Source organism: Vibrio breoganii (assembly GCF_001677275.1).
Taxonomy (GTDB): domain Bacteria; phylum Pseudomonadota; class Gammaproteobacteria; order Enterobacterales; family Vibrionaceae; genus Vibrio; species Vibrio breoganii.
In genome coordinates this window covers 748,499-979,184 of record NZ_CP016178.1, presented here as the reverse complement: position 1 = coordinate 979,184, position 230,686 = coordinate 748,499, and the positions used below count along the sequence as shown (strand labels likewise).

Below are 230,686 nucleotides of genomic sequence, written 5' to 3'. Positions count from 1 at the left end.
AAAACAAGATTAATGGATTGGCATTTCCTGCTGTTAATAATGCAATTGTGATTTTTGGCCTAGGTTATGGGGTGCAATCGCTGAGTCAAGTAAGGTGGCTTAACGAGTGTCAAATTTATTACTGGGGAGATATTGATACTCATGGGTATGCTATTTTGTCACAACTCAGAGGCTACTTTCCGAAAACGCAATCCCTGTTGATGGATGAAGACACTTTAATGAGTTGTAAAAGTGCGTGGGGCAAAGAGGGGAAAGTACACCCATCCGATAGACTCGCGAACCTCACTGAAGCTGAACATCACATCTATACCAGACTCAAGCAAGATCATTGGCGAAATAATCTTCGCTTGGAGCAGGAGTTGATCCCGATGTCTTATTTGTATGACGCTCTCAAGCTCCATTCCTTTCATCTTTAATTTTCCTATAGACCAGCTAATATCCTTACGTAGGGATAACCCTTCGATTATCCCCTGAAGGGTATAAAATGGATATCATCCTCACTAAGGGATATACTCTTATATATCCTTACTAAGGGATAAACCAAACTCTTACAGGTGTACTTTAATTCTATAGAGAGCTGGAAAATGATTTACAGTCCAAGACAGTTAGCCGACATGATGCTCCTGATACGTCAGAAGAATGGGTGGACACAATCAGAACTGGCGAAAAAAGTCGGTATCAAGCAAGCGACGATTTCGAACTTCGAAAACAATCCAAACAAGACGACGCTTTCCACCCTCTTTAAGCTTGTCCAAGCTATGGATCTAACATTGAGTATCCAAGAAAAAGTACAGATGACTTCGTTAGATCAAAATGATGATGAGGTCTGGTAATGCAGACGCTCATTGCATACATGAATGGTGAACTTGTTGGCATTTTAGAGAAGCATAAGAATGGCGCGCATACTTTTCAATATGATAAGAGTTGGATAACCAATACGCATACCCGTCCTCTGTCATTGTCTCTGAAACTTCAAATACCGCCGATTACCTCAGATGCGGTTGTGAACTACTCAGCGACAGCATAGCTGATCACTGAGCTTCTAAGGCAGTTAAGCAACTGCCTTTTCTATTTCCTCAGATCCCAAAGACAACTTTGCTAGTGCAAAGACTTTCGTTTTAACATCTAATTTCTGCTGAGTGCTGGTTGAACTAGTCAACCTGACGACAGTTCCATTCGCCATTAAATCCGATTCACCTAATCGCTGTACTGCTATCGCAGAGGAATAGTCTCGGTCACTAAATGTACCGCAACTAACACAGGTAAAATCTCTATCTTTCAACGCCAATTTATGATGTTGACCGCAGTGTGAGCACACACCCGTTGTGCGCTCAAACCGACCAATTTCATGATGCACACCACCTCTAAGCTCAACTTTGTATTTCGTTAAGTCAGATATAAGCCCCATGATGTTGTCAGCGACCATCCTGCCGTTGAATTTTTGCATTCCCGCCACATTGAGATCTTCAAATACTGCAATATCGCTTTCGTTGGCTATCCGATGAGCGGTTTTATGTGCAAAGTCCATTCGTTTTCTAGCGATTGAACCATGAAGACTATTTAGGCGGGATTTTGCTTTGTTCCAGCGAGCAGAGCCTTTCTTTTTTCTAGAAAGCTGTCGCTGTAAACGAGTTAGTTTCTGCTTTGCTTGTTTTAAGTATTTCGGGTTATCAACCGTTAAACCATTAGATCCGACAATGGTTTGTTTAGAGTTGATGTCGTATCCCGCAATGCTTTTTAGTAACCTCTTCGCTTCGTCACACACCACTTCTTGAGTGAGGCTTACTTCCCACTTCCCGTGTCGGTATTGGACTGTCGCTGTTTTAATTGAACTAACTAAATTGCGGTGTAAAACAATAGGAACAGCGCCTACTTTTGGTAAAGTAATTGCGCCATTTTCAATTCTAATGCAGTTGTTATTGTTTACTGAACGGTAGCTGTCATTGTGTTGCTTCTTAACTCGATAGCTAACCTTAAACTTTGGAAAGTATTGGTGAGACTTCTTTGATGTGCCATTTCTTAGCGCTGTATCTAGGTCTCTAGCGACTTGTTGTGCCGCCCCTGAGTCAAAAGCTTTAACCCATGAAAACTCAGGCAGTTTCTTGATCGCCTTAATTTTTGAAGCCATTTCATTGTAGAAAGAAAATGTCTTATCGGCTTCGTATTGACGCTGATTCTCAGATAACAGGAAGTTCCATAGACCACGAGCATACGAGCCAAACTCGATGAGTTTTAACTCTTGCTGTGGGTTAGGCTTTAACCTGAAATTGTATCTTAGCGTCTTTTTCATATACTGTACATTAACACAGTATTTAGAGGTGTCAATCATGGATTACCAGCGTAACTCTCACTGTAAGTTTCTGATAGCCATCCACCTCATCTTAGTGGTTAAGTACAGGAAGAAACTACTCAAAGGAGAACTAGGTTCAATAGTGAAAAACTCTCTAATATCACTCTCGCAAAATTCTGAATTCGAAATAGAGCAAATGGAAGTAGACCAAGACCATTTACATGTCTTAATGACTATCTCACCGCGATACTCAGTAAGTCAGCATGTTAGAAGAATTAAGCAACACACAACTAGAGTTATGTGGCAACTGCATCCTAATTTAAAGCGGCAATTCTGGAAGGAGAAAACATTCTGGTCGGATGGTTACTTCGCTTGCTCGGTTGGGAACGCCAGTGCTGAAACTGTTAGGAAATACATTCAAGATCAGGGCTAGGCGATTCATCCCAGCGACAGCAGAGCTGATCACTGGGTTTTCTCGCCCAAAGAGTTATAAACTATTTTGACAATCTCCTGCCGGATAGCTCTCACGTCAGAGATAGAATTGTTGCAAGGTATAAGGCTTCATCCAAGCAGCCATTTGATCTGCTTAAAGAGATCGGAAAAGACAGTGTTGGGGCGATTGCTTTGCTTCCTCCAGAGCAGCCTTATGTTAAAGGACCCCTTAGTTACGACATACTGGATCAACGAAAACTAGAAACGGTTCTTTCTGCATACAAATCTGATATTCCGCTCGGGATGCTTGAAGAGGAAGAAGATTTTAGAATCTCAGTAGCAGGTGTTCAAGAAAAAACGGCTCTACTTTTCGTTGAAGGGCAGTGGTGCATACCGAAAGGAAATACCCCTACCACTCACATTATCAAACTGCCAATAGGTGAAATACAACGGTAATCCTCCCATTAATAACGGCACTTGTTCGTAGAATTTATGCGGCTATTTTCAGTGGTGGATGCCCTCCATTCGCTTTGTGTGGGCGTTCATGGTTGTAGAACCAAAGCCAACGAGTTGCTTTATCTTGTACTTCCGCTATCGAATCAAATAGATACTTGCTTACCCAACTAAATCGGACGGTTCGGTTGAAACGCTCAACATAAGCATTTTGCTGAGGATTACCTGGCTGTATATAGTCAATACGAATACCTCGATTTTTAGCCCATTCAATAAAATGACCGCTGATAAACTCCGGCCCATTATCACAGCGAATGGCGATAGGCTGTTCTCGTTGCTCGATTATCTGCTCTAGAGCCCTAACAACTCTTTCTGCTGGTAAAGAGAAATCAGCTTCGATAGCTAATCCTTCACGCTTAAAGTCATCAATGACATTAAACAGGCGGTAATTACGTCCATCGGAAAGTTGATCGTGCATAAAATCAATAGACCAAACTTGATTCGGCTTGATCGGGTCTTTTAGTGGCTCTGGTACATTACGATTTAGTCGTCTTCGCGGACGGATACGCAGATTTAGAGCCAGTTCGCAGTATATGCGATAGACCCGCTTGTGATTCCAAGTATGCCCCTTAACATTGCGAAGATAGTTAAAGCACAATCCAAAACCCCAGTCAGACTCGTCTTCGGCCAACTCAGTAAGCAACTGAGCTATCTGTTCATTCTCAGGTTGCCCTTTTGATTGATACCGATAGCAAGTCTCACTGACACTAAACCAACGGCAAGCCTGTCGTATGCTAATTGTGTTGTTCGCCACCGAGTGCTGAGCCATCTTGCGACGCTCACAGGGCTTCACCACTTTTTTGCCATGGCTTCAGATATGACTTCGGCTTTTAAGCGCTCTTCCGCGTACATCTTTTTAAGGCGACGATTTTCATCTTCAAGCTCTTTCATTCGAGCCATAAGGGAAGCGTCCATACCTCCGTATTTTGAGCGCCACTTATAGAAGGTTGCGCTGCTCATACCATGCTCTCGGCAAAGCTCTGGGATCGGGGTTCCCGCTTCTGCATGTTTTAAGATCGAGAGGATCTGACTGTCCGTGTATCGTGATTTTTTCATGTTGAATCTCCTGTATTAACTATACGAGAAAATTCTACTTTTTCATGCTGTTACTTTTTGGGGGGATTACCATGTTATGTTTTGTTCTCGTTTGGTTGGCAGGTTACGACCAAGCTCGGTAAGAGTGAGCGTCTTACTCGCTAGTAATGCGTGGCAAGCCAACGTTAAACTGTTGAGTCGTTTTAAGGGCGTTGTTGATCAAATCAGGAAAAGGACGTAGCTATCCTACGGAACTTGCCAGCTAGCTTCTAATGGGCATACCTAGCCCTAGGACTTTATTCATCGCCTTGACATTTGCCAACGCCTCACCAACTTGAGCGTTATAACATCTCAAGCTCAATGTTCCGCTAGTCAGTCCTTTATATCGGGACATTGCCGTCTCAGAGATTGAACGGTCGTGATAGCCAGAGTCAGTTTTCCACTGAGCTAACGAATCGCTTTTAAGTGCATCGACCACTTTATTCCGAGGGTGTCCCTCTTCCCAATAACCAGCATTTTTCCGAGGAGGTATGAGAGGTTTGCAACCCTTATTCTGCAATACTTCATGGCACTTTTTCGTGTCGTAAGCACCATCTGCTGATACAGAATGCACTTTTCTACGAAGCGGATTCAGCAATGTTGGGAGAGCTTCACTATCACCGACATTGACGAGGCTGACTTCTGCGCTAATCACATCATGAGTATCAACATCAACGGCCAGATGCAGTTTACGCCAAGTCCGACGTTTTTCTGCTCCATGCTTTTTAACTTTCCATTCACCTTCACCAAAGACTTTCAGACCTGTTGAATCAATAGCAATATGGCGAACTGAGCCTTTAGATTTGTTCTTGTATTGTACCTGAACGGTCTTTGAGCGCTTGCTAATACTGCTGTAGTTTGGGGAGCGCAAAGGGACGTTCATCAAGGCAAAAATGGAGTCGATAAAACCTTGAAGCGCACGTAACGGGAGTGAGAATATCCCTTTAACCATCAAAGCGGTTTCAATAGCAGTATCAGAAAACTGAAAGCCTCTGCCACGTTTTCCATGGTGTCTTTTGCATTGCCACGCTTCAACGGCTGAGTCGTCAATCCAAAACGTTACTGAGCCTCGCTTACACAAGGCTTCATTATACTCACTCCAATTCACTATCTTCTTCTTCGATTTACCCATAACACCACCATGCTTCTACTACATGGGATCAGATCGCAGGATTTAGAAAAGGTTCAACTGATTTAGTCAACAACGCCCGTTTTAAGTGTAATTTAGGGCAGTATTGGTAAAGAGAGTTGTGTAAAATATCGAGTTCGCACATCTTGTTGTCTGGTTATTGATTTTTGGCGAAACCATTTGATCATACGACAAGATGTGTATCTACCTTAACTTGATGATTTTTATAAAAATCATTAGGGGATTCCTCAGGGCTCTGTAGGTATGGGTTTGCTTGTAATGAAGGTGTGGGTGTGAGAAAAAATAACTTAGGTACCAGTGAAAAGGGGACGGTCTGGTGTATACTTTGCAGTTAGTTAGATTAGTAAATGTGCCGGGTGAATGTTATTTTAGGGTTATGAGTAGGTAAAATTCCGATTAACGGGTTTGCATAGTCTGTAAAGACTGTAGAATAAATGCCCTATAGAATTAAATTATGATTGAATTTTTAGTAAGTTGCGAGTAAATCGATGTTAATAGGAAAAGTTGCTAGGTTAATTTTTGGTAAATACAATGTTATGTATCTGATGGCAATAAAACAACGAATAAAGAGGATTTCGGGAAAGCCAAACATATACAGTTATAGTTTTGATTTAAACCGTTCTATTTTTATTCATGTTCCTAAAACAGCAGGAACATCAATATGTCATTCTTTGTATGGTAACATTTCTTGGCCTTGGCATTTCAATGCCAGACAGTGTAGATTGATTGATAAAAAAGCCTTTGATAGTTATCTAAAGTTTACGTTTGTTAGGGATCCATTTGAAAGGCTTGTATCTACATATAACTATGCACAGACTCATGCAAAAAATAACCCTAACTCATCAATAAACTTCATTTTAAGTTATAATAATTTTGATGAATTTGTTTTAGATTGGGTTAATAAAAAGAATATAAACACACATTATTTTTTCAATACACAGCTTTCCTATATAACAGATGAAAAAGGAATTATTATAATTGATAAGGTTTTTCGATTTGAAAGTATAAATCATGATTTTAAGTTACTATCGGAGATGGTAGATATTAAATCTGAATTAAAAGAAAGAAACATATCAAAACATACCATTGCAAAAAAATTCACACAGGAAGCTATAGATAGGGTATATGAGGTTTATTTAGACGATTATGATGCATTTGGATACGAAAAATATAAAAACTAATGATATAACGGTATCTATTTCTACTTTTGAAGATAGGATCGATGACGCAATTAAATTGTCTGATGAGTTCATAAAGTTAGGGTTTCGATGCATTATCATACATCAATTAGGAAGTAAAGATAGAGAATCATATAGAATGTATAATGATATCTCTAATATATATACCATTGAAAGTACTGGTGTAGGCTATAGTAGAAATGAAGGAATAAAGCAGTGTAGTAGTAAATATATTTGGTTCATGGATGATGATGTTAAAATAATTCCAAACAAAATGAGATTATTACTAAAAAAACTAGACTGCAATTTTGATATAATTACTATGCGTATTTTGAATGAGCAATTAGAGTTGCGTAAAAATTACCCTAACGAAGGAGAAATAAAAAATAAACGTGCAATATTAAATGTAGGCACAATCGAGATTTTAGCAAAAACGGAATTTATTAAAGATAAAAACCTGCTTTTCGAGAAAAATATAGGAGCAGGAAGTCGATTCCCCATCGGTGATGAAGCTATATTCCTGAGTAGAGCTCTTGATTCTAAAGCTATAATTAGACATATAGCAGTAGCTACGCTTGTACATCCGGAAGAATCAAGTGGAAACATCTTGAATAAAATGAACTTTATATCACGGGGACTTATGTTGCGTAAAGTGTATGGTCGTGTTCTTTCGTTACCTATAATATTGTATATTGCTGTAAAAATGAAGAGTAATCAAAGAAGTATCTGTATTAATATATCAGATCTTCTAAAAGGATATTTTTCTAATGAAAAATAAAGAAAAGATTGCGATAGCTCTTTTAGTAATTAATATGTTTATTATATCATCTCCGATAATTAAGCATTTTTTAAGTAGCTATAATACTATATTTATAGCCAATCTTCTGCTATCATTGCTCTTGCTTTCATGGAATCATAAGTTTAATAAATTAAACTTAACAGTGTTATGCTTTTCGATATTATCAATGATAAGCTTTATTGGCCTCTCAGTATTCTGGGAAGAATGGAATTTATTACATTATCCAAAGTATTTTATTCTGGGTTTGATTGCTGTTTCATTTTTAAATGAAATTCAAGAGAGATATTTGGCGGAGATAGCCACCAAAATAATAATTTTAAATCTAATTTTTTGTATAATTGGATTTTTTTATTACTCTATTGGTGGGCAGTCAATATATGATTTTGAAATAGCAGGTGGGAGAAAGTTATATTTGTATCTGACGACATTTAATATAACAAATTATTCGTCATTTATACGACCGTCAGGCATCTATGATGAACCAGGTGCTTTATCTTTCTATTGTTGCTTTATAGTATACCTTAGAGAGAGATTTTTAATGAAGAGAAGTGTTTCTCTTATAGTACTAGTTTTGGGTTTAATTTCTTTAAGCTTGGCACATGTTTTATTTTTTATTCTTGTTTTAATATCATTTTATTTTAAGCGTTCAATGAAATTTAACAAAAAACAGTTGCGTATAACCATTTTTGTTATGTTAGCTGTTTTATTGTTAGTCCCGTTGATGGGTAGTGAATTGGAAAATGCTATTAATTTCTTGTTCAATAGAACGACCAGTGGCTTAACTAACGATGGCCGCTATAGTATTATGTTAAGAACAATAGAAACTATTCGTTCTGAAAATATATCTTTGCTACTATTTGGCGTCAATCCAGACTGCCTTATAAACTATCATAATTGTATTTCTACTTATGGTAAAGTTGGAGAGAATCCTTTAACAATGATTTTGTTCTCGGGGTTATTTGGTTCTTGGTCTTTTTATTTGGTCATAGTTTGGTCTTTAATCTTGGCAATCATATTCCCTAGTAAACATGTAATAACATTTTCTATGTTATTGCTTTTTCTTCAAAGGCCATACCAATATGAAATGACATATAGTTTGATATTTTCTATCATAGTTATAAACCTTATTAAGGACTCGTTATTTAATAATTATTCACATAATACTATATTGAAACGTACATGAATATACTTTCTATATAATATGCTAGTTATTAAATTTAATACGATGTATGTAATATCATTGTTTAGTAAGTAATTTCATTATTTTTCATTGTACTCAATACTTAAAAAAAGTTAATATAATGGTGTTATTCATGGGTAATTTATCAGTTTCCGTTATAATCACAACAAAGAATAGAAAGGATTTTGTTGTAAGAGCTATAAAATCAGTTTTTAATCAGACATTGCTGCCGAAGGAAGTTATATTAGTAGATGATGGCTCAGATTCTGCGCATGTGTTATCAGATTCTGACATCTATAATATGAAAAAAAGTTACGGGTTAGATATTTCTATTATATATCTGAAGAATCTAGTATCAAAAGGAGGTAATTACTCAAGAAATTTAGGTGTTACTAATTCTACTGGTGATATAATCATGTTTTTAGATGACGATGATGCATGGTCAAATGAGAAAGTAGCAACCCAAGCTGGTATTTTACAACAAGACGTAGAGAACAAGATAGGTTTGGTTTATACAGGTAAGAAGTTTGTCAATTCTATTGATCTAGATAAGGTAACACGTAAAAGTATCGAAGGTAAAATGTCAAATATTTGGTCCGGTAATTTTCCTGGTTCTACATCTGGTGTTGCTCTAAGGAGAAAAATATTCGATCTTGTTGGTGGTTTTGATGAAAAATTAAATACCTTGCAAGATTACGATCTTTGGATAAGGGTAATTAATGAATCTAGAGCCGTATGGGATAAAAAATTCAATTTGATCTATACAATCCATAATAGCACTAATACCCAAGTATCTACTAATGCACTTAAGCATATTAAATCGATTTTGCGTATACAAGAAAAATACAAGAATGAAGTAAATAACTTAGATATTCTAGTTCGAAGAAAATTCTTATCACGTTTAAATCACACAATAGCTAGAGCATATCGAAGAAATAACGATCCTAGATTTTTTAAGTATTATTTAAAGTCTTTATTTCTATATCCGACGTTACGAACTCTCGTGTTAGTGATATACTATTAGAACTTTTTATCGGAACAATTAACGCAATAGATTAATTTAGGTTTTATTATGGCAATAGATAAGGTAAAAATTAGCACAATATCTAAGTATATGATCTCACCAATTGAAAATTACTTGAATATAGATAGTGTTGCAGCCGAAGGTAAAGAGAAGTTTGAAAATTATATATATAGGATGAAATCTTCTAATTACAGAGGTGATTCCGATCCAAGCATAGACACTTTACTCAAAAATATATCAGAAGCGATTAAACGCTCTATTGGGGATAAACGGGTACTCTTGTTACTTAGTGATGGTAAGGATTCTATGTCGCTTGCAGTAGCTCTAGCTAATTTAAACATAAAATGTGAGACATTAACACTACTCCGAACTGATGATATTGAGCTTAAAAGCTTTGTTGAGGAAAAAGCATACGAACTGGGTCATACACCGCACTTTATTGATAGTAATACAATACTCGATTCATTTGATATTAACTATTTTCTAGACGCATGTTCAAAAATGAATCAACCTGTAATGGATCAAGGTTTTATCTATTTTCTGTTTGGATTGAAAACGTTTTTTGAAAAAAAATCGCTTAATGTTGATGAATATGTTGTATTAGATGGGCTAGGAAATGATGAAACTTTCGGTTATATTCCTTCGAGCACTCAATTAAAATCTTACTATTTATCAAGGTTTGGACTTTGGAAGCTTATTCCGAAACATTTAAATTTTTTAAAGTGGTTTTTGCGTTCACCAGCTGAATCTCATGGAGACTTATCCGCATTGGGTTGCGTGTTTAAATTTCCTTATTCATTTAATATTAATAAGTATTTTTCTTTGATCTCGAACTCAAATGATCCGGAAAATATTATTGATTTTAGAGCTTATAGTCGTGGATCGTTTCACGATCATCAATGTATGATGGCCAAAGCTAGCATTTCTTGCGAACAAATTGGTACTTCTGTCGAATTTCCTTGGTTAGATAAACAATTGGCTGAATATACTTTTAACCTGCCAGTCAGAAGTAAGTATGATTTTAGAAAATTGGAAAACAAATTATTATTACGTCAACTTTTGGTAAATAATATTTCTTGGTCACAATCAAAACGCGGTGTTGATCTTTATTTTGACTTGGATTATGAATTGTTTTTGGATAATACTCTCGGATCGATGATTTCTACTGCACACAGAGATGAATTAACTACGTCTAAGCTTCCTAATTATGTAAAAAAACGAGCAGCATTAGAATTAGTTAATCTTTATGGGTATTGTTTGTCGAAAGGAATGAAACAGAAAGAAATAAACGATTTAATCGGTTAAAAATACTTAAGCTGAATAGTTTGTGATTTCTATAATTTATTCTAATTAGAAATGTTTATTTTTATGATCATGTCACCAGTTTTTCATATTATATAGATTGACTAAGATGCGTTTATAATTTGATATAAGTTATGGAGATACTCCTAGCTAGAAAAATCATTCAATGATTTTTATTGTATTAATTTTTGTAAATATAGTGATTTCGGGATTAAGTTTATATGTCGACCATATCCGTGTTAATGTCTCTCTATCAAAAAGAGTCTGAAATTTTTCTTGAAGAATGCTTAGTCAGCTTAGAGAAGCAAACTCGTTTGGCTGATGAGGTCGTAATTGTGTTTGATGGATTTATTCCAGATAATTTAGAAAGTTTGGTCTTTCGGTTTAAAAATAAACTTAATATTAAAGTGATTAAGTTGACGGAGAATGTTGGTTTAGGTCGCGCACTTAATGAGGGCCTTGCTGCCTGTGGGGGAGACATAGTCGCCCGTATAGATACTGATGATTATTGCTACCCAAAAAGATTAGAGCTCCAAGAAAGATATCTAATGAATAATCCGAAAGTTGGTATAGTTGGTTCATTTGCGAAACTAGTTGACTTTCAAGGTGATTTTCAAGGTATTCGTTCGAATCCAACAACTAATGATCAGATATATAAAGAACTGTGGTGCTGTCCATTGTTGCACCCTAGTGTTATGTACCGAAAAAACATTATCACTGCTGTTGGTGGGTACAATTCAAGGTTAAAGAGACGTCAGGACTACGAACTCTGGTTTAGAGTCGCAAAAATCGGCGCAATCTTTCATAATATTGATAAGCCACTAATTGCTTATCGTTATGATAGAGAAACGAATAAAAGACAAAGCCCGAAAATTGCGTTTCAACAGGGAATTATTGGATTCAAAGGCTCTATGGCATTGAAATTGGGAATAATAAAGTCACTTTTGTGTTTTTATCCATTCTTCCGATCTTTTCTACCTAGTGCTTTGCAGCACAAGTTGTACTTTTTAATGAAAAAGTTCGATCCAAGAGATTAGTTCGGAAGCTAAGACGATATTGATTAGCAATTTCGTCTATTACTTATTTAATGGCGTCACCAGAGCCTTTTCCCGTTGCCGTCATAATAATGTATTTGAAATAGTCAGCGACTGTCATACTAGCGAGCATAGATTCGTCTGTTTTAGCCAGTAACTCAGGCGTCGACATATCGATATTATTCACTTGTGCCAGCCCTGTAACTCCTGGTAGGGCGTTATAAACCCCTCTTGATTCTCTCTCTTGAATGAGTTCTTCTTGAGTCATTAAATTTGGTCGGGGGCCAACTAGACTCATTTCTCCTTTAAGCACGTTTATCAATTGTGGAAGTTCGTCTAGCTTGGTTTTTCTGAGAAACTGTCCAAATCGTGTAATCGAAGAGCTACTCGCAAGATGACTTGCTACAGATTGAGTATCAACACTCATAGTACGAAACTTTATAAGTGTGAATGGCTTTTTATTTTGGCCCATTCTTGTTTGCCTAAAAATAGGCGAGCCAGTGTCAAAGTAACCGGCAATTGTGACGATCACTAAAACAGGAAAGAGAAAAATCAATCCGAAAAATGAGAATAGGAAATCACATACTCTTGTCATAATTTAGTCTCTTTTAAGTTTTGCATATTTTGTTCTAAGGATAGTGGTGCAGTCCAGTTTAATACATCTCGAAGTTTGCTTGACTGAACTTCTAAGTCCTCAAATAATTGTGAGTACATTGTTGGCCGTTTGATAATCTTAAATAGGATATTTGCTACTATGCCGGGCAAAGGAAATTGAATTGGGTTTTTGCCAAGCCCTTTGGCAATGGCGTTGGTGAATTCCCGTGTCGAAATACTTGGTCCTTCATTTGCTAGGAAGACTTCTCCTGCTGCTTTTGAGTGATTGGCACAGGTTATAATTAAATCAATCAAGTTATCTCGAGAAATAAAGCTTCGCCTGTTATTACTCAAACCAAATGGCAGTATTGGTAATTTTTGAATCAATTTCTGCAAGATTAAAAAGTTACCTGTAGCTCCCTCTCCATAGACTAGAGGTGGGCGTATAATCACAAGTTCCATCTCCGAGTCAGCAAGAAGCTTTTTAAGTCCGAGTTCGGCGTTAAGCTTGGACTTAGCGTAGTCGTTTTGCGGGTTTGTGATTGACTCTTCGTCAAACGAACCAGTTTGTCCCATAACCGCAATAGTACTGACAAAAATAAAACGTCTGACACCTTTATTTGCTGCATCTTCAGCAAGTTTCAATGTAGCCAGATGATTAATCTTATTGTAATCGTCTTGGGAGGAACCCTGTTTTGAGGCAATTCCTGCAAGGTGAACTACGACATTTACTCCGTGTAAGTATTCGCTCCAAACAGTATTGGGAGTGATATCGCCTGTAGCTTTGGTGTTTGGTAGACCAGATTCTTTTCTAACAGTCCCAACTGCTTGATCTGAGAGCCTTGTCATCAATGCGGAGCCAACAAAACCATTGGCGCCAGTTATTAAGTATTTGTTCAAATTAGTCTCTATAATTTATTGCTCGGTGATTGGTTGGTCTAGTTAGTTGCTTTGTGTTGTTTTAACTTCCAAACAAGGTCTTCAATTTCATCTGTTGGATTAAACTGAGTGGGCGCATCGAGTAATATTTGACGAATGGCTTTATGGTCAAAATCATGACACGCAGCATCCAGTTTTCCTATTAAAACATCAAACTCCACTAATTCTAGACAATCTTCATTTGCAGCCATAATTCGGCTGTGAGCTGTCTTTTGAACATTCTCACCAATAAGAAGTTCTTCATACAATTTTTCGCCGGGACGTAATCCGGAGTATTGTATTTCAACGTCACCATGAGGTGCTTCGTCTGTTTTCACCTCTAGACCTGATAAATTTATGAGATTTCTGGCTAGATCTACAATTCGCACCGGCTCTCCCATATCCAGAACAAATACATCACCACCTTTACCCATGGCACCAGCCTGAATAACCAGTTGAGCTGCTTCCGGTATAGTCATGAAGTAGCGGATAATATCTGGGTGTGTGACGGTGATTGGTCCACCTGCTGCAATTTGCTTTTTAAACAGTGGTATCACTGAGCCAGAAGAACCGAGCACGTTACCAAATCTCACCATACAGAAGCGCGTATTATGATCTTTCTCTGCGGCCAGTGCTTGCAGTGATAGTTCTGCCATTCTTTTACTGGCGCCCATCACGTTGGTAGGTCTTACTGCTTTGTCTGTAGAGATGAGTACAAACGATTCTACGTTTGCCTCGATGGCTGCTTTAGCCGTGTAATATGTGCCGTAGACATTGTTTCTTATGCCTTCAACTACGTTGTATTCAACCAAGGGAACATGCTTGTAGGCTGCTGCGTGATAAACTGTTTGCACGTTGAACGTTTTCATTACCATCGTTAAGCGGTTAGAGCGCTGAACAGAGCCTAAAAGTGGAACAATGTCTATTTCAATACCATTTTCTTTGCAAATAGCGTTAAGTTCTCTGTCAATCTGATAGAGGCCAAACTCAGAAAGTTCATATAGAAGAAGAGACTTAGGTTGCTGTGTGATTATTTGACGACATAGCTCAGACCCAATAGAGCCTCCGGCACCGGTTACCATGACTATTTTATCTTTAATGTTTGATTCCATAAGAGCTTGTTGAGGCTCAACGGGATCACGACCAAGTAGATCTTCAATCGCAACATCTTTTAATTCATCAATCTTTGCTTTACCTGAGACAATATCGCCCATATCAGGGATGGTTAACACTTCAGCGGAGAGATGTACTAAGTCATCTAGAATCGCTTTTCTTCGGGCTCTGGATGCGCTTGGAATCGCGAGTAAGATTTGTTGCACATTATGGCGATCTATTTGTTTCTCAACTTGTTCAATTTTAAGAACTTTTAGACCCATTAGGACTGTGTTTTCAAGGGTTTTGTCTTGGTCGATAAACCCAACAACTTTATGTGTTTCAGAAGAACGCAAAGCTAGGGAAAGTTGTCTACCCGCAGAACCTGCACCATAAATGAGTACATTTTTTCTTGTTTTAGAGAAAGACTGGCTCACCAAAACGCGAACAATTAGTCTTATTCCACCGCACGATAGTGCTAAAAATGCGCCGTAAATGATGGGTACCGATCTGGGTACATCTGAGTTGAGATAATAAGCGAGTAGAGCGATAGACACTGTCGATATTATTGTGCCGATACTGACAACGTATAATGCGTGGAACGTTAGGTATCGGAGCACTGCTCGGTACAAACCAAGTTTGGTAAATGCAAAAATGGTAATAATTATTGTACCGAGTAATACATAAGGATTGTCGTACTTTGGCAGCCACATTAAATCACCTAGGCGAGCCCAGTGCGCGGCGTAGTACGAAAAAATGATGAAGAAAGAGTCAATAATAACGCTAATGATTCGTTTAGAGACTCGTGGCAAATTCCATATGTATTTGAGTTTGAACATTGTGTACAACTTTTGACAATCCAAAGGGTATTCTATCGACTAAATTTGATTGTGTCTGCAAGGCTTTGTCCAATTATAGAGCAACTAGGCAGATTAAAATCAATTTTATACAAATAGGTGTTTATGAGAGTAAAACATTGATTTAGTAAATGATTGATGAAGTAACGGTTAACCTTTTTGATGTTAACCGTTACTTGAGTTTTTGATAGGTTAAAATGAGCAGTGTTTATGCAACAAAGCTTGAATTGGATGCGCCAAATCTAATACCCCATCAACCTCAAAAGATTCTCAGCCGTCTCTATCGCTTCTTTTCTGTTCGCAATATTCAACTTTTGATACAAATTACGAATGTGCGTCTTAATCGTAGTTCCTGCCACATCCAATTCCTGGGCGATCTGCTCGTTACTAAAGCCAGAGTAAATCAAGTTCAGTACCTGCCACTCACGTTGGGTGAGGGGGCTGGTGCGGATCAGCTCTGGGATGTTGGGGTGGTTGACTAGTTGGTTTACGAACTCTTCGTCGAAGTGTACGGCGCGGCTGCGTTGTTTGTTGCCGATTTCTTTTAGCAGTTGCAGTGCGCGGTGACGCTCTAGGTCGCCTAGGTGTCCTTTATTCACTAGTTTTTCTAGAAGCTTGTTGATGGTGGCGCCGTCGACGATGAAGTTGCCTAACATACCGGTTTGGTTGGTCATGCTGAGTGCGGTTTTCAGTTTCTCGCTGGCGGTGACTTCGTTGTCCAGTTTGATGTTTAGAACGGTCTCTACAATCAGGTTGCGGTTAATGTCGGTGACCAGACCATGGGTGTTTGCTTGCTCTTGTAAGAAGGCGATGGTGTCTTGGGCTTCTTCTAGCATGTCGCAGGCAATTTGTGCGCGTGCGATGTTGCGAAGCTGCAGTTGGTTAAAGTGGTTGGTCGCGTCCGTTGGCGTTTCAGTTTGAATGAGCCAGTTGTGGATCGCAGTGACGTCTTTGCTGGCTTGCCAGTAAAGGATTTGTGAGAAGGATGCGTTAGCAGACCAATCGATGTGATAGTTTGATTCTGCTAGCAATGCTTCGATGTTCTTGACGAAACGACCTGCTTTGTCGAGCTCACCTCGACCCATGGCCACTCGAACTAGCATAGAGTAGCTGTGTAGGTGACCACTTGGTTGGTTTGCTAGTACATCAATGCCTTTATAAGCCGAAAGCTCGGCATTATCTAGACGGTTCCAACACCATTGTATTTGCGCGCGTGTTCTAAGTAGATGCTCGTGTAGCGGTACTTGCTGGAAGTGGTGTTCTTCTATTAGCTTGAATGCTTGGTCTTGAAGCTCATAGGCCGCTTGAATATACCCTTGTGCAATCAATATTTCGCTCTGCTGGATCAGCGCCCACAGTACGTGATGGAACACTTGGTACTGACGAGCGAGCTTTTCAGTTTGCTGCATCATAGGCAAGGCACGATCTAATCGACCCAACACATGGTTGACTTCACCAATAACAGACGTGCCTACGATGCGACTTCTAAAGTCGTTGTTGTCGATTTGGCTAAGGGCCAATTCCGCTAAACGAAGCGCTTCTTCTGGTTTGCCTTGGTTAATGGCAACCTGAGCCCTTAACGCTCTTACCTGGCCTTGCTCTTTAATAGACAGTGGAATGTTGCGTTTATCAAGCTCTAATTTTGCTTCAGCTAGTAGGTCGCCAACGGTATTAAATCGGTGCTGGCTTTGCGCAAGCCAGGCTCTTAGTAGCGGTAGCTTTGCGGTTTTGTATAGCTGATCGGTATCGAGCTCTGCGATGGCTTTTTCTAATGTGGTGAGCTCGCCGCTGTTAAACATCTTCCAGCCGTGTTCTTGCATGATGCTCGCACACAGCTCTGAGTCTTTGGCGCGCTGTGCGTGTACTAGCGCTTGAGTAGGGCGGTCGTGTTTTAGCCATGACTGCGCCGCTGCCGTTTGCAGTGTCACCTCTTGTTGGGGCAGGTAGGTATGGCGCTGATGAGTCAAAAACTCACTGAACAAGTTGTGGAAGCGATACCAGTTGTTCTCGCTCGATGCGGTACTTAGGAATAGCCCATACTTATTCATATTTTCTAGCATGCTGAGGGCATCTTCGCGGCCAGTCACATCAATGATCAATTGATCACTAAAGTTGTCGAGTACCGAACACTGCATTAAGAATTCTTTGGTGTTGGCATCAACGAAGTCAAATACCTCTTCGGCAAGGTAGTCCCATAAGTGGGTGTGATTAAATTCACTGATGTTTTGCAAAGATTGTTGAAGAGGCTTGTTTTGTTGCAGTGCTTGTACCGCAATTAACTGCATCGCAGAAGGCCAGCCTTCTGCGTAAGTGCGCAGGTCATCAGCGATGGTTTCGTCAATCTCTTCCTTCATACGCATACTAAAGAAACGTGTGGTCTCTTCTTTATCAAACGCTAATAAATCGTCATCAATTTCGATCATCAGATCGCGGACACGAAGGTTTGCGGTGCCCAGTGGCGGGTTAGAGCGACTGGTGACGACGACGGTAAGATTGTCCGGCATGTGCTTGATAAAGAAGCGCATCGCCTCGTGGATCTCTTCATTGTTAATGTAGTGATAATCATCAAGCACTAAATAAGTTTCGTGCACGTTGTTGGTTAACTCGCCAAAGATCTCACCGAACAGAGTGTGCAGGGAAGAGTATTGTCTCTTCTCTATTAACGCCTGAGAGTTAGTACATGCATTATCTGTCGCCTTATTCAGCGCCTGAATGAAGTAGTTAATAAAGCGGTAACTGTCGTTGTCACTTTCGTCTAGGTTGTACCAACCTACGTGAGCCTTATCTGACAGCCATTGCGCCGCCATTGTGGTCTTTCCATAACCTGCTGGAGAGCGAAGTAATACTAACTTATAAAAAGGTGCTTGCTGGAGTAAATCCAAAACACGAGGACGTACGATAGCGTTGTGAAGGCGTCCAGGGCGAGTCAGTTTTGATGGGATCCACATGGTTACTTACCTATTTGTTCTTTATTAGTTCCCCGATAAAAGCGCTCGGGGATGACGTTGTTGGCTATCCAGTATCTTAGTGAGTGCGAAACTTAAACCTTGGCACTCTCTAAGATCCTGAATTGAGTTCAGGATGACGCGTGTGCGTTATTGTGTGCATCACTACGTCTTAAAACGTACTCGTTATGTTGGAAGCCATGTAATGGCTATCCAGTATCTTAGTGAGTGCGAAATTCAAACTTTGGCACTTTCTAAGATCCTGAATCGAGTTCAGGATGACGCGTGTGCGTTATTGTGTGCATCATTATGTCTTAAAACGTACTCGTTATGTTGGAAGCCATGTAATGGCTATCCAGTATCTTAGTGGGTGCGAAATTCAAAGCTTTGCACTTTCTAAGATCCTGAATCGAGTTCAGGATGACGCGTGTGCGTTATTGTGTGCATCATTATGTCTTAAAACGCACTTGTCATGCTGGAAGTCATGTAATGGCTATCCAGTATCTTAGAGAGTGCGAAACTTAAACCTTGGCACTTTCTAAGGTCCTGAATCGAGTTCAGGATGACGCGTGTGCGTTATTGTGTGCATCACTACGTCTTAAAACGTACTCGTCATGCTGGAAGCCATGTAATGGCTATCCAGTATCTTAGTGGGTGCGAAATTCAAACTTTGGCACTTTCTAAGATCCTGAATCGAGTTCAGGATGACGCGTGTGCGTTATTGTGTGCATCACTACGTCTTAAAACGTACTCGTCATGCTGGAAGCCATGTAATGGCTATCCAGTATTTTAGTGGGTGCGAAATTCAAAGCTTTGCACTTTCTAAGATCCTGAATCTAGTTCAGGATGACGTTTGCTGGTTACTTTCGTCATGCCCGAGTGCTCTTATCGGGCATCTCTGGGGCGATTATTCTTTCTTTCCTCCGATCCTGCTTTGATTTGGTTTAGGTGTCCTCCATTTCTGCTTTCTACGCCTTAGATTTGTGATGTGGATCGACTATGCCCTAGTTTTCAAGGGGTAGTACGGTCGCACTTGCACAGGATTGTTGGAAAAATCATACAAGGGAGCCGAGTTTTCACGTGACTGATTTCACGTTTTTCATAATACCGAAAATTACTTTGCTCACATTTAAATGTTAAGGATGAATGCCAAATTGCACTTGAGTGTGATCGTTGTCTCGCGTTGTATGGGGTCACCCCCTTATTGTGGGATCTGGCTCAACAACTTAATTCTCTCTCCCCCCCTACGCCCCGAATACTCCTCCTAATCATCCCCCTTAGTAGGAGGATGAAGCATTGCTAGGGTTGAAGGATGATGGCCACAGATGGAAATTACTAAACGATGAGAGTTCCTTTATGAAACCAGCTCAACAAAAAAAGTTCGACAAAAAACAATTCCAAGCAAGTGTTAAGAAACACCTTACAGCGACTTACGCAACGACTGAAGAGAATGCATCTACACGTCAATGGTATCTAGCAATGGGCCAAGCCCTGGCTGAATTCACTACCCTTGACCTGCTTCAAACTGAATCAGACAAGAAAATCACAAACGCAAAAAGCGTTAACTACCTATCACTAGAATTCCTTATTGGCCGTCTAACGGGCAACAACTTGATCAGCATGGGCCTTTACGAGAACGTGACTGATGCAATGGGTGAACTAGGTTTCAACCTAACTGATCTTTTAGAAGAAGAGCGTGACCCATCACTAGGTAACGGTGGCCTTGGTCGTCTTGCTGCATGTTTCATGGATTCATGTGCTGCTCAAGAATTCCCAACTGTAGGTTACGGCCTGCACTACGAATACGGTCTATTCAAGCAATCGTTTGAAGATGGTCGCCAGAAAGAAGCACCTGATGCATGGCGTGGCATTGAAGGCTACCCATGGGAAGTAGCTCGTCCAGAGCTTGCTCAAGAGATTGGCTTCTACGGTGAAGTTCAATGGACTGTTGAGAACGGTAAAGAAGTTCGCAAATGGGTTCCTGGTATGAGCGTTAGAGCTATGCCATGGGATCTTCCAATCGTAGGCTATGAGTCTTCTACGGTTTACCCTTTGCGTCTTTGGGAATGCCAAGCGATTGCACCTTTCTCTCTAGAGAGCTTCAACAACGGTGACTACTTCGAAGCTCAGCACGCGCTGATCGATGCAGGTAACATCACTAAGGTTCTATACCCGAACGACAACCACGAGAAGGGTAAAACTCTGCGTCTAATGCAGCAGTACTTCCACTCTGCAGCGTCTGTTCGCGATATCCTGCGTCGTCACGAAGCGGCAGGTTACTCTCTAGAGGACCTACCTAAGCAAGAGACTATCCAGCTTAACGATACGCACCCAACGATCGCGATTCCTGAGCTAATGCGCATCTTGATTGATGAGCGCGGTCTTGAGTGGGACGCAGCATGGGCAATCAGCTCACAAACATTTGCATACACTAACCACACTCTACTTCCAGAAGCACTTGAGACTTGGCCTGAGTCGCTAATCCAGCGCCTACTTCCTCGTCACATGGAAATCATCTTCGAAATCAACCACCGCTTCCTACAAGAAGTACGTGCAATGTGGCCTGGTGACGGTGAGAAGCAAGCTAAGCTGTCTATCATCCAAGAAGGCTTCCATCGCATGGTGCGCATGGCGAACCTATGTGTGATCGGTTCTTACGCAGTAAACGGTGTAGCAGCACTTCACTCTGCGCTAGTTAAGACAGACTTGTTCCCAGAGTTCCACGAGATGTTCCCAACTCGTCTGCACAACGTAACGAACGGCATTACGCCTCGTCGTTGGTTGAAGTTCTGTAACCCAGGTCTATCGTCTCTTATCACTGAGAAGATTGGCTCTGAGTGGCCAGCTAAGCTTGAACAGCTAGAAGGCATCGCGAAATTCGCCGATGATGCGAAATTCCAAAAAGAATTCATGGCGGTTAAGAAACAGAACAAAGAGCGTTTGGCTGCTTGGGTTAAAGAAAACATGGATATCGAGCTTGATACCAATGCTATCTTTGATGTGATGATCAAGCGCCTGCACGAGTACAAGCGCCAGCAGCTTGATTTACTACACGTGTTGTCTCTATACCACCGCCTACTGAATGACCCAGCATTTGATATGGCTCCACGTGTTGTATTCTTCGGCTCTAAAGCGGCACCAGGCTACCACCTAGCGAAAGAGATTATCTTTGCAATCAACAAGGTTGCTGAGAAAGTGAACAACGACCCACGCCTAGGCGGTAAGCTGAAAGTGGTATTCATCCCTGATTACCGTGTAAGCATGGCAGAGATGTTGATCCCAGCCGCTGACGTTTCTCAGCAAATCTCTATGGCAGGTAAAGAAGCATCAGGTACTGGTAACATGAAGATGGCTCTAAACGGCGCACTCACTATCGGTACGATGGACGGTGCAAACGTTGAGATTCGTGAAGAAGTAGGTGATGAAAACATCTATATCTTCGGTCTTGATGTTGATGGTGTGAAAGCGACTAAAGCGCGCGGTTACAACCCATACGACTACTACAATACTGACCACCTTCTAAAAGCGTCTTTGGACCTACTACTAGGTGAAGAGTTCACTCCAGGTCAACCAGGCCTACTGCGTGCAACCTTCGACAGCCTACTAGACGGCGGTGACCCATACCTATGTCTTGCAGACTTTGCCTCTTATGTTCAAGCACACGAAGATATGGACGCGCAATACCGTGACCAAGCTGGCTGGGCGAAGAAAGCAATCATGAACACAGCACTAGTTGGTAAGTTCAGCTCAGACCGTTCGATTCGCGACTACGTGAACAACATCTGGAAACTAGAAACGGTTAGCCGTTAATAAAAACAGCAAGGGTGGGGACGAGTTCTCCCCCTTGCATTACGTCGTCATCCTGGAATTTGCAACGCAAATATCCAGGACCTTAGGAAGCACAAGGCTTATACAGTACAACCTAAGATCCCAGGATGACGATATTTCTGATAGCTTGCAGCTTAAAGCTGACAGCTTTTTAAAAAATTACATTTTGTTTGAAGGCGTGTTTCGTCTTCGGAGAGAGCGATGAAAGAACAATCCGCACTAAAAAAAGTCGCTGAAATGGCTCGTATTGCCGATAGCTATGTCAGTGCTTGGGGAGACCAAGCTAGCGTTGAAGATGAAACCATTGAACGCTTACTTGCAGCTCTAGGTTACGATACGAGTAGTGACGAAGCACTGCTTAAATCAGCAGAAAAAATGCACAAGAAAGAAGTATTAGCGCCAGTGCTGGTGGTTCGTGATGACGAGCCAGTAGAAGTGGAACTAAACCTAGGCGTAAGCGCTCGTGAAAGCGAGTTTGCATGGCGTTTAGAAACAGAGCAAGGTGAGGTCCTTGAAGGCTACCTGCAGTCTCAAATCGTAAGAGATGAGCGCAAAGAGGGTGGTCCACTAGTCTTTGCATTGCCTGCTGAAATTAAGTGGGGTTACCACAAACTGATCGTGACTCGTAAGCGTCGTAAAGCCCCTTATGAGATGACACTGATCGTTACGCCAAAGGCGTGCTTCAAACAAAGTGATATTGAAAACGGCAAAAAACTGTGGGGTCCAAGCATCCAGCTTTATACCCTACGTACTCCTCACAACTGGGGTATCGGTGACTTTGGCGATCTGAAACAATTAGTGGGTGATATCGCCGCTCGTGGCGGTGATTTTGTGGGTCTAAACCCTATTCACTCATTGTTCCCTGCAAACCCTGAAGGCGCTAGCCCGTATAGCCCATCTTCTCGCCGCTGGTTGAACATCATGTACATTGATGTGAGTTCCGTACCTGAGTTTGCGCTAAGTGTGGAAGCGCAGCAGAAGGTCGGTAGCGCTGAGTTCCAACAGCGTCTGCAAAAAGCACGTGAGATTCAACACGTAAACTACAGCGAAGTATCCGATCTTAAGATGGCGGTATTGCCTCTTCTATTTGCTGAGTTTAAATCTCGTCACCTAGACAAAAACACTGAACGTGCACAAGCGTTCCTGAGCTTTGTTGAGGAAGGTGGAGAAAGCCTGCTTCATCAAGCCGCGTTTGATGCAATGCACAAAACACTGCGTGATGCCGATGAGCACATGTGGGGTTGGCCTGTATTCCCTGAGAAGTACCGCCGCTTTGATAGCGCTGGCTCTCAGAAGTTTATTAAAGATCACAAAGACTTGGTTGAGCTGTACATGTACCTGCAGTGGATTGCAGATACACAGATCAACGAAGCTCAAGCGCTAGCAGAAGAGAAGGGTATGACCCTTGGTCTGTACCGTGACCTTGCAGTAGGTGTAGCGGATTCTGGCTCTGAAACATGGGCTGATGACGGCAACCTGATTCTAGATGCAAGCATCGGCGCTCCGCCAGATGTGCTAGGCCCTCTAGGTCAAAACTGGGGTCTGCCACCGCTGAACCCACAAGTGCTGCAAGAAACAGGCTACGATGCATACGTTAAGCTATTGCGCGCTAACATGAAGCACTGTGGTGCACTGCGTATTGACCACGTATTAGGCCTTCTACGCCTTTGGTGGATTCCGAAGGGTGAGAACGCGACTAAGGGTGCGTACATGTATTACCCAGTGGAAGATATGCTAGCGATCCTTGCGCTAGAATCTCACCGCTTCCAGTGTTCTGTTATCGGTGAAGACTTGGGTACTGTGCCTGATGAAATCGTTGATATCTTGCGTGACGCAGGTGTGCACTCGTACAAGATCTTCTTCTTCGAAAACCACGAAGATGGCAGCTTCATCAAGCCAACTGAATACGCAGAGCAATCTATGTCAGCGCTATGTACTCACGATATGCCAACGCTACGCGGTTTCTGGCACTGTGATGATCTGAAACTGGGTGCTGAGCTAGGTTTGTATCCAAATGAAGAGCAACTTGCTGGTCTATTTGACGATCGTTTAGAGTGCAAGCAGGGTATTTTGAACACAATTCGTGAAAATAACCCACAGTTCTTGTCGACAGGTATTGGTGAAAACGCAGAGTGGGTTCCTATGGATCGCTACCTTGCTGAAGGTCTACAACTGCACGTTGCTGCCGGCTCTTCTGCTCTACTAAGCGTACAGTTAGAAGATTGGCTAGAAATGGAAAAACCAGTGAACATCCCTGGTACTGTTGAAGAGTATCCGAACTGGCGTCGTAAACTGTCTGTGAACCTTGAAGATATGTTTGGCCGTGAAGCGGTTAACCACATAGCAAAACGTTTAACAGAAGTTCGTGATCAAGCTTCCAAAAAATGATAATTGACTGTTTGATGCCTAAAAGTTCGGCACGGCTCAAACTTTCATTTTTGTAATTTTGTTACAGTTCACAGCGAACTGAAATGCCCGCGCTTCAGCGGGCATTTTTGTATGTGGTGATTGCACATTTTAGATAATGTGTCCCAAGATCCCGGATATCTGCTTCACAAATTCCGGGATGACGTGGTGCTGGCTTCTGTTTTCCAAAGTGGTTTGGCTGGTAAAGGTAGTGTACCTAACCCGTCATGCTGGAAAGCGAAGCTTATCCAGTACCTTAGGGAGCACAATTCCAAGTTTTGGCACTTACCAAGATACTGGATAAACACTAAGTGTTTTCCAGTATGACGGTTTTTGTGCCGTACTTTGAAGTGTCATCCCGGCCGAAGAGCCGGGATCTTAGAGAGCACATAGTGGGCTATACCACTAATCTCACTACATTCAACATACCGTCAAATAAGTATGTTAATCTGAACAATTAGCTTAGCGGCAACATGATCGCTGACGAAAATAAAACGGCTAGGGTGGGGGCAGGGTGCTCTCACTGATAAAAATTATAAATAAGAATTAATTATCGAAGGAGATTGGGCGTGGAGAAGCCTCAGGACAAATTTAAAACTGCTTATCACAAGTTGAGTCAAGCAGCACTTACTGACCCATTTTCAGTATTAGGCCCATTTGTTAGAGAGAAAGGTCGTTACCTTACTGTTTGGATGCCGGGCGCAAGCCGTGTAGAGGTTATCCTTGGTGATAAGCGCATCGAATTAGTGCGTGACGAGATGGATGCGTTTGTTCTTACTGAAGAGCGTGACCTGACTTTTACTCACTATAAGTTAGCGGTTCATTGGGGTGACGTCGAGCAGATCATCGACGACCCATACCAGTACCACTCGCTATACGAAGAGTTCGATAACTTGCACACTCCTAAAGAGATGTACAAGCATATGGGCTCTCAGTTCGTTACGCTAGAGCGTGATGGTAAGACGATTTCGGGTACTCGTTTCCTTGTTTATGCACCGCATGCGCAAGCAGTAAGCATCATTGGTAACTTCAATGATTGGGACGGCCGTCGCCACCCAATGCAGCGCCTTGATTACGGAATTTGGGGTCTATTCATCCCTGAGTTAGCCGAAGGCTCTCAATACAAGTACGAATTAAAAGGACCACATGGCGAAAGCTTGCCGCATAAGCAAGACCCATGGGGCTTCCAGCACGAGCAATACCCTTCTTTTGCTTCTGTGACTTACGATCAGACCAAATACCAATGGCAAGATAGTGCATGGCAAGCGCGTCCGTTGACGGAAAAGCGAAAAGAAGCACTGTCTTTCTATGAGCTGCATGCCGGTTCTTGGAAGCGTAATGCTGAAGGTGAGTTCTTAAACTACCGTGAACTTGCTGCAGAATTGATCCCGTACCTTGTGGATCTTGGCTACTCTCACGTAGAGCTTATGCCGATTTCTGAGCACCCATTCTACGGTTCTTGGGGCTATCAGCCGATTGGTCTATTTGCACCAACCAGCCGTTTCGGTTCACCTGATGACTTCAAGTTCTTCGTAGATCAGTGTCACCAAGCCGGACTTGGCGTTGTGCTTGACTGGGTTCCAGCGCACTTCCCATCTGATGATCATGGCTTAGCGAACTTTGACGGTACGCCTCTGTATCACGATCCAGATCCACGTCGCGGCTGGCACCAAGATTGGAACTCGTTCATCTATGACCTAGGTCGTGAGCATGTTCGTCGTTTCATGGTGTCTAACGCACTGTTCTGGTTTGAGCATTACCACATTGATGGTATCCGTGTGGATGCAGTTGCTTCAATGTTGTACTTGGATTACTCACGCAGCCATGACCAGTGGATCCCGAACCAAGACGGTGGCAACGAGAACTACGATGCGATCGCTACCTTGAAGTGGATGAACGAAGAAGTGTACAAGCACTTCCCGAACGCAATGACCATTGCGGAAGAATCTACGGCATTCCCTGGCGTGTCTGCACCAACATTCTTGGGCGGTTTAGGCTTTGGCTTTAAGTGGAACATGGGTTGGATGCACGACAGCTTGTCTTACATTCAGCAAGATCCTATCCACCGTAAGTACCACCACAACACCATCACATTCCCGTTGATGTATGCACACAGTGAAAACTACGTACTCTCTTTATCTCACGATGAAGTGGTATACGGTAAGGGTGCGATTCATGACAAGATGCCTGGTGATGAGTGGCAAAAAACCGCTAACCTGCGCGCTTACATGGGTTACATGTACGCACAACCGGGCAAGAAGCTGAACTTCATGGGTGCTGAGTTTGGCCAAACGGCTGAGTGGAACCATGATGACCAACTTCAATGGTTCTTGTTGGACTACGAGCGTCATGAAGGCGTGCTAAACCTGACTCGTGACTTGAACAAACTGTACAAGCAAGAATCAGCGCTGCATGATCTTGATTACGATCCACGTGGTTTCGAGTGGCGTTTGCAAGACGAAGCAGAAGCGAGTGTTCTAGCGCATGAGCGTATTGATGAGAATGGTGAGCGTGTATTGGTTGTTTCTAACTTTACGCCAGTGCCTCATCATGAATTCCGTCTGGGCATCCCTGGTGAAGCTCAGTATGAATTACTGCTTAATACTGATGATGCGAAGTACAACGGCGCAAACGTTGAAGTGCCAGCGACACTAGAAACAGAAAGCGTTGTAAGCCAAGGCTTAGAGCAATCTGTTCACATGGTATTGCCACCGCTATCGACTGTGTTCTACAAGAAAGTAAAATAACATCGGCTTAGCCTATCAAGCATGGGCTGAATTGATGAATGAACTAAACCCCAATCAGATTATTCTGCTTGGGGTTTTTTAATGCCTATAATTTGGAGTCGGCCTGTTATTAATTGAGCTGTTTATACTAACCTTATGTAAATATTTGGGTTTTCTTTGGCAAAGCAGGATGCTTTGTGCGCTTTAAAGGGATGTTATGAAACACAGTTTGTTGGCATTATTTGCCTTGTTTTCTTCAGTGGTTAGCGCAGAACAGCAAGAGTTGGATGAAAGACTCAAGATCAACTTAGGCATGTTTTGGATATGGCAAACCGACACTATTGTGGCGGCTGCGAAAGAAGGTTTGGTAGGATCTAAAATTCATCTTCAGGATGACCTCAATCTCGACACTGAAAACAAGAACTTTAAGATTGATGGCTACTACCGTATTACTAACTATCACCGAATTGAATTTGCCTATCTCAGTTTACGTAGTGATGGAAGCAACGAGTTAACACGCGATATTACTTGGGATGGGCAAGAGTATAAAGTCGGCGCGTTTGTAGATTCATACTCTGATATTGATATCTACAAAATTAACTATGCTTACTCGTTTTATCACAATGAGGACGTTGAACTTTCGGTATCCCTTGGTGTGCACGCAATGGATTTTGATGTTGGATTGAGTACGGGAGTGAAGGTCGAGGACGGTTCCGATAATGGCATAAAAAGGACAGGATCGAGCGTAGATCTAATTGCGCCACTGCCTGTTATCGGATTTCGTTTGGACTACCAGTTAGCTGAAGATTGGAAGGTGATAGGTTCGGTCGATTACTTTAGCTTGAAGATAGATGACTATAGTGGCTACTTCCTCGATTTCATAATTTCCGCTGAATATAGCATTACCGAGTCGTTTGCGACTGGGGTTGGTTTTACTTCTACCTCACTCAATTTCTCTGTTGATAAAGATGACGATTTTGCCATGAGACAAGATATGTCCGGTGGTTTATTTTATATTAGCTATATCTATTAGCACCAAGCGCACGCTCGGTTAATACTGGGCTTATTGTTATCGGAAGAACCCCTTTGTTCTTCGATGATTACACTCATTACTAATTTAAGAACGGAGACTTATGATCACCTCTTTGTACGCGGGCATTTTAGCTGTTTGGATCTGTTACCTGTCTGTTCAAGTGATTAAACAGCGCCGAAAACATCGGGTATCCCACGCTGACGGACAAGTGGATGACTTAACGGTAGCACGCGGTGCTCACAGTAATGCCACCGAATATATTCCTATTGGACTATTGTTATTGATGCTTGCCGAGTTCAATGGTGCCCCAGAGTGGGCGATTCATATTTTAGGAGTGCTGCTGGTGGTAGGGCGCTTATCCCACGGCTTGGCGGTATTGAATCGAAAAATGAAGGGTCGGGTGTTTGGTATGATGAGCACGTTTGGGGTTATTGGACTGCTTGCAGCATTGAACGTAGTACAGGCACTTTTGTAATACCAGCCCCTAGTCTTAAGGAGAAGATAAGTGAAAATTGGTTGGCCACCGGCTTGGTTGCTGGTTTTCTTAGGGCTGCTCCTTAATGTGCTAGCCATAGTGATCTCCAGCCAAATACTGGATGATTTAGCACGAAAAAATGCGGCTCTGTATGAAGGGCAAAACAATAATTTACGCTCTATCCAACTGGCGTGGAACCGAGTTGAGAACCTCGAACGAAAAAAGGAAACATTGCTGGTGGTGCTTGGCCACGATGACAGTAATCAAGCGGTGAATGCAGAGCTGGCAAAGCAGATCGAGGTCTGGACGGGTAAACCTGTACCTGAGCTCTCCATCAATAATCTACAAACCCTGTCACTGATGCTAGAGCGAGAGCAAAATCAGCAGCGCGATCTCATTGATAAGTACTATCTCAATAACATTTCATTGCTAGAAATGACCTCAAAAAACGATATGCAAATTAGCCGCTACAAGAACATTGCGCTGTTTTTGCAGATTTTCGGTTTAGCTCTGATATTAGCGCGTGACCTAAGACGAAAAGATTAGCGGCCAAATCAAATTTTCAGTCATTTGCCTGCCTATGTTAGAGTAACCACTCTATAGTTGCGATTCACGGACGAACATGAGCGATAAGATCTACTTCAACACCTCTAAGAAATTTAACCTACGCCGTTCTTTGGTGAATGTGGGTACTCGTGTACACCATAAGGTTGCGCCTAAGCATGCCCGTAAAATTGCCAGACAGTTGTTGCTTACTCCGGTTCGAAGCAAACCTAAGAATCCAGAGCCAAAGGGTATGATCAAAGGTGTGGTTAAATCAGCCCATGGCGACCTAACCACTTATACCTTAGGGTCAGGGCCACTGTGGGTGCTCAACCATGGGTGGTCAGGAACCGCCAACCAGTTTTTCCCTTTAATGGAATTTATGGCTCAATCTGGCTTTACCGCCTTGGCTTATGATCAGCCAGCGCACGGTACCAGTGGTGGTGCTTACGGTCACATTCCGGCTTTTGTGCAAGGGTTAGAGGCTATCTTGGACAGTGTCGACAAAGTCGATGGGATCATTGCTCACAGTATGGGGACGGCCTCAACGGTGGAGTGTAAACATCACAAGGCCATTGATTGCCCATTATTGTTGATTGCTCCGGTGCTTGAATACCTTGAAAACCTGTTTGGCAGCGTTAAGCGCTCCGGTTATTCGATGAAGCTGTTTGAAGAAGTCGTCGAAGAGGTGAGCAGTGAGTATCACTACCCAATTCATACCATAGACCCGTATGGCAAACTGAAATTGCGAGAACATGCAACAGTTATCGTTCACGATGAAGGGGATCGTTTCACCAGTTTTGAGGTGTCAAAGCGCGCCGCAGATGAGATGGATAAAGTCACCCTGATTGCTACCAAAGGCCTTGGTCATGGCCGAATTATGAAGAGCGATCCCGTAAAGCAAAACTTTGTTGAACTTGCCGGCAACTAGTCGTTTCTTCTTTCTGTAAAAGTGCCCCTGTCAACGGTGGCACTTGTTTCTATTCCCTCGTGTCTTACTGGCATATCCAGCATTCTTCGTTATTCCTAAACGTTCTTAATTAGACCTTTGCGAAATAAGAGTCCCACATCTAGTCTTTAATTAGCATTTGTTAATATAAAGGCGAGCGTAATGAATCCAGTTTCAATCAAAAGCTTTTTCCATGACGGCTCAAATACTTATAGCTATCTTGTTACTGATAATGCGACAAAATCGAGTGCAATTATTGACTCTGTGCTTGATTACGATGCCGCAGCAGGAGTGACTTCGACCTGCTCTGCCGATGACATTCTAAGATACGCTGAACAACAACACTTAACGCTTCAGTGGATATTGGAGACACATGTTCATGCCGATCACTTAAGCGCTGCCAGCTATCTTAGAGATCGCTGCGGAGCGGCAATGGCAACGGGAAGAGAAATCACCACGGTACAGTCAAGGTTTAAGCAAATTTTTGGCTTAAGAGAGTTTGCTGCCGATGGTAGCCAGTTTGATCTCTTGTTGGCAGACGGTGAGGAGATTCCCTTGGGGGAATCAAACATTCATGTGATGCATACTCCGGGCCATACACCCTCGTGCGTTACCTTTGTTGTAAACGAAACGGCTGCATTCGTCGGCGACACGATTTTTATGCCCGATATGGGTACGGCGCGCTGTGATTTTCCGGGAGGAGATGCTGAGCAGCTATATGCCTCGATACAGAAGATACTTGAACTGCCGCCGGAAACCGAGCTGTATATGTGTCATGACTATGGACCAAACGGTCGAGAATGCTTATACAAAACGACGGTCGAAGAGCAAAGGAAGAGCAACATTCATGTACACCAAGGGTGTGCGAAGTCCGAGTTTGTTGCGATGCGAAATGAGCGCGATGCTACGTTGGCCATGCCTGCCTTAATCTTGCCAGCAGTACAGATTAATATTCGCGGTGGGCGTTTTCCCGAGCCAGAAAGCAACGGAGTCTCCTATTTGAAGACTCCGTTAAATGTGTTTAAGAAATGATTGACTAAGCGTTGTTAAAGCTCAGATTAAAGTGCTTAACCCGGATGACCATCCGCCCTTGGCGTGGCGAGCATTTTTGCAAACTTAAGTAGATACAGTCCAAAACTTAGCATCCACAATACAGTCGCCACATCGAGTAGTTGCATTGTGTATTCTGGGTATAGGCCAACACCCACACTTCTGACTAAGGCGGACAATATCAATGCGCCAAACGCAACGCCCATGTTAGGCCCTTGATAGATATTACGACCGGTATGTCCCATGGTGACTCGCGCTATCATGGCTAATATCAGCCCTGCAAGAGCGCCAATAGCAAACAGGTGCAAAGAGGTGTGTGCAAGCCATGCATTTGTCGTTAGCCCCTTTAGTAATAAATAGGCAGGTATACAGGCGTAGGAAGCGTGTAGCGCCCAAACTAGGGGTTCGCTGATGGTCTTCCATGGCTTCCATCTCATCACCTTCACTAATTGAAATACGCCTGCCCAGATAAACAGCGGTGTTTCCAGCTGGCTTAAGGTCAATGGGAAAAAGCTCAAGATAAACAGCAGAACCAGAGGAAGGTTACCTGCGACTTCTAGCCATAACACAGGCTGCGGCTTATCAAAGTTGAATTTGCGAGAGGTAAAGAATGGGATCACTCGCCCGCCCATAACTGACAGCAACAACATGAACCACCAAAGCATCGCTTGCCACACTGCGCTTGAAGTAAAGGGTGCAACACCTGTGATGGTCGCGTAACTGGCGAAGTTCGCAAAGATGGCGAGAGCAAATAAAGGAACGAAGAATAGGTTTCTCCAGCCTTTGGATTTGAATACGCGAGTACCGACCTCATACGCTACCGCTAATAAGAACAAGCTTTCTACCACAGAGATAAGCCAAAACGGTGCAGGCGTCCAAAAGAGGATACGTGGGGCTAGCCAAAGCGCCACAATGAGACCGAGTCGAGTACCTTTAGTACCGTTAACCCCAGTCCAGTTTTGAACCGCGGTGAGTACAAACCCTGCAACAATAGCCATAGCAAAACCAAACAACATCTCATGAGCGTGCCACCAAAGGGCAGGAGCACCTAATGCTTCCGGCTGCCCGTTTTGGAACGCGTAGATCCACACTGGAACCGCAATAAACGCATACAGGGCACCAAGTAAGAAAAAGGGACGAAAGCCAAGTCGAAGCAATGGTGTGATCGCTTCTTCTTTTGCTTTATCTGTGATGTTTAGCATAGCCAAAACCTTAAAGTTGCAATTTGAATGCAACTTTAAATTAGAGTGGGGGATATTGCAAGTATAGATAAGGGTATCAGCTGACAGCTTTAAGCCTTCAGCGGTCAGTTTTGGACCTAGGACCTAGGACCTAGGTTCTGGGATCTTTCATATTTGTCATTCTGGAAGTTGCAAAGCAACTATCCAAAATCTTACGGGGTGAAAGGGTTGGCTAGAATATATCTGCATCGGGGGCGGTGTTAGATGCCCGACCAGAGTGCTGGCCCAGAAAACACTTCGGGCATGACGATTTTCTGGAGTTTTTTAGCATGAGGAATGATGGCTTTGACACGAGCGTGGTGAGACGTTTTAAAACTGACAGCTGACAGCTGACAGCTTTCAGCTTTCGGCTTCAATTTCTTCTCTACTTGCCTTATTCGCAGACATATACAATAACTCAGATATTGCCTCTTTAAGCATCACCGCAGGGACTTTTATGAAGTATCCGGCCATCAACAACATCATCACTGGATCGGCGTATGTGGCGTATGGGCTTAGTGAAGTTTGTAGCATTATCCAAGCCGCAACAAAACCTAAGAGTACCGCCACACTGATTAGGGTGTCCATTTGCCATTGCTTAACTTCCGCGGCGATAAGGCCTGAATCTATATCTTTGTTTTTCTTAGCTAACATTGTCCAGCCAATAGCGCACCCGATCACGTTGATAAGGCCGAATAAGGTTGCAATTGAAGTGTCGATTTCACGGCCACCATCAATAACAGAGTGAATAGCCGAGTAGAGTGATATACAGACTAAACCTAAAATAACCGCCCCTTTAATAGCGATGACGATAGGTTCAAGCGCCGCTAATCCATTTGGGAAACGTTTACTGTTTGGGCGTGCCATTAGCGTTGCTGCAAGCAATGACAATAAAGTTAACGCTAAGCTGATAAGAGAGTACGCACCATCAAAAATAATGACCATAGATCCAACCCAATTACCCAAGACAATGCCACTAACGGCAAAGCCAAGCGTTAACAGGGCTGAATAAACTAAAATGCGGCGTTCGGAGGAACGTTCTCTACCACTCATGATGAACCTTTTGAATGAAATTAACTGTGGCTATTGTTTGCGAGTGGCAGGAAGCTTTCAATCAAAGTTTGCTTAGGTTCAAGTTATTACTTGAAAGAATGGGAAATTAGTCTTTAATATCAACTGGTTATGCCAACGCAAAGGTGTCAATAATATTGGCACCCACTGGAGCTAGAAATCAAACAAGTAATCACTGAGCTTATCGCAGAGCCAAACCATACCAGGGTGCGCTTCCATACCAGTAGAGGAGAACATACAGAACTCTTCTTGGGTGAGCCCGTAAGTGTGCTTAATGACTGATAACGTTTCATCCCTTAATAGATGACGAATGAGCGGTTCTGGCAGAACCCCCCATGCACCTTCTGTGCGAATGGTGCTGAGAATGTAATCAAAACTTGAAAACCCAATGTGTTTGAGAGAAAAGGGCAATAATTCAGGATTATCTTTATCATTGAGGTACGCCAGTGTTACCTGCATAGCGTTACGCAATTCTTCGTCGGAGACACGTCGTTTTTGACTCAGGGGATGGTCTTTATTACATACCGACATCATTCTGAGTTTACCAATGGGCGTATATTCAATCCTAGGGTCATCTACTCGTTCATAATCAACGCCAAAAGCAAAGTTGACTTGCTTGGTTTCGACTAAGTTAGAGAGATCGCCACTGGATGCCAGAATGATGTTAAAGGTGGTGGCAGGGTATTTGTTATTGAGCCGATGAGAGAGCTCTTGCCATATCTCATCTGGAATCGCATCATCTCGGGCGATTCCCACCTGGGCTGTAAAATCACCACGTATATGTTGGCAGGTTTGTTTGATGCGCGATGCCATTACCAGCATGGATTCGCATTTTTTGAAAATGGCTTTACCTGCTTCAGATAATTCAAGGTTATTACCACTGCGAACAAACAATTCCGTGTCTAACTCTTTCTCGAAGGCTTTGATTGCCATAGAGAGCTTGGTACGATTGCAATCGAGTTGCCGAGCGGCTTCTGATACGGAGCCATGTTGGGCAACTTGAACAAAGGCTTCTATATGGGAAAGGTTCATTTGTACTCTTTTCCGAATGTGTAGGCTTTCAAAATTAACTGATTGGGTGCTGAAAAATCAAGCGACACATGATCTAAGCCCAATATCTCTTTGTATTAAATGCAATTTTGTATCTTTTTTTACCAAGATTTGCTTTACTCAGCGTAGGCAACAAACTTTAGGATGGATAGTCAGATGGTGCACAATTGGGATGATTATGCTGCTGAGTGGGAGAAAGACCCAGCAACTGCTCAATTCTCAGATCTAGTTTTCGCAGAGCTTCAAGCGCTTCACTCATTAAAAGGCGCAAATGTATTAGATTTTGGTTGTGGTACTGGCTTGTTGAGCCAAAGAGTAGCGCCGTTTGCGCGCAGTGTGGTTGCTCTAGACGCTTCTGAAGCCATGATAGAAGAGCTGGACAAGAAAACCTTGGCGAATGTAGAACCGATAGTTGACGAGCTTACTCGTGGATTGGTGGCTCAGCACCCTGCATTTAGAAAACAGTTCGACCTTGTTATTGCCTCATCAGTATGTGGCTTTATTCCGGACTTCAAGGAAGCGGCGACTATCATCTATTCGTTACTTGATGAGCAAGGGATATTTGTTCATTGGGATTGGTTGAGTGAAGATGAGTCAGAGGGGCTTACTCAAGAGTCTGCGCACTCTATACTCCATCAGGCCGGTTTTAGCGATATTGAGATCTCTATTCCTTTTGAGATCGAGATGAAAGATGGCACAACGATGCCTGTATTAATGGGTGTCGCCTACAAGTAAATATAAAACCCAGTTACGTTGCTCGAGCCTCATAGGATTAAGAGACGAATATTTAGCTGGGTTTAAATGCCTCTCACTTTAGGGTTAGATTATTCATCGTGAATAATCATTTCAGCATTGCTCATCGACAGAGGTGAGTCTTCCCGCATCTGTAGTTTTTATTTAACATCTAACTACACTCATCTACACACTTAACGAATTAGTTCGGCATAACTTAGTGTGAAAAATAATTCATTATTTAAAATCTCCTATATATCAATTGAAACCTTCATTGATAAATTTATATATTTCCAATCGAAATAAGCACTCCAATAACGACAACAGAAAGTTCTCATAAACCTTCCGAAGACCAGCAACACTCACGTTTTGAGCATTAAATAGCCTGTAAGTTATTTATAATGTGATCTAGGCACGCTTTTTATTTGGTTTATTAAAAAATCATTACTACGCTGTTACAAAAGGTGATTTGTAGGACTAGACCACAAATTAGTGGTTTATGACTAAGCAGGGGGACGAGGATATATACCTTCTCTGTAAGTTGCTTTGGGCAAATGAGCGAATAGCATTTTGCCAATAATAAAAAATAAGTCGATTAAGTCGTACGACATTTACAATGTTTTTAGCACAACTTTTATACACATAGGTAAATGGAAAGACATTATGAAAAAGACAGTATTAGCAAGTGTAATTGCGGGTATCGCATTTAGTGGACAAGCTTTTGCGGTGGAATTGTATAACAGCGGTGGTTCAACGTTTTCTGTAGGTGGTCACATCTCTATGGGTGTGGGTAACGATGCAGATGACGACTTAGAAGTACAATCTATTTCTCCTCGTATCAACATTAATGCGACGCAAGAGCTTGGACGAGGATGGAACGCGGATGTCAAAGGCGAGTGGAGTGTTAACACATTAGATGGTGGTGGTAACTCGTTCTCGACGCGTTTGGGGTACATTGGTGTAACTCACGAAGTTTGGGGACGTGCTGTAGGTGGTACGCAGTGGACTCCGTACTATGATATCGGTGGCATCGCAGATATGCCGATTGCTTTTGCCAATGACTTCTTATACGTAAATGGGTACGAGCTTGGTACCGGCCGTGGTGAATCCATGGTTTCTTATCGTAAAACCTTTATGTTTGGTGATAACCTCGGTTTGAACCTTGGCGCAGCTTGGCAAGGCGACAATGGAGCTTATGGTGACAGGGGGCAATTGGGTCTTTCATTCGATTTAGGCGGAATATTTGTAGGTTATGCATTTACTACTGGCTCGGTAGGCGGTCAGAATGATGACGCAATGGGTAATATTCTCTCGGCTAAATATGGTTCATACGGTGACGGACTATTTGTTGCAGCAGTATATGAAATGGGTAGTGACTTCAGAAACGCTACTGGTGGTCCAGCTTATGATTCAACCAGTATTGAGTTGATAGCCGCGTTCGCACTAGCAAATAGCCTCAACTTCTCTCTAAACTACGAGTCTCATGAAGACGATGACAGCAGCTTAACTGTCATTAGTCAAATGGCACTACAGGTCGAGTACAACTTCACTCCGGCATTTGTAGGCTACGCAGGTTACCAGCTTGACTTAGGTGATGATATATCAAGTGATGACGATCTATACGCTCTAGGTGTTCGATACTATCTATAACTCTCTTTTATAGAATACCTAATGAAGGCAGGGCGAAAGCTCTGCCTTTTCTTTTGGATACAACTTCAGTTTTCGTTGGGGGTTTGGGCTAAACTTGCTACAATCCGTGCCTTTCTCTTTTAGGTCTGTTTAGACCCAACGTACAGAAGAACACTATGACTACTGAAATCTACAAAGAGTTTATGTTTGAAGCCGCCCACAAATTGCCTCACGTACCTGAGGGACATAAGTGTGGTCGTCTGCATGGACACTCATTCTTGGTTCGCCTTTACCTTAAAGGTGAAGTGGACGCTCATACGGGCTGGATTATTGACTTTAGTGATGTAAAAGAGAAGTTTAAACCAATCTATGATCGTCTTGATCATCATTACCTTAATGATATCGAAGGCCTTGAAAACCCAACCAGTGAAGTGCTGGCTAAATGGGTATTTGAACAAACTAAGCCGTTATTGCCACTTCTAAGCAAGGTAGAAATCAAAGAAACCTGCACTGCTGGTTGCATCTACACGGGTGAATAACGTGCTTAAAATCAATGAGATGTTTGAAACCATACAAGGAGAGGGCTTCTTTACTGGAGTGCCTTCTATCTTTATTCGTCTGCAAGGATGTCCAGTGGGCTGCGCTTGGTGTGATACCAAACAAACCTGGGATGTGAACCTAGAAGACGAAACAGATTTTAAAACGGTTTTACTAAAGCAAGGCGATGATGAGCGTTGGTGCAGCACGAGTGAATCTTCGCTGGTGGTCTATTGCCTTGAGCAATACTCGGCCAAACACGTGGTCATTACCGGCGGCGAGCCATGCCAGTATGACTTATTGCCGTTGACGACAGAGCTAGAAGCAAACGGTTACCGTTGCCAAATAGAAACCAGTGGTACTTTTGAAGTGCTGGCGACCCCAAACACTTGGGTAACGGTTTCACCAAAGATTGGCATGAAGGGCAAACTTCCTATTGAGCCAAGCGCAATGTCTCGTGCCAACGAGGTTAAGCACCCAGTAGGTAAAGAGTCAGACATTGACGACCTTAAGGCTTTGCTTGAAGTGAGCACGCTGCAAGATGGGGTAGAGGTTTTGCTACAGCCTATCAGCCAAAAACCACGAGCGACTAAGCTTTGTATTGATACGTGTATTGCTAACAATTGGCGCTTGTCGGTTCAGACGCATAAGTATTTGGATATTGCTTGAGGGGCGACAGCCGTCAGCTTTAAGCTACAAGCTGCCAGATTAAGAGCGTTACTCTTGACTCGTTTCAGATTGGGAGATTCCCGCTAAAGACATGCGAGAATGACGGTTTTATTGGCTATCAGCTTTAAGCTTTCAGCCGTCAGATAAAAACAAAGTCATTCCAGAGTGCTTTTCTGGGCCAGCACTCTGGTCGAGGACCTAATGCTTCCTTGCAAACGTTCTTCACTAACAAATTTGCGTACGATCCGCTTTAATCTGATAGCTGACAGCTGACCGCTGGTTTTCACCAATTCCTAAACCCGCAAGTATCGATATGGAATCGGACACCTGAATACAGTCCCATACCCATATTATTTTCTTTCCCAGCTTTGTTGTATATTCCCCAAAGCATTTTATGTAACTCTTCGCGGGTGATGTCGTTGATTGGAACTAAATCCAAGGCACAGAAGTTAAGGTGCTGACTCTTCGTTGCCCCTCCCGAGGTTTGGTTGTAATACTGGGTTCTATCGCCCGAAACAGGGACTAGGGGACCAGTAACAGGCTCTACGTGGTCTTGGATGAACTTGACCGTACGAACCATATTGGGAATGAGCTTCTCATCAGGGACGGTAAATACCGAAGTGCCGTTCATTGCCCAGTTTGTCCCTTGTAATAAGACGAGGTGGAGGGGCATGGTTTTCATGGGGACTTCGGTGATGCCTGCGGCGATGAACTGATCGCGCACCACAGTCAACTTATCTTCCGCTCTATTCATCAGCATCCAGCCTCTAAAAGCCGCTCTTGTCGGTACTTTGTATCCTTTTACCTCAATAACTAAATCACTGTATTCTAGCTCATTCTCTGCCTCGTAGAGCTTGAGGAGATCGTTGGAAGAGACGGTAAAACTAATGCTAATAATGAGTAAACAGGCAAGACGAATCATGATAGTTCTCCTTTGCATTTAGTGTACCCAGTATAGACGTTAATTTGGCTTTTGAATTCTGTGTATAATTTGACCAGCAAGGAAAAGGTATCTATTTTCAACACCATGAGATTAAACGATGCTGGTTTCAATGGTGAGGGATTATGTCAGTACATATTTTATATCGGGCGGGCTACAAGTATCAGTTAGCTGAAGATTTCATCATCAAAGTGGACATTTTCCCGCAGCAGAATATAGATTTGGAGTTTATTAGTCTCAGTTTAGATGGGTGGCTTACTGTACGCTCTGGTTACGCGTGGGATGGTCCTTCTGGCCCTGTAGTGGATACCTCAAGAAACATGCGGGCATCACTGATTCATGATGCGCTATACCAATTGCTTCGCTGTGAACACATACCCGCGCAGCAAAAAGACGCTGCCGACAAACTGTTTGAAAAGATATGCATTTCTGATGGGATTGATGAATTCACAGCGCATATGTTTTATCTTGGATTAAAACTTGGAGGCAAACCTGCCACCGAACCACGTAACAAGAAACCTACCTTAAAAGCGCCTTGGAAATAATTATGCTTTGTTGGAGCCTCCCCATATGAGATCGGGGTCAAAACACCTTAAATGTGAGTGTAATATTAAGTAACGACTCTAATCCACCTTGTCTAATAATTGTCATCTATCTGCAATATCATCATCTACCTTGTAGGCGTTATACTGACTTTTCATGCCTTAGATTAGTTATAAAGTAGATTATTATGCCAACTAAGCCCTTACCTCAACCTTAGTTAGTCAGCATGAGATTATAGCTCCGCCCTGCTAAATCATTCATTCACCCTATGATTACTCGAGTTAGGATGATTCTTGATATGGCATGCATCTTGTAGGGTATGGGTATCGGTTGAAGTAGCAGCCTAAGTTGTAAAAGGTGTTTTATGAAAAACCCCATTATTCAAGATAAAGATTCAACACTCGCCACTGATGTTATATTGCATGCATTTGACTGGCCGTATCGAGAGATTGCTGAGAAGGCTCAGCAGATAAGCCAATTAGGCTATAAAACAGTTTTAGTTTCACCGCCAATGAAGTCGTTGAAACATGAGAAAGGCACCGCTTGGTGGCAGCGCTATCAGCCACAAGATTATCGAATCATTGATAATGAATTGGGTAATACCCTCGATTTTCAGACAATGATGACCTGCCTGAACGACTTTGGTATTCGCGTTTATATTGATGTGGTATTTAATCACATGGCAAACGAGTCGTATTTGCGCTCAGACCTGCAATACCCTAGTCAGCAAGAGCTAGAAGACTACGCGAAAGATCCAGAGTATTACGAATCTCTAAAGCTATTCGGTGACTTGAGCAAACCACTCTTTACTGAAGATGATTTCGTTGAAGCGTTTGGTATAGAGGATTGGCAGGATCAGTGGCAAGTACAGAACGGGCGCATCACTGGCGGACCTCACGATCCGGGTTTGCCTACCCTGCGTGATTGTGAGCATGTGATTGAGCAGCAGCAAGCGTACCTGTTGGCTATGAAGGCGATGGGAGTGAAGGGTTTCCGTATTGATGCTGCCAAACACATCTCTATTGAACAGCTACGTAAAGTGTGGACAAAAGAGATCACGGAAGGTGTGCACATTTTTGGTGAGATCATTACCGATGGTGGTGCAACCAAGCAAGAGTATGAGCTTTTCCTAAAGCCGTACCTAAAGAAAACTAAGCTAGGTGCTTACGATTTCCCTTTATTTAACACGGTATTGCAAGCGTTTCAGCCTAAGGGGCGTATGTCCGCGCTGATAGACCCTTATAACTTTGGTGAAGCGTTGAAGCGCCAGCGAGCCATTACCTTTGCCATTACCCACGATATTCCTAACAATGATGTGTTCCAGGGTTTGATTATGCCGGAAGAGCATGAATGGTTGGGCTATTGCTACATTCTTTGTCGTGATGGTGGTGTGCCGTTGGTCTATACCGACCTTAATACTAGTGGCATCCTTGACTGTGAAGGTAATCCTCGCTGGATGAATGCGTGGCAAGACCCGCGTATGAAGACACTTATCGCATTCCACAATTACGTCCACAGTGCGCGTATGGTGGTGTTGGAAGCGAGTGATGACCATCTGCTGTTCAGTCGTGGGGAACGAGGCTTAGTCGCCATTAACAAGGCTGATACGGTGAAATCGATTCGTATCCGCTGGGACCAACCTATGTTTGATATTGTACAACAGCAGGGCATCTCTCCGGTTGATGGATATTTAGAGTTGGATATTCCTGCGAAAGGGTATTGCTGTTTGGTAGGGGCGTAAGCCCCGTATCCTGAACATGATTCAGGATCTTAGAGAGTGCCTATGGCAGGCTTTCGCAGCCTCCAAGATACTGGATAAATACTGTGTATTTTCCAGTATGACGCACCTATCATGTCGATCCGTGTTGTTTATTTATTCTTCCTTGCTCGGCTCTCGTTCTGCACTGAGCGATACATCTTACCCAATTGCTTATCATGAGAGCGCAGCTCTGCAAGAGAAGCACTATTACGGGCTTGCTCTCTTTGCAGTTTTAGGTAGTTGTTCAAACGGCGGTCGTCTAACTCACCTGACTGTAGAGCCTTTTGAATCGCACAACCCGGCTCGTTTTGATGGGAGCAATCTGAGAAGCGGCACTGTGAGGCGATCTCTTCGACATCAGAGAAGGTTTCACTGATTCCTTGCGCCACGTTTGCCAGCTGCAGCTCACGCATTCCTGGAGTGTCTAAGAGTACGCTACCACTCGGCATTGGATGGATAGTACGCCCTGTAGTTGTGTGTCGGCCTTTGCTGTCATCTTCGCGAATGGAGCCTGTTTTCTGCGCTTCCGTTTGCAATAAAGTGTTCACGAGAGTGGACTTACCAACCCCAGAAGAACCAAGGAAGGCGACGGTTTTTCCTGTTTTACACCACGCAGTCAGTGACTGAACGCTATCAAAGTCTAGTGCATTGACGGCCTCTATCATTAGCATAGGGTCTAGAGATTGAACCTGTTGCTTAAGAACGTCTGCATCGTCACACAGGTCGGCTTTAGTCAATACAATCACTGCCTCAACCTGCGCTTCATTGGTTAACGCGAGATAGCGCTCAACGCGGCTGAGGTTAAAGTCGTCATTCAATGACATTACGATAAATACGGTGTCTATATTTGCTGCTATGTACTGTTCTGCCAGTTTAGAACCTGCAGCCTTCCTAGAAAACATAGAGCTTCTTTCTAAGCGTCTCTGAAACTGCTGTTCATGATCGAGTAGCACCCAGTCTCCAACGGTCATGGATGGCAGAGACTCATGCATTGGCAGTGACACTTCACCTTTCTCTGTAATGAGTTGATAGCCAGAGCGGTGGTGGGCAGAGATGCGAGCAACAACCGCGTCTTCATAATCTTCAAGAGTCAGTTGTTGCTGAAAGAAGGGTTGCCAGCCGAGGTTTTGAAGGTTCATTTAGTGCATCATCATCTTTTTAACAGGTACCGATAGGTTTAGCACACGGCCTGTATCAAAAGTAAGCGTAAGAGGAATCACCATGCCTTCTTTTAATGGTTCTTTGATGTCAAACAGCATGATATGTAAGCCATGTGGCTTAAGCACGGTGTCAGCTTTCCCTGGGATTTCTATCTTGTCTAGTTTACGCATTTTCATCACACCATCTTGCATCGCATGAGTGTGTAACTCCGTGACTTCAGCTATAGGTGTTGTTGCCGAAATGAGTGCACGATCTTCAGCAGCAGGATTATTAATGGTTAAGAATATTGCGCTGGTTGTGGAGGTCGGTGGCGTTTCTTTGGCGTAGGCACCTGAAACTGATACTACATTGCTAGCATACGTAAAGGGTGAAAGTAGCACTAGGATGAAAGTTAGAAGGCGAGTTGTCATGGTTGCATCTCCATTGTGATGTCATTAATAGCTTTAACCAGTGGTGCTGGAGTAAGAGTGTGTTGCACCTTGGTCATTTCCGTACCATCAGGTGCGAGAAAGTAAAAGTATGAGCTATGGTCAACGGTATATTCGAGAGCCGAATCTTCAAGTGTCGTTTTTATATAGATAACGCCGTATTTGTTCGCTAAAGCTTCCAGTGTTTCAGGATCGGCTCGGTAACCTTCAAAATTCTCGTGAAAGTATTGCGCGTATTGATGGACATCATCGCCAGAGTCTCGCTCGGGATCTAAAGTAACTAAGACAGGGCGTATTTTGTCTAGCGCTTCTTTGGGTACTTGATGTAACGCAGCGCTAAGCATAGCAAGAGAGGTAGGGCAGACATCAGGACAGCGAGTGAAGCCAAAATAGACCACATTGATACGCGGATCGTCTGGATTAAATAACGGCTTTTGCTCTCCATTAGCTCCTGTCACTAAGGGGTGCTCTGCTCGTTCGCTTTGTTGGTGGACTTGCTTTTGGTCTTGGGTGTCTAAATATGACTTAACCCCGAAACCTAAAGCAACTGCGACAATCATGGTGAGTGTCCAGCTTTTGCTCATCTTTGCATCCTTACTGAGATGGGAAGTGTTCCGTTTGAAGATTGGATAGAACCGATCCATGTCATAGCATCGCTATGGCAAACTGGCAGTAATAAAGAACCAGAAAACGTGTCATTACCTTGATTGCTGAGTACAAACTTTGCCACACCCATAGACATTTCCTTGCCCTCAAGTTCTATCCATAGTTGCTCATCGTTATTGTCTGGCCAGGTTACCTCAATAGAGGTGGGCTGCATCGGTGAAACAACGTCTTGCTCTAGCACTATGCTTGCATCATTGATCGTGCAGACGGTGGTGGATAGTGGGCAGTATTCAATATCAGATTTCAGTTCTTTATTGGCTAGAGATATCTGAACCGTTTGATAGATATCTTTAGCAAAAAAGCCTAGCCCCAAAGCAAGTATGAAAGCTAGGCCTTTGAAAATGTTGTTCATTATTTGTCTTCGGCAAATTTCTCTAATGCCAATACTAGACCAATTGCGACCAACATCGTTACCACCGCAAACGCAGTTTGTGATGGTGTACCCGTAATCGATTCAAAATTGTGAGGCATGAGGTTTTCTTGTAGCAGTGGTACTTGCTCGCCGCTGGAATTAGTGCGCCATGTAAGGGTCTCTTTCCATGGCCAAATCTTTGGCAGTGTGCCCACCATTAAGCCCACTAAAAACATTAATGTGATGTCTCTAAAGCGTTTTAATAGCCAAGACAACACGTGAGAAAAACTCAATAGGCCGATTAAGCACCCAGTCATGAATAACAGAAGGAAAGAGATATCTAACCCCTTCACAGCGCCGATAACAGGGGTATACATACCAATCAATAGCAAAATGAAGCTCCCTGAGATACCTGGCAAGATCATGGCACAGATAGCAATAGCGCCCGATAACACAATATTGATCAAAGTAGGCTCAAGGTTGACAGGATTAAGCACCGTGATGGCAAAGGCAACAGCAATACCTAAGGCAAAGCCTATCCATTTGCTCAGTTCAAAAGACTTTATTTGGCGCATAATATGCCAAACAGACACTAAGATAAGACCGAAGAAAAATGACCATAGTGGAATAGGGTGTGTGACCAATAGCCAAGATATCAGCTTGGCTAGTGTGAGTATGCTGGTGAAAATCCCTGCAAATAGAGAGACTAAAAACCAGCCGTTGATATGATCGAACGCTCCCTTGATGCCTTTTGAGCGCAGCACGCCAATAAGAGAAGGGTTAACGCGGCGAATACTCTCTAATAAGGTATCGTAGATGCCAGTGATAAATGCGATGGTACCGCCAGAAACACCAGGTACAACGTCAGCCGCACCCATAGCCATTCCCTTGAGGAAATTGGTGAAGTAATTCATAAAGTTAGTTTTTGAAGCCAAGTCCATTAATGCTAAGTATTGTAAGGGAAATGACGGGGAGGGGGAATAGGAGAAAGCTGTCAGCTTTAAGCTATCAGCGGTCAGAGGGTTTTTCACCGTCATCCCAGCATGTTTTTAGCTGGGATCTTCGAGTGTACATTCTATGCCATCTTCAAAAGCACGCTGTATAGCGGTCAGCTTTAAGCTATCAGCCGTCAGAAGATTTTTTCATCGTCATGGTCGAATATCTGTTTCTATAAAAGATCCCCCCGATAAAACCCGCGGGAATGATGATTATTAGTTGCACGAACCACTTATAGCTGACGGCTTGCAGCTGACAGCTATAAGTTAGATTTTATCGCGTTATTTCGCTAAGTAACTCATCAAGAACTGAGAAATCTTACGCATATCTTCGATAGCGATGTACTCTTCAGTGGTGTGTACCTTAGCCATACCTGTCGACAGGTTAACGATTGTTAGGCCTTTCTCTGCAAAGATGTTGGCATCACTACCGCCACCTGTAGAGGTTACGATTGGCTCGATGTCTAGCTGTGTGAATACGTCTTTTACCGTTTGGATGTGAGGGTGTGATTCAGGGATCTGAAACGGGTTGTATGCGCGAGTTGAAACGATATCTACTTCGGCGCCATGTTTGGTCGCAGCTGCTTCGAAGGTTTCAACCATATGAGCCACTTGCTTAGCCAGCTTTTCTTCATCAAGAGAGCGTGCTTCTGCTTCGATGTATAGGCTTGGCATTACGATGTTGGTCGCTTGGCCGCCTTTCACAACGCCGATATTGGCTGTGGTTTCTTCGTCGATACGAGACAGGTTCATGTTTGCGATGGCATCAGAGGCAACAGTCAGGGCATTGATGCCTTGCTCTGGCGCTAAACCGGCGTGAGCTGGTTTACCTGTGATGTTTACCTTAAGGTTTTGCTGACCTGGAGCTACTGCAATGATGGTGCCGATAGGGCCGCCTGAGTCTAAAACAATGCCCATTTCAGATTCGATCTTGCTGCAATCGAATTGCTTAGAGCCGTGCAAACCACCTTCTTCAAATACAGTGAACGCGATCTCGATGGTCTTGTGTTCAACGTTGTTTTCTTGAAGGGTTTTGATTGCTTCGATGATTGCGGCAATGCCAGACTTGTCATCACCACCAAGAATAGTGTCACCTGCAGAGCTAATGATGCCGTCTTTGATTACTGGCTCAATGCCGTTGCCCGGCGTTACCGTATCCATGTGACAGCTTAGTACGATGCTACCGTCTAGTTTACCTGGTAATTTAGCATAAATGTTAAAGCCATTTGACAGGGTTTCAGGAACTGCAAGGCGCTCTACGTCAAAGCCTAGTTGCTGAAGCTGAGATTCGATTTCAATGGCGACTTCTTTTTCGTTGCCTGATTCGCTGTCAATTTTTACCAGTTGTAGGAAGTTATCTACTAAACGATTTTGATCTACTTGTGTCATGGAATTACTTCTTTATCTATTCATGAAGCGGATAGTTACACATACTGCGTGCTACACGCCCTTGACGCAGATCAATTTTGCGTCCGATTTCAGAATAGATGACCATTAACCCATAGGTGAGTGGCGATACTTGCAGCATAACCAAGGGCAATGATCGGCATCCATTTTAGGTGACCAAAGAAGGTATATTTACCATGGGCGGCACCCATTAATGCAACGCCTGCCGCAGAGCCTATAGACAACAAACTGCCTCCCACACCTGCGGTTAGGGTAACTAACAACCAGTTGCCCATGGATAGCTCCGGCTGCATGGTCAAAATGGCAAACATAACGGGAATGTTATCGACAATTGCGGATAGTATTCCAACCATGACGTTCGCCCAAATAGGATCCCACTGGGTGTACATGATTTCAGACACTAACCCTAGATAGCCAAGCAAACTTAAACCGCCCACACACATTACGACGCCGTAGAAAAATAGTAGGGTGTCCCACTCGGCATGAGAAACTCGTCTAAATACATCAAATGGAACCACAGAGCCAAGACGCTGTAGAGCTGCTTTATCGTGATGTGCTTCTGCTTCTGCTCGCTTTTTAGCAAGAGAGCGCGGCAGTGTCTTGCGCAGGTAGAAACCAAAGAATTGTAGGTACGCCAGTCCCATCATCATGCCAATAACTGGAGGGAAGTGCAGTAAACCGTGGAAAGCAACGGCGGTTGCAATAGTTAAGATGAATAAGGCGACGATGCGTTTGGCACCACGCTTTAACTCAACATACTCATGTACGGCATCTGGACTCGTTTTTGGTACAAAGAATGACATGATCACAGCTGGCACTATGTAGTTGACCACAGAAGGAGCAAATAGAGTCAGGAACTGCATAAATTCAACGTGACCCGCCTGCCACACCATTAGGGTTGTAATATCACCAAAGGGACTGAACGCGCCACCTGCGTTTGCTGCGATGACAATATTGACACAGGCTATGTTGATAAACTTGTAGTTGGTTCCACCGACTTTCATCACCACGGCGCACATCAATAATGCGGTAGTCAGGTTATCGGCGATAGGAGAAATAAAGAATGAAAGAATACCCGTTATCCAGAATAGGGAACGCAGGTTGAAGCCCTTACCTACCATCCAAGCTTGAAGGGCATCAAACAGGCGACGCTCTTCCATGGCACTGATGTAAGTCATGGCAACCAGCAAGAACAGAAGTAGCTCTGAGTATTCCAGTAGGTTGTGATCGAGTGCGGATTTAGCCACATCCATCTGCCCTAAGCGTTGGAAGGTAAAGCCAATCAATATCCAGATAAGCCCTGCAGCAAGCAATACAGGTTTAGATTTTCTCAGCTTTAGGACTTCTTCGCCCATTACGAGGCAATAGGCCAACGCAAAGATAACAAGAGCGGCATACCCAACACCTGATTGGGTTAAGTCGGGCATAGCATGACTAGTGGAAGAAAAGGCAAAAGGGGAGACTAAAAGAGAAATTAGCGCCACGCACAACATAGACGAGAAAGACTTCACTGCGACTCCTTGCAGATGATTAGTTAACTTAAACAGTATTCCTTGTTGATTGACTAGACTTAACTGACTGTTAAACAAAGCCAAGTAACAAAGATAACCAGACCCACCTAGCCTAAACCTGAAATGAAAACAATAGCTTGAATTAGATCACCCTTTAGCAAGGCAGATGAAATAACTTTGTTAATTTGAAGGGGGGGTTGAGTTGCGCAAATGCGGTTAGGGAAGTGGTTTTTGTTTGTTCGAGTCACTTGTGAAACCGATGTTTTACTATTAGTTTTAACGGGCTAACGGCAAGAAATTTAAAGGATTACTAATGAGTGAACAAACGAGCGGTCAAGACTCCCCATTGACTAGCAAAAGGGTATTGTTGTTATTTGCCCATCCTTCTCAGTCTCGTTCAGAGGTGAATATTGCGTTATATAAGGCTGCAAAAAAGGTTCCGGGTATCACCTGCGTTGACCTCTACAGCGAGTACCCTAAATACGACATTGATATAGAGCGGGAACAGCAGCGTTTGTTGGACCATGACGTCGTCATTTTTCAGTTTCCTTTGTACTGGTACTCCACACCTTCAATCCTCAAAGAGTGGCAAGATTTAGTCCTTGAATATGGCTTTGCTTACGGGCATGAAGGTACTGCGATACAAGGTAAGCAGTTTTTCTGCGCTATTACAGCAGGGGGCAAGGAAGATGCCTACCAAACAGACGGTTACAACCATTACACCATTCGAGAATTGTTGCACCCAATAGAGCAAACCGCAGCGTTAACGGGCATGCACTATTGGGCTCCGTTCGTTTTGTTCGGTTCGCGAACAGCGCTAGAAGAAGGCAGGGTTAAAGAGCATGTCAAAAGCTGGAAGCAATTGCTTGAGGCGTTAGTGGAAGGACGAGTTGATGAAAATCTCGCTACGTCTTTACCTCAAATTAGCGGCAACTTAGAAGCCGTGATTAAAGGAGCGCAGTCATGACAGGTTACTTTTTACAGGCTTTTATCTATCTGATTGCAGCCGTTATTGCCGTTCCCATTGCTAAGCGCCTAGGGTTAGGTTCAGTGCTAGGGTATCTAATTGCCGGGGTCGTTATTGGCCCAATTGCTGGGCTTGTCGGTGAAGAAACTACCACCATTCAGCACTTTGCTGAATTTGGGGTGGTGATGATGTTGTTCCTAGTGGGTTTGGAGCTTGAACCCAAGATGCTTTGGAATATGCGTAACCGCCTAATGGGGTTGGGGGGCATTCAAGTCTTCGGAACCGCAGGCATAGTGATGGGCATTGCCCTAGTCCTTGGTATGCAGTGGCAAATAGCCTTAGCCATCGGCCTTATCTTTTCTCTCTCGTCTACTGCTATTGTTTTGCAGACCTTTAATGAGAAGGGACTTACCAAGACTGAAGGCGGTCAAAATGCCTTTTCCGTGCTGTTATTCCAAGATATCGCTGTGATCCCGATGCTGGCCTTTATCCCTCTACTTGCTTTACCTGAACTCGTAGAACTGGCTCAGACAGCGGTCGGTGAGAGTGCAGACCACCACCCAGAGCTAAGCTTGGTCGCAGGACTACCGGGTTGGGCTTATGGCTTGGTCATCACTGCGTCCATAGCCATCGTTGTGGTCGGTGGTCATTTTGCTAGTCGCCCACTGTTTCGGTTTGTGGCCGCCTCCGGGCTTCGTGAAATATTTACCGCAACGGCTTTGATGCTAGTGATTGGTATTGCTGCGCTGATGGGACTGGTGGGTCTTTCACCTGCGTTGGGTACCTTCCTTGCCGGCGTTGTATTGGCTAACAGTGAATTTAGACATGAATTGGAATCTAACATCGAGCCGTTCAAGGGTTTGTTGCTCGGACTGTTCTTTATCACTGTGGGTGCTGGCATCGACTTTACGGTTTTGTTCAGTGATTTCTTTGTCATTATTGGTCTGACTCTGGGACTCATGCTTCTCAAGGGCCTTGTACTTTGGGCGCTGGCCATTGCTTTCAAAATCAAAGGGGTTAATCGCTGGCTGTTCGCCTTAAGCTTGGCACAAGCGGGTGAGTTTGGATTCGTGCTGCTTAGCTTTACTATGCAAAACAATGTGCTACCAAACGATATTGCGACAACCTTGTCGTTGGTGGTTGCGCTCTCAATGTTCCTGACCCCAGCTCTGTTTATTTTCTACGATAAGGTCATTCTTCCTAAGTATGAGAAAGCGAGCAATCAAGATGAAGAAGATGACGTTATTGACGAGCAGGGCACAGTTATTATTGCAGGTGTTGGTCGATTTGGTCAGATAGTTAATCGCTTGCTCGTAAACAATGGCGTTGAAACCGTTGTGCTTGATCACCAAGCCACGCAGGTTGCTAACTTAAGAAAAGTCGGCATCAAAACCTACTTTGGTGATGCCACCAAGCCAGACTTATTACATACCGCTGGTATTGAGCATGCCAAAGCGCTGGTGGTGGCGATCGACAATGAAGAGGCGTCCCTTGAATTGGTCAAGTACGTGAGACACACCTATCCGCATGTGAAGGTAATTGCGCGCGCATTTGACCGTGGGCATTCTTATCAACTTCGTCAAGCGGGTGCTAGTCATATAGAAAGTGAAACCTTCCATTCTGCATTAGAAGTAGGAACGGTGGCGCTTCGTTGTATGGGATTCCACCCCTTCCAAATCGAACAGCAACGTAATTCCTATATCAAGGTAGAGAGGGAAAGCTCAGATAATTTGTATCATGCTTGGCTAGATGATGCCGAAGGGGAGCGTTACGATAACAACTTCATCAAACTTTTTGTTGAGTTGGAAGATAAAATACGTGACGCTATGGGCTCAGATCGCAGTGATAACCATACTCGTTCTGAACGAGGGTGGACACCGCCACCAAAAGGATATGCAGATAAATTTGAGGACTCGTCAGAGTGACACAGCATAAATCGTGGCAAACACCACAAAACTTCTTAATCCTGATTTCAATTGTGGTGCCAGTCGCCTTTTCAAGCTGGATGGCACTACTGAATAACTTTGTTATTGAGCGTGCTAACTTTGATGGTGCAGATATTGGTTTACTGCAAAGCGTTCGTGAGATCCCTGGGTTCTTAGCGTTTACTGTGGTGTTTGTGCTTTTGTTTATTAGAGAACAAAAGTTCATGTTGGTGTCGCTATTTATGCTGAGTTTAGGCACGTTTCTAACGGGCTTCTTCCCCAGTGTCACTGGCTTGTTGTTGACCACTTTATTGATGTCGACAGGATTCCACTACTTTGAAACTTTAAAACAATCCCTCTCGCTACAATGGCTATCTAAGGATGAAGCGCCGGAGATGCTTGGCAAGATGATCTCCATTGGTGCGCTTGCCTCGCTTATCACCTATGGAGCCTTGTGGATTATGCTAGAGGTGATAAAGCTCGATTACATAGTGGTGTATGCCATAACGGGCGGGGCTGCTTTAGTGCTAGTGGCATTGATGACCATTGGCTTTCCGCAGTTTAAAACAGATACCGTCCAGAACAAGAAACTCGTATTAAGAAAGCGCTACTGGCTTTACTACGCTCTTACCTTCATGAGCGGTGCCCGCAGGCAGATATTCACCGTGTTTGCAGGGTTCTTGATGGTTGAGAAATTTGGCTATTCAGCCGCTGATGTGACTTTACTGTTTTTGATCAACTATTTGTTCAACTTCCTATTTGCCAAGAAAATTGGTCGTTTTATTGGTGTCGTGGGAGAACGCAAGGCGTTGGTATTCGAGTACGTTGGTTTGATCGGCGTATTCTTGGGTTATGCCTTTGTTCAATCCGCTGAATGGGCTGCCGCACTCTATGTTATCGATCATTTGTTCTTTGCTCTGGCTTTAGCTATAAAAACCTATTTTCAAAAAATTGCAGATCCAGCAGATATGGCCTCTACCGCTGGCGTTAGCTTTACCATCAACCATATCGCCGCTGTAGTCATCCCTGTGACCTTTGGTGTGATTTGGTTAACTTCCCCTGCGCTAGTGTTTGTGATTGGCGCGGTAATGGCTGCTGTATCTCTAATTCTATCTTTGAATATCCCAGCGAGGCCGACTGAAGGGAATGAAGTTAGGTTATTTAGCTGGGGTAGGGTCTAGTAGCTATCCTTTATTGCTGACAATGCGCGCGCAGTAAGTAGATGGGTCTTGCTTGGAAAAGCGTAACACAAACTGTCATCCTAGAATTTACGCAGTAAATATCTAGGATCTTAGTGCGCACAATGCGTATTTGGGCAGACTCTAAAATTCCGCTGAACCAGCACTCTGGCGCTACATATTTCTAAAAAGCAACAAGCACAATCGAATAAGCAAAACAATCCCGGCTAATTAGCCGGGATTTGTGGTTGTTAAGAACCTAGGGCCCAGTATCTAGGACCCCAGGCCCGATTCTTAATGATCCAAATACAAATAATTCTGCCAGCTCTTCATGCGAATCAGAATCTTACGCATGATGGAAACATGGTGGAAACTGTCAGAATATACGGCGATTTGTACGGATGTTCCCAGCGGTAGGTGGTACTGTGAAATATCGTCAGTGATACGCAACTTCACCAGAGCACGACCAGCAGCATCGAGCGATTTTGTTCCTAGCAATTTTCCAGAGGCTTGCACTTCACCTTCTGCCATTGCTGGAATAACGTTGACCACCTCACCTTTGAAAACCTTACCAGGTAGGCTTGGGAATAAGAACTCAGCTTCGAAGCCAGGCTTTAGTCGTTGCAACGAGTTTTGACGGAATGCCCCAATATAGTCGTACTCTTCAGCATGAATAAACACCATTGATGGCGCCAGTGGCAAAGGTACTGCCATCTGACCAGGGCGAAGGATCAGCTGCGTTACATAACCATTTGTTGGCGCTCTCACCACTGTTTCATCGAGATTGAACTGTGCTTGAGCCACTTCAGCTTTTATGCGCGCTACTGTGGTGTTTTCACCATCAACTTCAGACTCGTAGGCGACACGGGCACTGTTCTCCATTGCAATTTCTGCTTCTAGATCCGCTTCTGCACCCTTGAGATTTTGGCGGCGAGTGTCAACTTGTTGAGCTGTGAATGCGCCTTTTTTAAAGCCAGCGTAATAGCGATTAAACTCTCTTTTTACTCTATCGCGTTCAGCTCGTGCTCGGTGAACCTCAGATTGCGCTGCCTTGTATTCTGACTCTAACTGAAATACGGCTTGCTCTGCGGCCGCTAAATCGGCTTTTTTACCCAAAAGCTTGGCTTTATAGGGTTCTGATTCGATAGTGAATAAAGGTTCGTCTTTCACTATAAAGGTATCGGGTTTAACATTCACTTCTACGACGTGACCACGAACTGTGGGTACGATAGGGGTGGTGTTATAAACTTGACGACCAATTTGTGTGAAAGGGTGGTTGTAGTTCATTAATAGAATTAGCGTACCAATCAATATAACCCCACCTAATACGGCCGTCGGGACTGACCATTTATTTAAGGGGATCTTGAATATTTTGAAGATCGCGACACAAATAGCGGTGTAAGTGAGTATCAGTAGTAAATCCATTACGCATCTCCCTCACTTTGAGTCGGCTTAGCACTTGTTTGCGGTTGAGGCTGCGACTGCTTAAGCTGTGCGACTTGCTCTGTTAATTCCTGAACCTTTTGATTTAGTTGAGTAATATCATGATGAAGGTCAGATTGTTCTTGTTTTATTTGAGTCATTCCCCAACCTCTATCTTCACGCCATAACGTGGCCCATATCCACAGAAATGGCCATAAAGCGTGTAAGGTGAAAAGGCTGATCCAGCCAGTGACATGGATGGCATCTTGGTGAGGGTGATTGCGTTTTTTTGCAATTTCATACGGGATATCGTGAATAACGATAATGCCGTAGAAAATGACAAGAGCGACGAAAACCAATAGCCCAAGGGCAACGTAATCGAGAGACATGTTTCATCCTTGTAATGCTTGTTCGAATATTGTTATTTCATTTTCGACGTTAATGTGTGTAAATACAACTAGTTTATTGATTACATGGACTTTTTCCATGTGATGTATTGTAAAATTTGTATAGGTATTGAGCTATTCAGTTATCTAAGCAAGTCATCATCTAAATAGAGGCTAAATATTGAATTTCATAGGAGAGATAGCGGCCATAGGTGCGGCTATTGTCTGGGCAATTGCGACTTGGATTTATGGTCAGTTTAGCCATCGTTTTAGCGCCTTACAGCTCAATATCATTAAGGGCGTAATAGCTTCAGCAATGATGTTGGTGGTTTTGCCATTTTTGCCACAAGCAAGTATAGAGATCTCAAAACAGCACGCTTTAATACTGGGTATCTCAGGGGTTATTGGTATTGCTATCGGTGACAGCGCTTATTTTGCGTCGTTGAAGCGGATTGGGCCGAATAACACATTGCTTCTGGAGTCATTGGCACCTCCATTGTCAGGATTACTCGCGTTACTGTTCTTAGGTTTAGGTCTTAGTATTTTTAACTGGCTTGGCGTTATTGTTACAACAATAGCGGTGACATCCGTAGTACTTCAGCCTTCCTCCAATAGGGGAAGCGTATCTAAATCTGGCATCGGTTTTGGTCTGTTAGCGAGTGTATGTCAAGCCAGTGGCGTAGTGATTTCGCATTTTGCATTGGTGGCAGGGGATATAGATCCTTTAGTTGGCGCTTTACTTCGACTATCGATTGGCGTGCTAGCTGTAGCAATGACTATTCCGTTTGTGGAGCGTAAGCCTTTTTCTAGTCTTTTCAAACTAGGCAAAGGTATGGGGAAATTGGACAAGTATTACTTGCTAGCGGCAATTGCAGTAGGCACCTTCTTTGCGCTGTGGCTACAGCAGGTGGCTCTTAAGCATGCAAATCCAGCGATAGCACAAACTCTTATCGCAACGAGCCCGTTGTTTATGTTGGTTATCTACAAGATTAAGGGATTAGCTATTTCTAGGCGCTCGATCATTGGCACCCTAGTGGCTATTGGTGGTATTGCTTTGCTACTGATGGGGTAGCTGATCACTGAAGTAGTTGATCTAGCGACAATGGTTTTTCTGATATGCCAGCATTCACCGCTGGCGTTTCTCCAGGCTTCTCTTGATGACACAGATTATTCCACGCTCGATAGATATCAAGCAGTGGTAGTAGCCCCTCAGGACGCCTTTTTCTTCTTGGTTCATTAACACTGCTTTTGAACATAGCGTGAAAACGATTCATGTAGTGGGCAATCGGAGACAACTTCGGGAGTTGGTGTGCCTGTTTTTGGGTAAGGTTACTCTCTACCAACTGACAGATGGCACGCTGGTCGGCTTTTCCTCTTAAATGCCATTGCTCTGAGAGAGACCAAGGCACCTCTGAGTCTTTAAACTTGAAGGTTTGAGGTTTGCTACCTGTTTTACCTTCTGTCCAATTCTCATCATCCAGTTGATACAGAAGGTCGAGTGATTGCTTTTGGCGCATCGCATTGAAGCTTAGCATGGCTGCATCCGCTAGCATGGGCTCAAAGCTCATACTGATGACCACTTGCTCTTTATTTCCCAGTGAATGGTTTAGGCGTAGATAATGCGCTGCCGTGCAATAGATAGGGGAGACTAAGCTAGATTTAGCTGGGTAATTGAGCTGAGTTTGGTTATGTAAAGGATTATTGCGGTGACTGCGCTCTTGGTGTCCTGTGCTCATTGATTCTAGGATATCTCGCAAAGTGCTACTTTTTGGGGGGAGTGGCGCTGTATTGATGCTTGCTAGAAAATCACTACCAATGAAACGATGCCCCGTGATGTTTTCCTGCCCGCTCAGGTTTAGAGACTGCAGGGCTATGTAGTGAGAATCGAGGTCAGCAGTACATACCCACAATACACCATTGTGGCTTTTAGGTTGTAAAAAACTCCAATCACTACCCAAGTGAAAGTTTTGCCCCTTGTTGTGCCAATGATGATCAAACACCGATGATTTCTGGCGGCAAATAGTCGCCATAGATTTGATGTGATCATTTAGCGTTTTGGCCTGAATTTTTAGTTTGGTTGCAATTTCTTTGAGGCTAAATCCAGTTAACAATAACGCTAAAATTGTCACGTGGGTCTTCAAGTTGGGGTTTTTTACTGAAAACCTATCGACGATAGTTTTTTGACAACTCTTGCAACGGTAGCGTTGTTTATCTCCACTAAAACCAAAAGCATAGTAGCGGCTAGGATGTAGCTGAACGTTTAAGCCTACATTCTCACATTGTTCATTTGTGCATGCGGTTAGCCCCAAATTCATGTGCTCAAGTTGTGCTGTTACTTCTTCGTTTAACTCTGTAGGCCAAATGACTGGAGAAATAGAGTGACAGCTAACGCAGGCAATTTGCGGATTATTGCTACTAAGTAAAAATGAGTAATTAGCGGCATTTAGCGAGCCAAAATCAGCACATAGAGGATTTTTACAGAAGTTAAGCGCAAGTAATTGTGGAGAGAGACTGTCAGACACGGGCAACACTTGGTTTGGGATATTAGATTGATTTTACCTAATTTTTTGTTCTGCAGACATTTTTTTAATTATAAGTGCACGCTTGTTCTATTTGTTGCGTAGTATTTAATGATAAGTTCTCACTTCGACTCTCAGTCAGAAATCAAGGAATGAAGATGGCAGATGCATTCATAGAAACATCAGACAATACACATATTCAGATCGGCATAAGTGCTTGTGTTTTAGGTGAAAAAGTCCGCTTCGATAGCGGCCATAAGATCAGTAAGTTTGTTACTAAAGAGCTTGCTCCCTTTTTCGAGTTTGTTCCCGTTTGCCCTGAGGTAGGGATGGGGATGAGCGTACCTCGCCCAACCATTCGACTGGTGACTAACGAAGAGCGCATCGCATTGGTCGAAACAAAAGACGCTTCTAAAGACTACACCGATGGGATGCTTACCTACTCAAATAACAAGGTAGAAGAACTCAAGGGTCAAGAGTTGTGCGGTTACATTGTTTGTGCGAAGTCACCAACCTGTGGCATGGAGCGCGTCAAGGTCTATTCCAAAGGGGGCGCCTCGAAAGAAGGCATTGGCATGTACACGGAAATTCTAATGAAGGAAATGCCTTGGTTGCCTGTGGAAGAAGATGGTCGCCTCAACGACCCTGTGCTTAAAGAAAACTTCATCTCAAGAGTATTTGGTTTGAGAGATTTTTATGACTGCATGGGAGGCCAGCCTACTTCAGGTAAAATAGTGGCGTTCCATTCTCGTTATAAGTTAACTCTTATGGCGCATCACCCTGATTCTTACAAAGAGTTGGGTCAGTTAGTGGCGCGTGTCGCTGACTATGATCCGGAGGAGTTCTTTCAACTGTACCGTTTGAAGTTTATGGAAGCGTTGACTAATCGCGCTAGCCGTAAAAACAATTCTAACGTTTTGATGCACATTCAAGGTTACTTTAAAAAATGGCTCTCTTCGCAAGAGAAGCAGGAACTTCGTAAGGTCATTGATGAATATCGTGAAGGATTACTGCCGCTGTTAAGCGTGTTAACGCTCATTAAGCACTACCTTTCTCTCTATCCAGACGAATATTTGCAGAACCAAAAGTTTCTTGACCCACACCCGCAAGAACTGCGTTTACGTTACAGTTTGTGATAAGGGGAGTGTATGAGAGGTTTAGTATGGTTTCGTCGAGACTTACGAACGCTTGATAACACTGCGCTAATTCAAGCAATCCGTACGGTTAGCGATTCTCAACACGATAATCAGGGCCTTATGGCCCTGTTTGTTGTTACACCTGAGCAGTGGAAAAAACACAACTTGTCGCCGATGCAGGCGGATTTGATTCGCAGACGTTTAGTGACGCTTTCGGAAGAGCTCAAAGCGCTTAATATCTCCCTGCACGTCGAGACAGTGGAAAGCTTTAATGAATGCCCCTCGTTACTTGCGCAGCTGTGTGCCCGCTTCAACATAGACCAGGTATTTGCTAACGCGGAATATGAAGTCAACGAAGTAATACGCGATGAGGCTACGCAAAAGGCATTGTCTGCTCAGCAGGTAGAGTTCTCGTTGTTAGCGGATAAATGTGTTTTCACACCCGGCACTTTGCTTAACAAGCAAGGGAGCTACTTTAAAGTCTTTACTCCCTTTAAAAAAACCTGGTTACAACGCTTTTCCGTCGAACAAAGCTTGGTGCATAAGCCAAAGACCATAGAGCGTAATGCGTTATTGGATGAAAACATGCAGGTCAACTCAGATCTGGATTACCCAACTGCAGACAGCTCCAAGTGGCATAGTGATACCAAGACTGTGATTGCAGAGCTTAGGCGCTTTGCCATCGAAAGGGCCTCGGATTACCAACAAGACAGAGACTTTCCCGCTATTGATGGTACGAGCCAACTTTCCCCGTACTTAGCGCTAGGTATGCTCTCTGTCAGGCAGTGTGTGGCTAGGCTCTTAAACGGTCGCCACCCCGAGCAATTAGATGAAGGGGAACAAACTTGGTTAAGCGAGTTGATTTGGAGGGAGTTTTATCAGCATCTGATCTACTTTGAGCCAAAATTATGCAAGGGTAGGGCATTTGTCCCTTGGAGTGATAATTTACATTGGCAAGGAGAGGGCGCACACCTCACCAAATGGCAACGAGGTGAAACAGGTTACCCGATTGTCGATGCCGCCATGAAGCAACTCAATGAAACAGGTTGGATGCATAACCGTCTTCGCATGGTCGTGGCCAGCTTTCTGACTAAAGATTTGCTACTGGATTGGCATGATGGTGAAGCCTACTTTATGAGCCGATTAGTAGACGGCGACTTTGCGGCAAATAATGGAGGGTGGCAGTGGTCAGCCTCTACCGGTTGTGATGCCCAGCCATACTTTAGGATCTTCAACCCCATCTCTCAGGGGCAAAAATTCGACGCCGATGGCAGCTTTGTTAAAAAGTGGCTACCTGAACTAGAAGACGTTCCCACCAAATACGTGCATTGTCCTTGGTTGTGGGCTGATTTCGGGAGTTTGAACTATCCTCAACCTATAGTTGACCATAAACAGCAAAGAGAAAAAGCTTTGCAGATGTATAAGGATGCTAAGGGCAGTGGTGATTAGATTCGTAGTACAGATAGTTGTCTTGATGGCTTTTTGTTTATCAGGTGCACAAGCGGCGACGTTCAAGTTACCAACCGATGGAAGTCATGTGGTGGGCAAGTTACAGCGTCACCAAGTAGAAAGAGGAGAAACCTTTGCCCGCCTTGCCAACGAATATGATGTAGGCCTATTAAGCCTTATTGCGGCCAACCGAGGTATTGACCCTTTCCTTCCTGAAGGAGGGGAGGTGTTAACGATCCCTAATCGCTTTATCTTGCCGACCGCAAAACGTGAAGGCATTGTCATTAATCTCGCCGAACTTCGTCTTTATTATTACGACCCCGATGGCATACATGTGCATGTATTTCCTGTGGGCATTGGCCGTATTGGTCGAGAGACACCGCAAATGGTGACCTCTATTAGTGCGATGATTGAAGGCCCGACGTGGACTCCTCCTAAATCCATAAGAATGGCTTACGAAGAAGAGGGTATTGAGCTTCCTGAAAAAGTGCCAGCAGGGCCAGACAACCCACTAGGGGAATATGCGATGCGCCTGAGTTATGGCTCCGGACAGTATTTAATCCATGGTACCAATAAAGACTTTGGTATTGGACTCAGGGTAAGTAGTGGCTGTATTCGAATGGAGCCTTCAGACATTGAGTGGCTATTTGCGCAAGTAGAGCGAAGAACTCGTGTAGAGATTGTCAATCAGCCTATTAAGATGGCGGTAGAGCCAGACCACAGCGTCTTTGTCGAATCCCATGAACCTTTAACAGCAAGGAATGGAAGCAAGCAATCATTTGATTGGCCACTGGAACTGCAAATATGGTTGGACACTTACCAAGAAGCTTATTCAAGAGTTAATGGCGTCATTCAAATTCAAACTGGAATGCCGACTATGGTGTACGACGGCTCATTTGAATAGTGATGCAATTTTTAGCTAGGTTCTAAGAACTAAAAGTGACAGACATAAAAAAGCCAGCAATTAAGCTGGCTTTAAAATTTAGAGTGTAGTGAGACTACTTGGTGTAAGACTGAGCGATATTATCTAGGCGTTCGTTTGCACGAGCTGCTTCGTCTTGAGCGGCCATTGCGGCCTCTTTAGCTTCCATTGCAGACTGGTCATGCATTGCTGCGTCTTTTTCATGCGCTGCTTTTAGTGCTGCTACATCTTGTTCAAGTTGAGATACTCTAGCGTCTTGGTCTGCCATTTTAGCCGTGGTTTCTTCATCTGGACCTGAAGCACAACCAGCCAATAATAAAACCGAGCTAACCCCTGCTACGAGTAAAAATTTATTATTCATACGAACTCCCTGATTTCTTTTTTAGTAAAGCCATAATTACCGCTGGCTTTCTTAGTGTAGACGTTGAACAAAATATGTTCGAATAATTTATAAAAATTAGGTAATTATCTGCAAAATGTATTTTTTTAGTCTTGTGATAATGAGATATTTTTGTGATCTAAGTCGCCAACTAGGGTATTATTAGCCGGATTTTTTTATAGCATGCTTTCTCTATTACTAACCTAGGGCAGGTGAGAAGCATACTAACCCCGTTTAGGAGAGCACTTTGAAGTTTAGAGAATTAGGTTTAGACAATCGTTTAATGAAGAATTTGGATCATTACTCATTTAAGAGTGCGACCGAAATTCAACAGCAGGCCATCCCTGTTGCGTTGGCAGGCAAAGACCTGTTGGCATCGTCTAAGACCGGTTCTGGTAAAACATTAGCGTTTGTTTTGCCAATGCTACACAAGGCTCTTAAAAGCAAAGCATTCTCAGCAAAAGATCCACGTGGTGTTATCTTAGCGCCAACACGTGAATTGGCGCGACAAGTGTATGGCGAATTGCGCACTATGCTAGGTGGTCTTTCTTATACCGCGACACTTATCGTTGGTGGTGAAAACTTCAATGACCAAGTAAAAGCATTGCGTAAATACCCTCGCTTTATTGTTGCAACCCCTGGACGTCTAGCTGATCACCTTGAGCATCGCTCACTATTCCTTGATGGACTCGATACCTTGGTATTGGATGAAGCCGATAGAATGCTAGACCTTGGCTTTGCGCCAGAGCTGCGTCGTATTCATAATCTTGCAAAGCACCGCCGCCGTCAAACACTGATGTTCTCTGCAACTCTAGATCATGCTGAAGTGCATGATATGGCGATGGAGATGCTAAACAATCCAAAGCGTATTTCTATCGACAGTGCTAACGCGCACCACACCGATATCGAACAGAAATTTTACCTCTGTGACCACCTTGACCATAAAGAAGCCATTCTTCACCGTTTAATAGAAGAAGCCGATTACAATCAGGTAATGATCTTTACGGCCACTCGCTCGGATACAGAGCGTTTAACAGCAGAACTGAATAAGAACAACCTCAAGGCTGTAGCATTGAGTGGCGGACTGACTCAGACGCAACGTAATACCATCATGAGTCAATTTGAACGTACGGTATTTAAAATATTAGTGACTACCGATATCGCATCTCGCGGCATCGATATTGCGAATGTATCTCACGTTATCAACTTTGATATGCCAAAACATACTGAAGAGTATGTGCACCGTGTTGGTCGTACAGGTCGTGCGGGCAACAAAGGCATGGCTCACTCTCTTGTTGGGCCAAAAGACTGGGACAGCTTCAAGCGTGTTGAAAGCTTCCTTCAGCAAGATCTTTCTTTTGATGTGCTTGAGGGCTTAAAAGGTAAATTCAAAGGTTTGAAACCTAAGAAGCCTGCGTTCAAAGGCAAGGGTGGTAAACCCGTTAAGACAGCGACAACGCAAAAGAAAGTGGCGAAGAAGTCTGTTAAGCGCGATAAAACCTTCCACACTAATGTGGCAGTGGGTGATGCGGTGTTTATTCCTAAGAAAAAGACTCCGCCTAAAGTCGATAGTGACGATTAATCCAGCATAATGTTTGAAAAGCGAAGCCATAGGGCTTCGCTTTTTTTATGTCTGGAAGTTAGGATCTGTTGACCTTTTGAGGTTATTTTTGTAGCGATTTGTTGGGTATTAATACAAGGCAGTCGCTTTTAGGTGTGGTGGTTCCACATGAAAAGTGACTAACGCGGTAGAAATGCCCAACAAAGCGCTACCCGAAGGGCTCGTCCAGAACCCATTTACTCTGCGTTGAGCGACTTTTGCTTAGATGACTAGGCGGCAAGTCCCTCGCCTTGATTAAATGATTTCTGGTCGAGCAAAATTTAATCGCAAAAGGTCAACAGACCCTAGTCAATAGGGCAATAAATACCTAATTGTTTGATTGCCTCAAAAGCTGTACGGTAAATTTCTGCAAATTTGTATTTAATTGTGACAGTTTCATGACGTGTAATTGATGTCTATTCGCTCAATATCTCTAGTGGTTTCCGCTGACTTTGAAGACTGGAGCTTGCAAAATAGCTAATAATTAGTCGCTAAACCTTAAGGGTTTCACTCCGATTTGCTCTTGTAACTTGTTGTTATTATTAGCTTTAGCTAATCAATTGTAAGTTAGTGGTCACCTAATCTTGGCTGATCAATTGAGTATCCAAACTCTGAGCACCGCTCAATTCTGCGTATCCTAATCGTTGCATATGTACCTTACAAATAACCGATAATTGTCATTTACCTTTCAAGGTTCTGAAACATAAGTGTCATAAAAGACGCTTAAAGTGTCCCTCGTCGATTAAACAAACCCACGACAATATGAATGTCGTGAAATTGATTCCCATTAAGGATAAACAGATGAAAAAGACAGTTATCGGTGCAGTAGCACTTCTCGGCGCACTATCTATGAACACTGCAACAGCAAAAGAAACTATTTCTGTTGTTGGTTCTAACAGTGCTGCTCCACTGGTTGAAGTTTTTGCTGAAACCTACATGAACAAGGGTGAACCAGTATTTATCGAAATCCAAGCGCCAGGCTCTTCTGCTGGTGTTCGTGCTGCTAAAGATGGTTCTGCTGATTTAGGTATCTCTTCTCGTGACCTAAAAACTGAAGAAAAATCTGACGACCTGAAAGAGTTGGTTATCGCTCGTGACGGTATTGCAGTTGTAGTTAACCCTAACAACTCTGTTCAAGGGCTTACTGCTGAGCAAATCACTGCAATCTACAAAGGTGAAATCTCAAACTGGAACCAAGTTGGTGGTGACGACAAGCCTATCGTAGCAATCACTCGTGACACAGCTTCTGGTACTCGCGGTGCATTCGAAGACATCATGAGCCTTAAAATGGAAGTATCTGGTATGAAAGTATCAGCGATTTCTCAACGTGCTCAAGTTGCAAACGGTAACGGTGCTCTTAAAGTATCTGTAGCAAACAACCCATACGCTATCGGTTACATCTCTCTAGGTACTGTTGACGAGACTGTTCAACCTCTAGCTATCGATGGTGCGGCTGCAACTGTAGCGAACGTACAAAACGGTTCTTACAAAGTTGCTCGTCCATTCCTAGTACTTTACAAAGATGGCGCGCCAACAGCTGAAACTCAACAATTCCTAGATTGGATGGTTGGTGACGAAGCTCAAGGCATCGCAGCTAAGAAAGGCTACATCACAGTAAACTAATTCGAACGACTTTAAATTTGCTCAGCCTGTGAAGGCTGAGCTTTTACTTGCACCCCATGTTAATGACTGGGTTTAGTGTACATTAGATTTTACCATCGCAATTAATAGTGAATTTTTCTATGAAAAATCAGAATGTTCAGACTTCTGCTATCGCTGGCGGCCCTTCAATTAGAGAAGATCGCGGCGTAGATTGGAGAGAACGAATCTTCCATGGTCTGTTCTTATCCAGTGCCATTATTGGTATCGTTTCACTTGCCATCATTGCTTACTTTATCTTTAAAGAAAGTATCCCTGCATTTCAACAAGCAGGTATTTCTGGCATCGTTTTAGGGCAAAACTGGTTGCCACCGGCGCTATACGGCGTTGCAACCATGATTGTTGCCTCGTTAGTATCAACGCTAGGCGCGGTTTTGTTTGGTGTGCCAGTGGGTGTATTAACGGCGATCTTTATTGCTGAGATTGCACCAAAGCGAGTTGCTGACCTTATCCGTCCAGCTATCGAACTGTTAGCCGGTATCCCATCTGTGGTTTATGGCTTCTTTGGCTTGGTTATCATCGTTCCACTTATTCAAGATATCTTTGATGTTCCTGCAGGTAATACAATCCTCGCGGGTATCATTGTTCTGGGCGTGATGATTCTTCCAACGGTAATTACAGTATCGGAGACCTCTATCCGCGCTGTGCCTCGCACGTACAAAGAAGGTTCTCTTGCCTTAGGCGCTTCAAAGATTTACACCATATTCAAGCTTCTCGTGCCAGCAGCTCGCTCAGGTATCATGACGGGTGTCATTCTGGGTATCGGTCGTGCACTTGGTGAGACAATGGCAATCATCATGGTTATGGGTAACGCTCCAGCAATGCCAGAAGGCATTCTTGATGCAGCACGTACTCTAACTGCGAACATCGCTATCGAAATGTCTTATGCAAGTGGTGTTCACGCTAGTGCGCTTTATGCAACAGGCGTGGTGCTTCTGGTCTTCATCATGATGCTAAACGGTGCGCTTTTGTACCTTAACCGTCAAAAAGCGAGATAAGAGAAATGGATACAGTAAAACTAAAACAAGCTCGCCAGCGCAAAGACAACATGCTTAAACTGTTTGTATGGTTGTCAGCGGGTCTAACTGTAGGCTTTTTGTTCTGGGTTATTTGGTACATCCTGTCTAATGGATTGCAGTTTGTAGACTGGGATTTCGTCACGGGTGATTACTCTCGTACCGGTGATTCTCAGGGTATTTTCCCAATGATCGTCTCTACGATCTATATGGTTATCGCTTCAATTTCTATAGCGGCTCCATTGGGCATCATGACGGCTATCTACCTCACTGAATATGCAAAAGTGGGTAGTAAGTTCGTTAAAGTGATTCGTTTTTGTACTGAATCACTGGCGGGTATCCCGTCAATTATCTTTGGTCTATTTGGTATGACCTTCTTTGTGACCATTTTGGGATTGGGCTTCTCAATTCTATCTGGTGCATTAACGCTAAGTATTCTGATTTTGCCGGTGATTATCCGCGCTACTGAAGAAGCATTGATGGCTGTGCCACAAACTTTTCGTGAAGGTTCTTACGCATTAGGTTCGTCAAAAATCTACACTATTTGGCGCTTGATTTTGCCAAGTGCAACACCAGGTATTTTGACGTCTGTTATCTTGAGTATTGGTCGTGTTATCGGTGAATCAGCCCCTGTATTCTTGACAGCAGGTATGGTTGCACGTATTCCTGAGTCACTATTTGATTCAGGCCGTACGCTTACCGTTCACCTATACAAGTTAACAACTGAGCTATTTACTATCGACGAGTGGAACCAAGCCTACGGTACAGCGACTGTACTTATCGTAGTGGTACTACTGATCAACATGTTAACCAAGCTAATCGCTAGCCGCTTCAACAAAGCTACTTACTAATTGTTGCTAGATAGACTTTAAAGAATTTAAGAGATACTGAAAAATGAACAAATTTAATATCGAAAACCTAGATCTTTACTATGGCGACAATAAAGCGCTAAAAAGCATTAACTTACCAATCCCATTGCGCCAAGTAACGGCTCTGATTGGTCCATCAGGCTGCGGTAAATCAACGCTTTTACGTTGTCTAAACCGCATGAACGACCTGATTGAAGGTGTGAAAATCACCGGCCTTGTTGAAATGGACGGTCAAGATATCTACGGCAACATCGACGTAGCAGACCTTCGCATTAAAGTAGGCATGGTATTTCAAAAGGCAAACCCATTCCCAATGAGTATCTACGAGAACGTAGCATACGGGCTTCGCGCCCAAGGTATCAAAGATAAAAAGCACATCGATATGGTGGTGGAAAAGTCACTTCGTGGTGCTGCTTTGTGGGATGAGGTGAAAGATCGCCTAAAATCACACGCATTTGGTTTGTCGGGTGGTCAGCAACAGCGTCTATGTATCGCTCGTACTATTGCGATGGAACCCGATGTCATCCTAATGGATGAGCCAACATCAGCGCTTGACCCAATCGCAACGCATAAAATCGAAGAACTAATGGAAGATCTTAAGAAAGACTACACCATTGTTATCGTAACGCACTCAATGCAACAAGCGCGTCGTATCTCTGACCGTACCGCTTTCTTCCTGATGGGTGAGTTGGTAGAGCACGACGAAACACAAGTAATCTTCAGTAACCCAAGAGATGATCGCACTCAGGGTTACGTAAACGGTGACTTCGGTTAACAGCACTGTTTAGAAACGGAATTAACTATAATAATAAGCGATGGAATTTTGCCCCTCTTTGTTAGAGGGGCCTTTTTACGTTATAAGGGTTCCATCATTGGATTGACCTGACAATCTCAGCTGAGTAAACTCAGGTCAGTCTAGATATGAGGTAATAATTGTGAGTGATTTCGAGAAAGAGCTAGCCGATATGGCGGAACAAGCCGAACAGCAGCCTGAAGAGCAACTTCCTTCAATTGAAGAGCAAAAGCAAATCGTTGCGGAGCTGAAAAAGCTAGAAGAAGCGGGAGAGCTAACACAAGAAGCTCTTGAGAAGCATTTTGCTAAGTTCTACGCAAAGTCAGACGCGCCAATTCATTAGATTTGGTCTGATGAGTGTGTAAAAACCGAGCTATGAAGCTCGGTTTTTTTATACGTGCTATTCCATATTTATAGTAAAGATAAGAATCGTCGTACATATGTCAAAATCGTCTAAAAAACATACAGCGAATACTTTGTGAAGTATCAATAGCTTAGTTTGATCTTCTTTGTAGGCTCTGGTGACGCCCCCTTTTACATATTGATTTAGCTCAATAAACTCCTACCTTTAAGATGCCTTCAAACGGAATTGCAGAGGCTTTCTATAACTCCTATTACTCAGTAGGGACCAGCCTTTCCTAAATATTTAGTATATCTCCGTTTGAACTAGGGACGTTAAGGGAGGAACTATGTCTCTTTCATATGCTTGTGGCTATGTGGTGACACGCTCGGACGAATTTGCTAATGCATCTACAGCGATATTGAAACAACATTTCTCATCAACGCGGTTTACTTCATTCCCTAGCGTGAGTGATTGCTTCTGCCCAAAGAAGCCCGAAAACCAACGCAGTATCTACTTGATTGACACTCAAACGGTAAGCAACCCGGTAAGGAACGGCGTAAATCCCGTCCATGAAGAGGGCGACTGGCTTGCGGTTAACGTGGAAGAGTTAGGGTTTCAATTGGGAGATTGGATTCTGAATGGATTTTCAGGAGTTATTATGAAAAGACGCTGCTTAGAGCAGTTAGCTCCTGCGGTAGAGGCTGTGAGTCATGGCGAGCTTTGGTACAGTCGACAAGATTTAAGCAAACTAGCTAAGGCTTACGTGGCCAATGAGTTTGACCCTCATGTTGCCGCCGATGATTTTGCACTTGTTCATTCCTTGACTCCAAAAGAGAAAAACATCTGTCTTATGATTTTGAAAGGGTTGAATAATCCTCAGATCGCAGAGTCGGTTAATGTCAGCATCAATACGGTAAAAACACACGCATCCAGTGTGATGAGAAAGGTCAATGTTCACTCAAGAGCTGAATTGATCGCACGGGCAGTCCAACAAACGTCAAATTCACCCAAAAATCACCCTATGAATGGAGCTTAATTCACCATATAGGGTGACGTAGAAACCAATAAGCAACACTAAGCTTTCCTCGCAACGTGGTTAAAAGTAAAACTTAGCGAGGGATTGAAGATGAGTAAATTTTGGTTAGCCGCTTTCGCCAGCTTATTGGCGCTAGGAATGAGTGGCTCCGTGTTGGCTGACGGGGCAGAGGAAGTCCATGATAACCCAGGTGTAGTGCAAGGTAGTAATGGCCATAACAACCATCAGGGGAATGGTAATGGACACCATGATGACGATGATGATGACGATCACAGCAATTATGAGTGTGGGACTAGTTGTACAGAGTCTACGCAAATTGTATTGAAAGGTCGTATACCATGTATTTGCGACATTACTTTGCCATCTGCGACGAAAGTTCGTTTGTTCAAATCACGTCAATTGACTCGTGGTGGGTCGATTAGCGATGTTGAAGTCGGTAACTTTTCCGCTAGCTGTAACACCGGTGGAGTGCACTTGAAAATTGCATCAGCTAATGGTGCTTTGAAAAACATCGACGTGGCAGACACGTACATTGATTACAAAGTAGATGTTGGTGGTATTGATACATTCGCAGCGAATACGGGTGGTACTGAGAAGTATAAAACGTGGTCCTTTATGGGCGCACAAGCCACTCAGGTGAATGGTGCAACTATGTTGAAAGTTACTGATCTAGGCGCAGTAAATGGAAAAACAGCAGGTCGTTATAGAGACGTATTGACCGTTACTGTGAGTGGCTTGCCATTCTAAAAAAAGGCCTGTCAAAGCTTTCAAGAGTTAAGTTCTAAATTGATGTGGGCACTTGTGCCCACTTTTCCGTAGGGATATGGAGGAACCTTTTCATGTTGAAGTTTTGGTTACGGTCGTTCTTATTTTTTGCAGTATCATTTTTTGGATATGCATACCAAGTGTCCCCAATGTTTCAAACATTTGAAGTAGCAGGTAGGGCATCTCAAGGAAGTTATGAGGTCACTAATACTGGAGCGCAAGAAATTACTCTCCAAGCTACTGTGTATCAAGTAGGTTTCAACCCGTTAGGGGAAGAAGTCCTTAATCAAACTGATGATGATTTTTTGATACTGCCACCTCAATCTAAAGTTGCCTCGCAAGGCAGTCAACGATTTAGGGTTAGGTATCTTGGCGATGCTTTAATACCTCAAACGAAAGTGTACAGAGTTATCTTTGAGCAGATAAGGACTACTGATGACTCAGAGGAGGATAGTGGTTCGGTTCAATTTATGGTGAATTTTTCTACAGTCATTTTTGTATCACCAATGAATTGTAAGCCACAGCTAAAGGCTCATATCTCGAGTGGCAATATGACGCTAGAAAACCCTAGTTCGTGCGTATTCGACTTAAATTTAGCTCGGTTTGAATTTTCAAGCGGATTGTTTTCAGAGTCTTTAGGCTGGGTTGACCTTGATGCAGAAACTGCGGGTTATTTGCTTCCAAGTAGAACTCAAGAGATAAAGCTCCCACAGAAAGTGGCAGAGTCTAAGAAGGTAAAAATAATAAGCCCATACTGATCTAACGTCATGAAGGCAATTTGGATGCTAACCATAGTTTTGTTCTGCAAGGTAGTGCTTGCAGAGCAGGAGTGGTTGTTTCCCATGCCTGTATATTATGACGATAGGGTCGTAGGGGAGATTAATGTATTTACGGATGGAGAAACGTCAAGTGGGGTGCCGGCCAATGAGCTTAATAAGGTATTGAGCAGAGTCGTGTCAGCCAACATTCGTCAAGAAATAGCTCGCTATGGGTCACAGAAAATATCTAACGAGGAGCTTAATGCTCTTGGTGTCATACTTAGATTTAATGCTAGTGATCTAAGTCTGGACGTTGCATTACAAGCTGATGCAACCAATCAAGATTTAATAGACTTTGACGGTATATATAGAGATAAGATTTATTCAGAGTCGACGTTTATTGCTTGGCACAATGTGTTTAATTTTACCAACGATTACGTTCATGACAACGATGATAATGCAGCTAATCGATGGCTAGGTGAGTGGATAGCTACGGGCAATCTTGGAGGACCTTTTGGACTCAACTTTGAAGCAGCGGGGTATGTTGAGGGGTTAGATTCAGAAGTATTTGAAAGTGAATCAAGAGTGTATCGAGGAGATGTTAAAATGTTTGTGGATAGGCCCAGATACCCAATGCGAGTATCAGTTGGTGACGTCAGTACGGTTACCTCTGGGCATATTCCGTCCCTCAATATTGGTGGGGTATCGTTAGAGAGATTGTGGGCAAGTTTACAACCAGAAAGAAATATTCAAAATGGTGGATCCCAAACGATTTATTTGCGAGAGAGTGCCAATGTTTTTATATACATCAATGATATTTACTTTACTGATCTTCGACTCTCTCCCGGACGTTATCAATTAGAAGATCTTCCCCTTGATCAGGGTAGTAATGATATTAGGATTGAGATTCGATACCAATCGGGACAAAGGGAAGTCATTAATTACAGTCAATTTTTTAATACACGTTTGCTGAGGCAGGGAATCAGCGACTTTTCCTTGTATGCAGGAGTGGTATCTAATGTCGTAGATACGTCTTACGAGTACGATGAAGAGCAATATGTAGCTCAGGGTTTTTATGAGTATGGATTAACGGATCATTTAACTGTCGGGCTGAATTCGGCTTACCATCCAGACGGTCAAATTGTTGGGGGAGTGATTAACCTCGGTGCTCCTTTCGGCAATATAGGGAGTCGTTTTAGTGCCCTCGCATACTCTGATGAAGACGAGTTTGGTAGCATAGCCAGCCTTGATTATGAACACAGTATCTTTGGTAATTACGGTTATACGACACCAAATATTAGAATTTCGTATGAAGCGTTTAATGATTATCGTCCAACCCCGTGGATTATTGGTGGTGACCTGAATACTGGGATGCGTGTTTTCGGAGATTATCGTTACTACGTCACTTCTGATATTGATTATACAATTAGAGGTAATTGGATTTTAGACAGCGATACCTCAGAAAGCTCTTATTTTGGCGCTTTGGAAATTACTTGGGCACCTTACGATTTTTCGTTTACTAGCAGTGTTGAGTATCAATACGATGATGGCACTGGGATTGGCGAAACATCGTATTATTTTGTCGCACGTTGGGACTGGTTCTCATCTCTTGATTTCTATGCGGCAAGCGCAGAGTATCAAACAAGAACCAACAGGGTTCGCGGCACATTTTCTAAGTTTTCACAATCGACCCCTGGTGGGTACGGCTATGAATTAACAGCGGATGTTGGAGAGAATGATCAGGATTACTCTGTACGCGGTGATTATGTAGCCAACCGATTTACTACGGAATTAGAGTATCAGACTGATTTGGACAATCTTAGTGATGAACAGAACCAGGCAGTGTCTGCTCGATTTAGTACAGCTGTTTCTATTTTGGATACCAATGTAGCTTGGGGAAGAAGCTATCGCGGACCTGCAGTAATCATAGGGGTCCACGACTCGTTAGAGGCTCCAGTATTGATAAATGGGGTCTCGGAGGATGAACCTGAGTCTATTGCAACTCGTAATTTGTCTGGTTTAGTTCCTATCTATGGCGCTCATGGCAGCTCCACCGTTTATGTTGATGTACCGGATGCACCTTTAGGGTATGACTATGGGCCGGATAGTTATGAATTTACAGCTGGTACATATACCGGACACACGATTAAAGTCGGGTCTGATGCATCGAAAACAGTTATTGGCCAAATGTGGGATCAAAACGGAAAGCCCATTTCTCTAAGAAACGGCGTGATAATTTTAGAATCAGAAGAAAAAGCATTTTTTACCAATAAAGCAGGCCGTTTTGCTTTAGATGGAATGCAGGCGGGGCGTTATCGTATAGAAATGCGAGGACGCCCTTATTTTATTGGTGAGCTAATAATTGCAGATAGCGAAAGCAATCTCGTTTATTTAGAGCCGATTAAGTTGACTGTAAAAGGGAGGCAACCATGATTAGGATTGTAGCTCTTGCACTAGTTCTATTGTTCTGTGGCACGGCTGTAGCTAAAACCTGTGAAGGACGTTGGAGCGTAAAAGTAGAAAATTCAAATGTATCACTTGTAGGAGAGAAGGCTCGCATACCTGTTTTTATCCAAACTTCTCAATCTATCAGAGAGTGTGCGCCTCAAGGTGTTTACATTCGCTCAACAGTTAATGAAGGAGTGCAATTACAAAGTAGTAATGCGTTATTGAAGGGCTGGGTTTCTGATTCCTCGGGCGCTAGGACAGGACTAAGAACAAATAAAGGAGTGATTTACCCATTGTCTCTAGGCGAGCAGACGAAATTATGGCTAGAAGTGCCAAATGCAGTAAGCGGTGTACCTGGGCTCTATGCTTCCCAACTTACGTTTTCTATTGTGGGTATTGATGGTATTAAGTCGATTGTCGAACGTGCCCAATTGAAAGTAACGCCATTCGTTGAATTAAAGGTTAATGGGCAAGGAGCAAAACGTACTGTTGTCAACTTTGGGACGTTAAAAACTAATCAAACCAAGACGTTGAATTTACATTTTCGCTCAAATACTAATGTCGGGTTGATATTCAATGCTGAATACGAAAAGCTCAAACATAAAAAGTTGCAAGGTGAGTATGTTTCCTATCAATTGTACTTAAATAACAAAAAGTTGGACTTTGATACTCTGATGTTTCTGCCCAGAATCCATCAAGGAAACTCTACGAATAAACTACTAAAGATTAGAATAGGAGATACAACTCAAGCAAGAGCTGGCTCTTATAGTGATACGGTTACCATCACCGCCACCGCCCGCCCATAAAAAAATCCCTCGATATTATCGAGGGATTTTCAATTCTAAACACCTAAAAGTAATTACGCCTCAGGAATATCTGCGCCTACTTCTTGATGTAGACGGCGACATGCGCGGCCATCATCGTGGAATAGGTGACAGCGTTTAGGGTCGATACCGATAGCGTACTTGTCGCCTGGTTCAACTTGTAGTGTGTCTGGTTGACGGAAGTTGATGTCAGTATCAGCACTTTCTACCGATAGGTAAACTTGAGTTTCTTGCCCCAGTTTTTCAACGATAGTCACTTCACCTTCGATGGTTGCTTCTGAAGAGTCCGACATCAGTAGGTGCTCTGGACGAATACCAAGAGACATACGGTCGCCAACATTAACGGTTGTGCCATCTACAGGGATGTTGAAGGCTACTTTGTTTTCTAGTTCAACTTTCACATATTCTGCTGTTGCTTCAAGTGCGTGAACACTGATGAAGTTCATCTTAGGAGAGCCGATGAAGCCTGCTACAAAGCGGTTGTGAGGGTAGTGGTATAGATCTAGAGGCTTACCTACCTGAGATACGTAACCGCCGTCTAGAACCACAATCTTGTCGGCCATCGTCATTGCTTCAACCTGATCGTGTGTTACGTAGATCATGGTGCAGCCAAGTTGACGCTGAAGTTTAGTGATTTCACTACGCATTTGTACGCGAAGTGCGGCATCAAGGTTAGAAAGAGGCTCATCAAGAAGGAAAACTTGAGGCTGAGAAACTAGTGTACGGCCGATTGCAACACGCTGACGCTGACCACCAGAAAGTGCCTTAGGTTGGCGATCCAGTAGGTGAGTTAGCTGAAGGATGTCTGCAGCATGCTCAACGCGCTTTTTGGTTTCATCTTTGTCTGCTTTAGCCAGTTTCATACCAAATGACATGTTGTCATATAGGTTAAGGTGAGGATAAAGAGCGTATGATTGGAATACCATGCCCACACCGCGCTTCGAAGGCTCGATGTCGTTCATGCGCTGCTCACCAATGTAAAGATCACCAGAAGTAATGTCTTCTAGACCCGCAATACAGCGTAGAAGGGTGGATTTACCACAACCCGACGGCCCTACGAATACTACAAATTCGCCTTCTTTAATGTCTAGATCGACGTTCTTTGAGATTTTTACGTCACCATAGGATTTACAAACATTTTTTAACGTGACACTAGTCATTTGAGTTGATCCTCAATTTTAATTTTTACAACTTAGCACTCATTTATGGTTATCGATTATTCCATGAGCACTAAAAATAGGAAACAGAAGTAATTTTGCAAAATTTTCTATTAGAGAAAAGGAAAGAAAAAAGGTGGTGAACACAAAACTCTAATATCAGAAGCTCCCCCCAGAGCTAGTAGACATCAGACTATTTTGGTAACACCACCTGCCCATTTCGAAATTCCGCTAATATCCCCCGCACTTTGGGTGTGTTCCCCGTCATGAACTTCATCACGCACATCACCAAAGTAACTATTAGCTTATCCTGAAATGTAAATCTAACAAATCTCGTTAGAAAAGGGTTCTTACCATCCATATCTCGGATGTTGCTAGTTTGTGCAATTTTATACCTAGCGACATCCTCCTGATGAGATTTTTTGTAGGGGGAGTAGCGGGGGAGGAGGGGGAGGGGTGGAGTAGAGCGGCAAACTGATCAATATCACTTTTATTGTCCTCATTCTGGTGACCTAAATCACAGGAAATTAGGTTCTGTGATTTAGGTCACTACTGATGAGCGAGCGAGATCACGAAAATGCGCTAGGTTGTATAGGGCGTAGTACTCAGGATGATGATGAGTGAAGGGTACTAGCGGATGATAGATGATGAAATTTGGCTCTCAGGAATAATAGTTGATAGCCCTACGTCAATAATAAAAAAGGATTAAACTCATGAAAAAAGCCCTAAGCACAGTGGCACTTGGCACACTAGTTGCTCTTGGTTCGTTTGGTGCAAACGCAGCAATCGAAGAAGGTCAACTTACTATCTGGATCAATGGTGATAAAGGTTACAACGGTCTTGCAGAAGTAGGTAAACGCTTCGAAGAAGACACAGGCATTAAAGTAACTGTTGCTCACCCAGATGGCTTAGAGTCTCGTTTCCCACAAGTAGCTGCTACAGGTGACGGTCCAGATATCATCTTCTGGGCACACGACCGTTTTGGTGGTTACGCTGAAGCAGGTCTTCTTGCTGAAATCAAACCTTCAAAAGAAGTAAAAGAAGGCATTGTTGATTTCGCATGGGACGCAGTGAACTTTGAAGGCAAAACTATCGGTTATCCTGTAGCTATCGAAGCACTTGCTCTTATCTACAACAAAGACCTAGTGCCTAACCCACCAAAAACGTGGGAAGAAATCGCAGCTCTTGACGCTGAACTTGCTAAAGACGGCAAGAAAGCAATCATGTGGAACCTGAAAGAACCGTACTTCACATGGCCACTAATGGCAGCTAACGGTGGTTATGCATTCAAACACACTGATGCTGGTTACGACGTGAAAGATGTGGGTATCGACAAGCAAGGCGTGAAAGATGCAATGAACTTCATCAAGTCTCTAGTAGATACGAAAGTAATCTCTGCAGACATGGATTACTCAATTGCTGATTCTTCTTTTGCTAAAGGCGAAGTTGCTCTAACTATCAACGGCCCATGGTCATGGGGTGGTTACGACAACAAAGTGAACTACGGCGTAACAACAATTCCAACGTTCGAAGGTCAAGCATCTTCTCCGTTTGTTGGTGTTCTAACGGCTGGTATCAGCACAGCTTCACCAAACAAAGACCTAGCAGTTGAGTTCCTAGAGAACTACCTACTGACTAACGATGGTCTACGTCAAGTAAACGATGACAAGCCACTTGGCGCAGTTGCTCTTAAATCTTTCCAAAAAGAACTAGAGTCTGATCCTCGTATCGCTGCAACAATGGCAAGTGCTGAAAATGGTGAAATCATGCCAAACATCCCTCAGATGAACGCATACTGGGGTTCAACTAAGAACGCTATCATCAACGTTGTTGATGGTCGTCAAACAGTTGACGCTGCTCTAGCTGACGCTAAAGCGCAAATGGTTAAGTAACACCCTTTAAGGAGGGGGTAACCCCTCCTTAGTTTTTGTATTTTTATTTATTCGCTAGTAGGTTTTTTTTATGCAGACAGTTCAATCTTCTGGTTCTGTTGAGACGCCTTCCGTTGCCAACAATACAAAGTCAGTATTGAAGTGGGCAACTCTTGGCTTAGTCGGAATTGTAAACGGTTATGCAACCGTTCTAATGTATGCTCGTGGAGAAACGGCCTTTGCCCTTCTTACACTGATTTTAACCGCGTTAGCGCTATACATCTTTGGTAGCAAAAAAACGTACGCACACCGTTATATCTACCCAGGTGTTGCGGGGATGATTTTGTTCATTCTTTTCCCGCTGGCGTACACAGTTAACTTAGCTTTCACTAACTACAGTGCGAAGAATCAGCTCACTTTAGAACGTGCCCAGTCAGTTTTAGAAAACCGCACTTTCCAAAGCGGTGATAGCTACCCATTCAAACTTATTAAAACCGCTGGTGGACACATTGTTACCGTCACCGATGGTGAATCAACCTTAGCAACGCGAGAATTTACTCTAACAAAAGACGTTGAAGGTAAAGAACTTGAGCTTGTAGCGGTCGGTGAGAACTCTATCTCTGGTGATGTAGAACCGATTAAGAGCATCATTAAAGCTCGCCCAATGTTAAGCAAGATCGACTTCATCAAACCTGATGGCGAAGAAGTTCGCATGAGCGGTTTGCGTAAATTTGCTGGTGTTCAACCACTATTTGAAAAACATACGGTTGATGGCACTTGGGACAAAGAAACCCTTAAGAATAATGAAACAGGCGAGCTATTTAAGCCGAATATGGAAGTGGGCTTCTATCAACCCGTTGACACTGACGGTCAATTCGTTGGCAGCACTGTTTCTCCTGGTTTTGTGGTAGGTATTGGTACACACAACTTTGAGCGTGTTTGGAAAGACGATGGCATCAAAGAACCGTTTATCTCCATCTTTATCTGGACGGTCGTATTTGCTGTTCTTACGGTTATCTTTACTCTCGTTATTGGTCTTGTGCTTGCAAGTGTTGTGCAATGGGAAGAGCTGAAAGGCCGTGGGCTTTATCGCGTACTCTTGATACTTCCGTATGCGGTTCCGGCGTTTATCTCAATCCTGATCTTTAAGGGTTTGTTTAACCAAAGCTTTGGTGAAATAAACTTAGTGCTTAACCAAATCTTCGGCATCTCTCCAAACTGGTTCTCAGACCCATTCTTGGCGAAGAGCATGGTGATGATAGTAAACACCTGGCTTGGCTTCCCTTACATGATGATCCTATGTATGGGCCTACTTAAAGCGATTCCAGAAGATCTCTATGAAGCATCAGCAATTGACGGAGCAGGTCCATTAAAGAACTTCTTCCACATTACTGTGCCGCTAATGATTAAACCAATGACACCGCTACTTATCGCGAGTTTTGCGTTTAACTTCAACAACTTTGTAATGATTCAGCTATTGACCAATGGTGGTCCAAACATGATTGGCACATCTGAGCCAGCAGGTTATACCGACCTACTCGTAAGCTACACCTACCGCATCGCGTTTGAAGGTAGTGGCGGTCAAGACTTCGGTCTAGCAAGTGCAATCGCAACGCTTATCTTCCTATTGGTAGGTGGTATGGCACTGCTAAACCTTCGTTTCACTAAGCTGTCTCAAGATTAAGGAGCAATACAATGGCAATGGTACAAGGTCAAAACCTTAAATACCGTGTTTGGGCAACACATATTGCTCTATGGGCATTCTTGTCCCTAATTATCTTCCCACTGTTGATGATCATTGCGATCTCATTCCGTGAGGGTAACTTTGCAACGGGTAGTCTTATTCCTGATAACCCATCACTTGAGCACTGGAAGCTGGCATTAGGCTTCTCTGTAACGAACGCAGACGGCACAGTAACACCGCCTCCATTCCCAGTATTAACTTGGTTGTGGAACTCGGTAAAAGTAGCGGGTATTTCTTCGATTCTTATCGTGGTCTTATCAACTACATCAGCTTACGCGTTTGCTCGTATGCGCTTTAAAGGTAAGAGCACCATCCTGAAAGCGATGATGATCTTCCAGATGTTCCCTGCGGTACTTGCGCTTGTGGCTATCTACGCACTGTTCGACAAACTAGGTCAGTACATTCCGTTCCTAGGCTTGAATACACACGGTGGTTTGATCTTCTCTTACCTAGGTGGTATCGCACTGCACGTATGGACTATCAAGGGCTACTTTGAAACTATCGATAACTCGCTTGAAGAAGCAGCTGCTCTTGATGGCGCAACACCTTGGCAGGCATTCCGCTTGGTTCTGTTGCCGCTATCTGTGCCAATCTTAGCAGTAGTATTTATTCTGTCGTTCATCGCAGTAGTGGGTGAAGTACCGGTAGCGTCTCTACTATTATCAGACGTTAACTCGTACACCCTAGCGGTAGGTATGCAGCAATACCTATACCCTCAGAACTATCTATGGGGTGACTTCGCGGCAGCAGCAGTACTATCTGCACTGCCAATCACTATCGTATTCCTACTCGCTCAGCGCTGGTTGGTTGGTGGTCTAACCTCAGGTGGTGTGAAGGGTTAAACTCTTCAATTTAGATAAAAGACTAGGGGAGCCTTTGGCTCCCCTTTTTTATGATTTAAAGTGAAATTAGAGGGAACTGAACATCATAATGACAGTTCGAAGTAGACGGTTTTATGACTCCGACTTCTCCACCATATGTAAATGCACATCTTGCTGTGGAAAAGGAATGGAAATCCCTTCTCGGTCAAAGGTCAGTTTTACTTCTTTAGTTATATCCCAATACACATCCCAGTAATCATCTGTTTTTACCCAAGGACGTACGATGAAGTCCACAGATGACGTGTTGAGGGTATGAACACGAATGTTTGGTTCTGGATTTTTTAGAGTTGCTGGGTGGGCGGTCACTATCTCGGTTAGGATTTTCTCAGCCTTGAGTAAATCATCAGCGTAACCAATACCAAACACCATATCGACCCTACGTAAGCGCTCGTGAGTGACATTTTTGATTACGTCTCCCCAAATTTTACCATTAGGGATAATGATGATTTGGTTGTCGAAAGTTTTGATAGTGGTGTTAACTAAGCTCATGTGACTCACTTTGCCATCTACACTTCCTGCAAATACAAAATCACCTACATCAAAAGGGCGGTAGATAAGCAGCATCATACCGGCTGCAAAATTTGACAGCGTATCTTGAAGAGCAAAACCAATAATGACCCCAGCGATACCAAAACCCGTTAACACTGGCGCCAGATTAAGGCCCAGCTGTGCTAGGGCAATCATAATACCTATTATCCACACTATATTGCCGGATATGCCGATAAAGAAGTTCTGCATAAGCTGAGAGAGATTGAGGTTTTTGGACGACACTGTTTTCTTTATGACCTGTCTAACCAGTTTAACCACTACTCTTGTGCTGAGTATGAGTAAAGCAAAGATAAGCAGTTGGAATAGATAGTGCGGTGCGGTAGTGCCTAGCCACTCTAAGGTTGAGTTAGACCAGTGGGAAAGAATCGTTAGTACAACCTTTCCATCAAGTAGATCTTGAGTGATGCTACCAGTGATTTCAAACATTAAACGTTTGTAGTCTGAGGTATCGATGGCAAGTTGATCTGCAACAGATATTAGAGTGCTTAAACTCTTTATTGCAATACTCATGCGTTGTTTTATCACAAGTTGACTGAGCTGCAGACCGGATTTTTCTGACTCAGGACTCACGGAAAGTTGCTTGCCAATGACTCCAATTTGCTGATTTAAGTACTCAACGGTAGCTGAAGTTAAGCGCAAACGCTGCAGTATAACGACTCTAAACTGCTTTTCTCCTATGCTTTCATCCAACCCTAAGGTTTGAAGCCATTTAATATTTTGCCAACTGGATTGAGTGACGGTATTGAGATAATGCTGTAATTCCTGATAATCATTGATAAGACTTAGTCGTTCTTCGTTCTTCGTTCTTTGCTGAGTCTATCTTGACGTTAAGCTCTTTAATTTGCTGTTCTAGGTAATCTGTTGCGCTTTTAGAATAGTCTTTTTGTAATTCTATCTGGGTTATTAACTCTTTCTCGGGTAGGGAGCCTCGGTTTACTGCAGTTGCTAATACCGCTCGTAATTCTTCATTCTTTTGAAATAGCTTAAGTTGCAATGCATCGGTTGTTTCCCCACTAGATATTGCCAACGTATCAGAGAGTTCTTTTAGCTCTTTATTTATCTTTTTTAACTCTTGTTCTGTTCGTGATGTTGGTATTGTTTTAGATTCATCTTGAGCAAAGCTAAATGTGCTGAAGGTGAAAGTAATTGCAAGCAATGCCAGGGTGAACAAGGTGTGATATCGAGAAGAAAATATGTCCATATGTATCTCTTAAAGACGTAATTAAGTCTTTGTTTAATATGTTGTTACATATGAGTGTACTACATAATGAGATATCAAATAGGCTGAATAACAGTCCACCAATATCTTTGCTAAGAACATATAGGCTTTTTCTCTGAGCGCTGTTATGGACTCATCTTGATGAACAATGGTCCATTAAGTGATCATGTTTGCCATGAAGCGGAACTGATTTTCTCGACGTCATTGCTTTTTGAATGACTGCTGATGATACAAGTGCTATCGATTTAACATGAGCCTAAACACGAGGTTAATAAACACGAAGTTCATAAACCTGGTGAGATCGACGTCGTTTGTCAAAACATCAATGTATGACTTTTTCTGTCGTTACCAAAAATCACGTAGGAATGTTAGATACTGGCAGCCACAGTACTGGTTTGGTTAGATATTTTCGAGGTTTGACGGTGCATGACCTAAGTGCTGCATCAATACATACACACTTTCTTGATGTAACGCGACTTTTCTGAATAGGTGCGCAAATACAGAATCACCACCAAAACATTGGTTAATATAGTGATCGATCTCGTGTTCAGAATACCCTTCCACATACATTGTTCTAACCCAGTGATACTCGACCGATTTTTGGTCTCTGATGACATCAATTCCTAGCTTTAGATCTTCCATTTTTTCTCTTAGTTTTGCATTGAATTGCAAGAAGCTCTCGCAATCACTGCTTTGAAGTAGCGATTTCGCTGATGAATTTAACCAGAAGTAAATGAATAAATGATTACAGTAAGGTTTCAGAAATATTTAAATTATTTCAAATGATGAACAAAGAGGGACGTTTGAAAAGAAGTAACTGATGAGGTGAGACTAGCACGCAAAAAAGCAGTATTTCACTGTGTGACAATAACTTACAGAGACTAGGCCTGCCAAGCGTTAAGGCTTGAATTGTTATGCAATCAAAGATTGACAAAAGTCAGTTATAAAAGCCCGTATAGCCTGATAGAATACGCGGCTCACAGTAATGTGCACATACGAATAGCTCAGGACAGGGATTAGGTTAGTTTAGTTATATGTTGAACATTATACAGTTTGTTACGGTTTGCTCGGTGCTAGCAGCGAGTTTATCAGTAGGAATAACAAACGCTCACGCCAAGCGTCATCATAGAGATGTGATTGATTTTGGCCAACCAGAATATGTGGTTTTGGAAAGCCAGTGTGAGAAAACGGGTTTTAATCTACCTAGAACCCTAATGGTTAAGCCTGGGGCAATGGTGGATGTGAGCATTCGTTCTAGCCTGCTATTTCGCCGTGGTTCTCAGGATCCCTATTTGTATGAGTCTGATTACACTTACAATCAAGTTTATGGGAAGTTGTTACTTGATACGCACTGGATATGCCAGGTGAAGCAAGATGGATTGCATCCAACGCTTTGGCTCGTACCATCCATCGTAACAACTTCTGGTAGTGGCGCGTTTTATTACCTTGGTGTTTATCAAAAAGAGGGTGAACATTTCTCCGTGATACAAGAGCTGTTCCTTGGCGATCGAATTGAGATTGAATCCTTATCCCTTGAAGGGGGTGTAGTCAATCTTAGCTTCAAGCAACATGCACTGGAGCAAGCCATGTCAGATGAGCCTAATGAGCTGATAAGCAAAAAGTTCTCAATCGTTGGAACGCAACTGTTCGAACAAAGAGATTGAACTTTCAAGAGTATTTGTTGTTTAACTATCTACGGAATGGATTCATCAAAACACGATTACCAAGGCCGTGCTACTTGCCCAATTAGGAAGATAGACGTTTAGTTTGAGCTTTAAAGCTCGTCATTTATAGATAGTGAACATGGGAGCATTCTTAATGTTTTCGTTTTCATGCAGATTATTTTAGTAGGTAACTTGGTGTTCAAGCTTAATCAACTTAATCAACAATCTCGGTCAAGACTCAAAAAGGCCCTGTTGATTTTGCCATTAATTTTTGGCGTTAGTGCAGTATGGTCACAGTCCCAAGGTGAGCGTAAATTTGTCGATCTCAATATAGAAAGCATATCAATGCCTGCTGTCGCATCTGCTGAAAATAGCAGTGCAATAGAGGCTAGACCTACCTACAGTTACACCATTAAAAAAGGCGATAACCTAAGTGTTATCTTCGCCAAATTGGGCGTCTCTTATAAAAGTCTTCTTAGCATTATGGAAGAGGATTTAAACCACCTATCTCTTGATACCTTGCGCCCTGGCGATAAATTGACGTTTTGGATAGACGAAGCATCGGGTTCGCTAGACAAGATGGAACTGGAATTTAACCCAGCCGATAAGGTGCAGTTTACTCGTGTTGATGATGATGCCTACACCTTTAAAGATGTGTCAATTGAAGGTGAATGGAGAACCGCGGCTTTAGTTGGTAATGTTCATGGCAGTTTTTCTCAATCAGCAAATAAATTGGGAATGAACATCAATGAAATACGTGAAATTACAGATCTGTTGAAGGACAAGATGAGCTTTACTCGCGACCTGCGCGCGGGTGACAAATTCTCTGTCGTTCATAAAGTGCAAACGGTAGACGGTAAAGAAACAGGTAGCCGTGAGATAGAGGCGATCAATATCTTTAACCAAGGCCGAGTCATCAGTGCGTATTTGCACACCGATGGGCAGTATTACGACGAAAATGGTGAGAGCCTGCAACGTGCGTTTATGCGCTATCCAGTTAAGAATCACAGAATTACTTCTTCTTTTAACCCTCATCGACTCCACCCTGTGACCGGTAGAGTATCGCCACATAATGGTACTGATTTTGGTGTGGGGGTCGGCACGCCGGTAATGGCGGCGGGTGATGGTAAAGTGATTATGGTACGTAACCACCCTTATGCAGGTAAATACGTTGTACTTGAGCATGGCTCGACGTATAAAACGCGTTACCTCCACTTGAGCCGTATTCAAGTGAAGAAAGGGCAACAGGTGAAAAGAGGGCAGCAGATCGGTTTATCTGGCGCCACTGGTCGAGTGACAGGCCCCCACCTTCATTACGAATTGCTGATTCGAAACCGTCCTGTGAATGCAATGACCGCGAATATCCCGATGGCGGAATCTGTACCAAAGGCGGAAATGGCTAAATTTGCCGCAAATCGCGATGCTTTGCTGCAAATGATGAAGGAACAAGAAGTATTGCTTGCGAGTCAAAATGATCCGCAGAATAATAAGCAACAAGAATCACTTTAATCTAGGTAAATTTGAATGAACCAGAATGAGTTTGAGCAACTCGTAAAATCAGCCAGCGAATGTGCTGATCTTCCTTCTGCGCTATTGCTACTGCAAGAGTGTGAGTATGAAGAAGTCTCTGAGGTTGCACTATCACTTAAGGGGCAGTTTGCAGTTGCTGAGGTTGATGGTGAGCAGCGTGTATATCATGTCACTACGCAACAAGAAGGCGATGAGCTGCAAGAGTTCGTAGAGCACATCATGAATACGGATGAGCACGTTATTCGTTTTGTCGCTTGGTTCTTTGATGCTTATTTTGATGTTAAGCAACGCGACGCTTATAAGCTAGCTGGCAAGACTTACCAGCAGCCAAAACGAAGCTAAGCAATGACCGTGTGAATAATAGATAAATGAATCCGCCATCTGGCGGATTTTTTTTGATTGCAGCTTAGAGAGTAGTGTAATTTTTATACATTTGAGTGAATAGAGGTATTCTGTCTTCAAGCTTATGATTTTGTTTGATTTAGTTGTTCAATGATAGTGTTAGGTAACTTTCATTTGCTCATAAATTCAGCTGTCGCGTAATTTGTTTTCATATGAGTGTGATCTATATCTTGTTTTTCTTTCATTCAGCGCTACAATTACTCCATGAAATGAAATGAAATGAAATTAAATTACAAAATAGAAATTGGAGTACATCATGGGCAACGATTTAGGTGCATTGGTTATTGGTCAACAATCAGCAATCAAAATGATGGAGCAAAAGTTCGATGGCAAAATCGAGCGTCGTAAGCCTTCAATGTTTAAGAAGCTGATGAAGAAGCTAACGAAGTAAGCGTTATCGAAAACGCAAACGGAATTGAAAAAAGGCGCTGATAGTTATCTATCAGCGCCTTTTTGTATTAGGGTTTGTTGACCCTAGTCACTACCTGTACGTGCAGGTATATCCACAACATTGTTCGGGATGACGGTATTGTCTTTGCTGGTAAGCCATTTGTCTAGATTATCCGCACCACCGATATACTCACTGTTCATCCAGATTTGAGGCACAGTAACGGGTGTCTTCTGACCAATATGAGCTTTAACCTCAGGAATCATTCGGTAGAGTGCTGCACTGTCTTTGACAACATCGTAATAGGTATAGGCGATCCCTGCTTGGTCTAGCGCTTTCTTTGCTTTTACACAGTAGGGGCAGGTCGCTTTACCAAACACAATATTGCCTTGTAAATCGTCGCGCTTTGTCCACTCAGCAATAACAGATTGTACTAAAACACCTCGGTTTAACGCTTCACCTTGACTGACTACCTTGCCCTCGACGACCAAGATCGGGGCGTGCCATGCACCGAGTTTCAACGGTTCCCACCAATGAGATAGCCAATCCTTTACCTCAAGCTCTACGTCTACATCAGCAAGCTCATTCTCAAAGGTATCTTTTAGGATGTCTTTCGTTAATGTGCATTCGCCACACGGGATATTGACCTTGAATGGTCCCCAGCTTCCAGCCCAACGATATAAAGTGATTTTGATTGGCTTGCTCATGATGCGTTTCCTTGTGCGATATGCGTCTCTTGTTACAGTAGAACCTATTGCTGAGGAAAATCTTTCACAACAACACAATTATTTCGTAGAAACAAAAAGACCGAGCATGAAAGCTCGGCCAAAGGACTTATCAGACTGAACTGATTGTCGGATTAGAAATCGTAACGGATACCCGCTTGGATTTGGTCGTCTTGGTTGTCTACTTGCTCGAACTTGTAACCCGCGTATGTGCGTAGGTTGCCGTTGAACTTGTATACCGCTTCAACAGCGAAGTTATCAACTTCATCTAGACCTGTGATAGCTTGCTTAACTGCTGTATCTACGTCGTTGTAGTTGTATACCGCTACAAATGTCCACTTGTTGAGCTTGTATAGAGCTGAGATTTCGAATGCGTTTACATCTTCATCTGCAACTGAACCTAGAGCGTAGTAACCACCAAGAGTGAAATCAGCGATAGAGTACTGAGCTGCAAGGTTGATCTGGCTGTCATCGTCATCACCGTCTGTTTGACCAACGTAACCTAGACCTAAATCAAGACCGAAATCAAAGCCGTACATTGCCGCAATACCGTAGCTGTCAGCGTCTTTTTCATCGTTTGCTAGGTAGTTAGCTTGAACGTTTAAGCCACCGAACTCGCCAGAGTATAGGAAGTTGTTTGAACGCTTGTCTTTGTTTCCGTCAACGATATCTGCAGCGTCTGCACCGAACGTAGCCATGGTATCCGTAATGTCAGTAAGCATTACCTGAGCAGAGTCTTGTTTACCGTAAGAGAATTCACCAAAGTTTGTGCCAACACCTGCAAATGCGTAACGGTTAGTGATTTTAGAACCTGTATCAAATTCAGCTTCGTACTTACCAAAGCCGTATAGGTCGTCATTAATTTGAGATTTACCGACGATGTTCAAACGAGCACGGGACTTGTCGTCAAAAGCGCTATCGTCAGCAAATTTGTTGTTATCAGAGATGTTGAAACGAGCTTCTGCACGACCGCCAATCTTTAGCTCTGAAGTGTCATCTTTGTAAACTGTTGCTGCTGCCGCAGAACCAGAAGCCATTACAGCTAGAATTGCAGTAGTTAGTGCTGCCTTTTTCATCTTCAAATTTCCTATTTTGTAAAATATGAGTTCACACTCTGGAGTATTTATTTGGGCTGTTGCCCGTTTGATTTGCGACTAATTTAGATTCCAAATATGAATGTCTAATGACTCAAAAATGACGGCTAGGTTACGAATGTATGGCATTTTTATTAATCGACGGGAATTTAACCTATTGTTTTTACATAGAAAATTGTGAACGTAACGATGCATATATGGAATGCTGTAATGTTAAGTCCTTGAAACTAAACAACTAGAGGATATTGTGTTGCGATATCAGATTAGAATTTCGGGCATTTTTTGATATGAAAACGTGCAGGTATTTATTCCACATAGAAAAAACTGTTTTAGTTCAAGTAATTGAGGGTTTTTGTGATCGCGGTCACGCATTGGTTTTGGTGTATTGAACAGTTCATGAGCGGGGTCAGAGCGTAGCCTGAGAAATTGGTATTTACTTTATCTATCACCAACAAGGACCTTGGGGAAAGAACATGCATATCGGAGACTCTAGTAAAAGAGTTTTGCTACCGCTATTTGGTTTATGGCTGGTACTACTTTTCCCTTACCTTCCTGTCAATGCAAACACGCTGTCTGCCTCTGAAGTGGTTAGATTATCTGATCAACAAATGCGGGGTGAATCGGGATACAGCGAGATGACGATGACCATCACTCGCCCAACCTGGAATCGCAGCATGAGCATGAAATCCTGGAATAAGGGCTTAGACCTATCCTTGGTGCTGGTCACCGCACCAGCGAAAGATAAAGGCAGTGCCTCACTTAAGCGTTACAATGAAATGTGGAATTGGATTCCTAGCATTGAAAAAGTCATAAAGATAGCGCCATCCATGTTAGGGCAATCTTGGATGGGCTCCGATTTTACTAATGATGACTTAATTAACCAAAGTTCCATCGTGGTGGACTACCAACATACGTTCATCGGTAGTGAAGAGGTTGACGGCGTAGAGTGTTACGTCATTGAGGCTAGTGCAAAACCGGACGCTCCGGTGGTGTGGGATAAAGTGCGTTTATGGATATCAAAGGACAATCTATTACAGCGTAAGGTAGAGTTCTACGATGAATTTGCAGAACTCGTTAACACGATGCAAACCTTTGATATTAAATCTATGGGAGGCCGCAATGTGGCCACGAGAATGCATATGATACCGGCAGATAAAGAGGGACATCAGACTGAAATAGAGATTCACGCCGCCCAGTTTGATTTTGATATTGATGACGCGTTTTTCTCTCAGAGTCAAATGCGTGCATTGAGAGATTAAACCATGTTATTGCGACTGGCATGGCGAAACATCTGGCGTCAAAAACGTAGGACTGTCCTAACGGCGTCTGCGATTGCATTGACGTTATTTTTGTCGCTGGTCATGCGAGCCTTCCAAGAAGGGCAGTACACCCACAATATCTTAAATAACGCCAAGATGGGTACGGGTGTTGTTCAGTTGCAGAATCCTGAGTACAAAGAGAACAATAGCATTGATGAGCTATTGCCTGCTTCAGATGAGTTTATCTCTGATACCCGCCAAATTGACACTATTGATTACCTATTGCCTCGTATAGAGAGCTTTATATTGGCGGCCAGCGACGAGCGATCAAAGGGCGTAATGCTTTCAGGAATTAACCCAAGCTTAGAGGACGCCTATTCCAACCTGAGCGAGCGCATTATTAAGGGGGAGTATTGGCCTGAGGACGAAACCGGCGTAATTGTTGGCGAGGGTGTTGCCCAGTATCTTGGACTCACGGTAGGAGATGAGATTGTCTTTTATGGACAAGGCTATCGCGGACAAATGGCCGCAGGGCTTTTTGAGATCAAAGGCATTGTTCATTACCCCATAAAAGAGATGAATAACCAGTTGGTATACGTTTCGCTGAGTGATGCTCAAAAGCTGTTTAGCACGGGGAATCAGGTGACCTCATGGGTTATTGGGTTGAGCGACCTTTCTAAACTGCCTGCCGTTATACAGAAGCTCAGCGATGCTTATCCTGAAGGCGTATCCATACGTGATTGGCGAGATCTCTCTCCTGAGCTGGAGCAAAGCATTGTCTTAGATAGGGTCGGAGGCCTCGTCATGATGTACCTATTGTACATTGTGGTTGGCTTTGCTCTGTTTGCCACCTTGCTAATGATGACACTTGAGCGTTTGAGAGAATTTTCGGTGATGCTTGCCACCGGAATGGCTCGAACTCAATTGCTGCGACTTATCGCTATTGAATCCTGCTTGATTGGCTTGCTGGGTATTGCGGTAGGGGTAGTCACTGCCTCGCCTTTGCTTTTTTATTTCTACCAGCACCCGATCCGCCTAACGGGTGAGATGGCTCAAGCAATGCTGGACATGGGGTATGAGCCCGTGATGCCCGTTTCACTAGATCCTGCTTTGTTTCAAGAGCAAATCGTCATAGTGGCGGCAATAACCATGATTTGTTTGGTGTATCCAATGTGGAGAGTGATGAGGCTTGATGCGGTTTCTGGACTCAAGGGAGGATTCCATGCTCATTAAGCTAGCCTGGAGAAACCTATGGCGAACCCCACTGCGTACTTCGACCATATTATTAGCCATTGTCATTGGCGTACTTAGCGTGATTTTAATGATTGGCTTTATGTCGGGCTTGATGACCAATATGTTAGGCAATGCGATTCAATGGCAAACCAATGCGATTCAAATTCACCATCCAGATTACTCCTTAGAGCCCGATGTTAATCTCGTTATAAGTGATACAGAGTCCATACAGGCGCAGATACAAGATGAGAAAGCAATAACAGCCTACAGCGAAAGACATATCGTTACTGGAATGATCGCATCAGCTAGGGCCAATCGGGGAATCAGGGTATTAGGTGTATCACCAGAGCAAGAAGCGCAGGTAACGCCCATAGAAGACAAGCTTGTAGCGGGGCAATGGCTCAGCGGGGAAGGACGAAACCCTATCGTACTTTCAAACAAGCTGGCGGATAGATTGAAACTGAGGCTTGGGTCTAAGGTAGTACTGACCTTTAGCGACACCCATGGTGAGGTGACCGGTGGTGCGTTCCGGGTTAGGGGGATTTTTATTAGCCCTAGCGCCTCGTTTGATGACAATAGCGTGTTCGTAAGAATATCAGATCTCACTGAGCTTACCGGCGTTTCTGGTATCCATGAAATAGCGATTGCCATGGATGACTATCAGCTAGCCCCTGCATTGGCGACTAGGCTCTCTGATCTGCTAAACGCAGAGGTGAGTGTAGAAGATTGGCAGACCCTGCAACCTTACTTAAAGACGCTCATATCGAGCATGCAATCCTTTAACTACCTGCTCCTTGTTATCTTTGTGGCAGCGATGGGGCTTGGGATCATTAATATTATGCTGATGTCGGTATTTGAGCGCACACAGGAGTTTGGTGTGCTGATGGCTGTGGGGATGACGCCAGAGAAAGTAAGAGGATTGATTGTATTGGAGGCGAGCTTTTTAGGGCTCACTGGTGCAGGTGTTGGCGTACTTTTAGCGCTGGGTATCACCGCTATTTTACAAACCACAGGCATTGATCTCAGCATTGCATCTGAAGGGCTTGCTGAGTTTGGTATCGATACCGTGTTCTATCCACAAGTGACCTCGTCCCAATACCTTATTTTGGCATTTGCTGTTTTGTTGGTGAGCGTGCTATCAGCCTTGTATCCAGCCAGACAAATTATTAAGCAAAGCCCAATCCAAGCAATGAATGATAAACATTGAGTGAGCGAATCATGACCATCAAAGTGCGTGAGTTAACCAAAACCTACAACCCGAACACTGACTTTCCAGTGGATGCTCTCAAGCAGGTGGACTTATCTATCGAGCAAGGAGAGTTTGTTGCAGTGATGGGGCCTTCGGGATCGGGCAAGACAACCTTGCTCAACATGTTAGGGGGATTGGATACGCCAACAGAAGGGGAAGTAAAGATAGATGATCTCGTCATTACCCGTTTGAGTGAGAAAGAGAAGATTCAATTTCGCCGTGATCAAGTGGGATTCATCTTTCAGGACTACAGCTTACTGCCTGTACTGACTGCACTGGAGAACGTCGAGTTCATTATGCAGCTGCAAGGGGCGACAGAGTCAGAGAGTAGAGATCGTGCCAGCAAGTTACTACAGAGAGTGGGTTTGGGCAGTCATTTGCACAAGAGACCCTCTCAGTTATCTGGCGGGCAACAACAGAGAGTCGCAGTGGCAAGGGCATTGGCACCTAATCCTAAATTCGTAATGGCAGATGAGCCCACAGCCAACCTTGATGCGAAAAGCACCGCCGATCTATTGGATATCATGCAGCAACTCAATGAATCTGAGGGCACCACCTTTATCTTCTCAACGCACGATCCAAGGGTGATCTCGCGAGCCGCTAGGGTGATAGTGATTGATGACGGCGCGGTTACTGAAGATAAATTAAACCCCGATTATCGACCCCATTTGAGTCCAGTGGCTGAGTGAGCAAAGCCATGCGTGCCTTCGTCGCCTCCTTACTCTTGGTACCACTGGTTTTGCAGGCGCAAATTCCAGGGCTAGAACCAGAGAAAGACTGGGAGTTGTCCGGTTATGTCAACTATATGATGACAGGCACACTTGTTGATGGTGGGGAGGACCTCTTTGATAACCAAGTTCATAATCGGTTGGATTTTGAGTATCGTTTTAGTAGTCAATTACGCTTTAATGCTAGCGTTCGAAATCGTTTGTTTTGGGGAGACTCAGCGCAAAGTGAGTTATATCGTGAAGTCATTGGGTTTGATCCAGGCTATCTAGACCTCACGTTTAATTGGGGCGAAGGTAGCGACTTTTTCGCCAACACACAATTTGATCGGCTTTATTTTGATTGGCATAGCGACAATTATCAGGGGAGAGTGGGGCGGTTTCGTATCAATTGGGGTATGAATACCATCTGGAATCCCAACGATATCTTTAATTCCTACTCTATTTACGATGTGGACTATCCCGAACGACCCGGTACAGATGCACTCTATTTCACAAGAAAACTAGGCTATGCCAGTGAGCTCAACCTCGCATTTAGTCCCTCAGAAGATAGTGAGTTACACAGCTACTCTGCACGCTATCTATTTAATGTGTCGAACTGGGATGCCCAGGTCATTATTGGAAAGTCTAACCTTGATTTTGTCATAGGCGCAGGGCTTGCTACTGATTTTGCGGGTGCTTCGCTGAAGGCAGAAAGTACCCTATTTAGCCCCACTAAGGATGAATGGCAAACAGCGGATGGCAATGTGCAGTCGTTAACGACATCGGTGGTTTCTAGCGTGGAGCTTGGATATAACTTCTCAGGTGCCAGAAACTGGATGAGCACGGTGGCGCTGTTACATATCACTGAGCCTCAAGACGTGCAAAACGCTATCGTCTTTCTTAACCTACCCTTAACGGCACGAACGCTGAGCTATACCGAATTCACTGCTTATGCAGACCTAGGGTTTGATATTACGCCGCTGAACCGCATTGTGTTCTCGGGTTCTTACTACGATGACGACTCTTTTTATATTGGTGTTTCTAGTACCGCTTCGCTATCGAATGATTGGCAACTAGTGGTAGTAGCGCAACGTTTTGATGGCGCCAGTGACAGCTTATTTGGCCAAACACCGAATACCCTGATCTTTGCTAATCTTGGGTGGAACTTTTAACTTGCATTTAGTGTGTCTACCCTTTAGGGTCGTCACCCTTGAAACAGCGCTACTTACCTAATCCATATAAGGAATCTCCCTTGAGCGACAATAAATTTTCTAAGTTACCTTTATCTCAGTCATTGCTTGATAATTTGACGTCGATGGAGTATTCCGAGATGACGCCTATACAGGCGCAAAGCTTACCGTTGATGCTAAATGGCAAAGACGTCATTGGTCAGGGCAAAACCGGATCAGGTAAAACAGCAGCGTTTGGTCTAAGCCTTTTAACTAACCTTAATGTGAAGCGATTTCGCGTACAGTCATTGGTATTGTGCCCAACTCGTGAGTTGGCTGACCAAGTAGCAAAAGAGATCCGCAAGCTGGCACGTACGATTCACAACATTAAGGTGCTCACCTTGTGTGGTGGTATGCCTATGGGGCCGCAAATTGGTTCTCTGGAGCACGGTGCACACATTTTGGTAGGTACACCTGGTCGTATTCTTGATCACTTGGAAAGAGGTCGTATCAATCTAGCAGAGCTGAATACACTAGTGCTAGATGAAGCTGACAGAATGTTAGACATGGGCTTTCAGGATGCTTTAGATGCGATTGTGGCTGAAGCGCCGAAACAACGCCAAACCTTGCTATTTAGTGCCACATTCCCTGAAAAAATTCAGCAGGTTGCGGCTCGCATTATGCAAGACCCACAACTGGTGAAGGTTGAGTCTACTCATGAGCAAAGCACTATTTCTCAACATTTCTACAAAGTAGGTGATGACAAGCAGCGTATGCAAGCATTGGAGACATTGTTGCTGACACACCAACCTGAATCTGCGGTGATCTTCTGTAATACCAAGCGAGAAGTTCAAGAAGTCGCAGATGAGCTTCATTACAAAGGCTTTAGCGTTATTGACCTGCACGGTGACCTAGAGCAACGTGAGCGCAACCAGACACTCGTTCAGTTCTCAAATAAGAGTATCTCGATTCTTGTTGCCACTGATGTTGCAGCACGTGGACTCGATGTTGAAAACCTAGATGCGGTTATTAACTATCAGCTATCTCGCGATCCAGAGGTGCACGTGCACCGTATCGGTCGTACTGGCCGTGCAGGCAGTAAAGGTGTAGCGTGCAGTCTGTTCAACGACAAAGAACATCACCGCGTTGCCATGATCGATGAATACATGGACATTGCCATCGAACCAGAAGCGCTTCCACAGACTTCGAACAACAAACCGCTTCAGCCAACCATGGTGACCATAGAAATCTCTGGTGGTAAGAAGCAAAAAGTGAGAGCAGGGGACATTCTTGGTGCCTTAACGGGTCAAAATGGCATTGACGGTAAAATGGTAGGTAAAATCAACCTGTTTGATATGCGTGCTTACGTAGCTGTCGATAAGTCATTGGCTAAGGTTGCACACAAGAAGATCGAAAACGGCAAAATGAAAGGACGTAAGTTTAGAGCTCGCATTCTTTCTTAATCGTTACATTTAGCCCCATTGGTTTGCATTGAACTTATGGGGCTTTTTACTATCCCTTATATCTCTTCTGTTAGCATTTTATAACCTTCTAGATTTTATCTTCTCCTAATTTATCCTCACTTAGTACGAGTAATTTTTGTTTTCACCAATAACTTACCGTATATTTAATGCGTATTAAGTACCTATTGGTTGAATGGCTACTTTAATCAGTTATCTTGGAATTTAATTCAGTGCAAGATAGTTAAAGGAATGCTTTTGTAGATAAGTTATACGACTGCCTGATGATTAATCAATTGCTTGTTTTTTTATCGAATATCGTACTAAAAATAGTAAAGGTATGATTTTATTCATATTCTATTACTTATTTTTATAATGAATGTCGTCCTGTAAACTGTATTTTCATAGACTTTTAATATAAATTATTTATCGTTTTATTCATGGGATCTATAGAAAGGTTATTCAAATGGTACACCGTTGCAGGAATTGTGATACTCAACTGCCATACTTCAGGGAAAGAAGAAGTCTTTTAGAGAGATTACTCTTAAAAAGAAAAAAGCGAAAATACATATGCTCTGAATGCGGCCAGACGAACTTTATCTCATAGTCGTTTGTTTGTTGAAGCAATACACTTCTCACCTCTTACTATTCGGACTCAATAGGTAGTAGGAGGTGAGGAGTTGTGCGCAACTCTCTTTCCGAAAAAGCCAACTCTCACCGTGGGTTGTCTGTCAGTTTCTTCGTTATAGTAATTAAAGCAATCACTAGATCTCCGATAGGAGCGCTCGGAGATGACAGGGTCGAACTCGTCATGCTCGAAGTGTTTTATCGAGCACTTGACCGTGCTGCCTGCCTTGTAAAGTAATCGCCAGATCTCCGATAGGAGCGCTCGGAGATGACAGAGTCGAAATCGTCATGCTCGAAGTGTTTTATCGAGCATCTGCTTTGCTGTCTACCTCATAACGTAATCACTAGATCTCCGATAGGAGCGCTCGGAGATGACAGCGTCGAACTCGTCATGCTCGAGGTGTTTTATCGAGCATTTGGCCGTGTTGTCTGCCTTGTAAAGAATTTACCAGATCTCCGATAGGAGCGCTCGGAGATGACAGAGTCGAACTCGTCATGCTCGAGGTGTTTTATCGAGCATCTGGCCGTGCTGTCCGTCTCGTAAAGTCATCACCAGATCTCCGATAGGAGCACTCGGAGATGACAGGGCCAGATTCGTCATGCCCGAAGTTTTTTATCGGGCATCTGTTCCGTGTATGACTCTGCGTAGATGATCAACGCAGGGGCTAGGTGTATGGAACCAATGATATAACCCCAGAGAATAACAGATACAAATCAAAATCATTTCTGTCTATTTATTAAACAGGTTATTTTAGAAGAGTCCAAGGCCTTCCCTTGGAGCAGCTACAATGGCTGATAGATTTCCACAGGACAAAATAAGCATGGATGTTTTTTCTAGGAGCACCTATGTCTACACATAATAACTTGACGACCAATATTGAAACCAATGCGATGCATGCCTACACAAAGGCAAGTGCTGCTGTTGCAGTGCGCTCAGAGCAAAATCAATCTCTGAAGCTAATGCCATATAGAAAGACTCATACCTATTGCCAAGGGTTATTTGATCGCAACGGAAAAGTGTATAAGTTCTTATCTACAAAAGGGAGCAGACATGCTCCAGCGGAAGTGACGGTAAAGTGTGTGTTGAATAATACGCCCTTTAACTTGCCTGAAGGTGAGGTCGCGCAGCTGAGAAGCTTGTTGAATCAGTAAATATATTGGGTATGGAATTCACTATATTGGTGAATCCATACCTCATTGTTACCGCTATCTTTCTGAATACCTAATTTAACGAATCAAGTATGGGAACAGCTTCGCTTTTTCTTCAGCAGTCAAACCTTCCACTCTCGCAATGTTGTTGTCTGGAATCGCTTCAGGATCAGGATAGTGCTTCAAAACCCTTTCCATAGATTCTTCACGGATCAAGTGGATAGTGGGGTAAGGCGAACGGTTGGTGAGGTTTTCCGCATCTTCTGGCTCTGTGCCACCGAAACAGTAATCAGGATGAAAACTGGCTACTTGATAGATCCCTTCATAGTCTTCTTGTTTCAACAAAGCATCTACCCAATCTAAGAAGAAGTTATAATCCATAAAGTCTTCAAGCATTGCCGGCGAAACCACCAATGTGGTCTCAAGCTCTTTGGGCTCTTTGCTGTCTAACTCTCGTAATTCCAACAGGATAAACTCTAGTAGCGCCTCTTCGGATGTCGCTTCTGTTACCGCTATCTTTATTTGTTTATTCTTATTTGGCTTATGAGCAAAAGGGCACAAGTTCAGGCCTATGACCACTTGCTCAAGCCAATCCTGAGTTGCTTTCTCAACCTGCTGTATATTCATACTCATATTATTTAGTGTTGAATCCCTGTTTCTGCAGAAAGTCATGCATAAATGGACGTGCTTCCTTGCTGAGTGTCTGGGTGATTTGAGTTGACCATGAAACCGCTTTTTTGTTGTCTGTACGCGTCGCGTAATAGTCTTGAATGTGAGCATCATACTGCGCCAATTCATCCAAGTTTATTGGCTGGTATTGCTCCTGATGCACAACGATAGACTTAGGCAAGCGAGGCTTGATTTCTGGGTTTTGATTTGGATAGCCTAAACAAAGTCCAAACAGAGGGATGACATGCTTTGGAAGGGCTAGAAGCTCCGTTACTTTTTGTGGATTATTTCGCAGGCCACCAATGTAAACCCCGCCAAGGCCAACAGATTCTGCGGCTGTTAAGCAGTTTTGCGCCATCATTGCCGCGTCGATCGAACCAATCAGTGTTTGTTCGGTAAACCCTAACTGGGCTTCAGGGTGAATTTGCTGGTGGCGATTGTAATCTGCGCAAAATACTAGAAATTCCGCACAGCTTTCCACATAGGGTTGCCCCCCAGCATATTCAGCGAGTTTGGCTCTGTTTTCAGCAGTTGAGACACGCACTACGGATACGCACTGAATGAAACTAGAACTGGACGCGGCTAGGCCACAGTCAAGAATAGTGTCGAGAAGGCTAGAGTCTATTGGTTGCTCGGTAAAAGAGCGGATTGAACGGTGGCTGAGTAGGGTGTTGATGGTGCTATTCATCTTGCTTTCCATGCGAAATCATTGGATTTCAGGGTAGCAATAATGAGTAACAGAGAAAAGTAACTTATTGAGGAGTTGGTATAGGAGCGCAATGGATAAAAAGAAGCCCCACACAGCTAAGCTGGTGGGGCAAATTTTAAAACGCAGCAATCCCGCTACAAACACATTCCCTAATACTATCCTTGCTCTGGCTAAGTCCGTTAACCCAATCCTTTTGCATCGTCGTCCTGACGGTGTCCTTGAACTCAACGTCCAGTGTTGAATCTTTCGCCTCTCCTGAGGCTCTACTTCCGTGTTGATTACTTCCTAGTAATCGAATCTTCGTCCTGAAGATACCCAGTCCTTTAGGTTTTCCTTTCCTGCCAACTCCCTGTCGACAAGAAACATATTACTGTACTGGTGATTCTTATCAACGGTGTACGAGATTATACGATAAAAAACAGGTGAACGATCATTAATCAAAACAATTTATTTCTATTAAATACAATGGGTTATATTGTTAGGTGGGAAGGCGTCTATATCAAAAAACACTTTATTCCCACACTGCTGTGAGAGATCTCTTACAGAGCGTAGAGACAATAGGGAACATCTCTATTTTTACGGTAAATTGATTGATAATGCAGGCTTTATTACTTACAACTTGTATCCATATCTTTTCTATATGGTTACACTATTTTCTATAGAACTTCCCTTTAATGATCACTCAAAGGAATGAGAAAACCCATGCATCCACATCAATATCTAGACTCGTTGAACAAAGAGTATTTGGCCGTTCACCGCCAAAAAGAGGATCTATTCTGGGAAACCTATATGGGCATCTCAAACGATCAAGCGGGTTCGGCTCAAGCTGAAACCCATTGGAACCAATTTTTAAGCAATGCCGATAGACTCTCTGAAATAGAACTGCAGTTGGTAAAGCTTCAATCGACCCCATCAAATGATGAGTCTGATGCGGTTAAGGCTGGACTTGAGGGGTGGCTTGCTACGTTCAAAGCGCATGCTTTGCCTACTCGTGAAGCGCGAGAGTTGAAGGCTGACTTAATTCAATTTGAGTCTGAGCTATTTGAAAAGAAACAGCAGCACACTCAAATCTTTGTTGATGCACAGGGCATTAAGCAAGAAGGGTCACTTCCTGTGCTTGCCGCCAATATCCGTACTAGCGATAACGAGTCGGTTAGACAGTCATCGCATCAGGCTATGCTAGATCTTGAGCAATGGTTACTCGTGAATGGACTTTTAGATCTAGTTAAACTGCGCAATCAATTCGCTCGCTCACTGGGATATGACAATTTCTTTGACTATTCGATTGTGAAAACAGAGCAAATGACCACAACAGAATTGTTCACCATACTGGATGATTTTGAACAGCGAACTCGTGAGAGTAACTTGAACAGTCTTAGGCAGCTGGCAAGTGATAAAGGTGAGCAAGCCCTTAAAGGGCACAATTTTGTGTTCTCTTTTTCGGGTGACGCAATGCGCGATCTTGACCCGTATGTACCATTTTCACAATCGTTACGCCGATGGATTGAGTCGTTTGGTCGATTGAATATCAACTATTCGAATGCGGAGCTGACCCTAGATTTACTCGATCGCAAAGGCAAGTACCCTAATGGGTTTTGCCATGGACCTATCCCATCGTTTTACGACAACTCACAATGGGTGCCCGCTAAGGTTAACTTCACCAGCAACGCTAAACCCGATCAGGTAGGCAGTGGCTACGATGGCATTAACACCTTGTTCCATGAGGGAGGACACGCCGCACACTTTGCCAACGTGAAGATGAATGCTCCATGCTTTTCTCAAGAATTTGCTCCGACATCAATGGCTTATGCTGAAACACAGTCGATGTTTTGTGACAGTCTTTTAGAAGATAGTGACTGGCTAAAGCTCTATGCGTTGGACGAAAATGGCGTGGCCATTCCCGATTCAGTGATAAAAGCGATGATAGAGAGTAAACAGCCTTTCAAAGCCTATACTGAGCGCAGCATTCTAGTGGTACCGTACTTTGAGCGAGCCTTGTACCAATTAGCGGATGAAGAACTCACGCCTGAAAACATCACTCGATTAGCGCGTGAGATGGAGAAAAGCATCCTAGGTCTCGAATGTAGCCCAAGACCGCTAATGGCAATACCTCACTTACTATCAGATGAATCAGCCTGTGCCTATCAAGGCTACCTGTTGGCCCACATGGCGGTCTATCAAACCAGAGCCTACTTCACGAAAAAGTTTGGGTACCTAACGGATAATCCAGAGATAGGGCCTTTGCTAGAAGAGCACTACTGGCATCAAGGCAATGCGGTCAATCACAACCAAACCATCATTCAGCTCACGGGCGAAGGGTTTAATGCAAAATATCTTGCTGATGAATGTAATTTGACGTCTGAACAGGCATGGCAGATAGAGCAGGATAAAATCTCTGCGCTTGCAAGCAGGCCTCGAGCTTGCGTTCACTCTCTCAATGCAAAAATCAGCATTGTCGATGGGGATAAAGAGCTCGCGAACAACGAGTTAAGTGACGAGCAAATGTGCCACGATTTCGAGCAGTATATTGTTGAACACTATGGACGTTAATTAGGCTACCTCTTGATGGTAAGGCTAAAAATTGGACATTGCTATTTTCCAGTTTAAAAGCAGGGTCATTCTGGAATCTGGGTTAGTCGCTATGCCGGCCCAGCAGACTCTTAGCGTGCACATGGTTAGCTTTAGCACTCCCTAAGATCCTAGATAACAGCGATGCTGTTTCTAGGATGACAGCCTGAGGGGGGTGAAGTTTGTCGGTTGTCTCTCGTTCACAATCCGAGCTCAAGGGCGCTAGGGCTTTATCGCGACCTCTATGAGCCGAGTTAATACTTCTGTTTACCTTATACTTAAAGCTAACGGGTAAACAGGAGCCTAGCATGATTCAAGATTGCAGAGTAAATGGACGGTTATCCCTTTTAATGGTGACTGCTATCGCTTGGGCCGTGATGGCTTTTGAGGTAGTAGCTAGCGAAAAGCGAACACTTAGTTGTAAATTAGATGCTACTCCAGATTACTTCATCTACTACCCAAGCCAACTAGTATTCGAAAGTCAGGACTTTGCAATACTGCACAATTTCCAGGGTAGGGTAAGCACTCATATTGAACTGGCAACAGGGAAAATGATTCGCACAACGTTTATCGGCCAGCCTTTTGACGCTCATACACAAACACTACAGGGAGAGTGTTTTGAGGCTAGACAGGTCATCAAGAGCTGGCCTGAAAGTGAGCAGTAGACCTCCAATAGTAGAAAATAAACAAGGCCAGACTCGTTTCAGCGAATCTGGCCTTTTTACCTTTAGATGAGTTTACGCTGATGCTAAAACTTGCTCGTCGCGTTTTTTCAAGAATGCATAGCTAAATCCGGTAACGGCGGTACCCGCGGCAATCGCAACCAAGTACATCAGTACAGGAGAGATGGCATTTGGAATCAGCAGTACAAACAATCCACCGTGTGGTGCTAACAACTCTGCACCGAACAGCATAGAAAGCGCACCCGTTAAAGCGCCGCCAGCCATACAAGAAGGGATCACGCGCATTGGGTCTTTGGCGGCAAATGGAATTGCGCCTTCAGAAATAAAGCACAAGCCTAATACGAATGATGCCTTGCCTGCTTCACGCGCACTGGCTTCAAATTTGCTCTTGGCTAAAAAGGTTGCCAGTCCCATACCGAGTGCCGGTACCATACCCGCCGCCATGATAGCAGCCATAGGCGCATATTGTTGTGAAGCGAGTAGGCCAACACCAAAGGCATAGGCTGCTTTGTTTACCGGGCCGCCTAGGTCAAAGCACATCATTGCGCCTAGCAGAATACCTAGCATAACGGCGTTACCCGCACCCATGGTATTTAGGAAGTTCTCAAGGCCGCTCATCGTCGCTGCTACTGGGCTACCCACCACATAGATCATGACTAGGCCAGTGAAAAGAGTGGCAACAAATGGAATGATCAGGATTGGCTTGAGTGCCTCCATTGATTGCGGCAGTGACAGTTTATCGGCAATAAACTTGGCACTGTAACCTGCGATAAAACCTGCCGCGATACCCCCAAGGAAACCGGCACCCAGCGTGCTGGCTAGCATACCTCCAACAAGACCAGGAGCCAGTCCAGGGCGATCGGCAATTGAGAAGGCAATATAGCCAGCAAGAACAGGGATCATCAGTGCAAATGCAGAGCCGCCACCGATACTCATTAAGGCTGCCGCTAATGTACCTTCTTGCTTAAACGCCTCGATACCAAATACGAAACTCAGCGCTATGATAAGACCGCCTGCTACCACTACAGGTAACATGTGCGATACGCCAGTCATAAGGTGCTGATAGACGCCTTTGCTTTCTGTAGAGACCTCGGCAGAAGCGCCCCCTGTAGCTTGATAAGGCGTTGCTTCTAAGAAGGCTTTTTCTATTTCTTGCTTGGTTTTCTTAAGGGCTGGCCCTGTCTTGGTACGGTAAAGCAGCTTACCGTTAAAGCGATCCAGTGGCACATCAATGTCCGCCGCTATGATAACAAGATCCGCTTGTTCAATATCTTGCTCTGTAAGCTGGTTTTTGGCACCAACAGAACCTCGGGTTTCAACCTTGATTTGGTGGCCCTGACGAACAGCTTCGTCTTCGAGGGCTTCAGCGGCCATAAAGGTATGTGCGACACCGGTAGGACAGGCGGTGATCGCGACAATCTTCTTACTATCAGAAGACTCAGTACTGCTAGTGGATACGGCGTCACTGGTTAGTGTTACGGCATGTTGTTGAGCGTTCTCGATAAATGCGCTGGCATTTTTAACCGCATCTTTGATGCTACCTTGATAGACTTTTTTGTTCACAAGGCGTGATGTATCGATCGCAGTGTCTGAAGCGATGATGACAATTTCAGCGTCATCGATGTCTTGCTTGCTAAGGACATAGCCTTCAATGACGTTGGATTGGCATTCAATTTTTGCATCAAGGTTAAGCGCTTTAGCCGCTTTTTCTAAAAGGCCTGCAGCAATGATGCTGTTCGCGACACCACTTGGGCAGGCTGTGATAATTGCAATGTTCATAGGGCAGTCCTTTATTTTGATATTATTGTTTGTTGTACATTGACCTGACTAATGGCCTGTTCAAGCAGTGTTTGGCTTGGGATACCGACTCCGATTTGCGATACCGCTAAGGCAGATAAGGCGGTAGCAAAGCGCAGTAGCGCTTCTTTTTCCATATCTTGCATATGGCCCCAGCACAGACCTGCGACTAAGGTATCGCCGGCGCCAACGGTGCTAACGACTTCCATTTTTGGTGGCTTTGAGAATAACCACTGACCTTGGTTAAGCCACATCACGCCTTGTGCGCCCATCGACACAACTATGTTTTCGATGCCTCTATTAGCCAGCTCAAGGGCGGCTTGTTGACACTCGTTTGCGTTATTCAATGGCCTTCCAACAAACTCCGCTAGCTCTTCATCGTTGGGCTTGATCAGCCAAGGCTGTGCTTCTAGACCTGCAGACAATGCGGCGCGGCTGCTGTCGAACAGCACCTTCTTGTCCATGGCATGAAGTTTTTTGACCCAAGATGCGCACAGTTCAGGGCTAACACCTTGAGGAAGGCTACCCGCTATCACAAAATAATCGTGGTCTTTAGCAAGCTCAAAGAGGGTTTCTTCAAAGTGCTCAATATCGCCTTGTGTGACTTGTACGCCAGGAAAGTTAATATCACTGACCTTGCCACTATCCTCAACAAGCTTAACGTTGATGCGGGTTGCCCCTTCTACTTGAACGAAAGCATCGCGCGCTTTGATATCATTGAAAAGCTGGCTGAAAAGCTCGGGGTTATCCTTTCCTAGAAAGCCTGTGACGGTGACTTCAGCACCAAGCTCGCTGAGTACCTTTGCTACGTTTACACCCTTACCAGCCGCATGTAACGTGCCTGATTTCACTAAGCTTATAGAGCCCTGATTAAGACTATCTAAGCTTCCCGTGAGATCTAATGCCGGGTTGAGAGTTACGGTTACAACTTTTATGGTCTTCATGCTTGCCTCCTTACCCTTCACCTAGACCAGACTCAATGGCTTTACCTATACCTTCAAGAGCCTGTTTGGCATCACTGCCGTCAGCACTGAACTGCAATTGATGACCGTGTTTTACGCCCATGGCAATTACCTTCATTAGGCTTTTCGCATTAACAGGCTTTGCCTCGCCATCTAGGTTACAAACAGTGATCTTAGATTCAAACTTTTTGGCTTCAGCCACTAACATAGCGCCTGGACGAGCATGCAAACCATGAGCATTTTTGATGGTGAACACAGCGCTATTGTCAGATGATTCTGTGTTCGAAGAAGCTGGCGATTCTTCACCGGTAAACAAAGTAATCAGGCGTTCTGCAGATGCTTGTAATAATTCATTTTGTTTACCTGATGCGACAGTGTCCACAAGGATGTTGAGCATGGATTGATGCACATCGCTGTTGGCAGAAAACGCTACCAAACCTTTAACTAATTCTCCCTCAAACTCACATTGGTTTGATGTGGTAACAAACGACATTGCTGTGCGTTTAGCACCGTTGTCACTTGCCACTAACCATAACCCTTGACCTAGGTGGGTAGGGGACTTGGTTACGAGGTCTGCAACAAATTCGTTTTCAACACATCCGGTATTTTTTAGTAAGCCACCTGCAACTGCTGCCATTTGCAACATATCGCTTGCAGGGAAGTTCAACTGAATTAGAGAGGCATCAAAGTCTGCTTTTAGCTGAACTTCGCCATTAAGCAGGGCAATGATCTGCTGCGCGTTCTCTGCTTGTTTAAGTTTATCTTCAACGCTGTCGGCGGAGAGAACCTTAGTGAGTTGCTTTAGGATACCAAGGTGCTCATCAGATTTAGCCGCAATACCAATGGCTAGGAAAACCGTATTGCCGTCGCCCCAATCAACACCCTCAGGGAAATGATGCACAGCGACACCGGTATTGTGAACCAATGAACGAGTGTCAACAGTGCCATGAGGAATGGCGATGCCATTACCTAAAAATGTAGAGTTCTGTGACTCACGGTTAAGCATCCCTTCCACATAGCCCGCATCGACAAGGTTTTTGCTTGTTAGGGTTTTTGCAATGTCTTGAATCGCTGCCGCTTTATCCGCTGCACTTTGCTGCAACCTAATATCGTTTTCATTTATTGTGAGCATATCCGCCTCAGTGTTATCTAAAATCGCACTCTCTAAGTCGTGCTTTATATTGATGCTAAATCGGTTCAGCAAGTCAGCAAATAAAAATTTCAATCGATTGTACAACCGATGAAATCCTTGGTTGAGCTCTATATATCGATACGAATGTGTCAAAATAGTGATAGTCATCAGCAATTTTGATCATGCTTAACCGTTTCAGCTTTTATAGTTAACCGATTCAGCTTATAGTTCAATAAAAAGAAAGCATTGATCTGGATAACTATGATCAAGTGCACAAATCATTAGGATCATGAATGACTTTAGAAGAGATAGCTAAACTGGCCGGTGTATCAAAAACGACAGCGAGCTATGTGATCAATGGCAAGGCCAAAAAGTATCGCATTAGTGAGAAGACACAACAGAAAGTAATGGCTGTGGTTGATGAGCACAATTTCCGCCCCGATCATGCCGCTTCTTCCTTGAGGGCTGGTAGCAGCCGTTCATTTGGCTTAATAATTCCTGACCTAGAGAACGCCAGTTACGCACGGCTTGCAAAACTATTAGAGCAAAACTCACGACAAGCGGGTTACCAGATCCTCATTGGTTGCTCCGATGATGACCCTAAAACGGAACAGGCCTTGGCGGAAGCGTTAGTAAGTCGCAGGATAGATGCCTTGTTTGTTGCAACATCCATGCCTGATGCCAATGAGTACTATCAATTACTACTGCAAAAAGGTACGCCTGTGATTGCGCTCGATCGTCCGTTAGATGATGAGGTGTTCAGTTGTGTGGTGAGTGAAGACTTTGAGGCTGCCTTGCAACTGACAAAGTCTATCTTAAGCAGTGATGTGAAAAGTGTCGGCTTAATTGGCGCGTTACCTAATTTGCCAGTATCTAGAGATCGTCAATTGGGTTTAGAAGCAGCGATTAAGAATAAAGGTATCGATTTGAGGTTGGCCTATGGTGATCATTTTTCGGCAGATGAAGGACGACGTCTTGTACAAGAGTGGGTCACTCTCGATTGTCTGCCTGATGCGATTGTGTGCACGTCATATACTTTACTTGAGGGCGTATTAGATGTTGTGTTACCGGATGCAGAGCTTGTTCAGCGTATACATATAGGGACCTTTGGTGATAATCGTTTATTGGATTTTATCCCATTAAAAGTGAACACCATGGCGCAACGTTTCGAAGAGATCGCAGATAGTGCGTTAGCACTGGCATTGAATGCGAGTGCTAAACGCTATGAACCTGGAGTGGAGTTTATTGAGAGAGCGTTGAAGGTTCGTGCTAAACGCCTCTAAAGGATAGTTATTAACTCTGACTCGAAAATGCCTTATCTCGCAAGGTATCTAAGATCAATTGTTTGAGCCATTGATGCGGCGCACTGTTTAATGTGCGTTTATGCTCAACCAAGTACACCTTGATATCCATTTTGGGATCTCCTTGGATTTCAAATACAGGATCGAGTCGCTGCTTGAAGTCATCAACACTTCGCAATGTATGCGTAGAAATAAGCAGTTTGTCTGAGTCTTGCATCGCATCTATCAGTGTATTGAGTTGACCACTCTTAAATACGATATCTCGCTTTAACCCTTTTTTTTCTAAGTAATAATCAATAGGGTTGTGAGATCCTGACACTGACCTCAAGTCTAGGGTGAGATCGACAAACTGATATTTGAGACAATCTTGTAGTGTAGTATCACTTTTATTCGACAAAGGGTGACCTGAAATGCCATAGAATACGGCATAGGTACTACCTATTAACTCACAAGGAAACTCTTGGTTATTACCTGGCTGTTCAATATGTATAGAGAAGTCTACAGCACGCTCTTTGAGTAGAGTTGTTGGATCGAGTGCTGCGGGATATTCAACTAGACTGGCGTTGGGTGCAATACGCATAAGCTCTTTGATCAGTGGCACAGACAGCTGGCGACTCATCAAAGGGGGTAGTGAAATGCGAAACGTTTGGTCACAGCTTTGTGGAGAAAACTGAGTACTATCGATGAGCTTACTCACCGATAGCAGTATCTCGCTTAATGGTTCTTGCAGTGTAAGTGCTTTTTCCGTCGGTTGTAGCCCTGCCGATTCTCTATAAAACAGAGGGTCATCGAACACATCCCTTAGTCTTTTAAGCGTGCGACTCATTGCTGGTTGTGAGAGATAAAGAACCTCTGCTGCCCTAGATACGTTCTTTTCTTTTAGCAGAACGCTTAGTGAAACCAGAAGGTTCAGATCGAGTCGAGATAACTGCTGTTCGAGAGATTTCATGTTATACACTCAAGTTATATTAGTTTAAGAGTAAAAACTTTTAGACGAATATTACTATAGATGGAAATCTCACAAAAAGCAGTTTAGATGCAAACTTTTATAGCCAAAATCTTAAATGAATCATGAAGTTAGTTTTTCTTCCAACATAGCACGAATTAGACGCTCTTTGCTTTCGCAGGGTAGGCGGCTGAAAAGTCGTTCTAGAGAATAGATAGGTAGAGTGAGCAGCGTTTGTATATCTTGAGGGTTAGGAGCTTTGATGAAGTACAAGTTTGTTACCTTCTGTTAGTCGTTGCTCCGTCCGTGGTGTTGTTTTAGTCCGTCGATTTATTAATTTTGAAGAGCGGCTCATTGAGCCACTCATTTTATAAATGCTTAAAAGGTGTAGCCGAGTCCAACGAAGTGGACTTGTCCTATGAATTGGCCATTGAGCATTTTTCGATTATCTGGATTATTGTTTTGCGCTATATCCATTTCTCCAAAATCTGCATACTGGTAGTAGATGTCGAGTGTGTTCTTATCCCATGTTTTAGAAAAGCCAATAGAGTATCTGTGCTGCTCTCCAACAGGTAGATCAGGAGACTGAGTAGATGAGTCATCCAATGGCGATGTTTCGTAGGAGTAGCCTGCTTTTAGCTTCCAATTGTTGCGAAGCTTATACTCACCACCGAAACCAAAGTGCCACACATCTTCAAATCCTCGTGGGATTTCATAAGCAGTACCTGAGCCACCATAATTCAAGTCGACAATGGTATTCTGCCATTTACTCCAATCATGCCATTGAATTGAGGTCATTAGTGTCACGTTATTGTTAATTTTGTGACTAGCACTAATATCAACCGTTGCAGGGGTGATTAAGGGAGCGCCATACGTTCCAGTTAGCATTCCTCTATCTGTGTATAGATTTGAAGTACCCGAAAACTCATGCTCGAGCTGAGACCGATAAGATATGCCTAGCTTGGTTTTCTCGGATACATCAAACATTAAACCAAGGTTGTATCCGAAAGCGAAGCTGTCAGATGTCTCTAACTCAATAGCTTTTGTATTTGCGTTGATCAGGGCATAGTCAAGCTGGACACCTGCTGCAATAGAAACATCATCGTTGATTCGATAAGCAACTGACGGATTAAATTGGTAGGTAATTAGTGCGACATCGGTAAGTTGATTTGCTCCCGCCCATTCATAGCCATAGTCCAACGCAGCACCACCTCGGGATGAAAATGCAATACCGTAGGCCCATTGGTCATTTATATGATGATTGCTGAAATAACTGATAACGGGCATGGTTTTGTTAGAATCTGCACCTTCTCGATTTCCAGAATCTTCATACTCCATATCCAAATTCAACACCGTTGCATTGATAGTGTGGCGTTCTTCGTCCATAAAGCTCAGTGTTGCTGGATTGGTCCATATCGCAGCTGCATTACCAGTATAAACGCCATCGCCAGCACCACCGGTGCCCATATTAGCGTAGCTTGCTTCAGCCAGAAAAATACCACTGGCACTGGCGGTAGAAGACGCAACAGCAAGACCTATTGCGATAGAAATATGATTGCAACGAAAACGAGCAAACGACATAGCACCAACCCTGAAATAAGAAACTACTTATAGGTTAATGGGATAGTGATATGTTTAATAATGACAAAAGTTGATTTCAGATATTACTTAAGTGGATTTAGATTCGGTTATAGAGTCTTGAATAAGAGAAATAAACTGGTGATATCGACTAGGTAGTGGTCGATCTTTTTTGGATATTAGGTAAAGCTCATCTTCCACATTTAGATTGGGTTCATGGATATAGAGATCCGGATAGAAAGGGGAGGAAAGCACCGCGCTTAAGGGTAAAACAGTAAAGCCTATGCCTTGTGCTACTGGATATAAGATCTGACTGAGCTGGTTAATATAGGTGACACGTTTTAGCTCGCGAATTGAAATGTCAGCTAACTCTTTATTTCCACACTCTTCTAAATATTTAGCTAGATACTGCTGACCATCTGGATGATCAACTAATCCAAGCTGTTCTAAAACCTCACTAGTGAGCTTGGTGTTTGCTTGCTTTTTAGGCAATACCAAACACAGTGACTCTGTACCAATTTTAGTGACCTCAAATTCGGCTTGATTTGGGATTTGCGTGACTAAACCGAACAGCGAGTGTCCTTGTTGAACGTACTCACAAATGCGTTTGTTGGGGGCCGCCTCAAATTTTACCTTTAGGCTTTGATGCTCTGACTGCAAAGCAATAAATTTAGGAAATAGCCATTGAGCCAGCGCACCAGAGCAGGCGAGTTTGATGCTACCGCTATAGGGATCATCCGTTTGTAGGGTATTGAGCAGGTTCTGTTGCTGCTCCATGAGATCGCAGGCGTACTTGTAAACGATATGGCCTTGCTCTGTAAGTTCAAAACTTTTGCCTTTTTTGATTAGCAATGGAGTATGGCAGGCTTGCTCTAGTTTTTGTATATGTTGAGTGACTCCAGGTTGAGTCATGAAAAGGGCTTCCGCGGTGCGGGTGAAATGGTTGACTTCAACTAAGGTTTTGAAGGTTTTAAGCCAGGTAGGATTCAACATACTTTTATAAATATTCGTTATAGAGTTATTTATAAATCATAATTTTACATGCAGTTAATGCAAGTTAAACTTAGTGCTAGATAGGAAATTTAAAAGGAAATTTGAATGAAAGCGCTCACATACAACGCAAGTCGCGACCAATTTATTCTCAAGCAGCTCTCTATGCCTCAGATAGAGACGGGTTGGGATGTTGTGGTTAAGGTCGATGCTGTTGCGCTTAACCCTGTTGATTCCAAGGTACATCGATGGAAGGGCATGGTTGAGGAGATGGACGATAATTTTGTGGGTGGCCTAGATGTAGCCGGAGAGATAATCGAAGTTGGAGATAAAGTCATTGAGTGGAGTGTCGGTGACAGAGTGCTCTATCACGGCAATATGCGTCGTACTCAAGGCGGGTTTGCTGAATATGCCGTGCAAGACTCTCGGACTTTAATTGAGCATCCAAATACTGATTCTGCAGTCGCTGCAGCAACGCCTTGTGCAGGCTGGACAGCATGGTGCGCGTTGGTAGATAAACTGGATATTGCTAAACGAGATTCTATTTTCATCGCTGGTGGTTCAGGCGGTGTAGGGAGTTTCGCGATCCAACTGGCGAAACATTATAAAGTGCCAACGATTATCACTACCTGCTCAGCCAAGAATCATAAATTCGTAGAAGAATTAGGTGCTACCCATTGCATTGACTACCTTGAGTCAGACGTCGTCGCTAAGGTAGATGAAATCATGCAAGGCAAAGGCGTTGAAGTTGCCCTTGATTGTGTGGGTGGAGACAATGATATCTTGTGCAGCAAAGTCTTAGGCTACCAAGGTCAAATGGTAGAACTTGTTCAGGTTGTTCGTCCAGAAGCGTACGACAATGCCTTCCTTCGAGGGTTGAGTTTTCATCAACTTAGTTTGGGTTCTGGACATGTAAATCATCGCCGTGGTCGCAATGCGATTGTTAGCGCAGGTAATGCGTTTAACCTGCTTTTAGAGCAAGGTGAAATTACGATACCTCAACTGCAAATCATCTCTCTAGATGAAGCAGGCGATGCACTAACAAAAATCAGAGAACAGAGAACAGTAGGGAAGGTTGTGGTTACCTTTTAAGTTATCGAAGATGCCCGATAAGAGACTTCGGGCATGACGTAATGATGGCTTTGACACGAGCGTAGTGAGACGACTGATAACTGATAGCTTACAGCCTTCAGCGGTCAGTTTTTGGTCCGATGGACCCAGGACCTAGGTTCTTCCATATTTGTCATTCTGGAAGTTGCATAGCAACTATCTAGATGTATGGACTCCCTCTCCTTGAGGAGCTACGGTCTTAATCCGACTAAAGATTAGCCAAAGGAGCCCATACATGACTAAGCCTAATCTATTAGCTATTGATTTAGCAAAGAATGTATTCCAAGTTTGCAAACTCTGCCCTAACGGAAAAGTCATTTACAACCGCGAAGTCAGTCGAGCAAAACTCAAAGAAATTCTGATAAATGAAAAACAAGCCCTCGTGGCTATGGAAGCCTGTGGCAGTGCACACTACTGGGCTCGATTCGCAATTAGCGCAGGCCACATTGTAAAAGTCATCAACGCCAGAGCCGTAAAAGCATTTCAAACCAAGCAAAAGACAGATAGGAATGATGCTTTAGCCATTGGTGTTGCAGCACAGCAAGAGCACATCCATGGTACTCATATTCACTCAACTGAGGAGCAGGCACTTCAATCGTTAGAGCGTATGCGACACTTGGCTAAGGTTCAACTAGTCGCACAAAGTAACCAGATGCGAGGAGTATTAGCTGAGTTCGGAGTTATTCTACCGCAAGGCCTATCTAAGTTAAGAAAGGAAATCCCTTTCATCCTAGAAGATGCTGATAACTCTTTACCTGATAGTTTTAGAACGGCGCTACACAGGTCATGGTCACATTTATTGTGCCAAATTGAACACTTGCAAGAACTAGATAGGCAGCTCGAATCTTTGGTTAAGTCGCATCATATTTGCAAAAAGCTGATGAAGCTAGAAGGGGTCGGTCCGTTAGGGGCGCTAGGGTTAGCGTTACGATTAGGGCGAGGTGAAAACTTTTCTAATGGCCGAGAAGCATCCGCTAATATAGGGCTAACACCTAAACAGAACAGTTCCGGCGGGAAAGAGCGTATTGGACATATATCTAAGTACAGTGCGGATAAGCGACTTCGTTCAATTTTATTTCAAGGAGCGCTTTCCGTTATCACTCATGTATTAAACCGTCCAGCGACAACAAACAAAGAGCAGTGGTTACAAGCGCTAGTCGAACGGCGAGGAAAAAAGATCGCTGCAATTGCTTTAGCGAACAAAACCGTTCGAACCGCTTATGCTTTATTAAAGAATGATTCGGACTATCAGCCAATTAAATTGTCATGATAGACCGAGCATAGTCAACGAAGAGCGATGTAAGACAGGTAAGACCGACCAGTATGAGCTAGATAAGATTCGAGGCAGTAGACTTGCCGATATCGAGAAATAGCCTACTGGTGCGACTACATTTTAGGGCGAGGTAGCTCCTCAATAAAGCCCGTATATAAGTGCGCATCTATACTTGTTTTCCAAATTCTTTGTTGATTTACCGAGGGGGTCCATATAAGGATCTTAGATGCTACCGAACTCAGAAATGTGCGCTCCAAGATTCTGGATAACTATTTTATAGTTTCCAGAATGACGTGAATCGGTCCTTGTTGGACTAGGCTCACCTTTCTCAAACGTCGTCATCCTAGATTAAAGACTTCGAGGATGACACCTTTTTTAGCATAATCTGAATTCATGGAAGTTTAGACGTCTAGACGTTGACAATGTGGCGGTATGCCACTAGTCTACGCGCTCTTTTGTTTTTGTGATCTTGGTAACATGTCTGACGCTACTCCCTCTACTTCTATATCGCCTTCTTTTAAGGCGTTATTACCCCTGTTTTTATTCCTAGCACTTTTCATTGGTACGGGTGTCTATATGACGCTTCAAGAAGTGGAGATGGCGTTTTATCAATTGCCAGCGCCGGTAGCAGCTTTGCCTGCTGTTGTGTTGGGTATTGTGTTAAGCAAAGACAAGCTGAATACCGCTATCGAACAATTTTTGCGAGGTGTTGGGCATACTGACATTATCGCTATGTGTGTTATCTACTTGCTAGCCGGTGCATTTGCCGCTGTAGCGAGTGCGACTGGCGGTGTAGAAGCGACGGTAAATCTGGGACTGACGATGATCCCAACAGCGCTTATCTTGCCTGGCATATTCATAATCTCTGCATTCATTGCTACATCGATGGGTACCTCTATGGGCACCATTGCCGCTGTTGCGCCTGTGGCTCTTGGAATTGCCAACGCCGCTGATATGGACGTAGCACTGACTGCGGGTGTTGTATTGAGCGGGGCTATGTTTGGTGACAACCTATCGATTATTTCTGATACCACCATAGCGGCGACTCGCTCGCAAGGCTGTCAGATGCGCGATAAGTTCAAAGAGAACATCTGTATTGCTTTGCCGGCGGCGCTTTTGGCATTGGTGCTGTTTGGTATTAATAGTAAGGCATCACAAGTGCCGAGTGTTGAAGCGGTAGATTGGATTAAGGTGATACCTTATCTGACCATCTTGGTATTGGCAGTATCGGGCGTGAATGTGTTCGTGGTACTGAGTTTAGGTATAGTGCTAGCAGGAGCAATTGGATTTGTATCTACGACTGACTATACCGTGAGCGGCTTTGCAAATGATATCTACACAGGCTTTGGCAATATGCAGGAGATATTCCTATTGTCGATGCTGATTGGCGGCATCAGTGCGCTAATGAAGCAGCAAGGCGGCTTGGCGTATATTACCGACCGAGTGAGTCGAATGATTCGTGGCCATAAGAACAGCCAACGCGGGGCGGAGATGGGTATTGCTTCGGTGGTGAGTCTAACCAACCTTTGTACTGCTAATAATACGGTATCCATTATCGTTGCGGGTGGCGTAGCTAAAGAATTAGCACAAGAGAACCAGGTATCCGCGAAACGAAGCGCTAGCTTATTAGATATCTATTCTTGCGTTATTCAAGGCGTATTACCGTACGGCGCTCAGATTTTATTATTAGGCTCTATCTTTGGTTTATCACCACTGGCAGTGGTGGCTAATTCATATTATTGTTTCTTCTTGGCTATTGCAGCGGCATTGACCATTATCATAGGTAAGCGTTAATCTAGTAAAGTCGTCAACAGGCCCTAAGTAATTCAGCGACATCAGAGCCATGCAGATAAAGTGGCTCTTGTCGTACTCGAGCAGTGGAGAAAGGAATGCCTCAATTAACAACTCTAGAAAAAACGCTGATAGTGAGTAGCACATTTGTCCTTATTGGCACTTTTTTCACAGAGGATATGATTGGTTTCTTTGACTTTATGATTGATGTGTTGTCTTTCTAAATTATTCCAATCAAAACCACTAGAATCGAAGAAGTTTGCTCACAGATAAGCGTCCTTTAATGGGCGTTTTTTTATAACTATTTTTTAGGATTGTGACGCTCTAAACCCTTTCAATTCTTACTTGTAAAGCAAACGTGGCACGCTTCACAACATCATATTTTCTTTCATAAAAACAACATCTTCGAATATTTAAACACGATAAACTGCGGTCACTCCCTGAATTAAATACAGTTACTGAGGACCCTGAATGTCAACGATTAGCTTAGATGGAGACTGGTCTCTTTCATCTCCCCAACGCCCTGAAATTTCAGTTCCAATCACAATGCCGGGCGACAATTATCACGCCCTGATGAATGCTGAGATTATCGAGAATCCTTATGACGGGGTAAATGAAAAGGACGTGCAGTGGGTGGCTGAGTGTGAATGGCTAATCGAGCGCACTTTTGACGTTTCAGCACAGCAATTAGCTTGCCAGTCTTTAGATTTGCATGTGAGTAGAGTCGATACCTTAGCGACATTTGTGGTCAATGGTGAAACCGTCTTCACTACTAGTAACATGTTTCGAATTCATCGAATTGATCTGAAGCCGTTTCTAATTGAAGGCGAAAATCGAATGCAGGTCCATTTTGCAAGGGTGGATACAGAAGCCAAACGCAGAGCAGAGCAGCTACCTTTTCCGATTCCTTCCTCAATGGGCGCAAATAATCAACTGCCCCACATGAATCTTATACGAAAGACCCAGTGCCATTCTGGCTGGGATTGGGGTATCTGTTTGGTGGTATCAGGCATTTATGACTCCATAAAGATTCAACCGATTAACAAACTTCGTTTACAGCAGGTTCAGACAGAGCAAAACTGGCTACCTGATGGTAGCGTTGAAGTATTGGTAACCGTTGCTCATCAAGCGGTCGCGGGAGTACCGATTGAGATTAGTTTTGGCTCTCAAAGCACGACCATACTATCTTCGGTAGAAGGTGAAACGACTGCGCGATTTTATGAAGCGTCCCCCGAGTTGTGGTGGCCTGTAGGTTATGGTGAGCAACCTCTGTATCAACTTCGCGTGAGCGTGGATGAACAGGAGATTGTTAAGCGGGTTGGACTGCGTCGCTTAGAACTCAATAACGAAACGGATAGCGTTGGCTCTGCGATGGAGTTTAGGGTCAATGGCTTTCCTATTATGGCTAAAGGGGCGAACTGGATCCCAGTGGATGCGATGCCGTCCAAGCAGACTACAGAGCGTTATGAAACGCTACTGCGCAGCGCAGTAGATGCCAATATGAACATGATTCGAGTTTGGGGTGGTGGCCAGTATGAGTCTGATTATTTCTATGATTTGTGCGATGAGCTAGGTCTTTTAGTATGGCAGGATATGATGTTTGCCTGCTCGTTGTACCCGTCAACGCCTGAGTTTATCGCTGACGTAGAGCCTGAAATACGCGACCAAATTAAAAGGCTTCGAGACCATACCTGTATTGCTATGTGGTGCGGCGACAACGAGGTAATCGGCGCATTAAACTGGTACGAAGAATCACGAAACAATCGTGATAAATACGCGGTTAACTATGACCGCTTGAACCATAAATTACATGAGATCATTGCAAAAGAAGACCCATCTCGCTGTTTTTGGCCAAGTTCACCCTGCAATGGCGGGCTCGACTTTGGTGATGCATGGCACGAGGACAACCGAGGTGATATGCATTTTTGGGATGTCTGGCACTCTGGTGGCTCTTTTGATGCTTACCTTGGCATCAAGCCACGATTTTGCTCTGAGTTTGGCTTCCAGTCATGGCCGTCGTTTGCCGAGGTGAAAACCTTTGTGCCTGAGAGCGATTGGAATGTGACTTCACCCACATTTGAAAGCCATCAAAAAAACGACAGTGGCAATAGCATTATCACAGAGATGTTTACTCGCTATTTTCGCTTCCCTAAGGGGTTTGAGCAGATGTTGTATCTTAGTCAAGTGCAGCAGGCGATAGCCATCAAGACGGGTTGTGAGTATTGGCGCGCACAAAGTCCAATTTGTCGTGGAATGCTGTACTGGCAATTGAATGATAATTGGCCAGTAAGTTCTTGGTCTAGTATTGAGTATTCGGGGCGCTGGAAGCAACTGCACTATCATGCCAAGCGCTTTTATTCCCCGGTGTATTGTCCTTTTGTGGAGACCGACGAGGCGATTACTTTGCATTTAAGTAATAACAGTCGTGAGAATAAACAAGTCACAGGACGTGTTGTTCGAGTTGATTGGCATGGTGAGGTTCTCGGCGAATGGCCTCTCGATCTCAACCTTCAGGCCGATCAAAATATGGTTGCGTGGCAACTGCCAAAGGCTGAGTGGGAAAACGACCAACACAACAGCTTTTTCCATGTGAGCATAGAGACAGAGAGTGGAGTAAACCAGAACACTTGGTTTACGTCCCCTAAATTCAAATCTCTAGATCTGCAGCGTGCCAATATACAGGTTGAAGCGGATGGTGATTCAATTTTGCTATCAACAGATAAGCCGGCCTTTTTCGTGCATTTAGAGCATGATGGAGCAGGGCGCTTCTCTGACTCTAGCTTTACCTTGCTACCGTATGAAAACAAGAAGGTACGCTATCTTGGAGAAGACCAGGCATTGATGCTGGAGACTCTGCGAGTGTACGACCTATCGAACAGCTATTAAAGTATGTAACCATTGCCTAAGGGATGTTAAGTGGGAATATTAGAGTTGGTTTTATTGTTTATCGCAGGCGTGATTGGCGGCGTGATGAACTCCATCGCGGGAGGAGGCAGCTTTGTCACCTTTCCTGCGCTAATGCTAAGTGGTGTCCCTCCGGTAATGGCCAATGCCAGCAATACCCTCGCATCTACCGCTGGATACCTAAGTGGTGCGTACGCGTTCAAAGACGATATAGCCAAAGACAAGCAAAACCTGCCTAAGATCATACTGTTTAGCGTGTTAGGAGGAGGGCTCGGGGCTTGGTCATTGATGACCGTCGAGGAGAATACATTTTTAAAGGTGGTTCCTTGGCTTTTGCTGTTTGCGACTGTGCTCTTTATTGTCGGACCTAAATTCAATCAACTGTTGCAGGCCACAGCGAATCGTTACAAACATGCCTCTCAGGTAGGGCAGATCTTGATATGGGTTGGTTTGCTGGTGGTGGCCACTTATGGTGGCTTCTTTAATGCTGGTCTTGGGATCATATCACTCAGCTTTCTGGTCATCGCTGGCTATCGTGACATCAACGTTATGAATGGCGTTAAGCTGCTAATCTCATGTGGTGTGTCGCTAACGGCTATTGTTATTTTTATTGTTCAAGGGGCTATTGATTGGCACGCAACGTTAGTGGTGTTGGTTGGCACATTGGTCGGTGGATACTATGCGGCGCATATTTCCCGTAGGCTTCCACAGATATGGGTAAAGAACATTGTCATAGTGATCAGCGTTTCAATAACGGTCTATTTCTTCTATAGCACTTATCTATAGACTGTTTTATGTCGCACACGAAAAAGGCTCGGTCAACTGACCGAGCCTTTGTGTATTGCCTTACGATGCCAACAATTAAGCTTCTGCTGTAGAAACTAAGCTGTTATCTGTACCACAATCGTTTGGTACATAATCATCTGCTTTAGGATCGTTTTCCCATACTTCGCCATCGATTAGGTAACGAAATTGAAATTGTTCATTCTTAGGGAAGCGAGTCTTAAAGTTGAATGCTTTCTTGGTTTTGTTGTACTTCATCGCAACAGGTTGCCAATCAGTGAAGTCACCAGCAACAGAGATTGATTGCTCTTCTGTCTTTGGCCATTCAAAAGTCACTTCAACTTCGTTTTTGGTTTTGAAAAATCGTTTTTTAAGCACGGCTATATTCCTTATATATGTAATCCAACGCTATTTTAATTTTCAGCGATTAAAATATGAACTGCAAGTAATTTTGTAATTTTATAACTAAATTTTAAGACGCTTATCAATAAGTTGCTCTGTTCTAACAAAAATGTATGAATTTGTAATAGGGAAAGAGACTATTTCGTTGATAAGTTACAAACTAAGCCATCACTGAGAAAAATAGTTGATATGTTCAAGCCTTTTAAACAAGGGGGGATGTTTCGTATCAATTGTCCTAGATCTGTTCAGCTTTAATTGAACAATAAAAAGCCCGCGAACAATGGATAATGTTGGCGGGCTTTTCTCATTTTTACTATGACAAATGAAGCGAACTTGTTTACTCGTATTCTGCGGTACATTGATATGTAGCGCGCCATATTAAGTCTCTCGAATGCTGAATGGTATTTAAAAGATCTTTCCCTGTGATCTGTGGGATAGCAAGTAACACTCTTAAGTCCAACTCAGACTCGGTAGCTTGATATGCTCGAACATGGGTGAACGTTGTTCGCTCATTTTTCTTTAACATCGCACTATTTATGCAAATGCCGAATGAGTCTTTATTCATGTCTAAACCTCCCATTGTCAAGACAGAGATAGTGTAACCTCTACCACTTTCGTAGTATATAATGATCTGTTCAATTTTTGAGCTCGATCAAGAGAAGGGTTCAAGATATTTCACTCCATATAAGACATGGTATGTTACAGAATGGGTGGTGGTTTTGTTTATTATCAAACAATCAGAATATTACTCTGTTGCGGGCGTATGAATAGTGAGCTGTTCGTATTGTAAACGTTTACTCTTGTATAAAATAATTTGACCCACTTTGAGTGACTTTTTATGCATCAAGACTTTTGGTCTTCATACTAAAGATAAGATGGCCCTTTTGTTTTTCTGGTAACAATTGAACGACAACTTGTGTGGATGGGGGGTGGTTAGAGGTAAAACATCCTCAATAATCCTAAAGGAACAGTGCCTAAAACTTAAGCGGCTTTGCTCGTTGTTCATCATAAAAGGTGGGTAATGAGCTATGGATTTGTTAATAAGTTACTGTGCAGCGGCTTGCGATCCAAATCCTAAATTAGAGCGCATCTAAAACTAAATTCCCTTTTGATAAAAGTGTAGATTCTGAGAACGTTGCCTTTTTATTCGATAGGCATCTGGCACTTTCAGGTGTATTCAACTGCTGTTATGTCATTGCTTTTCATCAAGTTAACTCGTTATCGTGCATAACCCGTCAGCCAGCGATATTGACGAATTCAACCTATTTTTGTGATCAAACCGACAATAACTTCCTCGTCTACCAATAATGACTTTGTCAGCATAATATTTTGTTTACCTGTGTATGCATGGTGATTCTTTGAAGGGAAACATTAGAGTCATATAAGTCAGTGTTTCGATACAACAAAACGGATTAAGGAGAGGTAAAGGAGAAAACTCACCGATTATTGGCCAATGGGTAAACCGAAGTGATTGAAATACTTCAAGCCGCTATTGATTTTCTAACTCCCAATATAGTGCGCTCTTTTGTGTTGTTTAGGGCTCTTTTATTGTCACTTCCTTACTTTTTATAAGAGATATAACTCATTAATTTAAAAGCTGTTTTATGAATACTGACCAAGATGTAACTGTTTTTCGTAGAATTACAGTTGGAACACAATTTTTACCTTCTAACATAGGGGAAAAAGGTTCCAAATTGACGGTAAGTTGCTAGAATGTTATGAAGGTGAAAAAGGAACGTGTTTGCAATGTTCCAATGTTAGCAGTACTGCCTTGATTAAGGAATGTCGAGGCGGAAACAAGGATGTAGGCTATGGAAGAGCAAGTACTGATCACAGATGTGTCTGTTGTAGAGACTCACGGCAAGGCTATTGTCATAAATGCGTCAAGCGCCGCGAGAGGTATTAAGAAAGGCGACACCTTACAAAAGGGTGACGTACTTTTAATTGGTGAAAATGCCAAAGTCATGGTTCAGTATGGCGATAAGGCTGAGATATTTGACCAAAATTGTGCCGTGTGTGTCGCTAGTGTTAGCCCTGATGAAGCGAGTCAGTTAGCTTCATCTCAAACAGATGTCGCATTACAACTTGAGCAAGAACAAGCGCAGTACACCGAGCAAGACATCGCGCTAGTGCAACAAGCCATCTTGAACGGTGAGGACCCCTCTGATGCGTTAGAAGCCGCCGCTGCCGGAAAAAACGTTAACGCTGAACATGCTGCCAACGACGGGTTTGTTACCGTCGAAATGAACTACATAGAAACCCATCCAGAGACTCAATTTCAAACTGATGCCTTCATTCAAGAGCTGCTGCCGCTAGACGACGACGGTTTAACCATTAACTTTGCCGAAGGTGGGGGAAGTATCGCTACCGCACTTGTCGAGGGCTCTCTTTCTCAAAGTACCTACCCACAAACGACTGTCGGCTCTTTCTTCATAGAACAAGCGACATTTGAACTAGACGTAGCAAGTTTTGAAGTGGCTCCGCTGGATATTGATCAAGTGCTTGCCGAGCTTAATGCCAATATTACCTCTGCGGGCGAAGCGGTTTCCTTTATCTATGACGCTAGTGCAAATGCTATCGTTGGCTCTGTAAATGGTGAGGAAGTTCTTTCTATTACCATCACCCCAAATCCAGTAGAAAACGGCATCGACCTAGTGGTCACTACGGTGATTTCAGGACCTATTGATCATATCGACTTTAGCGGCGACTACATTTCAGTCTCTGATGATAAGCTGAATATCGAGTTCGACATTACGGGTAAGGACTCCAGTGGATTTGAGTTAGTTGATCCTATTTCGTTTAGAACCGTTATCGCAGACGGAAACAACCCTGGTTTTGATTCAGTTGTCGCCACGGATACGACCATTATCAGTGAAGGGGAAGAGGTTAGTGCTAATTCTGCTGATGGTGATACAGGACTCTCTTTAGGAAGTGATACCGCAGCATATTTAACCATTAATGACGCCCTATTGAGCGATCCTATCTGGTCTTCTCTTACCTCTAATGGCTTGCAAACCAGTGTGACGTTAACGTCAGATTCGCAAGTTGATGTGGATTCCAACCCTATCGTCGACAAGATAGTAGTAACGCTGGCCGATACACCGAGCGTCGTCGTTCTAGAAATTGTTGTCAATATTGACGGTACCTACATCGCCACATTAAAACAGCCACTAGATCAGGACTCTACGAATCTAACTGAACTTGATATACCTGTGCATGTAGTGGATTTCGATGGTGATGCGACACCTTCTACCATAAAGGTGGTTATCGAGGATGGAGCAGATCCAACGGGTGAACCAAGCCTGCTTGATTACACCGAGATTGTAGGAGAACAAAGCCAAACTCGGACCATAGAGTTCACTAAAGGCAGTGATAATCTTGCTGACATTTCATTCGAATCGACTGTAGAGACAGACTCTAACTGGACTAGCATTCTAAGTAACGGGGAAGCAACCAGCGTAAGCGTTTCTGAAGATGGGAAAACCCTTACCGTAACCACCGTAGGTGGTGACCCAGTTCTAGAAGTGGTTATCGACAATAGTGGCGAATACACCCTGACACAATACCGCGCTATTGAGCAGGATAATAACGTTTTAAGACTGGTTTTACCGACGACAGCTACAGATACTGATGGTGATTCAGTCACTGAAAATATCAATATAGTAATCCGCGATAACACTAGCCCAGAGGGCGCACCGAGTGAAGTTGATTATGTTGAGACGGGGGACGCAGGACAGACTATCGTTGGCCAGATAGACTTCACTGTCTTTAGTGATGCTATTGAAACCGTGCAATTTGCTGCATCCACAGAGACCGATCCAATTTGGAACGGCTTGACCTCGAATGATACGCCGGTAGATGTTTCTCTTTCAGAAAATAATACGGTATTGACTCTAACAACCATTAGTAACCCAAGCGAAGTGGTGATGACTATTACGGTCAACACCGATGGCTTATATACAGTGGTACAAAATGCCGCTCTAGATCACCCGTTAGATAACCTGTTAGAGCTGCCCATCACGGTTATAGCTACAGATTATGATGGTGATACTGGCAATGAAGTCATTACTATCAAAGTGAACGATGGCTTAGACCCAAGTGCTCAAGACTCCAGTGTCGAATTTACCGAGCTTGAAGATGGGCTGCGCAATGCCGCAGGAACGATAAGAATTGATCAAGGTTCAGACGATATTGCCACTGTTGTATTTGACCCTGCCGTCCTCAACGATCCGGTTTGGACCGGTATTACCTCAGATGGGATTAATACAGAGCTTAGGTTAGAAGATAACGTTCTTACCGTTTACTACATTGTTTCAGACCCCTTACCAGCACAAGAGGTGCCAGTTCTTCAGGTAACTATAGGTCTTGGAGGGCGTTACTTAATCCAGCAGTTTGAATCTATTGATCAAGACGATGACTCGCTGGATATTGAATTAACCCTTCCTGTAGTGGTAACTGATACCGATGATGACGTTACCACAGCAAATATTTCGATCACCATTCTTGATGGTGCAAATCCAAGCGCAGGTGATGCGACGGTTGAGTTTGTAGAGAAATCCACAGAGCAAGCCTTTATCGATCATTTTGAAATTGATCAAGGTGCAGATGCGATTGATAGCATTGTATTCAATGAGGCTGTGCTTAGTGACTCTGATTGGACAGGTCTTGTCAGCAACGATCAAGGCCTAGAATTATCGCTAAGCGCAGATGGAACCTTGCTTTCTGTGTTCGTCGCTGGAGATTCTGCGAATGTTGTGTTGGAGGTTGAGCTTCTAGACTTAGCTGGTAATTTCCGCGTGACTCAATTTCAAGCCCTTGATCACTCCGTAGTGGAGCAGCTAATGCTGACACTGCAGGTGGATTTGACGGATACCGATGATGACGTCATTTCAACCAATATTAACGTCAATATCACCGATGGTTTGGATCCAAGCCTAACTCCAAGTGTTGCTCCGAATATCAATGAAGCGGGAAGTGAGATTTCTGTTAGCGGAACGGTTGCTGTGACGATGGGTAGCGACAATGTCGATACGGTGGTATTTGATAAGACGGCAGTAGAGGCAAACGCGCAGTGGACCGGTTTGCTCAGTAATAATTTGAATACGGAGACTCTAGTTACTGACAATGTGCTTGTTGTTTATATCGCAGGCGATCCAAGCAATGTAGTCCTTCAGGCTGAAGTTAATGCAGACGGCACTTATACGGTTACACAATTTCAGGCACTTGAGCACAATACCAATGACACCCTTACGCTAACCCTTCCGGTTGTAGTAACAGATACGGATAACGACTCCGTAACAGAGTCGATCACTATCAGTATTCTAGATGGTGATGATCCGGTTATTTCAGACAGTGTGGTAGAGCTGTTTGATGATAGTACTAACACTGAGCAAACCGGCTCTCTTAGCTTGAGTGTTGGCAGTGATATCGTCGAATCTATAAGTGTGACTCTTACCTCGGCAGAGCTAGCCGCCTGGGACGCGTTAACGAGTAATGGCCAAGCCACCAACCTAAGTGTTGTTGATGGGAGTTTAGTCCTAACGCTGACAGATAACGTTACAGAGGTATTGCGCCTAGATGTTGGACTTGATGGTAACTATTCCATCACCCAATTCCTCTCTCTTGACCAACCTGTAGACGATCAAAATCTGCTTTCAGTAACAATGACTGCGACCGATGCCGACGGCGATTCGGATATTGCCGTTATTGATATCACCATCAATGATGGTATGGATCCAAGCAGGCCAGGTAACGTCTCAACACCATTGAATGAAAATGACATCCCGTCATCTGAAGCTGGCGATATTCTATTGAGTCAGGGTGTGGATGCCATCGCTAGTGTCGAGTTTAACGACAGTGTGCTCAGTGATGCCACTTGGCTGGCTCTCACCTCAGATAATCGCGATACCGAGCTTTCCTTAAGCGAAGATGGCACAACATTGGTTGTTCATGTTGCAGGCGACCTAAATGATGTAGTTCTTAAAGCGACCGTTTCTTTTGACGGCACGTACATAATCGAGCAGTTGCAAGCCCTAGAACAAGATGTGAATAGCAATATCAATGATCTCACCTTGATTGTTGATGTTACGGATACTGATGGCGACGTGAGTGCCACCACTATATCTATGCCTGTCACTGACGGTGATGATCCGAGTATCACCGATACCACAGCGACACTAGATGAGAATGATATTGGAGATCCAGACACGCAACCTATTACCGGAGATTTAGCGCTGGTTAAAGGAAGTGATCTGGTTGAATCGATAGTTATTGATGACAGCATTCTACTAGACCCTATATGGACCGCACTCACTAGCAATGGTCAAGCATTGAGTCTCGAACTTATCTCTAACTTGCAAACGGGTGTTTTTGATACCTTGATTGTGAGTCGCAGTGATAACGATGCCCCAGTGCTCGAAATACTAGTCAAACTCGATGGTAGCTTTGAAATCACCCAGCTAGCGCCGGTAGATCAGCTTTCGGGTGACTCAATAGACCTTACTGTGCCGGTTACTGCTAATGATGCAGATGGCGATTCAAACAGTGCTAGTGTTGTGATTACCATTAATGATGGTGATGATCCCAGTGGTGTAGGTGACACTGTCACCCTGCAAGAGACCACCGGCATTGTGATGGCAGAGGGACAAGTGGTCTTTACGCCAGGCAGTGAAGAGATTGCTGATATTTCTTTCGATCCAGAGGTAATCAATGATGGTACATGGTTAGGCCTTATCTCAAATGGAGAAGGTGTAACCCTTGCATTAACAGATTCAAAAACCTTGGTAGTGACTAATGCCTCTGGCGCTGAGGTGCTTAGGGTAACGATTGATAATGATGGCAACTTTGAGGTAACTCAGACTCTACCTATAGAGCAAGATGGTTCAGACCTTACCCAACTCACTCTACCTGTTTTAGCCAGTGATTCAGAGGGAGATACAGGCTCTGTAGATATCACAATCAATATCCAAGATAACGTGGCTCCGCAAGCCGAAACAAGCACAGTGGAATACACAGAAACTGGGCAAAGTGGTCAAACAAATAATGGCACCATTGTTTTTGTGCCAGGTTCAGATGCCGTAGAAACAATAACCATAGATTCCACCGTAGTGACAGATCCTACATGGGGTGCGCTAACCAGTGATGGAGAGCCAACCACACTATCGCTAGATGCATCTGGAAAGGTACTGACTCTTAGTACGAGTACAGTCGATGTTTTGATATTGACGCTAAGTGATGACGGCAGTTACACCGTGCTGCAAAATGCCGCGTTAGACCAATTTACACAAGATGATATTAGCGACCTAGTTGTTCCCGTTATTGGCACAGACTTTGACGGAGACTTTAGTTCGGTCGATATCAACTTAAAAATCACTGACGGTGGGGATGCCACGGTTACAGCAAGTGCTATTGAACTCGATGAAGATGATGTCACCGATGGTAATGCGACCGATACGGGCTCAATCAACCTGATTCAAGGGAGTGACGCCATAGCGACTGTTGCTCTTACTCTTAGTGAAGCGCAACAAAACGGTTGGGAATCTCTCACCAGTAATGGCCAGCCAACCCAATTAGTGATTACAGCAACGGGTATTACAGTGCAGCTCGCAGATAGCACTCCAGTATTAACCCTTACCATAGACGCCGCTGGAAATTACACACTGACTCAGTTGGAGGCGTTAGATCAGGTTGATGACCTCACTGAGCTTCAAGTCGGAGTAGTTGTTACCGATACGGACAATGATGTTGTTTCGACTGTGATTGATATCACCATTAACGATGGCGATGAGTTCACTATTATCCCTGGTGATGATAGTTGGAACGAAGACAGCATCGGGGACACGAATGTATTGCCTATTTCGGGTGACCTGAGCTATGACGGTAGTGATGCCATCGCCGATGCGGCACTGGATCTTTCGAATGATCAACAAGCCCTATGGGAGGCCATTACCAGTAATGGAGAAGCGACCACGCTTGCTGTGACCTCAAATACATTATCAGTGACCACGGTTTCGGGTGATATCGTCTTAGAGCTGCAACTAAACACAAATGGTACATACAGTGTTGAACAGTTCGCTGCCATTGATCAGGATGGGAACGATCCAATTAATCCAGATGAATTGTTGCTTGATATCGGAGTGGTGATTACCGATACCGATGGTGATGAGACTCGCTCTGATATCCGTTTTGCCATCCAAGATGGCAGTGATCCAAGTCTGAGTAGCGATATTGCTGACATTACCGAGAACGACATAGGCGATATAATTGCGCAACCTTTTGAAGGCGACCTTGCCCTAATATCGGGCAGTGATTTGGTTACTTCAGTTGAGATCAATGACTCGGTAATTGATAGCGAAAGCCCTTGGCAAAGCCTGACCAGCAATGGTTTTGAAACCAGTGTTGCTCTGTCTTCTACGTCTCAGTCTGGTGTAAATGACACGCTAACCGTGACACTGGGTGATGGCAGTGTAGTGATGCAAGTAATCGTCAATCTTGATGGCACTTACACCATAGACCTGCGTGAGCCCCTAGACCAAGACGTTAACAACCTGACTAGCCTATTGATTCCTGTTGATGTAACCGATAGCGATCTTGATACCACTTCAGCCAATATTACCGTCAATGTCACTGATGGTAATGATCCAAGTGGCGTTGATAGTGATGTTGAATGGACAGAAACTACCGGTGAACAAACGGCTGACGGTACCATTTCATTTACTGCTGGCAGTGAAGATATTCAAAGCATTGAGTTCGATCCTGCGGTTCTAGACTCTACTGCTTGGAAAGGCTTGATGAGTGAGGGGGAGAGCGTCACGCTCAGTCTTTCTAACGATGGTAAAACCCTGACGGTGGTCGGCGCTGGCTCAGCTGAGCCTGTCCTGACAGTGACTATCGACAACGGCGGCAACTATGACATCACTCAACACAGACCCATAGAGCAAGACAGTGGCACAGACATCAATGATTTGGTGCTTCCTGTATTGGCTGAAGACTCTGATGGCGATTCGGGCTCTGCAAACATCAATATCACCATTAATGATGCGGTAGCGCCAACAGGTGCTGATGCCAATATCAATGTCAAAGAGGAAGGCCTGCCAACGGTTACTAATGGCGAAATCCTATTTACGCCAAGTAGTGATTCCATAGAAACCTATGAATTCGATTCAGCTATTGCCAGTGACGGAGTATGGACTGGGCTGACGAGTAATGATGAAGCAACAACGATAACAGTGACTAATAATTCGATTGTTGTCTCTTTAGACAGTGATCCCGATGCCATTGTTCTCGAACTGACTCTAGACTCGACGGGTGGTTTTACCCTTACTCAAAACCTTCCTCTAGATCAAGATTTAGCCACCAATATCAATGAACTGATGGCAGGGGTAATCGCAACAGATTTTGATGGCGATACCTCTACAGCCGATATTGTACTTAAGATTACTGATGGTGCTGATCCTGAAATTACCGACGGTACATTGAGCTTTATCGAGCGAAATGATGGTATGCCTATGAATGGCGCATTAAACATAACCAAAGGTATCGATGATATTGTCAGCGTTCAGTTTGATGAGGCTGTGCTTACCGATCCTGCATGGACTGCCATAACCAGCGATGATCAGCCGACGGAACTCCAACTCAATAGCGAAAAAAATGAGCTCATTGTGTACAAAGGCGGAGATGTCAGCAACGAGGTGCTGAAAATCACTTTAAACAGTGATGGTAGCTACACTCTTATTGAAAGCGATGCCGTTGATCAGCCTAGTGATACTGAGCCTGTGGCTTTGCAGATTGACGTTATCGTAACCGATACTGATGATGATAGTGATACGGGAACTATTAGCATCAATATATACGATGGCGAGGACCCTATCGTTAACGATGCTGCGGTAGATTTTGTCGAAATAGAAGGCCAGCAAAGCTTTAATGAAGTGATAGAGGTGATTGCCGGAGTCGATGCCCTTGAAACGTTTAGAATCGATACCAATGTCACTTCGGACCTCGATTGGCTTGGTCTAGTCTCTAATGATCAAAGTACCGAGGTTTCATTATCCGCTGATGGGACCTTGTTAACCGTATTTATTGCTGGCGATTCATCTAATAAGGTTCTTGAGATCCAAATTAATGATTTGGTCGGCAACTATACTGTCACTCAGTTTCAAGCCCTTGACCATACCGATGCAGAAGCACTGCTTCTCAATATTCCAGTGACAGCCACTGACTCTGATGGTACGCAAGCAAGCGCCAATATTGCTCTGACTATTCGTGATGGCGATGATCCGGTGATCAGTAATGACAGTCAGAGTTGGAGTGAAGATGATATTTCAGTCATTTTCCCTATCTTCACCGATGTGGATCTTGTCTCTGGTAGTGATGATATCGCCCAGATGCGCTTCACGTTAACCCAAGCACAAACAGATGCTTGGGAAGCACTCACCAGTAATGAACAACAAACGGAGTTTACCGCTACAGCTACAGAGATCCGCGTTACCTTGCTTGATGGCACTGAGGTATTGGTGGTCAGCTTAAATATCGATGGTAGCTATAGCATTGAGCAATTCCTAGGACTGGATCAGGATGATTCAGGTATTACTCAGCTTACGCTAGGCGTTGAGGTAGAGGATACGGATGGTGACACAGATACTGCTACCTTAGATTTTACCATTGGTGACGGTGAGATTATCACCACAGACCCAGCCGATGTGCGCTGGAATGAAGACCAGATAGGAGACACCGGCTATCTTTTTGAGGGTGATCTGAACTATCAAGGCAGTGATGGCATAGACACAGCCATTCTTGAGTTAACGGCAGATCAATTGGCCGCATGGCAAGCAATAACGGTGAACGGAGAGGCGACAGCATTTGAGCAGAATGCACAAAGCTTAATCGTGAGCGTAAATAACGTTGTTGCTTTGCAACTGACCTTAAATACCGATGGCACCTTCCAACTTGAGCAGTTTTTAGCGGTCGATCAAGACAATAATGGAACCGATCAAACCCTGCTAAGTGCGGGAGTTGTATTCACCGATACTGATGGGGATGTGACTAATTCCAGTATAACGGTCACTATCGATGACGGCAGTAATGTTATTTCAAGCGATCAAACGGAAAGCTGGAATGAGGATGAAGTCGGTACCAGTACTCAGCCAATAACCGGTGATATTGGTCTTACCTTGGGGCCTGATGACCTTGCAAGTTTAGATTTTGAGTTAACAACAGACCAGCGCACAGCTTGGGAAGCTATCACTAGCAATGGGCAGGATACCAACTTAGTAGAAGGTGAGCGCTCTTTGGAGCTACAGCTTGCAGATGGCACAGTCATACTGTCTATCTCCATGGACATCGACGGCAACTATGTTATTGAGCAATTCGACTCGATAGATCAGCCCGCCTCTGATCTAACAGAGCTCTCAGTAGGCACAGTGGCTATTGATGGAGACCTTGATGAAACAAGAAGTACCATCAACATCAACATCGAGGATGGCACTAATATTGGTCTCAGAAGTCGTCGCGTTACCTTTAGTGATGATGATATAGGGACAGACGCATTACCCGTTACGGGTGATTTGGAATTGACGCTAGGCAGTGATGCCTTAGTGCGCCTAGAGTATAACCCTACCAATAATCAACAGAACAACCTAAGCGCCGTGACCAGTAATGGTAAAGCCACCGATTGGACCCTTACTGAAAATAATTCCTTAATTACCGTCTTTTTAGAAGAGGACCCAACGTCCATTGTTCTAACTATGAAACTGAACATGGATGGCACTTACACCGTTGAGCAACTACAAGCGATTGATCAATCGGGAAATCAAGACAGATCCAACCTTAATATTCGAGTGAGTGCTGAAGATTCTGATGGTGATGTTACCAATGCCGTTGCTCGAGTTCGTATCAACGATGGTGCGGATCTGACTTTTAACGAAGACCCCATTGTACTTGAGTGGAACGAAGATAATATCGTCGGTGTGGTTGATTTTCCGGTCACAGGCGATGTAGGCCTTACTAAAGGCGCTGATGATATTGCCTCAGTGATCTTCTCTCTTTCGGCGAGTCAGCAAGCTGCCTGGGACTCTTTGACCTCAAATGGAATGGCGACAAAAGTGGTTATCGGTGTCGATGGGCAAAGCTTTAGTTTAGTGACCGATGATGCCAATGAAACACCGGTATTTGTGGGTAGTATAGACATCAATGGTAACTACAGCTTTGAACAACTAGAAGCCTTGGACCAGTTAGCCTCTGACGATCTTAACCGTCTGGGTATCACTGTAGAAGCGACAGATACGGATAACGATACGGTCACTAAAGAGATCTCGATTAACATCGAAGATGGAACGGACCCAAGGTCTACTGATCAAGCCGAATCAGTGGATGAGAACGTTATCTTAGATGCGGATGCAGACCCAGTCAGTGGCGCTATCGCTTTAGTGCAAGGAATTGATGCCGTCGCCTCTGTTAAGTTCAATGCAGATGTATTAACTGATAGCGCCTGGACAAGCCTTGTGAGTAACAACAAAGGAGTAGAGCTTGTACTTAATGCTGATGGAACCATGCTCACGGTTCATGTCGCTGGAGATAGTGCCGATGTAGTGTTAACGGCCACGGTCAATCTTGATGGCTCCTATACGATTGAACAGTTGCAGGCGCTCGAGCAAGACAACAACAATTCAGATATTAACGAATTAACCTTGGTGGTAGATGCGACCGATACTGATGGCGATGTCAGTTCTGCGAATGTTAACATCCAAATCTCTGATGGTAATGATCCTCTCGTTGACCTTACTCCTTCACTGACATTGCAAGAAAGTAATATTGACCAAGGAGATACTGGCGCGCCTCCAATTCAAGGTGGTAATGATCCTGATGGAAACCTAGAGAATGGCAACACTACAGTGACCTTCCTTAAAGGCACTGATGATGTAGAAGCTTTTTATATAGATACTGCCAGTGTCACTGCAAGTTATGTGGACAATGGCGGCCAGACTCAGTTGTTCCCTCTCACTTATCAGGGTGTTGCTATCTCTTTTATTGCTGTCACTGGCGGTTATATGGGAGTTGCAACAATCAACGGGCAAACGCTCGATATCCTTTCACTACAGATTAATAATGATCTGAGCAGCCCTGACTTTGGTCGATTTGATTTTGAACTCATTCGAGCGATTGATCATCCCATTGCAAATGAGTCCGATACCTTAAGTATTAACCTTCCTGTCTATGTGCAGGATATGGATGGAGATAATTCACTTCCTAAGCCTTTGGTGGTTAATGTTGTGGATGACGTACCTGAGGTAGTGAGCAAGTCAATATCAGTTGTGGAAGGGGATGATGCGAGCACAGTCAATGTGCTGAAACAAAGCGGGCTTGACACTGATGGCGCCGACGACGGATCGCTAACTCAAATTACGATTGGTAACACGACCTTAAATATTGACCCCTCTGGTGGCTTCCAGAGCTTCGATCTTTATAGCGATGGTAGTGACCCTGCAAATCCTAGCGATACCACTCTGCTTATGGGTGTCATTGAGGTCCACCCTGATGGTCGTATTCGCTTTACAGCAGCTGATGATGTGCAACAGGGGGGAGATTCAGTCAGTATCGATGTGAATGTTACTGCGACTGATAGTGACGGTGATACCGACACTAATCCTGTGACTATCACAGTGGATGACATTACTTCTGAGATCACCTTATCTGAAGCAAGTGGTACAGAGGATGCGGGGCGTAACGTCACACAAGGTGATACCAACGCACAGGATAACCTGCCAGCAGGTGATGCACCGATCAAGGTCAACATTGCGGTCAATACCGGAGATTTTGATAACAACGAACAACTCGGCGCTATTACTATCACAGGCGCAGATGCTGCTGAGGGTGATTTTTATTACTTCGACGGTGCGAACTACATCGTTCTACCGGTTGTGAGCGGTGAGGTGATTCTCAGTAAAGCTCTATTAGAAACATCGACCGTCGACAATGAAAACTGGCTAGTTGAGAATTTATTCTTTGTTCCTGCCCGTCACCAAGGCTCGGAAGGAACAGATTACACTTATGACTTTAGTGTAGAGGTATATCGAAACAACGCTGTTAGTGAAACGCTGGATGGCAGTCTTACCGTAGAGGTCAAAGCCATCGCGGATACTGCGACTTGGGAGCCGTCTGCGGGCAACTTTGAAGTGACTGTAGATGAAGATGGTGATGATGCTGTCTTGCAAATTCTAGCGCAAACCCAAGACCAAGATAGCTCTGAAACCATTACCTATGAAGTGAGCTTTGTGGATGATTTTGGGCAGGAGTTACTTATTGATGGAGTCGTGCAAACCCCTGATGAGAATGGTCTGTTCATTATATCTGCGGATGATATAGGTAAAGTGACTGTTAATCCAGCGGACGACTGGAGTGGTACCATTCAGCTTCAGGTTGTTGCTATTACGACCGAGAGCGATCCAAATGCAGAAGTGCCGCAAGCTCGCTCGGAAGAACGCTATTTCACTATCAATGTGAACCCTATAGCGGATGAGGGTACGCTTAACGTCACTCGTATTGAGATCGACGAAGATACAACGACTACCTTAGGTCAACACATCTCAATGAACCCATCATTAGATACAGATGGGTCAGAAGCACTGTTTGTTCAAATATCCAACCTAGCAGACAGCAATGGAAACTTAGCGACATTAAATTGGATTGGCAGTGGTGTCAGTCAAATTGTTGAGGTTGCCGATGGTGTTTATGAGATTCCTTACGACCAACTGGAGTTTGTTGAATTCATTCCATTTACTCAAAGTAACGTAGATTTTGAGCTAACCGTTACCGGCATTGTTCGCGATTATACACAGCAATTAGAATCGATAGATGAAGTCACAGGCAATGGAACGTTTGTAACCATAACTGATGACAGAGTACTCGATGCTCGTCAGCTTATTGTCGATCTCAAAGGTGTGGCGGATTTCCCTGCCATCAGTGTTGATGGATTAGGTGATACTTGGCAACCAATCATCAATGCAAGTGGCCAAGCATCGGGTGTCGAAACTTTGGTTGATGAGGACACTGATATACCGCTGAGCTTTAAAGTCATAAGCGGAGAGCTTGCTGACTCTCCTGATGATGATTCCGAATCATTATCGGTTTTAATCTCTAATATCCCAGATGGCGTGATGGTGCTTGATGAAGACGGGGAGGCAGTTGACCTTGTGTTCGTTGGTTACGATGATGCTGGTGGTCCGATCTATCAAGCAAACCTAACTGAGGCTGGTGTTGATACAGGAATAATTTTAAGACCTATTCCTTCATTTACTGGCAATATCGATCTTAAAGCGACCTTGGTCGTCACTGAAAATGATGGTGATGTGCGGGTTATCGAAGGCGATATTGTTATAAAAGTACAACCAGTCATTGATGCTAAAGATGGCTATGAGCGCACTTCTACTGGTAACGAAGACACCTTTATTGAGATTGACTGGCGACCAACAGGAGATGATTACCCTGACTCTGACGAGGTGATTAAACTAGTGACCATTACAGGCTTCCCAGAAGGATCAGAGGTTCGTGTTAATGGCACAGTGCTAAGTGTGGGTGCAGACGGAAAAATTACTATTTCAGAAACAAACGGACTTCGTGATCTACTTAATGGCTCTGGCAAAGTAGAAGTGAAACCTCCACAAGATGACAGCCGGGATTTCACCTTAGATGTACAGGTAGAAGTCACTGAGGACGATTTTGAATTTACCGACGGTCAAAGTGAATTTGAGGATTCCGCTACGACCATTATTAATGGCACGATAGACGTTGTGGTGCGTCCGGTTGTTGAGTCTGATGCCATATTGTTTGTTACAGACTTAGACGACAAGGTTACAGGTGACATTAATAACCCAATTGTTGCTAATGCTAATGGTGCGGTTAATTTTACTATCAATGAAGCAAAAGACGATGCTTACAGTGTTAACTTCGAAGACCTCGATATCACACAAGCAGAGCAAGATGCGCTAGATAAGTTAGCCGATGATCCAAATGCAACCCTGACCCCTGAAGAGCAAGCAGAACTGGATGAAAATCCGGACGAAATTAGTGAACAGTTGGTGGTTGACTTCAATACTCTGGATCAAGAGATTCTAGACCAGTTAGTTATTGTTGGTGCTGTGAATAGCGGCGATGGTAAGTGGGTCGTAACCAATGAAGAAGACTTCACTATCGTAGCGCCAAGCGGTCTTAAGATCCCTGATGATGGAGATAGCGCTTTTTCTGAAATAACCATCACTTTCACCGCGCTAGTCTATGACAAAGGCGAGGATGGAGAAGAAAGCGCTCGCGTTCAAAAATCAACAGATGTCACGTTAAGTTTCCCAGAAAATGTCACTGCCGCCGACTCGATAGCTGCGGTTATTATTGAGAACAGAGACCCTGATGACATTGTCTTAGGTACTGAAGATACTAACGTTGACTTGGGTCAGCAAATTATGGACAAGGCGATACTAGCCACTACAGTCATCAAAGATGATGTAGCTGACATCTTTACGTTGGTGTTTGCACAATCAGAACTTGAAGGCTTTAGTATTGGTGGTGCTGAGTTTGATTACACCAACGGACAATACGTATTCCAAGGCCGAGTCGATGAATCTGGAAATATTATTGGGTTAGAAAACCTCATTCTTATTCCACCAGAAGATTATGCCGGTGACATTGCTCTCAAATTTACTGCTATTACCACAGATACAGAATCTGGTGATGAAAAATATCATGACTTGACTATCCCTGTCGCAATATCACCTGTGGTGGAAGATTCTCAAGTGGTGTCTGCGGTTGTAAAAGGCACAAGTGGGCTTAATCAAGACCTCCAACCGCTTGACCCTAATAGCGCCACTGATACCGAAATTTATCAAGACGATATTGCTTATGAGGATGGCGTTATTCACCTAGAGGTTGGGGTAGAGTCAACAGATCTTGATACGGCCTCTGGTCGTGGTGTTGAAAGCTTCCAAACGGTCACTATTGCGTTGAAAGATGTGACAGAGGGTGTACTGATAGACCCTGATGGCAACGAGGTAAGTTCTTATACATTGACTTACGATCCGGCGAATCCAACGGCTATCGATGACTTCTTAAAGGATGTTCAGTTCATTCCTGCGGAGAACTTCCCTACAGGTGATAACGATAATATCGTTGAACTGACCATTTCTGGAACCATCAATGACACCACTGTTTTTGATGAGACAGCAGGATACGATCACCCGTCCAACGTGGATTCTGGAAAACCATTTAACGGTGAGGTTTCGTTTGAGGTGGTACCTGTTGTTGATAACATCCTTGTCGAAGGCGGTGATAGGTCAAATAAGATTGTTATTACGGGTGCGGAAGACACGCCTATCTTCCTTGACCAAGTTCAGGGTACACCATTTAGCATCAAACTTAAGGACAATGATGGGTCAGAAGAGTTCGTTTCGATAAGACTCTCAGGGGTTCCAATTGGTTTCTTGGTGGGCTCTACTAATGAAAGTGATCCTGATGGGTTTGTGGTTAAAAATAACGGTGACGGCTTCTGGACAATACAGCTAAATAACCCATCGGTTACTGAGGTTTCATTTGCTGATCTCGAAATCACCCCAGCTGAACAATTCAGTGGAACTGTAGATATTGACATTATTGTCTTTACCCAAGAAAAACTATTGGGGGTTCCGGTTGAGCATACGGCTAACTTCACTCTCGTGGTTAACCCTGAGGCAGACGAGGTGGATACTGATATTGCCACAGCGGTAACTGGGCTTGAAAACGAAGATATTGAGATCCCAATTAATGCGTATATCGTCGATGATGAATATTCGTTATCCGGCAATGGTAGTGGCTCTGATTATGAAGAGAATGCTCCGGAAACTCTACGTATCACCGTGCTCGATGTACCTGATGGTGCAAGTATTAGTTTGTCTGATGGTACTTTATTTACCGACAATGGTGATGGCAGCTGGACAATTGATGTAGATGCACAAGAGCTAGAAAATATTGTTTTTAATCCAGGGGATAATAACTCTGTCAGCTGGGACCCATCGCAGATTAGGGTGCAGGTTCAGTCTGTTGAGTACGATATTAACAATATTGAGTATACAGGCCCAATATCCGAGCAAGTGGTTGATATCAGCATAGATGCGGTCAATGACCAGCCGTTGTTTGGTGGGATTGAGCAAATAGATGCCGTCGAGGATAACGAATATATCATCGACAACCTAAGTATTTCTGATGTGGATGAAGCCGATGACCCAACGGCGGAATACACTTTCACCATTACAGTGGAAAGTGGGTTGATAAACTTCCAAGACGGTGCCGAAGGGTTGTTCAATATTACTTTGAACCCGGCATCGAATATCCCTGCTACCAGTATCGAGGTGAAAGGAGCCATTGCCGATATTAATGCTGCTCTGGCGGATGGTGTTCGCTTCAATCCGGATGCAAACTTTAATGGCGATGTGAAAGCAACGATTACCGTTGATGACGGTGGAAACTCCGGAATTGTGGGTGAACCAAATGATAACAGCGCAGAGTTTATTATTAATGTTCAACCTGAAAACGATCAGCCAGTGTTTGGTGCGCCTATAGATGACACGTCGGTGGATGAAGAAGGTACAGTACTGATTGATTCTATTCAGATAAGTGATATTGATGAATCAGAAGCACCTGATGCAGAAATTAGCGTGACGTTGTCGGTAGATGCAGGGTTAGGTAGTTTTGGCTTCGATTCTGCGCCTTCAGGTGTAACGGTAACACCGGTAACAGGTGCAACAGTGGTGCTAACTGGTACCTTGGCAGACATCAACGCTGCCTTAGCAAGTGGCATAGAGTTCACCGCAGGGGACGATGTTATCGGAACCGTACCTGTCACTGTGACTGTAGACGATGGTTCAAACGGTGGCATTGTTGATGCTGGGGATTCAACAACCTCAAATATTAATCAAACCAGTTTTGATATCGAGGTAAATCCAGTCAATGACGAGCCTGTTGTTACTGGCACTGCAGATGTGAATACTGATGAAGACATCGCTACAACAATTACTGGCATCCAGATTGATGACCCTGATTTGTTAGGTGATGCTTCAACAGACTATGTCGTTACCATCGATGTTACTGATGGTGATCTTGATTTTGCTCAGGCGGCAAAAGATGTCTTCACAGGCCAGATTGATATTACCAACGGCAAGGTCGTGATTACCGGCTTAGCGGCTGATATTAATACACTGCTAGATAGCGGAGTGATCTTTACTCCATCACAAGATTTTGTTGGAACCGTGTCTGCAACAGTGACCGTTAATGATGGAGGAAACCAAGGCAGTGGTGGACCACTGTCTGATAATGCCTCATTCGACATTGTGGTAGATCCTGTCAATGATGAACCAGAAATCAGCGATATTTCTACTCAAGCCGGTTTAGAAGATACTGATACTCTAATCACTGATATTCAGATCTCTGATGTCGATGAGGCTGACGATCCGTCCGCTTCTTACAATGTCACTATCACTGTGGATTCTGGTGTGCTGAGTTTTCTTACCGACATTGAAACCGATTTTGGTGTGACGATTGAGACAATAGTACTGCCTGCCGCAAGCGTCGAACTGTCGGGCACCATTGCTGAGATCAATGCAGCTCTTGCAAATGGTGTTAATTTCACGCCTGATGTGGATTTTTACGGTACGGTATCGGCAACTGTGCTGGTGGAAGACAATGGTAACTTCTCTACGCCTAGTGACCCTAAATCAGCACAAACAACCTTTGATATAGAGGTTGCTGCCGCCAATGATGCGCCTGTAAATACTTTGCCTACCGACGTCACTGTAGATGAAGGGGCTGAGGTTAAGGTGACAGGGATCCAAGTAAGCGATGTGGATTACTCTGGCATGTTCTCCAATAGCACGATTGAAGTGACCCTGAGTGTCGATGTGGGGAGCATCAACGTAGTGACAAGTAATGGTAGTGTCACTATCACAGATAACAATTCTAGTAGCGTATTGATAAGTGGGCCTATTGATGATGTCAATGCAGTGCTGGCAGAATCAGCGGCTACTGATGGTGTTTTCTATGCTAACCCTCAGGGGAGCGACAGTGCTCAATTAACCGTAACGACCTCTGATGCTGGCGTGTTTGGTGATGACAGTTCCATTGAGTCAGACAGTGATAGCATCACTATCACGATTAATCCCGTGGCTAACGCGCCAACCTTAACCCTAGATAGCACCAATCAAAGGAGTCTGAACACCATTATTTCTGAGTCTGCGCTGATCGCTCGAGGGATCCCACTGCTAGGCTTGATGGCAGCGCTATCCGATGCGAGCGAAACTCTTACCGTCGAAGTTCGTGGCTTAGATGCGGCCTTGTCCGTTGAATCCAGTGCAGGTAATGCTGACCCTGGAAGTGAAGCGGGGACTTGGGTGTTGGATATTGCCGCTCTTGCGGATGCGACCGTTATCGTGACTGATCCTAATACATTACCTGCTTCTGATGTAACCTTTGATGTAGTCGCCGTATCTAAAGAGTTTGATGGAGTAACAGAATTGGATTCTGCTGATTCATCGGTCATTTCATATGCTGCCAATGTGGTGGCGGACGGTGATCCTCTAGATGCTTCTGCCGAGTCTGTGCCAACCACTATTGTTGATGGAGATGAAAACACAGTGCTGACGGGCACTAGCGGTGACGATGAGCTTATTGGTGGAGATGGTGCTGATACGCTGATTGGCGGTTTAGGCTCAGATATCCTCACTGGTGGTTTGGGCGGCGATCTATTTGTTTGGACTGATGTAGATGATGGCGCGCAAGATGTGATCACTGACTTCAATCTAATCGAAGGGGACAGCATTGACCTAACGGGTGTGCTTGATGAGCTTGTGACGAATACGGATCTAGACTCCTTGTTGCAAGATTTCTCAGTCAATCAAGAGCTAACGGCGACGCTTCTTAGCAACAACGAAGATGTGCAAATTGATTTCTCATCGACGCCAGATACAGAGAAGCAGTCCATTGTCGTGAAGGGCTTGAATAGTCAGTTGGATTACGGTGCTGATCCGAGTAAAGATTTGTTGACGGCCATGTTCGAGAGTCAGGTATTTAAATATGACGGTAGCTGATGCTGTCGTGACACGCAGATATTCAACTAATTTGTCGTAAATTGATTAACTATTGGCCGCTTGTCGGCCAATAGCTTTATTTGTCACACTAACTCTTTCAAAACAGTATTACACTGAAAGTACTGATTGCATCACAAGGGATTGGATACCCAGTCTGTAGGTCCCCGCAATATCACGCTCCAGAGATTCGATTACTTGTAAATCCATCTCTGTATTCACCATTTTTCACATTGAGGTGACTATGGCTACATCTTCTCTATCGTCTAAAGAGCTTTATCGAGAGGCTAATCTCGACGCATTCGCATGTAAATCCACTAAAGATATCCCACCTATTGATGAGATAGTGGGCCAAGAGCGAGCACAATCTGCGGTTGAGTTTGCTATGTCTATAAGAGAAAAGGGTTACAACATTTACGCCATTGGTCGTAATGGGTTGGGTAAGCGCACCATGATTCTGCGTTATCTAAAACGCCATCCCTTTGATCTTCATGAGCTTTATGATTGGTGCTACGTTGCCAACTTTGACGATGTTCGTGTGCCTAAGGTATTGAAACTACCGCGTGGAGTGGGGCAAAGCCTTCGCGCGGATATTGAGAAGTTGATGACCAAACTGCTCAAGGCAATCCCATTAGCGTTTGATAACGAGATGTATTTTTCCCGAGCTGACCGTCTAAAGAATCAGTTAACCAATAAACAAAATAGCGCCTTGGAGCATCTAACCAAAGAAGCAAAAGAGAAGAGTATTAGCCTCTCTATTACCACTCAAGGTGATTACCAGTTCGTTGCTCTCGATGGTGAAGAACCATATACAGAAGAAGCCTTTGAACAGCTAGATAAGAAAACCCAGGCAGATTTTGAGAAGACCATTGATACCCTTGAGATCTCGCTGCGTCACATCATCCGTGACCTTACTGAGTGGGAAGAGCAATACTCAGACAAAATTCAAAAGTTAAACTCTGATGTGACACTGGATGTTATTGGTCACTTTATCAAAGAGTTAAAGGCAAAATATAAGAAACACCCTGAAGTAAAACAGCACCTTGCAGAGCTGCAAGCAGACATTGTTGAAAACGTAGACATCTTTCTTGAAGAGAGTAACGAGCAAGGCGAGATCGCGACTGCATCACTAGATAAGAAGCTGCCACGTCGCTATAAGGTCAATGTCTTGGTTTCTCAACCCCAAGACGACCTACCGATCATTGTTGAAGAAAGTCCTAACTATCACTCGTTATTTGGCTATGTGGAAACGGCCACCTTTAAAGGCACGGTATTTACGGACTTCTCACTTATTCGTCCTGGCGCTTTACACAAAGCCAACGGCGGCGTCCTGCTTATGGATGCGGTTAAGGTGTTAGAGCAACCTTATGTATGGGATGGTCTGAAGCGAGCACTTCGTTCTCGGGAACTGAGCTTAACGGCGCTTGAGAAACAAGTGACCATGACCGGCGCTGTGTCTCTTGACCCTGAGCCAATCCCACTCGATGTGAAAATAATCCTGTTTGGGGATTATCGAACCTATCAGCTGTTGCAGCACTACGATCCTGAGTTTGCTGAGCTATTTAGAGTCACCGCAGATTTCGAAGATGAAATGAAGCGTGATACCGACTCTGAGCTTCATTACACCCGCTTTATTTCGAGCATTGTTCACGATAACAAGCTGCTGCATTGTGATAAAAAAGCCATAGCGCGAATTATTGAACACAGCTCAAGACGAGCAGGCGATCAGAATAAAATCTCATTGCACTCAGCCAATATTGCCAATCTTCTTCGCGAAGCTAATTACATAGCAAGATCCGCGAGAGCCAATATTATTCGAGCCACCCACGTTGAAAAAGCCTTGTTAAATCAACTGTCTAGGGTCAGTCGGTTGCAAGAAAGCGTAATGGAAACCTTTGTTAATGGCACGACACTCATTCATACACACGGTGAAGCGGTAGGGCAGGTGAATGCCTTATCTGTGCTAAGCACTAGCGATCACATGTTTGGTGCGCCAAATCGGATTACTGCGACGACCTCTTACGGTAGTGGTGAGGTTATCGACATCGAGCGTAATGTCGACCTTGGAGGAAGTATTCACTCTAAGGGGGTGATGATTTTAACGGCATACCTGTCTTCCGTATTTGGTAAGACGGCCAAGATCCCACTGACCACCAATATCACCTTTGAGCAATCTTATGGCGGCGTTGATGGTGATAGCGCCAGTATGGCCGAGTTCTGTGCTGTCGTTTCGGCGTTCTCCAAGCAAGCTAATCGTCAAGATATCGCAATTACTGGTTCGATGAATCAGTTTGGAGAGGCACAACCTATCGGCGGGGTTAATGAGAAGATCGAAGGCTTCTTTGATGTGTGTAAGATAAAGGGAAGAAGCTCAGCCCAAGGGGTGATTATTCCTAAATCGAATGTTCAGAACCTTATGTTGCGCTTTGATATTGTCGAAGCAGTAGAGAAGGGGGAATTTCATATTTGGGCGATAGAGCACGTCTCTGAAGCCATCAAATTATTTACTGGCAAGGATGCGGGTATTCCTACGGATGAAGGGAGTTATCCTATCGATACCATTTATGGTATTGCGCAGGCCAAGTTAAATTCTTTGAGGAAGTAAAACCGTGAGCAACCCTATGTATACCAAGTTCGCAGACCAATATGCGAGCGTTGTACAGAACAATATCTATAACGCCTTATTGGAAAGACCTTCTATTTTGGCGTTAATGGAGGTTAAGCCACAGCAAAAGATACTCGATTTAGGCTGTGGCTCGGGAGAGCACGCAAAAGAGATTCAGGCCAGAGGTGGCATTGTCACCTGTGTGGATTTGTCTGAAGAGATGGTTGAACTAGCGAAGGCGAACGCAACGCCGTTTCATGCCTACGCCCAAGATCTTAGTGAGGGGTTACCCAGCGAAGACGACAGCATTTACGATTGGGTGATTGCGCCACTGGTCATTCACTACCTAGAAGATCTCACCTCATTGTTCAAAGAAGTGAAGCGCGTGTTGAAGCCCGGTGGCCGCTTCCTCTTTTCTACGCATCATCCAATGAATGATTCTGAGTCTTCTCCAAGTGGTAACTATTTTGCTATTGAGCGTATAAGCGAAGAGTGGGACACCATAGGCGAACCAGTAAAGGTGAGTTTTTATCGCAGAAGCCTGCAAGACCTATTTGGCGCTATATTTGCCGCTGGCTTTTTAGTCTCAGCGGTTTCTGAGGGAACGCCTTCACCTGCAATCGCCCATATAAGCCCGGAAACCTATGAAAGATTAAGTAAAAATCCTAGTTTCATTTACATCAGTTGTGTTTCATAATTATTTCAATACTGGGTGAAAGGTGTGCATAATTAGGGGTAAATTGCAGTTTTTATTGGTATTTTACTGCTGAGTGGACAATCACATGTTGAGTTAAAGTGTGATTTAGTTCAAACTTGGCGCGTTATGGCTATTTAAAGCTTCACTGGAGCATGCATGAAAGTTGTTGATATTCTTAAACACAAACGTGGCAATCTTACGAGACACCATATGGAGTTTATGGATAGGATGTCCCCATCACTTCGAGAATATTGGAGTGAGTTGGTGAACCGTGCGCACGCACAGCACCTTTTCCGCTCTTGGGGTAGAGACTTTCATAAGCCTGCAGTCAATGAAGAAGTAGAAAACCCAGTTAAAGATACCATTGAGATGAAGCCGGAAGCGGAGGCTTTGTACATTGAGCTTTCTGCAAAAATTGGTGAAGAGCTCCATATTGGCGAGTGGTTTAGCATTGACCAAGAGCGTGTTGATGCGTTTGGTAAAGTGACTGAAGACATGCAATGGATTCACACTGATCCTGATAGAGCAGAGCAAGAGTCACCATTTAAGACGACTATTGCCCATGGTTTTTTAACCTTAGCGCTATTACCGCGTTTATCTGATGCTGTCGATCCAGACAAGCCGTTGTTCCCTACAGCGAAAGTGACGGTCAATATGGGGATGAACAGCGTTCGCTTCCCTTACCCAGTTCGAGTCGGTAGCAATATTCGCGCTCGCAGTAGTTTGGTAAAAGTGGTTCCTATTCAGAAGGGTTTGGAAATCACTCGTGAACTGAAGGTTGAGATCGAAGGGGTTCGCAGGCCCGCTTGTGTCGCCGAGTCTGTGATTCGATTGTACTTCTAGTTATTTAGTTCGATTACAATTCTAAAGAAAGAGGCCAAGCTATAAGCTTGGCCTCTTTCGTTTATGTGCGTTGTTTAATTTTATTCTTAATCTTGGTCTTCATAAGGCGTGTAACCTTGATTCTCAATGATTGAACGCGCTTCTTTTGAAGTAACATATTGAGCGAACTTCAGTGCCGTTTTGTCTTCAAGATCTTGGTGGTAGAAGATCAGGAATGGACGGGCTAGGTCGTACTCTTTGTTCAGTAGGTTTACTGAGTTTGGGACGACGCCTTCAAAATTGAGGGGCTTAACAGAGGCATCGATAGAGCCCATGCTAATAAAGCCAATGGCTTGCTGATTGTCACTGATGAGTGTTTTCATCATGCTATTGGTGCTTACCACAAGTGCAGACGGGCTAATCGTTGACACTCGGCGGTCATTTAGAACTCGAGACAAACCAACTTGGTCTTCAAACGCATATCGAGAACCAGATGATACCTCGCGAGTGACCACTGCAATCGCTCTGTCGTCCCCACCTAATTCTTTCCAGTTGGTGATTTTTCCGGTGTAGATCTTGTAAAGTTGATCGCGAGTGATGTTTTGCACCGCATTTTGCTGATTGACCACTACTGCAAGTCCATCGTACGCAAACTGCTTAACAATAAGGTTATCTTTATACTCACGCTCAGTTAGCATGCGTGAACTCATACCGATTTCTGCTACGTCGTTTCTCACCAACGCAACACCTGCCGTAGAACCCACACCTTGAACCGCAATAAACGTATCGCTGTGAGTCTTATTAAAATTCTCAGCTAAGATATCCATTACACGCGCAACGGAAGTTGAACCGCTAACGTTGATTTGTGCTGCATTTGCTTTAACTGTACCAAGTGTCAGACACATCAGTGCCGTGAGAATCACCCTAAACATAAGTTTCCTTCTTCAAACTATAATTGTATCTATCGCAACAGAGTAAGACGGTTGTGTTACAGAACTGTGACACAAATGGAGAATCTGCATCACTTCATGCCGTATTAACTAGTTTAGAAGATCAGGATAAAAAAAGATGAGGTATTAGATGGAGTTATCTGAATTAGAGCAGCACCAATTAGTAAAATTTGCCTCTGATGCATGCCATTCACGCAATCATAGTGTGAGTGTCGATCTAGGAAAGGCGGAATTTGAATTGGTTGAAAACGGAATTCAGTTTTATCACTCTCAGTTTAAACTCGATTCTAAACATGCTGATTATCGATATCTAGTAGCGAAAATACTTCTGCGTGATGAGAAATGGACGCTTTTGGTGGCACATAGAGACCAATATGAAATGTTTGAAGGGTGGCATACCCACCCATCAATCGAGCGTCTTGGGAATCAACTGCATCAGTTATTTGAAGAAGTAGAGCAAGATCCCCAAGGCCTGATATGGTAATCGTTATTCGAAGAGATAGCCCTCGGGTACAACGACAATACCTTGCTCTGAAATAGTAAATCGCTCTCTATCGAGCTCTGCGTCATAACCAATCCTTGTACCATCAGGTACAACAACGTGCTTGTCTATAATGCAGTTTTGCAATTCACAGTGTTCGCCGATTTTTACTTCATCAAACAAAATACTGTTAATTATGGTCGCACCGTCACCCACTTTGACATTAGACGACAGAATAGAACGCTGAACGGAACCACCGCTAATCACAACGCCATTGGCCACAATAGAGTTAATGGAGATGCCTTGATTACCTGTTACTGAAGGTACGGTTCTTGATGGCGGACGTTGACGCTCGTAGGAGCGAATACCCCAATCGTCTTGATACAGGTCGATAGGCGGCACCGGATCCAGTAAATCCATATTGGCTTGATAGAAAGAGTCGATAGTACCCACATCTCTCCAATACGCATCTTGAGAGACGCGGCCCTCTTCGCAGCCAAAGCGATGTGCATAAACGCCCTCAGTATCAATCAGCTTTGGAATGATATCGTGGCCAAAATCGTGGCTAGAAGTATCAATAGCGGCGTCTTCCTCTAGCGCTTCTACTAGTGCATCCATACTAAAAATATAGATACCCATCGAAGCCAAACTTTTAGTAGGGTCATCAGCCAGAGTAGGGGGATCAGATGGCTTTTCTAAAAAGGAGATAATTTGATTGTTGGGAGCAGTATCCATTACGCCAAATGCACTGGCTTCTTCAACAGGCACCTCCATACACGCGATAGTCAGCGCAGCGCCCGTTTCTTTATGTTGTTTCAGCATGGGTTTGTAGTCCATACGATAGATGTGGTCGCCGGACAGCACGACAACATGCTTTGCTTCACTGCGAGAGAGCAACCATAGATTTTGATAGATAGCATCAGCGGTGCCTTCGTACCAAGTTTCTCCCTTACGCATTTGTGGGGGAACAGCGGTGATGTATTCACCTAGCTCAGGGTTAAAGATCGACCATCCATCACGCAAGTGTTTTTGTAGTGAATGAGATTTGTATTGGGTGAGAACGAGAAGGCGACGGAGTCCAGAGTGCAGACAGTTGCTCAGGGTGAAATCGATGATTCGATATTTTCCACCAAAGGGCACAGCAGGCTTTGCCCTATCTTGAGTCAACGGTGCGAGGCGGGAGCCCATTCCACCAGCCAAAATGACGGTTAATGTATCTTGCATTGCGACACTTCCTTGTTATTTTTATGGGGGTACTAGTAATGTGCAATAACTAAGCCATATTACAAGCCCTTGTTTGTTATAGCTTTTGACTGGTGAAATTCAAGTAATGCACCAATATGAATGGCCATTTAGTGCATGCGATCAATTTTGGTGCAATTAACGGTCGGTTTGGGTTAATGAAGTTCTAATATGAATCACACAAACAATTCTCGTTTTGTGCCAACCTAACTACACAATCTATAGTTAATCTATTTGGTATTGATAGGAAACCCCATGGCCACAGGCTCTTACATTGTTGCCCTCGACCAAGGAACTACTAGCTCAAGAGCGGTAGTCTTTGATGCTCAAGCAAATATCATTGCGACCTCACAGCGTGAATTCACTCAGTATTACCCGGAAGCGGGTTGGGTTGAACATGATCCGCTGGAAATCTATTCATCACAGCGATCTACGCTCATCGATGTACTCGACAAGCTCTCTATTAAAGCGGAACAAGTAGCAGCGATTGGCATTACCAACCAGCGCGAAACCACTGTAGTGTGGAATAAAGAGACGGGTAAGCCTGTCTATAATGCGATAGTGTGGCAGTGCCGTCGTACAAGCCAAATGTGTGAAAAGTATAAAGAACAAGGTTGGGAGGAGTACATACAGCAAGCCACAGGCTTGGTACTAGACCCTTACTTCTCGGCGACCAAGATAAAGTGGATTCTGGATAATGTTCCCGGAGCAAGGGAGCTTGCTGACAAGGGGAAATTGCTGTTTGGGACCGTCGATACTTGGCTATTGTGGAAGCTAACACACGGCAAGGTGCATGCCACCGATCATACCAACGCCTCGCGCACCATGATGTTCAACATCAACAACCTTGAGTGGGATGAGAAGATTTTGGAGTTGCTGGATATTCCTAGGTCCATGCTACCCGAGGTTAAACCCTCTTCTGGTCTATTTGGAGAGACCTGCATTGGTGAAGACGGAGGATTGAAGATCCCGGTTGCGGGTATAGCCGGTGATCAGCAAGCGGCGCTCTTTGGTCATTGCAGCGTAGAACCAGGGCAAGCTAAGAACACCTACGGAACAGGCTGTTTCCTGTTGATGAATACGGGGCAAACCAAGGTAAACTCAAAACATGGATTGCTTACCACACTCGCATGCAATGCGCAGGGAGAGCCTTGCTATGCGCTGGAAGGGGCTGTGTTCATGGCAGGCGCTTCGGTGCAGTGGCTCAGAGATGAACTAAGACTGCTAAACGAATCCAAGGATTCTGAGTATTTTGCCAACAAGGTGGACTCGTCTGAAGGAGTCTATGTGGTGCCTGCGTTTACCGGCCTTGGTGCACCCTATTGGGACCCTTATGCCCGAGGGACTATGGTTGGATTAACGCGAGGTACCAGCGCCGAGCATATCGTTAGGGCTACGTTAGAGAGCATTGCCTATCAAGCCTCTGATGTCATTCAGGCGATGCAAGCGGATGCAAATATTAAGATGCACGAACTTCGAGTCGATGGCGGGGCCTCAAAGAACAATTTCTTGATGCAGTTCCAATCAGATATTTTGGATTGTGAGGTACAAAGACCACAAATTACAGAGGTAACGGCGTTAGGTGCCGCCTTCTTAGCGGGACTTGCAGTAGGGTATTGGAAAGACCTATCTGAACTTGAGGCGAGATCTAAGATTGAAACTCGTTATAACCCTGTGTGTGACGATGAAAAAAGAACCAAGCGATATGCCGGCTGGAAGCGGGCAATTAAGTGTGCACAAATGTGGAGCGATCTGCACAACGAAGATGATTGACGTTAGCTTCTTGGTATAAAAAATAGGGTTGCTTTAATCTCGTTAAAGCAACCCTATTTAATATCAGTAGGAAAGGAGGAAAGAAGGAGATTAAGCCTCTACCTTCCAAGTCATCATTTCGCCACCTTTGATTGGCACAACGATGTCATCACCAAACGGCATGCTTTCAGCTACAGGCCACTCAGTTTTAGTTAGGGTCACCGTATCGCTGTTGCGTGGCAAGTTGTAGAAATCTGGGCCATTGTGGCTAGCAAATGCTTCTAGGTGCTCAAGCTTACCTTCAGCTTCAAATACTTCAGCATAAAGCTCAACTGCTGCGTGCGCAGTGTAAGAGCCTGCACAGCCACACGCTGTTTCTTTACGGCCTTTAGCGTGAGGTGCTGAATCAGTACCGATAAAGAACTTCTTGTTGCCGCTTGTTGCTGCTTCAACCAGTGCTTTTTGGTGTGTATTGCGCTTTAGGATTGGCAGGCAATAAAAGTGTGGACGAATACCGCCAACTAACATGTGATTGCGGTTGTACATCAAGTGATGCGCCGTGATCGTAGCTGCTACATTGTCGTTTGCGTTCTTTACAAACTCTACTGCGTCCGCGGTGGTGATGTGCTCTAGAACAATCTTCAGGTTAGGGAAGTCATTAACGATAGGCGCTAGTACCGTATCTAGGAACTCTTTTTCACGGTCGAAGATATCAACATCATGAGCCGTTACCTCACCATGGATAAGAAGCAGGAGGCCTTGTTTCTCCATTTCTTCTAGGACCGGGTAAATCTTCTTCGCGTCGGTTACGCCAGAGTCTGAGTTTGTTGTTGCGCCTGCAGGGTACAGCTTACATGCAACCACTTGACCAGATGCTTTTGCTTCTTGGATGTCTTCTTTGCTGGTGTTGTCCGTTAGGTAAAGGGACATCAAAGGTTGGAAGGTATCGCTATGGTTGTGCTCGTTGATACGGGCTTGGTAAGCGATAGCTTGCTGTGTATTGGTGGTTGGTGGAATGGTATTTGGCATAACCAAGGCACGACCATTGTAGCGGCTAATATCGCGCACGGTATCTTTTAGTACATCGCCATCACGAAGGTGAACATGCCAGTCATCAGGACGTGTAATAGTTAAGTTGGTCATCGTTTTGCTCCCGCCAAAATATTCCTAAAGGTGTAAGAAGAAACCGTGGTTGTGGTAAGGTGGCTATGCCACGCAAACGGTTACTTGAATGCGGGCGCATAATAGCGAAAATGCAACCAGATTGCATTAACAAAGAGACAGTTAGGGGTATAAAGTGAAGGATAAAGCGCAATTATCGGCTATTAATATATTTCCGGTGAAATCGACATCGGGCATCGAGCAGTCTAGAGCGTGGGTTGGCTTAGAAGGGATCAGCTTCGACCGACGCTTTGTGGTTACCGATCTTGCTGGAAGAATGATGACAGCTCGCAAGTTCCCAAAGATGGTTACCATTAAAAGTACTCTACTAGCGGACGGTATTGTTTTAAGTGCCCCTGGCGTAAATAATCTCCACCTTGCCACTAACGATTTTGACCGTGATGAATTTGAGTGCAAGATTTGGAATGATCGCTTCTTCGCTTATACCACCACAGAAAAAGCCAATGCGTGGTTTACCAAGGTGATTGGTGCGGATGCTCAGCTGCTGTTTTGCGGTGAAGAGTCTAATCGTTTCCGAGAAAAACTAGGCACAAGAGTGAGCTTTGCTGATGCTTATCCGCTTTTGGTGATTTCTCAGGGTTCTTTGGATGAACTTAATCGCCGTGCCTCGCATCCACAAACCATGTCCCAGTTTAGAACCAACATTGTCGTCGATGGCGTAGAACCCTTTGCCGAAGATGGTTGGGAGCGAATTGCGATTGGTGAGGTTGAATTTCAAGTCGGCTCCACCTGTCAGCGATGCGTCCTGACCTCGGTCGACCCGATAACGGGCGATAAAATGGCAGATAAAGAGCCGACGGCTACCTTGTCTCGATTTCGTGCTGATGAAAAAGGTGCAATCTACTTTGGTATGAACCTCGTCGCTTTGAACGAGGGTATTATAGAGGTAGGGGATGAGATTCGTATATTAGAGACTCGCAGTGCGGTGCTCTATCCCGATGTTGATGCATGATTGGTACAATAAAGGCACCTTTCGGTGCCTTTGTCTTTAATTGCGTTTGCTATTAATCGTAGATGGTCGGGATTGGGTCTCGCTTGTGTTGAGTACGTTTATAGATATCAATCAGCGTTTGTTTTGCATCTTCTGCTAGAGGCTTGCCTTCCAAAAAGTTATCGATGTCATCGTAGCTTACGCTTAGCGCATCTTCGTCTGCTTTTTGTGGGTCTAGCTCTTCTAGGTCAGCGGTCGGTGTTTTAGCTACTAATAGTTCAGGTGCGCCCAGTGTGTTGGCTAATTGGCGAACTTGACGTTTGCTTAAACCAAACAAAGGTGCCAAGTCACACGCACCATCACCAAATTTAGTATAGAAACCAGTAATGTTTTCAGCAGAGTGGTCGGTGCCTAATACTAGGCCGCCAACATACCCGGCAATTTGGTATTGAGCGATCATGCGAGCGCGCGCTTTCACGTTACCTTTAACGAAATCGATCTTCTCAGCCGATTCTGGCATTAAACCGGTTCCTTGCAGTGCGACGCCAGTGGCTGCATGCAACCCATCAACACCATCAGCGATGTTGACCGATACTGAGTGTGTAGGCTTGATGAATGACAGTGCTAGCTGAGCTTCGTCTTCATCTCTTTGTGTGCCGTAAGGTAAACGAACGGCGATAAATTGATAGTTGTCATCAGTTTCTTGATTGAGCTGGTCTACCGCGAGTTGGGCTAGGCGACCACAGGTAGTGGAGTCTACGCCACCGCTGATGCCAAGAACCACAGACTTACATCCTGATTCCAGCAATTTACGTTTGATAAAGTCAACGCGTCGTTCAATCTCAAAGTCAACGTCGATGCTCGGTAGTACGCGCATCTCTTGGCGAATTTCTTGTTCCATGAGTTAAATGTCCTAAATATCGAAAGGCAACTTTTGGTATCATATTGCAAATTCAACTTTGTCTCAATTTCCAAACCCTTAGAGAAACGCGATCATGAAAAAAATAGCGGTATTTGGTAGTGCCTTTAATCCACCAAGCTTTGGTCATTTGAGTGTCATAGAACGCTTAGCCCATTTTGATCAAGTACTGCTGGTGCCAAGTATTGCCCATGCATGGGGCAAGCAAATGCTCGACTATTCAGTACGATGTTCCATGATTGAGGCATTCATTGGAGATATTCCCTGTAACAATGTCGCCCTGTCACGTATAGAAGAAGGGCTAGATAGAGAGCAGGGTGGAATCACCACTTTTCAGGTGTTAAGCGCGATACAGCAACAGGATCAGCAAGCAGAATTAACCTTTGTGATGGGGCCTGACAATCTGTTCAGTTTCGCGAAATTCTATAAAGCGGACGAAATAATGAAGCGTTGGAATGTACTAGCTTGTCCGGAAACAGTGGCTATTCGTAGTACAGAAATACGTGAAAAGCTTGCACAAGGTCAAGAAATCAAACACTTAACAAGTAAAAATGTTGTCAAAATATTGCAAAATCAGGAGTTATACCGCAATATTTAACGTTGCGATGACAGAAACTATTTTTTACAAGGATTAATAACGCAGTGACGCGTATACATACAACACTAGCACTAGTATGTGGCACTTTTATGGCAGGAACTTCTGAGGCCTGTGTGTCTGATCGCGATCCTACTCGTTCTATCGTCCTTGTCGACTCAACGCTTACCCTTTGCGAGAACTTAATCGAAACCGTTGACGAGCTGGTGGATGACTTGTTGGTTTCTACGAATATTAAAGAAGAACCGTCAACCTTAGGGTATTGGTCTGATTGGATGATGGACAATGTCGATGATCCTCTTCTAACTCAACAAGTAGATCAAAGCTTCTTCGGGTTAGGGGTATTTCGTCCACACGAAATGACCACCAACGATGACGAACTGTCTTATGAAGAGTGGATCAAAACTCATGGTGTTCAATTAAGCGTGGGTATTGGAGAGAAAGACCAACCACGTGTCAGGCTTGATTATCAATGGCATGAGCGTCATGAGGACGTCTTCCATGTTCAAGTGGAAGTACCATTCTAAGAACCATTGTTAAAGCGCCTTGTGAAGGCGCTTTTTAGTTTCGTTAGAGAGTGTCGCCCAGCACAGCCATTCGAGCCATTTTGTAGCCTTGCTCGTTACCTGCAAACAAAGCCTCAGCAATAGCAGCGTCTTTTTTACCGGATAGACGCAACTTCTCTGCTTCCTTTATTCTCATAACCATCTGGTATTCAGCGGAGAGATCTTTACCTGCACTGTCCCACTGGCTGAGCTTGTGGCTTAGTGCAGTGGTTTGTAGATTAGGGTGCATTTCTAGCAACTCGTACTGCAAGGCAGTCAACAGAATCTGCTGGTGCTCTGAAAGGCTAGATACCTCAGACAGTTTTTCTAGTAGTGATAACACCAGCGTGTTGGGTTTCACGTAGCCCGCTTGATGCGGAAAAGGTTTGCTTAAACGTTGTGACGCCTCGACCACCTTGCATCGACTATTAGGAAAGTAGCTCAAAGCAGACAAGCAGTTTGCAGGAAGCCAAAAGGTATCACCGGCTGCGATAGCGTATTCAATTTTACCCAATCTAACGCTGACTAAGCCCTCAACAACATGTATGAGCTGGTGCTTTAGGGTGGGTTTTCTTGAGGTAAGAGACAGGTATTCGAACTGTTTATCTTCAAATTGTATAGCGTAATGCATGTCGTTCAGCATCTGTTGAGCAGGGATTTCATAAGGTTAGCGCTTTCTGGTGCCCTAATAAAGTAATAAAACAGACAAGATGGTATGGTTATATGGTCTGACCTTACAAAATCATCAACGATCTAGCTGTAAATTGTCGCGTAAGTGCGTAAAATCGGCGTGATTTTTAGAGAATGAAGAAGAATATGTCTACCGAGAACGATATTTACCAAGAGATTCGCCCTTATAACGATGAAGAGATTGCTCCAGCAATCCAGCGACTAATTAATGACGAAGAATTTATCTCAGCAATACTGAACCAAAAGTTCAGCAACCATGCAAAATGGTTTCAGGCGCTTATGTCTCCTTTGGTGAAACTGTATCTAAAGAATCGTTGGGGAAAACTCAACTCTATCGACGCAGTGCAAGTTGAAGTAGAAAAATACCTTCAGAAAGCACTTGATAGCACGACTGATGACGTCTCCTTTGATGGGCTTGATAAGCTAGACCAAAATACTCCGTATCTGTTTATCTCTAATCACCGTGATATTGCGATGGATCCGGCGTTGGTGAACTATGGGTTACACCACACAAACCATCAGACAATGCGTATTGCGATTGGTGATAACCTGTTAAGTAAGCCGTGCTCTACAGAGTTAATGAAGATCAACAAGAGTTTCATTGTTAAGCGCTCAGCTAAAGGGCCGCGCGAAATGATGAAGACTCTAGGGCTTTTGTCTTCTTACATTAAACACTCATTAGAAACAGGAAACTCCATCTGGATCGCACAGAAAGAAGGGCGCGCTAAAGACGGCAACGATTTCACTGATCCGGCAATTATTAAGATGATTCAACTAGAGGGACGCAAGCGTAAGCTTTCCTTTTCTGAATACGTTAAATCCCTTAAGATTGTTCCTGTGGCTATCTCTTATGAGATTGACCCGTGTGATATTGCGAAAGCCAACGAGCTGCATCAAAAAGCAACCCTAGGTGAATATAAGAAATCAGAGTTTGAAGACATCGATAGTATTGTTAAAGGCATTACTGGGTACAAAGGGCGCATTAATGTGAGCTTTGGTGATGTGATCGATAGCGACATTGATAATGCTGATGCCTTGGCTGATGAAATAGATCGTCAAATTCATGACAACTACAAACTTTTCCCAATCAACTTGCTTGCCGCAGGTGTAGAAGACAGCAGCATAGACCAAGCAACGAGAGACAAGCTTGAAGCGAAACTGGCTCAACTGGAAGAGGGGGCTAAAGCTTACCTTATTGATGGTTATGCAAACCCGGTAAGAAACTTGTCTAAAGATAAGTCTGAGCAAGTCGCTTAAGCCGAGTTTGAAAAGGTGAACATAAAAAAAGGTCGAACTGAGTTCGACCTTTTTGCATTTTTGAACGCTCTTAGCGAGAAATAGAGCGGCTCTTAAGATCAAAGATCAGCTTTTCAGCACTGACTTCAAATTTAAGCTTAGCGTGAAGTTCAAATTGCTCTTTTTCTTCAATTTCAACTTCATGCTCAACAGCAGCGTTTACGTTCTTAGCAAGCTCAAGGTATTTAGTGAATTCAGCTTCTACCGCTTCTTTGCTTGCCGCAAACAAAGAGACTTCTGAAACTTCATCACCTTCGTTGATAATAAAACCCATCTCGCCTGCAACGCCACATGCTTCACATACTTCAGGCTCTTTAATTAGTTTTGACATAGTTTATCTCCTATAACAGTTTGCCTCAGTTTACATAGCTATGTGAGCTACATCTACAAAAATCCATTGAGGTGTAACTATTAATTACAGGAACTGAAACCGGTTACTGAGTTATGTCATTAGATTGTCAGAATAAGGTTCCGTATATTGAATCTACGTTATAACTATATGAGTATTAACTTATTCAAGATAAGTCAATTCACAAAGGTCGGTGTAATGCCAAAGCGCAGTAAAGAAGATACAGAAATCACCATTAACAAAATCATGGATGCAGTCGTTGAGCAATTGTTGACTATTGGCTATGACAAGATGTCATACACTACTTTAAGTCATGCGACTGGTGTATCTCGAACTGGCATTAGTCATCACTTTCCAAAGAAAACAGACTTTACAACGGCTCTAGATGGTCGAATCTATAAGTTATTCTTAGAGCACCTAGATTTAGAATCAGGCTTGCAGGGATTCTCACAAAGCTGGATGGATTCACTAGAAAAGCCGCAGTTCTTGGCAATTCTACGCTTGATGTTTCACCACATAGTTACCTCTGATTGTGCCCATGAGTTTGCAAGGAAAGGCATTGATAGACTATTCGTTATGCTGAGAGAGTTGTATGGCGAAGAGAGTGAGAAAGAGCTTGAATGGTTGTTTGGCCGCACCATTATACAACTCGCCAAATAAACACGATTCATTAAAACGCTGAGCTAACTGCTCAGCGTTTTTGATCTAGGACCTTCAACTTAAATGCTCCTTCCAACAAACGATGTCATTGGTAAACTTGGGGCTAACAAGTGCCTTGATATTTTGTATAATGCGTCCAAATTGAACATATCGAGACACCACCATGGCACGCACCGCGCACGCACTACACATCCTGGTTAAACACAAAGACCAAGCTGAAGACATCATCAAGCAGTTAAAGAAGGGCGCTAAGTTTCAAACCCTCGCGCGCAAATACTCTAATTGCCCTTCGGGTAAGAAAGGTGGTGACTTGGGTGAGTTTAAAAAAGGGCAGATGGTGCCTCAGTTTGATAAGATCTGTTTTACCGGTGAAACCTTAGTACCACATCTAGTTAAAACCAAATTTGGTTGGCATGTGGTGAAGGTGCTTTATAGAACCTAGCGTTAAACATTTCTCTTTAAACGGCAGGGCTTTTGCTCTGCCGTTTTTTTGTGTTTTAAATACGAATATTGTATTTGAAGCCTAATTTTTGATTAAAGGCCATGATTAATTATGCCGACTTATCGTTAAAGCATAATTAATTTGTTGTATGTATGTTACGGGTGTTTTTCTTGTTTGATGCAAAAAAGATGAGGGGTTATGTCTATATAACCTGTAGAATCATCTAAACTACCTTTAGTAGATTGTATTACAAGGACTTTTCATGAACTCTTCGCAAGATTTTTCCCGACAAGCTATCGATGCCTTTATTAAGATAATTATTATCGGCGTGCTTCTCTTTTGGTGTTTCCAAATATTAAAGCCTTTTGTTTTGCTGGTTATCTGGGGCGCAATTATCGCAACGGCTCTATTTCCTGTGGTTAAGGGAATTCAAAATAAAACGGGGTTATCTCAAGGCAAGGCCAGTTGGCTATTATCACTCACGGGAGTCATCTTGTTGGTCGTCCCCGCTTATCTGATTGGTGATAGTTTATTTAGTACCGCTGGGGATGTGTATCAACAGATCCAAGAGGGTACCCTAGAGCTTAAGCCACCATCGGAGAGTATAAAGTCATGGCCTGTGGTTGGTGAGAAGCTTTACGCGACCTTACTCGGCTTTTCATCAAACCTAACCAACGCAATGCTTCAGTATTCTGAACAGATTAAAAGTGTATTAGGTAGCGTAGCTTCTGCGATTGGTAGTGTTGGCGGCAGTGTATTACAGTTTGTGATTTCACTATTAATTGCTGGTATCTTCATGACCAATGCACAGGCTTGTGAAAAATCCTTTCAACAAATTTCAGTTCGTTTAGCAGGCGAATATGGCGCCCAATTTACCAAGCTTTCGGTTGCGACCGTGCGTAGCGTTGTTCAAGGCGTGATAGGGGTTGCGGTTATTCAGTCTGTTATGGCGGGTATCGGACTTTACTTTGCAGAGATACCTTTTGCAGGTCTATGGATGCTAGCAGTGCTTATTGTTGCCATTATCCAGGTGCCACCAATTCTGGCATTGATTCCTGCATTGATCTTCGCTTGGACTACCGATTCTACCTTAGTAGCAGGCGTGTTCACCGTTTGGTGTGTGCTGGTCAGTGCCAGTGATGCGGTGCTTAAACCTATGCTAATGGGGCGTGGTACAGATATCCCTATGCTGGTTATCCTACTGGGTGCTATCGGTGGTATGGCTATGTCTGGTATCGTCGGCTTGTTTGTGGGTTCAGTGGTGCTTGCGGTAACTCATAGACTGTTTGTGGCTTGGTTAGCTCAATCTGAGGTCGATGTAGAGCAGTTGGAAGTAGAACCTGTGGAAGAAGAGAGTAAGTAATGGCAAAGATGTCCGAGCGCGATAACTTTTTACATCTGTTTGTCGCTTTGATTGTACTGTTATTCGGTTGTGCAATTCTCGAACAACTTTTTGATACAGGGCAGGGGGTCGTGTTACTCGGTCTGCTGTTTTGTATGTCGGCATCGACTCTCGGTATTGAAAAGAAGAATACAGGAGTTCGGGGCTGGTTAGGTTTTTTGATTGTCCTCGTGTTGCTGTCTTCGGTGGCCTCTATTTTAGAAGCAGCGAATCTTGCTATTGTTTCGCTGGTTGCTTTGATTTTGTTTATTGGACAGTATTTAAGGCATGCAACGAAATTGGTATTAACGGCACCGAAAATAGATAAAAATCAGATAGTGGGTTCAATCTGTATCTATTTGATGATGGGGCTGTGGTTTGCGTTCGTACAACTGTTGCTGTTAGAGGTCCTGAAGGGGGGCTTTAATGGAATCGAACACGGACCATGGTTAGACAATCTTTCTAGAATGATCTATTTCAGCTTTATTACAATGACCTCTGTGGGCTACGGCGTGATAGCGCCAACCGAGCCTCTCACTCGCTTTGTTGCGTATTTTGAGGCGATTGCGGGGGTGTTCTACCTCGCAATCTTAGTATCAAGCTTAGTGAGTGCGGGTTTAACTGAAGTGAACGAAAAGAAATAGCGACCAATAGCTGTAAAACATAAGGGCCTGCGAATGTTTTTGCGAACGCAGGCCCTTTTAATTCATGCAGAGTTAGGACTTAACCTGCAACTCTGTAATGGTGATTTCAGTGTTCACATCGCCCAGTGTGGCAAACATACTGTCTCCAGAGATCATTAGGCTTAAATCGTTGGTGCGCTCAAGTCCTGAAACGAGCTCTTCAATAGGAGCGAAGTCAAACTGTGTAATGCTCGCATCATACTCGCGAAGCACAGACTGGTTTTTGTTAAACCAAACATCTGATTTGTTTTCATTGAACGTATAGAAGTGAGTCTGCTTTGACTTGCGCGCTGCTTTCTTAACTCTGTCCGTTGACGGCTCGCCAACTTCTATCCAAGTGACAATATCGCCAATATCAGAAAGCTCCCAAATATCAGGCTCTTCTTGCTCAGACAACCCCTTAGTAAAGGTTAGGTTTGGGGTGTTATTTAGACAAAACGCAAAGATGCGGACCAGCATGCGTACTTCATTTTCAGAAGGGTGCTTGGCTACAGTAAGGTTAATGTCATCAAATTGATTGCGATTAGTGTCGGCAAGGTTTACGCGAAATTTATAAATAGTGGGTTTGAGCGCCAAAGTGGGAGTTCCAGAAAATAGGATTTAGGCGTTTGATTATATAGGGTTGAGAGGAGAAAAGTAAGCCAGTGAAGCACTGGCTTACTTGGCGCAATTAAACAGCGCGAATTTGTTCTGCTTGCGGGCCTTTTTGACCTGTAGTAACAACAAATTCTACTTTTTGGCCTTCAGCAAGAGTGCGGAAACCGTCGCCTTGGATAGCAGAGAAGTGAGCGAATACGTCTGGACCGTTTTCTTGTTGAATAAACCCGAAACCTTTAGTTTCGTTGAACCATTTTACGGTACCAGTAACTGTGTTTGACATTGTCAATTTTCCTTTGCGATATAACTAAACTCGGTCAGATACGACCATACTAAGTGCTTGAAAACAGATTGCATTGACCGATGGTGAATACAACGGCGACTAGTCTCCAACTGTACTGCACAACTTCAAAAACAAAACTTTCTCTTGCCTGATTCAGTGTATCGACGGAAGTCTATAAGTCAATGATATCACTGGCATAGTCAGGGATACATTGTTCAAAATTGTTAGGTGTATTCAAGTTTTTCATCCTGAAACTTAAACTTGCACGACATGTCATGACACCGTCATCATTTCGATTGTTGAGTTCGCACTATGAGTGTGTAAAATGAGGCGAAATTAAAAGAGGATTTGATTATGCAAGCAACCGTATCTTGGGTAGATGATTTTAAGTTTATCGGTGAATCTCAATCTGGCCATTCAGTGGTTTTAGATGGCAGCGGTGGCAAGACAGCGCCAAGCCCAATGGAAATGGTATTGATCGCAGCGGGCGGTTGTAGCTCTGTAGACGTGGTAGACGGCCTAAAAAGTGCAGAGCAAAAAGTAACGGGCTGCGTAGCGAAACTGAGCAGCACTCGTCGTGACCAAGCGCCTAAGTTTTTCACCAGCATCAACATTCACTTTGAAGTGTCGGGTGTTGACCTTGATCCTGAGGTTGTCGCTAAAGTAGCGAAAGACTCTTTAGAAAAATACTGCTCGGTTTGCCTAATGCTAGATAAGGGCGTGGAAATGACGCACTCTTGGGAAATTGTTTAAGCAGATAAAATAGAAAATGCCCCGCTAATGAACGTTAGCGGGGCATTTTTATAACTGACGTTAGAGAAATTAGTTTGAGGCTTTTCTCATTTCATCGTCACTCTGCTTTTGATTCTCGGGACGTTCATCTTCATGATTCATGTAGTAGTACTCCCAGATCTCATGCTTCTCATCATCCGAGATCTCACAGTAAGTGACTCGTTTACCTTCCTCTGAGGCACGCACGATTTCATGGTCTTGCTGTACACAGTACATAGATGCTTTACTTGTAATTGGATCCCAGTCCTCTACTGTGTACTCGTCTGGTTCGCTTGCACAACCTGCTAGCAACACAGCGCCACTCATTGCAGATAAAAGAAGGATTTTCTTCATTATTGGCTCCAAAGAACTATTTGTTTTGACTTATCTTTTTCAGTGTACGAGATATCTTAATTAATTCAATAGTTAACCTCTGGTTACATGTTAAAATATCGGGAAATTCAATTTAGCCGTTATTCTCATGCGCCATTTAAAAACTAACATCCATCCTGATTTAAGCGAACTCGATCAAAAGACCATCATACAGCGCCGTGCAACGCGAGCCATCGCATTGATGGGCGATCAAATACTGTTGCTATACACCGAACGCTATCACGACTATTCACTGCCAGGTGGCGGTATTGATGAGGGTGAAGATGTGATTGCGGGTTTAGTACGAGAGTTAGAAGAAGAAACCGGCGCGCAAAACATTCGAAATATCAAACCGTTTGGGGTGTTTGAAGAGTTTCGCCCTTGGTATAAGGACGATGCGGATGTGATGCACATGCATTCCTACTGCTATACCTGCCATGTGGACTCAGAACTCGGTACACCTAACTTTGAAGACTATGAGATCAAAAATGGTATGCAGGCAAAGTGGGTCAATATCCATGACGCTATCGCTCATAACGAACATACGATAGCCAATAGTGCGAAGAAGGGTTTAAGCATTGAACGTGAAACCTTCTTGCTGCACCTCATTGCAAAAGAGCTAGTCTGATTTTTGGTCCTTGATGAGCTCTTTTAGCTCATCAATCTTCGTGTGAAGGGCTTTAATCTCTGCTTTTACTGCCGTACGCTCTGTATTATCAGCTTGCTCCGTCTCGGTCATAAACCAGTTGGCCACTAAACCGGTAAAGGTACCAAAAAGACCCACACCGGCGGTCATCAAAATAGCCGCCACCAATCTGCCTTGTGTCGTCACAGGGTAGAAATCACCATAGCCTACGGTAGTAATGGTGACAAAAGACCACCAAAGTGCGTCTCCTGCTGAGTGAATGTTGGAGTCTGGTAGCCCTTTTTCAAACTGCAGAATCCCAATAGCGCCAAAGATCACCACTAGTACCGAGACGCTTGCGACGATGGAAAAGGTGCCAGAGCGCCGATTTCGAAAAAGATAGTACAAGATGAGCTTGGTAGAGCGAACCGCTTTTAGAATGCGTAAGAACCGCACCAAATGGACAAAGCGTCCATAACGTAGGGCATCGATTAACGGGATACTCGATAGCAGGTCAATCCAACCCCATTTCATGTACTGCAGTTTATTGGGCGCACGGTAGAAGCGTTGAAAAAAGTCCACCAAGAAAACCATGCACACCATGGTATCTATCATTGCCAATAACTCAGAGGTATCTGAATCTAGAGTGAAGGCATTCTCCACAAATAGGGCAATGAGTACATATACCGAAAGGATCAAGGTGACGAACTGCAGCGGCCCTAATTCGTGCTTAGCGTCGTGTCTTTCTGAACTTGGCATATTGAGTTAGCTGATCGTCACTGCTGTGCCGCTCGCACTTACCATCAACATGCCGTTGTCTTTGCCTAGTACTTCGTAGTCAATATCAATGCCAATAACCGCATTTGCGCCGATTTCACGTGCTTTATCTTCCAACTCTTGCATCGCAATAGTGCGGGCGCGCTCCAACTCTTTTTCATAGGTCCCTGAACGACCACCGACCATGTCACGAATACCGGCAAACATGTCCTTGAACAAGTTAGCACCTAAGATGGCTTCACCAGCAATTACGCCGTGGTAGCTGAGAACACGTTTGCCCTCAACGGATTGTGTCGTGGTCATTAGCATGTTTTATTCCTTATAGGAGTTAATTCTCTCAAATGTACATAAATAGCGAATGAATTTAAGAAATCATAAGCATATCAGCGTTTTATTGTTCTACTCTTTAACAGAAATATATATTAAATAGTGCGCTAATCATAGGCTATGCAAGTTTGCACGTTAACGGATGAAGATTTTGTTTTTCAAGGAGTGAAGAGTGTCTGATGAAAATAAGACTCTAGTGATATTCGGCGAAGCTCTAGCTGTGACTCCTCCAATGGGCTGGGATGTCGAGTATGAAACCAATGAAGACCAATTATTGTCAAGGCGGGGGATTATCTGCCTTATCAATGTCCCTTCATTGGAGCAAGACTCTCTACTTAAAAAAATACACGGGTCGGAGTTTGGATGGAGCTGGCGTTTGTATGCAGTACAAGCTAGTACATTAAGCCCTTACTTGAGCGATGGAGTGTATGAATCTGACCAGATCCGAGGTGTTCCAGAGAAGCTTAGCTACTTAAGTGAGCAGCCTAGCGATACATTACTGGCATATTTGTGGCTAGATGAGAGGCGTGCACTTAAACCAATCAGGGATGCTGGCACTACAGCAATCTATCGTTATCCCTTGATAGATGCTTACTATCAATTAGAACGCACCCCATTTCGATATATTCTCAAGCAGGTAGAGCAAGAGTTACTAGAAAAGGGAGAGTGTATTGATAGGGTTCGCTATTGCCAGAAGTGTCATTCTGGCCACTTGAATTATGTCGATGCGTGCCCTTCGTGTAGCTCTGTCGATACTGTTTCAAATGATGCGCTTCACTGTTTTACTTGTGGTAATGTAGATGACGCGAAAAACTTTGCTAAGCACAACGCACTCCAGTGTCCTAACTGCAGTACTTTATTAAAACATATAGGCGTTGATTACGATCGTCCACTAGAGCTAATGCAGTGTAATAGTTGCCAGAATGAGTTTGCGGAAGCTCGAGTGATAGCGCGCTGTTTAAGTTGTGGTCATAAAAACAATGTAGAGTCTCTTATAACGCAAACTTACTTCAATTATTTGAGTGGTGATAGAGCACACCTTTTTCTACTTAACCAGGCCTCATCAAAAGTCTCCTTCCGTTTATCAGGGACAGTTGACCCCGTTCTTTTTGAATCGGTTGTGTCTTGGAAGAACCAGCTATCCATTCGTCACAGTCACACTGATCTTCTCATAGGTTTGAAGATTATTAATATCGAAGAATTTATCCAAAAATTTGGAGAGGTGGCTTATGTTGAGTTTTTGGCTCAATTATCCGAACAGTTAGAGTCACTATTCAGAACCACGGACCTGAGCTGTCAATATAGTGAAGAAGTATTGTTTGTATTCCTACCTATCTGCGATACAAACTCCATAGAAATCCTTCGCGAACGGTTGTCAGAGTTTGCTACCAAGATCGAATCAAATGAAATAGGGCTTCGGGTAAGGCATTGGTATCTGCCTGACCAAGAGTTCGATGACTCAAACACTTGGTTTAAAGCCAAAGCGAGTGAGTTGGATGCTTGATTCTGTAGTCTATGTTTTAAGGAGTATGTGGGGGAGCATCTGGACTCATACAGAGGTGCTCATTACTTACTTCCCTCTTATTATCATGGTTGAGTTACCTCTGATATTAATGATGCTTGTTGGAGTGTTTAAATGGTATTGGAGAAACCAACATAGTGATCTAGATCGAGCGCCAAGTTTAAGCATTGTTATCACTTGTTATGGTGAAGGTGATGCAATCAAAAAAACCATCGATACGTTGGTGGAACAAATTTACCCAGGAAACATAGAAATCCTAGCCGTAGTTGATGGAGCGGTGCAAAATCAACATACCTATGCTTCCGCAGTGGAATCACAGCAACAACATCAGCACAGAAAAGACCGTTTAGTGAGAGTCGTGCCTAAATGGCAGCGCGGAGGCAGGGTGTCTACGCTGAACACAGGCTTATACAAAGCTAAGAATGAAATTGTTATCAACGTCGATGGCGATACCTCATTTGATAACGACATGGCTTTTAATATCGCAAAGCAGTTTAATAACGCAAATGTTGTCGCTAGCGGAGGCGCTCTCAGGGTTCGCAATTGGCAAGATAACGTATTAACCCGTATGCAAGCATTGGAATACATGATGTCTATGCAGGCGGGAAAAACGGGAACTCGAGAGTTTGGGCTTTTAAACAATATTTCTGGAGCCTTTGGAGCATTTCGTAAAACTGTATTGAAGCGAGTTGGAGGCTGGGATACTCATACAGCTGAAGACCTAGATCTTACTTTTAGATTCAAACAGTACCATGCTCGTTATCCCAATATTCGATTGGCGTTCACCCCACACGCAATAGGCCATACAGATGCACCTAGTACCATAAGAGATTTTACGTTGCAGCGGCTTCGTTGGGATGGTGATTTGTTGTTTTTGTATTTCAGAAAACATATGAAAGGCATGACACCTAAGCTACTTACTTGGCCAGTATTTCTTTACACGCTAGTGTATGGAGTGCTGCAAAATGTGCTGATACCTGTGCTGGTCGTGATGTACAGCATGTATGTATTAATTGTGTACCCATTTGTCTTCACCATATCCGCTTTCATACTGATTTACCTTGTTTACCTAGCCATAGTGTTTATTAAATTCTCTATTTATTGGGTATTGATTTCAGAGAGAAAATCTCTAGATATCAAGCTGATAGGCTGGCTACTTGCTTATCCATCCTATGCATTGTTTGCTCGGTCGATCACCGCCTTTTCCATATTTAATGAGTTAATAAGGCGCTCTCATGAAGAATCGAGTATGGCACCTTGGTGGGTGCTGAAAAGGGGGAAAAGATTTTGAAAATTGAATTCATGCTCGATAAGAAAAAGAATCCAGCCACAGAAAAAGGGCTCAAGGTTCTTTATGGTGGTACCAAACGCACAGGCTACCGAATTAGGTGGTTTGTGTTGGTGGCTATTGTTTTATTTCCTGCACTTTTCGGCTTAGGGTGGATTGTTAAGCAACAAGTGTTTGTTGTGGCGCCTGCTATCGTCAGCTACAACTCTGTGGATCTCAACGTTAAGACGTCTGGACTTATCAAAATGGTTAACTTCAAAACAGGGGACACAGTATCTGCAGGAAGTGTTTTATTCGAATTGAATGACCCTGTATTGGATTCCGAAATCCAATTTCTAGAAAGTGAGATCCAAGTACTGAGACGAATTCTAAAGCAGGAAGACGATTCAACACTAAGGCTTTATCGTGGAGCCGTTACTCAGTCACGTAATACTCTAAAAGACATGGAAGCCATTAAGAGAAAGTTTGATACGTATTTTAGTAAGGGCCAGGTGAGCACATCCGACTACTCAGCGGTACTGAGTAATTACGCTGCGGCTGAAAGTAAACTAACCAATACCACCATAGAATTGCGTTTGGCTGAATTGAACTTGGCTAAGGAAAAATACTCAGGCGATGTAGCAAATGTCATTAGAAATCTGGAGAAAGAACTAAATCTAAAGATAAAGCTTAGAGAGTCTCTTCAAGTGAAAGCACCATTTGATTCCACAATACTCGATGTTGCTGGGAAAGTAGGGATGCAGGTAGGTGAGCTTGATACGGTTATGACCATCGCAGGGAAAGACACAACCCCACATGTCATTGCATATTTAGATCCAAAATATGTATCCAGCGCCAAGATGGGCCAAACGGTTGAGGTTAAGCTTCCTAATGGAGAAAACCACAAGGCTGAGGTTAGCACGTCCGTTCAACTAGCAACAAAGTTACCCGAACAATTAGCTAAGCCTTTTGAAGGCAAGAAAGCACTTATGCGAGTATCCGTTGAGTTTTCAGGTACGTTACCAGATCGCTATAAATTGGTAGAGGGCATGCCTGTGGAAGTTTACTTTTAGACTTAATAGGTAAATTGATTAAAGCGGAATTTCATCTGTTGCTTGGTAATGTCATGGGACAGATAAAATCACAGGTTGAGGCCCCATAAAAAGGGTAATAGAAAAGAGTAAAGCAGGGTATCTTTAACTGAGAACTAACCATTAAAGATATCCTTGCCTACTTTTACAGGGTCATATCAACCTAGAACCTAGAACCTAGAACCTAGAACCTAGAACCTTAAGCCGTTTACAATTTTAGCGTCGCCCCGCGACTCGCAATCACATCTTTATACCAATAGAAGCTTTTCTTTTTAGTGCGAACCAGAGTTCCTTCACCTTTGTTGTCTCTGTCTACATGAATATAGCCATAGCGCTTAGTCATCTCTGCCGTTGAGTTGGCCACCAAATCGATAGGTCCCCAAGAGGTAAAGCCCATCAGATCAACGCCATCTAATATTGCTTCATGCGCTTGCACTAAATGATCGTTCAGATACGAGATTCGGTAGTCATCGTTGATTTCGCCTTCTGGCGTCACAGTATCGATAGCGCCTAAGCCATTTTCCACAATAAACAGCGGTTTTTGATATCTGTCATGCAGCATATTTAGCAGAATACGTAACCCCTTAGGGTCGATGAGCCAGCCCCATTCACTCTTTTTAAGGTGAGGGTTTGGCACGCTATCGACGATGTTACCGACCTCTTTTTGCATAGGGTCTGCTGAGGCGCAACCACTGGCGTAATAGCTAAAGGAAATGAAGTCGACGCTAGCAGAGGCAATGATATCGAGATCGTCCGCCTGCATCTTTATCTCAATGCTGTTTTCTCTGAAGTAGCGAAGCATGTAGCCCGGGTATTTACCGCGAGTCTGTACGTCGCCAAAGAACAGCCACTGATTATTTTCCTGCATTGCAGCAATCACATCATCTGGATTACAAGTAAACGGGTAATTAATCGCCCCTAAAAGCATGTTACCTATCTGAGCGTCAGGAATGATTTCATGACACAGGTTCACGGCTTTTGCGTTCGCAACCAATTGATGGTGTATGGCTTGAAAAATCTCTTGTTTAGAGGCTTGTTCTTGAAGACCGACGCCAGTAAATGGCGCATGCAGTGACATGTTGATCTCATTGAAGGTCAGCCATAGCTTTACTTTAGATCCAAAGCGTTCGAATACAGTGCGAGCGTATCTTTCAAAGAAGGTAATGACACGTCGATCGCCCCAACCGTTATACTTTTCCACCAAGTGGTAGGGCATTTCATAGTGTGACAGCGTCACGAAAGGTGTCATGTTACGTTTGGCTAACTCGTCAAAAATACGATCGTAGTAGGCGAGGCCAGATTCGTTGGGCTCTGCTTCGTCACCGTTTGGATAGATACGCGTCCAAGCAATGGATAAGCGCAAACAGGTAAAGCCCATTTCTTTAAATAGGGCAATGTCTTCTGGATAGCGATTGTAAAAGTCAATTGCCAAGTCTTTGATGCCAGGCTCTCGCTCATCTCTTGTTTGGTGAGGGCTAAGGATGCCATTGGGCAGCATGTCTGATGTCGATAGGCCTTTGCCATCTTCTAGGAACGACCCTTCAACTTGGTTAGCAGCGATTGCGCCGCCCCACAGAAAGTGCTCGGGAAACTGAATCATGGTGTGCTCCAATGAGTATGGTTATTGTAATTTTAGTTGTAGATTATGAATCGTAGTCGAATATAGTCTCTTTCCGCTCAATTCATATCAAAAGATTTTTATCCTTTGATCGCGTTAAAACTTAACGGGCAAGGGTTATTGTGTGCCACTGGACTTCTTGGAAAGTGCCTGACTAATAAAGTCGATAAACAAGCGAAGGCGCTCTGGCATATATTTGGTTTGCGCGTATTGCATGAGCACATTGCCATGATAGTTACTGGTGAGTGTCCAATCCTCGAGCACTTGGACTACTTCTCCTGTTGCTACGGCATTCGCGACAACAAAATCATGAAATAGCCCAATACCTAGGTGGCTTTTTACGCCTTCAAATCTTAGATTTGCTTGGTTCACGGCATAGCGACCCGATACGGTAACTGACTGAGATTTATCGTCTTTATGAAAGGTCCATACGTTGTCGTGTTCAGTTTCCGCCAGATACAAACAGTTATGCTCTAACAAGTCATTGGGCTGCTGTGGTGTGCCATGCTTCATTAAGTAGGGCTTAGAAGCGCACAAGATCAAATGAGTCTCACCCAGCTCTTTAAGCACTAAGTGTTCATCCGGTTGCTCTGACAGCCTAAAGGCAACATCAATACCTTGTTTTTGAATATCGACCGCACCGTCAATAGCGCGCGCCTTTATCTGAATATCTGGATACTTCTTTAAAAAGTCGATGATTAAGGGCTGCAAGACAACACTGAGAAAGGCCTCTGGCGCAGAGACTAAGAGGCTTCCCTGAGCTTGGGAGTGGCTATTTGTGGACAGTTCTACGGCTTGCTCGGCAGCGCTTAGCATTTGTATTGCTTGTTCATAGACCTTTTGACCCTCTTCTGTAATGCGAAGAGTGCGAGTGGTACGTTCAATAAGCTTCACCGCCAATGCGCTTTCGAGACGAGTGATTGTCTTGGACACTGCAGAGGGGGTCATCGCTAAGCTATTGGCTGCGTTGGTAAAGTTACCTTGTTGAACCACTAAGGTATAGGTAGCAAGGTCGGGCAAAAGGGCAACAAGTTGAGTGGTTTTCATTATATGTGCCTGTAATTCACAAATGATTTTCCGTAGAAGGCATTATACTCCCAACATCTTTGAACTAGAATCTCTTTACACTGTAAATCAGGAAAAGATTTTGCTCCGAGCAAGCTAGATATCTTGCTTGGCATTCCCCCTTACTGAAAGGATCAAAGAATCATGTCTTCTGCGTTTTATAACCAAATTCAACAACAAATCGACGAAGTAAAAACTGAAGGCTTGTACAAGTCAGAGCGCGTTATCACTTCTCAACAAAAAGCGTCTGTGTCTATTTCTACGGGTGAAGATGTACTTAACTTCTGTGCAAACAACTACTTAGGTTTGGCTAACCACCCTGAGCTTATCAAAGCAGCTCAGCAAGGTATGGATAAATACGGTTTTGGTATGGCGTCTGTGCGCTTTATTTGCGGTACTCAAGACATCCACAAACAACTTGAAGACAAGCTATCTGCATTCCTTGGAATGGAAGATACCATTCTTTACACCTCTTGCTTTGATGCAAACACAGGTCTGTTTGAAACCATTCTAGGTAAAGAAGATGCCATCATCTCTGATGCACTGAACCACGCGTCGATTATTGATGGGGTTCGTTTGTGTAAGGCAATGCGCTTCCGCTACGCAAACAACAACATGCAAGAGCTAGAGCAGCAACTTATCGCTGCAAAAGAAGCGGGTGCTCGTAATACTCTGATTGTTACCGACGGCGTGTTCTCTATGGACGGCGTTGTAGCAAACTTGCCTGCTATCTGTGACCTTGCCGATAAGTACGAAGCGTTAGTCATGGTGGATGACTCTCACGCGGTAGGCTTCATGGGTGAAACTGGCGCAGGTACGCACGATTACCACAATGTGATGGACCGTATCGATATCATCACAGGTACTCTAGGTAAGGCTATGGGCGGCGCATCAGGCGGCTACACTTCTGGTAAGAAAGAAGTAATTGACTGGCTTCGTCAGCGTTCTCGTCCGTACCTATTCTCTAACTCTGTAGCGCCAGCGATTGTTTCGGCTTCTCTACGTGTTTTGGATCTTCTTCAAGAAAGTGGCGATCTTCGTACTCACCTTTGGGACAACGCTGCACACTTCCGTGCTCGTATGGAAGGTGCTGGCTTCACTATGGGTGGCGCTGACCACGCGATCATTCCAATTATGTTGGGTGATGCAAAGGTTGCCGCTGAATTTGCTGAGCGTTCGCTAGAAAAAGGCATTTACGTTGTTGGCTTCTCTTTCCCAGTAGTACCGAAAGGCCAAGCTCGTATTCGTACGCAAATGTCTGCGGCGCATACTCGTGAACAACTAGACCGTGCTATTGATGCATTCATCGAAGTAGGTCGCGACATGGGATTGATCAAATAATGAAGATTAAAGCACTTTCTAAACTTAAGCCTGAAGAAGGCATCTGGATGAATGAAGTCGATATGCCTGAAATGGGTCATAACGACATCCTAATCAAGATCAAAAAGACCGCTATCTGTGGTACTGACGTCCATATCTACAACTGGGACGAATGGTCACAAAACACCATCCCTGTTCCTATGGTTGTGGGCCATGAATACGTGGGTGAGGTGGTTGCTATTGGACAAGAAGTCCGTGGATTTGAGGTCGGTGACCGCGTTTCTGGCGAAGGTCACATTACTTGTGGTCACTGCCGTAACTGCCGCGGTGGTCGTACGCACCTATGTCGTAACACTATTGGTGTGGGTGTTAACCGTACGGGTTCATTCTCTGAGTACCTAGTGATCCCTGCGTTTAACGCATTTAAGATCCCAGAAGGCATCTCTGATGACCTAGCGTCAATCTTTGACCCGTTCGGCAATGCGGTTCACACTGCATTGTCGTTTGATCTTGTGGGCGAAGACGTACTGATCACAGGTGCCGGCCCAATCGGCATCATGGCTGCAGCGGTTGCAAAACACGTAGGTGCACGCCACGTTGTTATCACAGACGTAAACGAATATCGTCTAGACCTTGCTCGTCAAATGGGCGTAACTCGCGCAGTTAACGTAGCTAACGAAGACCTGAAAGATGTTATGGCAGAGCTAGGCATGACTGAAGGCTTTGATGTAGGCCTTGAGATGTCAGGTGTTAAGTCGGCGTTCAACACTATGCTAGCAACCATGAACCACGGCGGTCGCCTTGCGCTACTCGGTATTCCACCATCTGACATGGGTATCGACTGGAACCAAGTGATCTTTAAAGGTCTGGTTATCAAGGGTATCTACGGCCGTGAGATGTTCGAAACTTGGTACAAGATGGCAAGCTTGATTCAATCAGGCTTAGATCTATCGCCAATCATCACTCACCACTACAAGGTTGACGACTTCCAAGAAGGCTTCGACGTTATGCGCAGCGGTCAGTCTGGGAAGGTTATTCTTGACTGGGAATAGCGTGTTTTAGCCCTCTAGCTTAAGCTATTCCAGAGTGTCAGTCTTTTAAAGCCCTAAGGTTCCTTAGGGCTTTATTCGTTTATCCGTACAACACTTATTACCTCGTATTTAAAGCCTATCTATATTTGATCTCGATCGAAACTGCCAGGTAAACACTGTAAAGATAACGTCATTGAAGAGTCACAATCGCTAGTTAGAATCCGTCTTTTCCTAAGTTACCTAGAGTAATGGATCCCACTAGTAAAATAGACAAACTGTCTATTTAGGAAGCGCTTTGAGTATTATTGCGATTGTTTTGGTTGTTTTTTCAGCGCTGCTTCATGCTGGTTGGAACGTATTAGGTAAGTCTGGCTCTGGCTCGGGCTATTCTTTTGCGTTGGTCGCCTCGCTTACCCCTTTTATTTTGCTTTCACCCTATCTTGTGTGGTGCCTCTCGGTAATTGGTATTACCAATATTACCGCTGATTTTCTTTGGTTACTGGTTTTTAGCTGTATTGGTCAGGCTATTTACTTAGTGAGTGTAATTAAAGCTTACGATCATGGCGACGTTGGCATGATGTATCCGATTGTGCGAGCTTTACCTGTTCTTATGGTGGGTATTGGCACGCTCATAGTAGGCCAGGCGTTATCAGGCAACGCTTGGTTAGGCTTTAGTATATTGACGATAGGGTGCTTATTAGTCCCTCTCACAACACTTCGTGAATTAAAGCTATCAGCGTATGCGAACATTGGCGTGCTGTGGGCTGTGATTGCTGCCATGGGCACAACCTTGTACTCCATTTTAGACAAGGAAGCGCTTAACTGGTTAGTGCTGGAAACGTCGGGGTTAAGCTCACAGCAGATCGCTATTTTCTATCTTGGCATGCAGTTTCTTGGTACATCTTCGGTGTTGTTGTGTTGGCTTATTTTGACAAACAACAAGTCGGAAATAGTCAATGCAAAGCGTCATTGGAAGGGCTCATCCATTGCTGGAATTATGATGGGACTGACCTACGGAATCGTTTTGTATTCAATGACATTGGTAGAAAACGTTAGCTATATTGTTGCGCTTCGACAGGTGAGTATTGTGTTTGGGCTTGCTCTGGGCATCACTGTCCTAAATGAGCGTTGGTTTCTTGTAAGAGGGCTAGGGGTTTCATTGGTTGTGACTGGTCTAGTGGTCGCGCTTGTCTAGAGTTGCTTATTGAACGCATAGTATTTCTAAAAAACGTGCTAGCGTTTTTCTGGGACAATATGCTGGTATCTATAGGAAAAATCACTCATTTCTTGTTCCGAATAGTTGCTCCGAACTCTTGTTGTTGAAGGTGGTTGGTGAGAGGTACTGAGCTTGGCTCGTCTCTCCTCGATAGGCCGAATGGGTCTGGGGCATAAACCGCCGTCGCAGGTAGGACATACGTTAAACAAAACGTCCTCTACACAATTTCTGAAAAAGGTACATTCGTAGCTACAAATCATCGCCTGCGTTGAATCTGCGGGTAAGTCTTTGTGTCGAAGGACAATAAAGACTGAAGCTATGACAATAAAACTCGAAACTTTTCGATGCTTTTTGTCGTAGTTTACCTTTTGCTCTAAGAAGGTTTTGCCCCAAAACCGTTTAGAGTAGATACTCTTCGCTAAACCTGTATGAGCTGATTGACCAACATTTTCTAATGTAGGATGTCTGACAGACAGTTCAGCAACTTCAAAAATAAAATGCTCACTAAGAGTAAAGTAGTCTACCCAGCATAGTTTAAGGATGAGTATGTCCAGAGACGGGTTGGCATGAGCACCGTTAGCACATTGTGCCCCTTTCTCACCCAGCACTGCTTTCTGTAACATTTTTTGGTATTCTCATTGCCTAAACTATCATAATGCGATAAACCCAAAATATTCCAAAAATTTGGTATGAGTGAGCATGTAATGCGAGTAAAAATAGGTAATACGAAATGCTAGTTTTTAACTGCACCAAAGCCGCAGTAGAGTTTTTTACGGTTACTCGTCAAGGCAAAAAGGTCTCACCTCTAGAGCCAGCACCGCATAAAACCATCGCAGAGTCTATTGAGACGCCTGCTTTTCCAAACGGTGTTGATACCGACACAAATGGTGGATTTCAATGGCAGTGGGTACTACATTGTGTATCCATTAAACGTAAAAAATACTTACTGGCGATGGATTATCAAAGTCGTTTTTGTATAACAGTACTAGCGGGAAAGAAGGGTGATATTTATCAGTTTCTCAACACCTTTGAGCCAATGCTAAAGGCGTGCTTTCACAGTCTAGCCAATGAAAATGGTGCAGATACGGTCGAGGTGGAGTGCTGTATTGACCATTACGACAGAGAGGTTAATGACTGTGCCTTCCACCCTCGAAGTGACCGTAGCGTGCAAGCTCACTTAAATGATGTTCATTGGCATCTTGAACGTCACTGCTATGAAGATGGAATGTTACTTGAAGATGTTGACCTACTCGGCTTTAATTTATTTTCAGGTCAGTTTCCTCGTAATAGTAAGCACAAGAAGGGGCACTTTTTTCCTAATGAAGAGTTTGTTAACCAGTGGCAACAGTGGGCATTAGAACCTCAACCAGTGGATATGAGTAATGTCATCGTGTTAAGGCATCACAGACAATAGAAAATCAGATAACAAGTTCGATATTGATGGAAAGGTGTAGAAGAGGAATCCAACTGCTAATAAAAGTGGTACGCTCTTCTCGCCAAAGAAACAATCAATACTACCATGAATTATCAACAGTTAACCCCGAGGGCAGAAGATACCAGTACTAGCGTGGGTAACTCGTCTTTGCCCCAAAGTTTGTTTGGAATGTTTAATGACATATAGAAGTGGACCCCAATGGTTGGACACATAAGCTAATTCCTTAAGTGGTTGATCCAGCTCATGCAGCGTATCTCTGCCTACCGAAGTAGACTTCATCAGGGGTTAGGTCATTGAGGCCTTGATGGTTACGCTCCTCATTATAAAACACCATGTAGTGGCCGATTTCAAGTTCGGCTTCACGGGGCGTGGTGTAAGCTTTTAAGTAAACCTCCTCATATTTCAGACTTCGCCATAATCGCTCGATAAAAACGTTGTCGATCCAACGGCCTTTCCCATCCATGCTGATCCGTACGCTATGGTCGAGCAACTTCTGTGTGAACTCAGTACTGGTAAACTGGCTGCCCTGATCTGAGTTGAAGATATCGGGTGGTCCGTAGTGTTGAAGCGCATCTTCAAGAGCATCAATACAAAAGCCTGTATCCATGGTGTTCGAGAGGCGCCAAGACAACACCTTACGGCTGTACCAATCGATAATGGCAACCAAGTACAGGAACCCTTTAGCCATCGGAATGTACGTGATATCAATAGCCCAAGCTTGGTTGGGGTAAGTAACTTCGATGTCACGCAATAGGTAGGGATAAACCTTGTGTGCTTTGTTCGCCAGTGTCGTTTTTGGCTTGGGATAAATCGCTCCAATGCCCATTTCACGCATGATCCGAACGATACGCTTGCGATTAACCTTATGGCCTTTTTTAGCCAGCTCAGTTCGAACACGCCTACTGCCCATGAACGGATACTGAAGGTGAATTTCGTCAATCATTCGACGCAATTCAATCTCCTCAGTAGAAAGTCCGATGGGTTGGTAATAAGCCGTAGAGCGAGCAATATTAAGAAGCTCGCACTGGCGCTTTATCGGTAGTTGGGTGGATTTATCCAGCGAACTCTTTCGCTGTGCTCGATCTAACGACCGAGCACTTTCGCCAAAAAATCATTTTCCATGGTCAATTGACCGATCTTAGCGTGAAGTTTGTCCACTTCTTCAGAATTGTCTTTGCCCAACTGACTTTCAGAGGCAAAGATCATGGCTGCATTTTCAAGCAGCTCTTTCTTCCATGTTGAGATCTGGTTGGGGTGCAGGTTGTACTTCTGTGCTAACTCAGCGACAGTTTTATCACCTTTAGCGGCAGCCAATGCCACCTTAGCTTTAAATTCGGGAGAGTGGTTTCTGCGTTTTCTAGTCATAATCTGCTCCAGTATTTCTGGGTACTATCAAAACAGATCAATCACTTAAAGTCATGTCCGAAAATCGGGGACCACTTCTCTTTGGGTAGGTTAAACTTGGCATCGATCCTGGTATTGTATTTGAAGCCGTCATTTTCAAACTGAGTAAAATCATTTTTCCAGCGCACAGAGGTGCCCGCTCTAGCATCCTCAGTCACACGCTCATCAGCAAAGAAATCATCAAACCAAACAGCAGGTTGGCAAAACTTGGTGTTCAGATAGTGATAAGCTCTGGAGATGGCTCTATCGTCCTCGGGTTTGCTCAAGCACTTCTCTTCAGTATCTTCAGCCCAAGAGGGGGCGGATAATCCTGTGAGTAGGAATGTGATGAAAATGGCTCTACGCAAACGGGTTCCTTTAGTTTGTGTCACTGATTTCTATTATCGTAGATGTAACAATAAATGTCATGAAGTGTTTGATTTGGTTTTAAAAAATGTTAGAAAAAGAAAATATAATTAAGCTTGCTCGAATGAAAATGCCGTTTGGGAAATTTGCCGGTAGGGTACTCATAGACTTGCCTGAGGAGTACCTGTTGTGGTTCCAAAATAAGTCGGAATGGCCGTCTGGTGAATTAGGACAGTTACTGCAATTGTGTTTAGCGCTAAAAGTCGAAGGATTGGACTCGGTGGTGAAGCCATTGAAAGAAGATCAGGACAGGTATTAGGCTGTTAAAACACTTGCCTTCGAAAAGGAGTAGGCATAGTATGATTTTAATTGAGCGATCGTTCATTTAAGTGGTTAAGCCAAATTCAAGGAGATGTTATGACTGAACAATATGTACCGCCGAAGATCTGGGTCAATGATGCAGAGGGTGGCAATAAGTGGGCGAACATTAACAGCCCTGAATCGGGTGCACGATTTGAGCGAGAACTGCCGGTAGGTGAGCACGCATTTCAGTTGTATTCGCTTGGAACGCCTAACGGCCAGAAAGTGACCATATTGTTTGAGGAGCTTTTAGCCGCAGGTGTTAAAGAAGCAGAATATGATGCCTACCTGATTAAAATCGGTGAGCTAGACCAATTCTCATCGGGTTTTGTGGGTGTAAACCCAAACTCAAAAATCCCGGCATTAGTCGACAAAACCGGCAGTGAGCCAGTCAACGTATTTGAATCAGCGTCCATTCTTGTGCATTTGGCAGAGAAGTTTGATCACTTCCTGCCTAAATCTGGTCCAGAGAGAACCCAAACATTCAATTGGCTGTTCTGGGCACAAGGTTCTGCGCCGTTTTTGGGCGGTGGCTTTGGGCACTTCTATGCTTACGCCGATGAAAAGCAAGAGTACCCAATTAATCGCTTTGCGATGGAAGCCAAGCGTCAGTTGGATGTGCTCGATAAGCAACTAGCGGATAATCCTTTTGTCGCGGGCGAAGAGATCACCATCGCAGACATGGCGATTTGGCCATGGTATGGCAATTTGGTTCTAGGGAATCTTTACGATGCTGCAGAGTTCTTGCAAGTAGAGACCTATACCAATGTGGTTCGCTGGGCAAAACAACTTGAGCAGCGCGAAGGTTTTCAGCGTGGGCGTGTTGTAAACCGTTCGTTTGGTGAAGAATCGGAGCAAGTACCAGAGCGTCACAGCGCCGAAGATATTGATAAGGTGCTCATGCTTCAAGCGTAGAGCTATACTCTAAAAAAACCGAATATTAGAAGAGCCAGTGATGCATTCACTGGCTCTTTTTTGTCTTCAGAACTATGAAGGATTTCATCAATCAAAAGGAAGTTACTGTTAAGAATTTACCGTCATAGACTAGCCAACACGTTAGTCACATTGAGAACTGAGCAATGATGCTCAGTAAGGTAATAAACATGAAAAAAACAGTAGTAGCGCTAGGTATGCTTGTAGCCCTTTCAAGCAACGCGTTTGCCGGAAACTTGGCTCAGGACAAAGCCAAAATTGCGGATGATATGCCAATGCTGCAAACTCAAGTCGCTGAAGACCTGGTGATTCAAGAGGATCTAGACGCCAATATGGAAGCGGTAGATTATGATGGTTATGTTGTTGAACACTACAAAGAAACCTACGTAACGCATCATCAAGCAAAGAAAATGGGTTTAGAGAAAGTCGACCGATTCCGCGTCTATGAACACAATGACATAGACAAGCTAAGTGATGAAATCGCAGAGCAGATTGAGCTTGACCAACCCGACTATTTTTCTGTCAATATGTACCGTGACTACTTTGAAGACAGCGGACTATTTCGTTACGTCGCGATTGTTACTGAGTATCGCTAATCCCTGAACGTTTACAATTAACTGCCTTACCAGTACATCAATATTTACTCGAAACGCCAATCACTATTCGGAGAAGCGCTAATGAAGAGCATCGTTGTTTAGATATTGAACAGGTAGGGCGGGAAACGAAAGTTACGAATGAAAAACGTTTGTATTAAGCTCATATATAGCTAGACTGTAGCACAAGGCAATCTCCGTAAAGTTATCGGAGATTTTTTTTGCCTATTTTTTACAATTTGTCGCCCTATGAAAGTGACAAGTTATTTTAATTCAGCCCATTCGGTGTAGAATTCTTTTCATAGTGCATTTTGACCCATTCGGACGCGGTTTCCCCCGACGACGTGATGGATGTATGCAACCCTTAAAGGTACTTAAGGACACATGATGGTAATACCTGATAAAAGCAGCATAGTAATTTTTGGTGCTTCTGGAGATTTAACTTACCGTAAGCTAATCCCAGCTTTATATCGACTGTACCAAAGCGGTCAACTTCCCCAATCATTTTACATTCTTGGCGTAAGTCGCACTGAATACAGTGATGAGAGCTACCGCGAGAAGATTAAGAAGTCCCTTCAAGAATTCGAACAAACAGAACAAGTGGTATTAGATGAGTTCATGAACCATCTACACTACCAGGCGATCAATACCTCTGACACAGCTGATTACGCCAAGCTTGTAGCGAGACAAGATGAACTTGCTGCTCACTACCAATTGGAACAACGTAACGTTCTTTACTATTTAGCGACACCACCAAGTCTCTATTCAGTGATCCCTGCGAGCCTTGCGGCGCACGGGTTGAATAAAGAAGATGACGGCTGGAAGCGATTGATCGTTGAGAAACCATTTGGTTATGACCTCGCTTCTGCAAAAGAGTTGGGTAAGAAAATTCACACTCATTTTGAAGAAACTCAGCTGTATCGAATTGACCACTATCTTGGAAAAGAAACGGTTCAAAACCTGCTGGTGTTCCGCTTCTCAAATATCATGTTTGAGCCTCTTTGGAACCGAAACTTCATCGAGTATGTAGAAATTACCGGTGCTGAGTTTTTAGGTGTTGAAGAGCGTGGTGGATACTACGATGGCTCAGGCGCTGTGCGCGACATGTTCCAAAACCATTTGCTGCAAGTATTAGCAATGGTGGGCATGGAGTCTCCTCCTCGCATAAACGCAGACGCTATTCGTGACGAAGTGGTTAAGGTACTGCGAAGCCTCAAGCCACTTGATGAGAATGACCTGACTAATAACTTAGTATTGGGTCAATACACAGAATCTGAAGTGCGTGGCGAGTTCTTGCCTAGCTACCGTGACGAGAACGGTGTTGCCGATGACTCACGTACAGAGACCTACATAGGCCTGAAGGCTTACATCAACAACAGCCGTTGGAATGGTGTACCTTTTTACGTTCGTACCGGTAAGCGACTGCCGACGCGCGTTACCGAGGTGGTTATCCACTTTAAAGACACGCCTCATCCAGTGTTTGGTCAAGATGCTCCTGAGAATAAGCTTATTATCCGTATTCAACCGGATGAAGGTATTCAAATCAGCTTTGGTTTGAAAGAGCCGGGTGCAGGTTTCCACGCCAAAGAAGTGAAGATGAACTTCCACTACAAGACGCTGAATGAAGCCCATATGCTGACGGCTTATGAGCGCTTGTTGCTTGATGCATTAAATGGCGACGCAACCTTGTTTGCACGTTCAGATGCAGTCGAAACATGTTGGGAATATGTTCAGCCGATTCTGGACTTTAAAGAGCGCCCACAAGCATTGTTTGGTTACGCTAGTGGTACATGGGGGCCGAAAGAGTCTCATGATCTGCTAGAGCGTGATGGAAAAATGTGGCGCTTCCCATGCAAAAACTTAACAGACACAGATTATTGCGAGTTATGATGAATACCAAAATTTTTGAAACTCCAGCACAGGTAGTAGAGCAGCTTGCCGAGGAGCTAAAAGCATTTAGCCAACTAGGCAGAGCGGTGCACATCTCTTTGTCTGGTGGCAGCACGCCAAAAATGTTGTTTAAGTTATTAGCAACGCAGCCTTACGCTAGCGATATCCAATGGCAGAACCTTCACTTCTGGTGGGGTGACGAGCGCTGTGTAGCGCCTGACGATGCAGAAAGTAACTTTGGTGAAGCCAACGCATTGCTATTTACGCCTGTAGGCGTCCCTGCGCAGAACATTCACCGTATTCTTGGTGAAAACGACGCTGAGCAAGAAGCGGTTCGTTTTGCCAGTGAAATGCTCGAAGTTATCCCTTCAGAAAATGGTGTTCCAGTGTTTGATTGGATCCTATTGGGTGTGGGCGCGGATGGACATACCGCGTCTCTATTCCCAGGCCAAACTGATTACAGTGAAGAAAAACTGGCTATCGTTGCTGCACACCCAGAATCGGGTCAGCTTCGAATTTCTAAGTCAGCTCAAGTACTTCAAGCGGCAAAACGTATCAGCTACTTGGTGCTTGGCGCAGGTAAAACCGACATCGTAAACGAGATCTACCACACTCCGGCTGAGGAGTTGCCCTATCCAGCGGCAAAGATTCACTCCATTGCGGGTGAAACAGAGTGGTTTTTAGATTCAGATGCAGCAAGCAAGATTGCTTAAGATAAGAATATTAGGAGAGAGTGTATGAAAGGTGATATTGGTGTAGTTGGACTCGCAGTAATGGGTCAAAACCTTATCTTAAACATGAACGACCACGGTTTTAAAGTTGTAGCACACAACCGTACTGCCGCGAAGGTAGATCAGTTCCTTGAAGGCCCAGCGAAGGACACTAACATCGTTGGTGCATACTCGCTGCAAGAGATGGTCGATAAGCTAGAAACGCCTCGTAAGGTGATGCTTATGGTTCGTGCGGGTGATGTTGTAGATAGCTTTATCGAGCAACTTATCCCTCTACTAGACAAGGGTGATATCATCATCGATGGTGGTAACACTAACTACCCAGACACTAACCGCCGTGTTGCTTACCTTCGTGAGAAGGGCATTTACTTCATCGGTACTGGTGTATCTGGTGGTGAAGAGGGCGCTCGTTTTGGTCCTTCTATCATGCCAGGTGGCTCCCCAGAAGCATGGGAAGCGGTAAAACCTATTCTTCAAGGCATCTCTGCGAAAACAGATAAAGGCGAGCCTTGTTGTGATTGGGTAGGTAACGATGGCGCAGGTCACTTCGTTAAAATGGTACACAATGGCATCGAATACGGTGACATGCAGCTTATCTGTGAAGCATACCAGTTCATGCAAGACGGCCTTGGCATGTCTGCTGACGAGATGCAGAAGGTATTTGCTGAGTGGAACACCACTGAGCTAGACAGCTACCTTGTTGAAATCACAGCTGACATCCTAAAGTACCGTGACGAAGATGGCGCACCTCTAGTTGATAAGATCCTAGATACCGCAGGCCAAAAAGGCACAGGTAAATGGACGGGTATCAATGCTTTAGATTTGGGTATTCCGCTAACGCTTATCTCTGAATCAGTATTCTCTCGCTGCCTGTCTTCACTGAAAGATCAGCGCGTAGCGGCAGAGAAGCTATTTGGTAAGACGGTTGAGCCTGTAACAGGTGACAAGCAAGAGTGGGTTGATGCACTTCGTCAAGCGCTTCTAGCGTCAAAGATCATCTCTTATGCTCAAGGTTTCATGCTGATGCGTGAAGCGTCAAATGAGAATGGTTGGGATCTAAACTACGGTAACGTAGCACTAATGTGGCGTGGCGGTTGTATCATCCGTTCTGCGTTCCTGGGCAACATCCGTGATGCGTTTGATACTGATCCTGAGATTGCATTCCTTGGTTCAGATCCTTACTTCAAGGCAATCCTAGAGAACTGCCTAAGTGCATGGCGTAAGGTTGCGGCTAAGTCACTAGAAGTGGGTATCCCAATGCCGTGTACGACTTCAGCGCTGTCGTTCCTTGATGGTTACACTACAGCTCGTCTGCCAGCGAACCTTCTGCAAGCTCAACGTGACTACTTCGGTGCTCACACTTATGAGCGTATCGACCGTGAGCGTGGCGAATTCTTCCACACTAACTGGACAGGTACAGGCGGCGACACTGCGTCTACTACGTACGACGTTTAATATTTAGGGTCTGTTGATCTTTTGAGGTTATTTTTGTAGCGATTTGTTGGGTATTAATACAAGGCAGTCGCTTTTAGGTGTGGTGGTTCCACATGAAAAGTGACTAACGCCGTAGAAATGCCCAACAAAGCGCTATCCGAAGGGCTCGTCCAGAACCCATTTACTCTGTGTTGAGCGACTTTTGCTTAGATGACTAGGCGGCAAGTCCCTCGCCTTGATTAAATGACTTCTGGTCGAGCAAAATTTAATCGCAAAAGGTCAACAGACCCTAGTCTCTAGCGCTCATTTTTTACAGCGCACAATTTGAGATTGATGTGAGAAGGTGACTTGTTTTCAAGTCACCTTTTTTGTTTCAAGAGGGTTCAACGGCACATGGGTAGTCTATTCAGAGCACTTGATTTCCTATATCATTAATTAAAACAAATAACAGGTAATACAATATGACTAACTTTTTTAACGACGCTGCCTCTGAGCTACTAGGTCGTCGCATTGCGGGCACAAAAGCACCACGTCTAGCGGAAAACATTCGCCCGACATCTCTAGAAGATGCACTGCAAGTTCAAGCAGCAATGATTGAAGCTAAGAACGGTCAAGTAGGTGGTTGGAAGTGTCTAAACCCACTATCTGAAGACAAGTACATCGTAGCGCCTATCTTTTCTGATAGCGTACAACAAGGCGACACTTGTGAGCTGTTTGCTGACAATGGCGTTGCGCGTATTGAACCTGAAATTGGCTTTACGCTAGGCAAAGACCTGCCAGCTAACCCAGAAGGTTACACCGAAGAGCAAATCAACGATGCGATCGGTTCTTGCCACATGGCTCTAGAGCTTATGCAAGCGCGTTTTGCTGCTGATAGCGATGCTGAGTTCTACGAGAAACTAGCAGACTGCATGGTTAACCAAGGTCTATTTGTTGGTCCTGAAATTTCACGTGAAAAAGCATTCGACGCGGCTAAAGTGAACGTTGCTGTTACACAAGGCGACCACGTTCAGACGTTTGACGGTGAGCACCCGAACCAGTCAGCACAAAGCCCAATCTACTGGCTGATTAACTTCATGACTCGTCGTGGCGTTGAGTTCAAAGCTGGCGAAACGATTATCACTGGCTCTTACTGTGGCATCGTAGAAGTTGCATTTGATAAGCCAACGACCATCAAGTACGACGGTATTGGTGAATACGAAGTGGTATTTAGCGCTAAAGCGTAAATTCAGACTCTGTTTGCCTAAATAAAAAGCAGAAGCCCTAGGGCTTCTGCTTTTTTAATGCGTGTTTGTCTAGCTTTGCGTTACAAGGTAACGGCTAGTTCTCTTTTCTGGTGGTCTAGGTACTCATCATAAGTGCCTTGGAAGTTCACCAGCTTCTTATCTTTGATATCGATGATAGAAGTCGCTAGAGAAGAGACGAACTCACGGTCATGACTAACGAAGATCAGCGTGCCTTGATATTCTTTAAGCGCAGAGTTCAGCGCTTCGATGGCTTCCATGTCCATGTGGTTCGTTGGCTCATCCATAATCAACACGTTGATGTCTTGCATCATCAACTTGCCAAACAGCAGACGGTTTTTCTCACCACCAGAACAGTTCTTTGCTTTCTTGTTGGCATCGTCAGCGGTAAACAGTAGACGGCCTAGAATGCCACGTACCATAAGGTCATCGTGCTTAACGGTGCGCCACTGAGAGATCCAGTCAAAGATAGTTAGGTCATTATCGAAGTCAGCAGTGCTATCCTGCGGGCAGTAACCGATAGAGGCATTCTCTGACCATTTCACCACGCCGTGTTTTTGCTCTAGTTCATTCACTAGGCAGCGTAAGAACGTTGTCTTACCAACACCGTTCTCGCCAATAACCGCAAGGCGACTTCCTGCTTCAAGGAGTAGGTTACCCCCTTCAAACAGAAGCTCATCATCGAATGCGTGTCCAATGTCTTTCAGTTCAAGCGCTTGACGGTGCAGCTTTTTTCCTTCGCCGAAGTCAATGGATGGGCTAATACGGCTTGATGACTTAACTTCATCTAGCTTGATCTTGTCCATTTTCTTAGCGCGAGAGCTTGCCTGTTTTGCTTTAGAGGCGTTCGCACCAAAGCGGTTTACGAAGTCTTGTAGTTCGCTGATTTCTGCCGCTTTCTTAGCGTTGCTTGATAAAAGCTGCTCACGGATGAGCCCAGAAGCTTCAAGGAAGTATTCGTAGTTACCTGGGTAGATACGCAGCTCACCGTAGTCGATATCGGCCATGTGAGTACATACAGAGTTCAGGAAGTGGCGATCGTGCGAGATGATGATCATGGTGCACTTACGCTGATTTAACTCTTCACCCAGCCAGTTGATGGTGTGAATATCCAAGTTGTTGGTAGGCTCATCTAGAAGCAAGATATCTGGATTAGCAAACAGTGCCTGCGCCAGTAGTACGCGCAACTTCCAACCTGGAGCAACCTGCTGCATCAAACCGAAGTGAAACTCTTCTTCGATACCGGCTTGAAGAAGAATGTCGCCAGCACGGCTTTCTGCTGTGTAGCCGTCCATCTCTGCAAACTCGCTTTCAAGCTCAGCCACTTTCATGCCGTCTTCTTCGCTCATCTCTGGAAGAGAGTAGATACGGTCGCGCTCTTGCTTAATTTCCCAAAGCTTGCGGTCACCCATGATAACCACATCAATCACATTGTATTGCTCAAATGCGAACTGGTCTTGGCTTAGCACACCTAGCTTTAGTCCAGGAGTAATAGAGACATTGCCTGAGCTTGGCGTTAATGCACCACTCAAGATCTTCATGAAGGTTGATTTACCACACCCATTAGCACCAATAAGGCCATAACGGTTGCCGTTACCAAATTTAGCAGAGATGTTTTCAAATAACGGCTCTGCGCCAAATTGCATTGTGATGTTTGCGGTAGATATCAAAGAACTATTCCTGAGAACTAAAGTAAGGGTCTGCTTAATCAAAGACAGTGACTAAACAGTGAGATACGAGGCGCGGAATTATACAGACTTATTCGATAAAAGACAGTTATGAGATATATGTCACATAAATGATTTCATTGATCAGATGTATAAAATAGCAAGGATAGGGGATTTCTGGGTTCGGCAGAATAAAAAAGCCAGCTTATTAAAGCTGGCTTCGGGGCAATGGTTTATTTGTATTAGCCTAGGAAGGCAATATAACCCTGCAGAACAAGTAAGTTCACGATATCGATAAAGAAGGCACCCACAATAGGCACTACCATGAAGGCCTGTGGTGAAGGGCCGTAGTGGTTTACTAGAGAACCCATGTTCATTACCGCCGTTGGCGTCGCACCCATACCAAAACCACAGTGACCGCCGGTGATTATGGCGGCGTCATAATTACTGCCCATAACCCTAAAGGTTATGTTGTATGCAAATACCGCGAGCACACAGGTTTGCACGCCTAGAATGACCAACAGTGGCATAGCAAGATCAAAGATCTCCCACAATTTTAGGCTCATCAGCGCCATCGCTAGGAACAGTGCTAGTGATACGGTACCGATAATATCGACAGTGTCGGTATTGAACTTGTACGCACCGGTAAACTCGTAGATGTTTGTCAGAATAACACCAAGGAACAATGCAAATACAAAGTCAGGGATACCTTTAAGCCAACCGATACCTAACCCTGAAGTGTACTCCTTGATGTAAGTCGCACCCACAACGCACACCAAAACCATGAACATGGTTTCAATGACGCGACGAGGTGTCACCTTGTCTTCCTCAGTTTCGTTATAGGTAACGACATCTGGGAATTTCTCATGGTGCTGAGAACCGTCACCGTACTCAGAAATCAAGTTGTGCTTATTGATTCTGCGCTGAGCAACAGGGCCACCAATAAGACCCCCCACAATCAGACCAAAAGTTGCAGAGGCCATGGCGAACTCGAGCGTTTTAAGCCCGTACAGTTCATCGAAGGTTGCAGCCCAAGCCGCACCTGTACCGTGACCACCAGAGAGTGTAATTGAACCGGCTACCAAACCCATCAATGGGTTTAAGTCCATCATGCTAGCAAGGCTCACGCCTATGGCATTCTGGATGATGATATAAACGGAAGCCACCCCTAAGAAGATGAATACTTTCTTACCGCCTTTAAGCAGTTGAGAGTAGCTTGCGGATAGACCCACGGTAGTGAAGAACATCAGCATCAGTATCTTTTCTAGAGGTAGTGTGAAATCTAGGTTGATACCGTTGAAGTGCAAAACAGTGATGATGATGGCAATGATAAGGCCACCAATAATCGGTTCAGGCACTTTGTATTTTTTTAAGAAGGGAACCCTTCTGTTAATGAACTGGCCCAGAAAGAGTACAAAAATCGCAATGAGAAACGACTCTAAGCTGCCAATAGTATAAGTAGTAGTCATAAAGCTCCTTTAATGCACGGCGAAAACCGCTGTGGAGATGAGTATTGGATAACTATAGACGAAAGTTGAAAGGCCATCGTAACTAGTTAGTCCAAATTTAGGAGGGCGGATTATACGCCAGAAACCTCAAATTTCAATTACCACTTTCCGCCACGCGAAAATTAAATGATTATGACTGTTTGATTTTTAAACTATTTTTCTCTTCGATCAAGGCAGCTTGGTACAGTTTTGGGGTTAAACCACTGAAGCGTTTAAAGGCTCTAGAGAAGTGAGAAATGTCCGCATAACCCAGCTGAACAGAGACTTGTATCAGGCTCAAATTTCGACTCATAAGCTCACAAGCGGTATCAAACATAAGGCTGTTCTTGATCGCTCTAAATGAATTTTTTTCTTGCTGTAAGCGACGCTGAAGCGTACGAGAGCTCATATCAAACAGTGTCGCTGCTAAATCAATATCGAGGTGTTGTTCATGCACGTAGGGCTGCAAGGCAGTATATATAGTATCGGTGAAGGTACTGTGCCAAACAATTTCCTTTGGTTCAGGCTCGGGATATGGCGTATAGATAAGGTTATCTAGTAAATCTAACTCTACGCTTATCTTTGTTATTTTTTGCCCAAATAGAAGTTGAACCTTACTGGGTATGTTTTTGGCAAAATCACCGTCTAGGGATTGTTGCAGTGAGACTGACTTTGGACGCCAATTCGTATTGTTAACTAGCACTCTCAATAATTCGGTGCAGTACAAAACAGTAAATATCTCGCGCCAGCCTTCAGGGTGTAAGTTCTTAAGATTGGCGGTGCAAAACCAAGCCGTATCCTCATCCACTTCTAAGTATTGAGAACTGGCTGGTATGGATTCACGAATCAGTAGATTGAACTTCACTAACACATCACGAACTGTAAGCTTTTTAGAGAGTGAACGTACAAACTGAGGTATTAAAACACTCCGTAGCGTCTTTTGTACTATTTCTACGTATGCGAATATTCCGCTCTTATGATAAATATGTTCGGTTAGAATCATTATTGGCTTGGTTGACAACATGTTATCGTCACCCTGCAATAATTCTCGGCTAATGTTGGCAGCTTCCAGCGCATCGCTGGTATCGATGCCATTTCTCTCAAATTCCACAACTAAAGCATTTAACGCATCTGCCCTTACTAGCGGTATAGACCCGTCGTTGGCCTCATCAGGCTGTTTAGGTATTGCGGACTTAAATGCTTTAGGCTTCAATTCGATAGTTCTCATCAAAAGTGATTAAATTATAAGAAGTTATTTGTGCTTCACAGGTTACTTGTGGAGATTCTGCGACTTACTATCTATCAATAATATACTGAATTCACTAACAACTATGAAAATATTCTTAGTTCCTTCGATTTTATCAACTTTTGTAACGGTGATTGTTTGCACAAGAGCGAAAAGGAATAAAGTCACCACGAAATTCAAACAAGAATAGTGACTAGGCTGGGAATAGGCTACACAAACGGCCATTATTAAATGGATGGCGCATTTACTGCGAGTGATTTGCCTATGACTCTGATTCTAAACTAGGTTTTAACTTTAAATACGAATATAAATAATCTCTATTTGTAAAAAAGCCGTACTACACTCTTCTTAACTCATAAGGAAGGAGAGGGTGTCATGCGTCATTTTTTAACTGCAGCGTTAATCTTGGGTTCGGTTAATGCTGTAGCCGGTGAAGATATTGTTTATGAAGTCGACGGTAAAGCTTATCAAGGTTACTGGTCTAAGGTTTCAGATTCAGCACCACTGGTACTGCTGGTTCACGATTGGGATGGTTTAACAGACTACGAGATCAAGCGAGCAGAAATGCTTAACGAGCAAGGCTACAACGTGTTTGCCGCGGATCTTTTCGGACAGGGCGTTCGGCCAACAGAAGTAAAAGATAAGAAGCAACACACAGGCGAGCTTTATAAAGATCGCGCCAAACTACAGAAGTTGATGGCGGAGAGTCAGCGTAAAGGCGAGATGCTCAATGGCGGCGGTGATAACACTGTGGTGATGGGGTATTGCTTCGGTGGCGCTGCGGTACTTGAGGCCGCTCGCGCAGGCGCAGATGCCAAAGCCTTTGTGACCTTCCATGGGGGTTTAACCACACCAAAAGGCCAAAGCTACAAGATGACCAAGGCACCAGTCGTTGTCTTCCATGGCACAGCTGATACGGCCATTACCATGAAAGATTTCGCGATGCTCGCAGATGAGCTAGAGAAAACGGGCATCAAGCATGAAATGGTCTCTTACGGCGGCGCACCTCATGCCTTTACTGTGTTTGGCTCAGAGCGTTACCGCGAAGATGCAGACATGAAATCATGGACACGATTCAATGAAGTGTTAGTAGAAGTGACTAAGTAAATCTCCTATTTACACTCAAATATCGTATAAAGCTGGACGTATCTTTTCACTGAAGATCCGTCCTCTTCTTTTTTAAGGGGGTGGGCGTGGGCTTTATAGCAGGGCTGGAGGTTGAGAGATTGCATCACGTCATCAAGCTTTGGCGCCGAAGATTGAGCCAACAGGATCCCTTGCTGTGCATACTCTGCAAAATCATCAGGTAATTGGTTGTGCCACCAGTCAAGCAGTTGCTGACTGGTGTTAATGCGATTTAGCCAGTGATCACACACCAGTACCACACAATCGTTCGGTTGGATGGCATAGGCATATTCTTCTCTCCATAGATTCAGGGTATTAGAAAGCTGTCCCTTGAACACTTTATTGGCGGTTTTTATCGAGTACGGAAATAGCCACACACTGCCATACGGCAGTGTAATTCGGCGATAGGCAGTGTTTTCACTGTCATTAGTTGTGTCTAACTCAATTGAATGACTAGTGAGAGTAGTGCCAAACTGCTTCGCGATTACCTGCAGGCGACGTTCTACCAGAGAGGTTAAGTGATTGTTACTTATTCCTCGGTTGTGCACGGTGGGGTAGTGCTGTTTTGACAGGGAAAGACAGTCGTTTTGAACTGCTTTAAGAGCCTGGATAACGATGTCTTTGAGCAAATTTCTGTCCGATAAATAGATATTATGTCAATGATTTTACTATAGTTTAAATTGTAAGCTTAAGTAAATCGCGGAGTTCCTTCAAATTCTTTGAATAAGTCTGTCAAATTCAACCAATCGTAGTTTTATTTAGTTCGCGCATACTAGCTCTATCTTGTAGTCTAGTTGTTAAATAAAGGAAACGGTTAAGTGACTGAGTTACTTATGGAGCAAAGGAGTAGTACGTTGAAAACCTATAATCGCACCGCTCGCATTATTCACTGGATTTCTGCTGTAACCGTCATTGGAATGTTTGCTGTGGGCTGGTGGATGGTCGATCTGAACTACTATAGTGAGTGGTATCAAACCGCGCCGTTCTGGCATAAATCAATAGGGATTATTCTCGCAGGGTTAACTATTTTCCGTGTCGTTTGGAAGGCTATAACAGGCGCACCTAAAGTTGAAGGCAATGCCTTTGAAGTGAAAGCAGCCAAATCAGCGCACCATCTTATGTATCTTTTGCTGTTTGTTTTGTTTGCTTCGGGTTATTTGATATCGACGGAAGATGGCAGGGGAATCTCTGTATTTGACTGGTTCGAAGTACCAGGACTAGGAAAGCTGTTTGAAGGACAAGCGGACCTTGCTGGCACAGTACATTATTATGTGGCATTTGCCCTGATTGGATTGGCAGCTATCCATGCCTTAGCTGCACTTAAACATCACTTTATCGATAAAGACGATACGCTACGCAAAATGATAGGAGGTTCAAAATGAAGAAATTAACGGCTGCTCTAGGATTGGCACTTGCGATGGCTACACCTCTGTACGCTAACGCGGCAGACTATGTAATTGATACCCAAGGTGCGCATGCATCCATTAACTTTAAGGTAAGTCACCTTGGTTATAGCTACATTAAGGGACGCTTTAACCGTTTCTCTGGTGAATTTAGCTATGATCCTGCAAACGTTGAAGCCTCTTCAGTAGAAGTGAAGGTTGATACAACGAGCTTGGACTCTAACCATGCAGAGCGTGATAAGCACATTCGAAGCGGCGACTTCATTGATGCTTCTAAGTACAGTGATGCGGTATTTAACAGTACTAAAGTTGTCGATAAGGGTGATGGTAACCTAGAAATCATGGGTGATTTGACGCTACATGGCGAAACCAAACCAATCACCATTGAAGCTAACTTTATTGGTCAAGGTAAAGACCCGTGGGGCGGCGAACGCGCTGGCTTTATGGGCACAACCCGCCTAGAACTGGCTGACTTTAATATTCCAGTTATGGGTACTTCGAGCTATGTAGATATGGAACTGCATGTCGAAGGCAAGAAAAAGTAACGTTTAAACTCTGTACCTTTTCTTTTCACCTCGCTTGATTCATTCAAGCGAGGTTTTTTTCATTATTAACAACTCATTTGTTCTGTCTACGAGTCATTATAATTCATGACCTAATGTGCGCTTGTCGCTTAACGCTTTGTGTGTGTCTTTTACATAAAACACGCTACCGACAGTAACCGCTGCACCTGCTACAACTAGCCCCGGATTACCAATGGCTGCGATAGTAGCCACACTCGCAAGAATAAAACCAGCCGATCCGCGCGTAGCTTTCTTCTCTAGTTTTTCATAATCCGTATTTTCTAGGTAGTCTATACGCTGTTCATAATCAGACTTAGCCTTACTGACAGATTCGGCATAGTCAGCTTCAACGTATGCAGGTTCAGATTGTGTTTCATTGTTGGTTTCTAAGGTCTGAGCTTCGTCTGCTGTGGCATGGGCAGAATCAACAAAGCTAGAGTAGTCAGCGAGTGCAGAAGTAGAAACAAACAGAAGTACGATGAATGTAAACAGTTTTTTCATAGTTTAGCTCCAATATAAATGGGTAAATTAGGCATCGTAAACTTGTTTTATGAGATGTTTTCTCATGGACGGTAATTATGGATAGCGATTATGCTATTTAAGTCTGCCTAAACGTATAAACATTGCTTCGGTTCTCATGGCGAAAGCGCCGTGTAACCACATCGTTCATAATATTTAGGCGTATCTTATATGAAATGAAAATAGGATATATGCGGTTATATTTGGTTGATTCATAAATACCAGTTATGGTTTACGAAGCAGAACCCTGTTGGAGCGTTATCATTTCTTTGTTTATTCAGAAAAATTAAGTATTCCCATTAGCCATACTGATCACCCGTTTGAGCGTCCAGCGAATGAGCAGTGGCACTACACCGTCTCCGTGAGTTTCACAGTATTCAACAATCGCCAGAGCTACGTCGGGCTTAGCGTGTTTCTTCAATGCCCTTACAATCACTTTTTTCGCTGGGATAGGGTGGTCATAAGGGATCTTCACCATGTCTCTAAAGAACTTCTCAAAGCCATTGTTATAAAGGTAGTGCTCAATATCCTTATCCGGGAGCTCAGTCAGTCGGTGCCGTTCTTGCTCCCCATGGAGCATTGTTCTCACAGAGGCTGCATATTTTTTACCTGCGGCGTCACCATCTGTCACTACATGCCAGTCAATATCAAACGCGCGAGCGACTTTGAGTAACGATTTTAGCCCTGATTGCGCGAACTCAACGATTTGCACACCCTCGGCGGCGAGATCGTAGCCACACAATTTGGCTAATTCGTTAAATAGCCAGACCTCCGTTTCACCTTCAACTAATAGCCAGCACCTTGCAAATAAAGCGCTAGAACGATGAAAGCGTATATGAAACCCGACACGTCTTAGTTCGTCTGACGAGAGCATCTCAGGGCGAATGTATTTGGCTTCTGTGCGATCTGATTTTCGAACCAATCGTTTGATACTTCGCAGAGGCACTGCCCCTAGTAAAACAGCCGAATTGGTGGTGAGTATTTTCTGCATCGGCATCATTTGCAGTAATGCCCAGGCCCGAGCAAGGTGAGTGGGGTGAAGCCGACCCTCAGGATCTTCAACGATCAGTAAGGGTCTTGCACAGCGTCGTAGCTCGGTGTTCCCCTTTGCTTGCAGGTAATTGTTCAATAGCCCCATTAGTAGCAAACGAGTCTGTCGGTCTTTGGTTTGGTCAACAAACTGCTTCAGCGACATCTTGCTACCCGCACTTGAGGTAAAAATGCCATCTCGCAGTGCTCTAGGGTCGTGCCTTGAGTGAGTTTTATAGGAAAAGTAGTGATCGACAAGGTCGTGCATGGTCTTAACGCTGCTTTTCATCTCTTCTTTACTGATAAGGCCTGGGTGTGAGATGAGGCGGCGACAGGTGTTCTTTATTCTGCGTTCGATCTTAGAATCCGGTTGAGGAGACTCTTCAAGGCGTTGAAAACGTCTTGAATCACGCAATCGAATGACAGGATGCAGAATCATCAATTCTTGTGCGAGCTTTGCGGTGTGATGCAACTGCTTTGGAATTCCCTCGCGATTTAAAAAGGCGTAGTGTGTTGTGACTTTAGTACCCTCTAGTGTGGCACTGAGTCGATAAATGATTTCAGAGCGACCATTTGAACGCTCATTCCATGCGGGTTTTATTTTGCGGTAGCGACCGGATCTTGGTTCATTGTTGCTACTAGCGCGCAGCTTAAGCACTATCTGAAGATGCTGGGTTTGAGGGTGTGAGATTGAGTAATCAACATGAAAATCACGCATTTCAAATTGATAGGGTTCTGCATTCGTCGGTAAGGCAACAGATAGGGCATCGAGTAACGATGATTTACCCCATGTGTTTTCTCCAATCAGGGTTGTCAGTTGTTCAAACGGCAAAGAAAGGCGCTTTATGCCCCGAAAGCCAGAGATTTCGATTCGCTCTAATTGCATAATCTACCCCTTTTCCTTTCATTATAGAAAACAGACCGGATTTGCACTGCGAAGCTTCGCATGTTTCTAACTAATTGATATTTTATGTTCTTCTAGGGAAATTAGAACCTAAACAAGCCACGTAGATACTGGGTCAGATAAGGTTTTATACGCTCCAGAAAATAATTCATTGGTTTGTCATATTCGCCCGACTACAATGGCCTTGAAACTAGAGATGAATGAATGAAGAAAAGAATGAAAAAAGTGACAAGGATACGGGTCGCTCACATCAACGATACCCACTCATATTTTGAGCCAACAACACTACAGCTGTCTTTAAATATAGAGAATCAAACGTTAAACCCTTATGTAAGCGTAGGGGGATTCGCACGTATAAAAACACGTTCGCAAGAGCTTAAACAGCAATCCGACCAAGCAGGTCGAGAGTTTCTTTTTTTGCACGCCGGTGACTGCTTTCAAGGGACGCTGTACTTCTCCTTATTCAAGGGCGAAGCGAATTCAAGGCTGCTAAATCAACTCAACCTAACCGCAATGACGCTGGGAAATCATGAACTGGACATGGGCAACGGTCCCCTTGCCACGTTCGCCAATGAAATCAACTTCCCTTTATTGTGTGGCAACTGGGATCTCTCAAATGAACTTCAGAGCAAGCCCCTAAGACTTAGCGAAACCCCAAGTGTACACTCACATCAACCACACTCTAAAAGCGCCAAGTGGCTGACCCATGAAGTGGATGGTGAACAGATTGCGATCTTTGGTTTATCCATAGATAAGATGATGGACATTGCAAACCCTGATCCCGACACTCCGTTCGTCAATGCCACGCAAACGGCCATCAACACGGTTGAACAAATCCGTGAATCAGGGATCAACAAAATCATACTGCTTAGCCACCTTGGCTACGATGCTGATCTGAAGCTTGCTGAGAGTGTTAAGGGTATTAGCCTGATTATTGGAGGACATTCTCACGTCCTGCAGGGTGATTTTAGCGAACTGGGCTTGTCGTGCCGAGATGAGTACGGAAAACGCGTTAACGACACTTACGTTGTGCAAGCAGGCCTGCACGCACAAGCCATCGGCCACTGTGATATTGATTTTGATGAATCGGGCAAGGTCGTTGCATTTCTTGGTCGAAATGAGCTTCTGATTGGTCGTCGGTTGTGCCTTGATGCGACGATGAGCGATTGCGACTGTGATGGCGAATATAATCAGGTGTTCGACTATTTACAGTCTCATCCTAATATCGTGCGCTGTAAAAAAGACCCTGCGATACATCAACTATTAACTGAAACCTATAAACCAGAGGTGCATGCGCTGCAAACGAGTGTTGTAGGCCATCTTAAAACTGGGCTGAGGCACGTAAGGATCCCTGATGAAAAAGGGCCGAGTGAGATTTGCTCGTTAGTTGCTGAGTCTTTCTACCATGCGATGCGCCATCGTGGGCACAGCATAGATTTTGCAATACATAATGCGGGTGGTGTGCGCTGCTCTTTAAATGCGGGGCCAATCAGTAAGGCTGACATTGCCGGTAAATTACTGCCTTTCATCGTACCCATTGGCGTATATTCCATTGAAGGGCGTCATATTAAGGACGTGCTGGAAGGCGCTATTGATAACGCTGTTGATGAAAGTGGAACAGGCTCAGGAAGCTACCCGTATTCCTATCAGTTGGATTATCAGGTAGTGCTTGATGCGAAAAAAGGTCAGCGCGTAAAAAACCTAAGGATCTATGATGAGGTTCGTGGCTGGACAGACATTCGCGACGATCACGTCTATTGGGGCACGTCTTCAGCTTACACAATGAAGGGTAAGGAAGGGTATTCGGCGATACTGAACTGTCGTGATGATTGGACGGTGACTGAGATGTCGATGGCTGATTGCTTCCTAGAGTTTGTATCAAGAGAAGCATTGCGCTTTGAGACACAAATTAAATTAGGCCTAACCACATAAATTTTCACTTTTTTATTGTGACTGTTTTGTAAACAAAAACTGCCTTTAAATAGCCATAGGAATTTATATTCACAGAATAGTGCGTAAATTGCGGATTTATGCATCTATTCCGTAGGTTGATTTTTGCACTTGTTACTGCGTTGTAAAATTAGAAAAACTAATCCGAAGGCTGAATTTTACTCGTTTTATTCTTACACTGATTTTGCCTATATTTGCGCCATAACTTATTGAAACTTACCAGAAATTAAAGAGGCACTCATGGCGCAAGTAATGAATCTTAACACCGTGGCAGTACCTAGCTCTCAGGAAGCAAAGAGCTATTCTATTGATTTCAAAGGATTGATGATGCACCTTGTTGATATTCTTTTCGGCAAAGGTCAGACTACTACAACTTACTATGCATCTGATCTTTCGGATCACATGCAAAAAGATTTGGGTATGACGCGCTAATAGATTAGCCATACTGCACATTATTCGAAAGCCCTGCTCTCTTTGAGAGCAGGGCTTTTTTGTGGTTGCTCGTAAATGAGTGGCAGCTGAAAACATAAACGGCAGTGAGTGGTATGGTTACATCGCCAAGCGGTGCTTTCACAAAAAACCGGTTTCATGCTAAATCATAACTTCTATTTAAGCTTTCCCAGTGCTTAGCGCAGCCAGTACTGAACTACTAGTTGGTAAATTCAATTGCATAGTTGATGAATTTGATTTTGTAAATGATTGGGGTGGAATTAATTTTTGATTTTAGTGTATAGTCAGGCTTACAGTTGTTAAGAAGGACTAATTCATGAAAACACTAATCTTAGGTCTCTCTCTGGGCCTGATGACCGTGGGTGTTGCACACGCGGACCGTCTAGACGATATCCAGAAAGAGGGTGTACTAAGAGTAGGTACTACGGGTGACTATCGCCCATTCTCTTACCACGATGGCGAGACACTTAGTGGTTACGATATTGATGTGGCAAAGCATATGGCTGATCAGCTTGGCGTCAAGGTTGAGTTTGTGGAGACCACTTGGAAAGGGCTGTTGGATGGCCTAGCGCAAGATCAGTATGATATTGCTATGGGGGGTATTACTCGTAAGATGCAACGTCAGTTGAACGCTGAGCAGACTCAAGGCTACATGACGTTTGGCAAGTGCTTTTTGGTCGCTAAAGGCAACGCAGAAAAATACGATACCCTAGAAGAAGCAAACCAAGCCAGCACTAAGGTGGGCTATAACATTGGTGGGACAAACGAGTTGTTCGCCAAAGAACACCTGACTAGCGCCAAGTTTACTACCTATGAAAATAATCTAGATGTACCTGAGGCGGTTGCAGAAGGTAAGGTCGATGTGATGGTCACCGAGACGCCAGAAGCTCTGTATTATCAAAGCATTGATAAGCGCTTAGAGGCATCAAGTTGTGCTGACCCATTCACTAAGAGCCAGTTCGGCTACTTGATCCCTAAAGGGGAGCAACGTCTTCTTAATACTGTAAACTTCATTATGGATGAGATGAAACTAAAAGGCGTTGAAGAAGATTTGATGGAAAAGAACGCCCTTAAATAATGTGGTGTCAGATATCAAAAGGTTCCTTCCTTATTAACTGGAACTGAACTATAAACGGTAGTGGGTGTAAGGTTACATCGACAAACATAGCCTTTATCAAGCTACCGTTTTCATGCTAAATACTGCTTTCTTTCCTCATACAGCGAAAGCTTTTGGTTTGTATACTCCCTGACGGTGTCCAATGCGTTCAGTGGTTAACCATCAAAGAAACCGGATATTGGGCATTCCTTTCAAAATGTTGGTTCAGACAAGAGGCATGAAGTGTTCAAATTGTGGTATCGCAACTGAAACTATTTCTCTAGATTAAACCTTATCTCCGTTTCATCATTCGATCCATTGATGCCAATGATAGCAATTGCAAGAAATTCTCTACATTTAAAGCCCTCTTTTTCGTATCGCTCTTTAATTCATCACTAGGCTCAATTGAATACTTAAATAAGAGTGAGGATCGGTATAAGCCTGAGTGATAGGTTGGGGATCTTCATCATGTTAACCTGCGCGCACTTTGTAACCAGTTGGCTTATGGCACTATGCGCACCCCCTTTGTATTTACCAGTTGTATCGCTTTGTTTATGACGGCTTGTAGCTCTTCGATCCCATACGAAGAGAGAGAAGAGATCCGCCAATCAATAGATGATGAAAGTGAGCAGTTAATAGAAGAACTGGCAGAGGTCTACCCAGAAATTCATGCTCAACTAGAAGAAGCAGAAGGGTATGCGACGGGTGTAATGTCGAACATTAAGGTGCCATTGGTGGGCGGAGGCACGGGTATAGGTGCTGTCTATAACAATGTTGATGACTCTACCACCTACATTGACCTTTATCGTTACGATGTAGGCGCTGGCCTTGGCCTGAGTAGCTACAGAATGATTTCTGTTCTTGATACCCCTGAGAACCTTGAAAAGTTTAGTGAGGGTTTCAGCGAGTCTTCTTGGGGGACTGACTGGAATATAAGCGCCAGTGGTATAGAGACCGAGCAGGTATATTATCTAGAAGATAGCGAGATTCCTACGTATCTGGTGTTCGAGTCTAGTGCCTCAGCTGTGGGGAGTGCCCGTTTGATGTCGGTATCGGTAAACGAAGAACTGACCGAAACTGGGGTGGGTAATGCGAAATTTGCCAATCATGAGTCAGCTGGTGATGAGTCGAACCCGAAATGGGATAGGCCATTACCATTCTTCGCTCAGGATGTGGTTGACCAAGGATTTAGCCTGCCTTTACCTTTTGGTATTAGCATTCTTTATGCCGAAACCAAGCAGGATATGACGATCTCGGGTCTCGAAGCCGGGTTTTCTGGCATCAACGGGGGGAGCACTATACCTATGGAGTTTATGTCATTTGATAACAACTACTCTCATAGTCAAACGCCTCAGTTGAAAATAGATGCTTGGGTGTTTCCTTTTATGAATGTATTTGCCACTGTGGGTAAAGTTAATGGTATGGCACACGTCGAGTTTCAATCAGACGGCTCTGTTGGTAATGGTATTGGGGATGCCATTATTGAAAGCCCTATATGCTCAAGGCCGGGTCCTGGTAAGCCTGATTTTTGTGATTCATGGAATGGCTCTAACGGTTGGGATGCGGCGCTAGATGTCGACTTGGATGGATGGAACTACACCATAGGCGCTACCTTTGCAGCCGGTTGGAGAGACTACTTTCTAGCGATACCAGTTTCAGTCAGTTATATCGATATGAAGCATGCAAGGGCAGAGGAGCTTGTATTTAGTGTTAGCCCACGTGTTGGTAAGCAGATCCCACTTAAGGATACGAGCAGCGTTGATGTGTATATTGGTGTTAGCTATTTAGATAGCACGCTAACCATTTATGGTGAGCACTATGGTCAACTACCTGATGATATGCACATCACCTACAAAATTGAGCAAGAAAACATCGACAAATGGATGGGTCTAGTAGGAGCAAGCTACAACTTCAACCGTTCATGGGCAATTCAAGCGGAATATGGACAAAACGGTTCTGACAAACGCCAGTTTGTGTCCTCTCTAACGCGCCGCTTCTAATTGGTTAAGCCAATAAAGAAAGGCCCAGCTTAGTGCTGGGCCATTGTATTTATTGAGTAACCTACTTTTTAGCAAAAGAAACTTTTAGCAAAGCACCTTAATAGCTAAGCCACCTTGAGAGGTCTCACGGTATTTAGCGTTCATGTCTTTACCGGTTTCAAGCATGGTCTCGATAACCTTATCAAGGGATACTCGAGCGGCAGAGGTGCGGCCTAATGCCATACGAGCCGAGTTAACCGCTTTCACTGCAGCAATGCCGTTTCTTTCGATACATGGTACTTGAACTTGTCCTGCAACTGGATCGCACGTTAAGCCAAGGTTGTGTTCCATACCGATTTCCGCCGCCATGCAAACCTGCTCTGGACTGCCGCCCATTAGCTCAGCTAAACCTGCAGCTGCCATAGAACATGCAACGCCCACTTCGCCTTGGCAACCAACTTCTGCACCTGAGATAGAGGCGTTACGCTTGTACAAACTACCGATTGCACCTGACGCTGTAAAGTAACGGGTATATTCTTTTGCTGTTACAGGTTGAATGAATTTATCGTAGTAAGCGAGTACTGCAGGAACGATCCCACACGCGCCATTTGTTGGGGCGGTTACTACTCGGCCACCTGCAGCATTTTCTTCATTTACAGCAAATGCAAATAGGTTAATCCAATCTACTACTGCCATAGGGTCTGCGTTAGTGCCGGCAGACGTGGAAAGCTTTTTGTAAAGACAAGGTGCGCGGCGGTAAACACGAAGTGGTCCAGGTAATACCCCCTCTGTATTCATGCCTCGTTCAATGCCATCAGACATGGTTTGCCAAATAGCAGCAAGATAGCTCGAGATAGCCTCATCTGAATGCAGTGCTTTCTCATTCTTAAGTACTAAGGTGCTAATAGAAAGTCCGCTTTCAACCGCTTGTTCAACAAGCGAAGTTGCCGAATCAAAAGGGTATGGGACTTCAACGGTTAGCGCTTCAGACTGACCAAAAGAGGCTTCATCGACAATAAATCCGCCACCGATAGAGTAGTAGGTTTTGCTATGTACTAGCTCATTGTCAGCCCATGCATGGATTTGCATGCCGTTTTCATGCAGCGCTAGGTTTTCAGAATGGAAGTTCATCCCACCAGAGGTAGGGAAATCAACGATGTGACTGCCAGTATCTAAAGCCAGCTTGCCTGTTTGCTCTACATTTTTGATAAATCCATCTATCGAATCAATATCAACGGTTTGCGGAAGGTTGCCCGCAAGGCCCATGATAATCGCAATGTCGGTATGGTGACCTTTGCCGGTTAATGATAGTGAGCCATAGACATCGACCGTTACCTTGGTGACTGACTGCAAGGTTGCCATGTGCTTGAGTTCTTCAACGAATTCATAGCCAGCCTTCATTGGACCTACAGTATGAGAACTAGAAGGGCCAACGCCAATTTTGTAAATATCAAAAATACTGATCATGATTATTCATGCCTTATTGTGAAATAAAGGGGAGAGCAGAATAAAAAGCCCCTAGCCATAAGCTAAGGGCTATTGAGCATCCAGGTTTATTAGAAGATGCCGTACGTTGCAGAAGTGATCGCTGCGATACCACAGATAAGCGTGAAGATACGAGCTGCTTTAGTGGTTGCTAGCTTCTTCATTGCTGGAACTTTGTACATCGCAAAGACAGGCATAATGAATAGAATTGCAGCAATCATAGGTGCGCCAATTGCTTCAATCATGCCAAGGATACTTGGGTTAACAATGGCTACAATCCAAGTGGTTACTACGATGAAGCCCAAAGCAATCTTATCAATCTTACTTGCAGAAGCGTTTGAGCGTGATTTAGCAAGACCAACCAAACCTTCATGAGCACCTAGGAAGTGACCAAAGTAGCTTGAAGTGATGGCTGCGAACGCGATTACTGGACCCAAAATAGAGATGATTGGTGACGCATGAACATTTGCTAGGTAAGAAAGTACAGAGATGTTTTCAGCTTGTGCTTGCGCTAGTTGCTCAGGAGATAGAGACAACACGACCGAAAATACGAAGAACATAACGAAACCCATAAGCATTGCTGACGCGCCGCCGGTGATCATGTCTGTTTTTTTGTGTGCATCTTTGCCGTAGGTTTTACGCTGTTCTTTAGTGAACTGGCTGATGATCGGGCTGTGGTTAAATGAGAATACGATGATTGGGATAGCCAACCAAATAGTAGAAGGCAGTGTGGTCCATTCAGGAGTCACTGACATCATTGATGTATTCCAGTCTGGAATTAGGTAAACCGATAGCGCAAGCAAGATAAGCACCAATGGATATACCATTGCAGATGTTGCTTTTAGCATCAGTTCCTTACCGAATACTACGCCACCTGTCATTAGGGCAATTAATCCACCAGAAAGTAACCAGCGTGGAACAGATTCCATGCCAAGTTGATTCACCATGAAAGAATCCACGGTGTTAGTGATACCTACACCGTAGATGAGAACGATTGGGTAGATGGCGAAGAAGTAGGCAAAGGTAATAATGTTTGCGCCAGTCTTTCCAAAATGTTCTTCAACGACGTCGGTAATGTCTGCATTCTCGTTCTTAGATGAAAGAACAAAACGGGCTAAGCTCTTATGAGCAAACCATGTCATAGGTGCTGCAATTAGGGCTAGAATAACTAATGGCCAAAAACCGCCAGCGCCCGCTTTAATTGGAAGGAAAAGTACGCCTGCACCTACAGCTGTACCAAAAAGAGAGAGACACCATGTGATGTCTTGATAAGTCCATTTACGTGTTTTCCCTGATACTTGTTCTGCGATAATCGTTGTTGTCATTATATAATTCTCGTAAAAAAGGGATGTGATTGATTTCGGGGCGCATTGTGTTGCAACGCAGACATTTTTATTGTGATCAAAATCAATCCTTGAGGAAGTACCGTAAGTAGGGGGAATTTATTTGGATTGGATCACGAATTTCGCGTGCTACACGATAGATTATTTTTGTCTTAGCATTAAAAATTCTAATGGAAGTGGCGTTTTAATTTATGCAATCGTTTGCGGAAAAACAGGGTGAATATTGAGGGGATGTACAGTAGAACGAGAAGGGATAGTAAATAAGGTGCATAGAAAAATGGAGCTCTGATTGAGAGCTCCATAAAGATGGCTAAAGTTTAACTAAGCGTCGTTTTTCTTAGAAAGTGACTGTTGCTTAGAAAGTAACTTTTTTCTTAGAAAGTCACTTTTGGTTAGAAAGTAACTTTAGCACCTAACATGCCTTTAAGTTCTTCATCTTGGGTGAACTTCTTGCTCACACCAGCATAAGTTAGGAAGTAGTTAGTGAACTGGTAACCGAGATCTACGGTTGCGCTGTTACGATCATCTTTCTCTGAATCGAAGTTTGCGCTAGTGAACGTAGATGCAAGGGTTAACTTGTCAGTAAAGTCGTAAGAGCCTGCTAGCTCGTAACCTTGGAAATCATCACCCAACTGAGAGCCGTTCACGTAAAGCGCACCAAGGTACAGTGCATCTGTTACATCAGCGCCTAAACCGACTAATACGTTGTCGCTATCCTTAGCATTGCCGTCATAGGTTTCTTTTGCGTAACCAGCACCTGCTTTTAGCATACCGAAGTCATAGCTTGCTGCCGCACCGTAACCTTTATCGATGGTTGCATCGATCTTTTGAGCTGGAATCTCAACACCATTGTTATCGAAGAATGATTTCGATACTTTCGCGCCGCCGCCATTCACGTTGGCTTTAACTGTTAAGTCACCGTAAGTACCAACATAAAGTAGCTGGTTATCTGCACGGTCAGCCGTAGCAGATTTGCTTGATGCTTCTGAGCCGTAGGTATTCAGAATGTCGGTATAGTCAGTGATTAGGCCAAGAGAGCCATCTGTTTTACCGTATTGCAGTTCAGTATTTTCATCACCAACGCCAACGTAAAGGTAGCGAGTATCGTTTGTATTGTCTTTGGTAAATTCTTTTTCTACAAAACCACGCGCATGAACATCTTCAGTGATTTGAGTCTTAGCTTCAAAGTTAAGACGAGCACGAGAAAGCTCTTGTTGCTTTTGGTTTACTTTATTGTCTTTACCTTGGTCAGAGAACTCACTACGAGCCTCAACACGGCCGCCTAGAGAAAGAGCTAAGTTGTCTGCTTTGTATACTTCAGCAGCGTTTGCTGATGCAGCGAATGCTGAGGCAACTGCGATAGCAGTCAGAGTCAATTTTTTCATTTCTATATCCTTTAGTGTCCAGCACAAAAATTCTTAATTGGTGCTGGAACTAAAGCCTATATATTTTGTCTGTGCGGCATAAGATGAATAAATAGAAACTTATTTTGTATAACGAATAGGGGATTGATGGCAGGTGATTAATGTGGCATATCGCTTGTTGTCCAAAAATAAAGCATTGATAAAAAATAAATATTCTTGATCTGTGAGTAATATTCCGAGAATAAAGTTAATTCCATTCCTGCTTTCAGTGATGCGTTTTTATGCGTTTCTGTGACTAGAAATTCATTAGGCATCATTTGGAAATACAGTGACTAATTTAGGGTAAGACAGAGGGCACTAGATGCAATAATGGGTAGGTTAATATCTTGATGCCTAAGTGTTACTAATTGTGTATAATTAACTGGACAATGTGAGGAAATCAATGATTTTGTTAAGTATAAAGCTACTTCAGATTGGATTTGTCATTGTCTATAAGGAATATAGAAAACGTAATATTCAAATGCCTCCTGCCTAGGGGGCATTTTTTTGTCTTAGAATTTCAGCTTGCTATTTATAGAGCATTTTTATCTCTGGTCATCTTAGCCGTACACTCTTCATCTATCGCCAGTTTTGCCTCAGAAAAGCCATTGCTTGGGAAGGTGGCGACCATTCCAATATCAGACTTAATAACAACGGGCTTCCCCTTGCCGAATTCGCTTAATACAAACGCAAGTCCTGCAGGGTTCTTTGGGCGGTATAACCGTGCGTTGTCATTGACCTTATCAACGTACTTGAAGTGGACATCTTGGCCGTTCACATTGAAGATGCCGCTGATTCTATTGCTGTAAAATGCGCCAGTGACAAAGAGTTCTCCTGCGCAATTGCTTGGATCAGTGCTGTAACCTGCTGCGTAGTCGAGATCGCCTTTGTGCGTTTGGTCGTTCCAGCCTACATTCTTGGCTAATCCATTGCCGTGATAACTCCACTCTTCACTAGCAAGCCATGCCTGCTTTTCATCAGAGAAGCGATTGAGTGGTGAGTCTGTTTCAATTGATGCTTGCGGTTGTTGAATCTCTGATTGAACAGGTGTTGCGGTATCTGCTTGTGATGTAATTGCAGTGCTTGTGCAACCTTGAGTAATAACTAGCATAGAGCCAAGCAATAGCGTTGCTTTGTGCATAATGTCTTCCTTGAAACTAAGGGGAACGTGAATAACGCAATGATATCGCTAGGTTTGTTGGGTTAAGTTAGGACAGTGTTTGATTTGCTTTAGGTGACGGTAGTTTTACTGTCAGCGTATTGAAAAGGCTATCGGTAAATACGTTTGAAGGCACAGGGTGCTGTAGCATTCTAATCATGGTCATAAAGGGAGTTATTGCTCAACTACTACTCTGTTGCCGCATGACAGGGCAGGATTTCTTGAGCGCAAGGCTCGCTTTGTCTACAATGACGCACACTATTATTTTTTCAGGTCATGAAAATGAGCGACACTAACGAAAAGCCAACTCTTCCGGATCACCTTTCAGGTAACCCTCGCAGCCCTCACTATGTTGAAGAGTGCTTTCACCATCGCATCGGTATTCGCCTTAACGGTAAAGAGCGTAACGATGTAGAAGAATATTGCGTCAGTGAAGGTTGGGTAAAAATCCCTTCTCCTAAAGCGCTAGATCGTCGTGGTCAGCCGATCCTTATCACCCTTAAAGGGACAGTAGAAGCTTACTACGTGTAAAGCTCTGCTTTATGAATATAAACGGCTCATGAATTCGTTCATGGGCCTTTTTTTTATGATTCAACTTTAACTTGCCCTTAGAACCTTGCCCAACAGCGCATAACTTAATCTAGATTAAGGTTTTGTTTGTGATTCATCAGTAAAGTCAGTCATCCGATCTAGATCACACTTTTCAGCACTGCCTTCAAAGCAGTTTCAAATTAGAGGATTCGACTTGAGCATTTTGTTTTCACCAGCCCAAATTGGCAACATGACCCTAAAAAATCGTTTTATACGAAGTGCAACCTGGGAAAATATGGCCACAGAAGAAGGTTATATGACTGAAAAGCTGTATGACATCTATGAAGAATTGGCTAAAGGTGATGTTGGCCTTATCGTAACTGGCTATGCGAATATCGTAGAAGACGAAAAGCCAAATGCTGGAATGATGGGTATCTACAATGATTCGTTTATTGAGGGCTACAAGAAGCTAACGGATCTTGTACATCAATACGATGCCAAAATTGTTAAACAGATTGCTTATGGTGGTACTAAGACCACGTACAACCTTGGCGAGCGAGTCATATTCGCCCCAAGTGAGATCCCTGAGCGTGGCACCAATACTCTTGGCAAAGCGATGAGTAAAGACGAAATTAACCTCATCGTTGATGCCTTCGCCGAAGCGAGTCTGCGAGCGAAAAAATCCGGCTTTGATGGTGTTGAGATTCATGCTGCTCATACTTACTTGATCAACCAGTTTCTGAGCCCATATTACAACCGCCGTGACGATGAGTATGGCGGTAGCTTAGAAAACCGCATGCGATTCTTGGTTGAGATCTATGAAAAAACTCGCGATCTCGTTGGGGAAGACTTTCCTATTCTCATTAAGCTAACCGCAACCGAATTCTTTGAAGGTGGGCAGAGCTTTGAACAAACACGCGCTATCTGTAAGAAGTTAGAACAGCTTGGCGTTGATGCCATTATTGTTTCAGGCAATATTCACGGTAAAGCCAGTGAGATGGTCGGTGAGTCGTTCGACGGCTATACCCTACAACAAGAGGGTTACTTTCACGAATACGGCCATGTCATCAGCCAAGATGTCAAAGTACCAGTAATTACTGTCGGCGGTCTAAGCGACTTTGATGCGATTGAAAGCATAGCCAACAACACTGGCATCGACTTCTTTGCGGTTTCTAGACCTTTACTGGCAGAGCCTCAACTCATTAAGCGCTGGAAAGAGGGGGATCGTGCCCCTGTTGATTGCGAGCGCTGCTCAAAATGCCGTACGAAGCGAGGCAATTTTTGCGTGGTATTTAAACGCCGAAAGAAACAGAGATAACCCCGCGATAAAGACATAAATTAACGGCTTGTAGTTTACTCACTACAAGCCGTTTTTTGTGTCTTTAACGAAAAACCTGCTGGACTATTCTGTTGTTTTTCTCGTCAAAATGCGTGGTTAGATCAAGGTCTGGTTAGGTAATGAAGTCGATGCCTTTTTCGCACTTTAGTAATGATTTTCCTTTGCTAGATTTAAAGTGAAGGTGCATAAGGGAGTGGTAATATACCAATCGCTTAAATACATTTGTTCATCTCAACTTGACTGTTAACACAAGCAGAAAAATCGCTAGATGCTAAGCAGTAAGAGTCCAGTTTGATGTTGTCGTCAATGTATTTAACGCCTGATGGGGTTGCTCCTATCTTGAATAATAAAGAGCCTTTCCTTACGCACTATGGATGATTATCTAGCTAGCGATAGTGGAGCTTATTATGAACATGGAAAGGATTAGGCGAAGTACCTACGGTGGAATGGGCTTGACGTTCTTAAGTCTACTCTTCGCTGCAAATGCCTATGCAGCGATTATACAAAACTCTAATGTTGATACGTCACCAGATGCCTTTATTGGTGACTGTGGCGTACCTGGCGAACTAACCGCTTGTATTGGTGGTTGGAACCTAGACAACGTTGATGTCGTTTTAAGGTACGAGGATGGTCTGGAGTTTGGGTCATTTGATGAAGACTCTGGTATCTACAGTTTGATGACTTATGGTGATTATTTTGAGAGCTCAGTCAATGGTGATGAAGGGCAGGTTATGGCTCGCATTACTGGTAAAGACTGGCCAGTCGGAGAGCCGAATGCGATAAAAATCGTCACTGGCGACTCTGATGTTTCCCATGGTAAGCCTCAGAATTGCATTATTGGTTCGTCTTTTTTGAGTCCAGATAACTCTGACATCGAAGATGCTAATTTCTTAGATTCAACGCATCCTCAACCTGTTATTTGTTCTAGTCCATTTCAGACTCATAAACGGTTTAAAGTTGCCATGCTTCCGGCCTCTGTGGACGATATCGATTCAGGTGACGGCCATGGCATCGACCTCGTGTTCAACGTACAAGATGAAACAATTGATCCTGAAGCAGAAGATCAAATAGCCCTTCGTTCCTATCAAGTGTTCAGCAAAATCAACAACTATACAGGTAGACGTTTGAGCGGCTACAAGCTTGTGATAGGCACAGGGCGGGGAAGCGAATTCAAATCTGCCAGTGAAAGCAATATTGAAGACAGACTCCATCTTTCTTTGGGAAGAGGCGAGGGAGCGTCAGGTGGGCATGAGAACCTAGTTTATGATGGTTCAGATATCTTTGAGAGCGATAGTCTAGCCACTTTCTCCCATGGATTATTTGGTGCGCCGGATAAGCATTTTACCAGTAATGGCTTCTTTGATATGCGTACCGCTGGATTCGACGTGCAGCAAGGATGTGTATCCACTGCTGAGGATGCCTGTACAAGCTATGACAATCCAAACACTGAGACTGGTGAACCGGAACTTGTGGCTTCAGATATAATTTATTCATCCTCAACACTTGCTAGCCATTACCATGAAACAGTGGGAGTTATTGAAGGGTTGCCATTCGGTGAGTGGCTTCCATCCAAATGGCAACCAAAGGCAGTATTTTTTGATGACGACAACGATCCAGAAACAGACGCTACATTAATGGTATGGTGGGATGGTGATAATTGGCGCGGAAACTATGACGATGGATTCCCTATCATTGACCAAGCTGAAATAGATTGGCTAGCGGCTAACCCTAACGGATTGTACGAAATGGGTGATATAGAGGATGTACTAAATCTGGGTATCAACTACATTATTAAAGTAGGCAATGGTATTCCTGGTGGCACATTCACAGTGAGAGTAATTCCAGTTGTATCGGATAACCAAACGCCTCCAGCGTGGTGCACTGGATTCTTTGGAAGTTGTGATGAGCCGCCTTATGGTGCGGCTACGCAAGCTGAGGAAGCCATTGAAATAGAAGATGATGTGGTTAGCGAGAGCGAGGTTGATGGCTTTGCTGAAGCAATAGGTTTAACGGCTACTGACGGCGGCGGTGGTTGTACTTTAAGTAGGAACGGACGGTTAGATCCAACTTTGTTACTGCTATTTGTCATTGCACTGGTCCAAATTTTCTGGCGTCACTATGGCTCACGAGCTAGCGGGTTGTTGATTCAACATCGTGGCGATTAATGGATTGCTAGAATTAGAAATTGACTGAGCCGACATCACTGATAACGGATGTCGGCCTTTTTGATATATGACGGGAGAATATGCCCTCATGCACTATCCAAAATCTGAGCTTATAGGTTTGCTCGATGAATTTGCATTGCGAGGCGATAGCAAATGGGCGTCAGACCGAATATTTAAAGTTGCGTGCCTGTTTGGGTTCGCCATTGGCTTGCTACTACTTTCTAGTCTAGCCCCTATCTCACAGCCACAGCAAGCATGGCAGACATTGATGATGTTGGTAGTTGTGTCTCCTTTACTTGAAGAGTTGTTGTTTCGAGGCGTAATGCAGGGGAGATTATTGCGATTAGATTGGGGCTCTCGCCATCTATTTGGCTTTACCTTAGCTAACCTATGCTGCTCCTTGTTGTTTACAGCGCTTCACTTCATCAGTCATCAGCCTCTCTGGGCTTTAAGCGTGCTGTTTCCCTCCTTGTTATTCGGGTATTTTCGAGACAGACATAACAGCGTTTATCCCTCAATAGCCCTACATATTTTCTACAACAGTGTGTATTTCATCCTGCCGATTGTAATCAACATTCGTGTTTAAATTTGTTAGCCCTTTGAAGGTTTGGCTTTTAATTCAATCGCTGTCACAAGTGTTTCCCTTTCTACCGTCATACCTGCTAAATTATGAATAGTGCTAACAAGGGTCAACAGACCCTAACTAATGGTTAAGATTTTGATTCGATTGATACTTAATGGAAAAAAAGCCGGTCTCGAGAGCGTTAGAGAGGCGGTTTATGCTCTCCGAAAGAAAGGGTATGACCTTCAAGTGCGCCCTACATGGGAAGAGGGTGATGTTGACCGATTGGTGCGAGAGGCTGCTGAACAAGGGGTAACGCGGCTAGTCGCAGGAGGCGGAGATGGCACAGTCAACGAAGTGGTCAGTGCGATTCTTAAGTATGATCTTAACCATTTAGAATTATCTGTCTTGCCTTTAGGGACGGCTAATGATTTTGCTACAGCGTGTGAGATCCCGTCAGACCCTATTGATGCTCTTAACTTGGCGGTATTGGGAGAGAGTTATTGGGTTGATGCGGGTTCAGCCAATGAAAAATACTTCATGAATATCGCAACGGCAGGGTTTGGCGCTCAGGTAACAGCGACGACACCAGTTGTACTTAAGAACTTTCTCGGAGGAGGTGCTTATACTCTATCTGGCCTAGTTCAGGCGATAAACTTTCAGCCCTTTCCTGGCACTGTCATTCACGATGATAAAGCGACACTCGCGAATGTGGTAGTTGGCGCTGTATGTAACGGTAGAACCGCTGGTGGCGGGCAGCCATTGGCTCCACAGGCGTATATTGATGACGGAGTATTTGAGCTGTTCTATATCGAGGGTTTCAATGCTAGCGATATTCCTACTGTCCTTGAAGAGCTTCAAGAGTTACATGAAGGCTCTGATACTCAATTTGTGCATAGACACAGTATTCAAACGATTGAGTGGCACTCCGAACAGTCTATGCCAGTGAATCTAGATGGGGAGCCAATGTCACCGCAAAATGTGACGATAAAAGTACTCCCTAGTAGTATTAAATTGGTGCTCCCAGACAATACCCCAATATAGCTTAACCGAAATAAGGCCTAAAGCTAAGTATCAAGATGACACCACTTTGTCATATTGAAACCGCAAGAACTTTGTATTCTATTGGACAAGATTACAAACACGTTGAGTTGTTCGATCTTAGATAGGAGAAGGGCAGGTTTGAGATAGAAGACTTAGCAGCGCATTTAGGTTACAGCAACGCGTCGTCTTTTATTCGAATGTACAAAAGAGTCATCGGCAGAACCCCAGGCCAAACACATTAGAAATAGCTCGAAGAAATGGCTTAGCAGTGATCGATAAGCCATTTCTTCAAAGGAGAGGCTTATGACGATTCAGCCAATTGCACTAAATAGTCAGCAATCGCCTGCATACCAGATTTTGGTACGCCAGCCTTTATCTCAGCTTTAGAGTTATAGTTGGTGTTGGTATTCACATCATAGGAGTACCACTTTCCATTTTCATCGCAGATCACCTCTATTCCCGCGATATCGATGTGGTTATCGGCTAGGAATTGCTCGTGAAGCTTAATGAGCGGTGAATCGTCAAGGATATTGGTGATTTCAAACTTATCTTTCTCTGGCGCTGGTTTATCGTCTTCAAAAGCTGGGCAAAACGCATTTTCAATTGAACATCCATCTGCAGGGCATAGCTCAAAACCACCCTCAGTTGAAACCTTAACCGCATAAAGAAACTTACCGCCGACATACTCACAGCGAACAATGTAAGGTTCTGTGGATTTTACATACTCTTGCAGTAGCCAAATGCCATCAAGCGGGCTATCAGCTTTGAGTCGTCTAAGGCCTAGCTTAACATCGTCTAGTGAATCGAATTTTTCAACGCCCAGTCCTTTACCACCACGGTTTGGCTTAATGATCAGGGGCCAAGTATTAAACTTCTCTGCAGCTGATACAATGAAATCACCTCCGACGACCGCTTGAGTCTTAGGCGTTGCGATCCCAACTTTTTGCAATGCGGCATATTGAGATATCTTGCATACTTCCAGATCGATCACGCCATTTCCGTTCACTACGGTAGCGTTATTAAGGCCAAGCCACTTATCAATAACGCGCGTCAATTCAGGGGCATACCTATGATCACGTGTGTGTGATGATGCACTCATTCGATTGTAATAAACCGCATCTTCTGGAACGGTATCGAACTCAATATGACCCTCGTTCACAAACCATTCCTTGGCAGGTACATTCAACTTATCGAATGCTTCACGAAGAGGCACAATCCATTCCTCATTCTCGTGCAATATATAGATCGATTTCATACCTGTTCCTTGTGTTTACTTGTTTTGTTCCTAATCAAATAACTATTGCCAACTCTGAGATTGAAAGCTAGCGATAAAACGCCGTTGGCTATAAGAAATCGGACTAACTTATAACCGAGATAATTAAGGCGAGAACAAGGGCAAATTGGATGTAATGCACGAGTAGGACCGCTTACCAACAACTATACTTATAGTGTTAGGACAAACTGTAGAGGTGACTATCATGGACTTTACAGAAAAACTACGCTTACACGGTCGCGCCGAGGAAAATAGGTATTTTGCTGAGCTAGACCGTAAATTGATAGATGCGATGCATGAAAAGCAGAAGCATGAAGATGAGATACTGAAGCGTATCGAGGCTGAAAACCTGAATCTGGACAGCATGGTTGACGCTAAATTGATTAGGTATTTATCACCAGCAGGCACCCTAAAGTAAACAAGATGCCTGTAGGCAACGCTTACACAATTACAAAGTTAGTAAGCGCACTTATCCCTTCTCCTTATCTCCACTCTCTTTGTTTATTGCCTTAGCGATGTCATTTACGGCTTCAACTAGGTTGATAGGCATTGGAAACACAATCGTCGATGTTTTATCCGTAGTGATCTCTGTGAGCGTTTGCATATAACGAAGCTGCAAGGCGTTTGGTGCTTGATTAAGCATTTCGGCGGCTTCTTTAAGCTTAGTAGATGCTTCTAACTCACCGGTAGCATGAATGACTTTTGCACGGCGGTTTCGCTCTGCCTCTGCCTGACGGGCGAGGGCGCGTACCATGCTTTCATTCAGATCCACATGCTTAACCTCAACGGTCGCGATCTTAATGCCCCAATCATCGGTTTGCTGGTCGAGTATGGCCTGAAGATCTTTATTAAGTCTTTCTCTTTCAGACAGAAGCTCATCCAACTCATGCTGACCGAGAACCGATCGAAGTGTGGTTTGTGAAAGCTGGCTGGTGGCATCGCTGTAGCTTTCGATGTTGTTGATGGCCATCTGTGGGTCAACGACACGGAAATAGACCACGGCATTGACTCGTACTGAGACGTTATCTTTGGTAATAAGATCCTGCGTTGGGACATCTAAAACGATGGTTCGCAGGTCGACGCGTACCATTTGCTGAACGATGGGAATTAAAATGATTAGCCCAGGGCCTTTAACCTCTTGGAATCGACCAAGAAAAAAGACCACCCCTCTCTCGTACTCCCTTAACACCTTGAAGATCTGTGTTGCTAAGGCGATAACGAGAACGACAATGACTGCTGTTGTGTAAAGCATACGCGCCTCCTATTTTTTGGCACTTGGGCTCACCGTTAGGGTCAGTCCCTTGATCGATTCGATGGTGACTTTATCTCCATGTTTGAGATCTGTATTGCCTAGCGCATGCCAGAGCGCGCCATCTAATTGGACTCTGCCTTTGCCGTTGATAAAATCTTCACTGACGATGGCTGTTTTTCCTGGATAGGTCTCAAGACCTGTGGTCACGCGTCTATTTCTGACCTTCATTAGCATGCCAAGGGTGATGATGATCAGAGCTGCTGAAAATATGGCGACACCGAGGATCAAGGGTATGGCTATCTGGAAGCTAGGTAGGTCACTGTCCATAAGAAATATCGACCCAAGCACGAATGCAACCACACCACCGAGCCCCAATACTCCAAAGCTTGGGTTAAAGGCTTCTGCAATCATCAGGGCTATGCCTAGTAGCAGTAGTGCGAGCCCAGCATAGTTGACCGGCATCATCTGCAGTGAATACATCGCCAAAAGTAGACAAATACCCCCTAGAACCCCGGGTAAACCAATGCCAGGGTTATAGAATTCCAATAACAAACCGTAGATACCAATGAGCATCAAGATGTAGGCGACATTGGGATTGGTGATAACCGCTAACATTTCGGCGCGCCAATCAGGAATTCGCTGTTCAAAGTTCGCAGGTGATAGTGACAATGTCACTTGTTGGTTGTTCACAGTAACAGTAATGCCTTCAATTGCAGCGACAAGTTCTTCGGGCGTGTTCACCACATAGTCAATAACATTGAGTTCCAATGCCTCAATTGCATCAAGACTGGCGGCTTCACTGACGGCCTTTTCGGCCCATTCGGCATTCCGATCATGGAGCTTAGCAAGACCCTTGATATAGGCCTTGGCATCATTAATGACTTTCTTTTCCATAGCTGTCTTGGCAGGAACTTGCTGATTGCTATCGTTGGATCCATCTTCTGTTTTGTCAGAGCTTGAGTTGTCAGCCTCATCGCTGGTGCTTGGCGGTTTGGGCGAACCCCCTAAGGCGACGGGAGTGGCGGCGCCGAGATTCGTGGCCTCAGCCATAGCTGCGACATGGCTCGCTAACAAGATATAGGTTCCAGCGCTGGCTGCTCTCGCGCCAGAAGGCCCCACCCAAGTTGCAATGGGTATTGTAGAGGTGGTGATTGAATGAATGATATCGCGCATAGCGCTATCTAAACCGCCAGGGGTATCCATTTTTAGTATCACTAGGCTAACGTCGTTGACTTGTGCTTGTTGGATTTCTCGAGACAGGTAGTCACTAACAGCAGGGCCGATAGGACCTTTGACTGGAATGACCCAAATAGTGCTTGCAAGAGTTTGACCGGCAAACAGCAGCAATGACATAAGCCATAATAGAAGTAATCTCATGCAGTCCTCCTTTTACAAGGATCTGATGAACATCTAGAGTAAGTATAGACTGGGTGGGGGTAAGCCTTGATATTAATGCTGTAGAGTTTGATTTTTTACATAGTTTGCGTCGTTAATCTGGCAAAGCTTTTCATAGAACTGTTGCAAGATATTTCATATCGAAATATAGCAAAGAGCTATAAGAATTACTTTGTTATAATTTTTACTCAATGAACTGTAACGAAAAGTGAGGAACAATTGGACGTAAATATGATCGATAGCCTGTTCTTAACAGGAGCGGTTCTTATAGTACTCAGTGTTCTTTTGACCAGAGCATCCTCTAAGCTAGGTGTGCCGATTCTACTTATATTTTTGGTTGTCGGTATGCTTGCGGGCGAAGATGGACCAGGTCAGATTGATTTCAATGATCACTCATTAACTTATCTCATCAGCAATCTTGCATTGGCGGTTATTCTTCTTGATGGTGGCATGCGAACCAAGGTATCCAGTTTCAAGGTGGCCTTCTGGCCTTCATTGTCACTCGCAACCATAGGCGTAGCGCTGACTTCAACCTTTACAGGTTTAATGGCGGCGTGGTTGTTCGATCTGACCTTACTGCAAGGTATTTTAGTCGGAGCAATTGTCGGATCAACGGATGCCGCTGCTGTTTTCTCTATGCTGAAGGGACAAAGTCTAAACGAGCGAGTAGGCTCAACCCTAGAAATTGAATCTGGTACCAATGACCCGATGGCGGTCTTTCTAACGGTCACCTTGATTGCTGTACTTGGCAATCCTGAAGCTGATCTTGGCTTGTCATTCTTAGCCACTAGTTTTGGTATGCAGTTTGGCATAGGGGCTTTAGTCGGTCTTGGCGGTGGATGGTTACTTTGGGCTTTGATCAACAGAGTGGATTTGCACGAAGGCTTATATTCTGTCTTAGTGATAGCCGGTGGTATTGCTCTGTTTGCACTCTCTAACAAGCTCGGTGGCAGTGGTATTCTTTCTATATATCTGGCGGGTTTGTTGATTGGCAATAAGCCTACAAGCTATCGTCATTCGATATTGAATGTACTTGATGGCATGACTTGGATGAGTCAAATAGTGATGTTTTTAGTGTTGGGTTTACTTGTTAAACCAGCAACACTTATTGAGATTATGATCCCAGCACTCATATTAGCCTTTGGCATGATCTTAGTGGCGAGACCTTTGGCTGTGTGGATTGGGTTGATGCCATTTAAGAGCTTTACGAACAAAGAGCGTAAGTTCATTTCTTGGGTCGGGTTGAGAGGCGCGGTGCCTATCATCTTAGCGGTGTTCCCTATGGTTGCAGGCCTTCCCAATGCGGAGCTGTACTTCAATATTGCCTTTTTCGTGGTGATGGTATCTCTGCTCGTACAGGGTGGGACCTTGATGAAAGCGGCACGAATGGCAGACGTTACCTTGCCACCAAAGCCGACTCCTATATCCAGAAGCGGAATGGAGATTTTCCGTGCAAGTGAGTGGGAAACGTTCGTCTACCGATTAAAAGAAGAAAAATGGTGTGTGGGTGAGCCTTTGAAACGCCTCACCATGCCAGAAGGGACACGCATTACCGCTGTGTTCCGAGGTGAGGAATTGCTACATCCAACTGGCAGTACCGTGTTACAAGCCAATGACACCCTTTGTGTAATGGGGCAAGACAAAGATCTCGATGCCTTGAGCCTGCTGTTTAGTGAAGCCCCTGAAGATGAAGTGACTCCGCGTTTCTTTGGTGACTTCTTTCTAGACATCAATTGTAGCGTGAGCGATGTGACAGGTTACTACGGCATTACTGTACTGGAAGAAGAGGCTGATATGCCCCTCAAGGAACTGGTCGAACTTAAGCTTGGGTCATATCCAGTATTAGGTGATAGCTTTGATTGGTATGGATTGCATTGGGTGGTTGCTGATGTAAAAGACCACAAGGTGACGAAAATCGGCTTAGGTTTACCAGATAACGAAAAAGCCGACGCGGAATAGTTTTCTAGCCAAGCAATAAAAAAGCGCTAACCGTTAGGCTAGCGCTTTTTATTTGTCTCTACTTTACTGCCTACTTCTTACGGCAGAATTCGCAACGAAGCCACATAGACTGACCTTCAACTTTACCAGAAAAGAGTTCTGGATCGTCTTGTGCAAGGCCGATGTTTCTTACCATGGTGCCAATTTTAACAACCATTGAAGACCCCTTAACAGGTAGGTCTTTGATGATGGTGACCGTGTCACCTTTTGCTAGTGGTGCGCCGTGACAATCAACGTGTTTCTTACCGTCGTTTTCCATGCCAGTTTCAGCCCAAGTCTTGGTCTCTTCTTCCATGTACATCATGTCTAACAGGTCTTGAGCCCAACCTTCGGTGCGTGCAAGACGAGTCAATTGACGCCATGCTAGAACTTGTACAGGTGGCTCTTGGCTCCACATGCTGTCGTTTAGACAACGCCAGTGGTTTACGTCCATCTGATCTGCGTCTTCAACTTGAGTACGGCATGTGTCACATAGCAGTGCGCCGTGGTCTACGGTTGCATGAGAGTGAGGAGCAACAGCAAAGGGTTGTAGATCATTAGTTGCGCCACAAAGCTCGCATTTGTCGCCGCAGCGTTGACGTAGTGTTGATTCAATAGACATGTATTAACCTTGTTATCTCTTGTAATTTGGCGACATTATCCATATTTAGCCATGGTAATGAAAGCAGTTCACGATCAATGTTGATTTAGAATAAGTTTTCTATGTCATCGTGCTCATATGTGATTACTTTAGAGCAATAAACTCAATTTGGCTTTGAGCAATTGGGCTTTTGTCCGGAGAATTTTGGCTCGGTTTCCGCTTTTGCCGTTAGGTCTTTAATCCTCGTATCGTGAGAAGGGTGTGTCGAAAGCAATTCTGGCGGTTGATTGCCCCCTGAAGCCTTAGCCATGTTCTTCCATAAATCGACACTTTGGTAGGGGTCAAACCCCGCTTTAGCCATTAACTCCAATCCAACGATGTCCGCTTCGCTTTCTTGCGTTCTGCCGTAGGGCAACAAAACCCCGTATTGAACGCCAACGCCCATGGCTGCCATTATTTCATTTCGGTATTCCTGATTACTGAGTGCCACATTGCTGATTTGCAACCCTGTATTGGCAAGTTGGGCGTGAGACATACGCTCATTACTGTGATCGGCGAGTACGTGCGCAATTTCGTGGCCGATGACGGTGGCCAGTTGATCCTGATTAACTGCGACGTTTAATAGACCGGTATAAACGCCAATTTTCCCCCCTGGAAGGGCAAAGGCATTCACCTGATCACTATCAAATACGACCACTTCCCATTGGCTAAAACTGCCTTGAATAGGAACATACTCTAAAATGGCATTGGTCACACACTGAACGTAAGCATTCGTTTTAGCGTCTTTACTAATGGTGAGTTCCGATTTCATTTGTTCAAACGATTGACTACCAAGATCAGACATTTGGTTATCTGAAAACAAAATCACTTGATTACGTCCCGTTGGAGAGGTGGCGCAAGCGGTCATCATGGCTGCTGATGCCAATGAGAGCATGAGTGTTTTTAGTCGCATAGAAGGGTTCCTTTTCTATCTTTGCGCTAATCCTAAATGTTGGTTTAGTACAAGTGTGGTCGATGGAGTAAGATTTTCCCACAAATCAGGAAAATTTAGACACTAAAGTGTTTAAAAAGAATAAGATAACAGAACCTAGCAAAAACAAAGGAAAAGACATCGATGACGATATGGAAACGCGACATCAGTCTAGAATCTCTTAATACCAACTCAAAAAATACCTTGATTGAGCACTTAGGCATTGTTTATACAGAGATTTCTGATAATTCGTTAACCGCGACCATGCCTGTTGGACCGAACACACATCAGCCATTTGGACTATTGCACGGCGGTGCCTCTGTCGTCCTAGCGGAATCGCTAGGTTCTTATGCAGCGTATTACTGTTGTGAGGGTGACAGCCATTGTGTAGGTCTTGAAGTTAATGCCAATCATCTCAAGGCGGTACGTAGTGGCACTGTTACTGGAGTAGCAACGCCTATCCATTTGGGTCGCACGACACATATCTGGTCCATTGAGATTCGAGATGAGCAGGGTAATCTGGTGTGTATCTCTCGTCATACAGTGATGGTTAGGAACCCGAAGAAGAAGGCAAAGGTATGACTTTAGACTTTGAATTGGGGAAAATCATCGTCAACGCCCACGAGATCATGATTCGACTGGATGGAGAGCAACGTTTGACCTTCCAAGCGCAAACTGATGCAATTCAGCTGATGGGGCAAGTATTAGTGATATTAGATGCCCAAAGCCGATTTTCTATTAAGCTTCCCACTGAAATCATTGAAGAAATTTCGCAAGTTACCGGCATCGCGATAACATAAAATCTCTCCACTTCGTGCTAAAATGAGGAAATCGATAATTTTCTAATTGACTGGAATTTCCTCTTTATGAGTAGCCCGCGACTTCGAACTCAGTTTGAAACCCTATTTGAGCACTTTAATGGTGAAGACAGCGATACACGTATAGAAGACATCACTGAAATATTGTTTTGTACCAGACGAAACGCGCGTATCGTACTGAACAAGCTCAGTGAAGAGGGATGGATCGAGTGGCACCCTTCTGCAGGGCGAGGCAAGCAATCTAAGCTTATCTTCAAGCAGAACCGCCAAGATGTAGGAGAGGGTCTAGCCAAACGTTATCTTGAAGAAGGCCGTATAGGGCAGGCGCTACAAGTTCTAAATCAAGATGCAAACCGTCTAACTCAAGTGATACAGGATTATCTAGGCGTTCAGCACAGACAAGGACAGCAGGTTCTCAGTCTTCCTTATTATCGTCAGCTTTCAATGCTAAACCCGAGAAAGCCTCATCGACGCTCAGAGCAAAACATCATTCATCAAGTCTTTAGTGGTCTTACACAACTGGATGAAAACGATAAGCTGACTCAAGATCTCGCCCATTCTTGGGACAATGTTGAAGGCAGTCATTGGCGCTTTTATCTTAGGGCCAAAGTTCGCTTCCACAATGGTCAGTTGCTTGAAACTGAACATGTGGTTGAGCACTTAAAGTCATTAGCAAACTTGCCCTTGTTTGCTCATATTCAAAACGTCACCACGCCTTCTCCATTGGTCATTGATGTAGAGCTTAGTCGAGCGGATTATCATTTTGATGTATTGCTTGCTGAAACGGTGGCCAAGGTGCTTCCGTATAACAGCGCAGAGATTGAAGATTTCGACCGCTTGCCTAGCGGAACGGGGCCTTACCGAGTGTCTGTCAATGATGACAAGAGATTGATTCTAGAGGCCTTTGATAGCTATTTTGGCTTTAGACCATTGGTTGATAAGGTTGAGGTTTGGGTTATTGACGAGATTCACTCAAGTATCGTCTATCCAAGCTTGTCTCAACCAAATATGCCGACACAGCGCACGGACGACGACGTAGCCTTAGATCCAGGATGCACTTATATTTCAGTAAACCAACGCAGTGGACTTGGCCGGGATAAACAGTGGCAAGAGTATTTCGCCTCTAAGCTCACCACGTTTAATCTGTTTGCTCAGCTTTCTCAAGAGTCTATTGTTGAGCTTGGATTATTGCCAGCCCATGGTCTTAAACCCGGTTGGTACCATAGCCAGCCGCTCAGACAACTATCACCCCCTAAAATAGAGACGGTCAGTATTGCATACCATAGCGAACATCCGGTTTTCCCAACCCTATCCAAGGCCATAGCGTCGCTACTCAAGCAAGATGGGTTAGCGGTCCAATTTATTCGCTATGACCACGTTCCTGATGACATTGATTCAGTTGATCTGTGGATTAAACCTATGGGGCTTGGGACTCATCGAGACGACACCTTGCTGGGTTGGCTTCTTGACTACAGCAATCTCGATAATCTGAGTACTGACGATCAATTTAAGTATATTCACCAAGTGATCGAACAGTGGCAGGGACAACCCAATGCAAGGTTTCCAGCAAGAGAACTAGGCCGTTATTTGGTAGAGAACCACTTGATAGTCCCTATGTTTCACTGCTGGCTCGGGGTAAGCAAAGACCATTGTGGCTCCTTACAAAACGCTAAGTGTAATGCTCTAGGCTGGTTCGATTTTTCAAAAGTTTGGGTTAAGCTAAATCAGCCTAATGAGATACAGCGGGTTTAGCTTATTAGCCATCTCTGCTGTCATATGAAAGAGGTAGTCCCAAATAAAATACATTATTTGTAGCTAAGCTAGAGTGGGAAGAAGAGGCTGTTCAGTCAAAAGTTACGAGCTTCAAAAACAGGTAATCTCATCTTGGAAACAGCACTCCTGCTATTGGAGGCTTTTCGGTTGTATCGGAAGAAACAGATTCCCGACCAGTGTACTGGCCCAGAAAAGCACTCGGGAATGACGCATATCTAACCAATACTCCGTAGCTTCCCAAATGTCGTTATCCTAGAAACAGCATCACTGTTATCTAGGATCTTTGTGAGCTCTGGAGGCAACTTGGTACACCCTAAGGTTATGGTTTGGATGACTTTTCCATTCAGTAACTATAGACACGATTTAGCCCAAGACAGCCTCTTATCAAAAACCCAATACTCATGACCCCAACCTTTTACCATTCAACGCAAGGTAGTATTTTAGAGGCGTCACGCCTCGGTATTTCTTAAACTGCCTTGAAAAACTCCCCTCATGGGTATAGCCAAGCCTTTTCGATACTTCATTAGGTGGAATGCCCTTAATCAATAGATTCACTGCTGCACTCGTGGTGATATAGGCGCTGAGATCAGTAAAGTTGAAACTCAGTTTTTGCTGAATCTTACGGCGTAGCGTTTGCGTAGATATATTGAGCATTTTTGCCACTCTATCGGCACTGGGCAGACCAAAGTGAAGGGTATAATTGGTCAGCTCATATAGCTGTTTAACCTCATCATTCGCTTGGGGCATGTTGAGTAATTTGTCGATTTGATCGGTTAGGTTATGGCTCAGATATAGTGAAGCGTTACTGCTGATGAAGTCGAGATCATTTGCCTTCGTCATTAAATTGTTCGTTCTAAACCATACCTCAGTTGTCGGGCTATTCCATTCAACATCACATCCAAACTCTTCGGTATATTGTTCTGTGTTATCGGTTGAGCCGGAGATCTTAATGAGCTGCAGATCGAAGTTGTCATGAGATGCAACTTTCAAAAAATCTAGCATTAACAACGCGTTGTAAACCGATTCGTGAAAGCGCGCCCGCTTTTCAGAGGAATAACTCTTGTGAACCCACTTGACGATATTTCCGTTGCCTGTTTGCATGCCGTAAAAACTGCCGCCAGATTGCATATGCGACATGCCATAGTTGAAGCGGCGAAAAGCCAAGATGTTGTCTGGAGCAGAAAGAAGCCATTCTCCAAACCATCCAATATTGTCCACTCGAATCAGATGCTTGAACTCAAGCATGTAGTCAGAATTCCCTGATAATCGCTCAATTTCATTGTACCAGCGCGTGATCTCAGAATAGGGGATCAGTGTATTAGCGTCTTCAAATACGGTACTTGGGATAGGGCACTTGGATGGTTCGACATTAAGCACAGACCGGAGGCTATTGTGTAGTCTGATGAAAAAGGCACTGCGAATGAAATACACGGACATAAATTTCAGCAAATATCATCAATAAGTGGTGTTTTATGATTTTATCTGTTGAACCTGTTGGGGTAAACCGTAGAAATACTCAAACTACTAAAAATTTAATTTTACGAGTATTTTCATGAGTTTATTTGCTGTCCCGTTTGTTGAAACCACTGCTGATACGGTGCTCCATGTTGTTGCCTTCGTTGTTCTTATTGGCACTGTTGCAGCAGGTCTGTATGGCTTTTGGCGCTTTCACGAATTACCTATCTCCAAGGCCCATAAACGAGATCATAATCAGGTCGCTCTCATAACCGTTCTCACTTGGATAGGCTTTCTCTGGCACTGGGTGTGGGTAATCGCAGTATTTATCGCATTTGTTGATCTCGAAACGTCCTTAACAAGAATCCGTGATATCTGGAATGCCCCGGTTGGCGCACCAGCACCAAGCAAATCGACAAAAACAGAGGAGAGCGAAGTATGTTAGAGGGCTTAGCGGTATGGGCACTGTTTATTTATCTTCTTCGTCTAATAGGCATGCCATGGAATAAAGGGACGAAAGGCTTTGCTTATGTTGGGGGAAGTGGATGGCTAGTCTTCGTCTGGATTGGCTTAATTAACTATACGCCAATGGACCTTTCCGGAGGCTCGGTTGTGCAAGCGCCTCACGTTCAACTCAGACCGGGTAGCACCAAAATTAAGGGTAAGGTAACCAAGATACACGTTAGCCCCAACCAAGAGGTATCCAAGGGCGATCTAATCTATGAGATTGATCCTCAGCCTTATCAAATTGCGCTTAATCAAGCACCAGTAGAACTTGATAGCACCCAAGTGTCTTATGATCTGGCCAAAGAAGACATTGCTATGGCCAAGTCAGATCTCAAGGCGTCGCATAAGATCACCGCAATTGAGCAGAGTAAGCTGAAAGCGGCGTATGCGGATCTGAAGCTAAAACGAAGCACTTTAGAGCGTTATGTTGAGCAAGAGGCGGTAGTCAAACACTCAGTGACAGAAGCTCAATTGGAAGAGCAACAAACGCTAGTGACGCTGGCTCGACTAGAGATTGAAACGATCAAGGCTGAAATTTCAAAATACGAAGTGGACGCTGAAAAGTCGGCACTTGAGATTGAAAAGTCAGAGCTGATCCTTACCAATAAGAAAAACGACATCCATCAAGCTATGGAAAGTTTGCATAAGGCACAGTGGGACCTAAAGCAAACAAAGGTGTACGCACCGTTAGATGGTTATCTCACTAACTTTATTTTGCGCGAAGGGCAACTCGTTAGCACCATGCCGCGTCTTCATATGTATACCAATGAGAAATACGTGTTAATGCGCGTGAATCATCAGGCAATACGTAATGTCGAAGCGGGGCAGTTTGCAGAGTTCTCATCACCGGTGTTCCCAGGCAAGGTATTTGCGGCAGAAGTCGAAGGCATTGTTGAGGCGACGGGTGAGTCGCAAGGGAGTTTGCTGTCGTTTGATCCCAACGTTCGCACCACAACGGGTAAAAACGTAAATAACAAGCATCACTTTGTGCGCTTAAAGATCCACGAGAGTGAAAGGTATGACATTCCTGTGGGCTTGGCATGGATCAGTGGCGACAAACCCGCGTCTTTCATGAACTTTCTGGATGCGATTCGAGGCATCATCATTCGAATGAAGTCACAGATTTACTTCTTGTATTCAATGTAAGGCTCTATTCATAAGCTGAATGAATAGATCAACCAAAGCTCGCTTTATATATACAAGACGGAGTTTGCCACACAATACATTCCATCTTTTGTGTGGCAAATTGAGTAGCATTTGATATGAAAAAACTTCGAGCAACCCTGTTAGTTGGTGTACTTAGTACAGCGTTTACTCTTCCTGTTAGTGCCCATGGATTGGTTTATGATCAAGGACAATATGATTCTGATCTGTTCAGCGAAGACATGGTGTACTGTGAAGGACTGGGGCTTCAAGCGCCTCAAGAAGAGGCGGATAACGTTGCGCAAGAAACGGCTAAGCGTGGTGCTAGAGGTGCAACTGCGGGTGCGGTAGCGGGAAGTGTATCAGGCAACTCAGGCTCAAGTGCGGCTAAAACCGGTGCTGCGGTAGGCATGACCCTTGGTATTCTTGGAAACCGAGGCAAGCGCAATGCGGTAGAGGCGAGCAACCAAGAGGCTTACTCTGAAGTGGTCCGTAACTGTATGTCAGGGCGTGGCTATACCGCTCTGAACTAAACGTTTCTTTTGATTATCGTTTGATTAACCTGATAAGTCGTTTATCTAGGTTCATTTCGTTACAAGCTAACTAGGACCACTTAACCATGAAAAAATTTATCTATTTGAGCTGTGTCAGTTCTATTTTGGCTTTATTTACCGCAACCAAGGCGATGGCGCTTACGGTGAATCCCCCTCCCACGCAACAGACATTTGTCGAACAAGTCCGATGCGGAGGCTACGCCGCTTTTTTAGCAAAAGAAGCCAATATTAGTCACTATGAGGACAGGATGTTCAGACATATCGAACAAGCGACTGTGACAACTTTGGCTTTGAATCCAGGCATTAGTGATGGCGAGGCGCTGATCTCCTCTACGTCAGAAGTTGCACGACAGTTAGGTTGGGAACAAGCGAACGCGTATCACTCGGGCGACATGGGTAAGTACCAAAAGCAGGTTATGAATCAATATATTGATCAATGCAGTTAAATAACTGCGAGTTTTAAGAAGAACAACTTAGACAAATGCCTTTTTGGTCGTTGCTTGGTGGCAGTGACCAATGAGAAGGGCAGGCATGCTCAATAAAGGGATTCGCTAACACAGTAAGCCAAGTCTCTAAGAGTTCAAATTCTCCGTTTTCCACCTGCTCAATGGCTTCTTGCGCCAGATGAGTACGCAAAATGTATTTAGGGTTGACTCCTTGCATCGCATTTTGTCGCTCTTGATCGTGACTATAATCCAACGCGATGCGTTTCTCGTACTCTCTAAGCCAAGCAATGAACTCCGGCTTATTTAATGTGCTATCAAGCTCGGTGTCTGTCCAATTATCAGGGCCTGTTTCTGATAAGACTCTCAGCGTAAAATGAAAATCTAGCCCTAGCTTTTCCATCAATTCTAAACACGAGTTGATAAGCTCAGGGTCACTTTCATGTACGCTGTCTAATCCAAAACGTGCTCGCATTAAACGTCGGTACTCTGCTTGGATGTGGGTAGCATATTCCTGTAACGAGGCTTCTATTTCCTTGCTATCGATTAACGATGACAGGGCGTAACCGAGCGCGGATAGATTCCATTGACCAATCCCAGGCTGCTGGTGAAAGGCATAGCGTCCACTGTAATCACTGTGGTTACAGATGTGCTTGGACAAATAGGTATCGAGAAAGGCAAAGGGACCATAGTCGAAGGTGAGGCCTAGTATCGACATGTTATCGGTGTTCATTACGCCATGACAAAAGCCATAGGCTTGCCAATGCGCGATCATGCTTGCCGTGCGTTTGGTGACCTGTTGGAAAAACGCCGCGTATTTATCTTCAGAATCCTTTAATTCAGGCATGTGCCAGAGGATAATGTAATCCGCTAACGCCTTTATCTCGCTGTGCTGTCCGCTATAAAAGAGATATTCAAAGTGACCAAATCGAACATGGCTTGGGGCTATCCGTAATAGAGTAGCCGCTGATTCGATCTCTTCTCTTCGTACGGGTGTGCTTGCGCCAGAGATAGCCAGGGCTTGAGTGGTAGGAATGCTCAGTCCATCCATGGCCGCACTGATCAGGTATTCTCTTACACTTGAACGGATCACTGCTCGCCCATCTGCACCGCGAGAATAGGGAGTCTGGCCACTTCCTTTAAGATGAAAATCCCACTTTTCACCATCATCGTTTATGAACTCTGTAAGCAAGAGCCCTCTGCCATCCCCAAGGTCTGGGTTGTATTGGCCAAACTGATGACCAGTGTACTTCATCGCTATGGGTGACCAAGACTCAAGGATGCCTTGCCCTGATAAAAGCTGTATAAGTATCTCATCGCCAACAGACTCAATATCAATGCCAAGCTGTGTTGCGAGGCGATGATTGGTATGGATAAGATACGGGTCGCTGAGCGGTGTCGGGTTGACTCGGCTTGACAGTGAAGAGCCAAGATCGGCGTACGTGTGGCAGTAATCGAGCTGATCTAAGCTTTTCATAAATAACGTTTTACCTTAGGTTTTGATGTGACAGACTACATCTGTGACAATGTCACTAATTGTTGTGTGTAATCGTGTTTAGGTGCATTAAATACTTGCTCTGTTTCACCGTATTCCACCACTTGACCCGCTTTTAGCACCATAGTGTCGTGACACAGGGAACGTACAACGTTGAGGTCATGACTGATGAACAGATAAGTTAAACCATACTTTCGTTGCAGCTGCTTGAGCAGATCTAACACCTGTGCTTGTACAGTACGATCTAAAGAGGAAGTCGGTTCATCCAGTAGGATAAACTCAGGCTTAAGGATTAGCGCCCTAGCAATGGCTATACGCTGTCGCTGCCCGCCAGAAAACTCATTGGGATAGCGGTGTCGCGTTTCTTGGTCGAGGTCTACCTCTTGCATTACTCGACAAATTTCAGCGTCAATCTCACTATCCGTTAGGTCTTGATGGACTCGCAACCCCTCACCAATGATCTGCGCAACCGACATTCGTGGATTGAGAGCAGAGAAGGGGTCTTGAAAGACGACCTGCATCCGACTTCTCAGTGGCAACATCTGTTTTCTATCTAGCGATGAAAGCTCTTTGCTATCAAATACGATGCCGCCATTACTATTGACCAAGCGAAGTATTGCCATACCCGTTGTAGATTTACCTGAGCCGCTCTCACCAACCAAGCCCAGAGTGTGACCCTTCTTAAGGGTGAAGTTAACCCCAGTGACCGCTTTGGTATGGTCGATGACACGCTTAAATATCCCGCCAGTAATCGGGAACCACACTTTAAGATCGTGTGCCTCAACCAAATTGGCGTTGGTGTCGGGGACTTCTACAGGAGAGCCAGAAGGGTCGGCATCAATAAGCATCTTAGTGTAGGGATGCTTTGGGTCACTAAACAAAGATTGGCATTCGCCGGTTTCTACGAGCTTTCCTTCTTTCATGACACAAACGCGATTAGCAATACGTCTAACAATACTTAAATCATGAGTAATAAAGAGCATAGCCATACCAAGCTCTTGCTGAAGATCTTTTAACAGATCCAGTATTTGAGCTTGTACGGACACGTCCAGCGCTGTGGTGGGTTCATCGGCAATCAATAATTCTGGTTCGTTTATCAGCGCGAGGGCAATCATTACACGCTGCCTTTCTCCGCCACTCAGTTCGTGGGGATAAGCGTTAATCTTTTGTTCTGGGTTTCGAATACCGACCTTGTTTAGCCAGGTTAGCGCGAGCGTCTTGGCTTTATTGGCACGAAGACCACGATGTATCTCAACGGTTTCCACTAGTTGACGACCAATCTTATGAAGAGGGTTGAGTGATACCATAGGTTCTTGGAATATCATGCCAATACGGCCACCACGCACGCCACGCATACGACGCTCTGAGAGAGTGAGCAGCTCTTCCTTGTCAAAATGGATAGTACCTGTTTGATAGACGGTACTGGCTTTTGGCAGTAGGCGCAGAATCGCATTGGCAGTAACGGATTTACCTGAACCACTTTCACCCACTAAGGCGAGCGTTTCGCCTTTGTTAACAGACAAACTTACGTTTTGCGTTACTGTCCTTGGGTTATTTTTCCCACCAAAGGCAACCGAAAGATTATCAATGTGTAGTAGCGCCTGCGTCATGTCATTCCTTGTTGTGGTGTTGTTGGCTCAACCAATAAAATAGTTGGATTGGTCTTAGTTAAGCGAAAAATTCGTGCAAATAGATGTACAGATACTAATCAAAAGTTGTGCCAAGGCTCTCATTTTCTCAAATAAAATGTAGCTCATTCAAATAAATTAATATATCTTATTTGTAGTATTTAAATACAATACGCTTTCGAAAACTCTGTCTTGTAACCCCCCTAAACTGACTCAGGAGGCTAATATGCCAAAAGAAATCTACAAATCAGCTTACAGCCTCGCAAAAGAAGCGGAACTGCACCTTCAATTGGCGCAAAAATGTCTACGCTCTCTAGATGCGACCGTTAATGATGCACTACAGCAAGCAACCTCTGTGGTTGATGCTATTGCTGGCCAAAACGAATCTAGCCTATCGGCTACAACGGACCTTGCTAACGAGCTGAAACAATCTATCGAACGTCTTAAGCTTTCAGAGCAAACAAGCTAATAAGTAAATTTGCTAAAAAGCCCCCCAGTTTTTATATTCAGTTTTTTTAAAGAGGCGTTTAACGCCTCTTTTTTTGTCTCTTATGCTTGGGCGTGAGGGTCAAACGCGTCTCTTACCGCTTCTCCAATAAACACCAGTAGACTTAGCATTATCGACAACACGATAAAGGCCGAAAAGCCCAGCCATGGAGCTTGCAGGTTAGCCTTACCTTGAGCGAGCAGTTCGCCCAACGAAGGGGAACCACTAGGCAAGCCAAACCCTAAGAAATCTAAAGAGGTTAGGGTAGTGACCGACCCCGAAAGAATAAATGGAATCATAGTCAGTGTTGCTACCATAGCGTTTGGCAACATGTGTCTGCTGATGATTCGTTTATCACTAACCCCTAATGCGTGAGCGGCTTTCACATAGTCAAAATTACGGCAGCGCAAAAACTCTGCACGCACCACACCCACTAAACTCATCCAGCTAAACAGCACCATTATGCCAAGTAGCCACCAAAAGCTCGGCTCTACGAAACTCGACAAGATAATCAGCAAAAATAGGGTAGGCATGCCTGACCAAACCTCAATAAAGCGCTGACCAATGAGATCCAGCTTTCCGCCGTAATAGCCCTGAGTTGCCCCTACAACAACACCAATAATGCTGCTGACAATGGTCAACACAAAGCCAAATAAAACGGATATACGGAACCCATAAATGATTCGGGCTAATACATCTCGTCCTCTATCATCAGTGCCTAACCAGTTAATAGAATCTGGGGCAGAAGGCGCAGGACCAGGTAAGTTGTAGTTAATGGTGTCGTAACTAAAGCGAATGATTGGCCAAACCATATAGCCTTTTTCATTGATGAGGTCTTGTACATAGGGGTCGGTATAATCCGCTTCAGCTGCAAACTCGCCGCCAAATTCAATCTCGGAGTACTGCTTTGCAATAGGGAAATACCAGCCGTCGTCAAAGCTGACAAACAGAGGTTTATCATTGGCAACGACTTCAGCAAATAAGGTTACCGTAAACAACAGTGTGAAAATCCATAATGACCAGAAGCCACGTTTATTGGCTTTGAAGCGATCGATGCGAAGTTTAAGTAATGGGTTCATTTATCTGGCCTCGAAGTCAATGCGCGGGTCTACCCACGAATAGGTGAGATCAGAGATAATGCTGAGTAATAAGCCAAGTAAGGTCATGATATATAAAGAGCTAAATACCACAGGGTAGTCTCGTTGAATAGTGGATTCAAAGCCAAGAAGACCGATACCCTCAAGAGAGAACATCACCTCAATCAGCATTGAACCGGTGAAGAAGATACTGATAAAGGCGCTTGGGAAGCCAGCAATGATAATCAACATAGCGTTGCGGAACACATGCTTGTAGAGAATACTTTTCTCATCCAGACCTTTGGCTCTCGCTGTAACCACATATTGCTTGTTGATTTCATCAAGAAACGAGTTTTTGGTCAGCATCGTTAGGGTCGCAAAACCACCAATCACCATAGCAAGAGTCGGGAGGGTTAGATGCCAGAAGTAATCAATGACCTTTTGATACCAGTTAAGTTGATCAAAGTCGGAGGAGACTAAGCCTCGTAGAGGGAACCAATCGAGGTAGTTGCCGCTAGCAAAGACGATGATAAGCAATATGGCAAACAAAAAGCCCGGAATCGCGTAGCCGACAATGACCAATGCGCTGGTCCAAATATCAAAGCGAGATCCGTGATGAATGGCCTTTACTATCCCGAGTGGAATAGAGATCAGATAGATGATCAAGGTACTCCAGAGCCCCAGAGATATAGAAACCGGCAATCGCTCGACAATGAGGTCGATGACATCGCCTCCTTTGAATAAGCTTTGACCAAAATCAAAGGTGATGTAGTTCTTGAGCATTTCAAAATAACGCACGTGAATCGGTTTATCGAAGCCAAATTGCTTTTTGATCTCTTCAATAACCTCAGGGTCCATTCCTCTAGAGCCGCGATAGCCGGTAGTTTGTGCATCGGCGTTGCCAGCGCTAAGTTCAACCTCTTGGCCACCCCCAGTAAAGCGCTCCATTACCCCTGAGTCTAACCCCTCCATCTGAGCAATAGCTTGCTCAACAGGGCCACCAGGTGCGATCTGAATGACAAAGAAGTTTATGGTTATGATTGCCCATAAGGTGGGAATGACGAGCAACAGGCGTCTTATTATATAAGCTGACATAACTCTCTATGATTGAATGTGAAAAACGAAATAATAGTTCCAAGCTACGAGCTACAAGCTAGAACCTAGAACCTAGAACCTAGAACCTAGAACCTAGCAGCTAGAAGCTAGCAGCTAGAAGCTTGCAGCTAGTAACTCGTGACTAGTCGTTACCGTCTCTTAGCTGGCAGCTTCTGCGCTTTCTCAGTATCGACCCACCAAGTATCTAAACCGAGGTCATACTCTGGTCGAATGTCTGGTCTAGCGAACTTGTCCCAGCTTGCGACTCTAAATGCGCCTGTATGCCATGCTGGAATAGCGTAGAAGTTCCAGGTCAGTACGCGGTCGAGGGCTGGGCCTAAGGCTTTGAGTCTTTCTGGGTCTTGCTGATGGGTATCGATCTCTTCTGTTAAATAGTCGATAGCCTTGTTTCGAACACCCGCTTGGTTATAAGTGCTATCGATAAAGTTACTGTTCCATGCAATCTTCAGGTTAGTGCTTGGGTAGGCATTGGCGGAATACGATGAAAAGATCATGTCGTAATCGCGCTCATGCCAGCGCTTAAGGTATTGAGTCGTATCCACCGTGCGAATCTTCATGTTGATACCAATATTGCTGAGGTTCTTTTTCAACGGATCAGCAATACGTTCGGTTGTTGGGCTGTAAACCAGCAACTCAAACTCGAATGGTTTACCGGTTTTGCTGTTGGTCAGCACACCGTTCTTAGTTTCCCATCCCGCTTCTTTGAGGAGTTTAATTGCGGTACGCATCTGCGTACGAATTCGCCCAGAAGCGTCACTTTTTGGTGGCGCGTATGACTCGCCGAACACACGCTCTGGTACTTGATCCTTAATAGGTTCAAGAATTTCAAGTTCTTTTGCGCTTGGCTTACCCTTTGCTTGGTACTCGGTATTCTGGAAGTAGCTGCTGGTGCGAGCGTATTGGTGGTAGAACATGTTCTTGTTCATCCACTCGAAATCCAATGCATAGGTTAGGGCTTCGCGTACCTTAGGGTCTTTGAAAATGTCGCTTTCGGTATTATAGATAAAGCCTTGCATGCTCTGAGGGATCTGATGAGCGATCTCTTCTTTGATTATGTAGCCCTTATCGAAGTTAGAGCCTGTGTAGGAGGTGGCCCAAAATTTCGCAGTACCTTCTTGTCTTAAGTCGTATTCCCCTGCTTTAAACGCTTCAAGCATCACTGTGTCATCGCGATAATAATCGTACTGTATGGTATCGAAGTTATTTCTGCCGATGTTTACTGGCAAGGTTTCAGCCCAATAATCGGTCACGCGAGCATAGGTAATACTTTGACCAGATTTAAAGGAATCAATTTTATAGGGCCCGCTTCCTACTGGAGGTTGGGATAGAGGCTGACTAAGGTCTTTGTCTTTCCAGAAATGCTCTGGAAGCACCGCCATTCCTTGCACTAAAGCGAATAGCACGTCTCTGTCTGGCTCTGCCATCTCGATTCGCGCTGTTTTATCGTTTATTGCTTTAACGGACTTTATCTTCTTAAAGTAGGTTTTGTATTGAGGTACACCTTGATCTAGAAACTTTTGAAAAGTGAACTCAACGTCTTTGGCGGTAATTGGCACGCCATCTTGAAATTTAGCTTTTGGGTTGATATCAACTTCCATCCAAGAGAAATCGTCTTCATAACGCACTTTCTCAGCAATCAGCGGGTAGGAGGTATTGATTTCATCGGTAGGAGAAAACATCAAGGTATCGTAGATTTCTCCTGTCATAGCGCCAGGCTTACCGCGAGAACCGTAACGGTTAAAGCTATCGTAGGTGCCGATCGCTCCATAAGTGACGTGACCACCTTTGGGTGCAGAAGGATTAACGTAGTCTAGATGTTCAAAACCAGAAGGGTGCTTGGCCTCGCCAAAACCGGATAAATAGGTCGATTCGATCACCTCTGCGTGAAGCCATGGTGAGCAAAGAATAGCGCCTGTGAGCAGCGTCCTTTTAAGCATGTAACTCTCCGTTTCCCTGTCTATATATTGCCCGCATGTCTCGTAAAGTGGGGCAATGTGCTCTTGCTAGTCATTCTATTATCTTAGCCAAAACAAAGCTAAGTATTTCAATAATAGTGATAAATCTTGGTTTTATTTTGAGTGTCGGCTCAGAAGTTAGTTCCATTTAGGAAATTGAATGGTGGTGTTTTGTACGCATTGAAGTAGAAAAAGAGACTTAGAGCTAAATCAAGAGAGTTGGTATGGCGATATAGGCTTTTTAAGTTATATACTAAATGTATGTTACGGGTTGTGAGAAATGGTTTTGCAAAGGCAGCAACAACTAGACGAAATATTAAGCGGTGAATTGCTTAAAGAATATAAGACTGTGCACGCAATGATCGAGATCTATTGCGCGAAGCATCATGGGGTTATACATGGCTTATGTGAAGAGTGTACCGAGCTAAGTCAATACGCTAAGACTAAGCTGGATCGCTGTGTATTTGGTCAGAACAAGCCAACCTGTAATCGTTGTCCTGTACACTGCTATCGACCGGAACCCAAAGAGAATATGCGTGCTGTGATGCGCTTTTCCGGTCCAAGAATGTTGCTCAAACACCCACTACTTGCCATTCGTCATCTGCGTCACGAAAAGAAAGCGGTGCCTGAGGTGCCGAAAAAGAACACCTCTAATCGGCACCTAAGGAAAAGCAGCGGTAAGCTTTAAGCTGATAGCTGATAGCTGATAGCTGATAGCTATCAGCTATTAGTATTACGTTGCGGGCGACGTCTTGGCTTTGGTTTAGCACCATCGCGAGAAGCTGTTGCAGGTTTGTTTTGTTGGTTGCCCTTGGACTCACTGCCTTGGCCTGAACCGCGTCGTGTAGAATGACGCTTGTTCTTGTTGGCGGGTTTGTGCCCTTGAGCGTTTTCAGCTGAGCGTTGACCATCTTTGTGTTCAACTCTTGGCTTTTTAGGTTTCTTCGGCTTGATAGCGCGTGTATCAAGCTTTGATTCAGGAATAGGGTTAACAGGCTTGAAGCCTTCCATTTCATGGCGCTCTAGTACCTTGCCAATCAGCCTTTCAATGGCAAACAACTCTTTCGTCTCGTCAACGCATACCAAAGAGTACGCCTTGCCTGTTTCACCAGCACGACCGGTACGACCAATGCGATGTACATAGTCTTCAGATACATGGGGAAGATCAAAGTTAACCACTTGAGGAAGCTGAGGGATATCGAGACCACGTGCGGCAATATCAGTTGCAACTAAAACGCGAATCTTACCTGTTTTGAACTCTTCTAACGCTTTAGTACGCGCGCCTTGGCTCTTGTTACCGTGAATCGGTAGCGCTGAGATTTTTTCTGCTTCAAGGAAACGAGCGAGGCGGTTTGCACCATGCTTGGTTTTACTGAACACTAGAACTTGCTGCCAATTACCCTCTTTAATGAGTTTGGCAAGAATGGCAGATTTTTGGCGCTTATCAGATACGTAAACGCTCTGCTCAACCAGTTGAGTGGTTGAGTTTGGCGGGTTTACTGAAACCTCTACTGGATTGTTAACTAGGCCACGAGCAAGGTCTCTGATCTCTGGAGAGAAGGTCGCTGAGAACAATAGGTTCTGACGCTGTTTAGGCAGTAGGTTCAGGATACGTTTGATATCACGGAAAAAGCCCATGTCTAGCATGCGGTCGGCTTCGTCTAACACCAATACTTCTAGCTCAGAGAACTTCACCGCATTTTGGCTGTGCAGATCTAGCAAGCGACCAGGCGTTGCTACTAATACATCACAACCCTTGCGAAGATTAAGCATCTGAGGATTGATCTTAACGCCACCAAACACAACGGTAGAGGTTGTTTCTAGGTGTGCGCCGTATTTTACTACGCTGTCATGTACTTGAGCAGCAAGCTCACGAGTTGGTGTTAGAACAAGAGCGCGAACGTGATTTCCTTTTGGTCTTGGCCCAGTACTCAATCGCTCAAGCAGAGGCAGAGTAAAACCAGCGGTCTTACCTGTACCCGTTTGAGCTGCGGCCATAACGTCCTTGCCTTCAATAATGGCAGGGATGGCTTTTTCTTGGATAGGAGAAGCCTTTGTATAGCCTAATTCGTCAATAGCACGAAGGATCGGGGCTGATAGACCAAGGGAGTCAAAACTCATAGATGTTCTCGATGTGAAGTAGTGAAGGCGGATTTGCCTGCAAATAAGCTAGTGAGAGCGTAGTTGAATAATGTGAAAAACGCTCACCTTCTTAGGAAGGGGCGCCATTTTGCTTTCTTTTGTGAGAGACATCAATAAGAATATACAGACCTAGGTAAAACAAAGTCTTACATGCTTCCATTAATCTATCATCCTATCTATTCAGATCTTCCTCTTCCTGATGGGCACCGTTATCCGATCATGAAGTATAAACTGCTGTATGACGCCGTTGATTTAGAGTTGCGACAACGGGGAATGGGCGCAGAGCGTGTGTGCTTTTACCAACCTAAGCCTTTATCAATAGACACTGTCTCACAGAGTCATGACTTAGGTTATATCAATCAGCTCGTTTCTGGAGATTTACCTGCGCCTAAAATGCGTCGTATAGGCTTTCCCTGGAGTGAGCAACTTATTAAAAGAACCCTTACCTCGACTGCTGGCACTGTAATGACGGCGCAAAAAG

Annotated in this window: 193 protein-coding genes and 3 pseudogenes (2 of these 196 cut by a window edge); 121 read left to right on the top strand and 75 right to left on the bottom strand. The window is 44.0% G+C overall.

Translation table 11 applies throughout. The features are described 5' to 3' along the window. The 3 genes and pseudogenes from A6E01_RS17310 to A6E01_RS17300 all read left to right on the top strand — a co-directional run. Positions 1–416, top strand: the 3' portion of a protein-coding gene (locus A6E01_RS17310; protein ID WP_017031465.1) for a Wadjet anti-phage system protein JetD domain-containing protein. It extends 787 nt beyond the left edge of the window; 416 of the gene's 1,203 nt are visible here — the last part of the coding sequence; its start codon lies off the left edge, out of view; it ends in the stop codon at positions 414–416. 168 nt (positions 417–584) lie between these two features. Further along, positions 585–833 carry a type II toxin-antitoxin system antitoxin HipB gene (hipB, locus tag A6E01_RS17305; RefSeq protein ID WP_065210837.1) on the top strand — a complete coding sequence of 83 codons (249 nt, stop codon included), beginning with the start codon at positions 585–587 and terminating at the stop codon, positions 831–833. Continuing rightward, positions 833–1,012 (top strand): annotated as a pseudogene (locus tag A6E01_RS17300) (HipA N-terminal domain-containing protein); the annotation flags it as partial. The gene hipB and the pseudogene A6E01_RS17300, both read left to right, overlap by 1 nt. A gap of 39 nt (positions 1,013–1,051) precedes the next feature. On the opposite strand, the gene A6E01_RS17295 reads toward A6E01_RS17300, so the two are convergent. Further along, entirely contained in the window at positions 1,052–2,290 is a 1,239-nt protein-coding gene (locus A6E01_RS17295) for an RNA-guided endonuclease InsQ/TnpB family protein (RefSeq protein ID WP_065211034.1), read from the bottom strand. A 37-nt stretch (positions 2,291–2,327) separates the two neighbouring features. On the opposite strand from A6E01_RS17295, the gene tnpA reads away from it, so the two are divergent. Further along, complete coding sequence (gene tnpA, locus A6E01_RS17290; protein WP_065210835.1) at positions 2,328–2,723, top strand: IS200/IS605 family transposase; 396 nt, start codon at positions 2,328–2,330, stop codon at positions 2,721–2,723. Positions 2,724–2,776: 53 nt separating this feature from the next. After that, positions 2,777–3,175 (top strand): annotated as a pseudogene (locus A6E01_RS21040) (HipA N-terminal domain-containing protein); the annotation flags it as partial. A gap of 37 nt (positions 3,176–3,212) precedes the next feature. On the opposite strand, the gene A6E01_RS17280 reads toward A6E01_RS21040, so the two are convergent. Continuing rightward, positions 3,213–4,291 (bottom strand): IS3 family transposase gene (locus A6E01_RS17280; RefSeq protein ID WP_167714325.1). Its coding sequence is split into 2 segments (ribosomal slippage): positions 3,213–4,042 and positions 4,042–4,291, totalling 1,080 coding nucleotides; the frame shifts between segments, so codons are not numbered across the junction. A gap of 241 nt (positions 4,292–4,532) precedes the next feature. Then, positions 4,533–5,441 carry an IS5 family transposase gene (locus tag A6E01_RS17270; RefSeq protein WP_017027019.1) on the bottom strand — a complete coding sequence of 303 codons (909 nt, stop codon included), beginning with the start codon at positions 5,439–5,441 and terminating at the stop codon, positions 4,533–4,535. A gap of 506 nt (positions 5,442–5,947) precedes the next feature. Between A6E01_RS17270 and A6E01_RS17265 the strand changes: the two genes are divergently transcribed. From A6E01_RS17265 to A6E01_RS17240, 6 genes are all read left to right on the top strand, one after another. Next, positions 5,948–6,640, top strand: coding sequence for a sulfotransferase family 2 domain-containing protein (locus tag A6E01_RS17265; RefSeq protein ID WP_065210833.1), 693 nt, complete (start codon positions 5,948–5,950; stop codon positions 6,638–6,640). Then, positions 6,615–7,415 carry a glycosyltransferase family A protein gene (locus A6E01_RS17260; RefSeq protein WP_167714332.1) on the top strand — a complete coding sequence of 267 codons (801 nt, stop codon included), beginning with the start codon at positions 6,615–6,617 and terminating at the stop codon, positions 7,413–7,415. Before A6E01_RS17265 ends, A6E01_RS17260 begins: the two co-directional genes overlap by 26 nt. Beyond that, positions 7,405–8,619 (top strand): hypothetical protein, encoded by a 1,215-nt coding sequence (locus A6E01_RS17255; protein ID WP_065210831.1) that lies wholly within the window; start codon positions 7,405–7,407, stop codon positions 8,617–8,619. Before A6E01_RS17260 ends, A6E01_RS17255 begins: the two co-directional genes overlap by 11 nt. Positions 8,620–8,749: 130 nt before the next feature. Next, positions 8,750–9,640: a glycosyltransferase family 2 protein gene (locus tag A6E01_RS17250; protein ID WP_065210830.1), complete on the top strand. Its 891-nt coding sequence runs from the start codon at positions 8,750–8,752 to the stop codon at positions 9,638–9,640. A 48-nt stretch (positions 9,641–9,688) separates the two neighbouring features. Next, on the top strand, positions 9,689–10,945 hold the full coding sequence (locus A6E01_RS17245; RefSeq protein WP_065210829.1) for an asparagine synthase-related protein: 1,257 nt from the start codon (positions 9,689–9,691) through the stop codon (positions 10,943–10,945). A gap of 218 nt (positions 10,946–11,163) precedes the next feature. Continuing rightward, positions 11,164–11,979: a glycosyltransferase gene (locus A6E01_RS17240; protein ID WP_082961400.1), complete on the top strand. Its 816-nt coding sequence runs from the start codon at positions 11,164–11,166 to the stop codon at positions 11,977–11,979. Positions 11,980–12,022: 43 nt separating this feature from the next. On the opposite strand, the gene A6E01_RS17235 is transcribed toward A6E01_RS17240, so the two are convergent. From A6E01_RS17235 to malT, 4 genes are all read right to left on the bottom strand, one after another. After that, positions 12,023–12,571 carry a sugar transferase gene (locus A6E01_RS17235; RefSeq protein ID WP_065210828.1) on the bottom strand — a complete coding sequence of 183 codons (549 nt, stop codon included), beginning with the start codon at positions 12,569–12,571 and terminating at the stop codon, positions 12,023–12,025. Continuing rightward, the gene (locus tag A6E01_RS17230) at positions 12,568–13,470 is read right to left on the bottom strand and encodes an NAD-dependent epimerase/dehydratase family protein (RefSeq protein WP_082961399.1); all 903 of its coding nucleotides are present in this window, start codon (positions 13,468–13,470) and stop codon (positions 12,568–12,570) included. The genes A6E01_RS17235 and A6E01_RS17230 overlap by 4 nt, the downstream gene beginning before the upstream one ends. Before the next feature lie 38 nt (positions 13,471–13,508). Continuing rightward, positions 13,509–15,419 carry a polysaccharide biosynthesis protein gene (locus A6E01_RS17225; protein ID WP_206191630.1) on the bottom strand — a complete coding sequence of 637 codons (1,911 nt, stop codon included), beginning with the start codon at positions 15,417–15,419 and terminating at the stop codon, positions 13,509–13,511. Positions 15,420–15,679: 260 nt separating this feature from the next. After that, a complete protein-coding gene (gene malT, locus A6E01_RS17220; protein WP_065210827.1) occupies positions 15,680–18,385 on the bottom strand; it encodes an HTH-type transcriptional regulator MalT in 2,706 nt (901 codons plus the stop codon). Between the two features lie 1,353 nt (positions 18,386–19,738). Between malT and A6E01_RS17215 the strand changes: the two genes are divergently transcribed. The 8 genes from A6E01_RS17215 (at position 19,739) to A6E01_RS17180 (ending at position 31,374) form a co-directional block, all read left to right on the top strand. Further along, positions 19,739–22,192, top strand: a complete 2,454-nt coding sequence (locus A6E01_RS17215; RefSeq protein WP_065210826.1) for a glycogen/starch/alpha-glucan phosphorylase — start codon at positions 19,739–19,741, stop codon at positions 22,190–22,192. A 219-nt stretch (positions 22,193–22,411) separates the two neighbouring features. Further along, entirely contained in the window at positions 22,412–24,598 is a 2,187-nt protein-coding gene (malQ, locus tag A6E01_RS17210; RefSeq protein WP_065210825.1) for a 4-alpha-glucanotransferase, read from the top strand. 587 nt (positions 24,599–25,185) lie between these two features. Next, the gene (gene glgB, locus A6E01_RS17205; RefSeq protein ID WP_065210824.1) at positions 25,186–27,363 is read left to right on the top strand and encodes a 1,4-alpha-glucan branching protein GlgB; all 2,178 of its coding nucleotides are present in this window, start codon (positions 25,186–25,188) and stop codon (positions 27,361–27,363) included. A 196-nt stretch (positions 27,364–27,559) separates the two neighbouring features. Next, complete coding sequence (locus tag A6E01_RS17200) at positions 27,560–28,375, top strand: hypothetical protein (RefSeq protein ID WP_065210823.1); 816 nt, start codon at positions 27,560–27,562, stop codon at positions 28,373–28,375. A 100-nt stretch (positions 28,376–28,475) separates the two neighbouring features. Next, positions 28,476–28,850: an MAPEG family protein gene (locus A6E01_RS17195; RefSeq protein ID WP_017027385.1), complete on the top strand. Its 375-nt coding sequence runs from the start codon at positions 28,476–28,478 to the stop codon at positions 28,848–28,850. Positions 28,851–28,880: 30 nt separating this feature from the next. Then, positions 28,881–29,396, top strand: a complete 516-nt coding sequence (locus tag A6E01_RS17190) for a hypothetical protein (RefSeq protein ID WP_065210822.1) — start codon at positions 28,881–28,883, stop codon at positions 29,394–29,396. 76 nt (positions 29,397–29,472) lie between these two features. Beyond that, positions 29,473–30,324 carry an alpha/beta hydrolase gene (locus A6E01_RS17185; protein ID WP_065210821.1) on the top strand — a complete coding sequence of 284 codons (852 nt, stop codon included), beginning with the start codon at positions 29,473–29,475 and terminating at the stop codon, positions 30,322–30,324. A gap of 180 nt (positions 30,325–30,504) precedes the next feature. Beyond that, the gene (locus A6E01_RS17180) at positions 30,505–31,374 is read left to right on the top strand and encodes an MBL fold metallo-hydrolase (RefSeq protein ID WP_065210820.1); all 870 of its coding nucleotides are present in this window, start codon (positions 30,505–30,507) and stop codon (positions 31,372–31,374) included. A gap of 35 nt (positions 31,375–31,409) precedes the next feature. On the opposite strand, the gene A6E01_RS17175 is transcribed toward A6E01_RS17180, so the two are convergent. The 3 genes from A6E01_RS17175 to A6E01_RS17165 all read right to left on the bottom strand — a co-directional run bounded on the left by A6E01_RS17175 (position 31,410) and on the right by A6E01_RS17165 (position 34,715). Next, entirely contained in the window at positions 31,410–32,594 is a 1,185-nt protein-coding gene (locus A6E01_RS17175; protein ID WP_065210819.1) for an NnrS family protein, read from the bottom strand. 378 nt (positions 32,595–32,972) lie between these two features. Beyond that, positions 32,973–33,665 (bottom strand): cation efflux transmembrane domain-containing protein, encoded by a 693-nt coding sequence (locus A6E01_RS17170; protein ID WP_065210818.1) that lies wholly within the window; start codon positions 33,663–33,665, stop codon positions 32,973–32,975. A gap of 171 nt (positions 33,666–33,836) precedes the next feature. Continuing rightward, positions 33,837–34,715: a LysR family transcriptional regulator gene (locus A6E01_RS17165; RefSeq protein WP_065210817.1), complete on the bottom strand. Its 879-nt coding sequence runs from the start codon at positions 34,713–34,715 to the stop codon at positions 33,837–33,839. Between the two features lie 174 nt (positions 34,716–34,889). Here A6E01_RS17165 and A6E01_RS17160 point away from each other — a divergent pair, with 174 nt between their 5' ends. The 4 genes from A6E01_RS17160 (at position 34,890) to queE (ending at position 38,300) form a co-directional block, all read left to right on the top strand. After that, positions 34,890–35,468, top strand: a complete 579-nt coding sequence (locus tag A6E01_RS17160) for a class I SAM-dependent DNA methyltransferase (protein ID WP_065210816.1) — start codon at positions 34,890–34,892, stop codon at positions 35,466–35,468. Between the two features lie 660 nt (positions 35,469–36,128). After that, on the top strand, positions 36,129–37,115 hold the full coding sequence (locus tag A6E01_RS17155; RefSeq protein ID WP_065210815.1) for a porin: 987 nt from the start codon (positions 36,129–36,131) through the stop codon (positions 37,113–37,115). A gap of 155 nt (positions 37,116–37,270) precedes the next feature. After that, a complete protein-coding gene (queD, locus tag A6E01_RS17150) occupies positions 37,271–37,633 on the top strand; it encodes a 6-carboxytetrahydropterin synthase QueD (RefSeq protein WP_017031424.1) in 363 nt (120 codons plus the stop codon). 1 nt (position 37,634) lies between these two features. Further along, complete coding sequence (gene queE / locus A6E01_RS17145) at positions 37,635–38,300, top strand: 7-carboxy-7-deazaguanine synthase QueE (RefSeq protein ID WP_198589404.1); 666 nt, start codon at positions 37,635–37,637, stop codon at positions 38,298–38,300. Positions 38,301–38,583: 283 nt separating this feature from the next. On the opposite strand, the gene A6E01_RS17140 is transcribed toward queE, so the two are convergent. Then, the gene (locus tag A6E01_RS17140) at positions 38,584–39,222 is read right to left on the bottom strand and encodes a D-Ala-D-Ala carboxypeptidase family metallohydrolase (protein WP_065210814.1); all 639 of its coding nucleotides are present in this window, start codon (positions 39,220–39,222) and stop codon (positions 38,584–38,586) included. 143 nt (positions 39,223–39,365) lie between these two features. Between A6E01_RS17140 and A6E01_RS17135 the strand changes: the two genes are divergently transcribed. Beyond that, positions 39,366–39,785 carry a DUF1353 domain-containing protein gene (locus tag A6E01_RS17135; protein WP_065210813.1) on the top strand — a complete coding sequence of 140 codons (420 nt, stop codon included), beginning with the start codon at positions 39,366–39,368 and terminating at the stop codon, positions 39,783–39,785. A 362-nt stretch (positions 39,786–40,147) separates the two neighbouring features. Beyond that, positions 40,148–41,524: an alpha-amylase family protein gene (locus tag A6E01_RS17130; RefSeq protein ID WP_065210812.1), complete on the top strand. Its 1,377-nt coding sequence runs from the start codon at positions 40,148–40,150 to the stop codon at positions 41,522–41,524. Positions 41,525–41,652: 128 nt separating this feature from the next. Here the strand turns inward: A6E01_RS17130 and rsgA are convergent, their stop codons facing one another. The 7 genes from rsgA to nhaD form a co-directional block, all read right to left on the bottom strand. Next, positions 41,653–42,681 (bottom strand): ribosome small subunit-dependent GTPase A, encoded by a 1,029-nt coding sequence (gene rsgA / locus A6E01_RS17125; RefSeq protein WP_065210811.1) that lies wholly within the window; start codon positions 42,679–42,681, stop codon positions 41,653–41,655. Further along, positions 42,682–43,113, bottom strand: coding sequence for a copper chaperone PCu(A)C (locus A6E01_RS17120; RefSeq protein ID WP_065210810.1), 432 nt, complete (start codon positions 43,111–43,113; stop codon positions 42,682–42,684). Further along, positions 43,110–43,715 (bottom strand): SCO family protein, encoded by a 606-nt coding sequence (locus A6E01_RS17115; RefSeq protein WP_065210809.1) that lies wholly within the window; start codon positions 43,713–43,715, stop codon positions 43,110–43,112. The genes A6E01_RS17120 and A6E01_RS17115 overlap by 4 nt, the downstream gene beginning before the upstream one ends. Beyond that, positions 43,712–44,149, bottom strand: a complete 438-nt coding sequence (locus tag A6E01_RS17110; RefSeq protein WP_065210808.1) for a hypothetical protein — start codon at positions 44,147–44,149, stop codon at positions 43,712–43,714. The genes A6E01_RS17115 and A6E01_RS17110 overlap by 4 nt, the downstream gene beginning before the upstream one ends. After that, the gene (locus A6E01_RS17105) at positions 44,149–45,063 is read right to left on the bottom strand and encodes a polyprenyl-phosphate transporter (protein ID WP_065211029.1); all 915 of its coding nucleotides are present in this window, start codon (positions 45,061–45,063) and stop codon (positions 44,149–44,151) included. Before A6E01_RS17105 ends, A6E01_RS17110 begins: the two co-directional genes overlap by 1 nt. Before the next feature lie 363 nt (positions 45,064–45,426). Continuing rightward, positions 45,427–46,533 (bottom strand): M20/M25/M40 family metallo-hydrolase, encoded by a 1,107-nt coding sequence (locus tag A6E01_RS17100; RefSeq protein ID WP_065210807.1) that lies wholly within the window; start codon positions 46,531–46,533, stop codon positions 45,427–45,429. 89 nt (positions 46,534–46,622) lie between these two features. Further along, positions 46,623–48,044: a sodium:proton antiporter NhaD gene (gene nhaD, locus A6E01_RS17095; protein WP_017032417.1), complete on the bottom strand. Its 1,422-nt coding sequence runs from the start codon at positions 48,042–48,044 to the stop codon at positions 46,623–46,625. 364 nt (positions 48,045–48,408) lie between these two features. Between nhaD and A6E01_RS17090 the strand changes: the two genes are divergently transcribed. Genes A6E01_RS17090 through A6E01_RS17080 form a run of 3 tightly spaced genes read left to right on the top strand, consistent with a single transcriptional unit; the run spans position 48,409 to position 52,135 of the window. Further along, positions 48,409–49,029: an NAD(P)H-dependent oxidoreductase gene (locus A6E01_RS17090; protein WP_198589734.1), complete on the top strand. Its 621-nt coding sequence runs from the start codon at positions 48,409–48,411 to the stop codon at positions 49,027–49,029. After that, complete coding sequence (locus tag A6E01_RS17085; RefSeq protein ID WP_017028648.1) at positions 49,026–50,954, top strand: monovalent cation:proton antiporter-2 (CPA2) family protein; 1,929 nt, start codon at positions 49,026–49,028, stop codon at positions 50,952–50,954. Before A6E01_RS17090 ends, A6E01_RS17085 begins: the two co-directional genes overlap by 4 nt. Beyond that, positions 50,951–52,135, top strand: a complete 1,185-nt coding sequence (locus tag A6E01_RS17080) for an MFS transporter (protein ID WP_065210805.1) — start codon at positions 50,951–50,953, stop codon at positions 52,133–52,135. The genes A6E01_RS17085 and A6E01_RS17080 overlap by 4 nt, the downstream gene beginning before the upstream one ends. A 291-nt stretch (positions 52,136–52,426) precedes the next feature. Here the strand turns inward: A6E01_RS17080 and A6E01_RS17075 are convergent, their stop codons facing one another. Together A6E01_RS17075 and A6E01_RS17070 are read right to left on the bottom strand one after the other, a co-directional pair. Beyond that, the gene (locus A6E01_RS17075) at positions 52,427–53,557 is read right to left on the bottom strand and encodes an HlyD family secretion protein (protein WP_017032414.1); all 1,131 of its coding nucleotides are present in this window, start codon (positions 53,555–53,557) and stop codon (positions 52,427–52,429) included. Next, the gene (locus A6E01_RS17070) at positions 53,557–53,943 is read right to left on the bottom strand and encodes a DUF3302 domain-containing protein (RefSeq protein WP_017028651.1); all 387 of its coding nucleotides are present in this window, start codon (positions 53,941–53,943) and stop codon (positions 53,557–53,559) included. Before A6E01_RS17070 ends, A6E01_RS17075 begins: the two co-directional genes overlap by 1 nt. 178 nt (positions 53,944–54,121) lie before the next feature. On the opposite strand from A6E01_RS17070, the gene A6E01_RS17065 reads away from it, so the two are divergent. After that, positions 54,122–55,012 carry a DMT family transporter gene (locus A6E01_RS17065; RefSeq protein WP_065210804.1) on the top strand — a complete coding sequence of 297 codons (891 nt, stop codon included), beginning with the start codon at positions 54,122–54,124 and terminating at the stop codon, positions 55,010–55,012. Between the two features lie 4 nt (positions 55,013–55,016). Here A6E01_RS17065 and A6E01_RS17060 read toward each other — a convergent pair whose 3' ends face one another. After that, positions 55,017–56,462, bottom strand: coding sequence for a hypothetical protein (locus A6E01_RS17060; RefSeq protein ID WP_065210803.1), 1,446 nt, complete (start codon positions 56,460–56,462; stop codon positions 55,017–55,019). Positions 56,463–56,617: 155 nt separating this feature from the next. Between A6E01_RS17060 and A6E01_RS17055 the strand changes: the two genes are divergently transcribed. The 3 genes from A6E01_RS17055 to A6E01_RS17045 are packed head-to-tail and all read left to right on the top strand — an operon-like array spanning position 56,618 to position 59,948. Beyond that, the gene (locus A6E01_RS17055) at positions 56,618–57,595 is read left to right on the top strand and encodes a YbgA family protein (protein WP_065210802.1); all 978 of its coding nucleotides are present in this window, start codon (positions 56,618–56,620) and stop codon (positions 57,593–57,595) included. A 12-nt stretch (positions 57,596–57,607) separates the two neighbouring features. Beyond that, positions 57,608–59,044: a deoxyribodipyrimidine photo-lyase gene (gene phrB / locus A6E01_RS17050; protein WP_065210801.1), complete on the top strand. Its 1,437-nt coding sequence runs from the start codon at positions 57,608–57,610 to the stop codon at positions 59,042–59,044. Continuing rightward, positions 59,022–59,948, top strand: coding sequence for a L,D-transpeptidase family protein (locus tag A6E01_RS17045; protein ID WP_038133119.1), 927 nt, complete (start codon positions 59,022–59,024; stop codon positions 59,946–59,948). The genes phrB and A6E01_RS17045 overlap by 23 nt, the downstream gene beginning before the upstream one ends. Positions 59,949–60,042: 94 nt before the next feature. Here A6E01_RS17045 and A6E01_RS17040 read toward each other — a convergent pair whose 3' ends face one another. Then, entirely contained in the window at positions 60,043–60,327 is a 285-nt protein-coding gene (locus A6E01_RS17040) for an Lpp/OprI family alanine-zipper lipoprotein (protein WP_017028657.1), read from the bottom strand. Between the two features lie 265 nt (positions 60,328–60,592). Between A6E01_RS17040 and A6E01_RS17035 the strand changes: the two genes are divergently transcribed. The 11 genes from A6E01_RS17035 to A6E01_RS16985 all read left to right on the top strand — a co-directional run bounded on the left by A6E01_RS17035 (position 60,593) and on the right by A6E01_RS16985 (position 72,438). Continuing rightward, complete coding sequence (locus A6E01_RS17035; protein WP_017028658.1) at positions 60,593–61,927, top strand: DEAD/DEAH box helicase; 1,335 nt, start codon at positions 60,593–60,595, stop codon at positions 61,925–61,927. Positions 61,928–62,746: 819 nt separating this feature from the next. Further along, positions 62,747–63,568, top strand: coding sequence for a phosphate ABC transporter substrate-binding protein (locus tag A6E01_RS17030; protein ID WP_017028719.1), 822 nt, complete (start codon positions 62,747–62,749; stop codon positions 63,566–63,568). A gap of 119 nt (positions 63,569–63,687) precedes the next feature. Then, a complete protein-coding gene (gene pstC / locus A6E01_RS17025; RefSeq protein ID WP_017028718.1) occupies positions 63,688–64,602 on the top strand; it encodes a phosphate ABC transporter permease subunit PstC in 915 nt (304 codons plus the stop codon). Positions 64,603–64,607: 5 nt separating this feature from the next. Then, a complete protein-coding gene (gene pstA / locus A6E01_RS17020) occupies positions 64,608–65,471 on the top strand; it encodes a phosphate ABC transporter permease PstA (RefSeq protein WP_017028717.1) in 864 nt (287 codons plus the stop codon). A gap of 43 nt (positions 65,472–65,514) precedes the next feature. Further along, on the top strand, positions 65,515–66,264 hold the full coding sequence (gene pstB, locus A6E01_RS17015; protein ID WP_017032407.1) for a phosphate ABC transporter ATP-binding protein PstB: 750 nt from the start codon (positions 65,515–65,517) through the stop codon (positions 66,262–66,264). Positions 66,265–66,424: 160 nt separating this feature from the next. Next, positions 66,425–66,625: a hypothetical protein gene (locus tag A6E01_RS17010; protein WP_017028715.1), complete on the top strand. Its 201-nt coding sequence runs from the start codon at positions 66,425–66,427 to the stop codon at positions 66,623–66,625. Positions 66,626–66,971: 346 nt separating this feature from the next. Further along, complete coding sequence (locus A6E01_RS17005) at positions 66,972–67,661, top strand: helix-turn-helix transcriptional regulator (RefSeq protein WP_065210800.1); 690 nt, start codon at positions 66,972–66,974, stop codon at positions 67,659–67,661. Positions 67,662–67,751: 90 nt separating this feature from the next. Then, a complete protein-coding gene (locus A6E01_RS17000) occupies positions 67,752–68,408 on the top strand; it encodes a hypothetical protein (protein ID WP_065210799.1) in 657 nt (218 codons plus the stop codon). A gap of 92 nt (positions 68,409–68,500) precedes the next feature. Beyond that, positions 68,501–69,184, top strand: coding sequence for a fimbrial biogenesis chaperone (locus A6E01_RS16995; protein WP_065210798.1), 684 nt, complete (start codon positions 68,501–68,503; stop codon positions 69,182–69,184). A gap of 24 nt (positions 69,185–69,208) precedes the next feature. Further along, complete coding sequence (locus A6E01_RS16990) at positions 69,209–71,617, top strand: fimbria/pilus outer membrane usher protein (protein WP_157939716.1); 2,409 nt, start codon at positions 69,209–69,211, stop codon at positions 71,615–71,617. Next, the gene (locus A6E01_RS16985) at positions 71,614–72,438 is read left to right on the top strand and encodes a hypothetical protein (protein ID WP_065210796.1); all 825 of its coding nucleotides are present in this window, start codon (positions 71,614–71,616) and stop codon (positions 72,436–72,438) included. The genes A6E01_RS16990 and A6E01_RS16985 overlap by 4 nt, the downstream gene beginning before the upstream one ends. A 53-nt stretch (positions 72,439–72,491) precedes the next feature. Here A6E01_RS16985 and malK read toward each other — a convergent pair whose 3' ends face one another. Then, positions 72,492–73,616, bottom strand: a complete 1,125-nt coding sequence (malK, locus tag A6E01_RS16980; protein ID WP_017028709.1) for a maltose/maltodextrin ABC transporter ATP-binding protein MalK — start codon at positions 73,614–73,616, stop codon at positions 72,492–72,494. A 710-nt stretch (positions 73,617–74,326) separates the two neighbouring features. Between malK and malE the strand changes: the two genes are divergently transcribed. The 3 genes from malE (at position 74,327) to malG (ending at position 78,070) form a co-directional block, all read left to right on the top strand. Next, positions 74,327–75,505 carry a maltose/maltodextrin ABC transporter substrate-binding protein MalE gene (gene malE, locus A6E01_RS16975; protein WP_017028707.1) on the top strand — a complete coding sequence of 393 codons (1,179 nt, stop codon included), beginning with the start codon at positions 74,327–74,329 and terminating at the stop codon, positions 75,503–75,505. A gap of 70 nt (positions 75,506–75,575) precedes the next feature. Beyond that, entirely contained in the window at positions 75,576–77,168 is a 1,593-nt protein-coding gene (gene malF / locus A6E01_RS16970) for a maltose ABC transporter permease MalF (RefSeq protein WP_017032398.1), read from the top strand. Between the two features lie 11 nt (positions 77,169–77,179). Further along, a complete protein-coding gene (gene malG / locus A6E01_RS16965) occupies positions 77,180–78,070 on the top strand; it encodes a maltose ABC transporter permease MalG (RefSeq protein ID WP_065210795.1) in 891 nt (296 codons plus the stop codon). Between the two features lie 111 nt (positions 78,071–78,181). Here the strand turns inward: malG and A6E01_RS16960 are convergent. After that, positions 78,182–79,859: pseudogene (locus A6E01_RS16960) on the bottom strand (mechanosensitive ion channel domain-containing protein). A gap of 417 nt (positions 79,860–80,276) precedes the next feature. Beyond that, positions 80,277–80,519 (bottom strand): hypothetical protein, encoded by a 243-nt coding sequence (locus A6E01_RS16955; protein ID WP_065210794.1) that lies wholly within the window; start codon positions 80,517–80,519, stop codon positions 80,277–80,279. Positions 80,520–80,911: 392 nt separating this feature from the next. Here A6E01_RS16955 and A6E01_RS16950 point away from each other — a divergent pair, with 392 nt between their 5' ends. From A6E01_RS16950 to A6E01_RS21650, 4 genes are all read left to right on the top strand, one after another. Then, positions 80,912–81,541 carry a hypothetical protein gene (locus A6E01_RS16950; RefSeq protein ID WP_065210793.1) on the top strand — a complete coding sequence of 210 codons (630 nt, stop codon included), beginning with the start codon at positions 80,912–80,914 and terminating at the stop codon, positions 81,539–81,541. Between the two features lie 168 nt (positions 81,542–81,709). Beyond that, entirely contained in the window at positions 81,710–83,050 is a 1,341-nt protein-coding gene (locus A6E01_RS16945; RefSeq protein ID WP_065210792.1) for a peptidoglycan DD-metalloendopeptidase family protein, read from the top strand. A 15-nt stretch (positions 83,051–83,065) separates the two neighbouring features. Beyond that, complete coding sequence (locus A6E01_RS16940) at positions 83,066–83,413, top strand: hypothetical protein (protein ID WP_065210791.1); 348 nt, start codon at positions 83,066–83,068, stop codon at positions 83,411–83,413. 316 nt (positions 83,414–83,729) lie between these two features. Continuing rightward, positions 83,730–83,864, top strand: a complete 135-nt coding sequence (locus A6E01_RS21650; protein WP_017028699.1) for a hypothetical protein — start codon at positions 83,730–83,732, stop codon at positions 83,862–83,864. An 83-nt stretch (positions 83,865–83,947) separates the two neighbouring features. Here A6E01_RS21650 and A6E01_RS16935 read toward each other — a convergent pair whose 3' ends face one another. Continuing rightward, entirely contained in the window at positions 83,948–84,568 is a 621-nt protein-coding gene (locus A6E01_RS16935) for a glutaredoxin family protein (protein ID WP_017028698.1), read from the bottom strand. A gap of 152 nt (positions 84,569–84,720) precedes the next feature. Continuing rightward, positions 84,721–85,662 (bottom strand): porin, encoded by a 942-nt coding sequence (locus tag A6E01_RS16930; protein ID WP_065210790.1) that lies wholly within the window; start codon positions 85,660–85,662, stop codon positions 84,721–84,723. 491 nt (positions 85,663–86,153) lie between these two features. On the opposite strand from A6E01_RS16930, the gene A6E01_RS16925 reads away from it, so the two are divergent. From A6E01_RS16925 to A6E01_RS16895, 7 genes are all read left to right on the top strand, one after another. Next, on the top strand, positions 86,154–86,939 hold the full coding sequence (locus A6E01_RS16925) for an outer membrane lipoprotein-sorting protein (protein WP_017028696.1): 786 nt from the start codon (positions 86,154–86,156) through the stop codon (positions 86,937–86,939). Positions 86,940–86,942: 3 nt separating this feature from the next. Beyond that, positions 86,943–88,172, top strand: coding sequence for an ABC transporter permease (locus tag A6E01_RS16920; protein ID WP_065210789.1), 1,230 nt, complete (start codon positions 86,943–86,945; stop codon positions 88,170–88,172). Next, complete coding sequence (locus A6E01_RS16915; RefSeq protein WP_065210788.1) at positions 88,162–89,379, top strand: ABC transporter permease; 1,218 nt, start codon at positions 88,162–88,164, stop codon at positions 89,377–89,379. The genes A6E01_RS16920 and A6E01_RS16915 overlap by 11 nt, the downstream gene beginning before the upstream one ends. Before the next feature lie 11 nt (positions 89,380–89,390). After that, on the top strand, positions 89,391–90,110 hold the full coding sequence (locus A6E01_RS16910) for an ABC transporter ATP-binding protein (RefSeq protein WP_065210787.1): 720 nt from the start codon (positions 89,391–89,393) through the stop codon (positions 90,108–90,110). An 8-nt stretch (positions 90,111–90,118) separates the two neighbouring features. After that, on the top strand, positions 90,119–91,300 hold the full coding sequence (locus tag A6E01_RS16905; protein ID WP_065210786.1) for a hypothetical protein: 1,182 nt from the start codon (positions 90,119–90,121) through the stop codon (positions 91,298–91,300). An 80-nt stretch (positions 91,301–91,380) separates the two neighbouring features. After that, positions 91,381–92,760 (top strand): ATP-dependent RNA helicase DbpA, encoded by a 1,380-nt coding sequence (dbpA, locus tag A6E01_RS16900; RefSeq protein WP_026012875.1) that lies wholly within the window; start codon positions 91,381–91,383, stop codon positions 92,758–92,760. Positions 92,761–94,230: 1,470 nt separating this feature from the next. Further along, positions 94,231–94,536 (top strand): hypothetical protein, encoded by a 306-nt coding sequence (locus A6E01_RS16895; RefSeq protein WP_017028690.1) that lies wholly within the window; start codon positions 94,231–94,233, stop codon positions 94,534–94,536. Positions 94,537–94,611: 75 nt separating this feature from the next. On the opposite strand, the gene A6E01_RS16890 is transcribed toward A6E01_RS16895, so the two are convergent. Next, positions 94,612–95,166: a DUF1415 domain-containing protein gene (locus A6E01_RS16890; RefSeq protein WP_082961396.1), complete on the bottom strand. Its 555-nt coding sequence runs from the start codon at positions 95,164–95,166 to the stop codon at positions 94,612–94,614. A 1-nt stretch (position 95,167) separates the two neighbouring features. Further along, positions 95,168–95,890 carry an oxygen-insensitive NADPH nitroreductase gene (gene nfsA, locus A6E01_RS16885; RefSeq protein WP_065210785.1) on the bottom strand — a complete coding sequence of 241 codons (723 nt, stop codon included), beginning with the start codon at positions 95,888–95,890 and terminating at the stop codon, positions 95,168–95,170. Positions 95,891–96,613: 723 nt separating this feature from the next. Between nfsA and A6E01_RS16880 the strand changes: the two genes are divergently transcribed. Both A6E01_RS16880 and A6E01_RS16875 read left to right on the top strand, forming a co-directional pair. Beyond that, positions 96,614–98,461, top strand: a complete 1,848-nt coding sequence (locus tag A6E01_RS16880) for a M3 family metallopeptidase (RefSeq protein ID WP_065210784.1) — start codon at positions 96,614–96,616, stop codon at positions 98,459–98,461. Positions 98,462–98,787: 326 nt separating this feature from the next. Beyond that, complete coding sequence (locus A6E01_RS16875) at positions 98,788–99,144, top strand: hypothetical protein (RefSeq protein ID WP_065210783.1); 357 nt, start codon at positions 98,788–98,790, stop codon at positions 99,142–99,144. 72 nt (positions 99,145–99,216) lie between these two features. Here A6E01_RS16875 and fruA read toward each other — a convergent pair whose 3' ends face one another. Genes fruA through fruB form a run of 3 tightly spaced genes read right to left on the bottom strand, consistent with a single transcriptional unit; the run spans position 99,217 to position 103,053 of the window. Beyond that, entirely contained in the window at positions 99,217–100,941 is a 1,725-nt protein-coding gene (gene fruA, locus A6E01_RS16870; RefSeq protein WP_065210782.1) for a PTS fructose transporter subunit IIBC, read from the bottom strand. An 11-nt stretch (positions 100,942–100,952) separates the two neighbouring features. After that, the gene (gene pfkB / locus A6E01_RS16865) at positions 100,953–101,903 is read right to left on the bottom strand and encodes a 1-phosphofructokinase (RefSeq protein ID WP_065210781.1); all 951 of its coding nucleotides are present in this window, start codon (positions 101,901–101,903) and stop codon (positions 100,953–100,955) included. Positions 101,904–101,913: 10 nt separating this feature from the next. Beyond that, on the bottom strand, positions 101,914–103,053 hold the full coding sequence (fruB, locus tag A6E01_RS16860) for a fused PTS fructose transporter subunit IIA/HPr protein (RefSeq protein ID WP_065211027.1): 1,140 nt from the start codon (positions 103,051–103,053) through the stop codon (positions 101,914–101,916). 293 nt (positions 103,054–103,346) lie between these two features. Between fruB and cra the strand changes: the two genes are divergently transcribed. After that, positions 103,347–104,336 carry a catabolite repressor/activator gene (gene cra, locus A6E01_RS16855; RefSeq protein ID WP_065210780.1) on the top strand — a complete coding sequence of 330 codons (990 nt, stop codon included), beginning with the start codon at positions 103,347–103,349 and terminating at the stop codon, positions 104,334–104,336. Between the two features lie 10 nt (positions 104,337–104,346). On the opposite strand, the gene A6E01_RS16850 is transcribed toward cra, so the two are convergent. From A6E01_RS16850 to A6E01_RS16840, 3 genes are all read right to left on the bottom strand, one after another. Beyond that, complete coding sequence (locus A6E01_RS16850) at positions 104,347–105,303, bottom strand: LysR family transcriptional regulator (protein ID WP_065210779.1); 957 nt, start codon at positions 105,301–105,303, stop codon at positions 104,347–104,349. Positions 105,304–105,678: 375 nt separating this feature from the next. After that, positions 105,679–106,881, bottom strand: a complete 1,203-nt coding sequence (locus A6E01_RS16845) for an OmpP1/FadL family transporter (RefSeq protein WP_065210778.1) — start codon at positions 106,879–106,881, stop codon at positions 105,679–105,681. Positions 106,882–106,968: 87 nt separating this feature from the next. Then, entirely contained in the window at positions 106,969–107,871 is a 903-nt protein-coding gene (locus tag A6E01_RS16840) for a LysR family transcriptional regulator (protein ID WP_065210777.1), read from the bottom strand. 105 nt (positions 107,872–107,976) lie between these two features. Here A6E01_RS16840 and A6E01_RS16835 point away from each other — a divergent pair, with 105 nt between their 5' ends. The 6 genes from A6E01_RS16835 to A6E01_RS16815 all read left to right on the top strand — a co-directional run bounded on the left by A6E01_RS16835 (position 107,977) and on the right by A6E01_RS16815 (position 115,732). Continuing rightward, complete coding sequence (locus A6E01_RS16835) at positions 107,977–108,960, top strand: zinc-binding dehydrogenase (RefSeq protein ID WP_065210776.1); 984 nt, start codon at positions 107,977–107,979, stop codon at positions 108,958–108,960. A 253-nt stretch (positions 108,961–109,213) separates the two neighbouring features. After that, positions 109,214–110,248 (top strand): IS110 family RNA-guided transposase, encoded by a 1,035-nt coding sequence (locus tag A6E01_RS16830; protein ID WP_065210145.1) that lies wholly within the window; start codon positions 109,214–109,216, stop codon positions 110,246–110,248. 480 nt (positions 110,249–110,728) lie between these two features. Continuing rightward, positions 110,729–112,045, top strand: coding sequence for a Na+/H+ antiporter NhaC family protein (locus A6E01_RS16825; RefSeq protein ID WP_167714331.1), 1,317 nt, complete (start codon positions 110,729–110,731; stop codon positions 112,043–112,045). Between the two features lie 95 nt (positions 112,046–112,140). Then, positions 112,141–112,266, top strand: coding sequence for a hypothetical protein (locus tag A6E01_RS21645; RefSeq protein WP_017029604.1), 126 nt, complete (start codon positions 112,141–112,143; stop codon positions 112,264–112,266). A gap of 247 nt (positions 112,267–112,513) precedes the next feature. Beyond that, positions 112,514–114,928 carry a beta-mannosidase gene (locus A6E01_RS16820; protein WP_065210775.1) on the top strand — a complete coding sequence of 805 codons (2,415 nt, stop codon included), beginning with the start codon at positions 112,514–112,516 and terminating at the stop codon, positions 114,926–114,928. A 30-nt stretch (positions 114,929–114,958) separates the two neighbouring features. Then, positions 114,959–115,732 carry a sulfite exporter TauE/SafE family protein gene (locus A6E01_RS16815; protein ID WP_017029602.1) on the top strand — a complete coding sequence of 258 codons (774 nt, stop codon included), beginning with the start codon at positions 114,959–114,961 and terminating at the stop codon, positions 115,730–115,732. Positions 115,733–115,807: 75 nt separating this feature from the next. Here the strand turns inward: A6E01_RS16815 and A6E01_RS16810 are convergent, their stop codons facing one another. Together A6E01_RS16810 and A6E01_RS21565 are read right to left on the bottom strand one after the other, a co-directional pair. Next, entirely contained in the window at positions 115,808–116,107 is a 300-nt protein-coding gene (locus tag A6E01_RS16810) for an isoamylase early set domain-containing protein (protein WP_017029601.1), read from the bottom strand. 361 nt (positions 116,108–116,468) lie between these two features. Further along, positions 116,469–116,696, bottom strand: coding sequence for a hypothetical protein (locus A6E01_RS21565; protein ID WP_026026237.1), 228 nt, complete (start codon positions 116,694–116,696; stop codon positions 116,469–116,471). 1,246 nt (positions 116,697–117,942) lie between these two features. Here A6E01_RS21565 and A6E01_RS16800 point away from each other — a divergent pair. The 4 genes from A6E01_RS16800 to A6E01_RS16785 all read left to right on the top strand — a co-directional run bounded on the left by A6E01_RS16800 (position 117,943) and on the right by A6E01_RS16785 (position 141,368). Beyond that, positions 117,943–137,226 carry a retention module-containing protein gene (locus A6E01_RS16800; protein ID WP_065210774.1) on the top strand — a complete coding sequence of 6,428 codons (19,284 nt, stop codon included), beginning with the start codon at positions 117,943–117,945 and terminating at the stop codon, positions 137,224–137,226. 241 nt (positions 137,227–137,467) lie between these two features. Further along, positions 137,468–139,828: a Lon protease family protein gene (locus A6E01_RS16795; RefSeq protein WP_017029598.1), complete on the top strand. Its 2,361-nt coding sequence runs from the start codon at positions 137,468–137,470 to the stop codon at positions 139,826–139,828. Positions 139,829–139,844: 16 nt separating this feature from the next. Continuing rightward, on the top strand, positions 139,845–140,525 hold the full coding sequence (locus A6E01_RS16790; RefSeq protein ID WP_418368977.1) for a class I SAM-dependent methyltransferase: 681 nt from the start codon (positions 139,845–139,847) through the stop codon (positions 140,523–140,525). A 156-nt stretch (positions 140,526–140,681) separates the two neighbouring features. After that, positions 140,682–141,368 carry a MaoC family dehydratase gene (locus tag A6E01_RS16785; RefSeq protein WP_017032366.1) on the top strand — a complete coding sequence of 229 codons (687 nt, stop codon included), beginning with the start codon at positions 140,682–140,684 and terminating at the stop codon, positions 141,366–141,368. An 86-nt stretch (positions 141,369–141,454) separates the two neighbouring features. Here A6E01_RS16785 and A6E01_RS16780 read toward each other — a convergent pair whose 3' ends face one another. Further along, positions 141,455–142,279 carry a phosphate ABC transporter substrate-binding protein gene (locus A6E01_RS16780; protein ID WP_065210772.1) on the bottom strand — a complete coding sequence of 275 codons (825 nt, stop codon included), beginning with the start codon at positions 142,277–142,279 and terminating at the stop codon, positions 141,455–141,457. Between the two features lie 148 nt (positions 142,280–142,427). On the opposite strand from A6E01_RS16780, the gene A6E01_RS16775 reads away from it, so the two are divergent. Continuing rightward, a complete protein-coding gene (locus A6E01_RS16775) occupies positions 142,428–142,781 on the top strand; it encodes a DUF3024 domain-containing protein (RefSeq protein WP_017029595.1) in 354 nt (117 codons plus the stop codon). A gap of 3 nt (positions 142,782–142,784) precedes the next feature. On the opposite strand, the gene glgC is transcribed toward A6E01_RS16775, so the two are convergent. Beyond that, positions 142,785–144,002 (bottom strand): glucose-1-phosphate adenylyltransferase, encoded by a 1,218-nt coding sequence (glgC, locus tag A6E01_RS16770; protein WP_065210771.1) that lies wholly within the window; start codon positions 144,000–144,002, stop codon positions 142,785–142,787. Between the two features lie 273 nt (positions 144,003–144,275). Here glgC and glpK point away from each other — a divergent pair, with 273 nt between their 5' ends. Further along, the gene (gene glpK, locus A6E01_RS16765) at positions 144,276–145,793 is read left to right on the top strand and encodes a glycerol kinase GlpK (protein ID WP_065210770.1); all 1,518 of its coding nucleotides are present in this window, start codon (positions 144,276–144,278) and stop codon (positions 145,791–145,793) included. 90 nt (positions 145,794–145,883) lie between these two features. On the opposite strand, the gene pyrC is transcribed toward glpK, so the two are convergent. After that, positions 145,884–146,915, bottom strand: a complete 1,032-nt coding sequence (pyrC, locus tag A6E01_RS16760; protein WP_065210769.1) for a dihydroorotase — start codon at positions 146,913–146,915, stop codon at positions 145,884–145,886. A gap of 154 nt (positions 146,916–147,069) precedes the next feature. Here pyrC and A6E01_RS16755 point away from each other — a divergent pair, with 154 nt between their 5' ends. Then, positions 147,070–147,906 (top strand): MOSC domain-containing protein, encoded by an 837-nt coding sequence (locus A6E01_RS16755; RefSeq protein ID WP_017029591.1) that lies wholly within the window; start codon positions 147,070–147,072, stop codon positions 147,904–147,906. Between the two features lie 52 nt (positions 147,907–147,958). Here A6E01_RS16755 and nadE read toward each other — a convergent pair whose 3' ends face one another. Then, on the bottom strand, positions 147,959–148,786 hold the full coding sequence (nadE, locus tag A6E01_RS16750; protein ID WP_065210768.1) for an ammonia-dependent NAD(+) synthetase: 828 nt from the start codon (positions 148,784–148,786) through the stop codon (positions 147,959–147,961). A 94-nt stretch (positions 148,787–148,880) separates the two neighbouring features. On the opposite strand from nadE, the gene A6E01_RS16745 reads away from it, so the two are divergent. Beyond that, complete coding sequence (locus tag A6E01_RS16745; RefSeq protein WP_065210767.1) at positions 148,881–149,402, top strand: nicotinate-nicotinamide nucleotide adenylyltransferase; 522 nt, start codon at positions 148,881–148,883, stop codon at positions 149,400–149,402. Positions 149,403–149,446: 44 nt separating this feature from the next. Further along, a complete protein-coding gene (locus tag A6E01_RS16740; protein WP_237334526.1) occupies positions 149,447–149,926 on the top strand; it encodes a hypothetical protein in 480 nt (159 codons plus the stop codon). 43 nt (positions 149,927–149,969) lie between these two features. Here A6E01_RS16740 and A6E01_RS16735 read toward each other — a convergent pair whose 3' ends face one another. Further along, entirely contained in the window at positions 149,970–150,575 is a 606-nt protein-coding gene (locus tag A6E01_RS16735) for a hypothetical protein (protein ID WP_237334525.1), read from the bottom strand. Between the two features lie 185 nt (positions 150,576–150,760). Between A6E01_RS16735 and A6E01_RS16730 the strand changes: the two genes are divergently transcribed. Further along, on the top strand, positions 150,761–151,891 hold the full coding sequence (locus A6E01_RS16730) for a 1-acyl-sn-glycerol-3-phosphate acyltransferase (protein WP_065210764.1): 1,131 nt from the start codon (positions 150,761–150,763) through the stop codon (positions 151,889–151,891). Positions 151,892–151,961: 70 nt separating this feature from the next. Here A6E01_RS16730 and A6E01_RS16725 read toward each other — a convergent pair whose 3' ends face one another. Continuing rightward, entirely contained in the window at positions 151,962–152,261 is a 300-nt protein-coding gene (locus A6E01_RS16725) for a DUF406 family protein (protein ID WP_017029585.1), read from the bottom strand. A gap of 216 nt (positions 152,262–152,477) precedes the next feature. Here A6E01_RS16725 and A6E01_RS16720 point away from each other — a divergent pair, with 216 nt between their 5' ends. The 4 genes from A6E01_RS16720 (at position 152,478) to A6E01_RS16705 (ending at position 155,406) form a co-directional block, all read left to right on the top strand. Beyond that, the gene (locus A6E01_RS16720; protein WP_065210763.1) at positions 152,478–152,939 is read left to right on the top strand and encodes a TetR family transcriptional regulator; all 462 of its coding nucleotides are present in this window, start codon (positions 152,478–152,480) and stop codon (positions 152,937–152,939) included. A gap of 163 nt (positions 152,940–153,102) precedes the next feature. Further along, a complete protein-coding gene (locus A6E01_RS16715) occupies positions 153,103–153,381 on the top strand; it encodes a peptidylprolyl isomerase (RefSeq protein ID WP_065210762.1) in 279 nt (92 codons plus the stop codon). A gap of 262 nt (positions 153,382–153,643) precedes the next feature. Continuing rightward, positions 153,644–154,744 carry an AI-2E family transporter gene (locus tag A6E01_RS16710; RefSeq protein WP_065210761.1) on the top strand — a complete coding sequence of 367 codons (1,101 nt, stop codon included), beginning with the start codon at positions 153,644–153,646 and terminating at the stop codon, positions 154,742–154,744. Continuing rightward, entirely contained in the window at positions 154,744–155,406 is a 663-nt protein-coding gene (locus A6E01_RS16705) for a potassium channel family protein (RefSeq protein ID WP_065210760.1), read from the top strand. Before A6E01_RS16710 ends, A6E01_RS16705 begins: the two co-directional genes overlap by 1 nt. A 72-nt stretch (positions 155,407–155,478) precedes the next feature. Here the strand turns inward: A6E01_RS16705 and A6E01_RS16700 are convergent, their stop codons facing one another. Continuing rightward, entirely contained in the window at positions 155,479–156,021 is a 543-nt protein-coding gene (locus A6E01_RS16700) for a YaeQ family protein (RefSeq protein WP_065210759.1), read from the bottom strand. A 94-nt stretch (positions 156,022–156,115) separates the two neighbouring features. Then, positions 156,116–156,325, bottom strand: coding sequence for a cold-shock protein (locus A6E01_RS16695; protein WP_017029576.1), 210 nt, complete (start codon positions 156,323–156,325; stop codon positions 156,116–156,118). A 354-nt stretch (positions 156,326–156,679) separates the two neighbouring features. Between A6E01_RS16695 and A6E01_RS16690 the strand changes: the two genes are divergently transcribed. Continuing rightward, on the top strand, positions 156,680–157,078 hold the full coding sequence (locus tag A6E01_RS16690) for an OsmC family protein (RefSeq protein ID WP_017029575.1): 399 nt from the start codon (positions 156,680–156,682) through the stop codon (positions 157,076–157,078). 69 nt (positions 157,079–157,147) lie between these two features. Here A6E01_RS16690 and A6E01_RS16685 read toward each other — a convergent pair whose 3' ends face one another. Then, positions 157,148–157,450 carry a putative hemolysin gene (locus A6E01_RS16685; RefSeq protein WP_017029574.1) on the bottom strand — a complete coding sequence of 101 codons (303 nt, stop codon included), beginning with the start codon at positions 157,448–157,450 and terminating at the stop codon, positions 157,148–157,150. Between the two features lie 127 nt (positions 157,451–157,577). Between A6E01_RS16685 and A6E01_RS16680 the strand changes: the two genes are divergently transcribed. Further along, positions 157,578–158,096: an NUDIX hydrolase gene (locus tag A6E01_RS16680; protein ID WP_017029573.1), complete on the top strand. Its 519-nt coding sequence runs from the start codon at positions 157,578–157,580 to the stop codon at positions 158,094–158,096. Here the strand turns inward: A6E01_RS16680 and A6E01_RS16675 are convergent. Both A6E01_RS16675 and A6E01_RS16670 read right to left on the bottom strand, forming a co-directional pair. Further along, a complete protein-coding gene (locus A6E01_RS16675) occupies positions 158,088–158,852 on the bottom strand; it encodes an ion transporter (protein WP_065210758.1) in 765 nt (254 codons plus the stop codon). The two genes, A6E01_RS16680 and A6E01_RS16675, sit on opposite strands and share 9 nt — an antisense overlap. Before the next feature lie 6 nt (positions 158,853–158,858). After that, complete coding sequence (locus tag A6E01_RS16670) at positions 158,859–159,179, bottom strand: heavy metal-binding domain-containing protein (protein ID WP_017032344.1); 321 nt, start codon at positions 159,177–159,179, stop codon at positions 158,859–158,861. A gap of 190 nt (positions 159,180–159,369) precedes the next feature. Between A6E01_RS16670 and A6E01_RS16665 the strand changes: the two genes are divergently transcribed. Genes A6E01_RS16665 through A6E01_RS16655 form a run of 3 tightly spaced genes read left to right on the top strand, consistent with a single transcriptional unit; the run spans position 159,370 to position 163,059 of the window. After that, a complete protein-coding gene (locus A6E01_RS16665; RefSeq protein ID WP_065210757.1) occupies positions 159,370–160,701 on the top strand; it encodes a TackOD1 domain-containing metal-binding protein in 1,332 nt (443 codons plus the stop codon). Then, complete coding sequence (locus A6E01_RS16660) at positions 160,694–162,010, top strand: glycosyltransferase family 2 protein (protein ID WP_026026235.1); 1,317 nt, start codon at positions 160,694–160,696, stop codon at positions 162,008–162,010. The genes A6E01_RS16665 and A6E01_RS16660 overlap by 8 nt, the downstream gene beginning before the upstream one ends. Beyond that, complete coding sequence (locus A6E01_RS16655; RefSeq protein ID WP_237334524.1) at positions 162,007–163,059, top strand: HlyD family secretion protein; 1,053 nt, start codon at positions 162,007–162,009, stop codon at positions 163,057–163,059. The genes A6E01_RS16660 and A6E01_RS16655 overlap by 4 nt, the downstream gene beginning before the upstream one ends. Positions 163,060–163,285: 226 nt before the next feature. Here A6E01_RS16655 and A6E01_RS16650 read toward each other — a convergent pair whose 3' ends face one another. Together A6E01_RS16650 and A6E01_RS16645 are read right to left on the bottom strand one after the other, a co-directional pair. Further along, entirely contained in the window at positions 163,286–164,677 is a 1,392-nt protein-coding gene (locus A6E01_RS16650; protein ID WP_065210755.1) for a glycoside hydrolase family 1 protein, read from the bottom strand. Between the two features lie 135 nt (positions 164,678–164,812). Then, complete coding sequence (locus A6E01_RS16645) at positions 164,813–165,742, bottom strand: LysR family transcriptional regulator (RefSeq protein ID WP_017029566.1); 930 nt, start codon at positions 165,740–165,742, stop codon at positions 164,813–164,815. A 162-nt stretch (positions 165,743–165,904) separates the two neighbouring features. On the opposite strand from A6E01_RS16645, the gene A6E01_RS16640 reads away from it, so the two are divergent. From A6E01_RS16640 to A6E01_RS16630, 3 genes are all read left to right on the top strand, one after another. Next, on the top strand, positions 165,905–167,101 hold the full coding sequence (locus A6E01_RS16640; RefSeq protein WP_065210754.1) for a glycine C-acetyltransferase: 1,197 nt from the start codon (positions 165,905–165,907) through the stop codon (positions 167,099–167,101). After that, positions 167,101–168,132, top strand: coding sequence for an L-threonine 3-dehydrogenase (tdh, locus tag A6E01_RS16635; RefSeq protein ID WP_065210753.1), 1,032 nt, complete (start codon positions 167,101–167,103; stop codon positions 168,130–168,132). The genes A6E01_RS16640 and tdh overlap by 1 nt, the downstream gene beginning before the upstream one ends. 274 nt (positions 168,133–168,406) lie before the next feature. Continuing rightward, positions 168,407–169,306, top strand: coding sequence for an EamA family transporter (locus A6E01_RS16630; RefSeq protein ID WP_017027020.1), 900 nt, complete (start codon positions 168,407–168,409; stop codon positions 169,304–169,306). A 38-nt stretch (positions 169,307–169,344) separates the two neighbouring features. Here the strand turns inward: A6E01_RS16630 and A6E01_RS21030 are convergent, their stop codons facing one another. Beyond that, positions 169,345–169,950, bottom strand: a complete 606-nt coding sequence (locus A6E01_RS21030) for a DUF1272 domain-containing protein (protein ID WP_082961395.1) — start codon at positions 169,948–169,950, stop codon at positions 169,345–169,347. 107 nt (positions 169,951–170,057) lie between these two features. Here A6E01_RS21030 and A6E01_RS16620 point away from each other — a divergent pair, with 107 nt between their 5' ends. Further along, the gene (locus A6E01_RS16620) at positions 170,058–170,741 is read left to right on the top strand and encodes a DUF6933 domain-containing protein (RefSeq protein ID WP_017030185.1); all 684 of its coding nucleotides are present in this window, start codon (positions 170,058–170,060) and stop codon (positions 170,739–170,741) included. Between the two features lie 262 nt (positions 170,742–171,003). On the opposite strand, the gene A6E01_RS16615 is transcribed toward A6E01_RS16620, so the two are convergent. Then, positions 171,004–172,127, bottom strand: a protein-coding gene (locus A6E01_RS16615; RefSeq protein ID WP_102477418.1) for an IS3 family transposase whose coding sequence is annotated in 2 segments (ribosomal slippage) — positions 171,004–171,875 and positions 171,875–172,127 — 1,125 coding nt in all. Because the reading frame shifts where the segments join, the coding sequence is not laid out codon by codon here. 41 nt (positions 172,128–172,168) lie between these two features. Next, positions 172,169–172,513 carry a hypothetical protein gene (locus tag A6E01_RS16605; RefSeq protein ID WP_065210752.1) on the bottom strand — a complete coding sequence of 115 codons (345 nt, stop codon included), beginning with the start codon at positions 172,511–172,513 and terminating at the stop codon, positions 172,169–172,171. 86 nt (positions 172,514–172,599) lie between these two features. On the opposite strand from A6E01_RS16605, the gene A6E01_RS16600 reads away from it, so the two are divergent. The 7 genes from A6E01_RS16600 to A6E01_RS16570 all read left to right on the top strand — a co-directional run bounded on the left by A6E01_RS16600 (position 172,600) and on the right by A6E01_RS16570 (position 179,678). Continuing rightward, positions 172,600–172,830, top strand: a complete 231-nt coding sequence (locus A6E01_RS16600) for a DUF3820 family protein (RefSeq protein ID WP_065210751.1) — start codon at positions 172,600–172,602, stop codon at positions 172,828–172,830. A 98-nt stretch (positions 172,831–172,928) separates the two neighbouring features. Beyond that, positions 172,929–173,786, top strand: coding sequence for a glutathione-dependent disulfide-bond oxidoreductase (gene yghU, locus A6E01_RS16595; RefSeq protein ID WP_017028062.1), 858 nt, complete (start codon positions 172,929–172,931; stop codon positions 173,784–173,786). 188 nt (positions 173,787–173,974) lie between these two features. Beyond that, a complete protein-coding gene (locus A6E01_RS16590) occupies positions 173,975–174,400 on the top strand; it encodes a hypothetical protein (RefSeq protein WP_017028063.1) in 426 nt (141 codons plus the stop codon). Between the two features lie 384 nt (positions 174,401–174,784). After that, the gene (gene zwf, locus A6E01_RS16585; protein WP_017032323.1) at positions 174,785–176,287 is read left to right on the top strand and encodes a glucose-6-phosphate dehydrogenase; all 1,503 of its coding nucleotides are present in this window, start codon (positions 174,785–174,787) and stop codon (positions 176,285–176,287) included. Further along, positions 176,284–177,000 carry a 6-phosphogluconolactonase gene (gene pgl, locus A6E01_RS16580; protein WP_017028065.1) on the top strand — a complete coding sequence of 239 codons (717 nt, stop codon included), beginning with the start codon at positions 176,284–176,286 and terminating at the stop codon, positions 176,998–177,000. The genes zwf and pgl overlap by 4 nt, the downstream gene beginning before the upstream one ends. A gap of 24 nt (positions 177,001–177,024) precedes the next feature. Beyond that, positions 177,025–178,473 (top strand): decarboxylating NADP(+)-dependent phosphogluconate dehydrogenase, encoded by a 1,449-nt coding sequence (gene gnd / locus A6E01_RS16575; protein ID WP_065210750.1) that lies wholly within the window; start codon positions 177,025–177,027, stop codon positions 178,471–178,473. 440 nt (positions 178,474–178,913) lie between these two features. Beyond that, positions 178,914–179,678: a hypothetical protein gene (locus tag A6E01_RS16570; protein ID WP_017028067.1), complete on the top strand. Its 765-nt coding sequence runs from the start codon at positions 178,914–178,916 to the stop codon at positions 179,676–179,678. Positions 179,679–179,758: 80 nt separating this feature from the next. Here the strand turns inward: A6E01_RS16570 and A6E01_RS16565 are convergent, their stop codons facing one another. The 3 genes from A6E01_RS16565 to A6E01_RS16555 all read right to left on the bottom strand — a co-directional run bounded on the left by A6E01_RS16565 (position 179,759) and on the right by A6E01_RS16555 (position 184,078). Further along, a complete protein-coding gene (locus A6E01_RS16565) occupies positions 179,759–181,366 on the bottom strand; it encodes an ABC-F family ATPase (RefSeq protein ID WP_082961393.1) in 1,608 nt (535 codons plus the stop codon). Between the two features lie 239 nt (positions 181,367–181,605). Beyond that, positions 181,606–182,832 carry a sodium/glutamate symporter gene (gltS, locus tag A6E01_RS16560; RefSeq protein ID WP_017028069.1) on the bottom strand — a complete coding sequence of 409 codons (1,227 nt, stop codon included), beginning with the start codon at positions 182,830–182,832 and terminating at the stop codon, positions 181,606–181,608. 169 nt (positions 182,833–183,001) lie between these two features. Then, positions 183,002–184,078: a helix-turn-helix domain-containing protein gene (locus A6E01_RS16555; RefSeq protein WP_065210749.1), complete on the bottom strand. Its 1,077-nt coding sequence runs from the start codon at positions 184,076–184,078 to the stop codon at positions 183,002–183,004. A 393-nt stretch (positions 184,079–184,471) separates the two neighbouring features. Between A6E01_RS16555 and A6E01_RS16550 the strand changes: the two genes are divergently transcribed. Then, positions 184,472–185,203: a dienelactone hydrolase family protein gene (locus tag A6E01_RS16550; protein WP_065210748.1), complete on the top strand. Its 732-nt coding sequence runs from the start codon at positions 184,472–184,474 to the stop codon at positions 185,201–185,203. Between the two features lie 5 nt (positions 185,204–185,208). Here A6E01_RS16550 and A6E01_RS16545 read toward each other — a convergent pair whose 3' ends face one another. After that, the gene (locus tag A6E01_RS16545) at positions 185,209–185,850 is read right to left on the bottom strand and encodes a hypothetical protein (protein ID WP_065210747.1); all 642 of its coding nucleotides are present in this window, start codon (positions 185,848–185,850) and stop codon (positions 185,209–185,211) included. Positions 185,851–186,054: 204 nt separating this feature from the next. Here A6E01_RS16545 and A6E01_RS16540 point away from each other — a divergent pair, with 204 nt between their 5' ends. Together A6E01_RS16540 and A6E01_RS16535 are read left to right on the top strand one after the other, a co-directional pair. Beyond that, a complete protein-coding gene (locus A6E01_RS16540; RefSeq protein ID WP_038132945.1) occupies positions 186,055–186,603 on the top strand; it encodes a cytochrome b in 549 nt (182 codons plus the stop codon). Continuing rightward, positions 186,600–187,169: a YceI family protein gene (locus A6E01_RS16535; protein WP_017028074.1), complete on the top strand. Its 570-nt coding sequence runs from the start codon at positions 186,600–186,602 to the stop codon at positions 187,167–187,169. The genes A6E01_RS16540 and A6E01_RS16535 overlap by 4 nt, the downstream gene beginning before the upstream one ends. Before the next feature lie 96 nt (positions 187,170–187,265). Here the strand turns inward: A6E01_RS16535 and A6E01_RS16530 are convergent, their stop codons facing one another. Both A6E01_RS16530 and A6E01_RS16525 read right to left on the bottom strand, forming a co-directional pair. After that, positions 187,266–187,688, bottom strand: a complete 423-nt coding sequence (locus A6E01_RS16530) for a hypothetical protein (RefSeq protein WP_017028075.1) — start codon at positions 187,686–187,688, stop codon at positions 187,266–187,268. A 304-nt stretch (positions 187,689–187,992) separates the two neighbouring features. After that, positions 187,993–189,621 (bottom strand): ATP-dependent endonuclease, encoded by a 1,629-nt coding sequence (locus A6E01_RS16525; RefSeq protein ID WP_017028076.1) that lies wholly within the window; start codon positions 189,619–189,621, stop codon positions 187,993–187,995. Positions 189,622–189,855: 234 nt separating this feature from the next. Between A6E01_RS16525 and A6E01_RS16520 the strand changes: the two genes are divergently transcribed. The 4 genes from A6E01_RS16520 to A6E01_RS16505 all read left to right on the top strand — a co-directional run bounded on the left by A6E01_RS16520 (position 189,856) and on the right by A6E01_RS16505 (position 195,135). Next, positions 189,856–191,571, top strand: coding sequence for a bifunctional metallophosphatase/5'-nucleotidase (locus A6E01_RS16520; protein WP_065210746.1), 1,716 nt, complete (start codon positions 189,856–189,858; stop codon positions 191,569–191,571). Positions 191,572–191,829: 258 nt separating this feature from the next. Continuing rightward, positions 191,830–192,021, top strand: a complete 192-nt coding sequence (locus A6E01_RS16515) for a hypothetical protein (RefSeq protein WP_017028078.1) — start codon at positions 191,830–191,832, stop codon at positions 192,019–192,021. A gap of 334 nt (positions 192,022–192,355) precedes the next feature. Beyond that, positions 192,356–193,117 (top strand): transporter substrate-binding domain-containing protein, encoded by a 762-nt coding sequence (locus tag A6E01_RS16510; protein WP_017028079.1) that lies wholly within the window; start codon positions 192,356–192,358, stop codon positions 193,115–193,117. Between the two features lie 530 nt (positions 193,118–193,647). Beyond that, a complete protein-coding gene (locus A6E01_RS16505) occupies positions 193,648–195,135 on the top strand; it encodes a lipid-binding SYLF domain-containing protein (RefSeq protein WP_017028080.1) in 1,488 nt (495 codons plus the stop codon). Positions 195,136–195,219: 84 nt separating this feature from the next. Here the strand turns inward: A6E01_RS16505 and A6E01_RS16500 are convergent, their stop codons facing one another. From A6E01_RS16500 to A6E01_RS16485, 4 genes are all read right to left on the bottom strand, one after another. Then, positions 195,220–196,581: an L-serine ammonia-lyase gene (locus tag A6E01_RS16500; RefSeq protein WP_065210745.1), complete on the bottom strand. Its 1,362-nt coding sequence runs from the start codon at positions 196,579–196,581 to the stop codon at positions 195,220–195,222. A gap of 89 nt (positions 196,582–196,670) precedes the next feature. Beyond that, a complete protein-coding gene (locus A6E01_RS16495) occupies positions 196,671–197,924 on the bottom strand; it encodes an aromatic amino acid transport family protein (protein WP_065210744.1) in 1,254 nt (417 codons plus the stop codon). 410 nt (positions 197,925–198,334) lie between these two features. Next, positions 198,335–199,327: a porin gene (locus tag A6E01_RS16490; protein ID WP_017028083.1), complete on the bottom strand. Its 993-nt coding sequence runs from the start codon at positions 199,325–199,327 to the stop codon at positions 198,335–198,337. A 550-nt stretch (positions 199,328–199,877) separates the two neighbouring features. Continuing rightward, positions 199,878–200,486: a hypothetical protein gene (locus tag A6E01_RS16485; RefSeq protein WP_065210743.1), complete on the bottom strand. Its 609-nt coding sequence runs from the start codon at positions 200,484–200,486 to the stop codon at positions 199,878–199,880. A gap of 300 nt (positions 200,487–200,786) precedes the next feature. On the opposite strand from A6E01_RS16485, the gene A6E01_RS16480 reads away from it, so the two are divergent. From A6E01_RS16480 to A6E01_RS21020, 6 genes are all read left to right on the top strand, one after another. Continuing rightward, positions 200,787–201,035: a DUF3297 family protein gene (locus A6E01_RS16480; RefSeq protein ID WP_017028085.1), complete on the top strand. Its 249-nt coding sequence runs from the start codon at positions 200,787–200,789 to the stop codon at positions 201,033–201,035. A gap of 214 nt (positions 201,036–201,249) precedes the next feature. Further along, entirely contained in the window at positions 201,250–202,353 is a 1,104-nt protein-coding gene (locus A6E01_RS16475) for an NADH:flavin oxidoreductase (protein WP_026026140.1), read from the top strand. Between the two features lie 428 nt (positions 202,354–202,781). Then, positions 202,782–204,539: a choice-of-anchor F family protein gene (locus tag A6E01_RS16470; RefSeq protein WP_065210742.1), complete on the top strand. Its 1,758-nt coding sequence runs from the start codon at positions 202,782–202,784 to the stop codon at positions 204,537–204,539. A gap of 88 nt (positions 204,540–204,627) precedes the next feature. Then, positions 204,628–205,125, top strand: coding sequence for a JDVT-CTERM system glutamic-type intramembrane protease MrtJ (gene mrtJ / locus A6E01_RS16465; protein WP_017028088.1), 498 nt, complete (start codon positions 204,628–204,630; stop codon positions 205,123–205,125). 120 nt (positions 205,126–205,245) lie between these two features. After that, positions 205,246–206,145 carry a lipid kinase YegS gene (yegS, locus tag A6E01_RS16460; protein ID WP_065210741.1) on the top strand — a complete coding sequence of 300 codons (900 nt, stop codon included), beginning with the start codon at positions 205,246–205,248 and terminating at the stop codon, positions 206,143–206,145. Between the two features lie 143 nt (positions 206,146–206,288). Next, a complete protein-coding gene (locus tag A6E01_RS21020; RefSeq protein ID WP_082961410.1) occupies positions 206,289–206,387 on the top strand; it encodes an AraC family transcriptional regulator in 99 nt (32 codons plus the stop codon). A gap of 59 nt (positions 206,388–206,446) precedes the next feature. On the opposite strand, the gene A6E01_RS16455 is transcribed toward A6E01_RS21020, so the two are convergent. Then, on the bottom strand, positions 206,447–207,400 hold the full coding sequence (locus tag A6E01_RS16455) for an ATP-grasp domain-containing protein (RefSeq protein ID WP_017028091.1): 954 nt from the start codon (positions 207,398–207,400) through the stop codon (positions 206,447–206,449). A gap of 223 nt (positions 207,401–207,623) precedes the next feature. On the opposite strand from A6E01_RS16455, the gene A6E01_RS16450 reads away from it, so the two are divergent. Next, a complete protein-coding gene (locus A6E01_RS16450) occupies positions 207,624–207,836 on the top strand; it encodes a hypothetical protein (RefSeq protein WP_065210740.1) in 213 nt (70 codons plus the stop codon). A gap of 51 nt (positions 207,837–207,887) precedes the next feature. On the opposite strand, the gene A6E01_RS16445 is transcribed toward A6E01_RS16450, so the two are convergent. Both A6E01_RS16445 and A6E01_RS16440 read right to left on the bottom strand, forming a co-directional pair. Beyond that, positions 207,888–208,670, bottom strand: coding sequence for a slipin family protein (locus tag A6E01_RS16445; protein WP_017028093.1), 783 nt, complete (start codon positions 208,668–208,670; stop codon positions 207,888–207,890). Positions 208,671–208,679: 9 nt separating this feature from the next. Further along, a complete protein-coding gene (locus A6E01_RS16440; RefSeq protein ID WP_017028094.1) occupies positions 208,680–210,047 on the bottom strand; it encodes an NfeD family protein in 1,368 nt (455 codons plus the stop codon). A 249-nt stretch (positions 210,048–210,296) separates the two neighbouring features. Here A6E01_RS16440 and A6E01_RS16435 point away from each other — a divergent pair, with 249 nt between their 5' ends. After that, a complete protein-coding gene (locus A6E01_RS16435) occupies positions 210,297–212,024 on the top strand; it encodes a potassium/proton antiporter (RefSeq protein ID WP_017028095.1) in 1,728 nt (575 codons plus the stop codon). A 70-nt stretch (positions 212,025–212,094) separates the two neighbouring features. Here A6E01_RS16435 and A6E01_RS16430 read toward each other — a convergent pair whose 3' ends face one another. Both A6E01_RS16430 and A6E01_RS16425 read right to left on the bottom strand, forming a co-directional pair. Beyond that, positions 212,095–212,664, bottom strand: a complete 570-nt coding sequence (locus A6E01_RS16430) for a PhnA domain-containing protein (protein WP_065210739.1) — start codon at positions 212,662–212,664, stop codon at positions 212,095–212,097. 142 nt (positions 212,665–212,806) lie between these two features. Further along, positions 212,807–213,595: a M48 family metallopeptidase gene (locus A6E01_RS16425; RefSeq protein ID WP_017028097.1), complete on the bottom strand. Its 789-nt coding sequence runs from the start codon at positions 213,593–213,595 to the stop codon at positions 212,807–212,809. 162 nt (positions 213,596–213,757) lie between these two features. Between A6E01_RS16425 and A6E01_RS16420 the strand changes: the two genes are divergently transcribed. From A6E01_RS16420 to A6E01_RS16410, 3 genes are all read left to right on the top strand, one after another. Beyond that, on the top strand, positions 213,758–214,195 hold the full coding sequence (locus A6E01_RS16420; RefSeq protein WP_065210738.1) for a hotdog fold thioesterase: 438 nt from the start codon (positions 213,758–213,760) through the stop codon (positions 214,193–214,195). After that, on the top strand, positions 214,192–214,413 hold the full coding sequence (locus A6E01_RS16415) for a DUF3389 family protein (protein WP_017032294.1): 222 nt from the start codon (positions 214,192–214,194) through the stop codon (positions 214,411–214,413). The genes A6E01_RS16420 and A6E01_RS16415 overlap by 4 nt, the downstream gene beginning before the upstream one ends. A 66-nt stretch (positions 214,414–214,479) precedes the next feature. Then, positions 214,480–216,183, top strand: coding sequence for an SgrR family transcriptional regulator (locus A6E01_RS16410; RefSeq protein WP_065210737.1), 1,704 nt, complete (start codon positions 214,480–214,482; stop codon positions 216,181–216,183). Between the two features lie 420 nt (positions 216,184–216,603). Here A6E01_RS16410 and A6E01_RS16405 read toward each other — a convergent pair whose 3' ends face one another. After that, positions 216,604–217,581 carry a helix-turn-helix domain-containing protein gene (locus A6E01_RS16405; protein ID WP_167714330.1) on the bottom strand — a complete coding sequence of 326 codons (978 nt, stop codon included), beginning with the start codon at positions 217,579–217,581 and terminating at the stop codon, positions 216,604–216,606. A gap of 175 nt (positions 217,582–217,756) precedes the next feature. Here A6E01_RS16405 and A6E01_RS16400 point away from each other — a divergent pair, with 175 nt between their 5' ends. The 4 genes from A6E01_RS16400 (at position 217,757) to A6E01_RS16385 (ending at position 220,309) form a co-directional block, all read left to right on the top strand. Beyond that, positions 217,757–218,104 (top strand): MFS transporter, encoded by a 348-nt coding sequence (locus tag A6E01_RS16400; protein WP_065210735.1) that lies wholly within the window; start codon positions 217,757–217,759, stop codon positions 218,102–218,104. Further along, positions 218,098–219,312, top strand: coding sequence for an HlyD family secretion protein (locus tag A6E01_RS16395; RefSeq protein WP_065210734.1), 1,215 nt, complete (start codon positions 218,098–218,100; stop codon positions 219,310–219,312). The genes A6E01_RS16400 and A6E01_RS16395 overlap by 7 nt, the downstream gene beginning before the upstream one ends. Before the next feature lie 116 nt (positions 219,313–219,428). Further along, entirely contained in the window at positions 219,429–219,842 is a 414-nt protein-coding gene (locus A6E01_RS16390) for a glycine zipper family protein (protein WP_017028104.1), read from the top strand. Between the two features lie 86 nt (positions 219,843–219,928). Then, entirely contained in the window at positions 219,929–220,309 is a 381-nt protein-coding gene (locus tag A6E01_RS16385) for a hypothetical protein (protein ID WP_017028105.1), read from the top strand. A gap of 13 nt (positions 220,310–220,322) precedes the next feature. Here A6E01_RS16385 and A6E01_RS16380 read toward each other — a convergent pair whose 3' ends face one another. Continuing rightward, positions 220,323–221,783: a protein adenylyltransferase SelO gene (locus tag A6E01_RS16380; RefSeq protein WP_065210733.1), complete on the bottom strand. Its 1,461-nt coding sequence runs from the start codon at positions 221,781–221,783 to the stop codon at positions 220,323–220,325. A gap of 35 nt (positions 221,784–221,818) precedes the next feature. Next, a complete protein-coding gene (locus A6E01_RS16375; protein WP_017028107.1) occupies positions 221,819–223,411 on the bottom strand; it encodes an ABC transporter ATP-binding protein in 1,593 nt (530 codons plus the stop codon). 244 nt (positions 223,412–223,655) lie between these two features. Here A6E01_RS16375 and A6E01_RS16370 point away from each other — a divergent pair, with 244 nt between their 5' ends. After that, on the top strand, positions 223,656–223,898 hold the full coding sequence (locus tag A6E01_RS16370) for a hypothetical protein (RefSeq protein WP_017028108.1): 243 nt from the start codon (positions 223,656–223,658) through the stop codon (positions 223,896–223,898). Positions 223,899–223,978: 80 nt separating this feature from the next. Here A6E01_RS16370 and A6E01_RS16365 read toward each other — a convergent pair whose 3' ends face one another. From A6E01_RS16365 to A6E01_RS16355, 3 genes are all read right to left on the bottom strand, one after another. Then, entirely contained in the window at positions 223,979–224,995 is a 1,017-nt protein-coding gene (locus A6E01_RS16365) for an ABC transporter permease (protein ID WP_017028109.1), read from the bottom strand. Next, positions 224,996–226,087, bottom strand: a complete 1,092-nt coding sequence (locus A6E01_RS16360; RefSeq protein WP_017032288.1) for a microcin C ABC transporter permease YejB — start codon at positions 226,085–226,087, stop codon at positions 224,996–224,998. 149 nt (positions 226,088–226,236) lie between these two features. Next, positions 226,237–228,045, bottom strand: coding sequence for an extracellular solute-binding protein (locus A6E01_RS16355; protein WP_065210732.1), 1,809 nt, complete (start codon positions 228,043–228,045; stop codon positions 226,237–226,239). A gap of 298 nt (positions 228,046–228,343) precedes the next feature. Between A6E01_RS16355 and A6E01_RS16350 the strand changes: the two genes are divergently transcribed. After that, a complete protein-coding gene (locus A6E01_RS16350) occupies positions 228,344–228,751 on the top strand; it encodes a nitrous oxide-stimulated promoter family protein (protein WP_017028112.1) in 408 nt (135 codons plus the stop codon). Between the two features lie 32 nt (positions 228,752–228,783). Here A6E01_RS16350 and A6E01_RS16345 read toward each other — a convergent pair whose 3' ends face one another. Beyond that, positions 228,784–230,184, bottom strand: a complete 1,401-nt coding sequence (locus A6E01_RS16345) for a DEAD/DEAH box helicase (protein WP_017028113.1) — start codon at positions 230,182–230,184, stop codon at positions 228,784–228,786. 171 nt (positions 230,185–230,355) lie between these two features. Here A6E01_RS16345 and A6E01_RS16340 point away from each other — a divergent pair, with 171 nt between their 5' ends. Next, positions 230,356–230,686, top strand: partial view of a histone deacetylase family protein gene (locus tag A6E01_RS16340; RefSeq protein WP_017028114.1) — the start only. It continues 587 nt past the right edge of the window; only the first 331 of its 918 coding nucleotides appear in the window; its start codon is at positions 230,356–230,358; its stop codon lies beyond the right edge, outside the window.

Bases quoted from the DNA above. Each gene is read 5' to 3' on its own strand.
- hipB (WP_065210837.1), top strand. From the start codon at position 585: ATGATTTACAGTCCAAGACAGTTAGCCGACATGATGCTCCTGATACGT.
- A6E01_RS17295 (WP_065211034.1), bottom strand. From the start codon at position 2,290: ATGAAAAAGACGCTAAGATACAATTTCAGGTTAAAGCCTAACCCACAG.
- tnpA (WP_065210835.1), top strand. From the start codon at position 2,328: ATGGATTACCAGCGTAACTCTCACTGTAAGTTTCTGATAGCCATCCAC.
- A6E01_RS17270 (WP_017027019.1), bottom strand. From the start codon at position 5,441: ATGGGTAAATCGAAGAAGAAGATAGTGAATTGGAGTGAGTATAATGAA.
- A6E01_RS17265 (WP_065210833.1), top strand. From the start codon at position 5,948: ATGTTAATAGGAAAAGTTGCTAGGTTAATTTTTGGTAAATACAATGTT.
- A6E01_RS17255 (WP_065210831.1), top strand. From the start codon at position 7,405: ATGAAAAATAAAGAAAAGATTGCGATAGCTCTTTTAGTAATTAATATG.
- A6E01_RS17250 (WP_065210830.1), top strand. From the start codon at position 8,750: ATGGGTAATTTATCAGTTTCCGTTATAATCACAACAAAGAATAGAAAG.
- A6E01_RS17245 (WP_065210829.1), top strand. From the start codon at position 9,689: ATGGCAATAGATAAGGTAAAAATTAGCACAATATCTAAGTATATGATC.
- A6E01_RS17240 (WP_082961400.1), top strand. From the start codon at position 11,164: ATGTCGACCATATCCGTGTTAATGTCTCTCTATCAAAAAGAGTCTGAA.
- A6E01_RS17235 (WP_065210828.1), bottom strand. From the start codon at position 12,571: ATGACAAGAGTATGTGATTTCCTATTCTCATTTTTCGGATTGATTTTT.
- A6E01_RS17225 (WP_206191630.1), bottom strand. From the start codon at position 15,419: ATGTTCAAACTCAAATACATATGGAATTTGCCACGAGTCTCTAAACGA.
- malT (WP_065210827.1), bottom strand. From the start codon at position 18,385: ATGTGGATCCCATCAAAACTGACTCGCCCTGGACGCCTTCACAACGCT.
- A6E01_RS17215 (WP_065210826.1), top strand. From the start codon at position 19,739: ATGAAACCAGCTCAACAAAAAAAGTTCGACAAAAAACAATTCCAAGCA.
- malQ (WP_065210825.1), top strand. From the start codon at position 22,412: ATGAAAGAACAATCCGCACTAAAAAAAGTCGCTGAAATGGCTCGTATT.
- A6E01_RS17200 (WP_065210823.1), top strand. From the start codon at position 27,560: ATGAAACACAGTTTGTTGGCATTATTTGCCTTGTTTTCTTCAGTGGTT.
- A6E01_RS17195 (WP_017027385.1), top strand. From the start codon at position 28,476: ATGATCACCTCTTTGTACGCGGGCATTTTAGCTGTTTGGATCTGTTAC.
- A6E01_RS17185 (WP_065210821.1), top strand. From the start codon at position 29,473: ATGAGCGATAAGATCTACTTCAACACCTCTAAGAAATTTAACCTACGC.
- A6E01_RS17180 (WP_065210820.1), top strand. From the start codon at position 30,505: ATGAATCCAGTTTCAATCAAAAGCTTTTTCCATGACGGCTCAAATACT.
- A6E01_RS17175 (WP_065210819.1), bottom strand. From the start codon at position 32,594: ATGCTAAACATCACAGATAAAGCAAAAGAAGAAGCGATCACACCATTG.
- A6E01_RS17170 (WP_065210818.1), bottom strand. From the start codon at position 33,665: ATGAGTGGTAGAGAACGTTCCTCCGAACGCCGCATTTTAGTTTATTCA.
- A6E01_RS17165 (WP_065210817.1), bottom strand. From the start codon at position 34,715: ATGAACCTTTCCCATATAGAAGCCTTTGTTCAAGTTGCCCAACATGGC.
- A6E01_RS17160 (WP_065210816.1), top strand. From the start codon at position 34,890: ATGGTGCACAATTGGGATGATTATGCTGCTGAGTGGGAGAAAGACCCA.
- A6E01_RS17155 (WP_065210815.1), top strand. From the start codon at position 36,129: ATGAAAAAGACAGTATTAGCAAGTGTAATTGCGGGTATCGCATTTAGT.
- queD (WP_017031424.1), top strand. From the start codon at position 37,271: ATGACTACTGAAATCTACAAAGAGTTTATGTTTGAAGCCGCCCACAAA.
- A6E01_RS17140 (WP_065210814.1), bottom strand. From the start codon at position 39,222: ATGATTCGTCTTGCCTGTTTACTCATTATTAGCATTAGTTTTACCGTC.
- A6E01_RS17135 (WP_065210813.1), top strand. From the start codon at position 39,366: ATGTCAGTACATATTTTATATCGGGCGGGCTACAAGTATCAGTTAGCT.
- A6E01_RS17130 (WP_065210812.1), top strand. From the start codon at position 40,148: ATGAAAAACCCCATTATTCAAGATAAAGATTCAACACTCGCCACTGAT.
- rsgA (WP_065210811.1), bottom strand. From the start codon at position 42,681: ATGAACCTTCAAAACCTCGGCTGGCAACCCTTCTTTCAGCAACAACTG.
- A6E01_RS17120 (WP_065210810.1), bottom strand. From the start codon at position 43,113: ATGACAACTCGCCTTCTAACTTTCATCCTAGTGCTACTTTCACCCTTT.
- A6E01_RS17115 (WP_065210809.1), bottom strand. From the start codon at position 43,715: ATGAGCAAAAGCTGGACACTCACCATGATTGTCGCAGTTGCTTTAGGT.
- A6E01_RS17110 (WP_065210808.1), bottom strand. From the start codon at position 44,149: ATGAACAACATTTTCAAAGGCCTAGCTTTCATACTTGCTTTGGGGCTA.
- A6E01_RS17105 (WP_065211029.1), bottom strand. From the start codon at position 45,063: ATGAATTACTTCACCAATTTCCTCAAGGGAATGGCTATGGGTGCGGCT.
- A6E01_RS17100 (WP_065210807.1), bottom strand. From the start codon at position 46,533: ATGACACAAGTAGATCAAAATCGTTTAGTAGATAACTTCCTACAACTG.
- nhaD (WP_017032417.1), bottom strand. From the start codon at position 48,044: ATGTTGTGCGTGGCGCTAATTTCTCTTTTAGTCTCCCCTTTTGCCTTT.
- A6E01_RS17085 (WP_017028648.1), top strand. From the start codon at position 49,026: ATGACAGGTTACTTTTTACAGGCTTTTATCTATCTGATTGCAGCCGTT.
- A6E01_RS17075 (WP_017032414.1), bottom strand. From the start codon at position 53,557: ATGGATTTACTACTGATACTCACTTACACCGCTATTTGTGTCGCGATC.
- A6E01_RS17070 (WP_017028651.1), bottom strand. From the start codon at position 53,943: ATGTCTCTCGATTACGTTGCCCTTGGGCTATTGGTTTTCGTCGCTCTT.
- A6E01_RS17055 (WP_065210802.1), top strand. From the start codon at position 56,618: ATGGCAGATGCATTCATAGAAACATCAGACAATACACATATTCAGATC.
- phrB (WP_065210801.1), top strand. From the start codon at position 57,608: ATGAGAGGTTTAGTATGGTTTCGTCGAGACTTACGAACGCTTGATAAC.
- A6E01_RS17045 (WP_038133119.1), top strand. From the start codon at position 59,022: ATGCTAAGGGCAGTGGTGATTAGATTCGTAGTACAGATAGTTGTCTTG.
- A6E01_RS17040 (WP_017028657.1), bottom strand. From the start codon at position 60,327: ATGAATAATAAATTTTTACTCGTAGCAGGGGTTAGCTCGGTTTTATTA.
- A6E01_RS17030 (WP_017028719.1), top strand. From the start codon at position 62,747: ATGAAAAAGACAGTTATCGGTGCAGTAGCACTTCTCGGCGCACTATCT.
- pstC (WP_017028718.1), top strand. From the start codon at position 63,688: ATGAAAAATCAGAATGTTCAGACTTCTGCTATCGCTGGCGGCCCTTCA.
- pstA (WP_017028717.1), top strand. From the start codon at position 64,608: ATGGATACAGTAAAACTAAAACAAGCTCGCCAGCGCAAAGACAACATG.
- pstB (WP_017032407.1), top strand. From the start codon at position 65,515: ATGAACAAATTTAATATCGAAAACCTAGATCTTTACTATGGCGACAAT.
- A6E01_RS17005 (WP_065210800.1), top strand. From the start codon at position 66,972: ATGTCTCTTTCATATGCTTGTGGCTATGTGGTGACACGCTCGGACGAA.
- A6E01_RS17000 (WP_065210799.1), top strand. From the start codon at position 67,752: ATGAGTAAATTTTGGTTAGCCGCTTTCGCCAGCTTATTGGCGCTAGGA.
- A6E01_RS16995 (WP_065210798.1), top strand. From the start codon at position 68,501: ATGTTGAAGTTTTGGTTACGGTCGTTCTTATTTTTTGCAGTATCATTT.
- A6E01_RS16990 (WP_157939716.1), top strand. From the start codon at position 69,209: ATGCTAACCATAGTTTTGTTCTGCAAGGTAGTGCTTGCAGAGCAGGAG.
- A6E01_RS16985 (WP_065210796.1), top strand. From the start codon at position 71,614: ATGATTAGGATTGTAGCTCTTGCACTAGTTCTATTGTTCTGTGGCACG.
- malK (WP_017028709.1), bottom strand. From the start codon at position 73,616: ATGACTAGTGTCACGTTAAAAAATGTTTGTAAATCCTATGGTGACGTA.
- malE (WP_017028707.1), top strand. From the start codon at position 74,327: ATGAAAAAAGCCCTAAGCACAGTGGCACTTGGCACACTAGTTGCTCTT.
- malF (WP_017032398.1), top strand. From the start codon at position 75,576: ATGCAGACAGTTCAATCTTCTGGTTCTGTTGAGACGCCTTCCGTTGCC.
- malG (WP_065210795.1), top strand. From the start codon at position 77,180: ATGGCAATGGTACAAGGTCAAAACCTTAAATACCGTGTTTGGGCAACA.
- A6E01_RS16955 (WP_065210794.1), bottom strand. From the start codon at position 80,519: ATGGAAGATCTAAAGCTAGGAATTGATGTCATCAGAGACCAAAAATCG.
- A6E01_RS16950 (WP_065210793.1), top strand. From the start codon at position 80,912: ATGTTGAACATTATACAGTTTGTTACGGTTTGCTCGGTGCTAGCAGCG.
- A6E01_RS16945 (WP_065210792.1), top strand. From the start codon at position 81,710: ATGCAGATTATTTTAGTAGGTAACTTGGTGTTCAAGCTTAATCAACTT.
- A6E01_RS16940 (WP_065210791.1), top strand. From the start codon at position 83,066: ATGAACCAGAATGAGTTTGAGCAACTCGTAAAATCAGCCAGCGAATGT.
- A6E01_RS21650 (WP_017028699.1), top strand. From the start codon at position 83,730: ATGGGCAACGATTTAGGTGCATTGGTTATTGGTCAACAATCAGCAATC.
- A6E01_RS16935 (WP_017028698.1), bottom strand. From the start codon at position 84,568: ATGAGCAAGCCAATCAAAATCACTTTATATCGTTGGGCTGGAAGCTGG.
- A6E01_RS16930 (WP_065210790.1), bottom strand. From the start codon at position 85,662: ATGAAAAAGGCAGCACTAACTACTGCAATTCTAGCTGTAATGGCTTCT.
- A6E01_RS16925 (WP_017028696.1), top strand. From the start codon at position 86,154: ATGCATATCGGAGACTCTAGTAAAAGAGTTTTGCTACCGCTATTTGGT.
- A6E01_RS16920 (WP_065210789.1), top strand. From the start codon at position 86,943: ATGTTATTGCGACTGGCATGGCGAAACATCTGGCGTCAAAAACGTAGG.
- A6E01_RS16915 (WP_065210788.1), top strand. From the start codon at position 88,162: ATGCTCATTAAGCTAGCCTGGAGAAACCTATGGCGAACCCCACTGCGT.
- A6E01_RS16910 (WP_065210787.1), top strand. From the start codon at position 89,391: ATGACCATCAAAGTGCGTGAGTTAACCAAAACCTACAACCCGAACACT.
- A6E01_RS16905 (WP_065210786.1), top strand. From the start codon at position 90,119: ATGCGTGCCTTCGTCGCCTCCTTACTCTTGGTACCACTGGTTTTGCAG.
- A6E01_RS16895 (WP_017028690.1), top strand. From the start codon at position 94,231: ATGTCTACACATAATAACTTGACGACCAATATTGAAACCAATGCGATG.
- A6E01_RS16890 (WP_082961396.1), bottom strand. From the start codon at position 95,166: ATGAGTATGAATATACAGCAGGTTGAGAAAGCAACTCAGGATTGGCTT.
- nfsA (WP_065210785.1), bottom strand. From the start codon at position 95,890: ATGAATAGCACCATCAACACCCTACTCAGCCACCGTTCAATCCGCTCT.
- A6E01_RS16880 (WP_065210784.1), top strand. From the start codon at position 96,614: ATGCATCCACATCAATATCTAGACTCGTTGAACAAAGAGTATTTGGCC.
- A6E01_RS16875 (WP_065210783.1), top strand. From the start codon at position 98,788: ATGATTCAAGATTGCAGAGTAAATGGACGGTTATCCCTTTTAATGGTG.
- fruA (WP_065210782.1), bottom strand. From the start codon at position 100,941: ATGAACATTGCAATTATCACAGCCTGCCCAAGTGGTGTCGCGAACAGC.
- pfkB (WP_065210781.1), bottom strand. From the start codon at position 101,903: ATGAAGACCATAAAAGTTGTAACCGTAACTCTCAACCCGGCATTAGAT.
- fruB (WP_065211027.1), bottom strand. From the start codon at position 103,053: ATGCTCACAATAAATGAAAACGATATTAGGTTGCAGCAAAGTGCAGCG.
- cra (WP_065210780.1), top strand. From the start codon at position 103,347: ATGACTTTAGAAGAGATAGCTAAACTGGCCGGTGTATCAAAAACGACA.
- A6E01_RS16850 (WP_065210779.1), bottom strand. From the start codon at position 105,303: ATGAAATCTCTCGAACAGCAGTTATCTCGACTCGATCTGAACCTTCTG.
- A6E01_RS16845 (WP_065210778.1), bottom strand. From the start codon at position 106,881: ATGTCGTTTGCTCGTTTTCGTTGCAATCATATTTCTATCGCAATAGGT.
- A6E01_RS16840 (WP_065210777.1), bottom strand. From the start codon at position 107,871: ATGTTGAATCCTACCTGGCTTAAAACCTTCAAAACCTTAGTTGAAGTC.
- A6E01_RS16835 (WP_065210776.1), top strand. From the start codon at position 107,977: ATGAAAGCGCTCACATACAACGCAAGTCGCGACCAATTTATTCTCAAG.
- A6E01_RS16830 (WP_065210145.1), top strand. From the start codon at position 109,214: ATGACTAAGCCTAATCTATTAGCTATTGATTTAGCAAAGAATGTATTC.
- A6E01_RS16825 (WP_167714331.1), top strand. From the start codon at position 110,729: ATGTCTGACGCTACTCCCTCTACTTCTATATCGCCTTCTTTTAAGGCG.
- A6E01_RS21645 (WP_017029604.1), top strand. From the start codon at position 112,141: ATGCCTCAATTAACAACTCTAGAAAAAACGCTGATAGTGAGTAGCACA.
- A6E01_RS16820 (WP_065210775.1), top strand. From the start codon at position 112,514: ATGTCAACGATTAGCTTAGATGGAGACTGGTCTCTTTCATCTCCCCAA.
- A6E01_RS21565 (WP_026026237.1), bottom strand. From the start codon at position 116,696: ATGAATAAAGACTCATTCGGCATTTGCATAAATAGTGCGATGTTAAAG.
- A6E01_RS16800 (WP_065210774.1), top strand. From the start codon at position 117,943: ATGGAAGAGCAAGTACTGATCACAGATGTGTCTGTTGTAGAGACTCAC.
- A6E01_RS16795 (WP_017029598.1), top strand. From the start codon at position 137,468: ATGGCTACATCTTCTCTATCGTCTAAAGAGCTTTATCGAGAGGCTAAT.
- A6E01_RS16790 (WP_418368977.1), top strand. From the start codon at position 139,845: ATGTATACCAAGTTCGCAGACCAATATGCGAGCGTTGTACAGAACAAT.
- A6E01_RS16785 (WP_017032366.1), top strand. From the start codon at position 140,682: ATGAAAGTTGTTGATATTCTTAAACACAAACGTGGCAATCTTACGAGA.
- A6E01_RS16780 (WP_065210772.1), bottom strand. From the start codon at position 142,279: ATGTTTAGGGTGATTCTCACGGCACTGATGTGTCTGACACTTGGTACA.
- A6E01_RS16775 (WP_017029595.1), top strand. From the start codon at position 142,428: ATGGAGTTATCTGAATTAGAGCAGCACCAATTAGTAAAATTTGCCTCT.
- glgC (WP_065210771.1), bottom strand. From the start codon at position 144,002: ATGCAAGATACATTAACCGTCATTTTGGCTGGTGGAATGGGCTCCCGC.
- glpK (WP_065210770.1), top strand. From the start codon at position 144,276: ATGGCCACAGGCTCTTACATTGTTGCCCTCGACCAAGGAACTACTAGC.
- pyrC (WP_065210769.1), bottom strand. From the start codon at position 146,915: ATGACCAACTTAACTATTACACGTCCTGATGACTGGCATGTTCACCTT.
- nadE (WP_065210768.1), bottom strand. From the start codon at position 148,786: ATGGAACAAGAAATTCGCCAAGAGATGCGCGTACTACCGAGCATCGAC.
- A6E01_RS16745 (WP_065210767.1), top strand. From the start codon at position 148,881: ATGAAAAAAATAGCGGTATTTGGTAGTGCCTTTAATCCACCAAGCTTT.
- A6E01_RS16735 (WP_237334525.1), bottom strand. From the start codon at position 150,575: ATGCATTACGCTATACAATTTGAAGATAAACAGTTCGAATACCTGTCT.
- A6E01_RS16730 (WP_065210764.1), top strand. From the start codon at position 150,761: ATGTCTACCGAGAACGATATTTACCAAGAGATTCGCCCTTATAACGAT.
- A6E01_RS16725 (WP_017029585.1), bottom strand. From the start codon at position 152,261: ATGTCAAAACTAATTAAAGAGCCTGAAGTATGTGAAGCATGTGGCGTT.
- A6E01_RS16720 (WP_065210763.1), top strand. From the start codon at position 152,478: ATGCCAAAGCGCAGTAAAGAAGATACAGAAATCACCATTAACAAAATC.
- A6E01_RS16715 (WP_065210762.1), top strand. From the start codon at position 153,103: ATGGCACGCACCGCGCACGCACTACACATCCTGGTTAAACACAAAGAC.
- A6E01_RS16710 (WP_065210761.1), top strand. From the start codon at position 153,644: ATGAACTCTTCGCAAGATTTTTCCCGACAAGCTATCGATGCCTTTATT.
- A6E01_RS16705 (WP_065210760.1), top strand. From the start codon at position 154,744: ATGGCAAAGATGTCCGAGCGCGATAACTTTTTACATCTGTTTGTCGCT.
- A6E01_RS16695 (WP_017029576.1), bottom strand. From the start codon at position 156,325: ATGTCAAACACAGTTACTGGTACCGTAAAATGGTTCAACGAAACTAAA.
- A6E01_RS16690 (WP_017029575.1), top strand. From the start codon at position 156,680: ATGCAAGCAACCGTATCTTGGGTAGATGATTTTAAGTTTATCGGTGAA.
- A6E01_RS16685 (WP_017029574.1), bottom strand. From the start codon at position 157,450: ATGAAGAAAATCCTTCTTTTATCTGCAATGAGTGGCGCTGTGTTGCTA.
- A6E01_RS16680 (WP_017029573.1), top strand. From the start codon at position 157,578: ATGCGCCATTTAAAAACTAACATCCATCCTGATTTAAGCGAACTCGAT.
- A6E01_RS16675 (WP_065210758.1), bottom strand. From the start codon at position 158,852: ATGCCAAGTTCAGAAAGACACGACGCTAAGCACGAATTAGGGCCGCTG.
- A6E01_RS16670 (WP_017032344.1), bottom strand. From the start codon at position 159,179: ATGCTAATGACCACGACACAATCCGTTGAGGGCAAACGTGTTCTCAGC.
- A6E01_RS16660 (WP_026026235.1), top strand. From the start codon at position 160,694: ATGCTTGATTCTGTAGTCTATGTTTTAAGGAGTATGTGGGGGAGCATC.
- A6E01_RS16650 (WP_065210755.1), bottom strand. From the start codon at position 164,677: ATGATTCAGTTTCCCGAGCACTTTCTGTGGGGCGGCGCAATCGCTGCT.
- A6E01_RS16645 (WP_017029566.1), bottom strand. From the start codon at position 165,742: ATGAAAACCACTCAACTTGTTGCCCTTTTGCCCGACCTTGCTACCTAT.
- A6E01_RS16640 (WP_065210754.1), top strand. From the start codon at position 165,905: ATGTCTTCTGCGTTTTATAACCAAATTCAACAACAAATCGACGAAGTA.
- tdh (WP_065210753.1), top strand. From the start codon at position 167,101: ATGAAGATTAAAGCACTTTCTAAACTTAAGCCTGAAGAAGGCATCTGG.
- A6E01_RS21030 (WP_082961395.1), bottom strand. From the start codon at position 169,950: ATGTTACAGAAAGCAGTGCTGGGTGAGAAAGGGGCACAATGTGCTAAC.
- A6E01_RS16620 (WP_017030185.1), top strand. From the start codon at position 170,058: ATGCTAGTTTTTAACTGCACCAAAGCCGCAGTAGAGTTTTTTACGGTT.
- A6E01_RS16600 (WP_065210751.1), top strand. From the start codon at position 172,600: ATGTTAGAAAAAGAAAATATAATTAAGCTTGCTCGAATGAAAATGCCG.
- yghU (WP_017028062.1), top strand. From the start codon at position 172,929: ATGACTGAACAATATGTACCGCCGAAGATCTGGGTCAATGATGCAGAG.
- A6E01_RS16590 (WP_017028063.1), top strand. From the start codon at position 173,975: ATGAAAAAAACAGTAGTAGCGCTAGGTATGCTTGTAGCCCTTTCAAGC.
- zwf (WP_017032323.1), top strand. From the start codon at position 174,785: ATGGTAATACCTGATAAAAGCAGCATAGTAATTTTTGGTGCTTCTGGA.
- pgl (WP_017028065.1), top strand. From the start codon at position 176,284: ATGATGAATACCAAAATTTTTGAAACTCCAGCACAGGTAGTAGAGCAG.
- gnd (WP_065210750.1), top strand. From the start codon at position 177,025: ATGAAAGGTGATATTGGTGTAGTTGGACTCGCAGTAATGGGTCAAAAC.
- A6E01_RS16570 (WP_017028067.1), top strand. From the start codon at position 178,914: ATGACTAACTTTTTTAACGACGCTGCCTCTGAGCTACTAGGTCGTCGC.
- gltS (WP_017028069.1), bottom strand. From the start codon at position 182,832: ATGACTACTACTTATACTATTGGCAGCTTAGAGTCGTTTCTCATTGCG.
- A6E01_RS16555 (WP_065210749.1), bottom strand. From the start codon at position 184,078: ATGAGAACTATCGAATTGAAGCCTAAAGCATTTAAGTCCGCAATACCT.
- A6E01_RS16550 (WP_065210748.1), top strand. From the start codon at position 184,472: ATGCGTCATTTTTTAACTGCAGCGTTAATCTTGGGTTCGGTTAATGCT.
- A6E01_RS16540 (WP_038132945.1), top strand. From the start codon at position 186,055: ATGGAGCAAAGGAGTAGTACGTTGAAAACCTATAATCGCACCGCTCGC.
- A6E01_RS16535 (WP_017028074.1), top strand. From the start codon at position 186,600: ATGAAGAAATTAACGGCTGCTCTAGGATTGGCACTTGCGATGGCTACA.
- A6E01_RS16530 (WP_017028075.1), bottom strand. From the start codon at position 187,688: ATGAAAAAACTGTTTACATTCATCGTACTTCTGTTTGTTTCTACTTCT.
- A6E01_RS16525 (WP_017028076.1), bottom strand. From the start codon at position 189,621: ATGCAATTAGAGCGAATCGAAATCTCTGGCTTTCGGGGCATAAAGCGC.
- A6E01_RS16520 (WP_065210746.1), top strand. From the start codon at position 189,856: ATGAAAAAAGTGACAAGGATACGGGTCGCTCACATCAACGATACCCAC.
- A6E01_RS16515 (WP_017028078.1), top strand. From the start codon at position 191,830: ATGGCGCAAGTAATGAATCTTAACACCGTGGCAGTACCTAGCTCTCAG.
- A6E01_RS16510 (WP_017028079.1), top strand. From the start codon at position 192,356: ATGAAAACACTAATCTTAGGTCTCTCTCTGGGCCTGATGACCGTGGGT.
- A6E01_RS16505 (WP_017028080.1), top strand. From the start codon at position 193,648: ATGCGCACCCCCTTTGTATTTACCAGTTGTATCGCTTTGTTTATGACG.
- A6E01_RS16500 (WP_065210745.1), bottom strand. From the start codon at position 196,581: ATGATCAGTATTTTTGATATTTACAAAATTGGCGTTGGCCCTTCTAGT.
- A6E01_RS16495 (WP_065210744.1), bottom strand. From the start codon at position 197,924: ATGACAACAACGATTATCGCAGAACAAGTATCAGGGAAAACACGTAAA.
- A6E01_RS16490 (WP_017028083.1), bottom strand. From the start codon at position 199,327: ATGAAAAAATTGACTCTGACTGCTATCGCAGTTGCCTCAGCATTCGCT.
- A6E01_RS16485 (WP_065210743.1), bottom strand. From the start codon at position 200,486: ATGCACAAAGCAACGCTATTGCTTGGCTCTATGCTAGTTATTACTCAA.
- A6E01_RS16480 (WP_017028085.1), top strand. From the start codon at position 200,787: ATGAGCGACACTAACGAAAAGCCAACTCTTCCGGATCACCTTTCAGGT.
- A6E01_RS16470 (WP_065210742.1), top strand. From the start codon at position 202,782: ATGAACATGGAAAGGATTAGGCGAAGTACCTACGGTGGAATGGGCTTG.
- mrtJ (WP_017028088.1), top strand. From the start codon at position 204,628: ATGCACTATCCAAAATCTGAGCTTATAGGTTTGCTCGATGAATTTGCA.
- yegS (WP_065210741.1), top strand. From the start codon at position 205,246: ATGGTTAAGATTTTGATTCGATTGATACTTAATGGAAAAAAAGCCGGT.
- A6E01_RS16455 (WP_017028091.1), bottom strand. From the start codon at position 207,400: ATGAAATCGATCTATATATTGCACGAGAATGAGGAATGGATTGTGCCT.
- A6E01_RS16450 (WP_065210740.1), top strand. From the start codon at position 207,624: ATGGACTTTACAGAAAAACTACGCTTACACGGTCGCGCCGAGGAAAAT.
- A6E01_RS16445 (WP_017028093.1), bottom strand. From the start codon at position 208,670: ATGCTTTACACAACAGCAGTCATTGTCGTTCTCGTTATCGCCTTAGCA.
- A6E01_RS16440 (WP_017028094.1), bottom strand. From the start codon at position 210,047: ATGAGATTACTTCTATTATGGCTTATGTCATTGCTGCTGTTTGCCGGT.
- A6E01_RS16435 (WP_017028095.1), top strand. From the start codon at position 210,297: ATGATCGATAGCCTGTTCTTAACAGGAGCGGTTCTTATAGTACTCAGT.
- A6E01_RS16430 (WP_065210739.1), bottom strand. From the start codon at position 212,664: ATGTCTATTGAATCAACACTACGTCAACGCTGCGGCGACAAATGCGAG.
- A6E01_RS16425 (WP_017028097.1), bottom strand. From the start codon at position 213,595: ATGCGACTAAAAACACTCATGCTCTCATTGGCATCAGCAGCCATGATG.
- A6E01_RS16420 (WP_065210738.1), top strand. From the start codon at position 213,758: ATGACGATATGGAAACGCGACATCAGTCTAGAATCTCTTAATACCAAC.
- A6E01_RS16415 (WP_017032294.1), top strand. From the start codon at position 214,192: ATGACTTTAGACTTTGAATTGGGGAAAATCATCGTCAACGCCCACGAG.
- A6E01_RS16410 (WP_065210737.1), top strand. From the start codon at position 214,480: ATGAGTAGCCCGCGACTTCGAACTCAGTTTGAAACCCTATTTGAGCAC.
- A6E01_RS16400 (WP_065210735.1), top strand. From the start codon at position 217,757: ATGAGTTTATTTGCTGTCCCGTTTGTTGAAACCACTGCTGATACGGTG.
- A6E01_RS16395 (WP_065210734.1), top strand. From the start codon at position 218,098: ATGTTAGAGGGCTTAGCGGTATGGGCACTGTTTATTTATCTTCTTCGT.
- A6E01_RS16390 (WP_017028104.1), top strand. From the start codon at position 219,429: ATGAAAAAACTTCGAGCAACCCTGTTAGTTGGTGTACTTAGTACAGCG.
- A6E01_RS16385 (WP_017028105.1), top strand. From the start codon at position 219,929: ATGAAAAAATTTATCTATTTGAGCTGTGTCAGTTCTATTTTGGCTTTA.
- A6E01_RS16380 (WP_065210733.1), bottom strand. From the start codon at position 221,783: ATGAAAAGCTTAGATCAGCTCGATTACTGCCACACGTACGCCGATCTT.
- A6E01_RS16375 (WP_017028107.1), bottom strand. From the start codon at position 223,411: ATGACGCAGGCGCTACTACACATTGATAATCTTTCGGTTGCCTTTGGT.
- A6E01_RS16370 (WP_017028108.1), top strand. From the start codon at position 223,656: ATGCCAAAAGAAATCTACAAATCAGCTTACAGCCTCGCAAAAGAAGCG.
- A6E01_RS16365 (WP_017028109.1), bottom strand. From the start codon at position 224,995: ATGAACCCATTACTTAAACTTCGCATCGATCGCTTCAAAGCCAATAAA.
- A6E01_RS16360 (WP_017032288.1), bottom strand. From the start codon at position 226,087: ATGTCAGCTTATATAATAAGACGCCTGTTGCTCGTCATTCCCACCTTA.
- A6E01_RS16355 (WP_065210732.1), bottom strand. From the start codon at position 228,045: ATGCTTAAAAGGACGCTGCTCACAGGCGCTATTCTTTGCTCACCATGG.
- A6E01_RS16350 (WP_017028112.1), top strand. From the start codon at position 228,344: ATGGTTTTGCAAAGGCAGCAACAACTAGACGAAATATTAAGCGGTGAA.
- A6E01_RS16345 (WP_017028113.1), bottom strand. From the start codon at position 230,184: ATGAGTTTTGACTCCCTTGGTCTATCAGCCCCGATCCTTCGTGCTATT.